General features: G+C 32.1%; 196 protein-coding genes and 1 tRNA gene (2 of these 197 only partly in view). 104 read left to right on the forward strand and 93 right to left on the reverse strand.

Annotated elements, in window-relative coordinates; all coding sequences use genetic code 11:
• A protein-coding gene (rnr, locus tag Q4487_RS09965; RefSeq protein ID WP_303542308.1) for a ribonuclease R crosses the window boundary here: on the reverse strand, nt 1–1078 show its beginning. It extends 1118 nt beyond the left edge of the window; the window shows 1078 of its 2196 coding nt (coding positions 1–1078); the start codon lies at nt 1076–1078; the stop codon falls past the left edge of the window.
• A gap of 619 nt (nt 1079–1697) precedes the next feature.
• On the opposite strand from rnr, the gene rpiB reads away from it, so the two are divergent.
• Nucleotides 1698–2129: a ribose 5-phosphate isomerase B gene (gene rpiB, locus Q4487_RS09970; protein ID WP_303542306.1), complete on the forward strand. Its 432-nt coding sequence runs from the start codon at nt 1698–1700 to the stop codon at nt 2127–2129.
• Between the two features lie 8 nt (nt 2130–2137).
• Nucleotides 2138–2578 carry a GNAT family N-acetyltransferase gene (locus tag Q4487_RS09975; protein WP_303542304.1) on the forward strand — a complete coding sequence of 147 codons (441 nt, stop codon included), beginning with the start codon at nt 2138–2140 and terminating at the stop codon, nt 2576–2578.
• On the opposite strand, the gene Q4487_RS09980 is transcribed toward Q4487_RS09975, so the two are convergent.
• Complete coding sequence (locus Q4487_RS09980; RefSeq protein ID WP_303542302.1) at nt 2575–2949, reverse strand: hypothetical protein; 375 nt, start codon at nt 2947–2949, stop codon at nt 2575–2577. The two genes, Q4487_RS09975 and Q4487_RS09980, sit on opposite strands and share 4 nt — an antisense overlap.
• A 150-nt stretch (nt 2950–3099) precedes the next feature.
• Here Q4487_RS09980 and Q4487_RS09985 point away from each other — a divergent pair, with 150 nt between their 5' ends.
• Nucleotides 3100–4296 carry an SH3 domain-containing C40 family peptidase gene (locus tag Q4487_RS09985; RefSeq protein ID WP_303542300.1) on the forward strand — a complete coding sequence of 399 codons (1197 nt, stop codon included), beginning with the start codon at nt 3100–3102 and terminating at the stop codon, nt 4294–4296.
• Between the two features lie 77 nt (nt 4297–4373).
• Here the strand turns inward: Q4487_RS09985 and Q4487_RS09990 are convergent, their stop codons facing one another.
• The 6 genes from Q4487_RS09990 to Q4487_RS10015 form a co-directional block, all read right to left on the reverse strand.
• Complete coding sequence (locus Q4487_RS09990; RefSeq protein ID WP_303542298.1) at nt 4374–4907, reverse strand: DUF4442 domain-containing protein; 534 nt, start codon at nt 4905–4907, stop codon at nt 4374–4376.
• A 16-nt stretch (nt 4908–4923) separates the two neighbouring features.
• A complete protein-coding gene (locus Q4487_RS09995) occupies nt 4924–6552 on the reverse strand; it encodes a S41 family peptidase (RefSeq protein ID WP_303542296.1) in 1629 nt (542 codons plus the stop codon).
• Nucleotides 6536–6946, reverse strand: coding sequence for a ribonuclease P protein component (gene rnpA / locus Q4487_RS10000; RefSeq protein WP_100894412.1), 411 nt, complete (start codon nt 6944–6946; stop codon nt 6536–6538). Before rnpA ends, Q4487_RS09995 begins: the two co-directional genes overlap by 17 nt.
• 203 nt (nt 6947–7149) lie before the next feature.
• The gene (locus Q4487_RS10005; protein WP_303542293.1) at nt 7150–9009 is read right to left on the reverse strand and encodes a M1 family metallopeptidase; all 1860 of its coding nucleotides are present in this window, start codon (nt 9007–9009) and stop codon (nt 7150–7152) included.
• Nucleotides 9010–9011: 2 nt separating this feature from the next.
• Complete coding sequence (locus Q4487_RS10010; protein WP_100894414.1) at nt 9012–10652, reverse strand: S8 family peptidase; 1641 nt, start codon at nt 10650–10652, stop codon at nt 9012–9014.
• 90 nt (nt 10653–10742) lie between these two features.
• Nucleotides 10743–11603, reverse strand: coding sequence for an MBL fold metallo-hydrolase (locus tag Q4487_RS10015; RefSeq protein ID WP_303542291.1), 861 nt, complete (start codon nt 11601–11603; stop codon nt 10743–10745).
• Between the two features lie 126 nt (nt 11604–11729).
• Between Q4487_RS10015 and Q4487_RS10020 the strand changes: the two genes are divergently transcribed.
• From Q4487_RS10020 to Q4487_RS10030, 3 genes are all read left to right on the forward strand, one after another.
• A complete protein-coding gene (locus Q4487_RS10020) occupies nt 11730–12104 on the forward strand; it encodes a hypothetical protein (protein WP_100894416.1) in 375 nt (124 codons plus the stop codon).
• A gap of 80 nt (nt 12105–12184) precedes the next feature.
• Nucleotides 12185–14527, forward strand: coding sequence for a TonB-dependent receptor (locus Q4487_RS10025; RefSeq protein ID WP_303542288.1), 2343 nt, complete (start codon nt 12185–12187; stop codon nt 14525–14527).
• 10 nt (nt 14528–14537) lie between these two features.
• Nucleotides 14538–15788, forward strand: a complete 1251-nt coding sequence (locus tag Q4487_RS10030) for a PepSY domain-containing protein (RefSeq protein ID WP_303542286.1) — start codon at nt 14538–14540, stop codon at nt 15786–15788.
• A 29-nt stretch (nt 15789–15817) separates the two neighbouring features.
• Here Q4487_RS10030 and Q4487_RS10035 read toward each other — a convergent pair whose 3' ends face one another.
• Together Q4487_RS10035 and Q4487_RS10040 are read right to left on the reverse strand one after the other, a co-directional pair.
• A complete protein-coding gene (locus Q4487_RS10035; RefSeq protein WP_303542284.1) occupies nt 15818–18028 on the reverse strand; it encodes a SulP family inorganic anion transporter in 2211 nt (736 codons plus the stop codon).
• Nucleotides 18012–18887 (reverse strand): universal stress protein, encoded by an 876-nt coding sequence (locus Q4487_RS10040; protein ID WP_303542283.1) that lies wholly within the window; start codon nt 18885–18887, stop codon nt 18012–18014. The genes Q4487_RS10035 and Q4487_RS10040 overlap by 17 nt, the downstream gene beginning before the upstream one ends.
• Nucleotides 18888–18990: 103 nt before the next feature.
• On the opposite strand from Q4487_RS10040, the gene Q4487_RS10045 reads away from it, so the two are divergent.
• From Q4487_RS10045 to Q4487_RS10060, 4 genes are all read left to right on the forward strand, one after another.
• The gene (locus Q4487_RS10045) at nt 18991–20844 is read left to right on the forward strand and encodes a sodium:proton antiporter (RefSeq protein ID WP_303542281.1); all 1854 of its coding nucleotides are present in this window, start codon (nt 18991–18993) and stop codon (nt 20842–20844) included.
• A 180-nt stretch (nt 20845–21024) separates the two neighbouring features.
• Nucleotides 21025–23379, forward strand: coding sequence for an outer membrane beta-barrel protein (locus Q4487_RS10050; RefSeq protein ID WP_303542279.1), 2355 nt, complete (start codon nt 21025–21027; stop codon nt 23377–23379).
• A gap of 15 nt (nt 23380–23394) precedes the next feature.
• Nucleotides 23395–24405, forward strand: coding sequence for a sensor histidine kinase (locus tag Q4487_RS10055; protein WP_303542277.1), 1011 nt, complete (start codon nt 23395–23397; stop codon nt 24403–24405).
• Nucleotides 24406–24410: 5 nt separating this feature from the next.
• On the forward strand, nt 24411–25172 hold the full coding sequence (locus Q4487_RS10060) for a LytTR family DNA-binding domain-containing protein (protein WP_303542276.1): 762 nt from the start codon (nt 24411–24413) through the stop codon (nt 25170–25172).
• A 59-nt stretch (nt 25173–25231) separates the two neighbouring features.
• On the opposite strand, the gene lepA is transcribed toward Q4487_RS10060, so the two are convergent.
• On the reverse strand, nt 25232–27028 hold the full coding sequence (gene lepA, locus Q4487_RS10065; protein WP_100894425.1) for a translation elongation factor 4: 1797 nt from the start codon (nt 27026–27028) through the stop codon (nt 25232–25234).
• Nucleotides 27029–27260: 232 nt separating this feature from the next.
• On the opposite strand from lepA, the gene Q4487_RS10070 reads away from it, so the two are divergent.
• The 3 genes from Q4487_RS10070 to Q4487_RS10080 all read left to right on the forward strand — a co-directional run bounded on the left by Q4487_RS10070 (nt 27261) and on the right by Q4487_RS10080 (nt 31996).
• A complete protein-coding gene (locus tag Q4487_RS10070) occupies nt 27261–30383 on the forward strand; it encodes a class I SAM-dependent DNA methyltransferase (RefSeq protein WP_303542274.1) in 3123 nt (1040 codons plus the stop codon).
• A 2-nt stretch (nt 30384–30385) separates the two neighbouring features.
• Entirely contained in the window at nt 30386–31006 is a 621-nt protein-coding gene (locus Q4487_RS10075) for a hypothetical protein (RefSeq protein WP_303542272.1), read from the forward strand.
• Between the two features lie 159 nt (nt 31007–31165).
• A complete protein-coding gene (locus Q4487_RS10080; RefSeq protein ID WP_303542270.1) occupies nt 31166–31996 on the forward strand; it encodes an OmpA family protein in 831 nt (276 codons plus the stop codon).
• A 69-nt stretch (nt 31997–32065) separates the two neighbouring features.
• Here the strand turns inward: Q4487_RS10080 and Q4487_RS10085 are convergent, their stop codons facing one another.
• From Q4487_RS10085 to Q4487_RS10100, 4 genes are read right to left on the reverse strand one after another with little or no spacing between them, the layout of a single operon-like run.
• On the reverse strand, nt 32066–32287 hold the full coding sequence (locus Q4487_RS10085; RefSeq protein ID WP_303542268.1) for a hypothetical protein: 222 nt from the start codon (nt 32285–32287) through the stop codon (nt 32066–32068).
• Between the two features lie 10 nt (nt 32288–32297).
• Nucleotides 32298–32513: a hypothetical protein gene (locus Q4487_RS10090; RefSeq protein WP_100894428.1), complete on the reverse strand. Its 216-nt coding sequence runs from the start codon at nt 32511–32513 to the stop codon at nt 32298–32300.
• Nucleotides 32510–33904, reverse strand: a complete 1395-nt coding sequence (locus Q4487_RS10095) for a radical SAM protein (protein WP_303542265.1) — start codon at nt 33902–33904, stop codon at nt 32510–32512. Before Q4487_RS10095 ends, Q4487_RS10090 begins: the two co-directional genes overlap by 4 nt.
• Nucleotides 33876–34649, reverse strand: a complete 774-nt coding sequence (locus Q4487_RS10100; RefSeq protein WP_303542263.1) for a prolipoprotein diacylglyceryl transferase family protein — start codon at nt 34647–34649, stop codon at nt 33876–33878. Before Q4487_RS10100 ends, Q4487_RS10095 begins: the two co-directional genes overlap by 29 nt.
• A 59-nt stretch (nt 34650–34708) precedes the next feature.
• On the opposite strand from Q4487_RS10100, the gene dusB reads away from it, so the two are divergent.
• Entirely contained in the window at nt 34709–35701 is a 993-nt protein-coding gene (dusB, locus tag Q4487_RS10105) for a tRNA dihydrouridine synthase DusB (RefSeq protein WP_100894431.1), read from the forward strand.
• A 101-nt stretch (nt 35702–35802) separates the two neighbouring features.
• Here the strand turns inward: dusB and Q4487_RS10110 are convergent, their stop codons facing one another.
• The gene (locus Q4487_RS10110; protein WP_303542261.1) at nt 35803–37011 is read right to left on the reverse strand and encodes an ABC transporter permease; all 1209 of its coding nucleotides are present in this window, start codon (nt 37009–37011) and stop codon (nt 35803–35805) included.
• Between the two features lie 2 nt (nt 37012–37013).
• Nucleotides 37014–37406, reverse strand: a complete 393-nt coding sequence (gene rbfA, locus Q4487_RS10115) for a 30S ribosome-binding factor RbfA (protein ID WP_100894433.1) — start codon at nt 37404–37406, stop codon at nt 37014–37016.
• A 115-nt stretch (nt 37407–37521) separates the two neighbouring features.
• On the opposite strand from rbfA, the gene mce reads away from it, so the two are divergent.
• Complete coding sequence (gene mce / locus Q4487_RS10120) at nt 37522–37935, forward strand: methylmalonyl-CoA epimerase (RefSeq protein ID WP_100894434.1); 414 nt, start codon at nt 37522–37524, stop codon at nt 37933–37935.
• Nucleotides 37936–38008: 73 nt separating this feature from the next.
• Nucleotides 38009–38082: transfer RNA gene (locus tag Q4487_RS10125), tRNA-Ile, on the forward strand.
• Between the two features lie 68 nt (nt 38083–38150).
• Here the strand turns inward: Q4487_RS10125 and Q4487_RS10130 are convergent.
• Nucleotides 38151–39164 carry a YafY family protein gene (locus Q4487_RS10130; protein WP_303542257.1) on the reverse strand — a complete coding sequence of 338 codons (1014 nt, stop codon included), beginning with the start codon at nt 39162–39164 and terminating at the stop codon, nt 38151–38153.
• Nucleotides 39165–39324: 160 nt separating this feature from the next.
• Between Q4487_RS10130 and Q4487_RS10135 the strand changes: the two genes are divergently transcribed.
• Nucleotides 39325–40704, forward strand: coding sequence for an RtcB family protein (locus tag Q4487_RS10135; RefSeq protein ID WP_303542255.1), 1380 nt, complete (start codon nt 39325–39327; stop codon nt 40702–40704).
• Between the two features lie 79 nt (nt 40705–40783).
• Here the strand turns inward: Q4487_RS10135 and Q4487_RS10140 are convergent, their stop codons facing one another.
• Nucleotides 40784–41119, reverse strand: coding sequence for a YegP family protein (locus Q4487_RS10140; RefSeq protein WP_303542253.1), 336 nt, complete (start codon nt 41117–41119; stop codon nt 40784–40786).
• Between the two features lie 333 nt (nt 41120–41452).
• Here Q4487_RS10140 and Q4487_RS10145 point away from each other — a divergent pair, with 333 nt between their 5' ends.
• Complete coding sequence (locus Q4487_RS10145; RefSeq protein WP_303542252.1) at nt 41453–42268, forward strand: endonuclease/exonuclease/phosphatase family protein; 816 nt, start codon at nt 41453–41455, stop codon at nt 42266–42268.
• 16 nt (nt 42269–42284) lie between these two features.
• Here the strand turns inward: Q4487_RS10145 and Q4487_RS10150 are convergent, their stop codons facing one another.
• The 3 genes from Q4487_RS10150 to Q4487_RS10160 all read right to left on the reverse strand — a co-directional run bounded on the left by Q4487_RS10150 (nt 42285) and on the right by Q4487_RS10160 (nt 45154).
• On the reverse strand, nt 42285–42950 hold the full coding sequence (locus tag Q4487_RS10150) for a response regulator transcription factor (RefSeq protein ID WP_100894450.1): 666 nt from the start codon (nt 42948–42950) through the stop codon (nt 42285–42287).
• Between the two features lie 14 nt (nt 42951–42964).
• On the reverse strand, nt 42965–44908 hold the full coding sequence (locus Q4487_RS10155; RefSeq protein WP_303542248.1) for a tetratricopeptide repeat-containing sensor histidine kinase: 1944 nt from the start codon (nt 44906–44908) through the stop codon (nt 42965–42967).
• Between the two features lie 69 nt (nt 44909–44977).
• The gene (locus tag Q4487_RS10160) at nt 44978–45154 is read right to left on the reverse strand and encodes a hypothetical protein (protein ID WP_157811082.1); all 177 of its coding nucleotides are present in this window, start codon (nt 45152–45154) and stop codon (nt 44978–44980) included.
• A 387-nt stretch (nt 45155–45541) separates the two neighbouring features.
• Here Q4487_RS10160 and Q4487_RS10165 point away from each other — a divergent pair, with 387 nt between their 5' ends.
• The 3 genes from Q4487_RS10165 to Q4487_RS10175 all read left to right on the forward strand — a co-directional run bounded on the left by Q4487_RS10165 (nt 45542) and on the right by Q4487_RS10175 (nt 48715).
• Nucleotides 45542–46279, forward strand: coding sequence for a hypothetical protein (locus Q4487_RS10165; RefSeq protein WP_303542246.1), 738 nt, complete (start codon nt 45542–45544; stop codon nt 46277–46279).
• Nucleotides 46280–46356: 77 nt separating this feature from the next.
• Nucleotides 46357–47436: a metallophosphoesterase gene (locus tag Q4487_RS10170; protein ID WP_100894453.1), complete on the forward strand. Its 1080-nt coding sequence runs from the start codon at nt 46357–46359 to the stop codon at nt 47434–47436.
• A 103-nt stretch (nt 47437–47539) separates the two neighbouring features.
• Nucleotides 47540–48715 (forward strand): dicarboxylate/amino acid:cation symporter, encoded by a 1176-nt coding sequence (locus Q4487_RS10175; protein ID WP_303542243.1) that lies wholly within the window; start codon nt 47540–47542, stop codon nt 48713–48715.
• 129 nt (nt 48716–48844) lie between these two features.
• On the opposite strand, the gene Q4487_RS10180 is transcribed toward Q4487_RS10175, so the two are convergent.
• From Q4487_RS10180 to Q4487_RS10225, 10 genes are all read right to left on the reverse strand, one after another.
• Nucleotides 48845–50482, reverse strand: coding sequence for a sulfatase (locus tag Q4487_RS10180; protein WP_303542241.1), 1638 nt, complete (start codon nt 50480–50482; stop codon nt 48845–48847).
• Between the two features lie 2 nt (nt 50483–50484).
• A complete protein-coding gene (locus Q4487_RS10185) occupies nt 50485–51414 on the reverse strand; it encodes a carboxylesterase family protein (protein WP_303542239.1) in 930 nt (309 codons plus the stop codon).
• 9 nt (nt 51415–51423) lie between these two features.
• Nucleotides 51424–53688 (reverse strand): beta-glucosidase BglX, encoded by a 2265-nt coding sequence (bglX, locus tag Q4487_RS10190; RefSeq protein ID WP_303542237.1) that lies wholly within the window; start codon nt 53686–53688, stop codon nt 51424–51426.
• A gap of 58 nt (nt 53689–53746) precedes the next feature.
• Complete coding sequence (locus tag Q4487_RS10195; RefSeq protein WP_303542235.1) at nt 53747–55129, reverse strand: glucoamylase family protein; 1383 nt, start codon at nt 55127–55129, stop codon at nt 53747–53749.
• Complete coding sequence (locus Q4487_RS10200; RefSeq protein WP_303542233.1) at nt 55119–56456, reverse strand: glucoamylase family protein; 1338 nt, start codon at nt 56454–56456, stop codon at nt 55119–55121. Before Q4487_RS10200 ends, Q4487_RS10195 begins: the two co-directional genes overlap by 11 nt.
• A gap of 35 nt (nt 56457–56491) precedes the next feature.
• Entirely contained in the window at nt 56492–58216 is a 1725-nt protein-coding gene (locus Q4487_RS10205) for a LamG domain-containing protein (protein WP_303542231.1), read from the reverse strand.
• A gap of 12 nt (nt 58217–58228) precedes the next feature.
• On the reverse strand, nt 58229–59779 hold the full coding sequence (locus tag Q4487_RS10210; protein ID WP_303542229.1) for a RagB/SusD family nutrient uptake outer membrane protein: 1551 nt from the start codon (nt 59777–59779) through the stop codon (nt 58229–58231).
• A 5-nt stretch (nt 59780–59784) separates the two neighbouring features.
• Nucleotides 59785–62811 carry a TonB-dependent receptor gene (locus tag Q4487_RS10215; protein WP_013620852.1) on the reverse strand — a complete coding sequence of 1009 codons (3027 nt, stop codon included), beginning with the start codon at nt 62809–62811 and terminating at the stop codon, nt 59785–59787.
• 232 nt (nt 62812–63043) lie between these two features.
• Nucleotides 63044–65809: a triple tyrosine motif-containing protein gene (locus Q4487_RS10220; protein ID WP_303542227.1), complete on the reverse strand. Its 2766-nt coding sequence runs from the start codon at nt 65807–65809 to the stop codon at nt 63044–63046.
• Between the two features lie 66 nt (nt 65810–65875).
• Entirely contained in the window at nt 65876–66631 is a 756-nt protein-coding gene (locus Q4487_RS10225) for a sulfite exporter TauE/SafE family protein (RefSeq protein ID WP_013620850.1), read from the reverse strand.
• A gap of 74 nt (nt 66632–66705) precedes the next feature.
• On the opposite strand from Q4487_RS10225, the gene Q4487_RS10230 reads away from it, so the two are divergent.
• Nucleotides 66706–68517: a sodium:solute symporter family protein gene (locus tag Q4487_RS10230; RefSeq protein ID WP_303542225.1), complete on the forward strand. Its 1812-nt coding sequence runs from the start codon at nt 66706–66708 to the stop codon at nt 68515–68517.
• A 68-nt stretch (nt 68518–68585) separates the two neighbouring features.
• Here the strand turns inward: Q4487_RS10230 and Q4487_RS10235 are convergent, their stop codons facing one another.
• Nucleotides 68586–69170 carry a riboflavin synthase gene (locus Q4487_RS10235; RefSeq protein ID WP_303542223.1) on the reverse strand — a complete coding sequence of 195 codons (585 nt, stop codon included), beginning with the start codon at nt 69168–69170 and terminating at the stop codon, nt 68586–68588.
• A gap of 55 nt (nt 69171–69225) precedes the next feature.
• On the opposite strand from Q4487_RS10235, the gene pdxA reads away from it, so the two are divergent.
• The 12 genes from pdxA to Q4487_RS10295 all read left to right on the forward strand — a co-directional run bounded on the left by pdxA (nt 69226) and on the right by Q4487_RS10295 (nt 80961).
• On the forward strand, nt 69226–70278 hold the full coding sequence (gene pdxA, locus Q4487_RS10240; RefSeq protein ID WP_303542221.1) for a 4-hydroxythreonine-4-phosphate dehydrogenase PdxA: 1053 nt from the start codon (nt 69226–69228) through the stop codon (nt 70276–70278).
• Nucleotides 70279–70444: 166 nt separating this feature from the next.
• Nucleotides 70445–70978: a DUF177 domain-containing protein gene (locus Q4487_RS10245; RefSeq protein ID WP_100894470.1), complete on the forward strand. Its 534-nt coding sequence runs from the start codon at nt 70445–70447 to the stop codon at nt 70976–70978.
• A 9-nt stretch (nt 70979–70987) separates the two neighbouring features.
• Nucleotides 70988–71185: a 50S ribosomal protein L32 gene (gene rpmF, locus Q4487_RS10250; RefSeq protein ID WP_100894471.1), complete on the forward strand. Its 198-nt coding sequence runs from the start codon at nt 70988–70990 to the stop codon at nt 71183–71185.
• Nucleotides 71186–71359: 174 nt separating this feature from the next.
• On the forward strand, nt 71360–72355 hold the full coding sequence (locus tag Q4487_RS10255; RefSeq protein ID WP_100894472.1) for a beta-ketoacyl-ACP synthase III: 996 nt from the start codon (nt 71360–71362) through the stop codon (nt 72353–72355).
• Between the two features lie 41 nt (nt 72356–72396).
• Nucleotides 72397–72882 carry an acetyl-CoA carboxylase biotin carboxyl carrier protein gene (accB, locus tag Q4487_RS10260; RefSeq protein ID WP_100894473.1) on the forward strand — a complete coding sequence of 162 codons (486 nt, stop codon included), beginning with the start codon at nt 72397–72399 and terminating at the stop codon, nt 72880–72882.
• 66 nt (nt 72883–72948) lie between these two features.
• Nucleotides 72949–74304, forward strand: a complete 1356-nt coding sequence (gene accC / locus Q4487_RS10265; protein ID WP_100894474.1) for an acetyl-CoA carboxylase biotin carboxylase subunit — start codon at nt 72949–72951, stop codon at nt 74302–74304.
• Nucleotides 74305–74447: 143 nt separating this feature from the next.
• Entirely contained in the window at nt 74448–75212 is a 765-nt protein-coding gene (locus Q4487_RS10270) for a DUF2314 domain-containing protein (RefSeq protein ID WP_303542216.1), read from the forward strand.
• Between the two features lie 97 nt (nt 75213–75309).
• The gene (locus Q4487_RS10275; RefSeq protein WP_303542214.1) at nt 75310–75999 is read left to right on the forward strand and encodes a hypothetical protein; all 690 of its coding nucleotides are present in this window, start codon (nt 75310–75312) and stop codon (nt 75997–75999) included.
• Between the two features lie 4 nt (nt 76000–76003).
• Nucleotides 76004–77944 (forward strand): hypothetical protein, encoded by a 1941-nt coding sequence (locus Q4487_RS10280; protein WP_303542212.1) that lies wholly within the window; start codon nt 76004–76006, stop codon nt 77942–77944.
• Between the two features lie 12 nt (nt 77945–77956).
• Nucleotides 77957–79354 carry a hypothetical protein gene (locus Q4487_RS10285; RefSeq protein WP_303542211.1) on the forward strand — a complete coding sequence of 466 codons (1398 nt, stop codon included), beginning with the start codon at nt 77957–77959 and terminating at the stop codon, nt 79352–79354.
• 45 nt (nt 79355–79399) lie between these two features.
• Nucleotides 79400–80518, forward strand: a complete 1119-nt coding sequence (locus Q4487_RS10290) for an FAD-binding oxidoreductase (RefSeq protein WP_303542209.1) — start codon at nt 79400–79402, stop codon at nt 80516–80518.
• Entirely contained in the window at nt 80512–80961 is a 450-nt protein-coding gene (locus tag Q4487_RS10295) for a 3-oxoacyl-ACP synthase (protein ID WP_303542207.1), read from the forward strand. The genes Q4487_RS10290 and Q4487_RS10295 overlap by 7 nt, the downstream gene beginning before the upstream one ends.
• A gap of 68 nt (nt 80962–81029) precedes the next feature.
• Here Q4487_RS10295 and Q4487_RS10300 read toward each other — a convergent pair whose 3' ends face one another.
• The 9 genes from Q4487_RS10300 to Q4487_RS10340 all read right to left on the reverse strand — a co-directional run bounded on the left by Q4487_RS10300 (nt 81030) and on the right by Q4487_RS10340 (nt 87647).
• A complete protein-coding gene (locus Q4487_RS10300) occupies nt 81030–81416 on the reverse strand; it encodes a plastocyanin/azurin family copper-binding protein (RefSeq protein WP_303542205.1) in 387 nt (128 codons plus the stop codon).
• A gap of 45 nt (nt 81417–81461) precedes the next feature.
• The gene (locus Q4487_RS10305) at nt 81462–81995 is read right to left on the reverse strand and encodes a carboxymuconolactone decarboxylase family protein (protein ID WP_303542203.1); all 534 of its coding nucleotides are present in this window, start codon (nt 81993–81995) and stop codon (nt 81462–81464) included.
• 53 nt (nt 81996–82048) lie between these two features.
• Nucleotides 82049–82210, reverse strand: a complete 162-nt coding sequence (locus Q4487_RS10310; protein WP_157811084.1) for a hypothetical protein — start codon at nt 82208–82210, stop codon at nt 82049–82051.
• 98 nt (nt 82211–82308) lie between these two features.
• Complete coding sequence (locus Q4487_RS10315) at nt 82309–83151, reverse strand: AraC family transcriptional regulator (protein WP_303542201.1); 843 nt, start codon at nt 83149–83151, stop codon at nt 82309–82311.
• 126 nt (nt 83152–83277) lie between these two features.
• Nucleotides 83278–84726, reverse strand: a complete 1449-nt coding sequence (gene pyk, locus Q4487_RS10320) for a pyruvate kinase (RefSeq protein WP_100894482.1) — start codon at nt 84724–84726, stop codon at nt 83278–83280.
• A gap of 2 nt (nt 84727–84728) precedes the next feature.
• A complete protein-coding gene (locus Q4487_RS10325; RefSeq protein WP_303542199.1) occupies nt 84729–85193 on the reverse strand; it encodes an IPExxxVDY family protein in 465 nt (154 codons plus the stop codon).
• 110 nt (nt 85194–85303) lie between these two features.
• The gene (gene rnc / locus Q4487_RS10330) at nt 85304–86044 is read right to left on the reverse strand and encodes a ribonuclease III (protein WP_100894484.1); all 741 of its coding nucleotides are present in this window, start codon (nt 86042–86044) and stop codon (nt 85304–85306) included.
• Between the two features lie 4 nt (nt 86045–86048).
• A complete protein-coding gene (gene fabF, locus Q4487_RS10335; protein WP_303542197.1) occupies nt 86049–87299 on the reverse strand; it encodes a beta-ketoacyl-ACP synthase II in 1251 nt (416 codons plus the stop codon).
• Nucleotides 87300–87413: 114 nt separating this feature from the next.
• Nucleotides 87414–87647: an acyl carrier protein gene (locus Q4487_RS10340; protein WP_008269813.1), complete on the reverse strand. Its 234-nt coding sequence runs from the start codon at nt 87645–87647 to the stop codon at nt 87414–87416.
• 162 nt (nt 87648–87809) lie between these two features.
• Between Q4487_RS10340 and Q4487_RS10345 the strand changes: the two genes are divergently transcribed.
• The 5 genes from Q4487_RS10345 to Q4487_RS10365 all read left to right on the forward strand — a co-directional run bounded on the left by Q4487_RS10345 (nt 87810) and on the right by Q4487_RS10365 (nt 93618).
• Complete coding sequence (locus tag Q4487_RS10345) at nt 87810–88376, forward strand: phosphoribosylglycinamide formyltransferase (RefSeq protein WP_303542195.1); 567 nt, start codon at nt 87810–87812, stop codon at nt 88374–88376.
• Nucleotides 88376–89008, forward strand: coding sequence for a viroplasmin family protein (locus Q4487_RS10350; RefSeq protein WP_034645766.1), 633 nt, complete (start codon nt 88376–88378; stop codon nt 89006–89008). The genes Q4487_RS10345 and Q4487_RS10350 overlap by 1 nt, the downstream gene beginning before the upstream one ends.
• An 86-nt stretch (nt 89009–89094) precedes the next feature.
• A complete protein-coding gene (locus Q4487_RS10355) occupies nt 89095–90021 on the forward strand; it encodes a PfkB family carbohydrate kinase (protein ID WP_013620825.1) in 927 nt (308 codons plus the stop codon).
• Between the two features lie 48 nt (nt 90022–90069).
• Nucleotides 90070–91968 carry an amidophosphoribosyltransferase gene (locus Q4487_RS10360; protein WP_013620824.1) on the forward strand — a complete coding sequence of 633 codons (1899 nt, stop codon included), beginning with the start codon at nt 90070–90072 and terminating at the stop codon, nt 91966–91968.
• A 753-nt stretch (nt 91969–92721) separates the two neighbouring features.
• Nucleotides 92722–93618: a metalloprotease gene (locus Q4487_RS10365; RefSeq protein WP_303542192.1), complete on the forward strand. Its 897-nt coding sequence runs from the start codon at nt 92722–92724 to the stop codon at nt 93616–93618.
• A 407-nt stretch (nt 93619–94025) separates the two neighbouring features.
• Here the strand turns inward: Q4487_RS10365 and Q4487_RS10370 are convergent, their stop codons facing one another.
• Nucleotides 94026–94634 carry a superoxide dismutase gene (locus Q4487_RS10370; RefSeq protein ID WP_100896802.1) on the reverse strand — a complete coding sequence of 203 codons (609 nt, stop codon included), beginning with the start codon at nt 94632–94634 and terminating at the stop codon, nt 94026–94028.
• 122 nt (nt 94635–94756) lie between these two features.
• On the opposite strand from Q4487_RS10370, the gene Q4487_RS10375 reads away from it, so the two are divergent.
• The 11 genes from Q4487_RS10375 to Q4487_RS10425 all read left to right on the forward strand — a co-directional run bounded on the left by Q4487_RS10375 (nt 94757) and on the right by Q4487_RS10425 (nt 109777).
• Nucleotides 94757–97876, forward strand: a complete 3120-nt coding sequence (locus Q4487_RS10375) for an exodeoxyribonuclease V subunit beta (protein WP_100894490.1) — start codon at nt 94757–94759, stop codon at nt 97874–97876.
• 5 nt (nt 97877–97881) lie between these two features.
• A complete protein-coding gene (kbl, locus tag Q4487_RS10380; protein WP_100894491.1) occupies nt 97882–99075 on the forward strand; it encodes a glycine C-acetyltransferase in 1194 nt (397 codons plus the stop codon).
• Nucleotides 99076–99189: 114 nt separating this feature from the next.
• Nucleotides 99190–100548 (forward strand): OmpA family protein, encoded by a 1359-nt coding sequence (locus Q4487_RS10385; protein ID WP_100894492.1) that lies wholly within the window; start codon nt 99190–99192, stop codon nt 100546–100548.
• A gap of 68 nt (nt 100549–100616) precedes the next feature.
• Nucleotides 100617–103355 (forward strand): PD-(D/E)XK nuclease family protein, encoded by a 2739-nt coding sequence (locus tag Q4487_RS10390; protein ID WP_303542188.1) that lies wholly within the window; start codon nt 100617–100619, stop codon nt 103353–103355.
• A 182-nt stretch (nt 103356–103537) separates the two neighbouring features.
• Entirely contained in the window at nt 103538–103939 is a 402-nt protein-coding gene (locus Q4487_RS10395) for a response regulator (protein ID WP_100894494.1), read from the forward strand.
• A gap of 78 nt (nt 103940–104017) precedes the next feature.
• A complete protein-coding gene (locus Q4487_RS10400) occupies nt 104018–104560 on the forward strand; it encodes a heme NO-binding domain-containing protein (protein ID WP_303542186.1) in 543 nt (180 codons plus the stop codon).
• The gene (locus Q4487_RS10405; protein ID WP_303542184.1) at nt 104520–106535 is read left to right on the forward strand and encodes a PAS domain-containing sensor histidine kinase; all 2016 of its coding nucleotides are present in this window, start codon (nt 104520–104522) and stop codon (nt 106533–106535) included. The genes Q4487_RS10400 and Q4487_RS10405 overlap by 41 nt, the downstream gene beginning before the upstream one ends.
• A 5-nt stretch (nt 106536–106540) precedes the next feature.
• The gene (locus Q4487_RS10410) at nt 106541–107674 is read left to right on the forward strand and encodes an FIST signal transduction protein (protein ID WP_303542182.1); all 1134 of its coding nucleotides are present in this window, start codon (nt 106541–106543) and stop codon (nt 107672–107674) included.
• Nucleotides 107674–108750 (forward strand): HAMP domain-containing sensor histidine kinase, encoded by a 1077-nt coding sequence (locus tag Q4487_RS10415; protein ID WP_303542181.1) that lies wholly within the window; start codon nt 107674–107676, stop codon nt 108748–108750. The genes Q4487_RS10410 and Q4487_RS10415 overlap by 1 nt, the downstream gene beginning before the upstream one ends.
• Nucleotides 108737–109054: an Hpt domain-containing protein gene (locus tag Q4487_RS10420; RefSeq protein WP_100894499.1), complete on the forward strand. Its 318-nt coding sequence runs from the start codon at nt 108737–108739 to the stop codon at nt 109052–109054. The genes Q4487_RS10415 and Q4487_RS10420 overlap by 14 nt, the downstream gene beginning before the upstream one ends.
• Nucleotides 109055–109057: 3 nt before the next feature.
• Entirely contained in the window at nt 109058–109777 is a 720-nt protein-coding gene (locus Q4487_RS10425; RefSeq protein ID WP_100894500.1) for a LytTR family DNA-binding domain-containing protein, read from the forward strand.
• Nucleotides 109778–109833: 56 nt separating this feature from the next.
• Here the strand turns inward: Q4487_RS10425 and Q4487_RS10430 are convergent, their stop codons facing one another.
• Nucleotides 109834–111906, reverse strand: a complete 2073-nt coding sequence (locus Q4487_RS10430; protein ID WP_303542177.1) for a lipopolysaccharide assembly protein LapB — start codon at nt 111904–111906, stop codon at nt 109834–109836.
• A 226-nt stretch (nt 111907–112132) separates the two neighbouring features.
• On the opposite strand from Q4487_RS10430, the gene Q4487_RS10435 reads away from it, so the two are divergent.
• The 3 genes from Q4487_RS10435 to Q4487_RS10445 all read left to right on the forward strand — a co-directional run bounded on the left by Q4487_RS10435 (nt 112133) and on the right by Q4487_RS10445 (nt 115236).
• Nucleotides 112133–112435, forward strand: coding sequence for an STAS domain-containing protein (locus Q4487_RS10435; RefSeq protein ID WP_157811085.1), 303 nt, complete (start codon nt 112133–112135; stop codon nt 112433–112435).
• Entirely contained in the window at nt 112422–113657 is a 1236-nt protein-coding gene (locus Q4487_RS10440; RefSeq protein ID WP_303542175.1) for a sugar isomerase, read from the forward strand. The genes Q4487_RS10435 and Q4487_RS10440 overlap by 14 nt, the downstream gene beginning before the upstream one ends.
• Nucleotides 113658–113964: 307 nt before the next feature.
• Nucleotides 113965–115236 (forward strand): glycosyltransferase, encoded by a 1272-nt coding sequence (locus Q4487_RS10445; protein ID WP_100894504.1) that lies wholly within the window; start codon nt 113965–113967, stop codon nt 115234–115236.
• 54 nt (nt 115237–115290) lie between these two features.
• Here Q4487_RS10445 and Q4487_RS10450 read toward each other — a convergent pair whose 3' ends face one another.
• From Q4487_RS10450 to Q4487_RS10460, 3 genes are read right to left on the reverse strand one after another with little or no spacing between them, the layout of a single operon-like run.
• Entirely contained in the window at nt 115291–116814 is a 1524-nt protein-coding gene (locus tag Q4487_RS10450) for a glycoside hydrolase family 2 TIM barrel-domain containing protein (RefSeq protein WP_303542174.1), read from the reverse strand.
• Entirely contained in the window at nt 116811–118040 is a 1230-nt protein-coding gene (locus Q4487_RS10455) for a hypothetical protein (protein WP_303542173.1), read from the reverse strand. The genes Q4487_RS10450 and Q4487_RS10455 overlap by 4 nt, the downstream gene beginning before the upstream one ends.
• 4 nt (nt 118041–118044) lie before the next feature.
• The gene (locus Q4487_RS10460; protein ID WP_303542171.1) at nt 118045–121131 is read right to left on the reverse strand and encodes a hypothetical protein; all 3087 of its coding nucleotides are present in this window, start codon (nt 121129–121131) and stop codon (nt 118045–118047) included.
• A gap of 213 nt (nt 121132–121344) precedes the next feature.
• Here Q4487_RS10460 and Q4487_RS10465 point away from each other — a divergent pair, with 213 nt between their 5' ends.
• The gene (locus Q4487_RS10465) at nt 121345–122496 is read left to right on the forward strand and encodes a response regulator (RefSeq protein WP_100894508.1); all 1152 of its coding nucleotides are present in this window, start codon (nt 121345–121347) and stop codon (nt 122494–122496) included.
• A 77-nt stretch (nt 122497–122573) separates the two neighbouring features.
• Here Q4487_RS10465 and Q4487_RS10470 read toward each other — a convergent pair whose 3' ends face one another.
• From Q4487_RS10470 to Q4487_RS10500, 7 genes are all read right to left on the reverse strand, one after another.
• Entirely contained in the window at nt 122574–124211 is a 1638-nt protein-coding gene (locus Q4487_RS10470; protein WP_303542169.1) for a sodium:solute symporter, read from the reverse strand.
• 3 nt (nt 124212–124214) lie between these two features.
• Nucleotides 124215–125759: a hypothetical protein gene (locus tag Q4487_RS10475; protein WP_100894510.1), complete on the reverse strand. Its 1545-nt coding sequence runs from the start codon at nt 125757–125759 to the stop codon at nt 124215–124217.
• Nucleotides 125752–126798: a glycosidase gene (locus Q4487_RS10480; RefSeq protein WP_100894511.1), complete on the reverse strand. Its 1047-nt coding sequence runs from the start codon at nt 126796–126798 to the stop codon at nt 125752–125754. Before Q4487_RS10480 ends, Q4487_RS10475 begins: the two co-directional genes overlap by 8 nt.
• Before the next feature lie 64 nt (nt 126799–126862).
• Nucleotides 126863–128380, reverse strand: coding sequence for a hypothetical protein (locus Q4487_RS10485; protein WP_100894512.1), 1518 nt, complete (start codon nt 128378–128380; stop codon nt 126863–126865).
• Nucleotides 128381–128438: 58 nt separating this feature from the next.
• A complete protein-coding gene (locus Q4487_RS10490) occupies nt 128439–130136 on the reverse strand; it encodes a hypothetical protein (protein ID WP_100894513.1) in 1698 nt (565 codons plus the stop codon).
• 11 nt (nt 130137–130147) lie between these two features.
• Nucleotides 130148–131683, reverse strand: a complete 1536-nt coding sequence (locus Q4487_RS10495; RefSeq protein ID WP_303542165.1) for a RagB/SusD family nutrient uptake outer membrane protein — start codon at nt 131681–131683, stop codon at nt 130148–130150.
• 12 nt (nt 131684–131695) lie between these two features.
• A complete protein-coding gene (locus Q4487_RS10500; protein WP_303542163.1) occupies nt 131696–134779 on the reverse strand; it encodes a TonB-dependent receptor in 3084 nt (1027 codons plus the stop codon).
• A 259-nt stretch (nt 134780–135038) separates the two neighbouring features.
• Between Q4487_RS10500 and Q4487_RS10505 the strand changes: the two genes are divergently transcribed.
• Complete coding sequence (locus tag Q4487_RS10505) at nt 135039–135911, forward strand: AraC family transcriptional regulator (RefSeq protein WP_303542161.1); 873 nt, start codon at nt 135039–135041, stop codon at nt 135909–135911.
• A 99-nt stretch (nt 135912–136010) separates the two neighbouring features.
• Here the strand turns inward: Q4487_RS10505 and Q4487_RS10510 are convergent, their stop codons facing one another.
• On the reverse strand, nt 136011–136814 hold the full coding sequence (locus Q4487_RS10510) for a universal stress protein (RefSeq protein WP_100894517.1): 804 nt from the start codon (nt 136812–136814) through the stop codon (nt 136011–136013).
• A 128-nt stretch (nt 136815–136942) separates the two neighbouring features.
• Here Q4487_RS10510 and Q4487_RS10515 point away from each other — a divergent pair, with 128 nt between their 5' ends.
• The 10 genes from Q4487_RS10515 to Q4487_RS10560 all read left to right on the forward strand — a co-directional run bounded on the left by Q4487_RS10515 (nt 136943) and on the right by Q4487_RS10560 (nt 145222).
• Nucleotides 136943–137443, forward strand: coding sequence for a GNAT family N-acetyltransferase (locus Q4487_RS10515; RefSeq protein WP_303542156.1), 501 nt, complete (start codon nt 136943–136945; stop codon nt 137441–137443).
• Nucleotides 137444–137454: 11 nt separating this feature from the next.
• Complete coding sequence (locus tag Q4487_RS10520; protein ID WP_303542154.1) at nt 137455–138789, forward strand: MATE family efflux transporter; 1335 nt, start codon at nt 137455–137457, stop codon at nt 138787–138789.
• A gap of 31 nt (nt 138790–138820) precedes the next feature.
• On the forward strand, nt 138821–139588 hold the full coding sequence (locus Q4487_RS10525) for an enoyl-CoA hydratase/isomerase family protein (protein ID WP_303542152.1): 768 nt from the start codon (nt 138821–138823) through the stop codon (nt 139586–139588).
• A 5-nt stretch (nt 139589–139593) separates the two neighbouring features.
• Nucleotides 139594–140076: a DUF4199 domain-containing protein gene (locus tag Q4487_RS10530; protein WP_100894520.1), complete on the forward strand. Its 483-nt coding sequence runs from the start codon at nt 139594–139596 to the stop codon at nt 140074–140076.
• A 266-nt stretch (nt 140077–140342) separates the two neighbouring features.
• Entirely contained in the window at nt 140343–140630 is a 288-nt protein-coding gene (locus Q4487_RS10535) for a hypothetical protein (RefSeq protein ID WP_100894521.1), read from the forward strand.
• 98 nt (nt 140631–140728) lie between these two features.
• Complete coding sequence (locus tag Q4487_RS10540; protein WP_100894522.1) at nt 140729–142330, forward strand: SulP family inorganic anion transporter; 1602 nt, start codon at nt 140729–140731, stop codon at nt 142328–142330.
• 7 nt (nt 142331–142337) lie between these two features.
• A complete protein-coding gene (locus tag Q4487_RS10545) occupies nt 142338–143111 on the forward strand; it encodes a universal stress protein (protein WP_100894523.1) in 774 nt (257 codons plus the stop codon).
• A gap of 45 nt (nt 143112–143156) precedes the next feature.
• Complete coding sequence (locus tag Q4487_RS10550; protein WP_100894524.1) at nt 143157–143786, forward strand: carbonic anhydrase family protein; 630 nt, start codon at nt 143157–143159, stop codon at nt 143784–143786.
• 184 nt (nt 143787–143970) lie between these two features.
• Nucleotides 143971–144420 (forward strand): 6-carboxytetrahydropterin synthase, encoded by a 450-nt coding sequence (locus Q4487_RS10555; RefSeq protein ID WP_303542147.1) that lies wholly within the window; start codon nt 143971–143973, stop codon nt 144418–144420.
• A gap of 34 nt (nt 144421–144454) precedes the next feature.
• A complete protein-coding gene (locus Q4487_RS10560) occupies nt 144455–145222 on the forward strand; it encodes a UDP-2,3-diacylglucosamine diphosphatase (protein ID WP_100894526.1) in 768 nt (255 codons plus the stop codon).
• On the opposite strand, the gene Q4487_RS10565 is transcribed toward Q4487_RS10560, so the two are convergent.
• The 5 genes from Q4487_RS10565 to Q4487_RS10585 all read right to left on the reverse strand — a co-directional run bounded on the left by Q4487_RS10565 (nt 145219) and on the right by Q4487_RS10585 (nt 149581).
• On the reverse strand, nt 145219–146340 hold the full coding sequence (locus tag Q4487_RS10565; RefSeq protein WP_303542145.1) for an OmpA family protein: 1122 nt from the start codon (nt 146338–146340) through the stop codon (nt 145219–145221). The genes Q4487_RS10560 and Q4487_RS10565 overlap by 4 nt on opposite strands.
• 126 nt (nt 146341–146466) lie before the next feature.
• A complete protein-coding gene (locus Q4487_RS10570; protein WP_303542143.1) occupies nt 146467–147726 on the reverse strand; it encodes an MFS transporter in 1260 nt (419 codons plus the stop codon).
• Nucleotides 147727–147781: 55 nt separating this feature from the next.
• Nucleotides 147782–148138, reverse strand: coding sequence for a hypothetical protein (locus Q4487_RS10575; protein ID WP_303542141.1), 357 nt, complete (start codon nt 148136–148138; stop codon nt 147782–147784).
• A gap of 11 nt (nt 148139–148149) precedes the next feature.
• Nucleotides 148150–148674 (reverse strand): FMN-binding protein, encoded by a 525-nt coding sequence (locus tag Q4487_RS10580; protein ID WP_303542139.1) that lies wholly within the window; start codon nt 148672–148674, stop codon nt 148150–148152.
• Nucleotides 148658–149581, reverse strand: a complete 924-nt coding sequence (locus tag Q4487_RS10585; RefSeq protein ID WP_303542138.1) for a DUF6607 family protein — start codon at nt 149579–149581, stop codon at nt 148658–148660. Before Q4487_RS10585 ends, Q4487_RS10580 begins: the two co-directional genes overlap by 17 nt.
• 102 nt (nt 149582–149683) lie before the next feature.
• On the opposite strand from Q4487_RS10585, the gene Q4487_RS10590 reads away from it, so the two are divergent.
• Both Q4487_RS10590 and Q4487_RS10595 read left to right on the forward strand, forming a co-directional pair.
• Nucleotides 149684–151816, forward strand: a complete 2133-nt coding sequence (locus tag Q4487_RS10590; protein WP_303542136.1) for a TonB-dependent siderophore receptor — start codon at nt 149684–149686, stop codon at nt 151814–151816.
• 10 nt (nt 151817–151826) lie between these two features.
• Complete coding sequence (locus Q4487_RS10595) at nt 151827–152912, forward strand: HmuY family protein (RefSeq protein ID WP_303542134.1); 1086 nt, start codon at nt 151827–151829, stop codon at nt 152910–152912.
• 70 nt (nt 152913–152982) lie between these two features.
• Here Q4487_RS10595 and recJ read toward each other — a convergent pair whose 3' ends face one another.
• Both recJ and Q4487_RS10605 read right to left on the reverse strand, forming a co-directional pair.
• Entirely contained in the window at nt 152983–154671 is a 1689-nt protein-coding gene (gene recJ, locus Q4487_RS10600) for a single-stranded-DNA-specific exonuclease RecJ (protein ID WP_303542132.1), read from the reverse strand.
• A 108-nt stretch (nt 154672–154779) separates the two neighbouring features.
• Complete coding sequence (locus Q4487_RS10605; protein WP_072303925.1) at nt 154780–155208, reverse strand: OsmC family protein; 429 nt, start codon at nt 155206–155208, stop codon at nt 154780–154782.
• 54 nt (nt 155209–155262) lie between these two features.
• Between Q4487_RS10605 and Q4487_RS10610 the strand changes: the two genes are divergently transcribed.
• Entirely contained in the window at nt 155263–155865 is a 603-nt protein-coding gene (locus Q4487_RS10610; protein ID WP_303542130.1) for a carboxymuconolactone decarboxylase family protein, read from the forward strand.
• Between the two features lie 69 nt (nt 155866–155934).
• On the opposite strand, the gene Q4487_RS10615 is transcribed toward Q4487_RS10610, so the two are convergent.
• The 5 genes from Q4487_RS10615 to Q4487_RS10635 all read right to left on the reverse strand — a co-directional run bounded on the left by Q4487_RS10615 (nt 155935) and on the right by Q4487_RS10635 (nt 158662).
• Complete coding sequence (locus tag Q4487_RS10615) at nt 155935–156486, reverse strand: hypothetical protein (RefSeq protein WP_303542128.1); 552 nt, start codon at nt 156484–156486, stop codon at nt 155935–155937.
• Between the two features lie 2 nt (nt 156487–156488).
• Nucleotides 156489–156833 carry a HopJ type III effector protein gene (locus Q4487_RS10620; protein ID WP_303542126.1) on the reverse strand — a complete coding sequence of 115 codons (345 nt, stop codon included), beginning with the start codon at nt 156831–156833 and terminating at the stop codon, nt 156489–156491.
• A gap of 94 nt (nt 156834–156927) precedes the next feature.
• A complete protein-coding gene (gene rsmI, locus Q4487_RS10625; RefSeq protein WP_303542124.1) occupies nt 156928–157599 on the reverse strand; it encodes a 16S rRNA (cytidine(1402)-2'-O)-methyltransferase in 672 nt (223 codons plus the stop codon).
• 13 nt (nt 157600–157612) lie between these two features.
• Nucleotides 157613–157969, reverse strand: a complete 357-nt coding sequence (locus tag Q4487_RS10630; RefSeq protein WP_303542122.1) for a DoxX family protein — start codon at nt 157967–157969, stop codon at nt 157613–157615.
• A 9-nt stretch (nt 157970–157978) separates the two neighbouring features.
• Nucleotides 157979–158662, reverse strand: coding sequence for a hypothetical protein (locus Q4487_RS10635; protein ID WP_303542120.1), 684 nt, complete (start codon nt 158660–158662; stop codon nt 157979–157981).
• A gap of 103 nt (nt 158663–158765) precedes the next feature.
• On the opposite strand from Q4487_RS10635, the gene Q4487_RS10640 reads away from it, so the two are divergent.
• The 7 genes from Q4487_RS10640 (at nt 158766) to arfB (ending at nt 165943) form a co-directional block, all read left to right on the forward strand.
• Nucleotides 158766–159410 (forward strand): thymidine kinase, encoded by a 645-nt coding sequence (locus Q4487_RS10640; RefSeq protein WP_013620760.1) that lies wholly within the window; start codon nt 158766–158768, stop codon nt 159408–159410.
• Entirely contained in the window at nt 159403–160509 is a 1107-nt protein-coding gene (gene alr / locus Q4487_RS10645; RefSeq protein ID WP_303542118.1) for an alanine racemase, read from the forward strand. Before Q4487_RS10640 ends, alr begins: the two co-directional genes overlap by 8 nt.
• Before the next feature lie 64 nt (nt 160510–160573).
• Complete coding sequence (gene mscL, locus Q4487_RS10650; protein WP_303542116.1) at nt 160574–160978, forward strand: large conductance mechanosensitive channel protein MscL; 405 nt, start codon at nt 160574–160576, stop codon at nt 160976–160978.
• Nucleotides 160979–161152: 174 nt separating this feature from the next.
• Nucleotides 161153–162142: an aspartate-semialdehyde dehydrogenase gene (locus Q4487_RS10655; RefSeq protein ID WP_303542114.1), complete on the forward strand. Its 990-nt coding sequence runs from the start codon at nt 161153–161155 to the stop codon at nt 162140–162142.
• Between the two features lie 219 nt (nt 162143–162361).
• A complete protein-coding gene (locus tag Q4487_RS10660) occupies nt 162362–164509 on the forward strand; it encodes a prolyl oligopeptidase family protein (protein WP_303542112.1) in 2148 nt (715 codons plus the stop codon).
• Between the two features lie 55 nt (nt 164510–164564).
• Complete coding sequence (locus Q4487_RS10665; protein WP_303542110.1) at nt 164565–165536, forward strand: ABC transporter ATP-binding protein; 972 nt, start codon at nt 164565–164567, stop codon at nt 165534–165536.
• Nucleotides 165537–165538: 2 nt separating this feature from the next.
• The gene (arfB, locus tag Q4487_RS10670; protein ID WP_303542109.1) at nt 165539–165943 is read left to right on the forward strand and encodes an alternative ribosome rescue aminoacyl-tRNA hydrolase ArfB; all 405 of its coding nucleotides are present in this window, start codon (nt 165539–165541) and stop codon (nt 165941–165943) included.
• A gap of 148 nt (nt 165944–166091) precedes the next feature.
• Here the strand turns inward: arfB and Q4487_RS10675 are convergent, their stop codons facing one another.
• The gene (locus Q4487_RS10675) at nt 166092–166436 is read right to left on the reverse strand and encodes a helix-turn-helix domain-containing protein (protein ID WP_303542108.1); all 345 of its coding nucleotides are present in this window, start codon (nt 166434–166436) and stop codon (nt 166092–166094) included.
• 151 nt (nt 166437–166587) lie between these two features.
• Here Q4487_RS10675 and Q4487_RS10680 point away from each other — a divergent pair, with 151 nt between their 5' ends.
• The 6 genes from Q4487_RS10680 to Q4487_RS10705 all read left to right on the forward strand — a co-directional run bounded on the left by Q4487_RS10680 (nt 166588) and on the right by Q4487_RS10705 (nt 173945).
• Nucleotides 166588–166779 (forward strand): hypothetical protein, encoded by a 192-nt coding sequence (locus Q4487_RS10680; protein WP_303542107.1) that lies wholly within the window; start codon nt 166588–166590, stop codon nt 166777–166779.
• 72 nt (nt 166780–166851) lie between these two features.
• Complete coding sequence (locus Q4487_RS10685) at nt 166852–168012, forward strand: hypothetical protein (protein ID WP_303542106.1); 1161 nt, start codon at nt 166852–166854, stop codon at nt 168010–168012.
• Nucleotides 168005–169132, forward strand: coding sequence for a hypothetical protein (locus tag Q4487_RS10690; RefSeq protein ID WP_303542105.1), 1128 nt, complete (start codon nt 168005–168007; stop codon nt 169130–169132). Before Q4487_RS10685 ends, Q4487_RS10690 begins: the two co-directional genes overlap by 8 nt.
• Before the next feature lie 7 nt (nt 169133–169139).
• A complete protein-coding gene (locus Q4487_RS10695) occupies nt 169140–170447 on the forward strand; it encodes an amidohydrolase family protein (protein ID WP_303542104.1) in 1308 nt (435 codons plus the stop codon).
• 8 nt (nt 170448–170455) lie between these two features.
• Nucleotides 170456–172648, forward strand: coding sequence for a peptidase domain-containing ABC transporter (locus Q4487_RS10700; RefSeq protein WP_303542103.1), 2193 nt, complete (start codon nt 170456–170458; stop codon nt 172646–172648).
• Nucleotide 172649: 1 nt separating this feature from the next.
• Nucleotides 172650–173945 (forward strand): HlyD family secretion protein, encoded by a 1296-nt coding sequence (locus tag Q4487_RS10705; protein WP_303542102.1) that lies wholly within the window; start codon nt 172650–172652, stop codon nt 173943–173945.
• Nucleotides 173946–174033: 88 nt separating this feature from the next.
• On the opposite strand, the gene Q4487_RS10710 is transcribed toward Q4487_RS10705, so the two are convergent.
• Together Q4487_RS10710 and Q4487_RS10715 are read right to left on the reverse strand one after the other, a co-directional pair.
• The gene (locus tag Q4487_RS10710) at nt 174034–175383 is read right to left on the reverse strand and encodes a PAS domain-containing sensor histidine kinase (RefSeq protein WP_303542101.1); all 1350 of its coding nucleotides are present in this window, start codon (nt 175381–175383) and stop codon (nt 174034–174036) included.
• The gene (locus tag Q4487_RS10715; RefSeq protein ID WP_303542099.1) at nt 175373–176743 is read right to left on the reverse strand and encodes a sigma-54 dependent transcriptional regulator; all 1371 of its coding nucleotides are present in this window, start codon (nt 176741–176743) and stop codon (nt 175373–175375) included. The genes Q4487_RS10710 and Q4487_RS10715 overlap by 11 nt, the downstream gene beginning before the upstream one ends.
• A 226-nt stretch (nt 176744–176969) precedes the next feature.
• Here Q4487_RS10715 and Q4487_RS10720 point away from each other — a divergent pair, with 226 nt between their 5' ends.
• The 10 genes from Q4487_RS10720 to Q4487_RS10765 all read left to right on the forward strand — a co-directional run bounded on the left by Q4487_RS10720 (nt 176970) and on the right by Q4487_RS10765 (nt 194234).
• On the forward strand, nt 176970–178316 hold the full coding sequence (locus Q4487_RS10720; protein ID WP_303542097.1) for a TolC family protein: 1347 nt from the start codon (nt 176970–176972) through the stop codon (nt 178314–178316).
• A gap of 14 nt (nt 178317–178330) precedes the next feature.
• Nucleotides 178331–179581, forward strand: coding sequence for an efflux RND transporter periplasmic adaptor subunit (locus Q4487_RS10725; RefSeq protein ID WP_303542095.1), 1251 nt, complete (start codon nt 178331–178333; stop codon nt 179579–179581).
• A 152-nt stretch (nt 179582–179733) separates the two neighbouring features.
• Nucleotides 179734–180432, forward strand: coding sequence for an ABC transporter ATP-binding protein (locus Q4487_RS10730; protein ID WP_072303906.1), 699 nt, complete (start codon nt 179734–179736; stop codon nt 180430–180432).
• 51 nt (nt 180433–180483) lie between these two features.
• Complete coding sequence (locus tag Q4487_RS10735; protein WP_303542091.1) at nt 180484–182841, forward strand: ABC transporter permease; 2358 nt, start codon at nt 180484–180486, stop codon at nt 182839–182841.
• 30 nt (nt 182842–182871) lie between these two features.
• Entirely contained in the window at nt 182872–185304 is a 2433-nt protein-coding gene (locus Q4487_RS10740; RefSeq protein ID WP_303542089.1) for an FtsX-like permease family protein, read from the forward strand.
• Nucleotides 185305–185480: 176 nt separating this feature from the next.
• Nucleotides 185481–187910, forward strand: a complete 2430-nt coding sequence (locus tag Q4487_RS10745; RefSeq protein WP_303542087.1) for an ABC transporter permease — start codon at nt 185481–185483, stop codon at nt 187908–187910.
• A gap of 29 nt (nt 187911–187939) precedes the next feature.
• Complete coding sequence (locus Q4487_RS10750) at nt 187940–188692, forward strand: head GIN domain-containing protein (RefSeq protein WP_303542085.1); 753 nt, start codon at nt 187940–187942, stop codon at nt 188690–188692.
• 12 nt (nt 188693–188704) lie between these two features.
• Nucleotides 188705–191092: an ABC transporter permease gene (locus Q4487_RS10755; protein ID WP_303542083.1), complete on the forward strand. Its 2388-nt coding sequence runs from the start codon at nt 188705–188707 to the stop codon at nt 191090–191092.
• A gap of 24 nt (nt 191093–191116) precedes the next feature.
• A complete protein-coding gene (locus tag Q4487_RS10760) occupies nt 191117–193561 on the forward strand; it encodes an FtsX-like permease family protein (RefSeq protein ID WP_303542081.1) in 2445 nt (814 codons plus the stop codon).
• A 10-nt stretch (nt 193562–193571) separates the two neighbouring features.
• Nucleotides 193572–194234 (forward strand): ABC transporter ATP-binding protein, encoded by a 663-nt coding sequence (locus Q4487_RS10765; RefSeq protein WP_303542079.1) that lies wholly within the window; start codon nt 193572–193574, stop codon nt 194232–194234.
• A 112-nt stretch (nt 194235–194346) separates the two neighbouring features.
• Here the strand turns inward: Q4487_RS10765 and Q4487_RS10770 are convergent, their stop codons facing one another.
• The 7 genes from Q4487_RS10770 to dinB form a co-directional block, all read right to left on the reverse strand.
• Complete coding sequence (locus tag Q4487_RS10770; RefSeq protein WP_157811087.1) at nt 194347–194733, reverse strand: hypothetical protein; 387 nt, start codon at nt 194731–194733, stop codon at nt 194347–194349.
• Nucleotides 194730–195149 carry a GreA/GreB family elongation factor gene (locus Q4487_RS10775; RefSeq protein WP_100894558.1) on the reverse strand — a complete coding sequence of 140 codons (420 nt, stop codon included), beginning with the start codon at nt 195147–195149 and terminating at the stop codon, nt 194730–194732. Before Q4487_RS10775 ends, Q4487_RS10770 begins: the two co-directional genes overlap by 4 nt.
• Nucleotides 195150–195164: 15 nt before the next feature.
• Nucleotides 195165–196448 (reverse strand): Glu/Leu/Phe/Val dehydrogenase, encoded by a 1284-nt coding sequence (locus Q4487_RS10780; protein ID WP_100894559.1) that lies wholly within the window; start codon nt 196446–196448, stop codon nt 195165–195167.
• A 467-nt stretch (nt 196449–196915) separates the two neighbouring features.
• Entirely contained in the window at nt 196916–198238 is a 1323-nt protein-coding gene (locus Q4487_RS10785; protein WP_303542075.1) for a sigma-54 dependent transcriptional regulator, read from the reverse strand.
• Between the two features lie 3 nt (nt 198239–198241).
• Nucleotides 198242–199333 carry a sensor histidine kinase gene (locus tag Q4487_RS10790; protein ID WP_303542073.1) on the reverse strand — a complete coding sequence of 364 codons (1092 nt, stop codon included), beginning with the start codon at nt 199331–199333 and terminating at the stop codon, nt 198242–198244.
• A gap of 96 nt (nt 199334–199429) precedes the next feature.
• Nucleotides 199430–200068 carry a peroxiredoxin gene (locus tag Q4487_RS10795; RefSeq protein WP_303542071.1) on the reverse strand — a complete coding sequence of 213 codons (639 nt, stop codon included), beginning with the start codon at nt 200066–200068 and terminating at the stop codon, nt 199430–199432.
• 101 nt (nt 200069–200169) lie between these two features.
• Entirely contained in the window at nt 200170–201267 is a 1098-nt protein-coding gene (gene dinB, locus Q4487_RS10800) for a DNA polymerase IV (RefSeq protein WP_303542069.1), read from the reverse strand.
• A gap of 27 nt (nt 201268–201294) precedes the next feature.
• Between dinB and Q4487_RS10805 the strand changes: the two genes are divergently transcribed.
• Nucleotides 201295–201963 carry an NAD-dependent epimerase/dehydratase family protein gene (locus tag Q4487_RS10805; protein WP_303542067.1) on the forward strand — a complete coding sequence of 223 codons (669 nt, stop codon included), beginning with the start codon at nt 201295–201297 and terminating at the stop codon, nt 201961–201963.
• A complete protein-coding gene (locus tag Q4487_RS10810) occupies nt 201963–202436 on the forward strand; it encodes a CYTH domain-containing protein (RefSeq protein ID WP_303542066.1) in 474 nt (157 codons plus the stop codon). The genes Q4487_RS10805 and Q4487_RS10810 overlap by 1 nt, the downstream gene beginning before the upstream one ends.
• Nucleotides 202437–202484: 48 nt before the next feature.
• Here the strand turns inward: Q4487_RS10810 and rimK are convergent, their stop codons facing one another.
• The 3 genes from rimK to pheS form a co-directional block, all read right to left on the reverse strand.
• Nucleotides 202485–203876, reverse strand: a complete 1392-nt coding sequence (rimK, locus tag Q4487_RS10815) for a 30S ribosomal protein S6--L-glutamate ligase (RefSeq protein WP_303542064.1) — start codon at nt 203874–203876, stop codon at nt 202485–202487.
• A gap of 71 nt (nt 203877–203947) precedes the next feature.
• Complete coding sequence (locus Q4487_RS10820; protein ID WP_013620728.1) at nt 203948–204343, reverse strand: hypothetical protein; 396 nt, start codon at nt 204341–204343, stop codon at nt 203948–203950.
• 23 nt (nt 204344–204366) lie between these two features.
• Nucleotides 204367–205386, reverse strand: coding sequence for a phenylalanine--tRNA ligase subunit alpha (gene pheS / locus Q4487_RS10825; protein ID WP_034646745.1), 1020 nt, complete (start codon nt 205384–205386; stop codon nt 204367–204369).
• A 119-nt stretch (nt 205387–205505) separates the two neighbouring features.
• Here pheS and Q4487_RS10830 point away from each other — a divergent pair, with 119 nt between their 5' ends.
• The 4 genes from Q4487_RS10830 (at nt 205506) to Q4487_RS10845 (ending at nt 209662) form a co-directional block, all read left to right on the forward strand.
• Nucleotides 205506–205970, forward strand: a complete 465-nt coding sequence (locus Q4487_RS10830) for a thioredoxin family protein (protein ID WP_303542062.1) — start codon at nt 205506–205508, stop codon at nt 205968–205970.
• An 88-nt stretch (nt 205971–206058) separates the two neighbouring features.
• Entirely contained in the window at nt 206059–206250 is a 192-nt protein-coding gene (locus Q4487_RS10835) for a hypothetical protein (RefSeq protein ID WP_303542060.1), read from the forward strand.
• Nucleotides 206251–206310: 60 nt separating this feature from the next.
• Nucleotides 206311–207003, forward strand: coding sequence for a GLPGLI family protein (locus Q4487_RS10840; protein WP_303542058.1), 693 nt, complete (start codon nt 206311–206313; stop codon nt 207001–207003).
• A complete protein-coding gene (locus tag Q4487_RS10845; protein ID WP_303542056.1) occupies nt 206996–209662 on the forward strand; it encodes a carboxypeptidase-like regulatory domain-containing protein in 2667 nt (888 codons plus the stop codon). The genes Q4487_RS10840 and Q4487_RS10845 overlap by 8 nt, the downstream gene beginning before the upstream one ends.
• 79 nt (nt 209663–209741) lie before the next feature.
• Here the strand turns inward: Q4487_RS10845 and Q4487_RS10850 are convergent, their stop codons facing one another.
• The 11 genes from Q4487_RS10850 to Q4487_RS10900 all read right to left on the reverse strand — a co-directional run bounded on the left by Q4487_RS10850 (nt 209742) and on the right by Q4487_RS10900 (nt 222057).
• Nucleotides 209742–211607, reverse strand: a complete 1866-nt coding sequence (locus Q4487_RS10850; RefSeq protein ID WP_303542054.1) for a SulP family inorganic anion transporter — start codon at nt 211605–211607, stop codon at nt 209742–209744.
• Between the two features lie 126 nt (nt 211608–211733).
• On the reverse strand, nt 211734–212363 hold the full coding sequence (locus Q4487_RS10855; protein ID WP_303542052.1) for a carbonic anhydrase family protein: 630 nt from the start codon (nt 212361–212363) through the stop codon (nt 211734–211736).
• A 245-nt stretch (nt 212364–212608) separates the two neighbouring features.
• Nucleotides 212609–212884, reverse strand: coding sequence for a hypothetical protein (locus Q4487_RS10860; RefSeq protein ID WP_303542050.1), 276 nt, complete (start codon nt 212882–212884; stop codon nt 212609–212611).
• A gap of 60 nt (nt 212885–212944) precedes the next feature.
• Nucleotides 212945–213697, reverse strand: a complete 753-nt coding sequence (locus Q4487_RS10865) for a tetratricopeptide repeat protein (protein ID WP_303542048.1) — start codon at nt 213695–213697, stop codon at nt 212945–212947.
• Nucleotides 213698–213699: 2 nt separating this feature from the next.
• Entirely contained in the window at nt 213700–215475 is a 1776-nt protein-coding gene (locus Q4487_RS10870; RefSeq protein ID WP_303542046.1) for a BatD family protein, read from the reverse strand.
• Between the two features lie 8 nt (nt 215476–215483).
• Nucleotides 215484–216374 (reverse strand): tetratricopeptide repeat protein, encoded by an 891-nt coding sequence (locus tag Q4487_RS10875; RefSeq protein ID WP_100894574.1) that lies wholly within the window; start codon nt 216372–216374, stop codon nt 215484–215486.
• Entirely contained in the window at nt 216375–217421 is a 1047-nt protein-coding gene (locus tag Q4487_RS10880) for a VWA domain-containing protein (protein WP_303542043.1), read from the reverse strand.
• A 15-nt stretch (nt 217422–217436) separates the two neighbouring features.
• Complete coding sequence (locus tag Q4487_RS10885; RefSeq protein ID WP_303542041.1) at nt 217437–218435, reverse strand: VWA domain-containing protein; 999 nt, start codon at nt 218433–218435, stop codon at nt 217437–217439.
• Nucleotides 218436–220109 carry a hypothetical protein gene (locus tag Q4487_RS10890; RefSeq protein WP_303542039.1) on the reverse strand — a complete coding sequence of 558 codons (1674 nt, stop codon included), beginning with the start codon at nt 220107–220109 and terminating at the stop codon, nt 218436–218438.
• Nucleotides 220109–220975 carry a DUF58 domain-containing protein gene (locus Q4487_RS10895; protein ID WP_303542037.1) on the reverse strand — a complete coding sequence of 289 codons (867 nt, stop codon included), beginning with the start codon at nt 220973–220975 and terminating at the stop codon, nt 220109–220111. The genes Q4487_RS10890 and Q4487_RS10895 overlap by 1 nt, the downstream gene beginning before the upstream one ends.
• 80 nt (nt 220976–221055) lie before the next feature.
• A complete protein-coding gene (locus tag Q4487_RS10900; protein ID WP_303542035.1) occupies nt 221056–222057 on the reverse strand; it encodes a MoxR family ATPase in 1002 nt (333 codons plus the stop codon).
• A gap of 370 nt (nt 222058–222427) precedes the next feature.
• Here Q4487_RS10900 and Q4487_RS10905 point away from each other — a divergent pair, with 370 nt between their 5' ends.
• The 7 genes from Q4487_RS10905 (at nt 222428) to Q4487_RS10935 (ending at nt 229382) form a co-directional block, all read left to right on the forward strand.
• On the forward strand, nt 222428–223303 hold the full coding sequence (locus Q4487_RS10905) for an aldo/keto reductase family oxidoreductase (RefSeq protein ID WP_303542033.1): 876 nt from the start codon (nt 222428–222430) through the stop codon (nt 223301–223303).
• Between the two features lie 12 nt (nt 223304–223315).
• Nucleotides 223316–224074 (forward strand): SDR family NAD(P)-dependent oxidoreductase, encoded by a 759-nt coding sequence (locus Q4487_RS10910; protein WP_303542031.1) that lies wholly within the window; start codon nt 223316–223318, stop codon nt 224072–224074.
• Nucleotides 224075–224104: 30 nt separating this feature from the next.
• Nucleotides 224105–225241, forward strand: a complete 1137-nt coding sequence (locus Q4487_RS10915; RefSeq protein WP_303542029.1) for an ATP-binding protein — start codon at nt 224105–224107, stop codon at nt 225239–225241.
• Nucleotides 225242–225347: 106 nt separating this feature from the next.
• Complete coding sequence (locus Q4487_RS10920; RefSeq protein WP_303542027.1) at nt 225348–226484, forward strand: SPFH domain-containing protein; 1137 nt, start codon at nt 225348–225350, stop codon at nt 226482–226484.
• Nucleotides 226485–226542: 58 nt separating this feature from the next.
• Entirely contained in the window at nt 226543–227625 is a 1083-nt protein-coding gene (locus Q4487_RS10925; RefSeq protein ID WP_100894583.1) for a DNA helicase PriA, read from the forward strand.
• Nucleotides 227622–228347 (forward strand): metallophosphoesterase family protein, encoded by a 726-nt coding sequence (locus Q4487_RS10930; protein ID WP_100894584.1) that lies wholly within the window; start codon nt 227622–227624, stop codon nt 228345–228347. The genes Q4487_RS10925 and Q4487_RS10930 overlap by 4 nt, the downstream gene beginning before the upstream one ends.
• A 39-nt stretch (nt 228348–228386) precedes the next feature.
• On the forward strand, nt 228387–229382 hold the full coding sequence (locus Q4487_RS10935; RefSeq protein ID WP_100894585.1) for an acyl-ACP desaturase: 996 nt from the start codon (nt 228387–228389) through the stop codon (nt 229380–229382).
• Nucleotides 229383–229455: 73 nt separating this feature from the next.
• Here Q4487_RS10935 and Q4487_RS10940 read toward each other — a convergent pair whose 3' ends face one another.
• Together Q4487_RS10940 and Q4487_RS10945 are read right to left on the reverse strand one after the other, a co-directional pair.
• Nucleotides 229456–230055: a hypothetical protein gene (locus Q4487_RS10940; RefSeq protein ID WP_100894586.1), complete on the reverse strand. Its 600-nt coding sequence runs from the start codon at nt 230053–230055 to the stop codon at nt 229456–229458.
• A 20-nt stretch (nt 230056–230075) separates the two neighbouring features.
• Nucleotides 230076–230686, reverse strand: partial view of an OmpA family protein gene (locus Q4487_RS10945; protein WP_303542024.1) — the 3' portion only. The gene runs 307 nt beyond the window's last position; only the last 611 of its 918 coding nucleotides appear in the window; the start codon falls outside the window, past its right edge; the stop codon is at nt 230076–230078.

A 230686-nucleotide genomic window follows, 5' to 3' on the forward strand; every position in this document is an offset into this window, starting at 1 on the left:
CATCGATCTCAAAAACAGCAGAAAACGTATATTTTTCCTCATTTGGTCTTAAAGAACAAGCATTATTAGATAAAACTTCTGGTAACATTGGTACCACACGGTCTACTAAATATACAGATGTTGCCCTGTCATAAGCCTCATCGTCTAAAATAGTATCTGGTTGTAGGTAATGAGATACATCTGCAATATGAATTCCTATTTCATAATTGCCATTTTCTAATTTTACAAAAGATAATGCATCATCAAAATCCTTTGCATCTTTAGGATCTATAGTAAAGGTAAGCGTATCTCGCATATCTCTACGTTTTGCAATTTCTTCTGGTTTAATAGATGTATCTATTTTATTAGCATAATTTTCTACTTCTAAAGGAAACTGATATGGCAAGCCATATTCTGCTAAAATAGAATGTATTTCTGTGTTATGCTCTCCTGGTTTACCAAGAACTTCGGTAATTTCTCCGTAGGGTGAGTCGGCATCATCTGGCCAATCGCTCATTTTTACAATAACCTTATCACCATCTTGTGCATTATTTATTTTATCCTTTGGAATAAAAAAATCTGTATACATCCTAAAATCTGTAGATGTTACAAAAGCGTAATTCTTTTGTAATTGTACAATACCAACAAAGCTAGTTTTGTTTCTTTCTACAATTTTAGTGATTTCGCCTTCTAATTTGCGACCTTTTCTTCTAGGAAATATGTAAACTTCTACAATATCTCTATGAAAAGCTTTTTTTAATTTATTGCTAGATATAAAAACATCATCATCTAGACCTTCTATTACTATATAAGCATTTCCTTTACTAGTAATATCTACTTTACCTGTATGGTAAGTTTTAGTATCTCTAGCTACGGCTTTATACTTGCCTCTACTTTCTTCTATAATTCTTTTCTTTTCTTTTAACTGTACTAATCTTTTAACTAGTATGTTTCTCTTATTTGCATCTGTTATACCTAATTTAGCAGCTATTTGCTTGTAGTTATAACTAGCAGTAGGATCTTTTTCTAATACCGTAAATATACCTTTAGTGATAAAATTACGATCTTGGTTTTTAGGTCCTTTTTTATTCTTTGTCATTCATTTTATTTATTTCTGGTAAATTACAAATTATAATCTACTCTAATCTTAATTAAACAATTTCTTAATTTTATAGTAAAGAAAACGTTGTTATAAACATATATATAATATACTATTTTTCTTTTATTAAATTTTTAAAAAAAGAGGTGATTATAATAGTGTGTTAATATCTACAATAAAATTATGTACTATTTCTTGTATTGAACAGTAATGTAAATTTATTGTAAAGTTATTAAGTCTTTATATTTAACTTTTTATTTAGAAATCAATCTATTACCATAATTATTAACGGTTATTAACAACTTCTATTAACAACGAATTTTTAATAATTAAGAGCTAAAAAATTGTTTACATTATTAACAATGGTCTTAATATCTTTTATCTAAAAAGTAAAAAATAGATTTGGTTGAAGAAATTCTATGCTATAATGCAACAATTTTTACGAAAAACAAAATTTATGTTTTGTATACTTATTAAAGTGTTGTGAACAACTTGTTAGTTGTATGTGATACATGCAAAAATGTATGTAAAAATAGGGGTTTGTATTTATTAACAATTTTAGAACTGTATATAAAAGGTATTTGTACTTTTGTAATGTAAAACAACAAAAAACAATACAATGCATATAGCTATAGGTAATGACCACGCTGGTACAGATTATAAATTTGCGGTAATAGAGCTTTTAAAGTCTAAAGGTATAGAAGTTACTAATTACGGTACAGATAGTAATGATAGTGTAGATTATCCAGATTTTGTACATCCGGTTGCTGCAGATGTAGATGCTAAAAAAGTAGATTTTGGTATTCTTATATGTGGTAGTGGTAATGGTGTGTCTATGACAGCCAATAAATACCAAAATGTTAGGGCTGGTTTATGTTGGACTAAAGAAATTGTTTCTTTAACACGTGAGCATAACAATGCTAACATATTAAGTATACCTGCACGTTTTGTTTCTTTACCACAAGCATTAGAAATGGTGAATACATTTTTAGAAACTGAGTTTGCTGGCGGAAGACACCAAAATAGAGTAGAAAAAATAGCTTGCAAATAATACTATAAATGGTTGTAAGTGTTAAAAGCTTTAATGAGCTAACTACAAAAGATTTATACGCAGTTCTACAACTTAGATCAGAGATTTTTGTTGTAGAACAAAATTGCGTTTACCAAGATATAGATGGTAAAGATTTTGATGCCTTACACGTTTTGGGTTTTAAAAACGATGAGTTAGTGGCGTACACACGTATTTTTAAACCTGGAGATTATTTTGATAATGCTAGTATTGGTAGAGTAGTTGTTAAAAAGTCTGAAAGACAACACAAGTACGGCTATAACATTATGGAAGCATCTATTACAGCCGTTAAAGAACAATTACAACAGACTACCATAAAAATCTCTGCTCAAAAATACCTTTTAAAATTTTATAATAATTTGGGTTTTAAAGAAGAAGGAGAAGAATATTTAGAAGATGGTATACCACATATGGTAATGTATAAACACTAAATTTTAATTGGTGTTTTGTTGGTTAAATTTATATCCTCTAACATTGTATCTGTAAATTTAAAATGACCTTTTGTGGTAATAATTCTAAATCTATTAGAATTCATTCTACTTAAAGTATCTAAAAACAGCCACTTAGATTTTAAAAGTTTAGGTTTATCAGATTTTAAACTTATTTCAAAAAAGTATTTTCTACCATTTTTCATAGCAACAATATCTGGAGTTATTTTATCGCCAGTATTTTTTCTAATATAAGATTTTGGTATTTCGCAATCAGTTACATCAGCCTTAATATTTGTAAATCCTCTAGATTCTAAATAACCAATAGATTTTCTTATAAACTCAGTATTTTCAATTTTATCTGTCTCTATCATAGTTATTAACATAACAAAATAAACTTTAAATTCCTAATTTATATACTGATTAACAGTACTTTAACGTAGTTATTAACATTACAATGTTCATTTTGTCTACATTAAAATAAAATTTTCATATTTTCACTCATCCAATTAAATACGTATAAAATGATGAAGAATATCAATTCTAAAATTCCATTTATAGCACTTGCAACAATAATGGTTTTGGGTAGTTGTAAAAATGATGTAGTAAAGAAGGAAAATCCTATTTTAGAATATATAGATGATGTAAAAACAATACATGCACCAGACAAGCGTGTTGCCCTTTTTAATATTGATTCTAAAGCTGTTAATAATAGTTTTGTTTTAAAAGGAGAATCTAACCTACCAGAAGCCGTTAATGAGCTTAAAACTAAGCTAAATGAGGCTAAAATTGAATATATAGACAGTATACAATTACTACCAACAGCAGAATTTAAAAATAGCAATTGGGCCATTGTAAAAATATCTGTTGCCAATTTAAGAAGTAAAGCAGGACACTCACAAGAACTAGCAACACAAGCAACTTTAGGTACACCAGTAAAAGTATATAAAAATGATGGCGATTGGTACCTTATACAAACACCAGATAATTACTTGGCTTGGGTAGATAAAGGAGGTATAGAAATTCTAAACAATAATGACTTTAAAAACTGGAAAAAGGCAAATAAAATTATATATACTAGTATTACAGGTTTTTCTTACACGTCAACAACAGGTCATGAAATTGTCTCAGATTTAGTAGCTGGTAGTATTTTAGAATTAGTAGCTGAAGAAGGCTTATTTTACCAAGTAAAATATCCAGATGGTAGACTTGCATTCGTTAAAAAAGACGAAGCACAAACGTATAATAATTGGTTAAAAGCATTAAACCCATCGCAAGAATCTTTAGTAGCAACATCTAAACAATTAATGGGTTTACCGTATTTATGGGGAGGCACATCTAGTAAAGGAGTAGATTGTAGCGGTTTTACTAAAACTATATACTTTTTAAATGGTATGGTTTTACCAAGAGATGCGTCACAACAAGTAAATGCAGGTACAATAGTAGATAAAGATTTTAGTAAGCTAGCTGTTGGCGATTTATTGTTTTTTGGCAGGCCAGCAACAGATTCTACCAAACAAAGAGTTGTACACGTTGGTATGTGGATTGGCGATAATCAATTTATACATTCCTCTGGCCGTGTACATATTAGTAGTATAGATAAAGATGCTACTAATTTTGATGAATTTAACTTAAACAGGTATTTACAAAGTAACCGCATGTTACACCAAAATACAGAAGCTATTTTAGAACTTAAAAATGCAGCTCTTTTTATAGAGTAAAGTGTTTAGAATACACAAAAAAAATAGACCTAAAATAACAATATTTTAGGTCTATTTTTTATTTACATAAGCTAATATTACGCCTTTTGTTTCCTTCTATTTTTCATTTTTTGCTTATAAAACTCTTTGTTGGCTACATAAATGGTTTTATGTACCACGCAAAAGGTAGTAGTGCCATCTTCACTTTTTATTTCTGTAGTTTTTTTAACCTCAATTTCGTTTTCTGTAGCAATGCGTTTTTTAATATCCTGTAGTTCCTCTTCAGTATAGGTAAAATCTGCAAAAACATTTTGTTTAGCAGGCTTTTTAAAACGTATATCTGCAGCTTTATCCCAAACCACATAATCATCACCAATTAAATACAACAATTGTATCATTGGTATAGGGTCTACAGCAGAAAATAAACTACCACCAAAAATAGAATTTACATAATTTTTGTTTTTCCAACTAATAGGAATCTTTACCTTTATGTGCAGTAAATCTTTAGTAATTTCAATTATTTTACCTGTACTTCTCCTGTACATAGGCGAATAATTAAATCCGTATTTAAAAAGTATATGTTTAGAAAATAATTTTTGACCAATACTGGCCATTTTTTGGTAAACAGACATAGTATTTTTGCGTATTCTACTTTAAATAATCATTGTATTTACTTGGGTTGTTAAGCAATTCTGTAGCTGTTAAAATAGCATCGTCATGTGATAAGTAATACTCATACAAGCCATCTCTGTAAAAATAACGTTTAATAATTTCGTCTTCAATATTTTTTACAATTGCAGCCTTGTACTTATCTAAAGCTTTAATTTTATTTTTATTGATATCTACCAAAAGACTTTTGTATTTATTCTCAATTTCTTCTCCAAAAATGGCACTATCACTACTATTTATTGCAGCAGTTAGTGCTTTTTCTGTTTCTGTTTCAAAAGAAAAATTAGAAGTATTTACGTGCTCTTTAAAAGCATTAAAATCTGCATCAGTAAAATTAAAATCTGCAATAGTGTTTACTTTGTTGTTGTAGTAATAGTTTGTAGCATAGTCAAAAATAACATTGTTAACAAGCAATGCTTTTGTTAGCGAGTTTGTTTTAGCAGCAGCAATTTGTATTTCTGGTAAAACACCACCACCATCTTGTACTTTACGTCCGTTTTTGGTTTTAAACTCGTTAAACTTAGTGTTTTTTACGGCTTTGCCATTTTTATCCCTATGCCAATAATCTAAAGACTGTATACATCTACCGCTAGGCGTGTAATACCTAGAAATAGTAACCTTTAATTGCGTACCATAGGTAAGTTTTAAAGGTCTTTGTACCAAACCTTTTCCAAAACTACGTGCACCAACAATTACAGCTCTGTCTAAATCTTGTAAGCTGCCCGAAACAATTTCACTGGCAGACGCACTAGAGCCATTTACAAGTACAACTAAAGGAATTTCTGTATCTACAGCAGCGTTTCTTGTAGTGTATGTTTTATTAAACTTTTTAACCTTAGATTTTGTAGTTACAATAAGCTCTCCTCTAGGAACAAACAAATTGGTAACGTTTATAGCTTCAGACAATAAACCACCTGGATTTCCTCTTAAATCAAGTATTATTTTTTCTGCACCTTCATTTTTAAGGTTAACCAAAGCTTCTTTTGTTTGAGAAGATGCTTTTTGGTTAAACTTGGTTAATACAATATAACCTGTTTTGGCATCTACCATTTTATAAAAAGGAACTGCATCTACATCTATATCTTCTCTGTTAATGGTAGTAGTTGCATTTTTACCTTGTCTTTTATAAACTACACTAACACTAGTGTTGCTAGCGCCTTTTAATAGCTCTGTAGCATCATCTTTAAAATCTGCAACGTCTGTATCACCAATCTTTATAATTTCATCGCCAGACTTTAAACCAGCTTTGTCTGCTGGTGATCCTTTATAGGCTTCAATAATTAACATTTTATCTTTGTAGCTACGTACAACAGCACCAATACCAGAATATTTACCAGCATTATTTATACGGTAAGCTTCTACATCTTGTTCATTTAAAAAACGAGTATAAGGGTCTAAACCATTTAGCATATTTTTAATGGCATTATCCATTAATTCTGCCGGATTGGTTTCATCCACATAATTCATATTTAACTCTTTAAAGAGCGTAGTAAAAATTTCTATTTGTTTTGCTATTTCAAAAAAATCGCCTTTAAAACTACTGGTTCCTATTAAAATACAAACCGCAAAAACAGGAATAATTACTTTTTTCTTAAATACGTTCTTCATTGTTTACTTTCTTATAAAATTTGGCAAGAACCTCTACCATAGATTTCTCTATTTCAGCGTAATCTGGCATCTTTTTACCAAGGTATAAAAATAGTAACGCAAATTCTTTATCTATGTTGTTAAAAATTACGTGTTTGTTAAGTCTGTAACCTTCTCGTAATAATCTTTTAATTTTATTACGGTCTACAGCACTTTTAAAATTACGTTTGGGCACTGTTACACCTACTTTTAAAGGGGTGTTTTCTAATGTGCAAGGCAAGTAAATTAGTTTAATAGGAAAGCTAGATACACTTTTACCATTTGTAAACAATTCTCCAATTAACTTTTTACTTTTCAGTTTTTCCTTAGTAGGAAAACAAAAATTTGAAGCATCTGTTTGTTCTTGGGTAGGCATTAAAAATGTATTAGTTAGTTTTTTATTGAAAAAGATATGTATTAAAATAAATCTATATCCTGTTCAAAAGCAAAGGTATTATAAAGTTACTATTTTTAGCTATCTATTAGTTCTTTATCTTTTTTTGATGCTATTTATACTGATAAAAAAATCCGTTTAAAGCAAAGCTCTAAACGGATTTAATATAGTAATAAGGCTATAAATTATTCTGCCTGAAAAACATTATTTTCTTTGTTAACATCTGCCATAAGGTTAGATGGGTCTATAACAATTGCTTTAATACTTGCTTTTGGCTTGTTAATAGTAAAGCTGTAGTTAGAGTTTGCCCAAGGCCAATCTGGTAACACTGTTCTTTTTAAGTTGGTATAAGGGTTTTCTTTTTCGCCACGCATCATACGTAACGGAGCATAAAACGTTTCTTGTGTACCATCTGTATAAACAACTAAAATATCTAAAGGCATTGGCATTAAACCTATTCTTTCTAAAGAAACTGTAGATGCATTGTTAGCTTCTGTAACATCTTTAATACCATAATCTATAGTATTTGTAGTTTGTGTCCAGTCTGTTAAATACCAGTCTAACTCCATACCAGAAACCTTTTCTGCGGTTCTTTTAATATCGTTAGGTATTGGGTGCTTAAATTTAAAATCCTCGTAGTATTTACGTACTGTTTTCATTAAGTTTTCTTGTCCAATAATATATCCTAATTGAGATAAAAATATAGAACCTTTACTGTAAGCAGCAATACTATACGGCGTATTTTCATGGTAACGATCTGCATGTGTAGTTTGCGGTTGTTCTTTACCAGAATTTACTAGGTAATAATAACCACGGTAAGATCCTTCAAAAGGATTGTCTTTTTTCTGATCCATTACCTCGTTCATACATAATGAAGAAATAAAAGTTGTAAAGCCTTCATCCATCCACTCGTGTTTAGCTTCGTTAGTTGCTAATACGTGCTGAAACCAAGAGTGTGCCATTTCATGAGCAGTTGTACCTGCAAGGCTACCAAACTTTTTACCACCAGCAATTAACGTACTCATAGCGTACTCCATACCACCATCTCCACCTTGTATAATAGAGTATTGTTTGTATGGGTATTTACCAACGTTTTTACTAAAAAACTGCATCATTTCTGCAGCTTTAGGCTGTACTTTTTCCCAGTTTGCTTTTATTTCAGCATCATCACCTTGGTATAAAAAGTGTAATAATGGTCCGTTTTCTACTTGTAGTGTGTCATGAATATAATCTGGATCTGCAGCCCACATAAAATCGTGTACCATTGGAGCTTTAAAGTGCCAAGTTAATTTTTTACCACGTTGCTTTTTTACTTTAGTTCCAGGAGTTTCATATCCGTGACCTATTTCATTAGCGTTTTGTAAATAACCAGAACCACCAACAACATAGTCTTTATCTATTGTAAGTTTTACATCAAAATCTCCCCAAACACCATGAAATTCTCTAGCAATGTAAGGGTCTGCGTGCCAACCTTCAAAATCATATTCTGCTAATTTTGGGTACCACTGTGTCATAGACAAAGAAACGCCGTCTTTGCTATTACGACCAGATCTACGTATTTGTACAGGAACCTGACCTTTAAAAACCATATCAAAAGTTGTTTTAGACCCAGCAGCAATTGGTTTAGCCAATTCTACTACTAAAACAGTACCTTCTACACTATACTTTACAGGAACACCATCTTGTTTTAAAGATGAAACCTTAATAAAACCAATTTCGTCTTCTTTTAAAGTCTCTATTCTACTGTTTTTGTCTTTATCTACCATTCTTCCGTCAGGATCTGCAATGCTGTGTAAGCGAGCATCCATTTCACTTCCTGGTTGAAAAGCATTAAAATATAAATGATAATATACACGTGTTAATTCTTCAGGAGAATTGTTGGTGTATACTAACTTCTGTGTACCATCATACTGGTAGTTTTCTACATTCATGTCTATCTCCATAGCATAGTCTACGTGTTGTTGCCAATACGAACCATTTTGTGCAGATAAAGGAGAAAGCAACGTAGTAAACGCTGCAACTCCTGCAATTAATAATTTTTTCATAATTATAATTTTATTTTTCCTTTAGAAACACTTTCAGCTAATAAAAGAGCGTTATATAAGTTTACCATTTTACCAGATGTAGATAAATTAGCTAATGTATTACTGTTAGCAGGGTCACCACCAACAACGACTTTAGTTTTAGTAGGAATACCAGACTGCATAATTATTTTTTTAACCTGTGCAGCAGTTAATTTAGGATACTGAGATCTAATTACTGCAGCAACACCAGCAACACCAGGCGAAGCCATAGAAGTACCGCCCATAAACTCATATTTACTACCTGGCACTGTAGAGTAAATTGCTGCACCTGGAGCAAAAACATCTACATTAATTTTACCGTAGTTAGAGAAATCTGCAAGCATTGTAGATCCGTACTTGTTAGCCAAAGCACCAACAGTAATTACGTTATCTGCAAATTCTGCACCATTTTTAATTTGGTCATTAGGGTAGTTAGGATTGTTTTCATAATCATCTAAATCTGCACCATCATTACCAGCAGCGTGTACAAAAAGAACATCTTTTTCTGCAGCATATTTTAAAGCTTCGTAAACCCATTCTGCTTTTGGAGAAAATGCTTTACCAAAACTAGCGTTAATTACTTTAGCTCCGTTATCTACAGCGTAACGTATACCTAAAGCAATATCTTTATCATACTCATCACCGTTAGGTACTGCTCTAACACTCATAAGCTCAACATTGTTAGCAACACCATTAGCGCCTTTACCATTGTTACGCTCTGCAGCAATAATACCAGCAACGTGCGTACCGTGACTTTCTGTATCTACAGAGTTCATAGGATTACCGTTACCATATTTTGTATCTGTAATATCGTAAGGGTTGTCACCAACAGGCTCTCTACCGTTAAAATCTTTGTTTAAGTTGTAATTTACCTGATCTGTAAAGTATGTAATACCACCAGTTATACTTTTAATAGCTTCTGGAATAGAAGCACTAAAAGAATACATTTGGTTTAAAACAGCAAGGTTACGTTGCATAGCCTCGTCTTTAGCAGTAATACCAGCTAGGTCTTCTTTAGTGTAACTATCTTTACCTAATTCTTTTTTAACAGCTTCATCTGCATTTTTTACAGCTTGTAAAATTTGCTCGTATCTTTGCTTACCTGCTAAAGCTTCAGCATAGTCTGCTTCTACTTGTGCCTTAGCTTTAGCTAAAGTTGCAGCATCGCCAAGGTTTAAACGTACCATTCTAGCACTTTCTAATTGTTCATTGTAAGAATCTCCTAAAAAGTTATAACCGTGTACATCATCAATAAAACCATTGTTATCATCATCTTTATTGTTTCCTGGAATTTCTTTAGAATTTGTCCATAAAACATTTTTAAGATCCTCGTGGTTTAAATCCATTCCAGAATCCATAACAGCTACAATTACTTTTGTACCTTTTTTATTGCCAATAAGCTCTTTGTAAGCTTTATCTACACTCATTCCTGGTATAGTGTCCGTAGCAAGATCTGCGTGACCCCAATTTTGTTTTTGTTGTTCTGTTAATTCTGATACTTTTAAAGGTAAAGCATCTATATTTTCTACAGGAGTAGAAACTAATGTAGGAGCAGAGCCACAGCTAGCCATAATTATGGCAACAGCTGATAAGCTTAAAACAGATTTTGTTATTCTGATATTCATATTATGTTAATTTAATTTGTGTATTTAATTTTTGATGAATTTAGTAATTTCTTTGTAAATGGTTGTTATACCAGTAATTGAAGCACTTTTTTAATTAAAAAGCTCATTAAACGTAAATGTTTCATTTAGTCTAACTCCTTTTTCTGTGTGCTTTACAGTACAGATTTCATTGTGTGCATCATGTTCTAATACCAAATAATAATTATTATCTGCTGCAGAGTTTAAAAACACTTCTTTTTCAGACAATGTTAATAAAGGTCTGGTATCAAAACCCATTACGTATGGTAATGGTAAATGGCCAACTGTTGGTAGTAAATCTGCCATAAAAACCAATGTTTTTCCTTTGTATTCTATATGCGGAATCATTTGTTTTTCTGTGTGTCCGTCTGCATAAAAAATACCAAAACCTAGTTCAGACTTGGCTTCAAACTGATTCTGATTTGGCTTTAAAAACTTTAATTGCCCGCTTTGCTGCATAGGCATTATGTTTTCTGTTAAAAACGATGCTTTTTCACGTGCATTAGGTTTTGTTGCCCAGTTCCAATGGTTTTCATTAGTCCAAAATGTTGCATTTTTAAAAGCTACTTCAAAACCTGTACGGTCTTTATTCCAAACGGCACAACCACCAGAATGGTCAAAATGTAAGTGTGTTAAAAAAACGTCTGTAATATCGTCCTTACTAAAACCTAATTTTTTTAATGAATTATCTAAGGTATGGTCTCCCCACATGTAGTAATACCCAAAAAACTTATCGGACTGTTTATTACCCATACCAGTGTCTATAAGTATAAGTCTGTTACCGTCTTCTATTAATAAGCAACGGCCAGCAATATCTATCATATTGTTAGCATCTGCCGGGTTAGTTCTTGTCCATATAGCTTTAGGAACAACGCCAAACATTGCACCGCCATCTAACTTAAAATTGCCTGTTTCTATTGGGTAAATCTTCATATAGAGTGCAAATTATGAAATTGCTTTAAATATGTTGCACTGCTTATGAATTAATTAAGAAAGTACAATCTATTTTTTTTTATCAAACTAAAACAATCTATTTTTGCTTTTCACAAACACTATAGAGTGAAAATCTATTTTTCCTTCATTTTATTTTTCGTATTTGCATTAAGGCCAGTATATAATATTGGTTGTTTTGCGTATTATGAATTAAATATAGATTACATAATAGAGAAATACTGTGTTAATAAAGAAAAACCACAGTTAGAGTGTAACGGAAAGTGTCATTTAACAAATCAATTAGCTCTTAATAATTCAGATTCAGAAGATTCTTCTCCATTATTTACCTTTTTTGATGCTTTTTATCCAGTGTATTTTCAAAAATATAATCCTAATTTTAACTTAAAATGCGATCGTTTTTTTGTTAAAAATAAATGGAATTATAACAACCAATTTTCTTCTGTATTTTATAAAGAAATAGACAAGCCACCACGGTATTAATTTATCGGTTTAAAAATAGGAGTGTTTAGTTATAAATTTAACTAGACCACACCTACTATTTAATGCATTAAATTTTACACATGAAAAAAATATTTATGCTTGCCATATTATTGGTGAGTTTAGGTGGCTATGCCCAAAAAAAATACAACGGAAAAGTTGTAGATACTTATAATAATCCGCTACAAAACGCAACAATACAGTTACAATCTAATTTAAAAAACACTGTTGTTACAGATAAAGACGGTAAATTTTCTATTACCACTTTACAAGATAAACCAATAGCAATAATACGTTACGTAGGCTACGTAACACGCACCCAAGAGCTATTTACCCAAGAAAATAATATTACTTTGACTTTAAATGAAGAGCGTTTAAAAGAAGTTGTAGTCTCTGGAAGTAGAGAAGTACAACAAAGAAGTGATGTGCCTGCTTCTATTTCTGTAATTACAGCTAAGCAAATAGAGGAAGCAAAAGCTATTGGTATAGACCAATTGGTAAATAATGTTCCTGGGGTTTTAATGTCTACATCTAGGGCAGCAAGTAACGAGCAACATTTTATGTCTGTACGTTCTCCTATATCTACAAAATCTTTGTTTTTATACTTAGAAGATGGTTTGCCTATTAGACCAACAGCAGTATTTAACCACAATACATTGTTAGAAATGAATGACATTTCTTATGATAGAATGGAGGTTATTAAAGGCCCTGCTTCTAGTATTTATGGTAGCGAGTCTATTGGCGGAAGTTTTAACTTTATAACAAAGCAACCAACAAGAGATTTATCTGGTGGTATAACTTACCAAGTAAACGATCTTGGTTTATCTAAATACAGTTTAGAGTTGTCACAGTACGCATCAGAAAAGGTTGGTTTTTACATAGGAGCACAATGTGTACAGCGTAAAGATGGACCTGTAGAGCATAGCAATTATGAAAAATTTGCACTTACGTTTAAAAACGTAAATCACTTATCACAAACATTAAACTGGACAAATGTTTTTGATATTATTGAATATAGGTCAGATATGTCTGGCTCTATAAGCGAAGAAGATTATTCTGCTGGTAATTATGAAAGTGACCAAACATTTACAGAAAGAGAAGCAGTGGCCTTTAGAGTTAGGAGTACTTTAGATAAACGTTGGAACAGCAATAACAAAACAACACTTAATCTTGTTTTTAGAAGAAACGGAATGGATCAAATTCCTTCTTACAGAGTAAGTCAGTTTAGAGAAAATGGTAGGTTAACAGGTGTAGCAAAAGGAGAAATAAATAGCAACTCATACAACAGTTATGTAAGTTTAATTCAGCATAAAATAAACTTTAATTTTGCTAGTTCATCTTTAATTATTGGTGCTTCTGTAGATTATTCTCCGCAGAGTTACAATGCAGAAAATATAAGTGTAATAGTAGATACAAATACAGGTAAAAACTTAAGCTATACTACCAATTCTGGAGATTATATTTTAAATTATAATGCAGATATTTTAAATTATGCCAATTACTTTCAGTTTGAAATAAATCCAACAGAAAATGTAAAGTTAACAGCTTCTGTACGTTATGATGGGTTTGACTATAATTACAATAATTTAATTGATGGTTTAGCAGGTCCAAAAGATTCTAAAAATAACTACAATAACATTTCTCCTAAATTAGGAATAAATTATAACCTAAATAATAATATAGGGTTATACTCTAATTATTCTAATGGGTTTACGCCACCACAAACATCTACTTTATACAGGAATAGTTTTGTAGGCGTTGGCGGCGATGTGTTTAATTTAAAACCAAGTAACTATGATAATTTTGAGCTAGGAACCTATTTTAAAATAGGAAATAAGTTACAGACAGATGCAGCTATTTACCTTTTAGACGGAAAAAACACATTGGTTACATTACGTGATAACGAGGATAACTTTTTTAACGCAAATGCAGGTAAAACAAGGTCCTATGGCGTTGAGTACGGTGTAACATATAATCCAACTAAAGAGATTACCATAACGCACAACGGTAGCTATGCAAAACATAGTTATGTAAACTTTTTTGATGGAGGAGTAGACTATTCAGACACAGACCGCGAAACAGCACCTAAACTTTTAGGAACATCTAAAATTGCTTATAAACCGTCACAAGTAAAAGGGTTAATGTTAAGCCTAACACATGAAATGGTAGGTAAATACAATACTAGTTTTGAAAATCAAGTTAAAAATAGTGACGATACTTTTGGTACAGCTACATATAAAGGTCACAACATATTTAATGCTTTGGTCTCATATAACATTAAAAACTATGAGATTTGGGTAAATGCACTTAATATTTTTGATGATTTATATGCTGCAAGAGCAAGTTATAATAAATATAGAGGGGCAAATAGCTACACAATTGGTAACCCAAGAGCTTTTCATTTAGGAATAAAATATAACTTTTAATTTTTTTAAAATGATAGAGAAAAATAGAAAGTTAAACCAATGGCTATGGAAATGGCACTTTATAGCTGGCTTAGTAGCATTACCCTTTGTTTTTTTATTGGCAATAACTGGCGGTATTTATTTGTTTAAAGAAACATATGATGCTCCAAAACAAGCGCATATAACAACAGTAGAAGACAGAGGTAAACTTGTTAGTTTTCAAGAACAATGGCAAGTAGCAAAAAACGTGTCTAAACGGCCACCAAATACTATGGTAGTTCCTACACAAAAAAATGAAGCTACAGAGTTTATTACAGGAAGATTTAGCCATAAAACAAGTACTTATATAAACCCTTTTAAAAATAAAGTTACAGGTTCTATAAAACCAAAGGACTCTAATATGCATATTGTTAGAAAACTGCACGGAGAACTTTTATTGGGTAAGTTTGGAACCAAAATAGTAGAGCTTGTTGCTAGTTGGCTTTTTGTGTTAATTATAACCGGAGTTTATGTTTTTTGGCCCAATAAAAAACAAGGGATAAAAGGTTTTTTTACCATACGACTTAAAGAAGGCAAACGTACATTATATAGAGATTTACATACCGTTTTTGGTTTTTGGATATCTATTTTGTTACTACTAACCTTGGCAGGAGGTATGCCTTGGACAGATGTTTTTGGTGATAATTTTAGAAGTTTACAAAATGCCACTAATACAGGATTTCCAGCAACGTGGGATGGTAAAAGTTTAGAATCTACTGTAAAAGGTAACCCTATTTCTTTAGACGAAATGGTTGTAAAGGCAAAGGCCTTAAAGTTAAAAGGTAAATTAAATATAGGTTTGCCAGCAAGTGATAAAGGCGTTTATACTGTGTTTAATGAAACCTTTGACTTGGATAAACAAAAACGGTTTCATTTTGATCAATATTCTGGAGTACAGTTGCTAAAACACAATTGGGAAGATGTAGGTGTTTTAATGCGCGGTAGAATGTGGGTTATGGCTTTTCATCAAGGGCAATTTGGACTTTGGAACTGGATTTTAATGCTTGGTGTTGCAATATTACTAGCTTTTGTTAGTGTAGCAGGATTACTATCATACCTAAAAAGAAAGAAAAAAGGAGAATGGGGCGTACCTAAAGTTCCTGCAAAGTTTAAAGTTGGCTACGGTATAATGGCTATAATTGCTTTGCTATCTGTTATTTTTCCTTTGTTTGGTATAAGTGTAGTATTAATAATAGTTGTAGATTTTTTTAAAAGGAAAAAACGAACAATAATGCAGAACTAAATAAAAAGGGAGCATTTTGCTCCCTTTTTTTATTGTAAAATTTGATGCAATTGCTTTCCAAAATATAGCATTGCTTTAACTTCTTGTACACTTAATAAGCGTTCCTTTTTTATAATTAGTAGCGCAGACCCATTACACTCTATGTGGTAATAAGGATTACTTTCTAAAAATAGAATAAGCTCATTTGTAAATAGCTGTTGTATTTGAGCTGGCTTTTCACCACTTAGATAAAATCTACGGTTAAAATCTGGGTGGTTATCTATGCTCAACTCTTTAAAACCAGCTAAGCTGTAAAGGTATTTTATAAGTCCTTCTTTATCTAAAGTAAAAACAGGTACTTCCCTATCTAATTTTATATGTAAAACAGTAGTTTTTATTACTTCTCGGGCAATAAATGCACCTTCAGTAAACTCTACGTCCATAAGAGCAACCTTGCTGTTTTTTGCAATAAGCTGATTGTAAAAATAACGTATTTCTCTACTTTTAAAGAAAACAAAATCGGTGAAAAAACTAGCATTTTTATTTTTCTCTGGTATGTAATTCCATTTAAAATCTGAAGCTGTATTTTTAAGCAGTAACTGCCTTTTGGTAAGGTTACCACCAACTGGAGCTAATTTTGTAGCAAACGGAAGTATTTTACGTATGGCAAATGGGTGTGCAGAGTCGGTACCATGCTTATCTAGCCCAATAAGCTCTATACTACCACCCTTTTTACTAAATGTGTCTATATAACCCTCTAGACCTTCCATAACAGTGTGGTCTACAAAATTACACATAGAAAAATCTAAAACTACATCATTATCTTCTGGTATAGCATCTAGTTTATTTTTTAGTTTGTAAAAATTTAAAAAGCTACAAAAATATTTTACACTAATATAAAAGTTACCACCATCTGGCTCTTTATACATTAAAATATTTGGTTTTAATAAGTTGCTAAAAAATAAAGAAAAGCTTTTGTTTAGTATTACGTGAATTAAAAAAGTAATTAAAATACCTGCACTTATACCAGTAATTAGGTTTGTAAACAATGTTGTTAAAAGCGTAACTAAAAATATAATTATTTGCTCTTTACCAATTTTAGCAACTTTTTGTAATGTTTTTGGTGTAGCTAATTTATAACCTGTATATACCAAAATAGCAGCTAAGGCAGCTAAAGGTATTTTACGTAATTGTTCCTGAAAAAGCAGCACAAAAGCAGCTAAAAAGAATGCATGAAAAAAGTTTGCAGACCTATTAGTAGCACCATTATTAACATTTACAGAACTACGAGCAATAACGGTTACAACGTTTATACCACCTAAAAAACCACTAGCAATAGAGGCTACACCTAAGGCTTTTAAGTCTCTATTTACATTAGAACGCCTGTTTAAAGGGTCTAACTTATCTACAGCTTTTATACTAAGTAAAGATTCTATACTTGCAATAAGCGTGATAGAAAAAACGGCTATTATAAAATTAGGTTGGTATATTTTTGAAAAATCTGGAAAAGCTAAATTAGAAGTAACATCTTCAGGTATTTTTACCAAAAAATCTTGGGTTAACGGATAATTAATATCTAAACCACCCAACAAATAACTAAGTCCAACTACAAGCACAATAATCCACATAGGAGCAGGTATAAGCTGAAAGTATTTGTTTCTAATTTTAGCATAAAAAACCATAATTAGTAAACTAACAATACCAATTGCAGCAGCAATTAAAACACTAATATCTGTGGTTATCCATAAATTTTGTATGCCTTCCGGAAACTGTTTTAGTAATGATACTATAGAGCCACTAGCACCATTATTGCCAAGCATTATATGAAACTGTTTAGAGAGGATTCCTATACCAATTGCGGCAAGCATACCCTCTATAGCAGAGGCTGGGAAAAAATCTGCAAGACGGCCCATTTTTAAAAAACCAAGTATAATCATTACCAAGCCAGATACAATAATGGCAGCAAGTGTAAATAAATATCCTTGGTACAAATCACCATCACCTAAAGTGTAAATTGCACTTAATAAAACAATTACCATACCGTTACCAGGACCAGAAATTGTAACATTAGAGCCTCCTAAAATAGATACAATTAAGCCACCAACAATAGCGGCAATAACACCAGAAATTGGAGGTGCTTCACTAGCTAATGCTAAACCTAATCCTAAGGGTAATGCTATTAATGAAACTACAAAACCAGAAAATATGTTTTTAGGTAGTGCACTTACAAATGTTTTTGTTTTATTAGTTTTCGGAGTCAAATCGGTTACGTATTATAAATAAATCTGTTGGTAAGTCAGATAAAATATATTCTATATCATGAGGAAAAATACGATCTAAAATTCCTGTTTTAGACGGAGCATTCATTACCAATAAATCTGCTCTAACAATTTCAGCATAATGACCAATAGAGTATCCCCTTTTGCCAAAAATACCCTGGTTTTTAATTTTAATTCCCTTTTTACAAGTTTCAGGAATGTCTTTTACAATTTCTCTAACCCTTTGTTCTTCTCGGTGTTTTAATCGTTCTTTAACAATATTTACTTTTTTTAGTGTTTTATCATCCTGTACACTAACCTGAATATCTTTTTGCAAAATTTCTTCTACAATGGTTACTTGGGGAGCACCAAGTGCATCTGCAATATAAAAAGCGGAATTTATAGTAAGTGGTGTGTCTGGTGCATCTAAACCGTTTACAACAATATTTTTACAAGGTACACGCTCTATAGATGGCTTAATAAGCAGTAAAACAGAACAACATACTTTACGCGTAAGCTTACGAGCAATAGAACCTACGTAAAATTTAAACATATTTTCTTTTTGTAGTGCTCCAAGAATTAGCAAATCTATACTACTTGTTTTACAGGCATTTGTAATTACATCTATAGGGTCTCCATTTTCCCATTTAACCTCTATATCTAAATTCTTATATTCTGTTTTGTTTAAAAAAGATGCAATTTTGGTTTCTTTTTCTGAAGTTTTAGAACCAACATGAAGCAGTATTAACTTGGCCTTAAAAAAATGTGCTATCCTTGTAGTCTCCAAAATATTTATTTCTAATTTTGGGGAGAAAGCAAATCCAAAAAGAATCGTTTTAAAAGGACGATTTTTGTAAACCATAAACTAAATTTAGCCCAAGATAGTACAATTATACAAGAAAAGTAATCTGTTCATAAAAATTGCTTTTTAAAATTAAAATGCTATTTTTCAAAAAAAATAAATTATGCTGGAATTAGCCGGAATTATAATATTAGGAATACTAGCACAGTGGTTTGCTTGGAAATTAAAATTACCTGCAATTTTACCCTTAATTTTAATAGGGTTAATAGTGGGGCCAATATCCACTCTTTTTACAGAAGATAACAGTAAAATTATTGAACCAATTTGGAACGGAACAACAGGTCTTTTTCCTGGTGATAGTTTGTACTACTTTGTATCTCTTGCAATTAGTATTATTTTGTTTGAAGGTGGTTTAACTTTAAAAAGATCAGAGATTAAAAATATAGGTCCTGTAATTTCTAAGTTAATAACCATTGGTTCTTTAGTTACGTTTTTTGGCGCAGGTGTTGCTGCCCATTATATTTTAGGTTTAAGTTGGTCAATTTCATTTTTATTTTCAGGATTAATTATAGTAACTGGCCCAACGGTAATAACTCCTATTTTAAGAAACATACCTTTAAAAAAAGATATTTCTGCAGTCCTTAAATGGGAAGGTATTTTAATAGATCCAATTGGTGCTTTAGTTGCCGTTTTGGTATATGAGTTTATTAGTGTTGGTGGTGGTGGAGACTTTACGTTTACTGCTTTAATAGAGTTTGGTAAAATACTTTTATTTGGTACCACTTTTGGTTTTACGTTTGCACACGGTTTAACAGCTGCTGTAAAACGTAATTTTATTCCGCATTATTTACTTAATGTGGTGTCTTTATCTGTAGTATTACTTGTATTTGTAATGTCTGATGTTTTTGCACACGAATCTGGTTTACTAGCCGTAGTAGTGATGGGTATGGTAATGGGTAACACAGACTTACCTAATATTAAAGAGTTACTTTATTTTAAAGAATCTTTAAGTGTACTGTTAATATCTATCTTATTTATATTGTTATCTGCTAATATTAACATAGCAGATTTAGAGCTTATTTTTAATTGGGGTACTTTAATACTTTTTGCAGTTATTGTATTTGTTGTAAGGCCACTTGGTGTGTTTTTAAGCACAAGAGGATCTAACCTTCATTTAAAAGAAAAACTTTTTATTAGCTGGGTTGGTCCAAGAGGTATTGTAGCAGCAGGTATAGCGTCATTATTTGGTTCTAAATTATTTTCTAAGGGTGTTCCTGGTGCAGACTATATTACTCCTTTGGTTTTTGTTATAGTATTAGGTACAGTTTTACTTAATGCAACTACCGCAAGGATGTTTGCAAAATTGGTTGGTGTTTTCTTAAAAAGATCAGAAGGTATTTTAATTATTGGAGGGTCTAAATTATCTAGATTAATAGCAAATTATTTAAAAGACCACAACAGACACGTAGTATTAATAGACAATAACCAAACCAATATAAGCAAAGCAAAAAAGTTAGGTTTAGACGCTATTAACGCCAATATTTATTCAGATTCTTTAACAGATAATATAGAGTTGAGTGATATGGGCTATGTTATGGCGCTTACTGCAAACTCTGATATTAACAATTTTGCAGTTAAAAAGTTTGAAAAGCAATTTGGTGAAAATGGTTCTTTTAGATTGGTAAATTCTGATGAGATGAACGATCCAGAGAATAACCCTAAAGAAGGTTTATTTTCTCATACAGATGATTTTATTAAGTTGATGGAAGCAGCACGTAAATACCCAACAATACACGAAATAAAATTAAAAGACCAAACCCATTATGAAGGTTTAATAGAGATTACAAAGGCCGATGAAAATATTATTCCAATATTTTTAAAATCACCAGATGGTGAGTTACATATTATACCAGCATTTAGTACATCTTTTACAGATATTACAGAAGGTTATGAACTTGTTTACTTAGGTAAAATGTTCGATGTAGATAAGCACGCAGACATATCTGAAGAAGAATAAAAAACAAATATTGTAAATAAAAAAGGCTTCCTGTTACAGGAAGCCTTTTTAGTTTTTAGCAATTACAATTGGTCATTAAAAAAATAGGGTTCAGCCCCTTTTTATCCCAATTTATCAGAAAATGATTTTTATAAGTGCTTAATTCATATACTTTTATAGCATCAATCATTATCAACAGTCATGAAAACGTTAACAAAAACTATTTTTATTTTACTTCTGGGTGTAATATCAACTCAAGCACAAAACAAAATTTTAGGTAAAATAACAGAGAACAATTTGCCATTAGAATACGCCAACGTAATATTATACAATCAATCTACTAAAGAGGTTGTTACTGGTACCATATCAGACAAGCAAGGTGTGTATGCCTTTAACTCTATAAAAAACGGCACATATTATATAGAGGTGTCTATGCTTGGTTTTAAAACCAAAACATCTAAAGAATTCCAATTATCCACAGATAAAGAACTAAATTTTACTTTAAATGAAGAGGCAGAATCTTTAAACGAGGTTGTTGTAAAAAGCAAACGACCCGTAATTAGACAAACTGCAGAAAAACTTATTGTAGACTTAGAAAATTCTGAGATGATAAATTCTAATTTAAAAGATGTAATGAAACGCGTGCCTGGTGTAATTGTAACCAATAACGGTATAAGCTATGCTGGACAAAATAATATTAGAATTTTAATTAACGGTAAAACTACCGACTATATGGATATGAGTACGTTGCTACGCGATATGCCTGCAGATAACATAGCCAGAGTAGAAATGGTAGAACAACCTGGTGCCGAGTTTGATGCAGCGGGTTCTGGACCAGTAATAAACATAATACTAAAAAAAAATGTAAGGCTAGGTACTAACGGTACTGTTGTAGGTTGGGTAGGAGAAGATGAAGGAGTAGAGTATGGTACAAGTGCTTCTATTGGTAGTTATAAAAACAAGTTAAATTGGCAAGCAAGTGCAGGGTATTCTAGTCCTACTTGGAGAGAAGATTTATTTATTAAAAGGACCGTAGATGGTGCAACTTATGACCAAGCTACAATAGAGCCTTACAACCCTAAAACTGCAAGAGTAAGCGGTAGTGTAGATTACTATATTACAGAAGAACATACTATAGGTGTTGGCGTTAGAAATATTAATACAAACTCGGACCGTAACTCTAAAAGCTCTAATATCATAACAAGTAATAACGGAACAGATTATTTACTGTCACAAAATAGTTTTAACAGGGACCAAGTAGTTTTTAATGTAAATCCTTATTATGAATACAAGACAGATAAACAAAAATTAGCAGTAGATTTTAATTTTGTAGATTATACAAATGATAATCTTAATACCATATCTTCTTTAGATGGTAGTACAGTTCCTTATACAAATCAGCGTTATTTGCAAGACGGTGAATATCAAATAAAAACATATAAAATAGACTACTCTAAGCAATTTACAGAAAACTTTAAACTTAGTTTTGGTAGTAAATACGCAGATGTAGACACAGATAGCGATTTAATGTCTTTTAGTGAAGATACAAACGGAGAATTTGTTTTTAATGAAGATGCTAGTAATAGGTTTTTGGTAGAAGAAAATATTTTTGCATTGTATTCTAAATTAAATGTTACTAGCGGAGAATGGTCTTTTTCTGGTGGCTTACGTTTTGAAGATAGCAACACAAAAGGAACTTCTAACAGCACAAACGAGACCAGAGAGCGTAAAATATCTAAATTGTTCCCTAGTGCATCTGTAAGTAAAAAACTAGGGGAAAGCCTAAGTGCTAATGTTGCTTATAGCTATCGTATTAGTAGACCAAGTTACAGTACACTAAACTCTTTTGTAACGTATTATGATCCGCTTTCTTCAGATGTTGGTAATGAAAATTTAAAACCAGCTTTTACCAATAATTATCAGTTTAACTTAACTTTTGATGGTCAGCCGTTTTTTACTATTGGTTATAGTGAAACTAAGGACGCTATGTTTCAATACGTATCACAAAATACAGAAACTGCAGAAATTAGCAGAACAACCATAAACTTAACAGACAGTGAAAACTGGAACTTTAGACTATTTGGACCATTAAGTTTTATAAAAGGCGTAGATGGGTACACTGGGTTTATTGTAAATTACAACAAGCTAGAGTCTGTACCAGATAATCTAAATTTAGATAAATGGAGCTTAATTTGGTTTACACAGGCTAGTTACGAGCTTCCCTGGGAAATTAACGCAGAAATAAGTGGTAATTACGGTACAGGAGCATTAGATGGTGGTTTAGATGTAGACTGGTTTGCGGGCATAGATTTTTCTTTAGGTAAAACCTTTTTAGATGACAGACTAAAAGTAAACCTAGGACTAAGTAAAATACTTAATAGAGGCTATGTTGGTAAAATAAATTATAATAATTTAAATGCAGATATAGAGAGTAACGAGTCTAGAAGAAACGTACAATTAAGAGTATCTTACAGTTTTGGATCTAGATATGGCAAGCAGAAAAACAGAGAAAACTCATCTAAAGAGGAGCAAAATAGAATTGAGGACAACAACTAATACACTAGCTGTTTAATGAACAAAAAATTAAATAAATCTGATCTTCTACTACTAGCGGTTTACTTTGCGGTATCCTTTTTTATACAAGGCAAAGACTATTATGAAAACGATTCTATGTTAAAGGAATATCTTTTCGATTTTCCGGCAGAATTAATAGGTGTTTGTAGTATAATTTTCTTGTTTGTATTTTGGCTAATCCCCAATTTTGTAACAAAGAAAAAATACATTTTGTTCGGTATTTTAGGTTTGCTTATTATAATTGTAATTTCCGGAATACAGTACACAATAGGTTTTTGGACAGGAGAAAACGATTGGAGTAAATTTCCGCGAGGCTTAGATTTTGTTTTAAAAATGATAGATAGGGGAGCCAACGATACTGCATTTCCATTTGCATTATTGCTTACTAAAAAGTTCTACGAAGGGCAAAACCAATTATTAAAGTTTGAAAAACAACAAAAAGAAAACGAGCTTAAGTTACTACGTTCACAAATAGATCCTCATTTTTTATTTAACAACTTAAATACATTAGATTCTTTAATAGATAGTGATACCCAAAGAGCAAAAGAATACATAAATCGTTTATCATTAATATACAGGTATTTAATAAAAACAAAAGATGCAGAGGTTATGGAGTTGGCTGAAGAAATTCAACTTGCAGAAAACTATATGTTTTTAATAAAAACGCGCTTTGGAAACGATTATGATTTTAAAATTGAAACCACAACTACTTTAAACAATAAATTTATACCAACAGGAGCCATACAAGCTTTATTAGAGAACGTTGTAAAGCATAACAAGCCTACAGCAGGTGATAGTATAAAAACAGTAATTTATATAGAGGAAAACGCTTTAAAAGTATGTAATACCAAATCTAGTATAATACCTAAAAATGAATCTTTTGGTATAGGTATAGATAATTTAAAAGCACGGTATAAATTACTATCAGATAAAGAGGTAATTATAATAAATACTGATAAAGAATTTTCGGTTTCTATTCCAGTAATTAAACTAATTGAAGATAATTAAAAGCAATGAAAATTTTAATTTTAGAAGATGAAATACCAGCTTTTCAAAAACTAGTTTCTTTTGTTAAAGATTATTTTAATGATGAGGTTGTGTATGACTGGGCAAGGTCTAACGCAGAAGGTAAGCTATTTTTAAATAGCAATACATATGATTTTATTTTGTCTGATATTCAATTATTAGATGGTGTTTCTTTTGATTTGTATAATGAGGTTAATATAGATGCACCAATTATATTTTGCTCTGCGCATGATGAGTATCTTTTTCAGGCATTTAACACAAATGGCATTGCTTATATTTTAAAGCCATACACACAATTAGATTTTAAAAAGGCGCTAGAAAAATACCAGGCACTATTTACCAAAGGAGATTACAACTCTTTATCACCAAAAACACTTACAAACCTTAAAATTGCTTTACAAGAAGAGCATAACAATTACAAAACAAGGTTTGTAATTAAAAAAGCAAATGGTATACAACTATTAATTGTGTCAGAAATTAGCACTATAGAAGCATCAGGAGATTTTTGTATTGCTACAGATGCAAAAGGAAAAAGACATACAATATCTTTAAATTTAGGCACAATACACCAACAATTACACCCTAATAAATTTTTTAAAATAAACCGAAGCCAAATTATAAGTATAGATTTTATAGACAATATAGAGAGTCATTTTAAAAACCGATTATTATTAAAAATGGTTGGTGTAAAAGAAAAAGTAATGACAAGCTCATCTACCACAGCAGAATTTAGAAAATGGTTAGAGTAATAAAATAAAAAACCTTCATTTGTTAAATGAAGGTTTTTGTATTGTATAAGGTAGTTGTATTAATCGTTAAGTTTTAATACAGCCATAAAAGCTTCTTGTGGTACTTCTACGTTACCAACCTGGCGCATACGTTTTTTACCTTTTTTCTGTTTTTCTAAAAGTTTACGCTTTCTAGATATATCACCACCATAACATTTAGCGGTAACATCTTTACGTAATGCTTTTGTTGTTTCTCTAGAGATAATTTTTGCTCCAATAGCAGCTTGTATAGGAATATCAAACTGTTGTCTTGGGATTAACTCTTTTAACTTCTCGCACATTTTTTTACCAATATGTACTGCATTGTCTGCGTGTATAAGAGCAGATAAAGCATCAACCGGTTGTGCATTTAATAAAATATCTACACGTACTAATTTAGAGGTACGCATACCAATTGGCGTATAATCAAAAGAGGCATATCCTTTAGAAACTGTTTTTAATCTATCATAAAAATCAAAAACAATTTCTGCAAGTGGCATATCAAAAGATAGCTCTACACGCTCTGGCGTTAAATACGTTTGGTTTGTAATTTGTCCTCGTTTTTCTATACATAAAGACATTACATTACCAACAAAGTCCGACTTTGTAATTATTGTAGCCTTAATATATGGTTCCTCTACACGGTCTATACTAGATGGGTCTGGTAAATCTGTAGGGTTATTAACAATAAGAGGAATATCTGGGTCTTTACGTGTAAATGCGTGGTAACTAACGTTAGGTACAGTAGTAATTACAGTCATATTAAACTCGCGCTCCAAACGTTCTTGTATAATCTCCATATGTAACATTCCTAAGAATCCACATCTAAAGCCAAAACCAAGTGCAGCACTACTTTCTGGTGCAAATACCAGTGAAGCATCATTTAGCTGTAATTTTTCCATTGAAGAACGTAATTCTTCAAACTCATCTGTATCTACAGGGTAAATACCAGCAAATACCATTGGTTTTACATCCTCAAAACCTGCAATTGCATTTTTTGTTGGGTTAACAGAGTCTGTAATAGTATCACCAACTTTAACCTCACGAGCATCTTTAATACCTGTAATTAAGTAACCAACATCACCAGCTTTTACACTTTTCTTAATTACCTGCGTTAACTTTAAGGTACCAACCTCATCTGCAAAATAACTTTTATCTGTAGCTACAAATTTTATCTTTTGTCCTTTTTTAATTTCACCATTTATAACTCTAAAATAAGTTTCTACACCTCTAAAAGGATTATAAACAGAGTCAAAAACTAAAGCTTGTAAAGGTTCGTCTATTTCACCAACAGGCGCAGGAATACGTTCTATTACAGCAGCCAAAATATTATCTACACCAAAGCCGGTTTTACCACTTGCGTGTATTACGTCTTCTGGAGCACAACCTAAAAGTTCTACAATATCATCTGTAACTTCTTCTGGGTTTGCACTAGGTAAATCTACTTTATTTAGAACCGGAATTATCTCTAAGTCGTTTTCTAAAGCAAGATATAAGTTAGATATAGTTTGTGCTTGTATACTTTGTGCAGCATCTACAATTAATAAAGCACCTTCACAAGCAGCAATAGATCTAGATACCTCGTAACTAAAATCTACGTGGCCAGGAGTGTCAATTAAATTTAAAACAAATTGTTCTCCTTTGTATTCAAAGTCCATTTGTATGGCGTGCGATTTTATGGTAATTCCACGTTCTCGCTCCAAGTCCATACTATCTAAAAGTTGATCTTGTTTTTCACGATCTGTTACAGAACCAGTATAGTCTAAAAGTCTATCTGCCAAGGTACTTTTCCCGTGATCTATGTGTGCAATAATGCAAAAATTTCGAATATTCTTCATATATAGTACTAAAGTAGCTGCAAATATAGTTTATATTTTACAGGTTATAAGGGTCTAAGTTTAAAGCACATCTAAAATTAATTAAGAACGAGTAGAAAAAGCATAGAAATAACTTTTAAATAAAAAGCATTCATTGTTAAGTTTTTTGCGAGTCAATTTTTTTAAATGATTAGTTTTGCAGAATAATAATGTTGTATTTTTAAAAAAACTACGGGAGGAACTATTAATGAATATGAAAGAAACAATAGATTTAATTGGTTTAAACAAAGCCATTTCTACTACTTCGAAAGAAAAGAATCTATCCGAAAGTAAATCTATTGTCTTGAACCAAGCAAAAGAGTTTGGCATAGATGCAGTTTATTTTAATACCGATGAAAACGACAATAGTTTTCCTGCTATATTCTTAAAAAAAGTAAACTCATTTAATATAGATTCATTAAAAGAAATTGCTAGTACTCACAAAAAAGCTTGGAACTTCAAAAAAGTACTATTTCTGTATGTTTACTCTGAAACAGAAATTCGTATTTATAACTGTTCTGAAAAACCTATCATCATCACTAAAGATGATTTTAATTTTGATAAAGAACTACAGAACATTGAAATAAAGTCTTATCAGTTTTCTGATAAACAACAAATTCAGGAACTTAATCAACTTTTTTCAACTATAGCAATTGACACAGGAATTATTTGGACTTTAGAAGAAGCTCAATTTGTCAGGAGTAAAATAAACTTACAACGTAGAGTAGATAAGTATTTGGTAGATAGTTTAGTTAATACATCTAATCAACTTCAAGATCAAGGTCTTGAAATTAATTTTATTCATAAAATCATTCTTCGTTCTTTATTTCTTTTATATCTGCAAGATAGAGGAGCTACAGACGAAAATTTTTATTCTAAAATTAGAAAAGGAGCAAAATCCTATTTTGACATTCTGAATGATGTAAATTCTACTTATGATTTATTCGATAAATTAGAAGAACATTTTAATGGTAATGTTTTTACTTTAGAAGATGGAGAAAACATATCTGCCAATCAACTTCAATTAATTAAAGAATGCTTTATTAGTGGTAATGATAACACACCGCAAATGAATCTATTTGAGGATTGGAGGCTGTTTGATTTTAGCATTATACAAATAGAATTACTAAGTGAAATTTATGAGAATTTCTTATTTAAAACTGACCCTGAATTAAAGAAAAAAACGGGAACATATTACACACCACCATCTTTAGTTGAATTTATTTTAAATGAGAAACTTCCTGTTAATAATGGAGAAACAAATTATGAAATAAAGATTTTAGACCCATCCTGTGGTTCTGGAATTTTTTTAGTAGAAAGTTTTAAGCGATTAGTAAAGCGATATGAGAATTCTAATAATGAAAAACTAACTGACTTTAATAAATTAAAAAAACTACTTACTGATAATATTTTTGGTATTGAATTGCATCCACAAGCGATTAAAGTTGCTGCTTTTAGTTTATACTTAGCTTTAGTAGATAATTTGAATCCTAAAAATATTTGGCAAAATAAAAATCATAGCTTACCAAATCTTATTAATAACCCAGAAGACAAATCATTAAAAACACAAGGCTCAAATTTATTTTGTAGAGATACTATTTCAGAAAATAAAGAAATAGAAAACATAGAATTTAATCTAGTAGTCGGAAATCCACCGTTTGGAACAACGAATTTACTTGAATCTGTAAAAAACTATTGTCAACAATTTGATTTTGCTAAAGAAATGGTTTTACCTTTTCTGCATAAATCGACAAAGTTTGCACCGAATGGTGAAGTTGCTCTAATATTTAATACCAAAGTTTTAACTAATACAGGAGGAACTTATCAAAACTTCAGGAAATGGTTATTTAATGATTGCTATGTAGAAAAAGTATATAATTTTTCTATACTTCGTAATGCAAAGAAAAACTTTGGCGGTCAATTATTTGGAGATGCAACAGGACCTATAAGTATTGTTTACTATCAAAAAGAGCAACCTATAAATCCTTCCGATAAAATCGCATACTATGCACCTAAAACTTATATCAAGTCAAATATCATTGAAGGTTTAAACATCGATTTCACAGATTTAAAACATCTTCCAAGAGAAGAATGTCAAAAACCTGACACCAAAATATGGAAGGTTGCAATGTGGGGAGGAAATCGAGATATAAAAATAGTAAGTAAGCTTTTAGAATCTGAAATCAATGTTAAATCATTTCTAAATAAAAATAACATCAATTATGGAGTGGGATTACAGCCCATAAATAAATCAACAACAAAGCCAATTATTGACAATGAAATATCTAATCTTCAATTCATCAGACCTGAAAAAATTGAAAGATTCTATACTGATAAAGGCAAGTATTCAAGTATCAATTCATTGCTAAAAAACAAAGAGACAATTGAAACTTATTTGAAATATTATTCTGTAGATAATATTCAGGATTTACCAAAAATAAATGTTTTCAGAAGAATAACAGGAAAGAATATTTATGAAGGCCCTATGCTATTAACAAAAGAGGGCTTAAAAGATAATCAACTTTGTTTTAGTTATTTAGACCATAGTGTAGCATATAACAGTACTGTTTTAGGTTTTAAATCAAAAGATAAGAGTCAACTTAGATTCCTTTCTTGCCTTTTAAATTCTGAATTAGCTACCTATTTTTTATTATTAATATCTAATTCTTGGGGAATTGAAAGAGAAAGAATTAAACCCAATGAAGTCTATGAATTTCCTATTGTAAATAATCAAGTTATTTTTAATAAATTGATTACCATTCACAAAAAAATAGAATCTAAAATAAAGACCACTATTTTAGAAGTAGATTATAGTAAACTAGAGGAAGATATTAATAATATGATTTATCAATTATATAATATTGATTCAATTGAAAAACAATCAATTAAAGATTTTATAAATTTTTCAGCAAATTTATTTCATAAACAGGAAAAATCAAGCACATTACTTCCTGCTCTTCAAAAACAATTAAATGTGTTTAGCTCATTAATTACTAATGAAATAAATAGTTTTCTTGATAAGCAAGGTTTATTCGCAAATGCTACAACCTATAATAATATTAATAGATTTAGTCCTTTAATGATGATTAAAATTTCTTTTGATGAAAAGAAAAGCGAAAATTTTCAATCAAATGAATTTATTGATGAGGAATTAAAAAAACTCGATAAACACTTATGGGAAGAAAAAGCCACTAATATCTATTTTAGAAAAAAACTCAACTATAAATCAGGGAACGATATTTATATTATTAGACCAAATCAACGAAGATTCTGGTCGCAATCAATGGCGTTAGAAGATGCTTCTGACTTAATTCTTGAAATTTTAAACGAGAATTAATTATGGCATTAAATTCCGCTATCGTCCAAAAATTTAGAAGTGCATTTGAGGATAAATGTTTTACCTTAATTGTTGAAGCTTATCAGTTTTCTTTAATAGAAAAAACTATTCTACTAAATTTAGATGAAAATGATATTACACAAGTATTGTTTGAAAGAATAAATACAAATCCTAAAAGAATTGATTTTAGAATATTTGCAACTCGTGAAGAACATTTATCTAAAGATGTAGAAATAAAGAAAGGCTTTGCTGATAAACTACCAAGAGTAGATTTAAAAATGTCTAATATAACCTCTAACCTTGAATTTAATTACTTTTTTGAAGCTAAACGATTAAAAGAGAGCGATTCTAAACTTAAAAGAAGCTACATAGATGAAGGGATGAATAGGTTTACTTCCAAAAAATATCCTACTGGCTGTATGTTAGGCTTCTTACTTCAAGGTAATGTAAACAAAACTGTAGAAGGTATTAACAAACTACTAATTAAAGACAAACGAAATACTCAAACTCTAAATTCTAAAAAGAATAACTTTCATAATGATTATTTTGAATCCAATCATATTGAAATTGGTGTTTTAAAACATTTGATATTTGATTTTACCAGTAACAAATCTCATTGTTAATTCATTCTTTTTAACCAAATATTTAAGTTTTACGGCTGTAAATTATTAATAAATTTACATTTTAACTTACTTGTTTTCAGTGTTTAAGGGTTCGTTTTAAAAATTAAAAAATCTATTTTAGACTTATTTACGTATCTACCTTAGAACAAAACAAAAATTATGAAGAAAATATCATTAGCACTAGCTGCAGTAGTTTTATTGGGATCATGTGTTTCTAAAAAGAAATATGTAGAATTACAACAAGCTCACGGTGAAACTAAAAGTCAATTAACCAAGACTGCAGTAGAAAAGGAAGAGTTAGAAGCTAAATTTGCTAAAATAGAAGCAAGAGTTGCTGATTATAATTCTAAAATAAATGCATTAACAGAAGATAACGATGCAAAATTAATTTCTGCAGACGGCGCTGTTATTTCTAACAACGTTAAAGCTAAAATGCGCGAGACTTTAAAAAATGTTAGTCCAGAACAATTAATGGGTGCTAAAACACTTAAAGATTCTATGAACTTAGCATTGTCTCACAATTTAAAAAAATCTATTGGTACAAATAGCTTAAATGAAGATGATGATATCGCAATTGATATTGATGATACTGTTGTTATGATTTCTATTTCTGATAAATTATTATTTAACACTGCTAGCTACAATGTAAGCAACAAAGCAGATGCTATTTTACAAAAATTAGCAGATGTTATTAACTCTGAACCAAGTATTGAAGTTATGGTAGAGGGTCATACAGATGCAAGATCTATTAGTACTCCTAAAGTAACAGATAACTGGGATTTAAGTGTATTAAGAGCAACATCTATTGTACGTAAGTTACAAACTAAATACAATGTAGCACCAGAAAAATTAATTGCATCTGGTAGAAGTAGTTATGTTCCTTTAGCGTCTAACGATACTAAAGAAGATAGAGCTAAAAACAGAAGAACTCGTATTGTAATCTTACCTAACATAGATAAGTTTTTTGCACTAATGGCTTCTAACGAATAAAACACACTAGCTAACAACTATAAATTGTTAAAGCGGAAATTCAATTAAGAATTTCCGCTTTTTTTATGTTTAAAAACTAGGAACGCTACATAGTCCAATACCAACAACCAAGTATACACCCGCTATTATAAAAAGTGTTTTGGCTGTTTTGGGTTTCTTTTTACGTAAAAATAAGCCTACTATTATACAAATTATTGCAGGTGATAATAACAATAAAATAATAAGTATTATAAGGGTTAGGTAGTCACCACTACCGTTGGGACTTTGATTTAACAATAGTGCATTTATCATCTATATTTATTTAATATCCTGTCATCATTGCACCACAAACACCCAGACTTATAAGCAGGTAAACGCCAGTTAAAATAAAAAATATTTTAGCAGCTTTTTTCTTTTTTTGTCCTAGCATTACAAAAGCAATAATTAAAAATAGCAATGCAGGGCCAAACATAATTAGCACTATTAAAATCACCAAGCCACCAAGGCCACCAACTTCTAAAGGTAATAATTGTATCATGCGTTTTCTTTTTGTAGTTCTTTAAGTCGTTCTATTTTATCATCTCTGTAAAAGAGGTTCATAGTTTCAAAAGGAATAATTTTATAGTCCTTGTTTACAATATGCACACACGATTTTTTAATGGCACGTACATCAAAATTATGCGCATCTATAAATTGCATAATTATTATTCTAAAAAGGTTGTCATATCCTAGTTCTGGCGCATCAATCTCTGGCAAGCAACACATAATAGATTTTAAATTTTCTGAGGCCTTATCTACAGAGTTTCCTGTGCTAAACAGCTCTATCATTTTACCGTGTAAAGCTTCATCTTGCTCATAAATAATGGTGTTTTTACCTTCGTTTAGTAAATCATCTGGGTTTATATAACGTGTTAACGGGCTAACCTCATCACCTAGTTTTAAAGCATAAGCCATAACCAAAGCATCTGGGTTACAAGGAACCGGAATTAAATCATCTGGTTCAAAAATTGGAGACTGCTCTAAAATATTACGGCGTACTTCTGTAAGTGTAATTCTATTTTCATCAACCTCAAAATTCTCTAACCTACCAGCAATTTGTGTTGGCTGAAAAGTAACACCCCTAACACACTTTTGTTTTAAGGCAAAATCTATGGTTTTACCCATTTCGTGGTCGTTTAACCCTTTTTGCAGTGTAACTACCAAAGTTGTAGCTAAATTTAACTTGTTAAGGTTTTCTATGGCTTTTAAGCGTGTATCTGCTAAGTCTGCACCTCTAAGCGTTTGTAATACATTATTGTCTAAAGAATCAAACTGCAAATAAATTTCAAAATCTGGTGCGTATGTTGCTAATTTTTCTGCAAAAGCAACATCTTTAGCAATTTTAATACCGTTAGTATTTACCATTAAATGTCTAATAGGTAAAGACTTGGCATAGTCCATAATTTCAAAAAAATTAGGGTGTATAGTAGGCTCACCACCACTAATTTGTACCACATCTGGCTCACCTTCATTCTTTACAATAACATCTAACATTTTTTTAATTTCCTCCAATGTTCTGTGTCTGCCATATGTTGGCGAAGAACCAGCGTAGCAAGTAGGGCAAGTAAGGTTGCAACGGTCTGTAACCTCTACAACGGTTAAACAAGAGTGTTGTTCATGATCTGGACACAAACCACAGTCGTACGGGCAACCATAATGCGTTTGCGTGTTAAATGTTTTAGGATACTCAGACGCTTTGTTGTAGTTTCTTATATTTTTATAATACTCAATATCATCAGCAATTAAAACCTTAGACCTACCGTGTTCTTTACAGTTTTTAAGCATATACACCTTATCATTCTCAAAAACAATTTTAGCATCTACACGCCTTAAACATTCTGGACAAAGGCTTAATGTAAAATCATAATAGGTGTAATTTTTTTGCGACATATAGGAGTGTTTTGCAGATGAATTTATAATAGTATAAAAAACAAATTACGCATAAATATTGAATACTACTTAGTCCTAATATTAGAAACTCATTTGGTTTTAAAAATTCAATACAAAAACGAAATAAGAAGTACGCAATCATAAAAAACTTAAAATAACTACCGTTCTCTATACTTATTTTTTTATTTTGATGTGTTTTTAGAGCGATAAAAAGTAGTATTAAAAACACAACTTCATACAGCGCAATAGGGTGCCTTAGAACGCCATCACCTAAATCTAAACCAAAGATTGAAGAAGTTTGCACACCATAGGTAAACTCTTTAATACCAGATAAAAAACAACCAATACGGCCTATAATTATACCTACAATTATAGGTAGTGTAAACAAATCGCCAGAAGACGTTTTCTCTCCAATTATTTTTTTAGCAATTTCTACCCCTAATAATCCACCAAATAAACCACCCATTATAGTTTTATTGTTTACAATAGCAATAAAACCTTGTGTAGCGTGCAACGGAGGATTTTCTAAAAAACCTATAAGCCTAGATAAAAATAGCGCACCAAAAACAGCACCTATTAGTATAGATAATCTATTTAAGCTACTAATTGTATCTGTACTATTTTTACGTAGAAAAACGTAATATCTAAAGCCAATAAAAAATGCCAAATACTCTAAAATAAGGTGTACGTTTAAGTGGTAACCAAAAACCACAGGCTCATAAGGCAGTAAAAATTGTAATGGCATAAGGCTAAGATAGAATGTTTTCTGTTTTTTAGGTAGCGGATATGTTGTAAATTTGCCAAATGCCAAAAATAGGAGACATACAGTTACCAGAATTTCCGTTGTTGTTAGCACCAATGGAAGATGTAAGCGACCCACCATTTAGAGCTTTGTGTAAAGAACAAGGAGCAGATGTTGTGTATACAGAGTTTATTTCATCAGAAGGTTTAATACGTGACGCTGCAAAAAGCGTTATGAAATTAGATATTTATGAGAAAGAACGACCTGTGGGAATTCAAATTTTTGGTGCAAACTTAGATTCTATGTTGCGCTCTGTAGAGATTGTAGAAAAATCTAACCCAGATATTATAGACATTAACTTTGGTTGCCCTGTAAAAAAGGTAGTAAGTAAAGGTGCTGGTGCAGGTATTTTAAAAGACATAGATTTAATGGTAAAGCTTACCGATGCAATGGTAAAGCATACCAAATTACCTGTTACGGTAAAAACCCGCTTAGGTTGGGATGCAGACTCTATAAAAATTGTTGAGGTTGCAGAACGTTTACAAGATGTAGGCTGTGCTGCAATAGCAATACACGGCAGAACCAGAGTACAAATGTACAAAGGTAATGCAGACTGGAAACCTATTGCACAAGTTAAAAATAACCAGCGTATGCATATACCTGTTTTTGGTAATGGTGATGTAGACTCTCCAGAAGCTGCTGTAAAAATGAGAGATGAATACGGTTTAGATGGTGCAATGATTGGTAGAGCAAGTATTGGTTATCCGTGGTTTTTTAATGAGGTTAAACACTTTATAAAAACAGGAGAACACAAAGCACCACCAACAATGCAAGAACGCGTAGACGCTGCTCGTAGACACTTACAAATGTCTATAGATTGGAAAGGAGAAAAACTAGGTGTTTTTGAAACCCGTAGGCATTATACCAATTACTTTAAAGGGATACCAGATTTTAAACAGTACCGTATGAAAATGGTAACTAGTGACGACTCTGTAGATGTTTTTGCTACTTTTGATGAGGTTTTAGATAAGTTTGGTGATCATCAGTTTTCTTAATCTAAAGTATTAACTAATAGCACTTTTAATTTTTATTTTAAATACTTAGAAAGTAGTATAAGGTGTGGTGTTTTGTTAGGTACAGACCTAAAATAAGTGTTTTATTGTGTAATTAATTTTTTACTAATTCTACTACTTGCAATTTTAGCAGATATTAATCCTAGTACAATAATAGTAGCTAAAACAATAACAACGTTTAGTAGTTTATACTCTACTGGGTATGCTAAAAAAGCATTTATTTTAAGCCATCCAAAAGCAAGTTGAGACCATATAAGTAATGATCCTATAAAAACACCAACCAGACCACCAATACTGGTAACAAGTGTGCCTTGTACAAAATAAATTTTTCGCAACTCCTTAATGGTAGACCCAAGGTAGTATAAAGTTTTAGAGTTTTCTTTTTTATCTAAAATCATCATAATAATTGCACCTACAACATTAAATAAGGCAATTATAAGCACTAATGTAAAAATTAGGTATGTAGCCAAGTTTTCTGTGTTTAGCATACGGTGTAAGGTGCTATTTTGTTCTTGTCTGTCTTTTAAAATTACATTTTGATTAAAAACAGCAGCAATTTCTTTTTTAATACTGCCAATATCTTTAGAACCATCAATCTTAAAATTTATAGCAGAAATCTGTAAGCTATCTTTTTCTAATAGTTTTTGTACAACTGGTAAACTTGTAAAAAGATACTTTTTATCTAGGTCCTCTGCTACGTTATACATACCACTAACTACAACATTGTGCTGGTTGTAGGGTGTTTTGTTAAATCCGCCTTGGTTAACAGCACCTTTTTTTGGTTTTGGCACCAATATTTGTAGTGGACTTCTGTAATTGTTAACCGTTAGCCCTAGTAAATTTGCAATACCAATACCTACAACACCTCTTTGGCCATCTAGTAACCACTCGCCGAAATACAAGGTGCTATCTACGCTTGTAACTTTATTGTAATTACTATCTACACCTTTAATATAGCCAATATGGCTTTTCTCGTTATGTAAAAAGTATACCTTTTCTTCTAGTTCTTTAGAAAAAGAAAGTACACCGTCTATATTCTGTAATTTGGTTTCTTGTTCTGGTAAAACCGATATAAATTTTCCGGTTAATGGAGAAGCTTTTAAGTCAGGATCAAAACTTTCACTAAAGCTAAGGCTATACGTTTTTAATCCGGCAAAGCCAGATAATACAATAAAAAGCGCTGCAGAACCAATAACAATTACTAAAAATGTAATAAAATTGATAATATTTACAGCGTTTTGACTGCTTTTAGAACGTACATATCGCTTAGCGATGTATAGCGGAAAATTCAATCTTAAGATTTTTTTCTGCGTTCTAGTAAATCTGGATTTTCTATAGGGTTATCCTCTCCCTTTAAAGATTTTTCTATACCGTCTATGTACTCTAAAGAATCGTCTATAAAAAATAGCAATTCTGGTACACGACGTAATTGGTTTTTGGTACGTTGTGCAAGTTCATGTTTTATTAATGGTTGGTTAGATCGTATACCTTCTAAAAGTTCGTCTGCATTTTTATGCGGAAAAATACTAATATATACTTTGGCTATAGATAAATCTGTAGTAACAACCACCTTAGAAACAGATATAAGTGTACCACGCAAACCACCATCAATCACCGCGCGCTGTAAGATATCTGCGATATCTTTTTGTATTACGCCTCCTATTTTTTTCTGTCTTTGAGTTTCCATAGGGCAAAAGTACAATTTATATTATTAGAGTCCTATACCTTAGCCTAGTATCCTAGGGGATTAGCTAAAAGATTAATTGTTGTAATTTTAGCCTTTATATTTTTAAAGATAGATTATGCAAAAAATAGAACATATAGGAATAGCAGTTAAAGATTTAAAAGCGTCTAATTTGCTGTTTGAAAAATTGTTGGGCACACCAAGTTATAAAGAAGAAGAAGTAGCGTCTGAGGGTGTTAAAACCTCTTTTTTTATGCAAGGCCCAAATAAAATTGAACTGTTAGAGGCAACTAAAGAAGATAGTCCTATTGCAAAATTTATAGCTAAAAAAGGCGAAGGTGTACACCATATAGCATTTGCAGTAGATGATATTGTTGCAGAAATTGCACGTTTAAAAGCCGAAGGTTTTGTGGTTTTAAACGAAACTCCTAAAAAAGGAGCAGATAATAAACTAGTTGCTTTTTTACATCCAAAGGGTACAAATGGCACATTAATAGAGCTTTGCCAAGAAGCACCAGCACCATTAAAATAAAAAAGTTAATATAACTACAATCTTCTTTTGGATTGTAACAAAATAAATAGTAATATTGCATCCGCAATTTGCGGGTCCTATAGCTCAGCTGGTTAGAGCACCTGACTCATAATCAGGGGGTCCATGGTTCGAGCCCATGTGGGACCACAAGCAAACAAAAGCCTTTACAGAAATGTAAAGGCTTTTTTGGTTTTAACTAGTTTATAATAAAATTTTTAGTTACGCTTTTTATAGAGCTTATTAGCATTTTGCAACTTTGTATGTATTCTATCTCTTAAGTTTTTTGGCTTAATAACTTCTATAGAGTCACCAAAACCTAAAATTATTCTTTCTAGTTCAAAGTTTATTTTTACAAAAATGTTAAAAATAACACCATCATCTTTTTTTTCAATTATTCGTTGAGATTTATGAAAAGGTTTTGTCTCTACATAGGGAGCATTTTTTTTATCTACCCAAAATTGTATACGTTCTGCTCTTTTGTTTGTAACGGTAACACCAATTACGTCTTTATAATATTTATCACCGTTAAAATTTTCTAATATATACTCTATAGATGTATTATAATCTATATCAATAATTCTATCTAAAGCAAAAGTTACTATTTGTTTATATTTAGAGCTTCTACCCACTAAAAACCACCTATTATTAAATTCTTTTAAAATATAAGGATGAAAGCTAATTACAGAGGGAGTCTCTGCTTTAAAGGATTGATAAGTTAATTTTATTACTATTTTTTTTAATATTGCTTGATATAGAACATCTAAAAACTCAAGTCCTTTTAATTTTTCATTTTTGTCTAAATGAATAATTGAAGACTGTTGAGTTTTTTCAGAATAGACTTTGTCTTCTAACCTTTGTATAATTCCACCAAGTTCACTAAAAAGCGAAAAATCTTTAAATTGTTTTAGCATTTCAACTGTTTCAGATAACACATTCATATCATTTTTATTTAAAGGGATATTAGTTATTGAAAAGTTTTCATCTTCATATTTATAAAATTTTTTGTCATAAACTACTATTGGAGCATTGTAACCAAGTTTATCACTCCTCATCATTTGTATATCTAATTGTACGGTACGCTTGCTTACATTAATTTCTCTCCCTTCGTATTCATAAAGGGCATCAGAACAAGAAGAAATTAAACTTTCTAAAGTCCATTTACGGTATCTATTTTGAAGGCATTTATCAATTGTTTTATACCTAATTAGAGCATTTTTGTTAACAGACATAGTTTATTTTTATAGAAAAGTATCACTTTTTTTTAACTACGCAAAATGATTGCGTACTTGGGTTTAATATTTGTACCGGAATCATAATTAAGACCTTAACTAAGGTTATAAGTAGTACTCCGCCGAACGAGGAGTCGGCGGAGTTAAAAGAAAAATTAATATGGAAAACAAAAACAGAATTACAGGAGAAGATTTAATTAAAATGGGTTATACGCCAGCTAAATGGTTTAAGGAAGCTCTAAATTTTATTAATGAAAACGATTTAAAAGGAAATGAATTAACAACATATTTAGCCAATTTTAAATTTCCAAAGCCTATAGGGTTGAATATCAATAAAGTTCCATTTAATATTAATATAAGAGCAGAGGATGAGATAGAGGAGATAAATGTAAAAAATGTTACAGATACAATGGTAGAGTTAATGAGAACACGAACCATTGTATCAGGAGCTATAATGCCAGATGCTTGCCCAACTGGTCCAACAGGTACTATTCCTGTAGGTGGAGTAGCTGTAGCAAATAATGCAATTCATCCAGGTATGCATAGTGCAGACATTTGTTGTTCCGTAATGTTAACTGACTTTGGAAAAGTTAGTCCAAAAGATGTTTTAGATGTAGCACAAAGTATTACACATTTTGGACCAGGTGGTAGGTCTAGAGATTCTCAGTTTAGGTTACCCTCAGATTTACTGAAAGAAATAGAAGGTAATTATTTTTTAAATAATCAAAAATGTATATCTGTTGCTAGATCGCACTTAGGAACTCAAGGAGATGGTAATCATTTTTTATTTGTTGGTACATCTAAAAAAACAGGAAATACTATGATGGTTACACATCACGGTAGTAGAGGTTTTGGTGCTAATCTGTACTCTAAAGGTATGAAAGTAGCAGAACGTTTTAGAAAAGAGTTATCTCCAGAAACATTAAAACAAAACGCTTGGATTCCTTATAACACAGAAGAAGGACAAGAATATTGGAAAGCTTTACAAATTATAAGAAAATGGACTAAAAAGAATCATGAATGTTTGCATAACACTACTTTAGAAAAGCTTGGTGTAGAAAGGAAAGATAGGTATTGGAACGAGCATAATTTTGTTTTTAAAGATGGTGATTTGTTTTACCATGCAAAAGGAGCAACTCCGTTGGATAAAAAATTTATGCCAGACATTACAGGTCCTAGATTAATACCGTTAAATATGGCGGAACCGGTTTTAATTGTTGAAGGAGAAACCACCTCAACAAATTTAGGATTTGCACCTCACGGAGCAGGCAGAAATATGAGTAGAACACAGCATAGAAAAAGTAAATTAGGTACTTTAGAAGATATTTTTACTGAAGAGACTAAAAATTTAGATGTTCGTTTTTATTCTAATGAAATTGATATAACGGAATTACCAAGTGCATATAAAAATGCAGCTAGTGTACGTAGGCAGATGAACGATTTTAACTTAGGAAAAGTTGTAGATGAAGTTTTACCATATGGTTGTATAATGGCGGGTAACTGGAAAAAGAATGCCCCGTGGAAGAAAAAAAGAAAATAGTTAAGACCTCTCTAATTTAGAAATTATGAGAGGTTTTTTATGCAAAATGTTTGTCATAATAACAATAATCTACTTTTTCTCACTTAAAATGCTTAATAGTAGCTATTGTTGCGTATAACATTACTGTTGCTATGGCCATTTCTTTAGCTTCTATAGTTTTATATTTTTTACTTTTTCCTAGTAGCGTATCTTCATTTAAACACAAATAAAAATAGTACTCGTTATTTTGGGTTACTTTGCTATGGTAGTAATCATAGTCGTAGGCGTGTTGTTTTACAAAAATAATTTGTTGTTTGCACTTGGCTATATTTTTAAAAGTTTCGCCATATAATACTATTTCCCCTTCACTATTTTTTAAGTTAAAACAGTACTCATTAGTATTGGTTTTTTTAATTTCATAAAATGGTTTGGACATAGTGTTTGTGAGTAGAAAAATACAAATTTACATTATTTAACTTACAATAAAATACAGAAACTAATAAAGAAAAGGTCTTACCTACTAACTTGAATAACTTCCCCATTACCGCATTAGCAAGCAGACCAAATACTTTAATAATTAGAACTATTAATAATAACATTGCAAAAATAGACTTACTGCTAAAAATAGTTTTACGGATATCCGTAATGATGTTTGTTATTATTGGTTATTGGCTATAAAGAAAAACAAGTATTGCTACCTTTTTACTACGTGTTTAAGTAATACCAAGCATTCTTTTTTAGTTACTTTTACGTTTAAATATTAATTAATATGCTAAAAAAACTATTATTACTGTGTATACTATCTTTTAATTTTTCTACATATTCTCAGTCTAGAGAAGTAAAAATAATTTCTTGGAATATTAGAGATTTTGGTAAGACAAAAAACAGTGAAGAATTAGATAAAATAGCAGACATTGTTAGAGATACAGATATTTTAGCAATACAAGAAGTTGTATCTGGTTACGGCGGTGCACAGGCAGTTGCCAGACTAGCAGATGCTTTAAACAGAAAAGGTAGTAAGTGGGACTATGTAATTAGCAACCCCACCAACAGCTCTAAATATGTAACAGAGCGTTATGCCTTTATTTGGAAAACTAAATACATAAAAATAAAAAATAGAGGTTTTTTGGTAAAAGAATTAGACGAGAAGGTAGAGAGAGAACCTTTTTTATTAGATTTTTATGTAAACGGAGACAAGTTTACGGTTCTTAATTTTCACTCCAGACCATATAACAAAGACCCCGAAACTGAAATAAAAGAAATATCAAAATATATATTAGATAGGTTTACTTCTCCAATATTGTTTGTAGGAGATTTTAATGTAAATGATAAAAACAAAGCGTTTACCAACCTTAAAGATAAAGGTTACAAAACAGCAGTAGTAAATAAGAAAACAACACTAAAAAAGAAGTGTTATAGAGGGCAGTATGTAAACTATGCTATTGATAATATTTACTACTCTAAAAAAATAAAAAAGGTAGATAGCAAGGTTTTAGATTTTATTAAAAATTGTACCAACTTAGAAACAGGAAGATATTTATCAGATCATCTTCCTGTGTATATGAAATTTTCTATTGTTAAATAGGTTCTATAGCTTAAAACTATATAATTCCGTCTCTAGTTAATTTAGCAATTAGGTGTGTTGTATTCTTAGCCTCAAAATCATCAAATAACTTGCCAATTCTTTTGTCTATTGTACTTTCGCTATTAGGAGTAATATTGTTTTGTTTAAACTTTAATACAATTTCTTTTTTACTTAAGCCTTCTGCTAGTTCTTTTAACATAAGTATATCAAAATCATCTAACTCTATAATAGTAGTGTTAGAAGACATATTTATTTGTGGAGATACGTAGTTGGTACCGTTATAAACATCTTGTATAGCAGTCATAAGTTCGTTTAAGTTTTCTCTGCCTTTGCATACAAAACCATTTATTTTTTGCTCTTCAAAAAGGGCTTTTATTTTTGTTGGGTTATCTTCCATAGAATTTACAATAACCTTAATATTTGGCTGTACTCTTTTTATAGCATTTATAAGCTCTATGCCAGAGGTAAGTTTGCGGTCTGTGTAACCTTCTTTAAATTGTAAATCTGTTACCAAGAGCTGAAAAGGAACGTTGTTTTTATATGCAACTACGGCACGGTTGTAAGCTTTGTCGCAGTACAACTCTTCTTTAATATCTGTAATAAAGAGCTTTTTTGTTATGGCAGCTACAATACCATTGTTGGTGTCCTGAAAATCTTCGGCTATTAACACTTTAGTAAACATAAAACAGCTATTTTTTAATTAGGAATTTCAATTACGGATTTAAAACCCTCGTTTTTCTTGGTTTCAAATATAATTGTTCCGTTTATGGCTTTAATACGCTTTTCCGTATTCAGGAGTCCATTTTTTGTATTTAGTGCTTTTTTTGTTGCTCCAATGCCATTATCAGAACATATAATTTCTAATTTTTTAGAGTTTTGCTTAAAACTAATGTTAATAACAGTAGCTTTACTATGCTTATTTGTATTTATTACAAGTTCTCTAAGTACCTTATAAAGTACAGTTTTGTTTATTTTATTTACAATAGTCCAGTCTATATTTTTACCGCCAGTAATTACTAGTTTTATATTTTGATTATTGTTTTGTTGTAACATACCATATAAATGGTCTTTATAATTTTCACCTGTGTCTACATCATTTATTTCTCTAGAAAAATCTCTGCTTTGCTTGTATAAATCTTCTAAAGAATCTAAAACCTTTGTTGTTTCTGTATTGTTTTGTAACAATACCATTGCGTGATTTATTTTTGCTCCAAAATCGTCATGCAGCTTTCTAGACAGTTGTGCTTCGGTTTCTAAAGTAGCCTGTAATTTGTCTAATTTGTTTTGTTGTTTTAGTCTTTTATTACGCTGTATGTAAAAGTAAAACAGAAAACATAAACTTAATAAAAGAACAGCAATGCCAATACTATATCCTTGTTTTTGTGCACGTTGTTGGGTTAGTTCTAGTTCTTTTTGAGCTTTTTCTTTTTCAAGTTGTAAAATAGATTCTTCTTTTAAGGCATCATCATATTTATACTTAGCAAACTGAGTTTTTACTTTTAAATCATTTTTATAAAGACTATCCTGTATAAATAAATACCGATCTCTATAATTTATATTTTTAGGGTGTATTTTAATTAAAAAATTTAATGCGTCTTTTTCAGCTTTAGGGTTTTTTAACACCTTAGATAAGGTAATAACCGAATCTAAATATGAAGAAGCTTTTTTAGGGTTTATACTCGTATAAAACTCACCCAAATGTGTATAACTAGCAATTTTACCATTTAAATCTTTATGTTTGGTTCTTTGCAGTAAAGCGTTTAGCAAGTCTGTCTCTATATTATGTGTACTGCCGTTTAACCATTTAGTATAGGCTAAATTATCTAGTACCCTTGCTGCTTGTTTTTTATCATTTTGGGTTAAATCATTTTCATATACCTCAGTTAATAAAGTAATTGCTTTAGCATATTTTTTACTGTCTATGTAAGAAGCAGCTAAATTATTTTTATAAATAAGTATACTTTTATAGCTTGTAGTTAAATTAATAGCCTTTTTATAGTACAGTTCTGCATCATCAAAATTTAATAATTTTCTGTGGTCACTAGCCAATGTATTATAGGCATAGGCAGCGGTTATACTGTCTTTATTTGGGTTTAAATAATGCAATGCTTCTATAATGGTTTCTTTACTCCCAAAAAAATCGCTTTTATTTTTTTGAATATTACTAATGCTAATTAAGTTATTAGCTATCCAACTACTATCATTAACAGCTTTATACTGGTTTTTAGATAAATTGTAGTTTACAAAAGCACTATCTATATTATTAGCTATAGTGTGAAAATAGTATGCCTTTAAATAATATATATAGCCTAGATTTGTTTTGTTTTTTTTGTACTTAGAATGATTTATAAACAGTTTACTGTAAAACAACAAACTATCATATTGTTGTAGAAGAAGGTGAGTGTGTGTTTTTTGAGTTAAAACAGTATTGTATAATTCATCATCTGTAAACTTTACCAGCTTATAGGCTTTGTTAACAATCTCTATTTTTTTAGAAGGTTTAAGTTTTGTGTTGGCAACCTCATTAAGGTAAAAAGAAACACTATCTAATTTAGATGCTGTACTTAGTGTAGTAGCGTTTTGTTTAGAAGTACAGGAAAAAAATAGGAGAACTACTATAAGTGCAAAAAACTTACCCAAAATATAATTTTTTGTATAAATGTATTCAAAAAAAGAGAGCCACACCAAAAGGTGTAGCTCAATTTTTTTTTAGTTACCAGTATTAGGTATTGGAGGTGGTTCTGGTAAAGGAATATCTTCTCCTTCATCACCTTCTGTAGCCTGTGTTTCATACAACGCATCGTTAGCATCAGCAGAATCTACAGAGCAAGAAAACATAGACATGTTAAGAACTAGTGCCATTAAGGCTATAAATACTTTTTTCATAATTTTTTTTAAAATTTTTAGACATAGGCGTTGCTGTCCGATCTTCCGATCGAAAGTTTTTTATAGGTTGCAACAACCCTTTAAAATGGTAGGATTACTCCTGTTTTTTGAGAAGTAGAAATTGTAATGCAGCAGTTTTTAACTACTTCTCGTCCGGCTAATCACCAACCGCATTACAGATTTCCGTAAGAAAGATTTTTCTAGAATAGCTATGTTAGCAACACACAGCTGTAAACCAATCTTGGGGCAAAGTAAATTGATTAAGAAAGTTTTGTTATAGACACAAAACAGACTTATGTAAGACAATTAGCAGACACCAATGTTTACAGCGTTTGTAGAGGGTTGTGTCTGTACTTTGTCTAATTGATAATTTGTATTTTTGAAGTAATGGAGCGTTGTTATTTAAGAGAAATTGTTTGTGAATCATTTAAAAAAGCGGAAAGTGAAATTCCATCGCATTCTAGGTATGCATTGGCTATGCATATTGCAGATAAAACAACTTTAAGCTCAAAAACTTTAGAACGGGCTTATGATAAATATGTGAGCAATAAGGAATCTAAATATAAAAAGATAGGAGATGCTAGTGTTAACTTGCTATGCGAGTATTTAGGGTTTAACAATTACCAAGAATATGTAAAATCTAAGAATAAAAATATTCAAAAAAAAGAAGATGTTATAAATGGTTCTAAGCCAATTAATGTTACTAAAAACTTATTAATAAAAATAGCAAGCATAATTTTTATAGTTGTTGCTATAGGTTATTTTTTTAGTCAAATTACAGGTGCAAAAATTGCTAAATGTATGGTTTGGGTAAAAATGGAATATCAACAAGTAGATTGCAACACTAGTCTACAACCAGAGTATGAAGCTGATATAATGCCTTTTGATGCTAATAAATTGAAGAATTTTAAAAAACTAAATGTAACAATCACTACAGATTTTTTTGACAAAGTAACAAATAAACCACTAGTTTGGTATATTAAAAATAATGATGAAATAGAGTATTTTTCTAGCCCAGGACTGCATCCAGTTACCGGTAAAACATTAAGGGCTATTACGCCGTACATTATTAATAAATATGTGCCTGTACATACAAATAATAAAAACTCTTTTATTAGCGAGTAAATTATTTTTTGATTTATTTTGATGACTAAACAAAGAAAACAATTAACCCTTTTAAGGTTAATAATAATTACGTTGGTATGAAAAAGGTTTATCAGTATACACTAGTCGTATTTTTAATAATAGCAGTACAGCAAGCTGTATTAGCTCAAAAAAAGTATGAAGCTCCAAAGTTATCTAATCCTAATTCTTGGACACTAATTTTAGTGCCAGACACACAAAACTATGTAAAGTACCAACGCAACCAAGGAACATTAGATTTAATGACAGCTTGGATTAGTGAAAACATAGATTCACTAAACATAAAAATGGTGCTGTGTACCGGAGATTTAGTAGAACAAAATGATATGATTGTTCCAGACGGTAAAAACGGAAACCAAACAAGCAGACAACAATGGTTGGCTGTGTCTAGAATGTTTGGTAGGTTAGATGGGCAAGTTCCTTATGTTTTAGCTGCGGGTAATCACGATTATGGTTATAAAGGAGTAGAGCACAGAGGTTCTAATTACAATACTTATTTTCCGGCACATAAAAACCAAGCTAATTATAAATTACTTAGTGCAGCTGCTAAAAATGCAGGTGGACATCCAAGTTTAGAAAACTCAGCTTTTGATTTTACAGCACCAAACGGACGTAAATTTTTGTTTATGACCTTAGAGTTTGCACCAAGAGATACTATTGTACAATGGGCAAAAAATGTTGTTGATGAAGAGAAATATAAAAACCATACTGTAGCATTACTTACGCACTCGTATTTAAACTCTAAAAACGAGCGAATAAAAAAAGAAAACTACCCAATAAAAGATGGTAATTACGGGGAAGCTGTGTGGCAAAAATTGGTAGAGCCATCTAAAAATATACAACTTGTTTTTTCTGGCCACATTGGTGGTGCAGATGATTTTAAAGCACATGTAGGTTTTAAAGAAGATAAAAACAAAGGAAGAAAAAAGGTAAATCAAATGGCATTTAACGCCCAAGCTATGGGTGGCGGTTGGCAAGGTAATGGTGGTGATGGTTGGTTACGAATTTTAGAATTTTTACCAGACAATAAAACTGTTAAAGTACATACATTTTCTCCGTTTTTTGCAGCATCACCAGTAACAAAACACTTGGCTTGGAGTACAGAAAGTTACAACGACTTTACTTTTACCTTAGATTAAGAATAGTTTATAAACCTAACTAGTTAATAACTAACTGTCATTAAAAATTAGTCACTAGCGTACTTAGGCTATATTTGTGTTTTTATAAACATAAAATTAAACTATGCTTAAAAAAATTACATCAAACCTGCTATTTAAAGTGTTTATCGCAATCATTTTAGGTATACTTATAGGTTTGTATTTACCAGAATCTATAAATAGGTTATTTAATACTTTTAAAGCTGTTTTTAGTCAGTTTTTAGGTTTTGCTATTCCTTTAATAATTTTAGGTTTAATAATGCCTGCTATTGCAGATTTAGGCAAAGGAGCTGGTAAACTATTACTTATTACAGCTGCTATAGCTTATGGTTCTACTTTGTTCTCTGGATTTTCAACTTACTTTGTAGCATCTGGTTTTTTCCCTTCGTTTATAGAAGCACAAACCGTAGAAAATGTTGGTGAAGGCGTAGAAAAATTAAGTCCGTTTTTCTCTATAACAATTCCACCTGTGTTAGATGTAATGTCTGCCTTAGTATTGGCATTTGTTATAGGTTTAGGTTTAGCATCACAAGGAGAAAGTAGTTTAAAAAAAGTAGCTAACGATTTTCAGAAAATAATAATGATGGTTATAGAGAAGGTAATAATTCCTCTACTTCCTTTATATATCTTAGGTATTTTTTCTGCCATTGCTTATAATGGTCAAGTAGAGTCTGTATTAAGTGTGTTCCTAAAAATTATAGGAATTATTTTTGTAATGCACTTTTTACTAATGTTAGTACAGTTTATCATTGCTGGAGCAATAACCAAACAAAATCCAATAAAAGCATTGCTTAATATGGCACCTGCATACTTAACAGCTTTGGGTACACAGTCTTCTGCAGCTACCATACCAGTTACATTACAACAAGTACAAAAAAATGGTGTTTCTCCTAAGGTTGCTAATTTTGTGGTTCCGCTTTGTGCAACCATACATTTGGCTGGTAGTACAATGAAAATTGTTGCCTGTGCAGTAGCGCTTATGCTTATGCAAGGTTTAGATTTTAACTTTACAATGTTTGCAGGTTTTGTAATGATGTTGGGTATAGCAATGGTTGCTGCTCCAGGAGTTCCTGGTGGTGCAATTATGGCAGCTGTTGGTATTTTACAAACAATGTTAGGTTTTAATGCAGAAGCACAAGCATTAATGATAGCACTTTACATTGCAATGGATAGTTTTGGTACTGCTGCTAATATAACAGGCGATGGTGCAATTGCACTTATTGTAAATAAGATAGTAAATAAAGATGAGGTTGTAGCGTAAAACGTTAATACAACTTTGATATTAAATTAACATTTAACAATCCAAAAACCTTAACATTTGCGTTAGATTAATTGTTCTTTTATTAATCTAATTTAAGTCAGTTAAAGTCGGTGTGTAAGCACCGACTTTTTAATTTATTGGTGTTCCTCTTAATTTTTTAAATTGCTTGTATGCTTTGTTTATAGAAGCCTTACTGGCTTTTGTAAACTCTTTATTAGTTATACTGTATTCTTTTTGAAGTTCTTTCAATTTAGTATGCATTAGTTCAATTTCTTCTGCATACGTAGTATTATTAATTTGGTTAATCTGCTCTTTAGGGTCTGTTTTTAAGTCGTAAAATTCCCAAGCATCAATATCATCATAAAAATGAATAAGCTTATAGCGCTTTGTTCTAATACCGTAATGTTTTTTTACCATATGAAAAGCAGGATAGTCATAATAGTGGTAATAAATAGCATCTCTAAAGTCACTCTCATTAACAGAACCATCTAACAAACCCTTAAAAGATAATCCCTGCATATTTTTTGATTTATTGGGCACACCAGCAAAGTCTAAAATTGTAGGTGCGTAATCTAAATTTTGTACCATAGCGTTTACTTGTGTGCCTGGTTTTATTGTTTCTGGATACTTTATGAGTAGTGGTGTTCTAAAAGAGTCTTCATACATAAAACGCTTGTCAAACCAACCATTTTCACCCATATAAAAGCCTTGATCAGAAGTATAAATTACAATAGTGTTTTCTTCTAAATTATTCGCTTTTAAATATTCTAATATTTCACCTACTCCTTCATCTACAGATGCAATAGTAGCCATATAATCTTGTAAATAGCGTTGAGCTTTCCAAATGGCAATTTCTTCATTACTAAAATTGGCATTGTAAAAAGCATTGTTTTTTGGTAAATATGCCTTGTCCCAAGTAGCTCTTTGCTTGGTAGACATGCGTTCAAAATCTGTTTTCCAAGGATTATGAGCCAGTGTAGTTTTGTTTAAGCCGCTAGATAATTTTAGGTCGTGACCCTCGTACATATCTTTGTAAATGGTTTGTAATTGAGCTGTGCTTGCTTGCTGATTTTTAAAATCTGGAAAGTAACTGGTTGGCAAAGGAAAACTAACCGAATCATATTTGTTTAAATGACGTAAAGCCGGCATCCAATTTCTATGAGGAGCTTTATGTTGTACCATTAAAAAGAAGGGCACACTGTCTTTCCTTTTATTTTTAAGCCAGTCTATAGCATCTGCTGTTATTAAGTCTGTAGCATAGCCTTTAACACGTGTAGTGTCTCCGCTTTCTATAAAATCTGGATTGTAATAATTTCCTTGGTCTACTAGAATTTTCCAATCGTCAAAACCTTGTGGGTAATCATGTAAATGCCATTTACCCATTAAGGCAGTTTGGTAACCTTCATTTTTTAAAATTTTAGGTAGCGTTTCTTGGCTTCCATCAAAATGATCTCCGTTTTGCCTAAATCCATTTATATGGCTGTGTTTACCAGTTAATATTACGGCTCTGCTTGGCCCACAAATAGAGTTGGTAACGTAGCTACCATTAAAAATTGCACCTTCTGTAGCTATTTTATCTATGTTTGGCGTTGGTGCCAATTTACTAATAGGGTGGTTGTATGCGCTTATGGCTTGTACTGCATGATCGTCAGACATAATATAAATAATATTAGGCCTTTTGTGTACTTGCTTTTTAGGGGATTCTTTTTGCTTACAACTAATAAACGTTAGTACTAAAACTACAATATAGAACTCCTTTTTAAACATAATTAATTTTTGTGTTTTACCTTAATTGTGCTTTGTATATTTTGTTTTTCTAAAACGCTTTCTGTAATAAATTTAGCAATAAGGTTGGTGTAACTGTAAGGTATGTTAGCCCAATTATGGCTCCCATCTTTATCGCTTATAAGTGTGTGTGCAACATCCAATCTTTCTAATTTTTTTGCAATAGTATAAGAGCCATCTAGCATCATAAAACCAGGTTTATTTTCTTCACATAAATGGTGAGGTGCTGTTGCGTATGGTACCAAATTATCTTTAGCTCCGTGAAAAAGCATTGTTGGTATAGCTGTATTTTTAGTAATGTAATTTGCATTAACTATTGCACCAGCAAAAGAGATAGCTCCCGCGTATTTAACAGTAGCGTAAGGTAATTTTTTAAAGGCGTATTCATTCTTCATAAATACTGTGTTTAAAACAGCTTCTGCCCCAGCGCTACTACCAACAAGTATTATACTTTCTGTATTAAATTTTAATTTATCTTTCTTATCAATTAAAAACTGTGTTGCTTTAATAATATCTCTAGATACAGATACAAATGTTTCTATTTTTTGATCTGCCGGACAATTACAACCAAAACCAAGCGGGTTGCCTTTACGCACCAATCTATAGCTCATAGAGGCCACTGCGTAGCCTCTTTTTGCCATATCTTCACAAAACTTCACCTCTAACGGATTATCGCGTTTTCCCCCACTGAAACCGCCTCCGTGAACTAAAATTAGCAAAGGTTTGTTTGTAACTGTATCTTTTTTAATGCTATAAAAATCTAACTTTAGAGTATCTGCATAGCTATAAGTTTTTACCTTAATGTCTGAAAATACTTTTTGCGTATACCTTGTTTGCGCATAACCAAAAGTAGTTGTAAGTACAATTAATATTAAAAAAGTAGCACGTTGTAAAAAAGTTAAATAAATAGGCATTTGTATTTTCTATTTTAAGGTTAAAGTCGCCTTTAATTGGGCGGTAGAATTTGTGCCTACAAATATCTCAAAACTCCCAGCTTCTGCAACAAAATCTAAAGTACTGTTGTAAAACTTTAAATCGTCTGCAGTAAGTATCAATTTTACAGTTTTAGATTCTCCTTTTTTTAAGAATACTTTTTTAAATCCTTTTAGCTGTCTCATTGGCGGCGTAATGCTACGTACAACATCTCTTAAATACAATTGCACAACTTCTTCACCATCAAAATTACCAGAGTTTTTTACTGTTACAGATACTGTTACGTCTTCTCCTTGTACAATTTCTTTTTTAGATAGATTGATGTTAGAATACTCAAAGTTGGTATAACTAAGCCCGTAGCCAAACGGTAGTAAAGGTGCATTTTTAACATCTAAATAATTACTTTTAAACTTTTCAAAAGCAGGAGAAGGAGCTGGTCTACCTGTATTTTTTGTACTATGATAGATAGGAATTTGCCCTACGTTTCTTGGCCAAGTAGCTGTTAGTTTACCAGACGGATTATAATCACCAAAAATAACATCAGCAACAGCATTACCTGCTTCTATACCAGGATGCCAAACTTGAAGAATGCTAACAGGAAGATTAAACTCTTCTTCAATAGTTAACGGTCTGCCGCTCATTAAAACCAATACTACTGGCTTACCCGTTTTAACGAGTTCTTGTATTAGTCTTTTTTGACTATTAGGAATAGAAATATCTGTTCTACTAGCTGCTTCACCACTCATTTCTGATGCTTCACCAACTACAGCAACCACAACGTCTGATGTTTTAGCAACATCTAAAGCTTCTTGTAAAAGTTCGTCAGAAGAACGTTTATCTATGTCTACACGTGTACCAAAAACATTGACTTTTTTAGCTAGTTCGGTATCATTTGTAATATTTGCTCCCTTGGCATATGTTATTTTTGCCTTTGGCGCAACACTTTTAAATCCTTCTAAAACAGGAATAGATAATTGCGGATCTCCTGTAGGAGCCCAAGTACCCAACATATTATTTTTATTGTTAGCTAAAGGTCCAACTAATGCAATTTTAGTTGTTTTTTTAAGCGGTAATATATTGTTATGGTTTTTAAATAAAACAAAAGAACGCTTGGCTGCCTCTCTAGCCACAGCTCTACTATCTTTAGTTAGGATTTCTTTTTTAGGTCTCTTGGCATCAATATATTTATACGGATCATCAAAAAGGCCAAGTTTGTATTTTGCTTCTAAAATTCTGCGACAAGCGTTTGTAATTTCTTCTTCAGTAACACGACTTTCATCTAAAGATTTTTTAAGTGTAGTTAAAAAACCTTCGCCAACCATATCCATATCTAAACCAGCTTTTAAAGATAAAGCAGATACATCTTGTAAATCTCCAAGACCGTGTGCAATCATTTCATTTACAGACGTATAATCTGACACTACAAAGCCTTTAAAACCCCATTTTTTACGTAATAAGTCTGTAAGTAACCATTTGTTACCACTTGCAGGTATACCATCTACATCATTAAAAGAAGTCATAATACTTGCAGCACCGGCATCTATACCTGATTTGTAAGGAGGTAAATATTGATTAAACATTTTTGTTCTGCTCATATCTACAGAATTGTAGTCTCTACCAGCTTCTGCAGCACCGTAAAGTGCAAAGTGCTTAATTGTAGCTATCATAGTATTTTTAGCCGTTAAATCTGTTCCTTGGTAGCCGTGTACCATAGCTTTTGCAATGGCAGAGCCTAGGTAAGGATCTTCACCAGCTCCTTCTGCAATTCTTCCCCATCGTGGATCACGAGCCACATCTACCATAGGAGAAAAGTTCCAGTTTATACCATCTGCAGTAGCTTCTTGTGCTGCAATTTGAGCCATTTTTTTAATCAAATCCATATCCCAACTAGATGCAGTACCAAGTGGAATAGGAAATGTGGTTTTGTAACCATGTATTACATCAGAACCAAAGAATAAAGGAATTTTTAATCTGGTTTCTTTTACAGCAAAGTCTTGCGCTATTTTTAATTTTTCTGGCCCAGAAATACCAAACATACCACCAACCTCAGCAGCTTTAATTTTTTCTTCTACATTGCTACTTACAACAGATCCTGTAGCAATACCACCACCTGGTGTTACTAAGTTTAATTGTCCAATTTTTTCCTCTATTGTCATTTTAGCAAGCAAGTCTTCTATAAAAGGAACTTTAGTTTGTCCTATAGCTAAAAAGCTGCTACAAAAAGTGACTACTAATAGTAGGTTTATTTTTTTCATATGCTGTAATTTTATTTTCCCGATACGGGTATTTTTTTATCTTTTAGATTGATGTTTTTTATTCTGTATAGCTAAATTCTAACTTGTCTAAACCGTTTTTAACATCAGTATTTTGCATAAACAGTTTCCATAGTAAACCAGTTCTGTGGTTTTCTATCATAACTATAATTGATCCTTGGTCTATAGCTAAATATTGTTCTGCAACCCAATAATTATATTCAGGACTAAAGGCATCGTAGAAGCCAGCTGGACCCATTAACTTGTCTTTGTTTTTGTAGAAATAATGTAATGCTTGCATAGATTCTATTGGTGTATATGGCAACGAGCTAATTGCTGCTGTTGGTGATATTACACCTGTATCATTTGCAGGACTGTGAGCGTTGTATCCAATAGTGCCGTCAGTGTTTCTAGTGTAACTAGCTGTTAACCCCCAACAATCTGTACCGTAACCCTCAAAGTTTTTTGGGTTATCTACACAATAGCTGTAGTTTATTTTAGCGTGATTTATGTTTACGTCCCAATAGTTTAGGTAAGCATCAGACAAGCCTTTTGGATTTAACCCTAAGTACGAGTAATGTGACCAAAATAATGGTCCGCCATAAGTTTGATTACCTGCATGTTTTGCCAATAAAGGAAAACCATAGGAAGTGTTTGATGATGCAATACCACCATTAGACGCCCAACCGTTTGCATACACATCTTTAGAAATGCTATGCTCTGGCGAAGCAGCTGCTAACACATAAGATGTAAGCACCTCATTATATCCTTTTAACTCTAAATTAATAGCAAAACCGTTGTTAGGAGACCAGTGCCAGTACAATGTGTTTTCGTTTTTTGTATACCAATCCCACTCAACACCTTTCCATAACTCATCAGCTTTTGCTGCTATAGCTTTTTCTGTATCAGAGCCATTGTTTAAATACTCCTTTAAACAAATTAAACCTTGAGTTAAAAAAGCAGTTTCTACCAAGTCTCCGCCGTTGTCTAAGTCGCTAAAAGGTATAACTCTAGCAGTTTCTCCATTAATCCAATGTGGCCAAGCACCGTGAAAACGATCAGCTTTTTCTAAAAAATCTAGAATTTTGGAAAAACGATCTATACCTTCTTCCTTGGTAATAAAACCCCTTTCTATACCTACAATAAGTGCCATAATACCAAAACCTGTACCACCTGTTGTAACTGTATATTCACTATTACTTGGGTCGTTAGGATGGTAGCGTTCTCTTGCTGCGCCAGAATTTACCTCAGCAAAATCCCAAAAATAGTTAAAGGTTTCAGCCTGTGTAATATTTAGCAGCTCCTCGTCTGTTATTGTAGGCGTAGAAACAGGATCGTCATCCGTAGGAAATTCAATTGGAGTATACTCGTAATCATCCCCACTTTTGCAAGAGATAATTACAAGTATAAGTAGTGTTGTAAAAAGACTATTTTTAATTGTCATTTTTGTGTTTTGTAGAGAAACCAAGTTTTTCTAATCCTTTATGCAAGTCTTTGTTTTTCATAAATAAATCCCATAGTAAACCTGTTCTGTAGTTTTCTATCATTACAGGAATAGGACCTTGGTCTATAGCTAAATAGCGAGGTAAAGACCAATCACTTTCTAAACTAAAAGCATCATAAGGACCATATTTACCAATAAGAGAATCTTGTTCTGTGTACATATAGCGCAAAAATTGTAAACTCTCTTCTGGTGTATAGGCTATAGAAGATAATGCTGCAGTAGGTGATATTATACCTAGATCGTTATCTGGTCTGTGGCCAGCGTAGCCTTTTACAGAATAACTAGATGTTAACCCCCATAAATTTTTGCCATAACCTTTATATTTATTTGGATTTTCTACTGCGTGTCTGTAGTGTATTTTAGCGTGATTTACATTTAATTTCCAATAGTCTGCGTAGGCATCTGTTAACCCTTTAGGGTTTAAACCTAAGTAAGAGTAATGTGCCCAAAATAAAGGACCAACAGGTGATGCATCATGCTCATAATGATTTAACTCAGTTTCTAAACCATAATAAACAGTGTCTTTAGCTATTTCACCTTTTAACGCCCAACCTTCGTCATAAACTTCTTTAGATACTGGGTGAGTTGGTGATGCAGCTGCAAGTATGTACATTATTAATGCTTCATTGTAACCACCCACAGGGAAATTCATTTTCCACGCTACATTAGGAGACCAGTGCCAGTACAAGGTATTTTCTCCTTTTGTGTACCAATCCCATTCTACTTCTTCCCAAAGTTTTTGAATTTTAGCAACTAGTTTTTGCTCACGTTCTCCGCCATTTGCATAGTATTCTTTTACGGTTAATAAACCCTGAATTAAAAAGGCAGTTTCTACTAAATCTCCACCATCATCATACGCACTAAAAGGAGCAACTTTACCACTTGGTAGTAACCAGTGTGGCCAAGCACCATGAAAACGATCTGCTTTTTCTAAGAAATCTACAGATTTTTCAAATCTAGATAAAGCTTCTTCTTTGGTAATATAACCACGCTCTGCACCAACAACTATTGCCATTAGTCCAAATCCAGAACCACCAATAGTTATAATGTCTTTATCGTGTGTTGGGTAAATGCTATCTAAATGTATACGTTCTCTAGCCAAACCAGAAACAGGCTCTGCACCATCCCAGAAATAGCTAAATGTTTGTTTTTGTACAGTGTCCATTAAGGCTTCATCTGTCCAAACTTGTTTTTGTACTTTTTTTGGCTTGTTGTTGCATCCTGTTAATAAGGATGCAACGGCCAATACTACTAAAATTAATCTCATAAATATGAATAACTAAAAACTAAAAAATGTATTTATTATAAATCTGCGTCTCTAATAGACTGTATTTCTTCTTGTGAAAGTGCTTTGTTGTATAGGCGCAGTTCATCAATAGAACTATTATCTGATTTATGATCCCAGTAACTAAATGTTTCACCACCAGAACCAACAGTAATTAAGTCGCAGCCTGTCCAATCTATAGGAGCAGCCAAATCTGTAGAGTTAACGGCAACACCATCAAAATAAATGGTGCTTTTTGTGGAAGAAATAACTAGTGATACAAATACCCATTCATTATCTGCTACGTTTATAACATCACCATCATTCCAACTTTCATCAGTACCAATACCAATATTTGCTTTTATTCTCTGTTCTGTGTCACTACCTTCTCTAAATAGTCTTAACCCTTGAAAACGATCATCTGCATCATCACCAATAACTAAAATACCTGCCCTATCTGGATTAGCATCTACTTTGTACCAAAATGTTGCGCTAAACTCTGTACTGTTTAATAAATCATTTGTAGGATAGGTTATATAAGAGTCTGTTGTACTAGCAAAAGAATTACTACCAGCAACACTTTCATCTGCAAAGCCAGGCAATCCAATTACAGTTGCTTCTTGCGTTGTAAATTTGTTTTTAGTGTCATTATCAAAAGGAGCATAAAACATTTCACCATCATAAACGCCAGTGTATGGATTTGTAACGTTTATCATATTTTCTATGTCACTAGCGGTTAGTGCTCTATTAAAAAAGCGTAATTCATCTATAGCACTGTTGTCTGACTTATGATCCCAGTAACTAAATGTTTCTCCGCCAGCACCAATGGTAACTGTATTACAATTTGTCCAGTCTACAGGAGCTGATAGGTCTGCAGTATTTACTGGTATGCCATTAAAAAATATGGTACTTTTTGTAGCAGAAACAGCAAGTGTAATATAAACCCATTCATTATCTGCTACATTAATAACAGCCCCATCATTCCAACTTTCTCCTGCTCCAGTACCAACATTAGCTTTAATTCTTTGTTCAGCACCATTACCCTCTCTAAATAATCTAATACCTTGAAAACGGTCATCTACATCATCACCAATAACTAAAATACCAGCTCTGTCTGGACTGGCATCTACCTTGTACCAGAATGATGCACTAAACTCTGCACCGTCAATTAAACCGTCTGTAGGGTATTCTAAATAAGCATCTGTTGCACCAGAATACGCATTAGTGCCAACAACGCTTTCACCAGCAAAACCGGGTACGCCAACTTTTTCTGCTGATTGTAAACCAATAAGGTCTACGTAATCACCATCAAAAGGCATATAAAGAGTTTCCCCAGCAAATAGTGACGTGTAAGCAGGCTCTTTTTCAAAGTTTACTGATGCTTCAGTGGTCTTGCCTTCTAAATCTGTAGCGGTAATAGTTAGTTGGTGTGTACCATCAACTAAATTATCAAAAACTAAATCATCTATTAAAACACGTCTGTAGTCTTTAAAGCTTGTAAAAGATTGAATATTGTTATTATCTATAGCTACGTTAATAGAGGCAACTTCTATATCATCAGTAACTTCAAAATCTATAATAATAGAAGTAACAATGTCTAGCACCTTAATTTTTGTGCCTTCTGTAGGGTAATTTATTTTAACTGTTGGTGCCGTAGCATCTTTTCCCGGTGCTACTTGTGTAATATCATCTATACCTTGATCACAAGAATAGAAAAACAATGCAGAAACCAAACAGGTTATTGTATATTTTAAATTTTTCATTGCTTTTTGTTTTTAGTTTGATGGGTTTCCTAATATTGGAAATTGATCTACCTGTGGTTGTGGGTAAGGAAGGTATATTTTATCTTCAGAAAATGTTCTTCCGTCATAGCTTAATTCGTTATACCTACCAAGTCTAACCATATCATAATAGCGTTTGCCCCACTCCATACCTAGTTCTGCAAATTTTTCATCTATTACATCGTCTAATGTTACACCAGTAAGAGATGGCATACCAGCTCTTTCTCTTACCAAGTTTACAGCATTATCTGCAGTTATAGATGTTGCTGTTGCTCCTTGTGTAATGGCTTCTGCATACATTAATAAAATTTCTGCATAACGTATAACATTGTAGTTTTTGTTACTACCATATTCTGTTCTGCCTTCTATTAATTGGTTTGATGGCAAATAGTGTTTACCACTAGAAAATAGGGCTCTAGAATAGTCGTTTATAACATCACCATCTCTGGTTGTGTTTTTTACAAAACTTGGTAGAGTAGCGTAATTTGGATCTGTTTGAAGCTCTGCAATACCGCGATCTGTAAATAGTACGCTAGTTTCTAAACGCACAGCTTCTCCACGGTCTAACATAAATTTTATAAATTTTAAGCTAGGCTCATAAAAACCCCAGCCAGAACCAGCACCAGTAACTGCAGGTGTCCAGTTTTGTGGACCATAAGGTTGAAATAAATGACCTTCACGATCTCCTTCTCCCTGTCCAAAATCTGAGTACTGTAAATCCAATATGCTCTCATCACTTAACTTACCAGGAGTTTTAAAAAGTTCATAATAATCTGAGAATAAACTAAACTTACCAGAATTAATAATTTGCCCTGTAGCAGAAGCAACTTCTTGGTAATTTTTAAGCTCTTGGTTTGCTAAAGCTTTAATTGTTAAAGCAGTGTATTTAGTAACACCACCTGGGATGTCTGTACGCTCATTAGGTCTTGCGTCTGGTAAGAATGTAATTGCCTCATCCATCTGGTCAGATATATGTTGCATAACCTCATCCTTAGTAGGTAACTCTGTAACGTTTAAAAGGGCGCCAGTGTCTGAAGATTCTGGAATAAAAATATCTCCCCAAACCTGAGAAATTTGAAATAACATCATTCCTCTTAAAACTTTAGCTTCTGCAATGTATTGGTTTCCTTTATCAATACCGTCTGCATCTGCAAACTCTTGGTAACGTGCTATTTGTTCCATAGCTGTATGCGCTGTAATAACATCTACATATACGTTTTCCCAAAGAGAATTGTACATCCAATAATCTTTGTTATAATTAAAAAGGTCAGTTTCAGCAAAATCTTGTTGGTCACCTAAACCACCAGCATTAACATCGTCTCCACGAACAGAAATTAATAAAGGTTGTTCCCATCCACGAGATTGAAAAGCATCGTAAACACCAATGATAGACAATATCATATCCTCGGTTTTTGTAAAATCTGTACCACCAGCAAAGTTGTTGTTTTCCTGTGGCTCATCTAACTTGTCTGAACACCCAACAAATACTGATGCAATAAATGCTAGTATAAGTAGAGGTGATATATGTTTTTTATACAGTTTCATAAGTCTTATATTTTAATGTTAACTCCCATTGTATAAACTGCAGGGATAGGATATGTTTGGTTATCTATACCATTAGCAACCTCAGGGTTAAACCCGTTATAACCAAATATGGTTAATGGTTTTTCTGCTGTTAGGTAAATACGGGTTTTAGGAATACCTTTTAATTCTCCATTTTTATTAATTGTGTACCCAAGTGTTATGTTCTGAATTCTAAAGTAGTCACCATCTTCTACGTAGTAATCGTTTAATTTTTGGTTCCATCCTTTACGTACTGCGGCTGCAGACGGGTATGAGTTTGTAGTACCCTCACCGTGCCAACGGTTAACAGCAAAATCTCTGTCCCAGTTAGTATCACTAGTAAAAATTACTTCTAGTCTTTTACGGTTAAGTATTTTGTTGCCACCTTGACCAGAAGCAGTAGCCGTAAAGTCAAAATTTTTGTAGTTAAACCCAAAGTTAAATCCGTATGAGTATGTTGGTAAGTAAGATCCTAAAACTACGCGGTCATCATCATCAATAGTAGTAGGATCTCCACCGTTTTCTTTGTATTTAAAATCGCCAGGGACTAAGTTATTAGCTACAGCAACAGGATCTGCAAGTATTTCTGCTTCATTTTGGTAAATGCCAACAACCTCGCGACCATAAAAAGCGTAAAGAGGTTCACCAACTATAGAACGTTGACGAAATTCTGCTGAGCCTGCATCTATATATTGTTGGCCATCTAAACTTAATACTTCATTTTTAAGTGTAGAAAAATTACCGCCAATGTTATAACTAAAATCATCTGATACTTTTTTACTCCAGTTTAATGACATTTCAAAACCAGAGTTTCTAATTTCTCCTACGTTTTGTCTGGTAGAACCAGGTATTAATGGTCTTTGTACAGGGATAACGGCGTCTTTTGTATCTCTAACATAATAATCTGCCTCTAAAGATAAATTGTTGGCTAAAAAACTAGCATTTATACCAATGTTAGTTTCCTCTGTAACCTCCCATTTTAAAGAAGTAAAATCACTACCTGTGTTTAAACCGCTAAACATAGTGTCTCCTAACGCAGTTGTAACTACAGAAGAAGTAATAGAACCGTTACTGCCAGCAACATTATCATTACCTAATTTACCCCAACTACCGCGTAGTTTAAGAAAATCAAAAACACCATTGTTTTGCATAAAAGGTTCTTCAGATACAACCCAACCAGCACCAACTGTAGGGAAATAACCCCATTTTTCTTGGTATTTGTTAGTTCCGTCTGCTCTAAATGTTCCGTAAAGTAGGTATTTACCATCATAATTATAAGATACTCTACCAAAGTAAGAGAATCCATATTCTCTTGCACCACCATCACCAACACTATTTTCTACAATAGTCTGTGCTTGGTCTAAATAATAAGCTTCTTCACCAGACAACGGAAAGTTTAATCCTGTTGCACTTAAAAACTGATAAGATTCATCTCTGAACGAAGTACCAGCTAAGACAGTTACATCATGATTACCAAAAGATTCTTTATAAGTTAAAGTATTATCCCATATCTGATTTGATATTGTTGTGTTACTCTTTGTTAATGAAGCATCTGGTCTTTGAAAACTATCGCCAATGTAGTAAGGTAAATTAACACTTCTGTACTCTAGAGTTTGGTAGTTGTGGTTGTATGCAGTTTTAAACTTAAGTTTAGTAGGTATTAAGTCTATTTCTGCATAAAAATTAGCAAGTATATTTCTAATTTTTGTTCTGTTTTCATTAAAATCTAAAAGGGGAAAAGGGTTTTGACCACCTCTATAGCCTAAATCTTGTGCATTAGCATAGTTTGTAGGGAAAACATCTGGGTCGTTAGCTAAAGCCTCATCATACACAGGTAAAATAGGTACAGCAAAATAAGCAGCACGCCAAGCAGAGTTATCACCATCATATCTAGTAGCGTTACTAATTACCGTGTTAGCACCAACTTTTAACCAGTCGTTTGCATTAAACTCTATTTTACTTCTTAAGTTAAAACGCTCATATTCATTTTTAGTGTCTAATATACCTTGTTGTCCAAAGTAATTAGCCCCTACAGAATAACTAACATCTTCACTACCACCAGTTACACCAATACTATGGTTTTGTATTAAAGCTGGTCTTATAATTTCATCATACCAATCTGTATTAACATTAGGTACATTTGGGTTAACTCTACTACGACCATAACGCTGCATAGCATTTAGAATATAGTCTGCATCTGGTGCAGAACCAGATTCTAACGCTAAGGTTGTAAATTGTTCTGCGTTAGCAACTTTTAAAACGTTTTGTGCTACCTGAAAACCAGAGTAGCCATCATATGTAATTTCTGCTTTTTTATTAAATGCTCCAGATTTTGTTTCTATTAGAACAACACCATTTGCAGCTCTAACACCATAAATTGCAGATGCAGAAGCATCTTTTAAGACAGAAATGGATGTTATGTCTGCTGTATTTAAAAAATCTATATTGTCAAAAAACATACCGTCTACAACATACAAAGGGGCAGAGGCACCTGTGTTGTAAGACCCTATACCCCTTACTCTAATAGTTGGTCCTTGCCCAGGAGAACCGCTACTTACTACTTGCATACCCGCAACCTTACCTTGCATAGCCTGCATTGCAGAGCCTGTTGGTACAGCTGCTAATTCCTCGGCTTTAACAGTGGTTATAGATGAGGTTAAATCCTTAGACTTCATTTCACCGTAACCAATTACAACAACTTCATCTAAAGACTCTGCATCTTCTTCTAAGGTTACATTAATTGTATTGGAATTATTTACAGCAATTTCTGATGTGATAAAACCAATGTAACTTATAACTAAAGTTCCGTTGTTTGGAACGCTGTTTAATTGGTAGTTACCATCAAAATCTGTTTGTGTTCCTGTTGTAGTACCCTTAATAATAATACTAGCACCTAATAAAGGTGTGCCATTATTGTCTACTACTTGTCCTTTAACCGTTATATTCTCTTGGGCGTAGGCAGACATCCCGAACAGAATAAAGCAGATTAATAATATTTGATTGAGTATTTTCATAATACATTAAAAATTGAGTTAGATTTTTACTAAATTAATAAAAGAGGCTGTTTGCTAAGGTTTTAGCAACTACATAAAAACTACATCAACACAAAAATTACGCTACACACCGCCAATAGTATGGTTTGCAGTAGTATTGTAACCTAGTTTTTTATACACTTTTAACACTTTGATGTAGTAATGATGTACTGCGTGTTATGTAATTGTTAAGCTGTTTATGACAGAAAAACCTTTATTTAAAGGTGATTAAGAAGTTAGATATGTTCTCTGAGCTATCTATATTTAATTTTTTTCGTAAACGGTAACGATGTATTTCTACACCCCTAACTGTAATAGCCATAAGGGGTGCAATTTCCTTAGTAGATAGGTTCATTTTAAGGTAAGCACATAGTTTTAAATCTTTAGGAGTAAGCTTTGGGTATTCTTTTAAAAGATTCTCAAAAAAGTCGCTATGCAATTCTTTAAAATTCATTTCAAATCGTTTCCAGTCTTCTTTGTTGTTAACAGAATTGTTTAACCTTTTCATAAAGGATTTATAACGTTGCTGATTAGGAAATTTATCTTTGTTTTGAGTTAATAGGTTTTTTAGGTCTAAAATAATTTCATTCTTTTTAGCAATATTTAATGTAGTATTAGCTAATTCTTTTTGTTTAAGCTTTACTTCTTTTGCTAATTTTTCTTTCTCTAAAAGCGCAATTTTTTCATCTTGCTCTTTTTGCATACGTTCTTTAAGCTTATTGTGTTTTAGGTTTAGTTTGTGTTTGTTATATTTTCTAATAAGAAGTATTGCAGCTATTATAAGTAAAAGGTAAATTAACAGTGCCGGGCCAGATAAATACCAAGGTGCTTTTATTGTAAAATTAATAACATTTGGTTCAGATTTTTTATTGTCAATACCTACACCATAAACCTCTAAAGTGTAACTACCGTAACTTAAATTTTGAAATGATATAAAACCATTATCTAATTTAGCAAATTGAGCATCTTTGCCATCTAAACTATAGTAATATTTTGAGTGCATAACGCCAGATGAAGCAATTTTAATACTAATATTACCAGCATCTTTAAAAGGCAATGTTATGTTTTTTGTATGTATTGGGTAACTGTTTTGTTTACCAGTAAAACTCACTAATTTAGGAGTTGGTAGCCTATTATTATCTTTTAACTGATTGTTTAACTTGTTAAAGTTTATTTGACTGTAACCATCTACAAGGGTAAAATAAAATGTAGAGTCGTTTACCTTAATAATATTTTCTGCCTCAGGTATTATACGTTTTTTTAAGCTTTGGTTTTCAATAATAATATTGTCTTCCTTAAAATTGGTATAAGTAATTTTTTTACTGTTTTCATTGTCAATAAACCAAAAATGATCATCATTATAATACAACAACTCATTATTTTTAAATGAGCTAAACTCCTCTAACGTTACAATTTTGTCTAAAATAGGATCGTATTTAAACCACTCTCCCTGACTGTAAAAAACAATTTGGTTTTTAATATTGTAGAGTTTTACATTGTATTTATTAGGGGCATTTTTTCCGTTATATTCTTTGGAGCTAATTACAGAGTCATAGGTGCTATTTAATTTTAGTTTGTAAAAACCTTTATATGGGTGAGCAACCCAAAGTGTGTTAGAGTCTTCAAAACACAATTTTTTTACTGGTAAATTAAAGCCTTTTAATCGTTCTACAGTCCATTGGTTAATATCAACTTTACTGTATTTTGCTATTCCGGTATAAGTACCCTGTAAAAAGGATGATTTGTCCTCAGGTATTTTCTCTATTTGATAGCCTCCAGAAATATTAGATACCTTAACCAAGCCATCTTTATTTAACTTAAATGTTCCTGTATTATGTCCACAAAAGAGCTCATTGTTTACAACTGCAATATCCCAAACGTGCCCCTGAGTGCCTTTTACAAAATGTAGCACATCATTATCTACATAATACAAACCAGTATTAGAGCCTAAGTATACTTTGTTGTTGTACAAAGCAATGTCATAAACAGTACCTAAAACACCAGTAAAATCTGTGTAATACGTAATTGGGTGGTCTAGTTGAATGTGGTCTATACCATTGTCTAACCCTAACCAAAGCTGATTTTTAAAAGCAACCATAGCTAAAATGGTGTTGTTTTGTAGTCCAACTTCGCGATTAATACTTTTATAGGTTTTTGTGTTATTGTTGTATAAAAAGAGTCCGTTTTTTATAGTGCCAAAAGCAATGCTGTGCTGATTTAACACCATAATTTTATTAAGCTGATGCTGTTTTAATGTGTCGTTAATAGTGCTACCCCAAACATTAATTTCATTATTTTTAATTAAGTAACAACCGTTTAATTTGGTGCCAATTAACAAACCTTCTTTAATAGAAACCATATCTACTACAGTTTTATTTACAAAAGAAATATTGTTTTTTAAGACAAGAGGTTCTAAGGTGTCACCTTCTAAATAAAACAAACCATCATCACCACCTGCAACAATAATTTGGTTGTTGTGTTTTGCAATATTGTTAACAATAATATCTGCTTTAACTACCGTTATTTTATTGTTTTTGTAAACATATACTTTAGAAAATGACCTAAAAACAATTGCATTGTTATGAGGTATAATTTGCCAAAACTCTTCACTAGTAAATACGTGGTTTTTTATAAGATGTGTTAATGATGTGTATTTTAAAACACCTAGGCTATCTTTTTTCCAAAATCCAAATTCTTCATATGAACCGGTGTAAATTTTATCATCTATAGCAGCAACAGATCGTATGGTGGTTTTACTAGGTAAGGCGTTAAGTTTCCATTCTTCTCCATTAAAATGTAAAAGACCAGCATTATTGGCAGAAAATAATTCGCCATCTTTATTAGTGGCTAATCCCCAATTTTTACTAGCAGCATTGTAATCAAATATTTTATAGTTGTGTATAGGTGGAAAAAGATTTTGTCCAACAATAACGTAGCAACTAATAAAGAAAAGTAAAATAAGCGAGGTTAAATTTTTCATAGGGGATATAGAAAACTTAATGATTTTATGTATGAATATAAGATTATTACAAGGAAAACCAATTAATTATCTAAGCAAGATTAGCAAAGCACCTATAGCTGTAAGAATTAGTATCATTTTTCTGAAAAATTTATCCTTAATGTACTTTACTAGAATGGTGCCAACAATAAAGCCTACAAAAATAGCAGGTAAAAGTTTTAGGTTTAAAAGAACAGATTCTTTTGTAATGGTATGCCACACAAAAATGTGAAAAGGGAGCTTAAAAATATTGGTAATTAAAAAAAGCCAAGCAGCTGTGCCTATAAACTGATTTTTAGGCAGGCGCATTGCTAAAAAGTAGATGTTAGAAAAAGAGCCAGCCAAATTACCAATCATTGTAGTAATACCAGCAAGTAAACCCATAGAGCCGGCAAATGCCCAATGTGTTGGTACATTTTTAGATTTTTTTTGATCCCACCAAAGCATCATCAAAACGGTAATTAATATAATACCACCCATACAGTATTTAAAAGAAGCTTCTGGTAAATCTTTACCAACAAATACACCTATTAAAATACCGCTAATCATCCAGGGTAAAAACTTTAAAATGTATTTCCACTGGGTATATTTCCTATAATAAATTACAGCAAAAATGTCGCCTACAACAAGCAATGGTACAAGTAAACCTGTAGATGCTTTAGAACCAAAAGCCAAAGCCATAAGTGTAACTACAATTATAGAAATGCCTTTTAAACCAGATTTAGAAACACCCATTACAAATACGGCTGTAAAAGCCAAAACCCATGCAGTTGTAGAAATGTTTGCTGTTATTAATAGACCCATAATTGGCGTTTAGCTAAAAAAGACAAAAGTATTGTAAAAAATAATATCTTTACTAATTAACCAACTACTAAAAAATGGAATTAAGTGCACTAGATTATACGCTAATCATTGTTTTTTTTACAATTGTTTTAGGTATTGGAGTTGTGGTTTCTAAAAAATCAGGAAAAAGCTCATCAGAATATTTTTTATCTGGAAGAACAATGCCTTGGTGGTTGCTAGGTCTTTCTATGGTTGCAACAACATTTTCTACAGACACACCTAATTTAGTTACAGATATTGTTAGAACAGATGGTGTTTCTGGTAACTGGGTTTGGTGGGCATTTTTAATTACAGGTATGCTAACTGTTTTTGTATACGCAAAGCTTTGGCGTAAATCTAATGTAAATACAGATTTAGAGTTTTATGAATTACGTTATGGTGGAAAACCAGCCAGTTTTTTAAGAAAATTTAGGTCTATATATTTAGGTGTTATTTTTAATGTAATTACAATGTCTGCTGTAACATTAGCAGCAATAAAAATTGGAGGTATAATGTTAGGTTTAGAGCCTTGGCAAACCGTAGTAAGTGCAGGTTTAATAACCGTTACGTTTAGTGCCCTAGGCGGGTTTAAAGGTGTGGTTTATACAGATTTTTTATTATTTTTTGTAGCAATGGGTGGCGCAATAGGCGCTGCTTACTATTTGGTTAATTTACCAGAAGTAGGCGGAGTAACAAGCTTACTAACACATGAAGATGTGAAAGGGAAATTATCTATTTTACCAGATTTTAGCAATACAAATGCTGTAATTACCTTATTAGTTATTCCTTTAGCTGTACAATGGTGGAGTTCTTGGTATCCAGGAGCAGAACCTGGTGGCGGTGGTTACATTGCACAACGTATGTTGGCTGCAAAAGATGAAAACCATGCTATTGGTGCAACTTTCTTTTTTAATATTATGCATTACGCATTACGCCCTTGGCCTTGGATTTTAGTTGCTTTAGCATCTATAGTTGTTTACCCAGATGTTGCTAGTATAGCAGAAGCTTTTCCTAATATAGCAGCAGATAAATTAGGACATGATTTGGCTTACCCTGCTATGCTAACAAAATTACCAAGCGGATTATTAGGCTTGGTGTTAGCGTCATTAATAGCTGCTTATATGAGTACAATTTCTACTCAGCTTAACTGGGGATCATCTTATATAGTATATGATTTTTACAAGCAACAAGTAAATCCTAATGCATCAGAAAAACAATTGGTAGCTGTTGGTAGACTTTCTACTGTTGTGTTAATGGTATTAAGTGCTTGTTTGGCCTTGTTAATGCAAAATGCTATGGAGGTTTTTGATATGTTATTGTTGTTTGGAGCCGGTACCGGACTAATTTTTATTTTACGTTGGTTTTGGTGGCGAATTAATGCCTGGACAGAGATTGCAGCAATGTTTGCATCAGGAGTCTTATCTATCTTACTAAAAGTTACTCCGCTAGGAAACTATCTTTTTGCAGTAAATACAGGAGTTTTTCCAGATTGGTTTCAAATACCATTTGTAGTATTAATAACAACCATAATTTGGGTAGCAGCTACGTTTATGACTAAGCCAGAGTCTAAAGAAGTCTTAAATAGTTTTTATAAAAAAATACAACCAGGAGGTCCAGGCTGGGAAAAGGTTGTAATAGATGCTAAAGCAGACAATATAGAAATTGTAAATCCAAATGAAAAATGGAGTGTACCATCTGGTATAGGAGCTATGGTGCTAGGTTGTGTCCTTATATATACCTGTATGTTTGCAACAGGGTATTGGATTTATGGCGAAACAACAAAAGGAATAATATTTACGGGTATTGCATTAGTGGCAGGTTTTTTATTAGTAAAAGCTTGGAATAAAATGAAAACAAATATTCTTTAATAAAAAAATAAGCCGTGTATATTTCTAAAAGAGATACACACGGCTTTAATATTAAAAAATATAAATTTTTATTTTGCAATTAGTTTAGCAACATACTTACCAATAACATCAAACTCAAGGTTTACAACTATACCTACTTTATAGGTATTAAAAACAGTGTTTTCAAAAGTATAAGGTATAATAGCTACGCTAAACGTGTTTTTTCCAGAATTAAATACAGTTAAACTTGTGCCGTCTATTGTAATAGAACCTTTTTCAATAGTTACATTGTTGTATTTATCATCATATTCAAAATTAAAAATCCAGCTACCATCTTGCTCTTCAATAGCAGTACAAACAGCAGTTTGGTCTACGTGCCCCTGCACAATGTGTCCGTCTAATCTTGTGCCCAATATCATAGCACGCTCTAAGTTTACAGTAGAATTTAATTCTAAAGCCCCAATACTTGTTTTTTGCAATGTTTCATCAATAGCAGTAACTGTGTAAGTATCATTTTCTATAGCAACAACAGTAAGGCAAACACCATTGTGAGCAACACTTTGATCTATTTTAAGCTCTGGTGTTAAAGTAGATTTTATAGTAATGTGTAGGTTGGTGTCTTCTTTACGTAATGCGGTTACTTTCCCTAAAGTTTCTATAATCCCAGTAAACATATCGTTTTAATTAAGTAGTTTTGCGGTGTAAATTTAGACATTATACAGTTGAATTATGCAAGAAGGCAAAAAAATTAAGGTAGGAATTTCTATAGGCGATTTAAACGGAATTGGCTGTGAAGTTGTTTTAAAGACTTTTGAAGACAACCGTATGTTAGATTTTTGCACTCCAGTTATTTTTGCATCAAACAAAACCATTTCTTTTCAGAAGAAAGAGTTAGGTTTAAATATAAACTACAATGGTATACCAGATGCAGACAAAACTATAGCAGGCAAAATTAATGTGGTTAATGTATGGAAAGAAGTTCCAAAAACTCAGTTTGGTGAAGCAACTAAAGAGAGTGGAGATTACGCACTAAAATCTTTGCAAGCAGCAACCAAAGCATTAAAAGAAGATAAGATTGATGTATTGGTTACTGCACCTATAAATAAAAATAATATTCAGTCTGAAGAATTTAATTTTCCAGGCCATACAGATTATCTAGCAAAAGAATTAGGTGGCAATAGCTTAATGTTTATGGTAACAAGCTCTTTAAAAGTAGGACTGTTAACAGACCATATAGCTGTTAAATATGTTGCAAGCGCAATAACAGCAAAGCTTATAAAAGAAAAAGTAGCTACAATAGAGCGTTCTTTAAAAGAAGATTTTGCAATACAAAAACCCAAAATAGCACTATTAGGTATAAATCCGCATAGCGGAGATAATGGTGTTATAGGAAAAGAGGATGATACTGTTTTAAAACCAACAATTACAGAATTAAAAAATCAGGGAAAAATGGTTTTTGGTCCCTATTCTGCAGATAGTTTTTTTGGGTCTGATGCTTACAGTAATTTTGATGCTATATTAGCAGCCTATCACGACCAAGGATTAATACCTTTTAAAACATTATCCTTTGGCAAAGGAGTAAATTATACAGCAGGTTTATCTAAAGTACGTACATCGCCAGATCACGGTACCGCATATGAAATTGCAGGTAAGGGAAAAGCAGACCATAGTTCTTTTAAAGAAGCAGTTTTTACGGCATTAAAAATCTTTAAAAACAGGGAGGAGTATAAAGAATTAACTCAGAATCCTCTAAAAAAACAACGTTTAAAGAGGAAAGAGTAAAATATTTTTTATAAATTTAAGTGAAATTAGCCCCTAAAATAGGGCAAAACAATAGCTAAACTATTAAGTAGTAATATATTTACGCATAATAGTTGGGTTTAATTAAAAAAATAATATCTTTGCACCCGCCTTTAAGGAGGCTGGTACTTATAAATATAGTGTTGTTATGATGAAGCTAAAGGAGTTTTCCATTCCTTTTTCTGGATTAAAGCAGGGAAAGCACAGTTTTGAGTATAAAATAGACAATAAGTTCTTTGAATCTTTTGAGTACAATGAGTTTAATGATGCCAATATAGATATAGAGGTAAAGTTAAATAAAATGAGTACAATGTTGGAGTTAGAGATGATTGCAGAAGGAACAGTAAATGTTTTCTGTGATATTTCTAGTGAACCTTATGACCAAGCTATAAGTTCTACGTTAGAATTGGTAGTAAAGTTTGGCGAAGAGTATAATGATGAGAATGAAGAAATACTGATAATTCCTCACGGAGAACATCAGGTTAATATTTCGCAATATTTATACGAAATGCTGGTATTGGCTATTCCGTCTAAAAGAATTCATCCGGGAGTACTGGATGGCACTTTAAGATCTAAAGCCGTAGATAAGTTAGAAGAGCTACAACCAAGAGAAGAAAAGGAAAATAAAGAAGATATTGATCCCAGATGGGACGCATTAAAAAAATTAATAACGGATAAATAAAGTTTCATAATGGCACATCCAAAGAGAAAAATTTCAAAAACCAGAAGAGACAAGAGAAGAACGCACTATAAAGCGGTAGCTCCAACACTTGCAAAAGATGCAACAACAGGAGAAATTCACTTGTTCCACAGAGCACACTGGCACGAAGGTAAATTATACTACCGTGGACAAATATTAATTGACAAAACAGAAGAAGCAGTAGCTTAATTCTATCTTTGTACAATATTCAAAACTCTCACCGTAAAAGTGAGGGTTTTTTTATTTTTCATCAATTTTTATCAAAAAATAAACAGTTTTGGTAAAAAGTCGTAAAAATTGACTAATTTTCCATGATTTTTAGACTTTTTTGAAACTTTTTGATTAAAAAAATCAAACTTATATATGGGTAAAGTATCAGCGGCAATAACTGCAGTAGGTAAGTATGTTCCTGACTATGTTTTAACTAACAAAGAACTGGAAACGATGGTAGATACAAATGATGAGTGGATTACCACTAGGACAGGTATCAAAGAAAGGCGAATTTTAAAAGGAGATGACAAGGGAACTTCTTTTATGGCAATTAAAGCAGCTGAAGATTTATTGCAAAAAAGAGGCATAGATCCAACAGAGATAGATTTAATTATTGTTGGTACTGCAACTCCAGATTTACAAGTAGCAGCTACGGCAGCTTTTGTAGCCTCAGAGATTGGCGCAACTAATGCTTTTGCTTTTGATTTAGAAGCGGCTTGTTCTAGTTTTTTATACGGTATGTCTACAGCTAGTAGTTATGTAGAATCTGGTAGGTATAAAAAAGTATTATTAATAGGGGCAGATAAAATGTCTTCTATTTTAGATTATACAGACAGAACTACCTGTATAATTTTTGGTGATGGCGCAGGTGCCGCACTTTTTGAGCCTAATGAAGAGGGCCTAGGTTTTCAAGATGAATACTTAAGGTCTGATGGTATTGGGCGTAATTTCTTAAAAATTGATGCAGGTGGATCTTTATTACCAGCATCTGAGGAAACTGTAAAAAATAAACAACATTACGTTTTTCAAGACGGTAAATCTGTTTTTAAATATGCTGTATCTAATATGGCAGACGTTTCAGCAAAAATTATGGAGCGTAATAGTTTAGAAGAAAAAGATGTAGATTGGTTGGTACCACACCAAGCAAACAAACGCATTATAGATGCTACAGCTAACAGAATGGGTGTAGATTCTTCTAAAGTAATGATGAACATTCAGAAATACGGAAACACAACTTCTGCTACATTGCCATTATTATTAGCAGACTACGAAGATCAACTAAAAAAAGGAGACAACTTAGTATTTGCTGCATTTGGTGGTGGCTTTACTTGGGGTTCTATTTTCTTAAAATGGGCCTATAACTCTTAATCAAAAAATAAAAACTTACAACTAAACAAAATCTAATTTTTATGGATATTAAAGAAATTCAGAGTTTAATTAAGTTCGTTGCTAAATCTGGCGCTAGCGAAGTTAAATTAGAAATGGAAGACATTAAAATTACCATTAGAACAGGAGCATTAAACTCTGGTGGAGAGACAACTATTTTGCAACAAATACCAATGGGGCAACCTCAAATGGCTCCTGCCGCTGCTGCACCAGCACCAGCTGCTGCGCCTGAAGCTGCACCTGCAAAAGAAGAAAGTAATGACGATAAATACATTACTATAAAGTCGCCAATTATTGGTACTTTTTACAGAAAACCATCTCCAGACAAACCTGTGTTTGTAGAAGTTGGTGATACTATAGGTCAAGGAGATGTTCTTTGTGTTATTGAAGCAATGAAACTTTTTAATGATATAGAATCTGAAGTTTCTGGTAAAATTGTAAAAGTATTGGTAGATGATTCTTCTCCAGTAGAATTTGACCAACCTTTATTTTTAGTAGATCCATCATAAGAAATTTTAGACGCTAAATACTTTTAGTTTTTTAGAATTTAGAATTAAAATTTAAAATTTCATAAGATGTTTAAAAAAATACTTATTGCAAATAGGGGAGAGATAGCCTTACGTATTATTAGGACCTGTAAAGAAATGGGAATTAAAACGGTAGCGGTATACTCTAAGGCAGACGAAGAGAGTTTGCATGTTAGGTTTGCAGACGAGGCTGTATGTATTGGCCCTGCTCCTAGTAATGAATCTTATTTAAAAATACCAAATATTATTGCAGCAGCAGAAATTACAAATGCAGATGCAATACATCCAGGTTATGGTTTTTTATCAGAAAACTCTAAGTTTTCTAAAATATGTGCAGAGCATGATATTAAATTTATAGGCGCATCTGGCGAGCATATAGACCGTATGGGAGATAAGGCTAGTGCTAGAGAGACTATGAAAAAAGCTGGAGTACCAACTATTCCTGGTTCTGACGGTTTACTTAAAGATGTTGCTGAAGCTAAAAAAGTTGCTAAAAAAATGGGATATCCTGTTATGATTAAAGCAACTGCTGGTGGTGGTGGTAAAGGTATGCGTGCTGTTTGGTCTGAAGATAAAATGGAAGCTCTTTATGAAAGTGCTGTACAAGAAGCAACTGCCGCTTTTGGTAATGGTGCTATGTACATGGAAAAACTTATTGAAGAACCAAGACATATAGAGATACAAGTTGTTGGTGACCAATATGGTAAAGCCTGTCACTTATCAGAAAGAGATTGTTCTATACAAAGACGTCACCAAAAATTAACAGAAGAAACTCCTTCTCCGTTCATGACAGATAAGCTGCGTGATGATATGGGAGCTGCAGCAGTTAAGGCGGCAGAATATATTAAGTATGAAGGAGCCGGTACTATTGAATTTTTAGTAGATAAGCACCGTAACTTTTACTTTATGGAGATGAATACCAGAATACAGGTAGAGCATCCTATAACAGAACAAGTAGTAGATTACGATTTAATACGTGAGCAAATTTTAGTTGCTGGTGGTGTGCCAATTTCTGGTAAAAATTACTACCCTAAATTACACTCTATAGAATGTAGAATTAATGCAGAGGATCCTAGAAATGATTTTAGACCTTCTCCAGGAAAAATTACTACATTACATACGCCAGGCGGACATGGAGTACGTTTAGATACTAACGTATATAGCGGTTACACAATTCCTCCTTATTATGATTCTATGGTTGCTAAGTTAATTACAACTGCGCAAACTAGAGAAGAGGCAATTAATAAAATGAAACGTGCTTTAGATGAATTTGTAATTGAAGGTGTAAAAACTACAATTCCTTTTCATAGGCAATTAATGGATCATCCAGATTATTTGGCAGGTAATTATACCACGGCCTTTATGGAGAGTTTTGTTATGGAACCTAGTAAAGATGATGAATAAATTAAAAACTCCGATATAGTATCGGAGTTTTTTTTTGGCAATAACTAGCCTTCAGGTTTTCACGGTTTACAGGGTGTTAGCTACTTGTTTATGACTATACCTTTGTAGTGTTAAAAAAATGAACTCAACAGAAATTAAAATATATGAGCAATTCAGAAAATAAGCAAGAAGTGTTTTTTGCAAAAGAGGATGATAAAATGTCATTAGCATTTAAAAGAGCGCAAGAGACTTTTAAATATTTTTGGAGAGAGTTGTATTGGGAGCACAGGCGTGTTATTCCTGGTCATGATTTAGCTATTGTGAAGTTTCCTTTTGAGCAAATGTTTGATGGGGAAGAAGAGCCAACTGTAGAGCATATGTGGGTTCGTGATATAAATTTTGATGGTGAAATAGTTACAGGTGTTTTGGCTAATAACCCAATGCAATTAACAAATGTTACAGAAGGTGAAACTGTTAGTTGTAATGTAAATAAAATAAGCGATTGGATGCTTGCTATGTCTAGTGAAACCTACGGAGGCTTTACAATACACGTATTAAGATCTGGTATGAGCCAAGAAGCTAGGCAACAACATGATAATGCTTGGGGTTTAAATTTTGGAGATTTTAATGCTATTTTATTAGTTCACGGTCAAAAAGAAAACCCAGAAAACCTTATAGAGCACCCAATGTGTGTAAACACAGCAGACCAGTTTTTAGAATTCTTTAAAGAAAATCCAGAAGAACTTACTATTAAAGATGAAGCTGGCTATACGGTTTTACACAGGCAAGTAATTGCAGGTAATAAAACTACTGTAAATATATTATTAGAGTTGGGGGCAGATAAAAACGTAACAACAAATAATGGTTTAACAGCACTTGATTATGCTAAAAAATTAAACTGGGAATATATTATTCCAATACTGGCGTAACAATATTAGGTACTAGTAGTCTAACTAATAAAATCAGTTTCAATTACAATTTTAACATTAAAACATAGTTTACTATTATAATTTAATGCCAATTCATATGCTTAAAAAACTATTTACGTACGTTCCTTTATTTATTTGCTTACTATTATGCACAAGTTGCTTTGAAATTTTAGAAGAAATTAGTTTTAATAAAGACGGTAGCGGACGTATAACCGTTACAGCTAACCTAAGCAAGAGTAAGTCTAAGTTGGCTTCTGTTATGCTTTTAGACAGCGTTAACGGTTATAAGGTGCCATCTAAAAAGGATATTGACTTAGCTATGAAAAATGCTGTGGATCATCTTAAAAAAACACAAGGCATATCTAATATAGAAAAAACAGCAGATTATGATAATTATATATTTTCTATAGCTTGTGACTTTACATCTGTAGAGAGCGTTAATTCAATTTTTAAAGAAATGATTAACAATCAAAATAGAAGAGAAAAAACAAGTTTTAGTACCACTAATTTTTCATATAATGATGAAAATCATCAATTTAAAAGACATTTTAAATATGATGGTAGTATAAAAAAGAAATTTAATTCGCTTAAATCCGAAGATAAAAAAGTTTTTAATGATGCTAGTTACACAACAATATATAGGTTTAATTCATCTGTAAAAAGTGTTTCTAATTCAGGAGCTAAAATTGCTCCAAATAAAAAGGCAGTATTTATGCGTGTGCCTGCATTGCCTTTAATAACAGGCCAACAAACTTTAGAAAATACCATACAATTAATCAACAATTAAAAGAATGAAAAAATTATTATTAAGCCTAACTATTTGTTGTGCTGCATATACAACGCAAGCACAAGATTTAATACAAAATATACCTGCCAACTCTAGTGCAGTTGTTACTATAAAAGGAAGTAATGTTACAGATTTGTTTTCTATTAAGGAGTTTGAGAACTCTAAAATAGGTCAAGAAATGGTAAAAGAACTAGCCAGAGAATCAGACGGTGACTTAACAAGTCTTAATGATTTAGGTATAGATTTTAATGCAAGCGCATACTATTTTTTACAAGCAGAAAAAGGTGTTTTTTCTAATTACTTTGCTATTCCGTTACGTTCTAAAAGTGGGTTTGATAACTTAATTAAAAAGAACAATAGTAGTACCGAAAAGATAAAAACTGACGGTGATATTACTTATATGCAAGATAATTATGATGGCATTACTGTAGCTTGGAATGATAGAATGCTTGTTGTTGTTATTTCTGAAGATGCAAACGAAGATAACGACTACTATAATTATAGTGATGCAGTAGAAGTTGAAGAAGCAGTAGAATCTGCTGTAGACGTTGCAGAAGATGCTGTTGAGGAGGTTGAAATTGAAGTTTCAGAAGTAGAAGAAACTGAAGAAATCATTGAGGTTGTTGAAGTAGAAATTGAAGATGTTGAAGAAACAGTAATTGAATCTACCGAAGATGCAACATACTCTAATGATGATTACTATAAAAAAAGACAAGAACGTTACAAAAGAGAACGACAAGAAAGAGAAGCAAGAAGAATAGCTAAAACTCAAAAAGCAAAAGTGCGTAATTTACAAAAAGCAAAAGCTTTTATAAATGGCGACCACTCATCCAATAATATTTTGCGTAACAAGAGTTATGTTGCTAGTTTAGGAAAGCAAAACTTTGAGGCACACGCTTGGGCAGGCGATTTCATAAATCTTTACCAAGAGTTAGTATTAACACAGGGTTTTAGTAATGCTTTTGGTATGTATAATGTAGAGGAGTTGTATAGAAACTCTTCTATGTCTTCTACCTTAGATTTTACTAACACTAGTGCTGTTTTAAACATAGATTATACTATGAGTGATGCTATGGCAAAACACGCCAAAGCTATGTACAATGGTAAAATGAATAAAGATTTTTACAAGTATTTTAACCAAGATAAGATGCTGGGCTATATGTCTGTTAATGCAAGTACAGAAGGTATACTTACAGAGTATCCAAAGCTTATGAAATCTATGTTTGCTAATTCTTATGATAAAGAAGTTGCAACCTTGGCGCCATTAGGAGCAGACTTATTATCTATTTTTTTAGATGAAGAAGCTGTTGGTGAATTGGTTAGAGGAGATATGTTATTTGTAGTTAATGATATTGCTAAAAAGCAAGTAACATATACAACATATGATTATGATGAAAACTACAATAGAATTCCAATAGAGAAAACTAAAGAAGAAACGGTACCAGATTTTATTTTTATGGCCACTTCTAACGGAGAAAGTATTTTTAACAAGCTTATGAATATTGCTGTTAAAGAAAACGAAATGACGGTAGATAACGGTATTTATAAGTTTAACACACCAAGAAGTGTACCTGTAAATGTATACGCAATGCACGCTAAAGGAGTGTTGTTTTTTGCAACGTCTAAAGACCATTTGTTAGCTATTAGAAATGGCAGTTTTAAAGGTAGTGTAAGTGGTGAGCACAAGAAAAATATTAGTAAAAATACTTCTGCGGCATATGTTAACGGTAAAAATATAATTTCTCAAATACCAGTTAATGAGTTGCCAAGAGAGTTTAAAAGAAAAATAAACTTTTTAACTAGTAATACAGAAGATCTTTTAATTACAACAGGTAAATTAAAGGGGAATAAATCTAGTACTAAAGTTGTTTTAAATACTCCAGAAGAAGGACATAAAAATGGCTTAGCATACTTTATTAATTTTATAGATGCATTTATAGATTAAGTTTTAAGCAATATGCGTTTAAAAAGAATAATAAAAATAGTAGTCCCAATAATTATACTTGCAGGTATAGTTTATTGGGGCTATAAGTTTGTAAACAACACATCATCTTTATTAGGTGTTGTGCATAAAAATGCAGATGCTGTTGTTAAAATAGATTTGCACGGTATAAAAGAAACTATAGTTTTAGACGCGCTATCTTCACCTAAGTTTTATTATGATAACATATCATTTTCAAGTAGTAAAAAAGAGAAAGATTCTACCTTAGAAAAAGGCATTAATCTAAAACCATATACTGTAGTTTTATATACACTTAAAAATGTAGAAAACACTGTTTTTTCTACATTTCCAATAGATAATTTTACAGGTTTTACTGCATATATAAAAGAGTATGTAAAAAATAAAAAAGGAAAAATACTTGAAGCAGAAGGTTATAAATACGCAGTTTTAGAAAAATCTAAAGTTTGTATAGCTTGGAACTCTAAAAACCTTGCTGTTGCGGCTGCACCAGATAAAATAGATCTTACAAAGGTTTCTGTTGTTTTTACAGATGTTTTGGTAGGAGAAAAGTTGATTGTAGATAAAAATAATAGTCTAATTCAGAAATTAAAAAGTACTAAAGATCACATTGTATACGTAAAAGGAACAAGTGTAATTGGTTTAAATTTTGAAGACGGAAAATTAGCTGTAGCCGGACAATTAGAAGTTGATGAGTCCTCAGTTTTTTCAAAAGAAATTACAATAAATAGTGTGCGCAATGCATCTTTGCAAATGTATTTAGATTATAATTTTGCTAATGAGAATCACAAGAGAGACTTTATATCAGCCTTTAAAAATAGCTCTTTTTTACAAAAAAGTAATTTACAAATAGATAGTATTGTAAAATACAGTAATGGGTTTTTTAGTTTGGCTGTAAGTGGTAAAACTAAACAGCAAGACACTATTATTACTTATGATTATGATGATAATTTTAATAAGGTAGAAAAGAAAACTGTACAAGAAAAAGAGGCGCCAAAAATGTATGTAAATTTAGGTGTAAATAAAAACGGCTTGTCAACTTATTTAAAAACACAAGGAGCTATAGAGCAAGGCGTATTTACTGCGTTGCCAATATATAACTTTTATGTGTCATCAACAGACAAAGTAAGTTTGTTTGCAACGGCTAAAAACAATCCCAAAACAGAGGTTTTTAAAAGCGCTAACTTTTTAGATATCACTGCAGATTTCTCTAAGTTAAATAACGATATAAGCTTTCCTAAGTCTAACTTATTATTTGGACTTTTAAATAAGCTAGATGTTAAAGCTAATGTGGTTAAGAACGGAGTTGTTGGTGTAGAGGGTACATTATCAGCAAAAAAAGAAGATATAAATATTATAACCCAAATCTTTTTTGGGTTAGAAAATGCCAAATAACACTTTTGCATTCACTTACTTAGTTTTAGTTCTTATTTTAGTAAAATGAATTTTAGCTACTGGGAACATAAAACGTGGTTGTCTGCAATAGATTTTACTATTGTAGGCAGTGGTATTGTGGGATTAAATTGTGCATTGTACTTAAAAGAGCGTTTTCCTAAAGCCAAAATTTTAATTTTAGAAAAGGGAATGTTGCCGCAGGGAGCTAGTACTAAAAATGCTGGTTTTGCTTGTTTTGGTAGCATATCAGAAATAGTATCAGATTTAGACTCGCATACAGAAGAAGAAGTTGTGGAGCTTGTACAAAAAAGATTAGATGGTATAAACTTATTACGATCAAATTTAGGAGACAAAGCTATTGGGTATAAAAATTATGGAGGTCATGAGCTATTTTTAGAGTCTAACTCTACATTGTATCAACATTGTTTAAGTAAATTAAGTGGTGTAAACACGTTATTAAATTCTGTTTTTAAAGGTGATGCATTTGTGTCTACGCAAAATAAATTCAACTTTAATAAAATACAAAAAAACTACATTACACATATTTTTGAAGCCCAAATAGACACTGGTAAAATGATGCAGAGTTTGTTGGCAAAAGTCATTCAAAAAGGTATTTTAATTTTAAATAACACAAGTGTAAAAGCATTTACTACAACGGCTAATGGTGTAGCGGTAGAAACAAATAATTTTACTTTACAGACTAAAAAGTTAGTGGTTGCAACCAATGGTTTTGCTGCAGAATTACTACAGGAAAAGGTTAAGCCGGCTAGGGCGCAAGTTTTGGTAACATCACCTATACCTAATTTACATATTAAAGGTACTTTTCATTTAGACAAAGGATATTATTATTTTAGAAATATTGATGATAGAATTTTATTTGGAGGAGGACGAAATTTAGACTTTAAAGCAGAAGAAACATCGGTCTTTGGTGAAACAAAAATAGTGCAACAAAAGCTTGAAGAGATATTAAGAGAAACAATTTTACCTAACACACCTTTTAAAATAGATAAAAAATGGAGTGGTATAATGGGTGTTGGGAGCCAAAAAAATCCAATAATAAAAGAAGTTGAACCTAACGTGTATTGCGGTGTGCGTTTAGGCGGGATGGGAATTGCTATTGGCAGCTTAGTGGGTAAAGAATTAGCAGATAAAGTAGTATGGTAAATAAAGAAGAGCTTTTAAAGTTTTGCGCAAGTTTTATAAACAATAGAGTTTCTAGAATACAAAAAAATATTGCAGGTGTGCAGGAGTCGTTAACATCAGAAACAAAAAGTAGTGCAGGTGATAAACACGAAACTGGAAGAGCAATGTTACAATTAGAGCGCGAAAAACTTGGTGCGCAATTATTAGAGGCAGAAAAAATGCAACAGTTATTATCTAAGGTAACAGCAACTAAAAATGCAACAGTAATTGGCTTAGGGAGTTTGGTGTATACAGAAAAAAACAATTATTTTTTATCAATTTCTGCAGGTGAATATGCTCATAGTAGCAAAAAGGTGTATTGCATATCTGCAAATACACCAATAGGTAAATTGCTGTTAGGTAAAAGTGCAGGTGATAGTTTTGTTTTTAACGGATCTACAATACAAATAACAGAGGTTATTTAAAACAAAAAATCCTTGAGTAGCTTACAATAGCTAGTCAAGGATTTTATCACACAAAAAAAGATTAAACTTTATTTTACTGTAATTGTGTTGTCTGTTGCTGTTGGGTTTAACGGGCAAAAATATACGTATTCCCCTTTTTCTAAAACAGTAGCGTTAGACTTTTCTGTTTTACCGTTTGCAACTGCTTTTGTAACGTATGCAGTTTTAATGTGGTTTTCTGGTTTGCTAACATCTTGTCCTTTTTTTACAAGTACAAAACCTACATCATGACCAACGTTATTGTTTGCAATCTCAAAAACATAAGTGCCAGGCGCTACAGTTAAATTTTTCTGTGTAAACTCTCCTTTAGTTTGTTCTAAAGAAATTATTTTACTCATTTTATCTTGAGCGTTACTTGTAAATACAATACCTACTAATAAGGCTACTAATGCAATTGCGTTTTTAAAATTTTTCATCTTGTTTTTGTTTTTATTATTTGTAATTGTGTTTAAGTTTATTTGTTATAAAGCTTTTGCTACAGGAAAATCTACAGGAACATTTGTTGTGCTGTGTATGTAGTTAGATATGGTTTTATCGCCAACTAATACAATAGTATCTATTAGGTTTTCTTTAGTGTAACCTGCGTTTAAAAAGTTGTCTACAATTGTAGCATCTGTAGCGCCTCTTTTTTCGGTAACGTTTTTAGCTAAAGCAGCCAATGCGCTTAATTTTGAGTCAAAAGAAGCTTTTCCTGCTCTTAATTCTAGTATTTCTTCATCAGAAAAACCATTCATTTTACCTATTGCAGTGTGTGCAGATAAACAGTAAATACAATTATTAACTTCGCTTACTGCTAAGTTTACTGCTTCTTTTTCTTTGGCAGATAAAGATGTTTTTGCTCCACTTAAATTAAGGTAGTTTTCTAATGCGTTGTTAGAGTATGCGTATGTTGCATATAAGTTAGGTACAAAACCTACTTTTTTCTCTAATGAATCAAAAATTACTTGATTTTTTTCGCTTACTTCTGCTCTTGTGGGTACGTTAAATTTGCTCATAATTATTTTGTTTAATGTCATTTATTTTAAAATACAGTTAGTATTAATGTTTGTTATTGAAAATGTTGGATAAAAGGTTTTTCTGCATCACAGTAGAAATCGTGATGGTACTTTTTTTCACAATGATCTGTAGCTAATACAGTCTGTTGTTTACTTTTTTTATCTGACCTAAATATTTCAATTAGGTTAAAAATAGATGTATGTATTAAGTTCATAATTGCGTTGTTTTATAATTACAATGCAAAGATGCAATCTATTAAGAGCTATTTGTTAATAGCAATTTCCCGACGGCTTGTAGAAATTTCCCGACAGCCTATTTTTTGTGTATTTCTCGGTATTGGGTAGGAGAGTAGTTGGTCATTTTTTTGAAAAATGAACTGAAATGTGCAGGATCGTTAAAACCTAAGTCATAAGCAATTTCTTGGTTTTGTTTGTCTGTAAAATTCATAAGTCGTTTTGCTTCTAAAGCAATTCTGCTTAATATTATTTGTTGTGGTGAATTTTGATTGTAAAGTGCAAAAATATTAGAAAGGGTTTTTGGACTTTTAAAAAGCAGGTCTGCATAGTCACTTACTTTACGTTTGGTTTTAAAATGCTCATCAACCAAAACATTAAACCTACGTACAAGATCTATTTGCTCATTGTTTAACTTTTTTAGAGTAAGTTGTTCTTTGGCTAAACGCGTACATATAATTATAAGCCTTTTTAAGAGCATTTGTAGCATATCTCCTTGTATTTTGTCAGATGTGCTAAACTCATCTATAAAAATCTCATAGAGCGTGCTAAATTTACGTTCTTGGTCTTGTGGTATGGTTACTATTGGTAACTCTTGTGTTCCAAAAAATAAAATACCATTGCATGATACCTCACTGTCATGATCTCTAATACAGTAAAAAGGCCTGTTAAACATAAAAGCGGTTAAAGGTTTTTCTGTTTTTTGATAAGATACATAGTGTAAATAGGTGGTTGTAATTAGTTGATTGGGTTGTAGCTCTATAATTGTGTTATCTATTTCTAAAGTAACAGGGGTGCTATTTTGGTTCCATAAAATGCTTATGGTGTCTTTATTGGTGTTAAAGTAAGTTAGATTTTTTTTGATATCATCTGTCATTCCAAAAACAGAATCTACTTTTGTATCGGTGTATTTAAATTTCATAAAGACAGGTATTAATAAGGTAAATTAATAGTCTTTTAAATTAATACTAACTTACATTTGGGGTGGTTATAAACAAAAAAATCCTGAGCGATAACTCAGGATTTATATATAAACTTAAATGGTTGTTTATTTTTTAATGTTACAAGATTCTATTTCTGTAACACGAAGTGTATTTACCATACCTTTGTTTGCAATTGGCATTGCAGCAAGGCTAATAAGCATATCACCAACTTCTAAAAATCCTTTTTGGCAAGCAATAGCATTTACATCATCTATAGTTTCGTCAGTAGTAACATACTTGTCATAATAAAAAGCCTTAACACCCCATAAAAGGTTTAATTGTGTTAAGATTCTTTTATTAGATGTAAAAACTAAAATATGCGCACTTGGTCTCCAAGCAGAAATTTGAAAAGCAGTATAGCCACTATTTGTTAATGTAGATATTGCTTTTGCCTTAATTTCGTTAGCCATAATAGCTGCGTGGTAACATACAGATTTAGTAATGTATCTACTAGTTTTAACATGAGGTGGGTTATGTGGTACCGATATAAGATCAGATCCTTCTACGCTCATTAAAATGCTAGACATTTTTTCTATTACTTGTACAGGGTAATTACCAACAGAAGTTTCACCTGAAAGCATTACAGCATCTGCACCATCCATTACAGAATTGGCAACATCATTAACCTCTGCACGTGTTGGTGTAAGGCTAGTAATCATTGTTTCCATCATCTGTGTAGCAATAATTACTGGAATACGAGCTTTTTTAGCTGTAAGTACCAATTGTTTTTGAATTAATGGTACTTCATGTGCAGGAACTTCTACTCCTAAATCTCCACGGGCAACCATTAAGCCGTCACAGTAAGCAACAATTTTATCTATATTTTCTACAGCTTCAGGTTTTTCAATCTTAGCTATAATAGGAATTTTATGATCTGTGTGTTTCTTAATTAAAGCTTGTAAGTCAATTAAATCTTGACTAAAACGTACAAAAGAAAGTGCTATCCAATCTACATCTTGAGAAATTGCAAAAATTGCATCTTTAATATCTTTTTCTGTAAGTGCGGGTAATGAGATATTGGTATTAGGTAAGTTTACTCCTTTTTTAGATTTTAAAGGTCCACCTTGTACAACCTCTGCTTTAACTTCATCTTTCTTGTTTGTAGAAAGTACTTTAAACATAAGTTTACCGTCATCTAAAAGTACTAATTCTCCTGGTTTAACATCTTTAGGAAAAGATGCGTAATTCATATATACTTTTTCTGCAGTACCTTCAAAAGGCTTACCTGTTATAAAAGATATTTTATCGCCAGGAGCAACAACAACTTCGCCAGCCATAACCCCAACTCTAAGTTTAGGACCTTGTAAATCTGCTAAAATAGAAGTGTTAGAGCCTAGCTCATCACTTAATTCACGTATCATTTTAACACGCTCTGTAACATCTGAATAATCTGCGTGAGAAAAGTTAATTCTGAAGACATTTACTCCAGCATTAATCATATCTCTTAAAACTTCTTTTTTGCTTGTAGCAGGCCCAAGGGTTGCTACTATTTTTGTTTTTTTGTTAGTTGGCATTGTTAAAAAATTAAGTTGTTTTTAGATTTTAGGTTATCAACATCTATATTATAAGCAGTCACAATTTTTGGTATACTTACAATTTGTTTTAAAATTGAAGTAACAATTTCTTTGTCTTCTTGCTCTATTTTTAAAAAGTAATCTACGTCCTTATATTCTGGGACTAGATAGTGTGTTGTGTATGATAGTTCGCTACCAAACAGACCTCCTTGTTCCTCTTGTTCTTCTATTGTACTATGGTTGCTAATTAAAGTCCAGTAATTATCATTATCTGTGTCTTCCCATTCAAAAAAAGGAAAAGAAATACGCTTATTTACATCTAAATCTATTTTGGCTCTTCTAAAATTAGATTTTAAAAATAAATTAAGATTATAGCCAATTGCGTAATCTTCTAGACTGCTGTGTAGGGCAATTAATGAAAAAGAATCTTCAAAAAAATCTTCAGAAATTTTATGTATAGCTCCCATATTCTTTATGTCTGAAAGAGTAAATATAGGATTAAAACTTATACTAGCCTAGTATGTTTTAAGGTTTAAGCAAGGTATTTAAAACGAAAACGTTTTAGTTAACAATTATTTTACTTAGACTTCTTAATTTTGTCTTGTAAAGCAAAAAAAGCACGTTTAGAAGCAGCTTCTTCTGCCTTCTTTTTTGATGTTGCTCTGGCTTTTGCAATTATATTATGATCTATAGATAGTTTTACGGCAAAGTGTTTTAGCGTGTCATTACCGGTGTCTTCATATACGTTATAATTAAATTGCTTTTTTTGTTTTTGGCACCACTCTATCACCAAGCTTTTGTAACTAATTACTCGGCCTTCTAATTGCTCTATATCTACGTACGGGCCAATTACTCTTTCGCTTATAAATTTTTCGCAATAATCATACCCTCTATCTAAGTAAATAGCACCAACAAGTGCTTCAAAAACATTGCCGTGTATGTTATCTCCAAAATGAGATTTTGAAATTCTGCTCTCTACATACTTTATAAGTTCTAAATCTTTACCTAATTCGTTTAAGTGCTCTCTACTAACAATTTTAGAGCGCATTTTAGTAAGGTAGCCCTCGTCTCCTAACGGAACTTCGTTGTATAAATATTTAGAAATAATTGTACCTAGCATAGAATCTCCAAGAAATTCTAGGCGTTCGTAATTTAAAGGATTACCGTCTTTATCTTTTTTATTTGCAGACCTGTGCAAAAAGGCTTTGCGGTAAATCTCTATTTTTTTAGGCTTAAAGCCTAAAATGTGTGTTATTCCTAAAAAAAAATCCCCATCTTTTTCTGGATGGGAATTAAATATTTTGGAGATAAAACTCATTATCTTAGTTTAATTTTTTAAAAATTACACATGCATTGTGCCCTCCAAATCCAAACGTGTTGCTTAATGCAACATTTACGTCTCTTTTTTGAGCTTTATTAAGTGTAAGGTTTAATTTAGGATCTATATTTTCATCTACATTTTCATGGTTAATTGTAGGTGGTACAACACCATGCTCCATGGCAAGGATAGATGCAATTGCTTCTATTGCTCCTGCGGCACCAAGTAAATGCCCTGTCATAGATTTTGTAGAGTTTATATTTAAATTATGTGCGTGCTCACCAAAAACTTTACTAATAGCTTTTAGTTCTGCAACATCTCCTAACGGTGTAGATGTACCGTGTGTATTAATAGCGTCTACATCTTCTGGCTTTAAACCAGCATCTTTAAGACAGTTTTCCATAACACGTACAACGCCTATACCTTCTGGGTGAGGTGCTGTCATATGGTATGCATCACTAGATAAACCACCACCAGCTACTTCTGCATATATTTTTGCTCCTCTGGCAACAGCGTGCTCATATTCTTCTAACACTAAAGCGCCAGCTCCTTCACCTAAAACAAAACCATCTCTGGTAGCGTCAAAAGGTCTAGATGCTGTTTGCGGACTATCATTTCTGGTAGATAACGCGTGCATAGCGCCAAAACCACCCATACCTGCAATAGTAACAGCAGCCTCACTACCACCTGTAACAACAACGTCACAATGGCCAAGGCGTATAGTGTTTAACGCATCTATAATTGCATTTGCAGAAGATGCACATGCAGATACAGTAGTATAGTTAGGCCCCATAAAACCGTGTTTAATAGATATGTTACCTGGTGCTATATCAGCAATCATTTTTGGTATAAAGAAAGGGTTAAACCTTGGTGTACCATCTCCTTCAGCAAAGTTTAATACTTCGTTCTGGAAAGTTTCTAAGCCACCAATACCTGCTCCCCAAATTACGCCAACTCTAAATTTGTCTAGAGCGTCTAAATCTAATTTAGAATCTGCTATTGCTTCATCTGCAGAAACCATAGCGTATTGAGCAAACTTATCTAGTTTACGTGCTTCTTTTCTATCGAAAAAATCTGCAGGATTATAGTTTTTTAATTCGCAGGCAAATTTTGTTTTAAATTTTTCTGCATCATAATGGGTAATAGGGGCAGATCCGCTTTTTCCGTTTACTAACCCATCCCAGTATTCTTCTATGTTATTGCCTATAGGCGTTAAAGCTCCTAGACCTGTAACTACAACTCGCTTTAATTGCATGAACTCAAATTTTGTTAAATCTATTAATTAGATATGTGTAAATTAAAAAAAAAAATCCATGCAGCAAGACTACCACATGGATATTTTTTTAAATCTTGTTCAAGATATAATAAATTACTTTGCTTCTTCTATATAACTTATTGCTTGACCAACTGTTGCAATGTTTTCTGCTTGATCATCTGGAATCTGAATATCGAATTCTTTTTCGAACTCCATAATTAACTCAACAGTATCTAAAGAATCTGCTCCTAAGTCGTTAGTAAAGCTCGCTTCTGTAACAACTTCGTTCTCATCAACTCCTAATTTGTCAACGATTATAGCTTTTACTCTTGATGCAATGTCTGACATAATAATTTTGTTTTAATAATTTTAATTGAAGGCAAAAATAAAAAACTTTGGTTTAAATACACCATTTGTCGTTAAAATGTGTCAATTTTTAATTTAATTTAATATTGAAGTGTTAATTTTACACCTCATTTTTTATTCAATAATTACCTTATTTGGCGCTCTATGAAACGTATTGTTCTACTTGCTTCTGGTTCTGGTTCTAATGTAGAGAACATAGCAAATTATTTTAAAGACAACCCTTTGGTTACTATTATCTGTGTACTTACTAACAAAAGAGATGCCAAAGTCATAGATAGATGTAACAGGTTGAATATAAGTTCTTTATACTTCAATAGAGAGGCTTTTTCTAAGTCAGACTGCTTATTAGACATAATTAAGGGTATGCAACCAGATTTAATTATTTTGGCGGGTTTTTTACTAAAAATACCCCAAAAGTTTGTTGATGCTTTCCCTAATAAGATTGTAAATATACACCCTGCATTACTGCCAAATTATGGAGGAAAAGGAATGTACGGCATGCATGTGCACAATGCAGTAAAAAATAATAATGAGTCAAAAACTGGCATAACAATTCATTATGTAAATGAAAATTATGATGAAGGAGCTATAATTTATCAGGCAGAAACAGCAGTTAATAGTAACGATTCTGTAGATGACATTGCAAAAAAGGTACACATGTTAGAGTATGAGCACTTTCCAAAGGTAATAGATCAACTTTTATCAAAATAATGGGTAAAAAAGGAAAATTTTATACAGTTTGGAAAGGTAAAAAACCCGGAATTTACGATTCTTGGGCTGCTTGCAAGGCTGCCATTAATAAAGAAAAAGGCGCCCAGTATAAGTCTTTTCCAACTTTTGAAGCTGCAAAAAAAGCTTTTAATGGTAGTTATGATGATTATAGAGGTAAAAAAATTACTACAAGCTTGTCTAAAGCAGAGCTAGATAAAATAGGGCAACCAAATTACAACTCTATTGCTGTAGATGCAGCATCTAGTGGCAACCCAGGTATTATGGAATACCGTGGTGTAGACACCCAAACCGCCAAAGAGCTTTTTAAACAAGGGCCTTTTAAACAAGGTACTAATAATATAGGAGAGTTTTTAGCTTTGGTACATGGCTTGGCATATCTTAAAAAAAATAATAGTAACCGTATAATTTATACAGACTCTAGAACAGCTATGAGTTGGGTACGCAAAAAAAAGTGCAATAGTAAATTAAAGGAGTCTAAAAAAAATGAAGATGTTTTTGAGTTAATACGTAGAGCAGAAGATTGGTTAAAAACAAATACATACACTACAACAATTGTAAAATGGGAAACTAAAGCTTGGGGAGAAATTCCTGCAGACTTTGGGCGTAAATAGTACTTTTTCTTGTTTTTATAAATTGATGTTCTAATGAATCGGAATTGCTATTTCAAAAATGTATCTTTGCACCAAAATTAACTTATATGAGCAAATTGTTAATTGTGGGTACAGTAGCTTTTGATGCTATAGAAACCCCTTTTGGTAAAACAGATGTTATTCTTGGTGGTGCAGCAACGTACATAGCTTTAGCTGCGTCACAATTTAAAGTAAACTCTGCAATAGTATCTGTTGTTGGTGAAGATTTCCCTCAAGAACACCTAGACTTATTAAAGAGTAAAAATGTAGATTTATCTGCCTTAGAAATTGTAAAAGGAGGTAAAACATTTTATTGGAAAGGTAAATATCATAACGATTTAAACTCTAGAGATACTTTAGCTACAGAGTTAAACGTATTGGCAGATTTTAAACCAGTAGTTCCAGAAAGTTATAAAGAAGCAGATGTTGTTATGTTAGGAAATCTACACCCTAGCGTACAAATGAGTGTTATTGAACAAATGACAAAAAAACCAAAGCTTATTGTTTTAGATACAATGAACTTTTGGATGGATAATGCATTAGATGAATTGTTAAACGTAATTAAGCATATAGATGTTATTACAATTAATGATGAAGAGGCAAGACAATTAACAGGAGAATATTCTTTAGTTAAGGCAGCTGCCAAAATACAAACAATGGGACCAAAATTTGTTGTTATTAAAAAAGGAGAACACGGAGCATTATTGTTTAAAGATGATAATGTGTTTTTTGCACCAGCATTACCGTTAGAAGAGGTTTTTGACCCTACAGGTGCAGGAGACACTTTTGCAGGTGGCTTCTCTGGTTATTTAGCAGCTTCAGGTAACGTTTCTTTTGACAATTTAAAAAGCGCAATAATTCACGGTTCTAATTTGGCCTCTTTTTGTGTAGAACGCTTTGGAACAGAGCGTATGGAGAAATTAGAAAAAACAGAAGTAGACAAGAGGCTGCGTCAGTTTGCAGAATTAACCCAGTTTAACATAGAATTACAATAATAATTACAAGCCCATTTATGGGCTTTTTTTAATATCAATTTATAAGAAATGAGTGACGCCATTAAACACGAATGTGGAATTTCTATGATTAGGCTGTTAAAGCCCTTAGAGTATTACAAAGAAAAGTACGGTACAGCTTTTTACGGAGTAAATAAAATGTACTTAATGATGGAAAAGCAACACAACCGTGGACAAGACGGTGCAGGTTTTGCCAGCATTAAATTAGATATGAAGCAAGGAGAGCGTTATATGAGTAGAGTGCGTTCTGCTCAAAGTCAGCCAATACAAGATATTTTTGCTCAAATAAATGACCGCATAAACACTGCTTTACAAGAAAACCCAGAGTATGTAGACAATGTAGCTTTACAAAAAAAACACATTCCTTATATAGGAGAGGTGTTGCTAGGGCACGTACGCTACGGTACTTTTGGTAAAAATAGTATAGAGAGTGTGCACCCTTTTTTAAGACAAAACAATTGGATGCATAGAAACCTAATTGTGGCAGGTAATTTTAACATGACCAATGTTAATGAACTTTTTGACAATTTGGTGCAAATTGGTCAGCACCCAAAAGAAATGGCAGATACAGTAACTGTTATGGAAAAAATAGGTCATTTTTTAGATGACGCTGTAGCAAAACTGTACAAGCAAATAAAAAAGGAAGGGTTTACTAAATTAGAAGCTTCACCAATTATAGCAGAGCGTTTAAACGTAGCTAAAATTCTTAAAAAAGCAGCCAAAAACTGGGATGGTGGTTATGCTATGTCTGGTTTATTAGGTCATGGAGATAGTTTTGTGCTTAGAGATCCTGCAGGTATTAGACCCGTTTACTATTATAAAGATGATGAGGTTGTTGTTGTAGCATCGGAAAGACCAGCAATACAAACAGTATTTAACGTGCCTTTTGATGAAATAAAAGAACTAGAACCTGGACACGCTCTTATAGTAAAGAAAAGTGGTAAAGCTAATATTAAACAAATTCTAGAGCCAGTAGAGCGTAAAGCATGTTCTTTTGAGCGTATTTATTTTTCTAGAGGTAGTGATAAAGAAATTTATAAAGAGCGTAAAGAACTTGGTAAGTTACTTTTTCCGCAAATATTAGAGTCTATAGATGGTGATATTAAAAACACTGTTTTTTCATACATACCAAATACAGCAGAAACTTCTTTTTATGGTATGGTTAAAGAGGCGCAAAACCACTTAAACCGTAAAAAGGAACAGCAAATTTTATCTATAGGAAGAAAAATTACATCAGAGGAGTTACACGAAATACTAGAGGTTAGACCTCGTATAGAAAAAGTAGCCATTAAAGATGCTAAACTTAGAACATTTATTACACAAGACAGTAGTAGAGATGATCTAGTAGCGCATGTATATGATATATCTTACGGTTCTGTAAAAAAGGGAGACAACCTTGTTATTATAGATGATAGTATAGTACGTGGTACAACGCTTAAAAAGAGTATTTTAAAAATACTAGATAGGTTATTACCAAAGAAAATAGTAGTAGTTTCATCTGCTCCACAAATTAGATATCCAGATTGTTATGGTATTGATATGGCTAAACTAGAAGACTTTATTGCTTTTAGGGCTGCCTTAGCACTACATAAAGAAAATGACTCTATGGATATTGTAAAAGGTATTTATGAGAAATGTTTAACACAAGTAAACAGACCAGACAAAGAGGTTGTTAACTATGTGAAAGAGTTTTACAAGCCTTTTACTGCAAAGCAAATTTCTAAAAAAATAGGAGAATTACTTAGCTCATCAGAAATTAAAGCAGAGGTAGAAATTATATATCAAACTGTAGAAAGTTTACATGAGGCTTGTCCTAAAAATTTAGGAGATTGGTACTTTACCGGAGATTACCCTACTCCAGGAGGTAACAGAGTGGTTAACAGAGCATTTATTAACTTTTATGAAGGTAAAAGTGAACGAGCGTATTAAAATGCATCGATGAAATGCATTAAATAGTGTATTTTGTCGGTAATATATGCGTTTTAGCTTTTTTATGCAGCTAAAGGGTAGTTACATAGCTAATTTTGTGATTACCATAGCATAAGTAGGTTAAGTTCATGGTAAAATTTGGGGAAAAGGTGGAGGAAACTCCGCCTTTTTATTTTTTATACTATACCATTCATCGGATAATATGTAGTTGGACTGATGAAATGGGCGTTAATCCGATACTTTAGGAACAAAATATAAACTTAAGTTATCTTTGCTGTACCATAGCATAAGTAGGTTAAGTTCATGGTAAGATTTGGGGAAAAAGGTGGAGGAAACTCTACCTTTTTATTTTTAACTACTTTCCTGAAATTCAATTCTTTTTAATAAATATATAAAAAACACTTAGTCTAGTAAACTCTTTAGTTTAACTAATATTGTTTATGGCATTATATAATTAATATACATTTGTTATCACCATAGCATAAGTAGGTTAAGTTCATGGTAAGATTTGGGGAAAAAGGCGAAGGGAACTTCGCCTTTTTATTTTATACCATATTTGCAAATTCTTTTCTTTTAGTTATTTCCAACTTACTCATTATTAATACTTTTTAATTATAATCATTTTTTTTTACAACTAATACTCTAGTAATCCGATGGTTATATGTGTATTGTTAATTTTTATTTAATATTTCATAATTAGTAAGAAAATATTTACTAATATTGTGTTAACTAATAATCAATAAAATATTAATTATGAAAAACTTAAATTTTAAAAGAACCTACCTATTAGGGTTAACTTTTGTAGCAGTTTTACAGTCTTGTTCTAAGGATACAGAGACCTTTGAGGCAGAAACAGAAGTTGCAGAAGTAAAAGAATTAGCTATTGCTGAAGCTTTTGAAGATGAGTTGCATGAATGTGGTTATGTAGATCGTAACTGGAGTAGTACTGCTTATTTAAGCAGTTCAATAGGTACATCTTCTGAGACAAACTTTATGCAAACTCAAAATTCTAGAATTGCAGCAGTATGGGGAAGACCAGCTGTGCCACTTAGTTTTGTAAAAGACAACTCTAACCCTAACTCTACTTACAATGCTATATCTTATGGTAGTGGTAAAATTTATTATGGAGAAGCAATTTATAATGCTGCAAAAGCTCAAGGTCAAATAGCTAACGTTATGATATTAGCTCATGAATTTGCTCACCAATTACAGTTTACTTACGGTTACCCGTCTAAAAACGAATCTACTGCAAGAGCAGCTGAGTTAGAGGCAGATGGTATGGCAGGTTACTACTTAAGAAGACCAAATGGGTATAATAAAACAAGCTTTTCTCAGATAGCAACTGCGTATGAGTTTGCTGCATCTATTGGAGACAATAATACAAGTAGCCCAGGGCATCACGGTCGTAATTACCAAAGAAGATCTGCTGTAAGGTTAGGTTTTTTACTTGGAGCTTATGATTTAAATGCGGGTAGTTTTGATTATAATTTCTTCTATTACTATAATGGAGTTTTAGACGGATCTTACAAGCAAGAAAAATCTGAGTATTTTAATGCAGACTTAGATGCATACATTCGTTCTTATGCTAAAGAATTACAAAAAATTAGAAATGGTGAAATGTCTGATGAGGAATATTTTAACCTAGATTAAAAAATTAAGAACACTTACTTTAGTATAATTTTTTAATTGTTATTAAAATTTTAACAAAACTATGGGATTTTTGAGTTGAATTTCTAGTTGGTTTTTGAAGAAAAGGCGAAGGAAACTTCGCCTTTTTATTTGCTTGTAATCAAGCCATTAGCGTGCATTTCATCGATAATATTTGCATATTTATGAATTATTGTGTTAATTTTTTTGTCGTTTTTTTTTTTTATTAGACACAATACCAGTAATTTAGCAAAGCCATAGCATAAGTAGGTTAAGTTTATGGTAAGATTTGGGACGAAAAGGGTAGAGATCTTCTCTGCCCTTTTCTATTTTATAGAATTAAGTAAATACAAAGCATAAAAAAAGCCACTCTAAAACAAGAGTGGCTTTTATATTTTAAATGTATTTCTTTACTTGTTGCTAGCGTAAAGTTCAGATACTTTATCCCAGTTAATTACATTAAAAAATCCTCCAATGTAATCAGGTCTTCTATTTTGGTAGTTTAAGTAGTAAGCATGTTCCCAAACATCTAACCCTAAAATAGGAAAACCGCCACAACCAACTCCTGGCATTAACGGGTTGTCTTGGTTAGGAGAAGAACAAACTTCTACTTTACCTCCTTTTTGTACACACAACCAAGCCCAACCAGAACCAAATCTAGTTGCTGCTGCAGTAGAGAAAGCCTCTTTAAAAGCATCAAAAGAACCGTAAGCTTCATTAATAGCTGTTGCTAACTCGCCAGTTGGCTCGCCACCACCGTTAGGAGACATTACTTCCCAGAAAAGAGAGTGATTGTAAAATCCACCACCGTTGTTACGTACAGCGCCATTGTTCATATCTAGGTTAGTTAAGATATCTTCAATAGATTTCCCAGCTAAATCTGTTCCTTCAATAGCACCATTAAGTTTAGTTGTATATCCGTTGTGATGTTTTGTATGGTGAATCTCCATAGTTCTAGCATCAATATGTGGTTCTAACGCATCATATGCGTAAGGTAATTTTGGTAATTCAAAAGCCATAATTATATCTATTTTTATGTTAAAAAAATGTCTTAGTTCAAATTTACAATATTCTAAGGCATTTTCCATAACGTTTCTGTTAAGAACATTGTAATATTATGTAATTTGCAGCTAAAAACTAGTTGGAAACTTCGCCTTACAAAATATACAGCGCATCTGCAGGCTCGGGTAAAACATATACCTTGGCAAAGGAATATCTTAAAATAATTTTATCTTCTGCTACAGCAAAAAGTTACAGACAAATACTAGCTATTACTTTTACAAATAAGGCTGTTAATGAGATGAAACAGCGTATTTTAGATAATTTATATGCTTTTAGTAAGGTTGATGAAAGTACAACTCCCTCAGATTTATTTTTAGATGTAGCAAAAGAACTTAATGTATCTACTGAAGAGTTGCAAAAAAGAGCAAAACAGGTACACAAGAGTATTCTGCATAACTATGCTTTTTTTGATATTAGTACAATAGATAAGTTTACACACAGACTTATTAGGACTTTTGCAAAGGATTTAAAAATACCACAGAATTTTGAAGTGGTTTTAGACACCCAATTATTATTAGCAGAAGCTGTAGAGAGGTTGCTTGCAAAAGCAGGTACAGATAAACTTTTAACCAATACATTACTAGAGTTTACTTTTGAAAAAATAGATGATGACAAAAGTTGGGATATTTCTTTTGATTTAAATAAGGTGGGCAAAATGTTGTTTAATGAAAACAATATAGAGCATTTAAAGAGTTTTAAAACTAAAAGCATTACAGATTTTTTAGCGTTAAAAAAGACACTTATTACCACGCTAAAAAATTTAGAAGAGGCTGCTATATTAAAGGCAAAAACTGTAGATGCTATTATAGAGACAGAAGGAATAGATGTTACAGATTTCCCTAGGCAAACCTTACCAAATCATTTTAAAAAAATAATAGAAGGAGAGTTTAACCCCGCTAAATTATATAACAATAAGCTTGGTGAAAATTTGCAAAATGGTAAAATATTTAAAGCCTCTGTTAAAAATGCACCGGACCACATAGCTCCAATGCTTTTAGAAATTTATACAAGTGTAAAAGATACAATGTACCAAAGAGCGTTGTATAAAAATGTATATAGTAATATTGTACCGTTAACGGTATTAAATGAAATACAGAAAGAAATTAATACTATTTGTAAAGAAAGAGATCAGCTAACTCTGGCATCTTTTAACGCTATAATTTCTAAGGAAATTAAAAATCAGCCAGCACCTTTTATATATGAAAGGCTTGGAGAAAAATACAGGCACTATTTTGTAGATGAGTTTCAAGACACATCTGAGCTTCAATGGAAAAACTTAATACCTTTAATAGGTAATGCGTTAGAAAGTTTAGATGACTATGGTAAAAAAGGGTCGCTATTATTGGTGGGGGACGCTAAGCAAGCTATTTACAGGTGGCGTGGTGGCAAGGCAGAACAATTTATACAGTTAGCTAATAAAAAAGAGTTGCCATATGTGTTAGAGCCGCAGACAGCAGAATTACCTAGAAATTACAGAAGCTTTTCAGAAATTATTAATTTTAATAATAGCTTTTTTACAGTAACTAGCAATTTGCTAAACAATACCACGTATGCAGATTTGTATATTTCTGGTAATAAGCAAGGTGTGAATGCAAAAAAAGGTGGTTTGGTAGAGTTGTCTTTTATTCCTGATGATAAGGAAGAAAACGATAACGATTTGTATTGTGCTTCGGTTTTAGAAACAATTACATCATTAACATCAGAAAAAAAATACAACTATAAAGATATTTGTATTCTAGTGCGTTCCAATAGTCATAGTTATGTATTAGCAGATTTTTTAACGGCTCAAAAAATTCCAGTAATATCATCAGAATCTCTATTACTAAAGAGTAGTGACAAGGTAAGTTTTTTACTAAATTTATTAACTTATAGTACGCAGCCAAAAGATAAAGATACCTCTTATGAGATTTTATATTTTTTAGCAGATAAGGAAGAGGATACACACAACTTTATACAAGCTAACTTAAATACCTTAGAGGAATTTTTGTTAAGCAAATACGGTTTTGCAATAAATAAGCTTAAACAACTGTCTGTTTTTGATGCTTTTGAAAAAGCAATTCATCAATTTAAATTGGCAGAAACATCAGACGCATATCTTATTAGTTTAATGGATGAAGTTTTAGATGTTGAACAAAAAGATGGTGTTAGTGCACAGACTTTTTTAGCCTTTTGGGATAAGAAAAAAGATAAATTATCTTTAAAAGCTCCAGATAATATTAATGCCGTGCAAATAATGACGGTGCATAAATCCAAAGGGTTGGAGTTTCCTATTGTAATTTTTCCGTTTGCAAATTCTTTTATATATGGTAAGGATGAAAAAATATGGTTGCCAGTAGATTCTCAACAGTTTAATGGTTTTACAGAAATGTTAGTAACCAAAAAACAAGAAATGGAAGAGTATGGCGAGTTGGCAGCTAAACTATTTACAGAAGAGCATAGCAAACAAGAGTTAGATGCCTTTAATGTATTATACGTTGCATTAACTAGAGCCGTAAAAGCACTGTATGTAATTAGTAAAAAAGAACTAAATGCAAAAGGAGAACCAAATATGAATAGGTATTCTGGTTTGTTTATAAAGTATTTACAGCAACAAGGTGTCTGGACCGATACTCAGCTTGTTTATAGTTTTGGAAATTTACAAGTAGCAGAAGAGGTTGCTTTAAAAACAGATAAGCTTAATCATATAGCGTACCAATATTCTACTAAAGACAGACCAAGCTTTAAAATACTTACTAGGTCTGGTATGTTATGGGAAACAGGTAGAGACGTAGCTTTAGAAAAAGGAAACCTTATACACTTGCTACTTAGTTATGTCCAAACTAAAAAGGATATTGATAAAGCAATAGCTATATTAATAAGAGTCGGGCATTTAACGCCTACAGATAAAGAGGCAACCAAACAAAAAGTACTTACAGTTATAGAGCACCCAGATTTAGCCTTATATTATAAGGAAGGAAATATTGTTAAGAACGAAAAGGATATAATTACAGCAGAAGGATTACTTTTGCGTCCAGACAGAGTTGTAATTAACACAAATAACGAAGCAACTGTTATAGATTACAAAACAGGTATGCCAAATAATAGCTACCACCAACAAGTAAATAGTTATGCTTATGCATTAGAAGCTATGAATTATAAAATAGCAGCTAAAGTAATAGTATATATTAATGATAACATTACTCCAGAATTTATAAGTTAAAAATTATGTACGGTAAAATTAAAGAACACTTACAGCAAGAAATAGACTCAATAAAAGAAGCAGGTCTATACAAAACAGAACGTATAATAACATCTCCACAAGATGCAGTTATTAAAATTTCTACAGGAGAAGAGGTAATTAACTTTTGTGCAAACAATTACTTAGGCTTATCATCTCATCCAGAAGTTGTGCAAGCAGCAAAAGATGCAATGGATACTCATGGTTTTGGTATGTCGTCTGTACGTTTTATATGTGGTACTCAAGACATACATAAAGAGCTAGAGCAAAAAGTAGCTAATTTTTACGGTACAGAAGATACCATATTATATGCAGCAGCTTTTGATGCCAACGGAGGTGTTTTTGAGCCATTGTTATCAGCAGAAGATGCTATCATATCAGACTCATTAAACCACGCATCTATTATAGATGGTGTACGTTTATGTAAAGCAAAGCGATATAGATATGCTAATAACGATATGGCAGATTTAGAAGAGCAGCTTAAAAAAGCAAATGCAGATGGTTCTAGATTTAAGATAATAGTTACAGATGGTGTATTCTCTATGGACGGTTTACTTGCTCCATTAGATAAAATATGTGATCTAGCAGATAAGTATGATGCATTAGTAATGATTGATGAATGCCACTCTGCAGGTTTTATAGGAGAAACTGGCCGTGGAACTCTAGAAGAAAAAGGAGTTTTAGACCGTATAGACATTATAACAGGTACCTTAGGTAAAGCTTTAGGTGGTGCAATGGGAGGTTATACCACAGGTAAAAAAGAAATTATAGAAATTTTAAGACAACGCTCTAGACCATATTTATTCTCTAACTCTTTAGCTCCAGCAATTGTTGGTGCATCTATAAAAGTGTTTGATATGTTAGACAAGGACACAACCTTAAGAGATAAATTGGCAGAAAATACAGCATACTTTAAAAAAGGTATGAAAGCAGCTGGTTTAGATATTATAGATGGAGATTCTGCTATAGTGCCTGTAATGCTCTATGATGCAAAGCTTTCGCAAAAAATGGCAGATATGCTATTAGAAAGAGGTATTTACGTAATAGGGTTTTTCTTTCCTGTAGTGCCAAAAGACAAGGCAAGAATAAGAGTTCAGCTGTCTGCAGCACACGAAAAAGAGCATTTAGACCAAGCAATTGAGGCTTTCACCGAAGTTGGAAAAGAACTTGGTATCATTTAATTAAGTTAATTTTTTTATTAATTGTGTTAAAAAAAAGAGCTGTTTGATTTTGTTAATAAATAGTAACAACTTACATTTGCAGCTTACAAACACTTAAAACTTAAATTTTAAAGCATGAAAAATCTTAGCAAATTAATGGTTGTTGCCTTACTACTAGTAGGTGTAAACAACATGCAAGCGCAAGACGAAAATAATCCTTGGCAGATTAATTTTGGTGTAAACGCAGTTGATATGTGGCCAACTAATGATGATGATGCCCTTTACCAAACTGGAGAATTGTTTGATGAGTACTTCAATGCTACTGATCACTGGAACATTCTTCCTTCTATCTCTTATATTGGAGTTTCTAGATCTGTAGGTAATGGTTTCTCTGTAGGAGTTAGAGGTTCTTTAAATAGAATTGAAAACTTAGGAGACTGGTCAGCTGATGATCTTTCTTACTACGGTTTAGATGGTGCAATTAAATATGCATTCTTAAAAAATACAACAATTGATCCTTTCGTAGAAATCGGTGGTGGTTACACGTGGGTTGATGAAATTGGTGCTGGTACTGTAAATGGTGGTGTTGGTGTTAACATTTGGTTCTCTGAGAACATTGGTTTAACATTACAAACTGGTTACAAGCACGGATTTGAAGATTACAGCGTTAAACATTTCCAACACTTAGCTGGTCTTGCTATCAAATTTGGTGGTGCTGATACAGATGGTGACGGTGTTTATGACAAAGATGATGCTTGTCCAGAAGTTGCTGGTTTAGAAGCTTTCAACGGTTGTCCTGATGCTGATGGTGATGGTATAGAAGACAGCAAAGATGCTTGTCCTAACGAAGCTGGATCTAAAGAAATGAACGGTTGTCCTGATGCTGACGGTGATGGTATCGCTGATAAAGATGACGCTTGTCCTAATGAAGCAGGTACTGCTGCATTAAACGGTTGTCCTGATGCTGATGGTGACGGTGTTGCTGATAAAGATGATAAATGTCCTTCTGAGGCAGGTCCTGCTGAAAACAACGGATGTCCTTGGGCTGATAAAGATAAAGATGGTGTATTAGACAAGGATGATAAATGTCCTGAGGTTGCTGGTACTGTTGCTAACAACGGTTGTCCTGAAGTAACTGAAGAAGTTCAAAAGAAATTGAACGATTACGCTAGAACTATCTTATTTGATACAGGTAAATCTTCTATTAAAGCTGAGTCTACTGCTGTTATGGTAGATATCATTACTATCTTAAAAGAGTACCCTAACGCTAAGTTTACTGTTGAAGGTCACACTGATAGTGTTGGTTCTGCTTCTTTAAACCAGAAATTATCTGAGTCTAGAGCTCTTTCAGTAAAAGAATTTTTAGTAGAAAAAGGAATTGGAGAATTTAGATTATCTGCTGTAGGTTACGGTGAAGATAAGCCAATGGCTACTAACAAAACTAGAGCTGGTAGAAAGCAAAACAGAAGAGTTGAAATCAACTTAGTAAAATAATAAGAGTTTAAAACTCTAATTTTATAGAAAAGGCTCCGCAATTGCGGAGCTTTTTTTATTTTTAACCCATGCAAAGCTTTTTAGAAGATACACTACTTAAAATTATAGATAAAGAAGGTTCATTAGAGAACCTTATTTTTGTTTTACCAAGCAAGCGTGCAGGTACATTTCTTAAAAATGCAATCTCTAAACACGTAAATTCTACAATATTTGCACCTGAAATACAAAGTATAGAAGACTTTGTAGAAAAAATTTCGGGTTTAGCATATGCTTCTAATACGCAGCAGTTATTTGAACTGTATAGAGCATATACAACCACAGTTAAAGGAGAGCAAGATGGTTTCTATGCTTTTTCTAAATGGGGAACTACCCTATTACAAGACTTTAACGAAATTGATAGGTATTTTGTAGATACAAAAAAGATATTTTCTCATTTAAATGCTGTACAAGAAATTAACCACTGGACTGTAGAGAAAGACAAAAGCAGTATAATTACTAATTATATGGCATTTTGGGATTCGTTAGAAGCGCTTTACACAGCTTTTAATGCATCGTTGAAGCAAGAAGGTCTTGGTCACCAAGGTTTGGTCTATAGAGAGGCCTGTGTTAATTTAGATAGTTATATACAAGACACCAAACAATATAAACACTTATTTATTGGGTTTAATGCTTTAAACACAGCAGAGGAATTAATTATTGAAACCATTTTAGAGAAAACTAGTGCAGAAATTTTTTGGGATTTAGATGAGTATTTCTTTAAAGATCCAGTACATGATGCTGGTTTTTTTATTCGTCAGTTTAGTAAAGAGTGGCGTTATTTTAAAGACAAAAGCCTAGAGGTTAATAGCGGTACATATTTAACACCTAAAAATATTACAATTACAGGTGTGCCTAAAAACGTTTCTCAGGCAAAATACGTGGGTAGTATTTTAGGAAATTTGCACCAAGAGAAAAAAAGTATGTTAACCAATACTGCGGTTGTATTAGGAGATGAAACACTTTTAAATCCCTTAATTAATGCAATTCCAGAGGAAATAAATGGTATAAACATTACAATGGGTTTTCCATTGCATAAATCGCCTTTAGAGAGTTTATTTACACAGTTGTTTGAGCTTTATATACGTAGAGACGATAAAGGATGGTATTACCAACACGTAACAACCGTATTAAATCATCCTTACATACAATTACTTTTTTCTACAGATGATGATACAATTAATGCTGCAGATACTATTTGTACTCAAATTAAGTCTAGAAATTGGATTTATGTAGATGTACATAAGTTGCAATTAGTAAATACTACTAAATCTACCTATTTAGATCTTTTGTTTTTTAGCGCTACAGCAACGGTTCCTCTTTTTTTACAAAAATGCTTGGCTTTAATTTCAGGAATTAAGGAACGTATAAATACTGAAGGTAACGGATTAGAATTGGAGTATTTATACAGGTTTCATCAGTTGTTTAACCAGTTAAATGATTTGGCATCTAAATACCCATTTTTAGACGATTTACAGTCGCTCTTTGGATTGTACAAGGAGTTATTGTCTAGTGAAACATTAGATTTTAAAGGAGAACCCTTAAAAGGTTTGCAGATAATGGGAATGTTAGAGAGTAGAAACTTAGATTTTGAAACCGTACTTCTAACTTCTGTTAATGAAGGAATTTTGCCATCTGGTAAATCTAATAATTCATTTATTCCTTTTGATATAAAAAAAATGTATGGTTTGCCTACGTACAAAGAAAAAGATGCCGTATATACGTATCACTTTTACAGACTTCTTCAGCGAGCAAAAAACATATACTTGGTATACAATACAGAACCAGATGTGTTAGAGGGTGGTGAAGTTAGTAGACTAATTAGACAGTTGTTGGCAGACGATAACATATCAAAGTACATTACAGAAACTATTGCTTTTCCTGAAATTAAATCTCCAGAAAAGAAAGAAGTATCAATACAAAAAGATGCAAATTTAATGGAGCTAATTAGGGGTATTGCAGCTTATGGTTTTTCGCCAACATCTTTATCAAACTATATTAGAAATCCGTTAGATTTTTACAAAAAGAATATTTTAAAAATTAACGAACTAGAGGAGGTAGAAGAAACTGTGGCAGCCAATACATTTGGTACTATTGTACATGAAACGTTAGATGAGCTTTATCAGCCATTTATAAATACCTTTTTAGACCCAGATAAACTAAAAGAATTGCTGCCTAGAGTTAATGCTACTGTGCGTAAACATTTTGGTATACATTATAAAAATGTAAGCTTAGAAGAGGGTAAAAATCTAATAGCTTTTAATGTAGTTTTAAAGTACGTAGAAAACTTTATTAAGATAGAAATAGAAAGTGCAAAAAGGCATAGAATAAAAATTATTGGACTAGAAATGTCCTTAAAAACAGCAATAAACGTTCCTGGAATAAATTTTCCTGTGCATATAAAAGGTAAGTTAGATAGGATAGATGAGATAGATGGTGTTTTGCGTGTTATAGATTATAAAACAGGTAAAGTAGAGCAAAAAAATCTTAATTTAAGTAATTGGGAAGATATCATAGAGGAGTATGATAAGAGTAAGGCTTTTCAGTTATTGTGCTATGCTTATATGTATAATGATGTTGTTCCTGTGGATAAAGTAGAGGCAGGAATTTTCTCTTTTAAAAATATAAAAGCAGGGATTTTAAAGTTTACGGAAAACAGAAATACAATAATTACAGAAGATACTATAGCTAAGTTTACAGATGAACTGCACAAATTAATCGGTGAAATATGTAGTCCAGAACATCCCTTTGTAGAAAAAGAGATAAAATAGACCTGTAATGCATTTCATCGATACTTTTTGTTTTTTCATCGGAGTTAAATTTTTTTACAAAAAATGCAACTTTATTCAACTACAATAAACTACCATTCATCTACACTAAATTACTTTTCAACTTTACAAGAAAATTTAAGTAAAATAGAGAAAGTATATTTGCTCATATAAAATCTAGAATTATGAATATTTTATTTATTGAAGACGACATGATTGAGACAATGAAGCTGAAAAGAACAGTGTCAAAGCTTCAATTAAAGCATAATATTACAGAGGCAAAAAATGGTGAAGAAGCTCTAGATATTTTACAGTCTGGTAATACGTTGCCAGATATAATTTTGTTAGACTTAAATATGCCAAGGATGAGTGGTATAGAGTTTTTATCTATTTTAAAAGCAGATGACAAGCTTAGGTTTTTACCTACTATTATATTAACTACATCAGAAAATAGAGCCGATTTACAAGAATGTTACAGAATTGGTATTGCTGGTTATGTAATAAAACCTCTTAAATATGAGGATTACGAAACCAAATTACAGAGTGTTTTAAACTACTGGGACAACAATGAACTAGTAAAAGGATAGTACTTTTAACACCTTTCACAACAAAAGTTACTGGTTGGGTATCATTTTTCTTACTTTTATGCATCTAAATGTCTAAGTATGAAAGGAGTTGTGTTTACAGAATTTTTAGAAATGGTAGAATCTAAGTTTGGTTTAGAAACTGTAGATACTATAATAGAAAATTCTAATTTACCGTCAGAAGGAATCTATACTTCTGTTGGGACTTATAGTTTTAATGAAATGGTTAGCTTAATAACTAGTTTAAGCACCGAAGTTAAAACACCAGTAGGTGATTTAATCTACGCATTTGGGTTGTTTTTATTTGATGGTTTAGCTAGCGCACATCCAGATGTAATAAAAAGCTATAATTCTCCATTAAGCCTAATATATTCTATAGAAGATCATATACACGTACACGTTAAAAAACTGTATCCAGATGCAGAATTACCTACGTTTAAGATTTTAGAAAAAACAGATACTTCAATATCTATGGTATATTCTTCGTCTAGAGGTTTATATCAATTAGCACACGGACTTATTGAAAAATCTTTTGAGCATTTTAACAGTAGTGCCACCGTATCATACAAACTGCTAAATGATAATGGTACAGAAGTTAAATTTGACATTACCCAGAATGGATAGCAACAAAGAAATTTTATTGCTAAAAAGGGCGCTAGAAAGACAAAAAAAAGCCAGGTTACAAGCCGAGAAAATTTTAGAAGTTAAGTCTAAAGAGCTTTTTGATACTGCGTTACACCTTAAGCAAGCAAATAATAAATTAGAAAATTTATTAACTGAGACTACATCAGAATTAGATGGTGGTTTTGTTAATATTATAGACCCGTATGTAGTTATGGATCTTAATTTTAATGTTATTAATATGAACAATTCTGCCCGTGAATTTTTAGGGTATGATAATACCAAGGAGACCATTAACTTACCTAGTTTAGTGCACAAGGACTATATGCAATATACTATAGAGTCTTTTAAAACTCTAATGCAAATAGGAACGCTTAAAAACTATAGAGCTAAAATTATAGTTAAAGATGGTACACATAAATGGGTACAAATAAATACAAGTGTAATATATGATAAACAGCTTAAACCTATAGGCGCACAAGGTATTATTAGAGACATTAGCAAAGAAACAGAAATAAAAGAAATGCTTGGTGAGCAAAAAAAACAATTAGATATAATTGTAGAGAACTCACCATTAGGAATAGTTTTAACCGTAGACGATGAAATAGTAAAGTGCAATGCTGCATTTAACTATCTTTTGGGGTATCCAGAAACTGTTACAAATAAATTAAAATTATCAGACATATCTGAGTCAGAGGATGAAGTTACTACAAAAAAATTAGAGTCGGACTTAGCTTCTGGTATCATAGACAACTTTTCTACAGTAAAACGTTTTTTTAAAAATAATGGAGCGCAAATTTTAGCAAAAACAAGTATAAGTGCTGTAAAAAATAACCAAGGAAAAGTAGAATATCAAGTTTGTGTAATTGAAGATATTACCAAAGAAAGGCAAGCCGAAGAAAAGATTAAAGCAGAAAAAGAGAAGTACAGAGGCATTATTGCTAATATGAACCTTGGAATGGTAGAGGTTACTATAGACAATGAAATACAACTTGTAAATCAGAGTTTTTGTGCTATGAGTGGCTACAGTAAAGATGAGTTAATAGGAGAAGATGCTGTTGCTATTTTACAAATTAAAAATAGTGCTAAAATTGAAACTAAATCTGAAAATAGATTAAAAGGAATATCAGATTCTTACGAGATAAAAATAAAGAATAAAAAAGGGGAAACTAGACACTGGCTGGTAAGTGGTGCACCTAATTATAATGAAGAAGGTAAGGTTGTAGGGTCTATTGGGATACACTTAGATATTACAGAACAAAAAGAGCTAGAACTACAAAAAGAGCAACTGCTAAAAGAATTAAAAATTAGTAATGACGGCTTACAAGAGTATGCTCATATAGTTTCTCATGACCTTAAATCCCCGCTACGGAGTATAAGTGCTTTGGCAACTTGGACGTATGAGGACTATAAAGATGTGTTAGATGAAGCAGGTGTGCAAAACTTAACCTTAATGCAAGAGAAGGTTGCGTTTATGGATAAGCTAATTCACGGAATTTTAGAGTATTCTACAGCAGGTAGTGCTCAAATGTCTAATGCTAAAGTAGATTTAAATACTGTTATTACAGACATTACAGAAAGTATTTACATACCCGATCATGTACAGGTAATTGTACCCAAAAAGTTACCGCTATTACAAGCAGATAGTACTAAAATGCATCAATTGTTTCAGAATATTATAGGTAATGCAGTAGTGCATATTGAAGCAGAAAAAGGTTTAGTGCAAGTGCTTTTTGAGGAAGAGCCAGATCATTGGCTGTTTTGTATAGAGGATAATGGTGTTGGTATACCTGAAAAATTTCATAAAAAAATCTTTGAGATTTTCCAATCTATAGGAGATAATGAACGTTCTACAGGTATTGGTTTATCAATAGTTAAAAAAATTGTAGACCGTTACGAGGGTAAAGTATGGGTAGAAAGCGAATTAGGAAAAGGAACTAAATTCTTTTTTACACTTAAAAAAAATCTTAATAATTAATAGTTATGAAAATAGTACAAGCTAAAAAAGATAAAGGAGCTGATTTTGTTTTTATAACAGATAAAATTAATTTGGTAGCACCATTAGTCTTGGTTTTTGGGAACAGACTTTTGTTAGAAGATCAAAATCTGTATGCAGAAATTAAAGAAATGTTTCCTGCAGGAAATATTGTTTTTGGCAGTACTTCAGGTGAAATTTTAGAAGATAAAGTATCAGACAATACAATTGTTTTAACTGCTATAGAGTTTGAGAAATCTTCTTACCTAGTAAAAAGCAAAAACGTAAAAGAATTTGATAATAACGAGACAGCTTTAGGTTCGCAATTAATATCAGAATTTCCTAAAAAAGGTTTAAAACACGTTTATGTTATTTCTGAAGGTAGTACTGTTAATGGCAGTGCTTTAATTGAAGGTATAGAAAAAGAAAAACACATATCTATAGGTTTGTCTGGTGGTTTGTGCGGTGATGATGATAGGTTTGAGAAAACATTGGCATCTTACAATAGCAACCCTAAAGAAGGAGAAATTGTAGCAGTTGGTTTTTATGGAGAAACCTTAGAAGTTACAAGTGCAAATTATGGTGGTTGGACAGGTTTTGGTCCAGAGCGTATTATAACAAAATCTAAAGGGAATATTTTATATGAGTTAGATGGTAAACCTGCGTTAGATTTGTATAAAAAATATTTAGGAGATAAGGCAAATGAGCTACCTAAATCTGCGCTACTATACCCATTAAGTGTAAAGACTAGCGAAAATGCACAACCAATTGTACGTACAATTTTAAATATTGATGAAGACCAAAACACAATGATTTTGGCTGGTGATGTTCCAGAAGGATCTATAGTACAATTAATGATGTCTACAGTAGATGATATTGCAGAAGGCGCAAGTATAGCTGCAAAATATGCAACTAAAAACAGAGAAAAAAGACCAGAATTAGCATTGCTTGTAAGTTGTATTGGACGTAAATTGGTAATGGACCAAAGAACAGAAGAAGAAGTAGAAGAAGTTTTGGATGTTATTGGTAACCAATCTAAAATTATTGGTTATTATTCTTACGGAGAAATGGCTCCTTTTGAAGGTGATAATGCCTGTAAACTTCACAACCAAACAATGACATTAACCTTAATAAGCGAATAATGCATTCACTCTTAAAAAGACAAATACGCAAAAATTTGCCTGATGGGTTAAAGGATAATCCAGATTTAGAAAAGTTCTTTGGAGCTATAGAAAAATCATACGCAGATTATGATGATAAAATAGCAATGATACAGCGTGCAACCACTATAAGTGCACAAGAATTAAAGGCTGCAAATATAGAGTTAGCGCAAGAAGCACAAGAGCAAAAAAAGACGCTGCAAGCATTAGAACAGGCGGTAAATAGTCTAAATTTAAATTTAGATAATTCAGAAAATATAGTAACCAGTAATAAAAATATGGTTAGTGCTCAAAAACTGGCAAAACATATTAGCAAGCAAGCAGAGTATATTGCCCTGGTAACTCAAGAAAAAGATAACTTGGTTAAAGATTTAGAAGAGCAAAATAAATCATTAAACAATTATGCTCATGTAGTATCCCATGATTTAAAATCTCCTATGCGTAATATTAATACGCTTATAAGTTGGATTGTTGAAGAAGAAAAACACAAGTTTACAGAAGATAGTTTAAATAACTGCGATTTAATTTCTCAGAACTTAGTTAAAATGGACAACCTAGTTAGTGGCATTTTAAAGCACGCAACAATTGGGTCTAATGAAGAAACTAAGAGCAATGTAAATATTTTAGAGCTTTTAAAAAATATAAAAAGTACTATTTATATACCTAAAAATGTTAATGTTATAGTTTCAGAAAATATGCCTATACTTTTTTTAGATAAGTATAGATTAGAGCAATTATTTATGAACCTACTAACAAATGCGGTTAAAGCAACAGAGCATAAAGATAAAGGTGTTGTTAGTGTTGCTTTTGAGGAAGAACCTAACTATTGGAAGTTTATAGTAAAGGATAATGGTAAAGGAATACCAGCAAAATACCAAAACAAAATTTTTGAAATGTTTAAAAAGTTAGATAATGATATAGAATCTAACGGAATTGGATTAGCATTAGTAGAAAAAATTGTAACTTTCTATGGAGGTAAAATTTGGTTAGAATCAAAAGAAGGAGAAGGAACAATATTTTATTTTACGATTAAAAAAGACCACAATGGAGCAGCCTAACCTAAATTATGTGCACAAATTAGCAGATGGTAATACAAGTTTTTTAAATGAATTTGTAAAAATTATAAAAGACGAGTTCCCTGATGAAAAACAAACATATACAACAGCGGTAGAGGCAAAAGACAATAAAGCATCTGCAGAAATAGTACATAAATTAAAACATAAATTTAATATACTAGGATTAGAAAAAGCATATGCACTGGCTGTAACTTATGAGGAGCAGCTATTAAAAGGAACGTATGATTTACATATAGAATTTAAGCTAATATTAGACAAGATAACTAGCTATTTAAAAACCATTTAAACTATGAGATGTATTATAGTAGACGACGAGGCAACAGCTAGGTTAATTGTTGCACAACTTTGCTCTAACGTAAAAGAGTTAGAGGTTGTAGACGCTTTTGGAGGAGCTATGGAGGCCATAAAATTTTTAAACCAGAATACAGTAGATGTTATTTTTTTAGATATACATATGCCTGGATTTAGTGGGTTTGATTTTGTGCAAACATTAAAAAATCCGCCAAAAATAGTATTAACTACTTCAGATACAAATTTTGCTATAGAGGCATATGAATATGAAGCTATTGTAGATTATTTGGTTAAACCAGTTACTCAAGATCGTTTTAATAAATCTATATTAAAAGTTAAAGCTGCGCTTGCACAAAAACCAAAAGAAGAGGTATCTACGCCAGAGACTTCAGCAGGCTCAGATCTTGGTGAAGAATTATATATAAATATAGACAGGCGTTTAATTAAAATTAAATTTAACGATATACAGCTTATTGAAGCTAAAGGAGACTATATAGAAGTAAAAACAATAAAAGAGACTTATAGGGTGCGTAATACCTTAAAAAAGGTAAAGGATAAACTGCCTGAAAAATTGTTTTTGCAAATACACAGATCTTACATTATAAATTTCACTAAAATTATAGATATTGAAGATAATAGTGTACTTATAGAAAAAAATGTAGTGCCAATTAGCAGATCTAACAGACCAGAATTAATGAGAAGGCTAAATTTATTGTAAGCCACTATTTTCTATTAAAAAACAAGTTTATGCCTTAACAGTAGTTAAGGCATTTTTTATTTTATCTGATATTTTTTCTTCAATTTATTTAAAAATAATGGTTGTTTAGTTAGGTAGTATTTTAGTTTAATACCAACTTCAGTAAACTCAAAACCAGCAGCAGTAGCAGATGCTATGTTACTATATTTGCCATATACATCACCAATAAATCGGTCTGAAAACTGATGAGTTAAACCAGCTTCAGCTCTAAAAAGTGAACTAGCATCTTGCTCTTCTACATATTGTAAGCCTGTAGCGGCACTAGCAAAATAATTTGTTTTTTCATTTATTTTACCTCTAACATCACCAAAAAGTTCAACAGCTTTGTACTTTTCTGGACTAAAGTATATTAATGGCAATTGGTCTTTAAAAGTTATATACTGGTAATTAAGTCCAAACTTTAAAGCAGGTTTACGTAAAACATTATAATATAAAGATGTAAAAAGTAGGTTTCTTTCATTATCATCTGTTTGCTTAGTGTGTATAAGTTGGCTATACCAACCTAAATTAAAATTAGTGCTAAGGTTATAAATTAAGCTGTAATGGTTCATTACAATTTCTCTTTCTATAAGTTCAGCATTAAAGTTTTGTACTTCTCTTTGGTAGCCTAAATCTAAGTTTAAAAAAGACAAAGGTTTCATTTGTAATTTAGCCTGTAAAATAGGCTGAGTGTATGATGTATTAGAGAATCTAGAGTTGTTAAGCCCTATAGAGGTTAATAAATTAGTTTGAGGCATTAACTTATACTCAATATCTGCTTGTGCAACATGAGCATTTGCTTTGTTATTAGTAGTTGTGTTTTCTGTTGTTCTATATTGATAGGATACAGTTGTTTTGAATTTAGTAGATAAAGGAACCATAACTGCAGTTCTAAAAGAAACAGCTGTATTGTCTCCATTATCAAACGTGTAGCTAACTTGTTGTTCTGCAAAAGGCGTGTAATTTTTATTTAATTTTTTTATTAAGCCTGATGCGTCTTTCTGTTTAGGAAAAATATCTAAAGTTTTATATGTAGTAACATATGCAGGCACAATTTTATCAGAAGCAAAAAGTGCATTTGCTTTACCCAAATTACCATCAAAAGACAAGCTGTCATTTACTAATATTTTATTATAATTAGTAATACTAGTTTTAAATTTAGCAGTGTACATACCTAATGTAGCTTTTAGTGCCATAACCCAATTACGGTTTGGGTATTTTTCTTCTAAAGCGTTAATTTCTTGTTTTGCAGATACAAATTTTCTATTCCATATTAATGCCTGTACGTAGCGTTCTGTGCTTTTTTCTATAAGCTCTTTATCTTTTAGATCTACTGCCTTCTCTTTAGCTTTTATTGCTGTTCGTAATGCTATTTTATCTTTTTCACCAATATGTTCTGCCAAAGCAACACCATTTAATGCAGTAACAGAGTCTTTTGGTGTTTTTGCGTATTGGTAATATGTTTTTTTAGCTTTATCAACATTTTTAGTAATTAAATAAATGTTAGCTAAGTTTAGCAAAGCATCTTTATCATCTGTAAAATCGGTAAGTATTTCTTTTAAAAGACTTTCTCCTTTTTTATAATTTTGATTATTAACGTAATAATTAGCGTAACCTAGCTTTATATATTTTCTAGATACCTTAGCACCATTATTCTTTGGATCTACTTCTATTGCTTTATTAACCCACTTTAAAGCATCTTTATACTCTTTTAAATTACTTAGTGTGTTTGCATACCCTAAAATTGCGGCAAAATTACTAGGGTTATTAGCAACCAAATCTGCATATAGTGGTTTTGCTTCTTTAAATTGGTTTGCCCATAAAAAAGATTCGTTGTAATTTATTTGTACTTCAAAATCATTTGGATGTTTTTTTAAAAGATTAGCAAAAATAGTATTAGCCTTTTCAGGGTTTCCGCTTAGGCCTACAGCTCTACCATAACACAATTGTACAGTTTTGTTGTTAGGGTAGGTTTTACTTAGTGGTTCAAAAAAATCTTTAGCATCTTTAAATTCTCCATTTTCTAGCATTTTAAAACCAGGTGAAAAATCTTCTTGGGCTACAGCTGTAACAGTCAAAAAAAGCAAAAAAAGCAGTGTAAATTTTTTCATTATTAGAGTGGTAGGGTTAGTACTACAGAAAGATAACGAATACATTCTTTATTTATTAGCTATTTATAATTTATTTAAGAGATAGATGCAATTTTACTTTAAAGATTAAAACTTACCATTCGTCTACAGAAAACAGTTAACCGTCTACAGTCGCTAATTTTTTCTTTTTTGTTCATAGATATTTGCTACAACAAATAATATAAACTTAACCTAAAAGACAAATATTATGGCATTACTTATAAATCAGAACAACAATTTTATTGAAGTAAAAGGGAATCTTAATTCTCAGAATATGAAATCATTAAAGAGCCATATAGATTATTATTTAAAAAATAATGAAAAAGTAACTTTGTCTTTAGACCGCTTAAATAACATAATGTATTCTAGCGCTAAACAATTAGAGCAACTTTATATTAAGGTTGCAAAAAACAACAAGGTTTTAACAATTGTAGGTCAAGAAAACAAGGATATTGCATCTATTATGGCTATGTCTAACACATCTTATATTTTTAGCAATGACCGCGTTTAGTTTTGTAAATAAAAAAATTACTCCAGAACAAATATTTATGACAAGTGTGCTTGTTGTAAATGGGGGTAACTACCTGTATAACCTAATTTTAGGACGTATGTTGGGTCCTGCAGCATTTGCAGATGCAGCATTACTAATAACATTATTATTAGTACTTTCTTTTGTAGGAATGACTTTTCAATTGGTGACAACTAAATTCAATATTATATTTTCAGGAAACCAATGGTCTGCCTTTGAAAATTATATGAAGAAGTATGCCGTTATTTTTGGAGTTACAATTGGAGCTTTATTATTCTTATTTGCAGAAAACTTGCAGCAGTTATTTAATACAGAATCTTCAACAATGTTTAGGGTTTTTGCAATTGGTATTCCGCTTTACTTTATAATGTCTATTAAAAGAGGAAAGTTTCAGGGAAAACAAGATTATACAAACCTATCTGTAACATACCAGTCAGAAATGTGGAGCAGATTATTAATAACATTGGTGTTATTGTTATTGGTTCCTATGAATCCGGCTTTTTTAGTAGCTGTGGGTATTGTTATTTCGTTTGTTTTTGGGCTTATGCCTGTAAAGTTTAAAAAAATATCATTTGCAGCATCAAAGGTTTTAACACCTGCAAATAAAAAGAAAGTAACCACATTTATTTTATTAACGGCTGGTTATGAGCTTACGCAAATTATTATAAACAATAGCGATGTACTTTTAGTAAAACATTATTTTAACTCCTTAGACGCTGGTCTTTATGCTTCTTTAGCATTAATAGGTAGAGTGGTTTATTTTGTAGCTTGGATGTTTGTAATGTTATTATTGCCTGCAGTAATAGAAAAAAGAAAAGAAGGTAAACGTACAGCACCAATTTTATTTAAATATGTTGGTTATATAAGCTTACTATCTTTAGTTATAGTTGGAGGTTGTTACTTTTTTCCAGAAACAATAATTTCTTTAATGTTTGGAGATGCTTATGTAGCAATGTCATCATTACTATGGCAGTATGCTTTAGCAACATCACTTTTTGCAATCTCTAACATTTTTGCATACTATTTTTTATCTCTAGACTATTATGTTCCTGTTATACTATCTGGTGTATTGGGATTGTCACAAATAGTATTAATAATATTTTTTCATAGCAGTTTAGCTATGGTAGTACAATTACAAATTATAGTAATGTTAGCGTTGCTTTTTGCACAACTACTTTACTTTTCATCAAAAAGAAATATATAAGACCTACTTATAATTTGGTTAGCTTCCCCCGATAAAATGCTTGGAACTTTTTTTATAAAGTTTCAGGCTTTTTTGTTTTATAGACAGACTACAATAAAATACAGAAAAAGCTTCTTTTTTACTTATTTCCTTTTTTAACAATTACCATTCGTCTCAGGTAATTTTTCCTTTATTTTCTTTAACCTCAGGACACTTCCCATTCATCTACAGTAATTGTCACCTCATCTCTAATCACCTATTAAATAAGGGTTTAAGATGGATATTTGTATAAGAAATTTAACCCAAGCAAATAGTAAAACTTAACCTTATGAAATTAGCAATTGTAACAGCATACCCGCCAAGTAAAGTAACTTTAACAGAATACGGATACCACTTGGTAAAACATTTTAGACTACAAAAAGAAGTAACTGAAATAGTTTTAATTACAGACAAAACCAAAGAAGCCAAAGACCTTTCTTTTACTGAAGATGGTTGTAAAATTACAGTTAAAGAATGCTGGAATTTTAATAGCTACAAAAATGTTTTTGGTATTATGGGTGCAATTGCAGACACTAAGCCAGACGCAGTTTTATTTAATCTTCAGTTTTTAAAATTTGGAGATAAAAAAGTCCCAGCTGCGTTAGGTTTAATGTTACCATTAATATGTAAGTTAAAAGGAATACCAACAATATCTTTATTACACAATATATTAGAACAGGTAGATTTAGAAAATGCAGGTATCACTAAAAATAGTTTTTTAAAGAGAGCTTATAATTTTATAGGAGCATCATTAACAAAAGTGGTTTTATCATCTGATATTTTAGCCGTAACAATAAGCAAGTACAAAACAATTTTAGAAGGTAAGTATAACTCTAGAAATGTAGCTTTAATTCCTCATGGAGCTTTTGAAACTCCACCAGAGCCAACATACAAATTGCCAAAAGGAGCAAAGCAAGTAATGGCTTTTGGGAAATTTGGAACCTATAAAAAAGTAGAAATTTTAATTGATGCTGTAGAGATTATTCGTCAGCGAACAAAGCAAGATATAGAAATAGTAATAGCAGGTACAGATAGCCCAAACACACCAGGTTATTTAAATGAAGTGAGCGAAAAATATAAGCACGTAGACCAATTAAGGTTTACTGGTTATGTTGCAGAAGAAGATGTACCTGTTATTTTTAATGATAGTGCAGTGGTTGTTTTTCCTTACACCTCTACAACGGGTAGTTCTGGAGTATTACACCAAGCAGGTAGTTACGGTAAAGCAGTTGCGTTACCAGATTTAGGAGATCTTAGTATTTTGGTAAAAGAAGAAGGATATAAAGGTGAGTTTTTTAACCCAGAATCTGCAGAGTCTTTAGCAGATGCTATAGAAAATATTATTACGTATGATGAGTATAGAGAAGAGTTAAGTAGAACAAATTACAAAGCAGCATGTTCTTTACCAATGTCTGATATTACACAGATGTATGTAGATTACTTTACAGCAATACAAATGGCTAAAACTGGAGACATAAGTATTGATACTATTATAGCAGAAAGAGAAAAAGAAAGAGAGATGGAGAAAGAAAGAGAAGCAGTAGAGCTTTTAGTAAAATAAATTATGGTGAGGTTAAGCCAAAAAAGGGGAACAGTATGGTTAGCTGTTTCCCTTTTACTTTTTAGGTTTAATATAGTCTAATGCTTTTTTTGGTTTGCCTTCTGCACTAAATAAACCAAAATGCTTTTGTTGGCTTTTACGCCAAGGCAACCTACCTACTACGGCAGTTGGTATAGTTTCAAAATCATATAAAGTCCATAATACAAACGGAATATTTTCTTGTGCCACATACCCTTGCATTTCTTTATAATAGTCTGCTTGGGCATCGGTAGATCCTGAGTAAAAATTCCAAATACCACTATATGATGAGTAGCCATATTCTTGTAAAACCAATTCTTTACCTTCACTTTTATTTTTTAATACTTTAAATGAATTTAAAAAATCTTCGGGTTTTTTATAGTAGTGAAAAGATACAAAGTCTACTTCTTTAACTAAGTTTTCTGCAGCTTCTGTACTAGACCAACCTACAGTTATATTTGTTTTAGAGTCCCATTTTTTAATGTTCTTAATCATTTCTTTTAGCCAAGCCATAACTTTTGGTTTTCCCCTGGATTCAAAATCTAAATCGGGCTCGTTTTTTATATCCCAAGCAACCAATGCAGGGTGGTTTTTTAATGTATTTACAATTTGTTCTGCATGTCTATGAGTTAGTGTCCAATCTTGCACGTCATAATTGCCATAAAAATCAAACAAAGTAACTATTACTTTTAATTTGTGTTGTTGTGCAATATCTAAAGTTTGCTCTAATTGCATTAGTTTTTTAGTATCTACCGTAGCTTTTCCAAAAGCCTCATAGGGTACAAAAATTCTAATAGTGTTTAACTTTAAGCTTTGTATTAGAGCAAAATCTTTTTTTAGAGTTACAGTGTCAAATTTTTTACCAAACATATCCCAGGGTGTATTTTTGGGATAGTAATTTATGCCAGACATTTTTTTTGCAACCTTCTGTTTTAGTTTAGAAACACTTTCTAGGCTATCGTTTTTTTGCTCTAATTCTTCCAAGTGTCTTATGCGCCAAAATCCGTCTTCTAAAAGCATCATTACTTTGTAACTTGGAGCACTGTTAAAACTACTTATTAAGTTTTTATTACTGTAAACTTCATTGTATTGTTCTGCTTTATTGTCTGTAAACACTACAAGTTTTCCGTCAGCACTGTAAAAATCTATAGTTGGGTTATGTTGTATAGATGTAGTAATTAGCGTAGTGTTATTTTTGGTGTTTAATGAAATAATACTATCTATTTTTGCTCTAGCACTTGTGGTGTAAAAATCATCTACACCATACATGTTATTTGTTGCCAAGGCAATATTGCGAACATTCCACGCATTTTTATAATCATTTTCTATAGCATCTAAAGTTTGGTCTTCAATTGGTCTGCCTTCGTTGGTAGTGTTGTTCCATATAATTTTAGGAGAATATGTTTCTTCAAAATTCTGTTCTATATGTAAAATAGTAGTTCTGTCTGCTCCTGTGTTTAAGTAAGACAACATGGCGCTAATACCAACTAGTATTAACCCATTTAATACAATAAATGAAATTAATAAAAGTGCTCGATATATAATTTTGTTTATCTTCATTTTAAGGTAACAACTTTGTTTTTAACTATGCCTGCAGCTTCAATTTTAATGGTATAAATACCAGGTTTAAAAAAAGCTTTATCAAAATTAAATGTGGCAACACCTTTTAAAGATGTTGTTTTTTTAGTGTTTAATAAAGTTTTATCTGCACTATAAATAGTTGCTGTAACAGCTAGCCCATCTGGCACAAATTGCTGCATAAAACTTTCTATAGGTCCAATGGTAATTGTTCTGTTATTTGCAGATAATTGTATGTTATAATCTTTAACAGCAGAGTTAAACTCTACAGTAATAGGTTTGCTTTTTGCAGCTCCGGTTACGTAAGCTGTAATTGTCCAAGATTCTTCTTTAGATGGGTGTAGTAGTTTTGCAATAGCTACACCATTTATAGTTGTGCCATTTGTTTGTAGCAATCTGCCTTCGCTATTTTTGGCAGTAAAAAGAACTAAAGTACCATCACTTACAATATTGCCGTGATTATCTTTTATTGTAGATGTTGTAAATGTTATAATTTGGTTGCCATCTGCGTACTCGTGGTTTCTACTATAATCTACAGAAAAATCGGCAGCATTATCTGGTAAAATTACAGAGGTTAATTCTTTAGATTTTGTGCTGTCTACTAAGGATGTTATTAAAATACGACCTGTTTTTTTAGGCGAAAAAATATTGGTCCAAGCCACTAAATTTTTAACCTTTAAAGTATCTACGGTTACATTTTTTTTAAACTGATGTTTTATAGCCACCTTGGTGCCAGTAACCAAAGGGTTATCATACTTATCTGTAGGAGCATTTACAAGCATTGAAAAATCGTTACCACCAGCAATAATACTTCTAGGGCCTAAGTATGTTTCTAACTTCGGTTTTTTTTCAGCACTAGGTAAAATACGTATAGTTCCGCTTAATTTTGTGTGCGTGTCTAAAACCAGTCGCCAATGTAAATTACTAGCAATTTTTGTAAAACTTTCAGGGATCTTAAAAATTATATTTTCTTTCTCTTTTTTGGGAAAAACAACAGTTAATCCATAAGCGTTTTTTATCACCAAAACAGCATTATTATCCTTGCTAGCAGAAAATTTTAAAACAATGCTATCTGTAACTGAGTATCTTTTTTTACTAGTTAACTCTGTAAACAAAATGTTGCTATTATCTTGTTTTTTAGGCGCCTTTTTTTTACCGCAACTACAGCAGAAAATTACTAGTATTAATATGTGTATATAATGCTTCAAAATTTTATTTAGGATTTCCAATATAGCTGTTAACCTCTAGTCTTATAAAATTAAAACCATCTCCTTTTTGTTCCTGTAGCTGATCTATTATATGGTCTAGTTTTCTATCAGGAAACATTTTTTTTGCTATTTCTATATTAGGAGAACCGTTTACAAAACAATTGGTCATATCATCACTAATAACTTTAAGCTCACTAAGGTTTAGCAAGTTGTAGTTAAAAGATTGTTTTCTTTGTATACGTACACCTTCAGATAAGAAGTTATGATCTATCCAAATTAGTTTTTTGTCTTTGTTATAGTAGGCAATTAAGAGCTGAGGTATTGTTACTTCTTGCACACCAGAATTGAATAACGTACCCGTCATTTTTCCATTGTTAAATTGTAACTCCTGCAAGGATAGTTTTTTGTATAAATCTGTGTTTGCAACATTACCAGCGCATTGTAAGTTAAACTTAGTGGGTATTTCTTCTAAATTAATAGGTGTAAACTCATCTGGGTTAAATGTTGGCGGCAAAGTATCTTGTGTAGAAGACCAAGCTATACCTTCAAAATTAATTTTAAAAGCCGTAATTTCTTTAGGCATTAATTTATGTTTAATGTTGTCTTTGGCGTTGTAATTTGCTAGTTCTTTATTTTTATCGTTATATAAAGTTCCTTTTATTACAACATCAGATGGTACATTGTCTACATTTTGTATTTGACCAATAATACTGTACCTGCCATTGTATTGTATCAATTTAGCAGTTAATATTTCTAAAACAGGTTGTTTTAGCACATCTTCGTGGTGTGTTTGTTCTGTAGTTATTTTACGCCTACCATGATTAAAAAACGTAGTAGCATTGTCTGTAAACAATTGGTCTGGCGGTAAATCATTATCTAACTTAGAAACGCTTAAATACCATTTATTTTTTTTCTTTTTTACCGTGTGATAAAATGTTTTTTCTACTGCATCTAAAGGGGTAATCCACCTAGTGTCTACTTTTACTTTAGCACTATTTTTTGTTTTGTTTACAAATGATATACCAATAGAATCTAACTTAGCATAAGAACTTAAAATACCATCTGTAACAGAAATCTCTAACATGTATTGAGAAAGGCTAACATCATCATCTGGATTAATGTATGAAAAAGCCCTTTCAAACTCTTTAAAATCTACTGCATCATAATAAGCCGTAACAACGTTTTTAGCAGAAAGTTGAGTACTGTTTTCTGCGTAAAATAAATATCCGCCGTAGGCCAAACATATAATAACAATACCAGCCCATATATGGTTAATAGTTACTAAGCCTCTAGAGAATTTAGTATATTCTATTTTATACTTTAAGTAAGATGGTAAAGCTAATTTTTTAGATTTTAGTGTCCTGTACCATACCATTTGAATATTAATGATAAAGGCAAGTAAAATTGTTAAAAGAGGTATGGTGCTCCACATTATTTTTAAAAAAGTTGGCACATCTTCCTTAGGTATAATTGCAGGTATTGGTGGTACATTTAGTTTTTCCCAAACCATTATTCCGTTTTCTAATTGTTGTAATCGTTGCCAACCAGAAAAGTATAAAATGGGATCGTAGAACTTATCGTTAGAGAAAATATATTTTAAATTATATTTTTCGGGTACGGTTAAAAACTGTTGTAATGAGCCAATACCTTCTACGCCTCTAAATTTTGAATTCTCTAAGCGCTCTATAGCTCTTGTTGTTAGCTCTGGGAGTCGCCGTGCAGAGTGGTAATTACCATCTACAGTCATTGCTTTTGTTTGTGCAGATAACCAAGCCATTTGGTCTCCAAAGCCAAGTGTTAAGTAACGCCAATGATCATGCTGATCTTGATTTAAAAAGTTTACAATAGGCAGCATTTTAATTTTTGCAGGTTGTGACGGTCTAAAATAACCCAAACTCATTGTAAAAATGACCATAAATAATATGCCTACCATAAAAAAGCCCCCAACAATTCTGTGGTAAACAGCACCAAAGCGCTTTTGTATGTTGGTTTTTAGGTCGCCCTCTATCATCCTATATGCAAACTCGCCAAATATGGGTAAAGCCATAATTGTAGCCCAAAGTGTAAACCGGTCTAAGGTTAAAATATTAAAAGCAGTTTCTCCTAACAACTTTAATGGTATTGGTGTTGTACCGCCAGTTCCTAAAATGGTAAGCATTGTAAAAGATAAACCAAAGAAAAGATATCTTTTACTGTAAAACCTATAAAATATATAAGGCAGTATAAAGAGTAAAATACCCCAAGGAATCATAAAAAACACCAGTCCAGAAGATAATACTTCTAAAAAATTATCTCTAGAGCCATGTGGAATAGGAACCTGAGTTATTGGATTTTTTTTAGAGTTTACCCAATATGGTAAAATACAAAATATGATAAGTAATAATGATGAAAATCCAAATATTACAATACGCCAGAAGAGCTTTTTAAAGGCCCAAATAAATGTTTTTAAATGTACCGCTTTAGTGTCTTTTACTTTGTCTTTGGCAGTGTCCATTATCACCATACCAATTAAAGGGAATATAAAAAAGACCATTCCAAAAATAGGAGTAACATGGTGTGATGTTACAGTAACTGCAATTAAAGATAAACTTGTAACCAGGTACCTTATTTTACCTTCTTTAATCCATAAATATATCTCAGGTATACTGTGTAGTAATATAGATAGCCCCATAATACTGGGCAGTTGTCCAAAAATATGTAGGGTTTCAATAAAAGTAGAAGAAAATACGGCTAGTAATGCAGTGTAACCAGCAACTCTTCTATTGGCAGTAATAAGTAAGCCAAACCTATAGGCTCCTGTAATAAACAGAATAATTGCTAACATTGCAACAGTAAACATCCCAAATTTTAAGCCACCTATGTAAGATAATAGACCTATTAATTGGTGTACTAAAGGTGGGTATGCTTGCACTGTAAAACCAGTATACCATCTAAAATCCCAAGGCTCAAACCAACTATTAGCGTAGTGGTCTGCAAAAAATAGGTGAATTAACGCGTCATAGGTATTCTCTAACGTAAAGAAAATACTAGACCCATGAAATGCAACACCAACAATAAGAGCTAATATTAATAAAATATTGGTTCTCTTCATAAATTTTAACCTGTAAGAATATAAAACAAGATAAAGATAAACATAATGTTGTATTATAAATAATGTATGTTATCTCACTTTTAAAACCATTCGTCTACAGCAATAGGTTATTGACCTCTTCTTCAGTTTTTTAGTTGTATGTGTAATGTACCTTTGTACCAGGAAGTTATAATAATAACTATGACTTTTTACCCAAACATAAAACCTTAACCTATGAAAATTTTAGCTATTGATGATCAACAATTAATTTTACTTTCTGTAGAGAAGAAATTAACTGATTTAGGATATCAAGTAGAAACTGCAAGTTCTGGAGCTGATGGTATAAAAGTATTTAATTCTTTTAATCCAGATTTAGTAATTGTAGATATTAATATGCCAGATATGAGTGGTTTAGATGTGGTAAAACACATTAAAAATAATTCTAAAACTGCCATAATGATAATGTCTGGTAATACAGACGAAGATATTATTTTAGATGGATTTAATCTTGGTATAGATGACTATATGAAGAAGCCAGTAAGTTTAGAAGAAGTTGCTGCACGTGTTAAACGTATTGTTGGCGCTCCTACACAAGCTGAGTCAGTAGCAAAAGTAGAAGGCGGACAAATGCTTCAGAAAAACTGCGTAGGTGTTGTTATACCTTGTTACAATGAAGCAGATAGGTTGTCTAGTAAAGAATTTAAAGACTTTGCACAGAAAAACTTAGGATACCATTTGTGTTTTGTAAACGATGGTAGTACAGATAATACTTTAGAAGTTTTAGAAGAATTAAGAAAAGATAGTGAAAACACCATAAGCGTATATAATTGCGAAAAAAATGGAGGTAAGGCGGAAGCTGTTCGTCAAGGAGTTTTGCATTTAGCTAAAGACCCTCAGTTTGATTATATAGGGTATTTAGATGCAGATTTATCTACAGATTTTACAGATTTTGATGATTTAGTAAAAACAATTGAAAGCTCTGATTATAAAATTGTAAGCGGATCTAGAATTAGCAGAATGGGAGCAGATATAACAAAAGAATCTGCACGTAAAATAATAAGTAAAACAATAAACCTTATTATTCAAAATATATTAAAAATGCCATTTAAAGACACACAGTGTGGTGCTAAAATAATGGATAGAGAAATAGCAACTACAATGTTTAATAAAAAGTTTATTACACGTTGGTTGTTTGATGTAGAGATCTTTATGCGTATGAAAAAGAAATACGGAAAAGATAATGTGCAACAGTTAATTTGCGAACAACCATTAAAAAGATGGATACACGCAGACGGTTCTAAATTATCTATGAAAGACTCTATTAAAATTGTTGGTCAGTTAGCGCAGATTAGAATGCACTACGGAAATAAAAGTTATGAAGTTTAGGTTAAGGTTCTCTTCTAACTAAAAAAATCCCACATTGTAATGATGTGGGATTTTTAATTAACTAAACTTAGACTTTCTTAATAAAATAAGCCATACATAACAAAGCAAGCTATAACTAACAAAATAGCTTGTACTCTAAAGTTTTTATACCAAACTATACCTTTTAACTCCTTGGTTTCATCTATCCAAATTTGTTTAGTCCATGTGTTTGCTTTAACCTTATCTGCAGGTGGTGGTGCAGTAGCCAAACTAACAACTACAGATACAACTAAACTAATAAGTAGTAATACTGGCGCTAATAGTAAAAAGTGTATATCTATTTTAACGTCTAAAATGTACTTTAGTGTCATAATTGTTGCAGCAACAACTAAGCCAGCCATTAAACCGCTAAAAGCACCTTTTGCATTAGCTCTTTTCCAGAACAAGCCTATAAAAAATGTACCAACAATTGGTGGTGCTAAATAAGAAACTATTTCTTGGTAATAAGCAATAAGTGAATCAAAACTTTGAATATAAGGTGCCCAAATAACCGCAATTATTAATGTGATTACGGCTGTAATTTTACCAACTTTTACCTTTTTGGCGCTACTTGCATTTTTATCAATTTTACTGTAAAAATCCATTGTAAAAAGAGTCGATACAGAACTTAAGGTAGCACTTAAGGTAGAGGTTAGGGCAGATATCATTGCAGATAAAATAATACCAATTAAACCAACGGGTAATAATTTTACAATTAGTCTAGGATATACTTGGTCTGTATTAATGCCATATTTTTCTTTTAAATCTATACCACTAATTAACTCATGCGGTAAATTTTCTACTCCAAATAGGTTTATGCCACGCGCAATTAATCCAGGTACAATAAATATAAATAACGTAAATAGGTATAAAAACCCTACTAGTAAAACACCTTTTCTACCGTGGTCTATAGATTTTGCAGATAAAACACGTTGTACCATAACTTGGTTGTTGGCCCAAAAGTAAAATCCAAGTATAGGTATCCCAACCCACATTCCTAACCAAGGTACGGTTGGGTCGTCTAAAGGTCTGGTTAATTTTAGCCAAACACCATCATTAAATTTATCTATAAAAGATTCCCAACCACCAATATTGCTAATAGCGTAAAACGATAAAATTGAAGAACCAATAATTAACACAGCAGCCTGTATCATATCTGCGTTTATTGCAGAAGATAAACCACCAATGATTGTATAACTACCGGCTACGGCAGCCATACCTATAATAATCCAGATGATTTCTACTTCCGGAAAAATCATTTTAATAATTAAGGCCCCTGTATATAGTGTTGCAGCGGCATCTAAAAAAACGTTACCAATAATTGTAATAAAAGAAAAGTAGGTTCTTGATTTACCATCAAACCTGCGCTCTAAAAATTCTGGCATTGTAAAAATTCCAGATTTTATGTAGAAAGGTAAAAAGAACATGGCAAAAAACACCATTATTAATACAGATATCCAGTTGTAGTTAAACACTGCAATACCACTAATAAAGCCTTCACCAGAATGCCCCATTAGAGTAGAACTAGATACGCTTGCGGCAAACAAAGACAACCCAACCATTGGCCAAGTTAAGTTTCTGCCAGCCAAAAAATAAGCGTCAGAATCGTTACTCTTACCGTTTTTTAAAGCCCACCATATTATAAAAACAATATAAAGAACAAGAACCGTAAGGTCTATATAACTTAAATTACTCATAAATTAATAGTTGTATGTTGTGTAAAGTAATACGCTTTTTGCAGGTATTGTTATTTGCTCTGCATTTGTAGTAAAACTTAAATTAGTTTGTACGGCTTTAGGAAAGTTATTATTGTCTACAGGTCTGTTGTTTTCACTATAGATATACTTTTTAAAGCTTTTGTTTTTAAGATTTTTAGTATCTAAAGAAAATGTAGCTTCTTTGTTACTATTATTTACAATTGAAAATGTAATATGATTAGTAGTAGACCAGCCGGCAACCATGCGTACTTTATCTAATTTTAACCCAGTAGTTTTTACAATTTTCATATCGTTTGAAAAATACCGTGTTAATAAAGCCCAGGTGTAAAACCAAGGTCTAATGGCTTCTTCTTTAGCATCACCAGTTAGTTCTTTGCCAAGAATGTTCCACATTCCCCATTTTTTAAGCTGATTTTTTTCACCTGTATCACCATTTGTATGCATTGCATCATCTAAACCCCATGCAATAACAGCATCAAAACCGCTGTTCATAGACTGTACTAAAACATCTGCCATATCTACACCGTAATCATAATCGTAAACAGATAATTGACTATCTGGACTAGCAAACTCATCAGCCTCGTATCTTTTTATATTTTCGTCTACATATTTTTCAAAACCTATTTCACCTAAAATAAAAGGTTTTTTTGCAACGCTATCGGCAAAAGAAATCATTTTAGTGTAGTGTTTTTCAAAATCACCAGAGCGTACAAATTCTTTTGTTGGGTAATCATGAACATCATAAGCAGCTAAAACATCATTTAATTGTAATACCGCTTCTTTAGCCCACTCTTCACCCGTGTATTTAGATTTCTCATTATTAAAAGGAGTAGCGTCTGGACCAATAACTTTTACTGGCGTTTTTAGTTTTTTTGATAAAAAAGCACTGTCTAGTTTTTTAACACCAAGTTTCCATTCGCCCCAATTGCCATCTACAGAAGACCAATAACCGTTTGGTTCATTCACCAAATTGTAATAGTTAATACAAGTATACCCTTTTGTATTAACAAGGTAGTTTAGGTGTTCTGCAATACTATTTAGCCACTTAGGGTCTGTGGCTCCGGTAAATGCATCTTGCATTTTTAAATGGGTGTCATGTACTTTATACGGTTGTCCCCATTCACCTAGAATAACTTTAATGTCGTTTTTTTCACAATAGTCTAGCAGCTTGTATAAAGCTTGCATTTCTTGATTTTCAAAATTAAGAATTGGGTTGCCATCTTTGTCTATACCCTCTAGGTATCTCCAATTTGCTTGGTCTAATACCCTAACAATTTTTGGCTTCATATAATCTAACCTTTTAAAAACAGTTTCCCATTTTTTATTAGTCATTAATAAGCCCCATTCTGCATCATCTGCATCTGCGTGTGGATACGCAGACCACTCTACACCATTGCCAATAAACTCATTAGAAATAACTTTATCGGCTTCAATTTTAACCAACTCATCTTTTTTTACCGTTTGGCAAGATGCTAACGGCAAAAAAAGGAGAAGTAAAATGTAATTAAATAGTTGCTTTTTAAGCATTTTTTAATTCGTTTAATAATTCATCAATATTACAAGTTGCAAGACCAACGTACTTGTCTGCAGCACCATAATATACATATAAAGTATCATCAATAATCATATTTCCTGTTGGAAAAACACAGCCTTTGTAAAAGCCTTCAATTTCATAATCATGCTCTGGCTCCATAATCCAATTTGTTAGCCTAGACTTTACAATTGTAGGATCTTCTAGGTCTAAAAGAGCTGCGCCAACACGGTAATATCCTAGTCCGCCATTTTCTACACCATGGTATATAATTAGCCAACCATCTTTAGTTTTTAAAGGAGGTGTGCTACCGCCAATTTTTTCTTCCCAAGTGCCATTTATTCCTGCTAACAATAATGTGCTTGGTTCTTCCCAAACCATTAAATCGTCAGAAAAGCGAAGCCAAATAGATGGTTTGTCACAACCGTATTCTTCACCGATCCATTCTTTTGGTCTATGCAACATTGCAAATTTTCCGTTTATTTTTTCTGGAAAAATAATAACATCCCTGTCATCTAAATTACTTTGTGTAATTCTTCCTAAACGTCTGTAGTTTTTAAAATCTTTGGTTAAAAGTAAGCCAGAGTTTGCAATGTTATTTTTTAAAACCAACGGAGCATCGGCATCACATTGTGGCAATAAAATTTCATCATGGTCAAAGTTCCAGTATTGTCCAGGAGGGTGAGGTCTGTAGGCATAGGTTACATAAAATTCATCTCCAAATTTTACAATTCTAGGATCTTCTACTGCACCCATATCTGGACCGTCTGTGCTAGGGCTAAAAACAGGCTGGTTAGAGGTGCGTGTAAAGTTTACGCCATCTGTACTGGTAGCTAAACCAAAACGTATTTGGTGTTCTACGTCATTACCAGCGGCTCTGTATAGCATATAAAATGTACCATCTTCATACCAAACACCAGGGTTACACACTACTAAGCTTTCCCAATCGTTTTCTGGGTTTGGACTTAATACTGGGTTGTTTTGATGTTTTTTAAGACGTAATAATCCTGTTTTTTTTTGTTCTACAGTATTCATACTAATTTTTATTTCCTTATTTGTAAATTATTTTTGATTGATTTTTTAAACTTTAGTTTTTGGCTTACTCCATATTTGTAAATAGTATAAAAGACTCTCCTTCTAAGGTCATATTTACACCACTTGTAAAGTTTAATTCTGTGTTGTTTTCTATTGGAGTAGCAAAACCATTTTCATCTACTTTGCCAACAAAAGAGCCATCTGCATTAGATTTATAGCTGTATTTATTAGCTGTTAAAGTACCTAGAAAGTCCGATTTTAATTTTAGCTCATATGTAGAATAGTGCGAGTTTACAATCGCAATTGTTTGTTTGCCATTGTATGTGCCTACTACGGCGCGTAATCCTTTTTTATTAGGTAGTTCTACGTTATAAATGTCACTGCCAGCAGGAAAAAAGCGTGTAAGTAATGAAACTGGGTAAAAGTAAGGTCTAATGTTTTCATCACTAGCATTACCAGTGTGCTCTTCGCCTAAAATGTTCCAAAATCCCCAACGTTTTAATTTATCAGACTGGTAATCTCCGTTGTCTGGGCTGTTGTACATAGCATCGTCCATATTCCATACTAAAGAACCAGAGTAGCCTTCTCTCATTGCTTGTATTAAAGCATCTGCCATATCTATGCCATAAAAAGCTTTATAAATCATCATATTAGAATCTTCACCAGCATATGGGTCGTTAGCAATAGCTTCTTCGTTTTGTAATTTTAGTTCTGCGTCTACCTCTGTGTATTTAAATCCAATTTCACCCAACACAATACGCTTGTCTGCCGGAGTTATTTTTTTGTAAGCGTTAAGCATTTGTGCAAATTCACCATTGCGAATTAGTTGTTGTTGTGGGTATACGTGAATGTCATACAAGCCAACATTGTCACCCAAATCTGCTTCTGTTTTTGTTAACCAATCTGTTTGGCTAGCAGTATTAAAAACAGCAATATCTGGCCCCATAACTTTTATGTCTGTTAAGCTGTAGTTTTTCATTTCTTCTAAATAAGCTAGCTGTACATTTTTCCAAATGTTGTAATCTCCTTTAGTGCTAGACCAGTCGCCATTAGGCTCATTAATAATGTTTATTGTTTTAATATTGGTATACCCTTTTTCGTTTACTAAATGATTTAAGAATTTCACAGATTTTTCAATCCAATCCATATCTATAGTGCTAATGTCGCCTACGGAACTGTGTCCCCATTCGCCATACGTAATTTCTATATTACGATCTTTAGCATAGTCTAGCATTTTAAAGAGTGATAGTGTCTTTGTGGTCTCGTCATACACACCATCATTATCATAAGACCAGCCAGAGTTGGTTACAATTCTTAAAAACGGAGGGCGCATAAAATCTATACGACTAAATAAAGTGTTCCAATCTGCATCACTAAGTGTTTCTGTACCTAACCAAGTTGGTACCATATCATAACCACCCCATTGTGCACCGTTACCAACAAAGTTTGTAGAAACCAATTCTTCAGTAATTACAACTTCTCTATTTTTTTCTACGGAAGTAAATGCAGGTTCATCATCATCACAACTTGCAGCAACAAGTAGCATAGGTAGCACAGCGGCGAATATATTTTTAAGTCTCATATTTTTATTTTTAGTATTGTTGTATCTCCTTAATTTTTATAATCAAATTGATGATCTATTATTTACTTAAGTTGTACCACATTTTTTTAGACATATGTGCTGTTTCTTCGTAATTATAGTTTGTGTCTGTCCAATTATACAACTCAGATAAATACTCTACTTCTGAGCTTATAGCAATTTCGGTTTCAGAATTAATTTCTAGTGTTAAAACAAATACAGCTCCTTCGCTATCTGTAATAGTTACTGTGTCACCAACAAGTTCCCAAGTTCCTGTACCAGTAGGGACTTTTCTAAACCTAGAATTAAATTCTGTTTCTGGCCAAGTAGTATCATCAGAAACAAAATCTCCGTACTCGCCATCAGTACCAGCGTTGTTTTCAAACGTTCCGTAAGGGTTGTCTCCATTTTTGCCTTCTACAATAAATGATATGGTGTTGTCTAGCTCTTTACCTGCACTAGGTAGGTAATTATTTAAAAGTTCCGTTTTCTCCCAACCCCAGCTTTCCCAGGTAAACATATCACAGTAAACTCCAATTTCAGCAATATTCCAAGTACCTGCAATAGATACGCTTCCGGGATCAAAATCTATTTTTAATTTAATGGTCCACATAGCACTTTCCCCTGTTTCTGAAGTAACATTTATTGTAGTAGAATTACCTGTAGAGAAATTTAAAGTGCTACCAATATTAGTGTCTGATGTAGCTGCATAAGATACGTTTAAGCTAGTAAGTTCTATAGCAGAAATATCTGTGCCATTATCTGCAATGGTAACCGTAACTTCTTTAGTATCTGTATTTATTTCTGTATCGCCTATTTGGTTTGCAACAGTTAAGCCCGTAATGCTATTGCCCGTTTGTATTACACGTTCTTTTGTTAGTGTATACCAAGTTAATTTAGACATATGAGCTAGTTCTTCAAAACTCCAGTCAGTATCTGTCCAGCTAAAATTTTCGGCTAAATAAGGAACTTCAGTTTTTAAATTAACCTCGTTAGTTGCAGTTAGTAGCTCTAAATCTAGTTCATGCTCTACTTTGTTTGCATCGGTAATAATTACTTTGTTACGTTCAAAATCTCTTAACCAAGTACCATTACCAGTTGGTATTTTTCTGAATCTAGAATTAAAGTTCCATCCTTTACCGGCATCTGAGTAACTACCAAAAGAACCGTCATTACCAGCGTTATGCTCATAATTACCAAAAGGATTTCCTTTAGCATCTGCACCTTCTACAGTAAAAGTAATTTTGTTGTCTAGCTCTGGGTTTAATTCTGTTAAGTAACCAAACATACTTTCATTCTTTTCCCAGCCCCAGCTTTCCCAAGTAAACATATCGCAATACATACGCACATCACCAATGTACCAAGTACCTTCTAAGTCGGACTTAAAAGGAAGCATTGTAACCTCCCAATCTAAACTATTGCCAGCTCCAGATGCAACAGAGATGGTAGTTGTGCCACTACTTAAATCTAATGTTGTACCCTTTTCATTTGCAGAACTTGCACCGTAAGAAAGCTCAATATTTTTAATCTCTACCTTAGATAAATCTGCAATGTTTTCGGTTTTAGCGTAAATTTTAATTTTTGCATCATCAAAATTACGTTCTATAATAGCTGTTCCTATTTGACCTTCTAGTAAAATAGAAACCACATTGCGTTCTTTTTGCCAATCTGTACCTTCTACATCTTCTAGAGGATTATCTGTACAGGCTACAAAAAATAGTGCCAACACTACAAAGTATATGTTATTTAATTTTTTCATTGCGCTTTAGTTTAGTTGATGTTAGGGTTTAAGTCTATTTCACGTTGTGGAATAGGATAAAAAGCAACTGCTTCTGGAGATAAACCAGCGGCATTGGTTACATTGCTTTGTACTGTGTTTGTACGTCTAAGGTCCCACAGACGGTCACCTTCGTAAGCAAGTTCTCTTTGGCGTTCTTCTACAACTAATTTTCTAAAATCTGCTTTAGATAAGCCACCAATACTAGCTAGTTCTGTAGCGTTTGCTCTGTTTCTAATTTGATTGTATTGTACTAAACCATCTGCATTAGCAGTAGCTTCTGCATAAACCAATTGTATGTCTGAGTAACGGATTAAGTATGGTCTTGTACTTGTTTTATCACCCTCAAATAAAGGATCTATGTATTTTCTTGTAAACGGATAAATTACAGTGCCATCTGCAACAGAGCCTATAGGGACACCATCTTGATTATAAATTTCTGAAACAAATAAATCTGTTTTACGTTTGTCTTCAGCTTCATAAGAAGAGAATAGTTTATCTGTAGTCTGAAAAACACTCCACCCGTCATGTGTTGGAGAAAAAGTATCGTCTGTGTTTTTTAAATAAACTGTAGCTCCATCTATATAAGGAATAAAGTATTTAGATAGTTTAGAGTAATCTCCTTCTTCTGTGCCAGACCTGTCTAATGATAATATAAAAATATGTTCTGGTCCGTTAGGAGAGTCAACATTATAAATATTTTGAAGATCAGTGTCGTGACTATATTCTCCTTGGTTGTTTAAAACCATAGCTGCGTATTCTGCAGATTTTGCGTATAAATTGTCTACACTTTCTGTAATAGTATTGTATTTAGGAACTCCATTTTCTTTAGCAGAAGCAGCAAATAAGTATACTTTAGAAAGTAGTGCTTGTGCGGCAACCTTATCTGCACGCCCAGTAACTCTGTTTACTTCTAAATTGTCTATAGCTCTAGTTAAATCGTCTATTAAAAACGCATATACCTCTTGCATATCTGCAGGCAATGTAGCTGTGGTTTCATCTAATTTATCTATCAAAGATTTTTGTAATGGAGCTAAACCAAAAGCTTTTATAGCATTAAAGTGGTTGTATGCTCTTAAAAATAAAGCTTCGCCAAGTATGCGTTTTTCATCTTCTGGATTAAAACCTTTGCCTTCTATATTTTCTATTACTGCATTTGCACGGTTTACTGCTATATATATAGATCTGTAGTACTGTGTTAGTAATTGGTTTTGTGCAGTAACTTCCCAGTTTACAAATGCTTGTGCATCTGCACCTTCGTCTGCCTTAACAACACAATTGTCTGATGCTAATTCTGTAAAATAATACGTAACAGGTGCATAACTAACAAGTGTAAGTGCATCGTAAGCATATAAAATAGATGCCTCTGCATCTTCAATAGTTTTATAGAAATTTTCATCAGAATAAAAACCAGTAGGCTCTACATCTAAGCTCTCACAAGAAGTAACACCAGCAACAAGTGCCAACCCTACTATTAATTTTTTAAAGTGCTTCATTTTCAATTCGTTTATTATTGTAAATGTTTTCATTTTTAACTGAATTTAAAAGGTTAGTTCTACGCCTAAAGTCCAGTTTCTTAACTTAGGGTAGCCACCCCAATAAATGCCATCTCCACCTAGTTCAGGATCATAACCATTAAAATCTGTTATGGTGAATAGGTTTGTTCCGTTCATAAAAATTCTACCTTTTTTAAACCAAGCCGTATTTAAGTTTGTTATGTTGTAGCCAATAGAAAGGTTTTGTAAGCGTACAAAGCTTCCTTTTTCTATAAAATAATCTGACATATAAAGTGTACGACCATCTCTTAAGCTAGGGTAATTGTTTGTAGTGTTATCTTGTGTCCAGCGTAACGGTGTATTTCCGGGTTCACTAAAAGCTTTAGTGTTAAAAATATCTTGACCAAAACTACCATTAAAGAAAAGAGAAAAATCAAAGTTTTTATAGCGACCATTAAGGTTTAAACTTGCTATAAAGTCTGGATTAGGATTACCAATTATGGTACGGTCATTTTCATCTATAACTCCGTCTTCATTTAAATCTACATACTTAAATTCTCCTGGTTCTGCTAGATCTCCTGTTAAGCCAGCTGCTAAACCTTGGGCTCTAGACTGTACAATGCCATCTACTTTGTAGCCATAGAAAACATTTATAGGTTGCCCAACGGCTAAAATATTTGGTATAGCACGGAAAGCTTCAACTTGGTTTCCAGAGAACTCATATTTAATGCCAGTTAAAGCATCAGTATTTAAACCAGAAGACACAGCATCTCCTAAGCTTACAACCTTGTTTTTGTTTCTAGAAAAAATAAACATTCCGTTTAGTCCCCAATCTTCTTTGTTAACCATAGTGCCATCTATAGTAACTTCTACACCTTGGTTTTCTATTTCACCATCGTTAACCCACATTTTATCATAAGAAGAAGAAGGAGAAAGCAAACGCTCACGTAATAAATCTGAGGTGTGTTTTTTGTAGTAATCTGCAGTAACTTTTAATCTGTTGTTAAAAAAAGCAACATCTGCGCCAATATTAAATTGTTCTGTAGTTTCCCATTTTAAATCTGGATTAGGAATACCGCCCCAGGTTTTTTTACCACTTTGACTATCTTGTCCAACTACATAACCAGGGCCAATTGTTGTTTGCCAACGGCCATTAACGTAGTATTGGTCTTGTCCGTATCTACTATTAATTAAGTAAGGAGAAATACCTTGGTTACCAGAGATACCGTAACTAGCACGTAGTTTAAACTCATCAAAAACATTTAGATTACGAATAAAATCTTCTTTGTGTATTTTCCATCCTAATGCTCCAGAAGGGAATAATGCCCATTGGTTGTTTTCTCCAAATTTTGAAGAACCATCTGTACGTACTGTAAATGTAGCAAGGTATTTATCATCATAACCATAGTTTAAACGACCAATACCAGAGTACATAACAGTTTCAGATAAGCCATTCGCTACAGACTGTTTTTCTGGATTACCAGCAGCAAGGTTGCCATTGCCTAAAGATTCATTTAAAAAATCATACGCTTTCAGGTCAGACGTTCTGGCCTCATACCCTTGGTAAGAGAAACCACCCATTGCTGTAAAGTTGTGCTTATTACCATATGTGTTGTTATACGTTAAAAAAGTCTCTGCAACAGTTTCTGTATTTTCCCAATTATTAACACCGCCAGAACCATTGTTAAAAGTACCGTCTTGAGTATAAATTTTAGGATTGTAATAATCTGTAATAGAGCGCCCGTATTTATGGTTAACCTGAGTTTTTAATTTTAACGTTTTTGTAAAATCAATCTCTATAAATGCAGAACCTATAAAATCTAAAAATTCGTTTTTATTAGTTCTATTTTCTACTAAGGCAATAGGATGTGAGTAATCTTGTGAGCCTGCTAAAAAGTAGTCGTTAATAGGATTACCATCTTCATAAATAGGGAAAATAGGATTACGCCAGTATGCTAAATCATTATTGTTATTTTGGTTTCCTTTAGAGTAAATAACATTACCTCCAATAGTTACCTTGTCATTATATATTTTATGAATTACGTTTAAATTAATGTTTAGTTTTTCATAATCATTATTAATATAAACACCTTCATTAGTGTAATACGTAGTACTTAAGCTAAACTGTGTGCGATCTGTTTGGCTACGTACAGCAATATTTGTGTTATTAGATACCGGATCACGAAAAACAACATCATCCCAACGTGTATTGTAGGCCCAACTTCCATTTTTAAGCTCGCTCACAGATGGATAATACACACCATTTGCATCTTTTGCACCAATATAAATAGGAGTAAAACCACCGTTAGTTCTGCTTTCGTTACTTAGCTCTGCCATTAAAACAGGATCTCTCCAAAGGTTAAGGTCTGATGTAAAACTAGAATATGTGTTTTGCTGAGAAACGGTAACCTCTGTAGTATGTTTAGCGCCTTTTTTGGTAGTAATCATAATAACACCATTGGCACCTCTAGAACCATAAATTGCAGAAGCAGAAGCATCTTTAAGCACCTCCATAGAGGCAATATCTTGTGGAGAAATTTGTTTTAAATCACCTGCATAACCAATAGGAAAGCCATCTACAACAACAAGCGGATCGTTACCGCCGCGCAAAGAGCTGCCGCCTCTAATTCTAATAACAGCGCCAGCACCAGGATTGTCTGATGGTGTAGTTACTTGCACACCTGCAACCTGACCTTGTAATAAACCATCAATAGAATTGGCTGGTTTAGAAGGTATATTGTCCATTTCTACCGAAGTAACAGAACCAGTAACATCACTCTTTTTAACAGAGCCGTAACCTACAACAACAACCTCTGATAGTTGCTCTAAATCCTCTTCTAATATAACAGATACATTTTTATTTTCTGGTATCGAAATCGTTTTAGTAACAAAGCCAATATAAGAAATTACAAGTACGTCTTTTGCACTGTCAACTTCAAGAGCAAAGTTTCCGTCAAAATCTGTAGTGGTTCCGTTTGTGCTAGAACCCTGCTCCATTATGGTAACACCAAGTAAAGGAACTCCGTCGTTAGATTTTACTGTTCCGGTTACCTTAATTTGTGCAACTCCATAGAAGCTAAAAATTAAGAAAACAATAAAAATCATACTTTTTTGAAACTCATATTTCATTAGTTCATGAATTTTTTAGTTAGTAATTAAGTTGTTTACAAAATAATAACATAACATTAACTTAAATTTTGTAAATGATGTTAAATAGTGATACTAATATGAATTTAAGGTTGTTATTGTAGTTATACAATGAATTATTATTGACTTTTATGATTGAAAATTGGGTTATTTTTATTTAATTTGATAAAAAATGTAGTCATTTATTTACATTTTACTATTATTGAAGCTTTATTTTGTGGAAATATAATATGATACTATTATGAATAAAGAAGCGCGTATTTTAAGGGAGTTAGTGCCTATATGTGAAGATGATTTCTTCATTGTATTAAACCATCATTCTGCTAAGTTTGATTTTCCTATACATTTTCATCCAGAATTAGAACTTAATTTAGTTTTAAATTCATCAGGAAAAAGAATCATTGGAGATTCTATACAGGAGTATGTAGATAATGATTTGGTCTTGGTAGGGCCTAACACACCACATGCATGGACAGGTGTAGACGAGAATACAAAAGCACATGTGGTAACAGTACAATTTCATGAAAAGTTTTTGTCAGAGTTGGCATTAAACAGAAAGTTAATGTTGCCTATTAGAGATCTATTAGAAAAATCTAAAAGAGGTATTTTATTTTCTAAAGAAACTATTGCGGCTTTAAAGCCCAAAATATTGCGTTTGTCTGAGTCTCAGGATTTTGATTCGCTTCTTAATTTTTTATCTATTTTGTATGATTTGTCTATTGCACGCAGTACAAAAATGTTAGCTTCACACTCCTATGTAGACCACTACACTATGCATAAGAGCCGTAGAATAGAAAAAGTAAACAATTATATTAAAGAAAATTTGCACCAAAAAATACCATTAAAAGATGTGGCCAGTTTGGTAAATATGTCTGAGTCTGCATTTAGTCATTTTTTTAAAAAAAGTACAAATTCATCATTCTCTGACTATGTTAGTGATTTGCGCTTGGGCCATGCAGCAAGGTTGCTTATAGAAACAGAACGCTCTATAAACGAAATTTGTTTTGATAGTGGTTTTAACAACATATCTAACTTTAATAGAACCTTTAAACGCAAAATGGGCTACACGCCAAGTTATTTTAGAGACCAGCAGAAGTTAATAACTAAGCATTAGCGGGTTGTTACTTTAGGTAAAGCAATTCAATTTTATATAAAACAACAAACCCCTTTACATTTAGTAAAGGGGTTTTGTATATAATTATTTAAAAAAACCTTAGTCTTTTTTAACGCTTAAAACCAATACAGGTACAGGGGCAAAAAACTCTGATTTAGAAATGGTATTCTTTTCCCATAACTTCTTAAAAAAACCTCTTTTTCTTCTAAACACGCACAACATATCTGGTTGTTTAGTTAAAAAATGCTCTAATACGCCGTGGTAAGTAGTTACATTTTCTGTAAGTGTCATTTTAGAACTAATATCTAATAATGCGGTATCTACTTTTAAATCATCATCTGTATAGCCAGGCGTTTTAACCAATAATAAGTTAACGGCACTATTAAACTGTTTTTTAATAGTAATTAATGGGTTAAGTATTCTTTTGCGCTTTAAAATACCAGATTTAAAAGCCGTAAGTATAGATGTTACAGGTTTAAAAACATAGCCTACGGGTACTATTAATGTAGGTATATCTGTTTTTTTAATAATTTTACCAGAAGTGTTGCCAAGGTAATTGCCCTCGTTAACATCATTACTTCTAGGAGCCATAATTATTAAATCTATTCCTAAAAACTGCTTGTCAATTTTTTTAAGACCAGCAATAATATCCCCTTGGTAAGTTGCAATTTTAATTTCAGTTCCTTTTTTATCAACCTTATTAACAACATCTAACAATTGTTCTCTGTTGTTTTTTTCAATCTTATCTGTAGCATTGGCCAAACTACCAGCGCCAGCAGAAATAACATTAAAAACTTCCATTACATAAATGGTTGCATCAAAATTTTTAGCAAAATCTACGGCGTATTGTAATGTTTCATGACTTTCTGTAGATGTCCCTATAGGAACCAATATATTCTTCATTTTTTATATTGAGTTTAATTAGGTTATTATATGTGCATTTAGTCTTGGTTAAAGACGTATTAAAAATACCAGCACATTTTATCAGTTGTATTTTATACTCTAAATTTACAATTTAATTTATACCTCCAATGATTCGTCTCGCAAAAAAATCAGAAATAGACAAAATTCTTACTGTTACAAAGGCTTGTGCTGCTTTTATGATTAAAAATGGCATTTACCAGTGGAACGAGCACTACCCAAGTAAACAAGCTTTTTTAAATGATATTGCCCAAGAAGAATTATATGTTTTAGAGGTTGATGAAAAAATTGCGGGAACCATTGTACTGTCTACCTATATGGATAGTGAATATGTTCCTATTAAGTGGCTCACTAAAAATGATGCTAATTTATACATACATAGGTTGTCTGTGCATCCAGAACTACAGGGTAAAGGGTATGCGCAAAAAATGATGAATTTTGCAGAGGAATATGCTAAAAATAATGACTTTGTATCTGTACGGTTAGATACTTTTAGTGTAAATAAACGCAATGTAAATTTTTACCAAACCAGAGGTTACAAACAATTAGGAGATATATTTTTTCCTAAACAAAGTGAACACCCTTTTCATTGTTTTGAACTTGTTTTATAAAGCTATTTTTTTTGAATAAAATTGTAAATCTTAAAAATATAAACAAACTGGCAATACCTGCTACAATTGCAGGTATATCTGAGCCATTGCTTTCTATTACAGACGCTGCTATAGTGGGTAATATCCCTAACTACGGACTAGAATCTCTTGCGGCAGCAGGTATTGTGGGGTCTTTTTTGTCTATGCTTATTTGGGTTTTAGGACAAACCAGAAGTGCTATATCTGCCATAATTTCTCAGTATTTAGGAGCTGGTAAATTGGCAGAGGTTAAAACATTACCAGTGCAGGCTATTTTTTTTAATATTTTGTTAAGTGTTGTAATTCTACTTTCTACTGTTTTTGTAATAGAAGAAATATTTGTGTTTTTTAAGGCAAAGGGTAAAATTTTAGAGTTTTGCGTGTCTTACTACGGTATTAGGGTTTGGGGTTTTCCGTTAACACTATTTACGTTTGCTGTGATGGGTATTTTTAGAGGTTTGCAAAACACAAGCTGGCCAATGGTAATAGTTTTAATAGGTGCTTTTTTAAATATTTTTTTAGATTATATTTTTGTTTACGGTGTAGAAGGTATTTTGGACCCTATGTATTTAGATGGTGCGGCTTGGGCAAGTTTACTATCACAAGCAGTAATGGCAATAATAGCATTCTTTTTACTTATTTTAAAAACAGATATTAGTTTAAAGTTACGCTTTCCGTTGCACCCAGAATTAGGGCGTTTGGTGGTTATGAGTTTAAATTTATTTGTGCGTGCATTGTCTTTAAACATAGCGTTAATATTAGCCGTGCGCGAGGCCACAGATCTAGGAGATAGGTTTATTGGTGCCCACACAATAGCTATAAATGTATGGTTGTTTTCTGCTTTTTTTATAGACGGTTATGGCGCTGCAGGTAATATTTTAGGAGGTAAATTGTTAGGGGCGAAAGATTATAATAGCCTTTGGCTGTTGGCTAAAAAAATTCTTCAGTACGGAGTAACAGTTAGTTTAGTTTTGGTGGTTTTGGGCTTTGTTTTTTATCACCCTATAGGACAAATTTTTTCTAATGAGCAAGTGGCTTTAGATACATTTTATTCAGTTTTTTATATCATAATACTAAGCTTACCTATTAATGCAATAGCTTTTGTTTTTGATGGACTTTTTAAAGGCTTAGGGGAAATGAAATACCTAAGAGATACGCTTTTAGATGCTACATTTTTAGGTTTTGTACCTATGTTATACCTAAGTAAAGAGCTAGGTTGGGGCTTTACGGGAATTTGGCTGTCTTTTGTGGTTTGGATGTTAATAAGAGGCGGTGCATTGGTGGTTAAATTTAACACAAAGTTTCGTCCACTCTTACAAAAAACGTAATTTTGAACTTTACACAACATAAAACACTTTTATGGGTACAACAAGAGCAAACGGTAGTTTATATACCAATATAGATAATAAAGTGGCAACAATAGAATTTGGTCATCCGGCTAGTAATTCTTTTGTAGCAGAATTGTTAGATAGATTAACAAAAGAGATTCAGAAATTATCTGATGATACGGCTGTATCCGTAATCATTTTAAAGTCTGAAGGTGAAAAAGCTTTTTGTGCAGGTGCTTCTTTTGACGAGTTAATGGAAGTAACTAATTTAGAAGAAGGACAACAATTTTTTAGTGGTTTTGCAAATGTTATTAATGCAATGCGCAAGTGTAAAAAACTAATTGTGGGTCGTATACAAGGCAAAACAGTTGGCGGAGGCGTTGGTTTGGCAGCTGCTTGTGACTATGCTTTTGCTACAGAAGCGGCATCTATAAAACTCTCTGAGTTATCTATAGGTATTGGTCCTTTTGTAATTGCACCAGCTGTAGAACGTAAAGTTGGTAAAAGCGGTTTAGCAGAACTTTCTTTGGCGGCTACAGATTGGCAAAGTGCTTATTGGGCAAAAGATAAAGGTTTGTTTGCTAAAGTTTTTGGATCTATTAAAGAGATGGATAAAGAGATTGAAATTTTTGCAGAAAAATTAGCATCATACAATCCAGAGGCTTTACAAGAAATGAAATCAATTTTATGGGAAGGAACAGAGAATTGGAATAGTTTGTTACAAGAACGTGCTACTGTTTCTGGTAAATTGGTTTTGTCTGATTTCACAAAAAATGCATTATCAAAATATAGAAAATAGTTTTTATGAATAAGTTTAAAACAGAGATAAAATGGGGTTTTATCTTTTCTGCTTGTGCGCTTTTGTGGGCTTATTTTGAAAAGCAAATGGGGTGGCATACAGACCAAGTTAGTAAACACTTAATACTTACTAATTTATTTGGTGTAGTGGCTATTATACTATATGTTTTGGCGTTGCGAGACAAAAAGCAAACCGATTTTAACGGAGAAATTACGTGGAAAGAAGGTTTTATAAGCGGTATAGTTTTAAGTGCTGTAATAGCTATATTAAGTCCGGCTACGCAATACATTACTTACGTTTACATATCACCAGAGTATTTTGCTAACATAACAAAATACATTGTAAAAATGGGAACTATGACGCAAGATAAGGCTGTAGAATATTTTAATATAGATAATTATATACGACAAGGCATATTTACTGCGTTATCTATGGGAGTGGTAACGGCTGCAATAGTGTCTTTTATCATTAAAAATAAGAAGAATTAAAAAAATAAGAAGATTATGGGAGGAGATTTAGTATTTCCATTACTAGCATTATTTGTAGTAGCAGTTTATGTTTTTAATAGAGTTAAAAACAGTAAAAAATATAAAAGAAAATAAATTTATAACCAGTTTTTGCAATTATAAACTAATTAAATTATGAAAAGAGTTAACTATTTAAAAATGTTGTCATAAGCATTTTTTTTTAGGATTAGCTATTTTTATATTTTACGTTTTGGTCTATATTTGTAAACTTCTGACTTAAAAAAAGAATGTATAAAAAAATAATATCTATATTTTTTACTGTATTATTCTTGGCGTTTTTATCTGCGCCAACTATAATTACTATGGTAAATGATTCTGTAGATATTTCTGCTTTTTATTCGATGTCAGAAGAAGAAGAAGGTCACAATGCTAAAAAGTTTTTAAACTCCGATAACTTTTCAGAAATAGATATTTCTTACGTTGAAGAAAAAAGCAAACAAGCATATACTTCTAAAAAGTATCCAAGGCCTTTAATAAACCTTGTCTCTCCACCTCCCGATTTTTACATATTATAATTAGACTTTTTAGACTGCACATTTTGGCGTGTGGTCACATTAATTTATTTAATTCCTCTTGAAAAAATAAAATCAAGAGGCAAAATATTCTATTTAATATGTTTAAAAATTTAAAAAGCGATTTACCAGCTAGTGTAGTTGTGTTTTTCGTAGCGTTACCTTTATGTTTAGGTATTGCATTAGCAAGTGGTGCGCCTCTTTTCTCTGGTTTAATTGCAGGTATAATTGGTGGTGTAGTAGTAGGAGCTTTAAGTGGCTCTAAAATAGGTGTTAGTGGACCTGCTGCAGGTTTAGCAGCTATAGTTTTTACTGCAATACAAGATTTAGGTTATGAAAGTTTTTTAGTTGCCGTTGTTTTAGGTGGTGTTATTCAATTAATTTTTGGAGCCTTAAAGGCAGGAGTTATTGGTTATTACTTTCCATCTTCAGTAATTAAAGGAATGCTTACAGGTATAGGTATTATTATTATTTTAAAGCAAATTCCGCACTTTTTTGGAATGGATAAAGATCCACAGGGAGATTTTGCTTTTTTACAAATTGATGGGGAAAATACATTTACAGAACTTTTAAAAGCTATAAATGCATTAATTAGTGGTAACGTAAGTGTAGGTGCAACAGTAGTAGCATTAATTTCAATGTTTATATTATTATTGTGGTCTAATGTTCTGTCTAAAAAAGGAAAGATTTTTCAAATTGTTCAAGGTCCACTAGTGGCTGTTGCAGTTGGAATTGTTTTTTATATTTTAACAAAAGGTTCAAGCTTAAATATTTCTGTAGATCATCTTGTTGCTGTGCCAGTACCAGATGGCTTTGACAGTTTTATAGGTCAGTTTAATTTTCCTGATTTTTCAGCTATAACAAATCCAGAGGTATGGATTATAGCATTTACTATTGCTTTAGTAGCTAGTTTAGAGACTTTGTTATGTGTAGAAGCAACAGATAAGTTAGATCCAGACAAAAATGTAACTCCAACAAACAGAGAGTTATTTGCGCAAGGAACAGGTAATATTGTCTCTGGTTTAATTGGTGGTTTGCCTATTACGCAAGTAATTGTAAGGAGTTCAGCAAACATTCAATCTGGAGGGAAAACAAAATTATCGGCAATTATTCACGGTTTTTTATTGTTAATTTCTGTTATTTTAATTCCTACACTTTTAAATAAAATACCTTTATCTGTCTTGGCAGCTATATTATTTATTGTAGGTTATAAATTAGCCAAACCAGCATTGTTTAAAAAAATGTATAAACTAGGCTGGAAACAGTTTATCCCTTTTACAGTTACTGTTTTAGGAATTGTATTTATAAACTTATTGTACGGTATTGGTTTAGGTTTGTTAGTAGGTATTATTGTTATTTTATTAAAAAGCTACCAAAACTCTCACTTTTTACATATTGAGGATAATAGCAATGGTAAGCACAAAATTAAAATGGAACTTGCAGAAGAAGTTACTTTCTTTAACAAAGGAGCTATTTTAAAAGAGTTAGACAGTTTACCTAAAGACACCTATTTAGAGTTTGATGTTACTAAAACTAGATATTTAGATTATGACATCATTGAAATTTTAGAAGACTTTGCTTTTAAAGCAAAAGAACGTAATATAGATATTAAGTTAATATCAGAAAGAGGTGTAGTAGAGAATCCAGATAGTTTTATAGAATTTTTTAAGTTGAGACCAAAATCTAACGTTAGTTTAAATTAGAGGTCCTATGCTAAAAAAGAAATATAAAATTTTAGTTTTATCAGATTTAAAAGAGACTACAGTTGCTACATTGCAGAGTACTGTAAACTTGGCTAAAACGATAAATGGAGATGTGTCTTTCTTTTATGCAAAAAAGGCATCAGATGTAGTTGTTAGAGACAACCAACTGTCTGCTATGCGTTCTATTAATGAACAATACAATAGCACAGACCATATTATAAGTAATATTATTAAGCCAATTTCTAAGGCATCCAATACAAAAATTAAACATAGTTTTTCTTTTGGCAATGTAAAGAATGAAATAGCAAAACAAATTGAAGAACAACAGCCAGATGTGATTGTTTTAGGGAAAAGAAAATCTAAAATGATTAACATTATTGGTGATCATATTACAGATTTTGTTTTGAAAAATTACAAAGGCTTAGTTTTAATAACTACTAAAAATGGAGAGGTTACACCTGTTAATAGCTTAACTTTAGGTGTTTTAAATGAAAAAAAAGAGTTTTTTAATTTAAAGTTTATTGAAGATTTAATAAAAAATAGTCAAAAAACAATAACACCTTTAACAGTTGCAGAAAAAGGAAATAAAGAGCAAGCAATTTTAGATTCTAAAGAAGCTATAGACTTTGTTCCTGAGCAAGGAGGTAATGAAATAAGTTACATATCTAAGTACCTATTAAAAAGTAATATTAATTTACTTTGTGTAAACAGAGCAACAAAAGGTGTACGCAATGTAATAAACAAAGCAGATGTATCATTACTATTATACACCAATAAGTAGTTGGTAAGTACATTAAAATTATAATAATTTAAAAAATAAAAATATATGAAAGCACATACTAAAGAGACTCAGTCTACAATGACTCCAGAAAAATCTTTACAGTTTTTAAAAGAAGGAAACCAAAGGTTTCAAAGTAACTTAAAAGCAAACAGAAACTTATTAGAACAAGTTAATGATACTAGTGAAGGTCAGTTTCCTTTTGCAACTATTTTAAGCTGTATAGACTCTAGAGTATCTGCCGAGTTGGTTTTTGACCAAGGTTTAGGAGATATTTTTAGCGTACGTATTGCCGGTAACTTTGTAAACGAAGATATTTTAGGTAGTATGGAGTTTGGTTGCAAATTAGCAGGTACTAAACTAATTGTAGTTTTAGGACACACTAGTTGTGGTGCAATTAAAGGAGCTTGTGACAATGCAGAATTAGGAAACTTAACAGCAATGTTGGCTAAAATTAAGCCTGCTGTAAATGCTGTTGCAGAGCCAAAAGATGATAGTTTGCGTAACTCTAAAAACTTAGAGTTTGTAGATAACGTATCTGCTAAAAACGTACAACTTACTATAGACAAAATTCTAGAAGAGAGTAGTGTTCTTGCAGAAATGCAAAAGAATGGCGAAATTAAAATTGTTGGTGCTATGTATGATATTAACTCTGGTGCAGTTAACTTTTACGAATAAATTATAGCGCAATAGTTACTAAATTTTACTGGTGTAAACTGGTAAAAAGTAAAGTCATAAATCTCTATCATCAGTTAAAAGACCATAGTTTTAGTCTTATTAGCTGTTTGGTAGAGATTTTATTTGTTAATAGATAAAAACATCTGCCTTAAAATAATACCTTTGCAGCGCAAAATATGTAAGTATGAGTAATATTAGAATAACCAAGCAGTTTAGTTTTGAAACCGGTCACGCATTATATGGCTATGATGGTAAATGTAGAAATGTACATGGGCATAGTTATAAATTATCTGTTACCGTAATTGGTTCTCCTATTACAGATACTAACAATGTTAAATGGGGTATGGTTATAGACTTTGGTGATCTTAAAAAAATAGTCAAAGAAGAAATTGTAGATGTGTATGACCACGCTACGGTATTTAATAAAAACACACCACATATAGAGTTGGCAGAGGAGTTAACAAAAAGAGGGCACAGTGTAATATTAGCAGACTACCAACCAACTAGTGAAAATATGGTAATAGATTTTGCTGAAAAAATTAAAGCAAGACTACCACAAAATATTAACTTACACTCTTTAAAACTACAAGAAACAGACTCTTCTTTTGCAGAGTGGTACGCATCAGACAACTAATTAAAAATTTCTGTTTACGTATCTTTACTAGCAAATGAAAAAAATTACAGTTCCAAAAGGTAAAAAAGTATACTTTGCAAGCGATAATCACTTGGGTGCGCCAACTATGGCAGAGAGTAAACCAAGAGAAAAAAAGTTTGTTGCTTGGTTAGACGAAATTAAAGAAGATGCTGCTGCAATTTTTTTGTTAGGAGATTTATTCGATTTTTGGTTTGAGTATAAAACTGTAGTTCCTAAAGGTTTTACAAGAACCTTAGGTAAGCTAGCAGAACTAACAGATGCGGGTATACCTGTGTATTATTTTGTAGGTAATCATGATCTTTGGATGGATGGTTATTTTGAAGAAGAATTAAACATACCAGTGTACCACACACCACAACAATTTTTATTTAACAATACTTCATTTTTTATAGGTCATGGCGACGGTTTAGGACCACACGATAAAGGTTATAAAAGAATGAAAAAGGTGTTTACAAACCCTGTTTCTAAATGGTTTTACAGGTGGTTACACCCAGACATAGGTGTATCTTTAGCTCAATATTTTTCAGTAAAAAACAAAGCAATTTCAGGTGATGATGATGTTAAGTTTTTAGGCGAAGACAAAGAGTGGTTGGTACAATATGCAAAACGTAAATTAGAAACCAAGCATTATGATTATTTTGTTTTTGGACATCGTCATTTACCAATGACAATAGACCTAAACGGAAAATCTACCTACATTAACCTTGGTGACTGGATTGGTTACTATACTTACGCAGTTTTTAATGATGAAAAATTAAGTTTAGAAAAACTAGAAAATTAATTTTCTAACATTTTAAACTCTACCCTTCTGTTTTGTGTACGCCCCTCTTCTGTAGTGTTATCTGCTACAGGTTTGCTACTGCCGTATCCTATCCATTTTACACGGTTTTCATCAATTCCGCTATCAATTAAATAGCTAGCCACAGCTTTAGCACGTTGGTTACTAAGTTCTAAGTTTCGTTCTTTGGAGCCAACGGCATCAGTATGCCCATAAATTTCTATAGTAAGCTTGTTGTTGTTGCGTAAAATTGTAGCTAATACATTTATTTCTTCTTCAGAAACAGTTAGTAAATCGGCTTTGTTAAATTCAAATAAAACGTTTTTAAATGTATATACTTTATTGCGTTCTATTTTTGGTGTGGCATCTGCTTTTTGTGGTACAGTTTCAGCATACAAAGGAGGCAATTCTCGGTCTTTTGCTTCAACACTAACATCATCTATGTAGTAGTATGAAAAATCTTTATCATTTACCTCAGAGACTTTCATTTTTTGGGTTCTACTATTACTAGCAAAATTTCCAATGGTAAAATTTGTTTCATATCCTTTTGCAGTAAAAGGAATATAAACCTGCATCCAAATTTGTTTACTTTTATAAAAAATAGGATCTAACTGCATATAATGGTCGTACACTAAACCATTAATTTTAGATAGTGTTTTATGTGTAACTAAGGTTTTTTTACTGTTTGTTATTGTAGAACCAGCAATAGGTTTGTTGGTAAATAAAATACTAAAATCTTCAATAGCTAGAGTAGCATAATCTGCTAAACTCACATAAAATGTAACAATATATTTTTTGTCTTTTTCTAGCTTTTCACTTAAAGTACCTTGTACATACTCTCTATAATCTTTGTTAGAGTATGTAAAAATGCCAGCGTAAGCAAAACCGCTGCGGGCTATTTGTTTTCCGTTATGATTTAAAAAACCTACGGTTCTGCTGCAAGAGTTTAAATAATCTGTAGTGCCTTGTAAAATAGACCAGTCATTAACATTGTTTGTAAATTTACCTATGTCACTTGGGCAATTTTTATAATCTTCAAAGCTAGAGTTTTTAACCAAATTTTGTGCAGAGCCAATTGCACTAATAAGTACTACAAAACATACCGTAAATAATATTCTCATTTTTTATATAGGTTGATAACTGCCTCTTTATGAGCTGTAGTGCAAATTTAGCCAGTTTTTTATCCTGTATTAAACGTAAAAATATAGGGATTTATTTTGTTTAAAGGCTAGAATATTTAAAGTTGATTACTCTTCTTTTTCGTGCTCTTGTACATCTTTACTTAGGTCTAATTTTCTAAAGCTAGGAGAAAAAATAGCAGTGGCACCAACTGTAATAAGCGTCATTGTGCCACCAAAAACCACAGCTGTTACAGCTCCCATTAGTTTGGCTGTAAGTCCGCTTTCAAAAGCACCAAGCTCATTAGAAGAACCTACAAACATAGAATTTACAGAGGCTACTCTACCACGCATATGGTCTGGTGTTTTTAATTGTAAAATAGTTTGCCTTATAATCATAGACACACCATCTACGGCTCCACTAAAAAATAAGGCAGCAACAGACACCCAGAAATAGGTAGACAGCCCAAAAACAATAATACAAATACCAAAGGCAAATACAGCAAGCAATAGTTTTTTACCTGCAAATTTATGTAACGGAAAACGAGTAGAGGTTAACATCATTAAGGCAGCACCAACAGCAGGCGCAGCTCTTAAAATGCCAAAGCCTTGTGAGCCTACTTGTAAAATATCTTGCGCAAAAATGGGTAGTAAAGCAACGGCACCACCAAATAGTACAGCAATCATATCTAAAGTTAATGCGCCTAATACTGCCTTGGTTTTAAATACAAAGTTTAAACCTTCTTTTAAGCTTTTAAAAACAGGCTCGCCAATTTTAGGATTAAGAATTGGTTTTTTAGGAATTTGTAATAACGTAATTAAGGCAAATAATGAAAACCCAAAAATTACACACATAGACCAGTGTACACCAATCCAGCTTATAAAAAAGCCAGCTAAAGCAGGCCCTAAAACAGATGCCATTTGCCAAGTAGTGCTACTCCAAGTAGCAGCATTTGGGTATATCTTTTTAGGAACAATTAGGGCAATTAAGGAAAAAATAGTAGGACCCAAAAACGCACGTACCAAGCCGCCTAAGAAAACTAAAAAATAGGTAATGTATAAAATAGTCTTAGTTGTAGTTTGCGCTATAACACTTGGCATACTAATAACAAACAAGCCAAAGCTAATTACAGAAAACCCTAAAATACATTTAATTAAAAGATTTCTTTTTTCTTTTTGGTCTACAATATGCCCTGCAAATAGTGCCATAGACACGGCAGGAATAACCTCCATAAGTCCAATTATACCTAAAGAAAGTGGATCTTTAGTTAAGGAGTACACTTGCCATTCTATAACAATAAACTGCATAGACCAAGCAAATACCATAGCAAACCTAACCAGTAAAAAAACATTAAATTCTTTGTAACGTAGTGCTGCATACGGATCCATTTGAGAACAGTTTAGTTAGTGTAAATGTATTACAATTAGTAAAGAGTTACTAAACTTAATTGTTACAGATATCACTTAAAAAATCATCTATATTTAACTGAAAAATAGTGCCCTCTATTAAGTCGTTTATCGCTGTTAACTCATTAACGCTAACAGCCAAACTAACTTGTGGTACAGGTGTCTCTAACAGTAATGCTCTGCAAGACTTTTTTTTAGGGCAACAATTACACACAGCATTAGAATTCATAGTGCTTTGTATATGCTCTGCAAAACGTAGTAATTCTTTTTGTGTAAGTAAAAAACCAGTGTCTCTAAATACTACTTGTATTTTACTACGGTAATTTTTAGGTTCTTTTTTCCAATGAAAGGCAATTCCAAAATCATTATAATAAATAGCGTCTATGTCTCTCATAATTGTATAGGTTAAAGAAGTTTTTTATTGTTTAATTTCTGTATAGTTTCAAGTACATCTTTAACTGCAATTGTCATACTTTTTGCAGAAATAGTTGCACCAGAAATAGCATCTACATTTTTACCATACACAGGTTTTTTATTTACAGATAAACCAATAAATTGTTTTAGCCAACGCTGTGCGCCTATTTGCCTGCCGTGGTCTTCTCTGTAAATTAAAACCTTTGTTTTTTTAATACTAAGGTCTTTGTTTATAAACACTACATAGTCAAATACGTTTTTCATGCTATTTGCTTGCCCAACATAAGCATAGCCAGTTACTGTGTCATCAGTTTTAATTTTAAAAACATAATCTTTAGGCGGAATCACATCACTTGTGATTCCGCTTAATTTAAAAGATTCTGTACCATAAGCATAGCTTATTGCTGCGTTTACTTTTTTTTGTAATTTTTCTGGCAATTGGGGGGAATTAAAAGCCAGTAACAAAAATGTAAATGCTGTTATAAATAGTAGGGTTCTTTTATTTTTCAGGTGCATTTTCTGTTATTTTAGTTGATGCAAATTTTTGTATTAAAGCAAGTATTTCTTTTTCATTAGCATTTTTACTTTCTAACTCATAAAAATGCATAAATAATGGTTTTTTGTTTAGAGCTTTGGCAAGCTCTATTTCACTGTTTTTAGAGTAAACTTTATTCCAAGCAGACCTAACTTTTGCCCAAAATTTCTTATTGTTTTTCCACCAGTCTTTTGCAGCTAAACATTGTTCATCTGGTACTCTTACATAGGTGTTGTATCCTTTTTCTTGAGCAAGTAAAACGTCTTTGCTACCTGTTTCTCTAATAATTTTATCATTGTCTTGCTCGTGTAACCAACCGTAATCTGTAATTTCTTGGCGGTTACCTCTTGCCATAACATTGTAATCACTTCTTTTAGAGTATTCTCTTCTTGGTAGTGGAGAATCTGATTTGTTTTCCCAATAATTTTTGCCATCTGCATGTATCCAAGTTGCAGATCCAGAGTATCTAGGGCTGTCATCTACTTGGTAAACTAACTGTGTCCATTGTCCTTTTACTTCATCTTTAGGTAATTCTGTAAATACCCATTTGTTGTCTTTATCGTAATGAAAAACACGATTGTTCTCATATAACCAATCTTGTCTCCAATGCTTAATTACCATAGTATCTTTTATAACCAATAGGTGCTGTATAGACAGTTTGTTGTTTTCATCTTCAATTAACTCTGCCCATTCTAAAGCTCCAGAGGTATAATCTAAATGCTTTTCATAATCAATTTCTGGTGCAAAAGTCTCTGTGTACTTAAAATTTACTTTAAAACAACCACACATATCTTTAATAGATTCTTTGTCTAATTGTTTTTTGTCTTGTGCAACTGCTTGCAAACTAAAGCCAACTATTGCTATGGCTAAAAAAAGTACTTTTTTCATAATTGTGTATTTGTATGTAATGTCTGTTTTGTTCTGACAAAAATATTAAATTTATTTAGATTGATTAAAAATAACACATATATTTGTCGAAAATTATTAGGAATGATTCTAAATAGTAAATATTTGTCTATTTATTTTATGCTTTTTTTCTCTGTTTTTGTGTTCTCACAAGAGTTAAAAAAGGACTCAATTAACTTAAATAAGTTAGAAGAGGTAGTTGTAACAGGACAGTATAGTCCTCAATCAATAAAAAAATCGGTTCATAATGTTATTGTTATAAACAGAGAGCAAATAGAAAACCAGGCAGCCAATAATTTGGCAGATGTATTGAATTTTAATTTAAACCTAACCGTAGTTCCAAATGGGCAGACAGGAAAATCTACAATTTCTTTTTTTGGTTTAGATGCTCAATACTTCAATATTTTGGTTGATAATATTCCTCTTGTTAGTGACAGCGGACTAGGGAATAATATAGATTTAACACAAATAAACCTTGATGATGTAGAGCGTATTGAAATTGTTGAAGGAGCAATGGGTGTTGAGTATGGAGCTAATGCTGTTTCTGGAGTTATTAATATAATCACTAAAAAGTCTAGTGATAGTGATTGGAAAGTACAAGCAATTTTACAAGAGGAAACAATTAGTGATGAGTATGCTTGGTTTAATAAGGGGAAACACATACAAGGACTAAATATTGGTCATAATATAAACAACAATTGGTATACTAGATTAGGAGTAAATAGAAATCAATTTGCGGGTTTTTATAATGGTAGGCAAGGAGAAGACTATTATAAAAATGATGGATTAAGAGGATATGATTGGTTGCCTAAAACACAAATAAACACTAATGCATTAGTAAATTATACTAAAAATAACTTTAAGCTTTTTTATAAGTTTGAATACCTAAATGAAGTGGTTAACTACTATGATGCAGCTGTTAGAGCTAATATAGATACACAATCGCAAACTAGTAACCCATCTGCAACTGACAGGATTTTTACAACCAATAGATTTGTTAATAATTTAAGCATAAACGGAAGATTAAATTCTGGAGCAAATTATAAGGCTTCTGCATCTTATCAAAAGCAAAAGCGGAATCTAAATGAGTTTAATAATTATATAATTACAAACCAGAGAAGTAATGAAACTGATGAAGTGTACCAATCTAGTAGTGTGTTTTTCTCTAAAGGAAGTATTAATAATCTAGTTAAAAGCGATTTTTATAATTTTCAATTAGGTTATGAAACTCGTTTTATTAAAGGTTTTGATACACAGGCTTCGGGCGATGTTACAGCACAAGATAAAGAACAGTCTCAAAGTAATTATGCCATATTTGGATCATCAGAAGTTACTATTTCTGATAAAATTCTTTTGCGACCAGGTGTGCGTTACGAATATAACTCAACTTTTAATTCTAAACTTTTAGGTTCTTTAAGTGCACGTTATCTTATAAAAAATGGGTTTGAGTTAAGAACAAACCTTGGGAACTCCTACCGCACACCAAATTTTGAAGAATTGTACTATTATCTTGTAGATAGCAATCATGATGTTAGAGGTAATGAAAATTTGAAACCAGAAAACGGTTTTACGTCTTTTTTAAATTTAAAAAAACGTAGTTGGATCAAAGATGTATCTCTTTTAAATGCTGTAAAACTTACCTACATAGACGTAAAAGATAAAATAGATTTAGCCATTGTAAACCAAACACCTTTACAGTACCAATATATAAATGTTAATGAGTATAAATTATGGGGTGTAACATCAGAAAATAGTTTTAAAAAAAACAACTGGACTTTTAATATTGGAGCTACATTACAAGGCATATCACAAGTTGCTAATGATGAGGTAAACTCAGATGATAAATTTCTGTATTCATTTCAATTAAATACAAGTAGTACCTATCAAATAAAAAAATGGAATACAGCAGTAACTGTACTTTTAAAACACACGGGAGAACAACAAAACTATAGCGCAACAGGAACTGACGCCAACGGAAACCCAACGTTTTCCAAAACAACTACCAATGCTTATAATTGGTTAGATACCTCTTTAAAAAAATCTTTTTTAGATGAATCCTTTCAGGTTACTCTAGGAGCCAGAAACTTATTAGATGTTACAACTGTAGATGTTAATGGCCCTGTAGGAGAAGGAACTCATTCTTCTGCCAGTAATGGTATTTTGCTAGGCTACGGACGATCTTATTACTTAAAATTATTATATAACCTTAAATTTTAAAATTACAATTATGTTAAACAAATTATTAACTATTACACTATGCGCTACAGTTATGGCTTTTACTAGCTGTAGTAAGGATGACGAGCCTGGCGAAGCTATTAAAATTGTTATAGAAGGAGCGTCAATAGCTCCAAATGTAGGAGGACCAAACGAGCCAAACCAAGTGTATATAGATTTAAGTGCCAATACATCTTCAGTAGTACAAAGAGATACGTGGGATTTAGGATTTTTCTCAGGTGAAAACTTTAGAGTAGCGCTAAATGGATCAATATATATGGCAACGGCTAAACTTTCTGTTACAGATATTGATGCTATAAACTCAACTTCACAAGAAATTCAAGATTTACAACCACAGGTAGCTATTGGCACTTTTGATCCTGCAAATTCTGAATTTGTTGATGCCCCAGATGGTAATATTTTAGAAACTGCTTTAGATGAAATTTCTAGTACAGATGCCAATAACACAGTATACCTAGTAAACTTAGGTTTTAAAGTTGGTACAGAAGTTCCGAGTACAGGAAGTGTTGCTGTTAGTGGAGATTCTAGAGGCTGGAAAAAAATTAGAATTCTAAGAAATGGTGATGATTATGTGTTACAATATGCAGATTTAGATGATACAACACATAAAGAAGTAGCCATTTCTAAAAATGGCGACTATAATTTTGCATTTTTTAGTTTTGATACAGAAAAAGAAATTAAGGTTGAGCCTATAAGAGAAAATTGGGACTTAAATTTTACTGTTTTTACTAATGAAATAGAAGGGGCTGGTTCTTACGGGTACACTGATTTTGTGGTTAATAACGCAAAAACCAATGCTCAAGTATATATGATAGATACAGAAGTTGAAACCGATTTAAATTATGACAACTTTACGTTAGCAAATGTTGATGCTTCTAAATTTACCAATGACCAAAGAAGTGTAGGAAGTAGTTGGAGAAATGGTGGTGGACCAGGTGCTCTACCTTCTTTAAAAGATAATGTTTTTTATGTGATGTCTGATACCGCCGGAAACCTATACAAAATTAAGTTTTTAGCACTTACAAATGCAGACGGAGAACGTGGACACCCTGAGTTTGTGTATTCCTTATTACAATAAAAATAAAAGTTAAGTTTTGAGTTAGTTTTTTTCTAAAAAGCCCAAGCATTTAATTTGTGTTTGGGCTTTTTTATCTAATATCTCTAAGCTTTAATTGTAGACTTACATTGCCTTTCCATTCATTTTCATCTAAAGAAAAAACAGCGCTAAAAGGCTTTTTGTTTTGTACTAAAGACAATTTATCACCTAAATTAAAACCAATAGCTCCAATTTGGTTAGAACCATTTTGTACAGCAGCTAATTTTAAATGCGCTTCTTCTTGCCCTACGCCTTTTGCATAACCTGTGTCTTGTAGGTTATCTGCCATAAATACGGGCGACATATTACCAGGGCCAAAAGGTTCCATTTGTTTAATAATTCGCATTAATTTTGGACTTATCTCGTTAAAGTTAAGTTCTGCATCTATAGTAATTTCTGGAGTTAAAAGGTTAGGGTCTATAGTTTCTGCAACTACTTTTTCAAACGCTGTTTTAAAACCATCATACTGTGCTTCAGATAAGGTTAAACCAGCAGCATATTTATGGCCTCCAAACTGTTCTATGTGTTCTGCGCAAGCTTCAAGGGCGTTGTAGACATCAAACCCTTTTACAGAGCGTGCAGATGCTGCTAATTTTTCTCCACTTTTAGTAAAAACCAAAGTAGGTCTGTAATAGGTTTCAGTAAGTCTAGATGCTACAATCCCAATAACACCTTTGTGCCACGTTTCTCTATACACAACAGATGTAAAGCGTTTTTCCTCTTTGTTATCTGTAATTTGTACTAAAGCTTCTTTGGTAATTTCTTGGTCTAGTTCTCGCCTATCTGCATTGTATTGTTCTATGGCAGCAGCAAATTCTTCTGCCTGTTCCAAATTCGTTTCGGTAAGTAAATTAACAGCGTGCAAGCCGTGTACCATTCGCCCTGCAGCATTTATACGAGGTGCAATTACAAAAACAACATCTGTAATGGTAAGTACATCTTTTTTAATCTGATTAATTATAGCTTTAAAACCCGCTCTTGGGTAACTGTTAATAACCTGTAACCCAAAATAGGCAAGCACTCGGTTTTCACCCGTAATGGGTACAATATCTGCGCCAATTGCTGTAGCAACTAAATCTAAATAAGGCACTAAGTCTTCTATGGTTTGTCCTCTTTTACTACCTAAAGCTTGTATCAACTTAAAACCAACACCACAACCACAAAGCTCGTCATACGGATAATTACAGTCGCTCCTTTTAGCATCTAAAACAGCAACAGCATTTGGTAGTGTAGCACCAGGTCTATGGTGGTCACAAATAATAAAATCTACACCTTTTTCTTTTGCATATGCTACTTTATCTACTGCTTTTACACCACAATCTAATGCAATAATTAAGCTAATATCGTTATCATCTGCATAGTCAATACCTGCATAAGACACACCATAACCTTCTTTATATCTATCTGGAATATAAGTAGTAACATTTGGGTAGTAACTTTGCAAGTAAGATGATACTAAGGCTACAGAAGTTGTGCCATCTACATCATAATCGCCAAAAACCATAATGTTTTCTTCGTTGGCAATAGCTTGTTCTATGCGAGCAATAGCCAAATCCATATCTTTTAATAAATATGGGTCGTGTAAATCTGATAGTTGTGGTCTAAAGTATTTTTTAGCCTCTTCAAAAGTAGTAATACCGCGCTGTAATAAAAGTTTAGCCACAATTTCATCAACCTGTAATGCATTTTGTAATTCAGCTACTTTAGCAGCATCAGGTTTAGGTTTTATGGTCCAGCGCATGTGTTGTTTTTTTATATTTAGGAATCAAGAAAAGTTCAAGCTCAAAGAATCAAGATAAAAAATTAAGCAAGAACTTATTTCTAGAACCTTTAGTTCTCAACAGTTAATTTAAGCGTGATGAAAAATAGTTTTAATGTCTAATGTTGCAAAACGTCTAAACATTTCCATAACACCACAATATTTTTCAACTGATAAATCTACCGCACGTTGCAATTTTTTTTCATCTAAATTACTACCGTGAAAATGGTACTCTATAGTAACAGCATCATAATACTTAGGGTGTTCGTCTGTAAGGTTTGCTATAGTTTCAATAGTAAACTCGTCTACCTCTAGCTTCATTTTTTTCATTAAAGAAGCTACATCTAAACCAGAGCAACCAGCTAGGCCAGAAAGCATAAGCGCTTTAGGTCTGTAACCTTGTCCGTCACCACCATCTTCCTTGGCAATATCTATAGTTAAGTTGTTTCCAGATGGGTTATTACTTTCAAAAGCCATGTTGCCCAACCATTTGGTTGTAATATGATTTGTTGTACTCATAATTTTTTTTCGTTTCTTGTAGATTCAAAAATACAACTAAATATAAAAATAACTATGGCTTTAGTAAACCCTTTAGACCCTAATCATGATTCTGAAACAAAAGAATTGGCAGAATTTTTTAATGAGACCTTGGGCTTTTGTCCTAATTCGGTTTTAACAATGCAGCACAGACCAGCAATATCAAAAGCTTTTATAAACTTAAATAAAGCAGTAATGGCTAATGAAGGTAATGTAACTTCTGCGCTAAAACGTATGATTGCCTGGGTTAGTAGTAATGCTACTGGTTGTAGGTACTGCCAAGCACACGCCATAAGAGCTGCAGAACGTTACGGAGCAGAACAAGAACAATTAGATAATATTTGGGAATACAGAACACATGCTGCTTTTTCTGATGCAGAACGTGCTGCACTAGATTTTTCTTTAGCGGCATCACAAGTGCCAAATTCTGTAAATGCAGAAATTAAAGAGAATTTATACAAGTATTGGAATGAAGGTGAAATTGTAGAAATGCTTGGAGTTATTTCTTTATTTGGATACTTAAATAGATGGAACGACTCTATGGGAACTTCTATAGAAGAAGGCGCTGTAGAAAGTGGAAATCAGTATTTGGGTAAACACGGTTGGGAAGAAGGTAAACACAACGGAAGCGCTTACTAAAAAGCAACCCGTGTACTATTTATAAGCCCTGCCATTTTGGTGGGGTTTTGTTGTTTTTAGATTGATGTGTTATTTGTTTGCTACAGTAAGTTCACCATCATTAGGAATGGCATATTCTTCACAAGAATTTTTAATTTCGTTGTAGCGTTCAGGAGTAATATCTAACCAAAAATCATCACCAAAAAGATTAAAAAAGTACCTGTTATCAACGTGCTTTTGATACATGCTTTCTATTTTATAATTGTTTTCTGTAGCGGTGGTGTTTGCTACAGAGTCTGTAACAGTTATAGGGTAATTATTTTTATTTACGTAGTGTATATAAGTAGTGTCTTTACAAAACAAAAAGTTTTTAGGTTCTCCGCTACTAAAACTCCAGTTAACATCTGGTTCATGTAGTAAAACATTGTATTTGTAGGTGTGCGTAGTGCCGTAATTTGTACCTGTTAATATGCCTATAGATGTTTGGTCTTTATTGGTTTTTAAAACAGTTAATCGCATACCATTTGGTAAAACCGAGCTTTTTTCGGTAGTACTTTCTTGTGTATTGCTTTTACAACTTAATATAGTTACACTAAAAGCAAGTATAATAGTATGGGTAATTGCTTTAAAATTGATTTTCATCTTTATTTTTTTACTAAAGCTTCAGTATTAAAAGCTAAGCCACTAAAACCAGTTTTCATAAAATTTCTAATGTTTAAGTGTCCGTCTCCGTTAGGATTCTGTAACACATCTTCCCAGTAGTAATCTCCAAAACAAGCTAAAGTTTCTTCTTTGGATAATTCTTGTTTTAAAGCAAAAGCAAATAATTTACAAGAGCCAGAGTTTTCACCCTCTTTATTCTCTAAGCTACCATTTTTAAAAGCAGTTGGTGTAAAGCTGTAATTATCTTCTATAACCTGCATTGTATCTGTAAAAGCAATAGCAGTTGGGGTGTTTTTTAGTTTTTCTTTAAATTGATCTAAAGTCATTTGGTAAAAGTATAGTAGTTGTTTTTGTTATGCATCCCTGTATTTAGGGGAATTAGTAATTGTTAAGTAAAATTAGAAATTAAGGAGAAGTGTTTTATTTTTTACCACCAACTATAATAACAATTTCACCTTTAGGAGGTTTTGCCGTGTAGTGCTCTAATACCTCTTGTGCTGTGCCACGTATTGTTTCTTCAAACATTTTGGTAAGTTCTCTAGAAACCGAAACGGGTCTGTCTGCACCAAAATATTCTACAAAATGGCCTAATGTTTTAATTAACTTGTGTGGCGACTCATAAAAAATAATAGTTCTGGTCTCCTCAGCCAATAATTTTAAACGTGTTTGTCTTCCTTTTTTAACCGGTAAAAAACCTTCAAAAACAAACTTGTCATTAGGTAGACCGCTATTTACCAAAGCAGGCACAAAAGCTGTGGCGCCAGGTAGGCAGTCTACTTCTAAGTTATTTTCTACACAAGCGCGAGTTAATAAAAAGCCAGGGTCTGAAATAGCTGGAGTTCCGGCATCAGAAATAAGAGCAATATTTTCACCTGCTTGTATACGTTTTACAATACTATCTACCGTTTTATGCTCGTTGTGCATATGGTGACTGTGCATTTGCGTGTCTATTTCAAAATGATGTAATAATTTTCCGCTAGTACGTGTATCTTCAGCTAAAATTAAATCCACTTCTTTTAAAACTCTTATAGCTCTAAAAGTAATGTCTTCTAAGTTTCCTATTGGTGTTGGAACCAAATATAGTTTTCCCATTATAAAAAAATAATTAAGGTCTTTGGTTTTTACCAAAGTAATAAGATAATGCTGCACCTATAAAAGCAATAGCAGCAAAAAGGTAACCGCCATTATCAGTTATATAATGTGCGGCAAAAGCCATTGTTGTGTTTAAGAAAAAGCCAAAGTAAGCCCATTCTTTAAGTGTTTTAGAAAAATTAGTCCAGATGGTAATAAGGCCTAATATTTTTGCAATTGCTAAAGGGTAAACCAAATATATAGGATAGCCTAAATGTGTAAAGTACCCAGAAATTGCATCGTAATTAAAGAAATAGTTGTAAACAGAAAAGCACATAATTGCAGTAAGCAATAATGTGCCAATATAATAAAGTATGTTGTTTATGTTCATAAAAGAGTTTTATGCAAATTTACGTTCAATAATTGCCATAAAACGCTCTTCGTACTCTTCTTTTCCTACCCAGTTGTTATAATCTGGCTTTACCATATTTACAATAAAAGAAACAGATCTTTCTTCTGTATCAATAGTACTTAGTTGAGATAGTACTCTTTGATAATCCTCATTACTATTGTTAAACAAGTGCTTTACAAATGCAAGTCTGTCATTTAAACCAATTTTTATATCACCAGTAACACTATTAGTAACAACTTTTTCTGTAGTAGCTGCAGCTTTAACTTCTGTTTCGGGTACAAAAAGTTCCTGGTCGTTTTTACTATACTCGGGTTTTTTTGCAAACTCGTTAAGCATATCGTCAGTAGCTTTTGGCTCTTCCATTTCTGGCATCATATCCATAATAGTGGTTATGCCAGGAGTTATAATATCTTCTTGGTGAGGGTTACTTTCTGGTACAGATGTATTTTCATAAATTACTGCGTTCGCTAATTTTTCAAACTTTTCTGCAATAATATTTTTAGTAACATCTACTTCTACATCGTGTAATTTCTCTTCAATAAATTTTAACACTGCTAATTTCTCGTATAAATTTTTTGCAGTTTCATATAAATCAGAAACATTATCTAATTCATTGGAAGTTAGTATGTCCGTAGACATTTTCATTAATTCTTGTTTTAATTTTTCCTTCATCTCCCTAATATTTTAAAACCTTGTGTGGCGAAAATTTTCAATAATTTTAATCGATCTACCAAATAAGAACGAAAAACGCTTTATTTTCGTCTAAAAATACAAAATGTTTCTTGAAAATACGGTGAACCCCAAAGAACAATTTGGCTGGATAGAGGTTATTTGCGGATCTATGTTCTCTGGTAAGACAGAAGAATTAATTAGAAGACTTAAACGTGCGCAGTTTGCCAAGCAAAAAGTTGAAATTTTTAAGCCTATTGTAGATACGCGCTATCATGAAGAAATGGTAGTGTCTCATGATGCTAACGAAATAAGGTCTACTCCTGTACCTGCTGCTGCAAATATTAGATTGTTAGCAGACGGTTGTGATGTTGTAGGTATAGATGAAGCTCAGTTTTTTGATGATGAAATTGTTACGGTTTGTAATGATTTGGCTAACAAAGGAATTCGTGTTTTAGTAGCTGGTTTAGATATGGATTTTAAAGGAAACCCATTTGGACCAATGCCAGCATTAATGGCTACAGCTGAGTATGTAACTAAAGTACATGCAATTTGTACACGCACTGGTAACTTAGCCAATTATAGTTTTAGAAAATCTAATAATGATAATTTGGTAATGCTAGGTGAAACGGAAGAGTATGAACCATTAAGTAGAGCTGCTTATTACAAAGCTATGCTTAAAGAAAAGGTAAAAACTATAGACGTAGATGCAGAGCAGATAAAAGATCCTAAAAAAGATAGTAATGCCTAAGGCAACAGAAACTGTTCTAGAAATTAACTTAAAATACCTAGAGCAAAATTACAAATACCTAAAGTCAAAATTACAGCCTAAGACTATGTTTTTAGCTGTAGTTAAAGCATTTGCCTATGGTAGTGACCAGGTACACATTGCTAAAAAAATAACAGAATTAGGAGCAGATTATTTGGCCGTTGCATATACTAGTGAGGGTGTTGCAATACGCAAAGCAGGCATACAAACACCTATATTAGTACTGCATCCGCAAGAAGTAAATTTTGAAGAAATTGTAGCTTATAATTTAGAACCAAGTATCTATTCAGACCGAGTTTTAAATCAGTTTATAAACTATGCTTCATCAATAAATAAAAAAAATTACCCAATACACTTAAAATTTAATACAGGTTTAAATAGGTTAGGTTTTTTAGAGGACGATATAGATCTAATTATAAAAAAAATAAAAGAGGCAACTAGTATAAAGGTAGCTTCGGCTTTTTCTCATTTAGCAGCATCAGAAGATATAAATGAAAAGGAATTTACAGAACAGCAAATAAAAAAATTTAAAAGTATAAGTTCTAAGTTAGATAATTTGCTGGGCTATTCATCCATAAAACATATGTGTAATACATCTGGGATATTAAATTATCCAGACGCACACTTTAATATGGTACGTAGTGGTATTGGGTTGTATGGTTTTGGTAATGATCCTAGGTATGATACACACTTAAAGCCAATAGCAAGTTTAAAAACAGTAATTTCTCAGTTGCACAATTTAGAGCCAAACCAAAGTGTTGGCTACAATATGGCATACAAAGCCACCCGTAAAATGGTAACTGCAACCTTACCTTTGGGACACGCAGATGGCATTTATAGAATTTATGGCAACCAAAAAGGGTTTGTGTTTATTAATGGTAAAAAAGCACCAATAGTTGGCAATACCTGTATGGATATGATTATGGTAGACGTAACCAATATAGACTGTAAAGAAGGTGATGAGGTTATAGTTTTTAATGAAACTTACACTGCAGACGCACTAGCTACAGCAGCAGGTACAATCTCTTATGAATTGGTTACGGGTATATCTCAGCGCGTTAACAGAGTTTTTATTTTTTAAGAAAATTTTAAGAAACTGTATTTTTTAGTATCTTGCAGCTATTAACTAAATAAATACACTAAACATGTTAAAAGAATTTAAGAATTTTATTATGACCGGTAATGTAATTGATTTTGCAGTTGCGGTTATTATGGCTACGGCTTTAGGCGGAGTTATTAATGGTTTTGTAAACAACATTGCAATGCCATTTGTAGGTTATTTTGCAGGAGGTATGAACTTTGAAGACCTTCACGTAGCAATGGACGGTAAAGACTATGCAACTTTAGCAGCAGCTAAAGAAGCAGGTGGTGCTGTAATTGCTTACGGTGCTTGGATTAACACAATTATAAACTTATTAATAGTAGGTTTTGTAATGTTCATAATCGTAAAAGCTTACAACAAAACAAAAACTCCTCCAGCTCCAGCTGCACCAGCAGGACCAACACAAGAAGAGTTATTAGCACAAATTAGAGATTTACTAAAAAAGTAATTTCCTATTAACTATATACAGCCGCCAAGCTCACCATTAAGCTTGGCGGTTTTTTTATGCTTTATTTCATAATGTTATAAATAAAACAATTTGTTATATTTATTTTAATCTTCTTACTGTTGCTTGGCGGTTAAACTACATTAAACTACATTTGTTATTCTAAATATTATAAAAATGAAAGTAGCGGTAGTTGGTGCCACAGGAATGGTAGGAGAAGTAATGCTTAACGTATTACAAGAACGTAATTTTCCATTAACAGAGTTATTATTAGTAGCCTCAGAACTTTCTGTAGGTAAAAAAATGACCTATAACGGCAAAGAACATACCGTTATTGGCTTGGCAGATGCAGTAGCAGCTAAACCAGATTTAGCTATTTTTTCTGCAGGCGGAGATACATCTTTAGAATGGGCTCCAAAATTTGCAGAAGTAGGTACAACCGTAGTAGACAATTCTTCTGCTTGGCGTATGGATCCTACCAAAAAATTAATAGTTCCAGAAATTAATGCTAGTGAACTAACCAAAGAAGACAAAATTATTGCAAACCCAAACTGCTCTACCATACAATTAGTAATGGTTTTAGCACCTTTACATGCAAAATATAAAATGAAACGCGTAGTGGTTTCTACCTACCAATCTGTTTCTGGTACAGGCGTTAAAGCTGTAAAACAATTAGAGAATGAGACGGCTGGTATAAAAGGAGAAATGGCATATCCTTACCCAATTAGCAGAAATGCGTTACCACATTGTGACGTTTTTATGGATAACGGTTACACAAAAGAAGAGATGAAACTATCTCGTGAGCCACAAAAAATATTTAACGATCGCACTTTTTCATTAACAGCAACAGCAGTGCGTATACCAACAGCAGGTGGCCACTCAGAATCTGTAAACGTAGAGTTTTATAATGATGCAGATGTTAGCGAGGTAAGACAAGTATTAAGCAAAACAGCAGGTGTAGTTGTACAAGATAATCCAGATACAAACACCTACCCAATGCCAGTGTATGCACACAATAAAGACGATGTTTTTGTAGGCCGTATACGTAGAGATGAGTCGCAAGCAAACACATTAAATATGTGGATAGTTGCAGACAACCTACGTAAAGGAGCAGCAACAAATGCCGTGCAAATTGCAGAATACCTTAACAATAATAAGCTACTGTAACAGGCAGTTGTAGTTTTAGGTGTTCCTAACGGGCGGGCTTTACATTGCAATCTTTTTTAAGAAAAATAAAAAAGGATTTTCATTGCAATCCCTAACACAAAAAAATAGAAACCTTTAAGAAGAATGCTTCTTAAAGGTTTTTTTGTATTATTTTTAAAAGCATAAAGCTCTAAATTCAATACAGTTAAGTTTTATCAACCTAAAAATAAACAAATTCTTATGAAACAAATAAGCATATTTATTTTTACTGCTATTACCTTTGTAGCCTGTAAATCACCTTCAAAAAAAGAAGCAATTATGACCTCATATCCATCAACCAATAAGGTAGATACTGTAACAAATTATTTTGGTACAAATGTAGCAGACCCTTACCGCTGGTTAGAAGATGACCGTAGTACAGAAACCGAATCTTGGGTAAAAGAACAAAACAAAACAACATTTGGGTATTTAGATCAGATTCCGTTTCGTAAAGACATAAAGCAAAGACTAGAAAAATTATGGAATTATGAAAAACTAGGATCACCATCTAAAGAGGGAGATTATATCTATTTTTCAAAAAATAATGGATTACAAAATCAATCTGTGATCTACAGAAAAAAAGACGATAAAGAAGAAGTTTTTCTGGACCCCAACAAGTTTTCAGAAGACGGTACAACATCATTAGCTGGGTTAAGTTTTTCTAAAGATGGTTCTTTGGCAGCATACTTAATTTCTGAAGGTGGTAGTGACTGGAGAAAAATTATAATTCTAGACGCAAAAACAAAAACCGTTGTAGAAGATACTTTGGTAGATGTAAAATTTAGTGGTTTATCTTGGAAAGGTAACGAGGGGTTCTTTTACTCTAGTTATGACAAGCCAAAGGGGAGCGAGTTATCTGCAAAAACAGACCAGCACAAATTATACTACCACAAACTAAAAACACCACAAAATCAAGACGAATTAGTTTTTGGTGGTACAGCAGAAGAAAAACACAGGTATGTTGGTGGCACTGTTACAGAAGACGGTAAATATTTATTAATATCTGCATCTGTCTCTACATCAGGTAATAAATTGTTTTTAAAAGATTTAGAAACAAATAAAGTTACAACCATTTTAGACCATACTAAATCAGATACTTATGTAATAGAAAATGTAGGTTCTAAATTATATTTAGCAACAAATTTAGATGCTCCTAATCAAAAAGTGGTTACAGTAGATGCTGCTAACCCAACACCAGAGAATTGGGTAGACTTTATTCCAGAAACCGAGAATGTACTTACTGCAGGTACTGGTGGCGGTTACTTTTTTGCCAATTATATGGTAGATGCTATTTCTAAAGTATTGCAATATAATTATGATGGAGATTTAGTGCGTACCATAGAGTTGCCAGGTGTTGGTACAGCTTCAGGTTTTGGAGGTAAAAAAGAAGAAAAAGAGTTTTACTTCTCATTTACAAATTATAATACTCCAGGATCATCTTACAGTTATAACGTAGAAACAGGAAAATATAAACAATATTGGAGTCCAAACATAGATTTTAACTCAGAAGATTACGAGTCTAAACAAGTATTCTATGCTTCTAAAGACGGTACAAAAATACCAATGATAATTACCTATAAAAAAGGAATAGAACTAAATGGTAAAAATCCAACGATACTTTATGGTTACGGTGGGTTTAATGTAAGTTTAACTCCAAGTTTTAGTATTGCCAATGCTGTTTGGATGGAGCAAGGTGGCGTATATGCTGTACCTAATTTAAGAGGTGGTGGTGAGTACGGTAAAAAATGGCATGATGCAGGTACAAAATTACAAAAGCAAAACGTTTTTGACGATTTTATAGCGGCTGCAGAATATTTAATAGAAAACAAATACACAACACCAGAGTATTTAGCGCTTAGAGGTGGTTCTAATGGTGGTTTATTGGTTGGTGCAACAATGACGCAGCGTCCAGATTTAGCTAAAGTAGCATTGCCTGCAGTAGGTGTTTTAGATATGTTACGTTACCACACATTTACAGCAGGTGCAGGTTGGGCGTATGACTATGGTACAGCAGAAGACGATAAAGAAATGTTTAACTATTTATTAGGGTACTCACCAGTACACAATGTTAAAAAGGGAGTAGCATACCCTGCAACTTTAATAACTACGGGAGATCATGACGACCGTGTAGTGCCTGCGCACAGTTTTAAATTTGCAGCAGAATTACAAGAAAAACAAACAGGCGCTAACCCTACATTAATTAGAATAGATATTAATGCAGGTCACGGAGCGGGTAAATCTACTGAGGCTACCATTAATGAACAAGTAGATATACAAGCATTTACGCTATTTAATATGGGATATAAAGAATTGCCAAATAAGGCAATTTTAAAAGATTTTAAAGAATAAGAACTAAAAATTATAAAAAAATCCGTTTCTTAAGAGAGACGGATTTTTTCAATTTATGCTACACGTAAACAATATAACATTTTCATACAATACAACGCCAGTTCTAAAAGACATTGATTTTACTGTTAATGATGGTGAATACCTTGCCATTTTAGGAGAAAGCGGCAGTGGAAAAAGTACACTTTTAAAAATTATCTACGGTATTTTACAGTTAGATAAGGGAACTATTTTTTGGGATGACAATCAGGTTTTAGGACCAGATTATAATTTAATTCCAGGAGAAAAGTATATGAAATACTTGTCTCAAGATTTTGACTTAATGCCTTTTATTACGGTAGAAGAAAATGTGAGTCAGTACTTATCTGTGTTTTATCCAGAAGAACTAAAAGCAAGAACAGATGAGCTTTTAGAAATGGTAGAGATGACTAGTTTTGCAAAGACCAAAGTAAAGTTATTAAGCGGAGGACAACAACAAAGAGTGGCTTTAGCTAGAGTATTGGCACAAGAACCAGAGATTTTGCTGTTAGATGAACCTTTTAGTCACATAGATAATTTTAGAAAAAATAGTCTGCGTAGACGACTTTTTGGATACTTAAAGCGTAAAAAAATTACGTGCATTGTTGCAACTCATGACGAGAAAGAAGTATTGCCATTTGCAGATCGTATATTGGTTGTAAAAGATCAGGAAATATTAGCAAACGAAAAAACCGAAACATTATATAACAATCCAAAGTCGTTATATGTAGCAAGTTTGTTTGCAGAGGCAAACCTACTTCCTATTTCTACTATTAAAGAATATACAGAAGCTAAAAAAGATATTGTGGTATATGCACACGAGTTTAAGGTGTCTGAAACTTCTGGAATAGAAGTACGTGTAATTAATAGTTATGCAATGGGATCTTATTATTTAATGGAAGGGATAACAGAAGATCAGAGTTTGTTTTTTACGGATAGTAAAAGTATTGAGGTTGGTAAAAATGTATTCTTAAATGTTTCTTTAGAAGTACTAAATAAAAGACTAGCTTAATTTTGAATACAACACAAATAATACAAGAATTACAATTTAAAGCAGTGCGTAGTAGTGGCGCTGGTGGTCAGCACGTAAATAAAGTTTCTACTAAAATAGAGCTTACGTATGATTTGCAAAACTCTACAGCAGTTACAGATAAAGAAAAAGAACGACTGTTACTAAAACTAAGTAACAGACTTACAAAAGAAAATGTATTGTTGTTACAGTGCGATGATTCTAGAAGTCAGCATAAAAATAAAGATTTGGCTATAAAACGTTTTTTAGAGCTTATAAAATCGGCCTTAATTGTGCCTAAAAAGCGCAAAAAAACCAAACAATCTAGGTCTGCTATAGAAAAACGATTGAACACTAAAAAGAAATCGGCCTTAAAAAAAGCAAATCGTAAAAAACCAAGTTTAGAATAATAAATTCATTTGCCAGTTTAAAATTTGAAACAATAATTATTACCGCAAACTTAATTTTTTCAGGTTTGCTTACAATTTCTTCTAAAGTTTGACAACCTTTTTTGTAAGCTAAAAAAGTTAGTAATATCTGATTATGTAGAATTTTTTCTTAAATTTTTTGATTATTTTTCTTTAGAAGTAATATAATTTCATCTTTTTCTTTTAGTATACTTTCGTATTGTTCAATTAATTTTTTAGATACATTAATGTAGTGACGAACATTATCAATATTTATAGTGTTGTCGGTAAAATCATTTGTTTCTTCGTTGTAAATAAACGATACTGAGACGTCTAGAATTTTAGCCAATTTTCCTATCTCCTCAGCAACAAATTTAACTGTACCATTTTCTCTACGACTATACTGACTTTGACTAAGTCCTAATTGATGTGACACAAATTCTTGAGATATTTTTTTATCTTCACGAAGTAGTTTTATTTTTATTGGTATGTTCATAGTGTTTTTAAATAGACGCGATATTTATGTTTAAATCACATAATATATGTTTTTTCGCCATTGTTGATTGTTAAATATAATGTAATTTTTGTAAGTGAAAACTTATGCCGAAAAAATATTTTTAGTAGGTAGTTTATAACAAAAATGAATTATGAATAAATTATCATTTGATGATCTAAAAGAAAGAGCAGGAACTATTGTTTCACACGATTTGTTGAACAGTATTTCTGGCGGTACAGAGAACGCATGTCATGATGGGGGAGGTAGAACATATCCACCACGTCCTGAAGTAGAAGTTGACAATACAGCAACAAAAAAACCAATAATAAGAAAAATAAATTAATATTTTTCTTATCACTTGATCTAAATAGGTAACCTTTTATGGGTTGCCTATTTATTTTTAAATTTAATTTTTATGAAGTATTTATCTGTAATTTATTTGTTCTTATCACTGTCATGTTCATCACAAATTAATAATGAGAAAGCCAAAGACGTTAGAAGGGTAATTAATGTTGATTATGGTGTTATGGCATTTTCAGATGTTCAAAAGGAAAATAATATAATTATTAAGAAATTAGAAGATTGTATAAACTCAAAGGAGTTTATCGATTATTCTAAATTTTGGGATAAAAATGACACATTAATGTTTAATTACCCATATCATGATCTTTATACTACTGTAAATAATAATTATCCTGCATATAAGCCTACGGTAGTTGGTTTGCAAAAAATAGCATTAGATAAATATCAAATAAAAATAGCGGTCATAGGCAACCCAGAAGGTTTTTTTTCTTTAGATTATGTATATAATGTTTATGCGATTAAAAATGATAAGGGTGATTTCGTTTTTAAAAATGTAATATCAGATAATTTAAGTAAGTGGAAAAAAATACAAATTGACAACATAACTTATTATTATTCAGGAGAACGAATTCTTAATTATGAAAACATAGATAAACAGAAAAAATTTGAAACTGATTTATCTATATTTTTAGAGCAAGAAAAAATTAATTATAAATATATAATTTGTAAAAATACTAATGAGATATATAGCCTTTTAGGCTATGATTATCTTGATATGATGTTTTATACAAAACAAATTGGAGGTCTTGCTTATTCCTATCAAAATATTTTTTTCTCAGGAAACGACACCGAATTTTATGCACATGAGGTAACACATATTTATTTAAATAAGAAATTTCCAAAAATTCATTCAGTTATTGACGAAGGCTTTGCTACATATAAAGGTGGCTCTAAGGGGTTAAATTATGAAAAGCATATAGAGTTATTACAAGAGTATATATCTACAAAAGAAATAAGTATAGGAGAATATTTATTTGATGAAGATAAAAGGCATACAATTATTGGTTCAAAGTCATCAATAATGTATTCAGCAGGTGCTTTTTTATGTCATTTAGCTTATAGTAAATATGGTAAAGAAGGGCTATTTAAACTATTAAATAGTGGTGAATCGGATGAAAGTTTAAAGTATACAATAGAAAATTTATTTCAAATACATTTTAAAGAATTTGATGATTTCTTTACTAATGAACTAGAAAAAAATAATTATGATTGATAATCTGAAAGAGGTTAAAACAGAAATTATTAATACTATAAAATTACTTATTTACAAAGAGGATAAAAGTATTTTAGATAAAATTAACTTTAATAACGATGATATATTTATTGAGCCTTTATTGTTTTCGTATTTTAATTTAAAGACAAATAAGAATGTTGCTATTTTAGCTGAAATAATTCAAGGTTATCATACTAAAGAAGAAAAATATAAGTTACGTCATTCATATAATAGAAATGAAGTAGCTTATATACCTAAAGTTGGTTATTTTAAATACTTCAAGGATACACTATATGAACCAATACTAAAAAAAGGTGACTTTGAAATTGTAAAAGAAATACATTTAGTTCAAGAATCTTATTTTGTGGAGTTTTACAAGGGAAGTATCCTAAACTCAACCCCTATTCATAACTCTGTATGGAAAGAACATTATAAAGAAGTTTTTTATGCAATTGATATTATAAGAAAGTACCTGCCTAAATATTATAAGAAATTAGTATTTGCCAATAAAAAAATATACTTACACGATAATCCTAAAATATTAAATTTTACTTCTATAGAAACTTTAGGTATGTTGTATTTTTATGTCATAGGGAAAAATAATATTATTTATTTTATAGAAGAGCTAATACACCAAGGTTCACATAACTACTTATATTATGTTGTGCACAATAGAAAAGATTATTTTAAAATAGATGTAGAGAATATATTAATGTCTGATTACACTAAAAAAGAATGGGATTACAGAACAATTTATGGTGCTTTTCACGGACTGTTTACTGTTACAGAGCGTGTTGAGTGTTTTGATATATTATTATCAAGAAATATATTTTCTGGCAAGGAAAAGCACGAATTGCTAGGTAGGCTAGCAGATCAATTTTTACGCTTTAGAACAGGGTTAGAACTATTAAAACTTAATGAAGTTTTCACAGAAAAAGGAGTTAATTTTTATAATAGTTTGGATGAAAAATGTGCTTTTATTTTACATAAATATTCAAAACTTAAAAGTGAGTTTGATTTGAGTAACCGAGATTTGGATTTTAGATATGATGATTTTTGTATTTTGAATCCTTACAAAGAATTTTTAAAAAAAGATCAAAACAACTATTATCAATTTTAATAAAAAAATGAAAAAATATTTTTTAGTACTTATTGTTATTATAATATCTGTCAGAGTAAATGGTCAGAATAGCAAAAAAAAAATAAATAGCATTGAGAATTATCAAGTTTTAAACTTAGTAGTTAAAAATGTTTCTGTTGTTACAATGAAAAATGACAGCGAAATTAAAAATCAAGATGTCGTAATTAAGAATGGCTTAATAGAATCTATTTCTAATACAAAAAAAAAGAAGTATAAAAATTTTATGACGATAGACGGTAGTAATAAGTTTATAATGCCTTCACTAGCAGATGCCCATGTACATTTACCAAAAGACGAGAATGATTTAAAAAAAACATTGATTCTTAATTTAATAAATGGAGTCACTAAATTGCGTTCTATGCGTGGAAACTGGAATCATTTAGAATGGCGAGAAAAATACAATATGGGCAATTCAGCATATCCAAAATTGTATCTATCCTCACCTCCTATATCTAGGAATTATACTTTTACCAGTCAAGAGTTAAATGATTATATTCAAGAAGCAAAGAACTTTGATTTTATAAAAATTTTGAGTATTAAGGATGAAAGTCTGTTCAAGGAGCTAGATTCCTTGTGTAAAATTAATAATATCAATATTGCAGGACACTTTCCTAGTAATATTACAGACATTGAAATTTTTAAGTCTAATTACACTTCTTTTGAGCATTTAGGAGGGTTAACGGAGGAGTCAATGTTAACAAGTGTAAGATTACAAGCTGTTAAGGATAACAATATTAGTATTTGCCCAACTTTAAGTTGGTATAGTGTTGGTTCAGGAAGATATACTCTCGATGAATTGCGTAATTTACGAGGAATGGAATATATCTCTGATGTAGTGGTTGAAGAGTGGATAGAAAAGACTAAAGAGTATAGAGAAAGGTTAGGAGTAAAAGCTTATCAAGATGAAGTAGAATTAGAGTTGTTAAAATTGGACAAAAAGTATAAAGTAATTGCTATGTTGAACAAGTTAGGTGTTCAAATACTTTTAAGTCCTGACAGTTCATCAAAATATATGGTTCCTGGTTTTGGTATGGTTGGTGAGATGGAATTATTAAAAAATACAGGTTTGGATAATTTTGATATTTTACAAATGGCTACAGTGAATTTTGCAGCTTTTTTTGAAGAAGATTATGGTTTTATAGAAGAAGGTAAAAAGGCCGATTTTGTTTTATTAAAAAATAACCCATTAAAAGATATAAAAGCATTAGAAACAATAGAAGGTGTTTATTTTAATAATAATTTCCTAAATAAAGAAACATTAGGGAACCTATCCCAGTCTATATTGCCAAACTAGTGTTATTTATGAGAAAAAATAAGTTTCCTTTTTTTAGACAATTAGATTATCGTGATTGCGGCCCTACTTGTTTGAGGATGATTGCGAAGTTTTATGGGAAAAATTTTTCTAGGGAATTTTTAAGAGATAAGGCGAGCATAACAAGACAAGGTGTAACAATGGCAGGTATTGCTGATGCTGCTGAAATTATTGAAATGCGGACTTTAGGTATGCGAGTTTCTTTAGAAAGTTTGATAGATGAAGTGCCTACACCTTTTATAGTACCGTGGAGACAAAAGCATTTTGTTGTAGTTTACAAAACTAGTAAGACTAAAATATATGTTGCTGACCCAGCTAAAGGGTTTTTAGAATACAATCATAAATCTTTTTTAAAGGCTTGGACAAATACTAATGATGGTACTGGTTTTGTTTTAATTTTAGAACCTAATACAAACTTTCATACTCTTGATGAAGAAAAAACAAAAAAGAAAGGTTTTTCTTTTTTGTTACCATATCTTAAACCGTATAAAAAGTTAGCTTATCAACTATTAATTGGATTAATTGTTGGCACCACAATTCAGTTTATAACACCTTTTTTAATGCAATCTATTGTGGATACTGGTGTAAATACGCAGAATGTTCCCTTTATTTATATAATATTAATAGCACAGCTAGTGCTTTTTGTCTCGCAAACTTTAGTTCGTGTTTTTAGAGAATGGTTATTAATTCATATTTCCAATAGGTTTCATATAAAAATGATTTCAGATTTTTTATATAAAATGCTAAAATTGCCCATTAATTTTTTTGAAACAAGAAATACAGGAGAACATTTACAAAGAATACAAGACCATAATAGAATTAATAACTTTGTGTCATCGTCTACGTTTGGTATGGTATATTCTATTATATTATTTGTTGTATTTAGTTTCGTATTAGCCTTTTATAATTTAATGATATTTTTAGTTTTTTTAATTGGAGCTATTTTTTATGTTTCTTGGACATTCTTTTTTTTAAAAAAACGAGCAGAATTAGACTATAAACATTTTGATGAAAGTTCACAAAGCCAAACCTCTTTGATACAAATAATAAATGGAGTAAAAGAAATTAAAATAAATAATTCGCAGAGGAAGAATAGATGGAAATGGGAGCAGGTTCAAATTAGTTTATTTAAAACTTCTATAAGCTCTCTAGCTCTGGAACAATATCAATTTATCGGCTCAGGTTTCATTAATGAGCTGAAGAATATTTTTATCACATTCTTGTCTGCTACAGCAGTTGTAAATGGTGATATAACCTTAGGTATGATGCTTTCTATACAGTATATCGTTGGACAGTTAAATACACCTTTAAGTAGTTTTATTGGTTTTATTCAAGTTTGGCAAGATGCAAAAATAAGTTTAGAACGCTTAATGCAAGTACACACAAAAAAAGATGAAGATGAACTAAAAGATAATAAGGCAAAAGAACTTCCAACTAATAAGGATATTATTATAAAGGATTTATCTTTTCGTTACGGAGGTAAATCCACACCTTATGTATTAAAGAACTTAAATTGTATATTTCCAGAAGGTAAAACTACTGCTATTGTTGGGGCTAGTGGAAGCGGTAAAACTACACTCGTAAAATTACTTCTCAAATTTCATAAGCCAACAAAAGGATCAATATTAGTGGGTTACAATGATTTGAATAATATTCATAATGATTTTTGGCGGATGAATTGTGGTGCAGTTATGCAAGATACTTTTATATTTAATGATACAGTAGCAGGTAATATTTCAGAATCTGAACAAAATGAGATAATTGATAGAAAGCAACTAAAAACGGCAGCTTCTATTTCAAATATTCAGGAGTTTATAGAGCGATTACCTAACAAATATAACACTGAATTAGGAACATCTGGAATACGATTAAGTGGTGGTCAAGAACAACGACTTATGATTGCTAGAGCTGTTTATAAAAATCCTTCTTTTATCTTCTTTGATGAGGCTACAAGCGCATTAGATGCAAACAATGAAAAAGTTATAATGGAAAATCTTAATGATTTTATTAAAAATAGAACCTCCATTATTATTGCACATCGTTTGAGCACAGTTAAAAACGCCGATAATATAATTGTTTTAGAAAACGGAGAAATAGTAGAACAAGGAAACCATAAAACATTATCTATGAAAAAAGGTAAGTATTATGAGTTGGTAAAAAACCAATTAGAGCTAGGGAGTTAATATGGATACCTTAAAAAACGACGAATTAAACATATATAGTGAGGAAGTAAAAGATGTACTAACTACACCGCCAAGAAGGTTATTTAGATGGGGTAATACTATACTTTTTACTTTTATAATAATTATTTTATTTCTAGCATGGTTAATAAAATACCCAGATATTATTACGGCAGAAGCAATATTGACTACTGAAATTCCACCACAAAAGGAATTCGCGAATGTGTCAGGTAAAATTGATTCTTTATTTGTAAATAATTATCAAGAGGTAACAGAAAATATGCCCTTAGCTTTAATTGAGAATACGGCAAACTATAAAGATATATTATATTTAAAATCTATTTTAGATACTTTAAAAATAAATCAATATTCGTTTTACTTACCTTTAAATGAGTTGCCTATGCTTTTTTTAGGAGATATTGAAAGAGAATTCTCTTTGTTTGAAAATAATTATATCCAATATGCTTTAAATAAAGAATCGCGATCATTTTTGAATAATGATTTGACTAGCAGTTATACATTATCGCAGTTAAGATATAGGCTAGAAACACTAAAAAATCAAAAAGATTTAAATGAGGAAGAATTACTATTTAGACTAAAGGACTTAGATCGAACAGAAACTTTATTTAATAAAGGTGTTATTTCTGCACAAGAATTTGAAAATAAAAAATTAGAATATTTACAGTCGAAAAGAAACTATAAAAACATAAATGTTTCTATTTCTCAGATTAAAGAAAATATTAGTAGCACTAATAATTTAAAAAAACAGACATCAATTGAAAACACTAGAAACGAGATTAATCTACTTAAAAAAGTAATCCAATCTTTAGATCAATTAAAAACAGCGCTTAAAGATTGGGAATTGAAATACTTATTTAAATCGAACATTGAAGGAGAAGTATCATTTATGAAAATTTGGAGTCAAAATCAAACTATTAATAGAGGCGATTTTGTTTTTACAATAATACCCAAAGACCATTCATCTTATATTTGTAAAGTTCGTGCTTCTGCATTGAATTCAGGAAAAGTAAAAGTAGGGCAAGATGTGAATATTAGATTAAGTAGTTATCCAGATAATGAGTACGGTATACTTAAGGGGAACGTCAAAAATATTTCACTTATTCCAAACACTGAAGGTTTGTACCTTTTAGATGTATCATTGCCTAACAAATTGGTGACAACACATAATATAGAGATTGAATTTAAGCAAGAAATGCAAGGAACGGCAGAAATTATCACCGAGGATTTGAGATTGCTTGAAAGGGTGTTTTATCAATTTAAAGATTTATTTAAACAATAAGCTATTGTTGCTTACTTTTGGTTTTAAATATTGGCAACCACGTAACTTTACTTAAGATGCATACTTAGAATACTTTAATAGATTAAGTTTAAAACAACAATGTAAAAACTGTTTCTTGGTTTGGAGTACTTCTTAATTTTAAGCTTCCGCCGTGTAATCTTAAGATCTGTTTAGACAAACTAAGTCCAATTCCAGTTCCGGTATTTTTGGTTGTAAAAAACGGAATAAAAATCTCATCTATTAATTCTGGAGGAATACCAGGGCCATTATCAGTAACTGTAATAAATTTTTCTTTTTGATTTGTGATGCCAGCGGTAACAGTAATATTTCCGTTCTCTTGTTCGCCTATAGATTGTACTGCATTTTTACATAAGTTTAAAAGTACTTGAGTAATTTGTTTTTCATCTATAAAAAACTCTAAGTTTTCTGTTGTTAAATTAGATGAAAAATTAATATTGATATTCTGGTTTTCCTGATCTATTAGCACAAACACTTTGTGTATTAATTGTTCTGCTTTTACAAGACTTTTGTCTGGTGCCGGAATACTTAAAAAACTACGATAACTTTGTACAAAGTCCATTAAGTTATTTCCTTGTTCTTTTACAACAGCTAAGCCTTTAGAGGTGTTTTGTATGTGTTTTTCAGTTAATTCCTCAAGTGGTATTAATCCGTCTTCTTTTTTGTAATAATTTAAAATAGATTCAGATATTGATGTTATTGGCGCTATAGTATTCATAATTTCGTGGGTTAAAACTCGTATAAGTTTTTCCCATGAATCGGCCTCTTTTTCTTCTAACTCTCTTTGTATATCTTGTACAACTACCAATAATAAATTTTGGTTGTCTAGTGTAACAGTAGTAGATTTTAAGGTAAGTTGTATTTTCTCTCTTTCGTTAGTTAACTCTATTAATTTACGTTGAAAAGGCTCTAGCTTGGCAAACAAATCGTATAATTTTTTATCTACTTGCTCTAGCTGTTTAATATGGTTTAGCGGTTTGTAATTTAGTAAATGTTCTACTCTAGGGTTAGCAAATAAAATGTGTCCTTTGCTATTAATGGTTAAAATACCAATATCTGCGTGTTTAAGTATTTCCTGATAGTATTTTTCTTGTACTTGGTTTTTAACATGTACTTTATGTATCATAGCATTAAGCATGTTAAGACTGCGATTAAGTTCTTTTAAAGATTTTACATTTTCATACTCAGGAAAACGCAACGTAAAATCTTCATTTTTTATAGACTCAAAAAAGTATGCAATTTTACGATTGGTATGGTTTACATATTTTATTAAATATGCGGTTAGTAAAACCAAAACAATTAAAAATACAGCAGCAATAATGTACTCTTTTTGCACACCAAAATAGGCTAGTCCAATGGCAGAAAGTGTAATAAAGATAACCCTAAGAACTAACTGAAAATAGAAACTTTTACTCGCCATTTTCAGATTTTTTAATTTTGTTATACAATGTTTGTCTAGAAATTCCTAGTTGGTTTGCTGCAGCACTATAATTACCGTCGTGCTTTTTTAGAGCATCGTTAATAAGTAGTAATTCCATTTCTGATAAGGTAACATTTGCAGTATCTAATGTAGGTGTTCCTTTTTCATTTAAAATAAAGTCGGTTGGTTTTAGCACGCTTCCATCGCATAAAATAACAGCTCTTTCCATAGTATGTTGTAATTCTCTAACATTACCAGGCCAACTATATGCTAGTAATTTTTCTTGTGCAAGGTTATTAATACGCAAACCAAGTTTGCCATATTTAGTCATAAATTTAGTGAGGTAAAAATCGGCCAAAATTAAAATGTCGCCATCTCTTTCTCTAAGTGCAGGTACTTGAACGTGTATGGTATTTATACGGTATACTAAATCTTCTCGAAAAAGACCATCAGCAACCATTTTTTCTAGATTGCAATTGGTGGCACAAATTAAGCGTATATCTACAGGTATAGGTTTGTTAGAGCCTACACGCACCACAACTCTGTTTTGTATAGCAGATAGTAGTTTAGCCTGAGTTTGTAAGCTTAGGTTTCCTATTTCATCTAAAAATAAGGTTCCGCCATTTGCAGCTTCAAACTTACCAGCTCTATCTTCTTTGGCATCTGTAAAAGCCCCTTTGGTGTGCCCAAAAAGTTCACTTTCAAACAAGGTTTCAGATATAGAACCCATATCAACCCCTATAAAAACCTCATTTTTACGGTTAGATAAGTTATGTAGTTCTCTTGCTATTAATTCTTTACCTGTTCCGTTTTCTCCGGTTACCAATACATTTACGTCTGTTTTAGCTACTTTTTGTACTAGGTTTAGAACAGAGGTTAATGCTTTAGAATTACCAATGATGTAGTTTTTATTCTGGTTAATAACCTGCTTTAAAGAACTCTCTTTCTCTTTTAATATAGAAACTTCTTTTTGAGATTTACGTAACTGGTAAGCAGATTTTAATGTAGCAAGCAACTTGTCATTATTCCAAGGTTTTAAAATAAAATCTGTTGCACCTTCCTTTAATGCTTGTACAGCAAGGTCTATTGCACCATAAGCAGTCATCATAATTACAGAAATATGGGGTGCACGTTTTTTAATTTCTCTGTTCCAATACAAACCTTCATTACCGGTATTTACACCTGCAGAAAAATTCATATCTAGTAAAACAATATCATAATCTTCTAAATTTTTAAAAGAAGATAAAAGGTTAGGGTTACCAAGTGTATCGACCTTTTCATATTCAAATTGCAATAAAATCTCTAATGCACTTAGCACACTTTTATTGTCGTCTACGATTAATACTTTACCTTTTTGCATTATAAAATTGTTTTGGTTGGTAGCAGCTATGTAATAACTTGTATAGTTTAAAATTACAAATGATATGTCTTAGTATTTTAAAAGTGTAAAAAAAATTGACATTATTTGTATATATATTTTACACTTACATATTTGTACATTTAGTTTTTAGGAGTTAAAGCATTGTTTTTTAGCAATTTGTGTTTTTGGCACAACAATAGCTTTAGTTTTGGCACACAATAAAATTATGAACTTAAAAATAACACATATTCTATTTTTGCTATTACTGGTTAGTTTGCCAATTAAAGCACAACAAAGTTGGTCTTTAGACGAGTGTATTAACTATGCAGTTTCTCATAACTTAGAATTAAATAACCAAGCTTATACTGTTGCATCTAGTAAAGAAACACACAAACAAGCTATACGTAATTTGTTGCCTAGCATTAATGGTTCTGCAGATTATGTTATTAGATATGGTAGATCTACAGATCCTAATAATAACAATATAATAGATACAGATTTCTTTTCTAATAATTACGGGTTAAATTCTTCTATAGATATTTTTAGAGGTTTCCAAAGAGTAAATACAATTAAAGCAACAAAGTATATTTATAAAGCTGTACAAGAAGATGCGCAACAACAGAAGTATTTATTGGCATTTAGAGTAATGTCTGCTTTTTACGATATAAGATTTTACCAAGGTTTGTTAGAAATTACAGAAGAACAAGTAAGTATATCAGACACCAACTATGCGTTTGTAAAAAAACAATTAGAATTAGGGTTAATAGCGCAGGCAGATATGTACGAGGCAGAATCTGTTTTATTAACAGATAAGTTAGCAGTTACACAAGCCGAAAACCAATTAGCAGCAGCAAAACTAAATTTAATACAAGAAATGAATTTAGAAGGCGTGTCTACAATAGATTTAAAAACAGATGTGTTAGATATACAAGAGAATCTAGTTGAAACAACAAAAACAGATTCTGTTTATACAAAAGCACAAGCATTTTTGCCAAGCATAAAATCTGGACAATTGCGTGTAAAGGCAGCAGAGAAAGAAGTAGCCATTGCTAGAGGGGGTTTGTACCCTTCAATATCACTTTTTGCAGGTTACGGCACAGGATATTACGAGACAAATATAGACGATATTAGCAGAGAAATAATATCATTTAAAAACCAAATAAGAGATAATGCATCTAGATCTATTGGTGTATCTGTGAACATACCAATTAGTAATAAATGGTCTGGAAGATCGCAAGTAAAGCAACAAAAAATAGCATTGCAACAAGCAGAGAATAATTTAAAAATTCAAGAGCAAGAGTTGTACAAACTAATACAACAATTGGTACAAGAAAAAAGTGCTTTAGAGATCGAGAATTTACAAAGCATACAAAAACTAAAAGCACAAGAGCTTAGCTTTTCTATAGCACAGAAAAAATACGAGAAAGAGATGATTTCTGCTGTAGAGTTGTACCAAGCAAAAGTATTGTACACTACCGCAAAAAACGAGAATTTACAAGTGCAAATAAGATTAAAAGTAAACCAAAGTACATTGGCTTTTTATCAAGGATTACCAGTATTTACCATAAACTAACAATTACAATATAGATGGATATTCAATTAGAAAAAAGAAAAGGATTACGTCCAAAACACTATGCATACATTGCTATTGGACTAGTAGTTGCTTTTGCAGCATACAAAATAATTTGGAGTAATTCTGTAGCTACTTTTAGAACAGAGAAAGACAAATTATCTATAGCAGAAGTAACTCAAGGTAAGTTCGACGATTACATTACAATTAATGGTAGTGCAGCACCAATAGCAACCATTTATATGGACGCTTATGAAGGCGGTAGAGTTACCGAAAAATTGATAGAAGAAGGCGCAATGGTAAAAAAAGGCGACATTATTCTAAGGCTAGAAAATAGTAATCTATACGAGCAAATTTTAGCAAGTGAGAGTAACCTTGCGCTAAAACAAAACGATTTAAGATCTACCAAACTAACCTTTGATTCTAGACAAGTAGAAGGTCGTAAATCTTTAGCAACCACATCTTATGAGTTAACCCGTTTAAAGCGTAATTACGAGCAAAACCAAGAGCTTTACAATGACGGGTTAATCTCTAAAGAAGCATTTTTAACCGCAAAAGAGAACTACGAGCTATCTTTAAAACAACATGATATTGTAAAAATACAGACAGAGCAAGACGATAAAATGCGTAATACATCACTTGCTGGTTTAGACACAGATTTAAACAGAATGCAAAAAACATTATCTATGGTTTACGAGCGTCTAGATCACCTAAATGTGCGTGCGCCAGCAGATGGTCAATTAGGATTTTTAGATGCAGAAATTGGTCAAAGTATAAACCAAGGTCAGCGTATAGGGCAAATAAATGTACTAACAGATTATAAAATAGAAGCCGAGATAGATGAGCATTACATAGACCGTGTAAAAAGAGATTTAAATGCCTCTTTTGAGCGCAATGGAAAAACGTATAATCTGCGTTTACGCAAAGTATACCCAGAAGTTCGCGGTGGTAAATTTAAAGTAGATCTAGTATTTACATCAGAAAAACCAGAAAACATAAGAGCAGGACAAAGCTTTAATGTAAAACTACAATTAGGAGCCTCTTCAGATGCGCTTTTGGTATCTAAAGGTAGCTTTTTTCAAAGTACAGGCGGACAGTGGATTTTTGTAGTAAATCCAGATGGTGGCGAAGCTTTAAAACGCAACATAAGAATAGGCAAGCAAAACTCTAAATATTACGAAGTTTTAGAAGGCTTGCAGGCAGGTGAAAATGTAATAACCTCTAATTACGATAGTTTTGGAGAAGCAGAAAAAATAGTTTTAAAATAGGGTGTTCCCTTCGGGCGGGCTTTACGTTGCAATCTTTTTTAAGAAGAAAAAAAAGGATTTACACTACAATCCCTAACACATAAAATAAATAATTAATTCGCAACTAACTCCCTCCTTTAGAGGGTATAGGGAGGATAAAAAATCAATCAAAAATGATACAAATAAAAGACCTTAAAAAAAGCTTTAGAACCGAAGAAGTAGAAACTTTGGCACTAAACAGTGTAAACTTAAATGTAGGCCAAGGCGAGTTTGTAGCCATAATGGGGCCATCTGGTTGTGGTAAATCTACCTTACTAAATATAATAGGTATGTTAGACAATCCATCAGACGGTAGTTACCAATTTGCAGGTCATGAAGTAGGTGGTTTAAAAGAAAACCAACGTACAGGTTTGCGTAAAGGTAATTTAGGGTTCGTATTTCAGAGTTTTAATTTAATAGACGAGCTTACTGTTTTTGAAAACGTAGAATTGCCATTAATCTATTTAAAAATGGATAAGGCAGAGCGCAAACAAAAAGTAAGAGCAGTTCTAGAACGTATGAAAATAGCACATAGAGAAAAGCATTTTCCACAGCAATTATCTGGTGGGCAGCAACAACGTGTAGCCATTGCAAGAGCTGTAGTTACAAATCCAAAATTAATACTAGCAGATGAGCCAACAGGTAACTTAGATTCTAAAAACGGAATAGAAGTAATGAATTTGCTAACAGAACTAAACCAAGAAGGTACAACTATAGTAATGGTAACACACTCAGATAGAGACTCGCATTACGCACACAGAGTTGTAAATCTTTTTGACGGCCAAATAGTAACCGAAAGTCATAATAAACCTTTTGAGGCAGTAGTAAAATAAGCAGAGTTCATCATCAATCAATCAATCAATCAATCAAAATAGTCAATCACCATGTTCAAAAATTATTTTAAAATTGCGTTTAGGAGCTTGTTAAAAAATAAAGGCTATAGTTTTCTCAATATTTTTGGGTTAGCAATGGGGATTACCTGTGCCAGTCTTATTTTTTTATGGGTAGAAGATGAGGTAAACTACGACGCAGTTTTTCCTAATAAAGAGCAGGTGTATTATTTGCCAACCAACCAACAATATAATGGTGAGTGGCGTACATTTACTTCTACTCCCGGACCTTTAGCAGAAGCTTTAAAAAAGGAAGTTCCTGGGATTATAAATGCTACTAGGTATAGAGATGAAGAACGACTTTTTAAACAAGGAGACAAGTCTTTATATAAAAAAGGGAGTTATGTAGATTCAGATTTTTTAGACATTTTTAGTTTAGAATTTATACAAGGAGATGCAAACACAGCATTGGAAGATACAGACGCCATAATACTTACCAATGAAACAGCATCACAATTATTTGGAGCTGGCAACAATGCGGTTGGTAGAACCATAGAACTAGACAATAAATACAGTTATACCGTTACAGGTGTTGTTGTAGATTTTCCTAAAAATGTTACTGTAAATTTTGATTGGCTAGCGTCTTTTGATGCATACGCTAAAGACAAAGATTATTTAAATGCTTGGGGAAATAACTCTGTAGACACGTATATACAATTAGACCAAAAAGTAGATGCAGCAGTTGTAAATACAGCTGTAAAAAAGTTTTTACAAACAAAAGTAGAAGATAGTGATACTTATGCCTTTATGCATAGTATGCTAGACTGGCGTTTACGTGATAATTTTGAAGGCGGAGTGCAAGTAGGAGGTAGAATAGTGTATGTGAATTTATTCTCTGTAATTGCTTGGATTATCTTAATAATTGCCTGTATTAATTTTATGAATCTTTCTACGGCACGTAGTGCTAAAAGAGCTAATGAGGTTGGTGTGCGTAAAGTTTTAGGAGCTGGTCGTAAACGTTTAATTTTTCAGTTTGTAACAGAATCTTTAGTTATTTCTGCAATAGCTACATTGGTAAGCGTATTACTAATATTTTTAGTATTGCCACAATTTAATATCATTATAGAAAAGCAATTGGTAATGGGGTTAGCCAATCCTTTACATTGGTTAGTTTTACTTGGTATAACTATTTTTTGTGGTGTTTTTGCAGGCTGCTATCCAGCATTTTATTTGTCTTCATTTTTACCTGTAACAGTTTTAAAAGGTATTAGTAGCAACCAAAAAGGATCTGTTTTTATTAGAAAAGGCCTTGTGGTAACCCAATTTGCAGCATCAATAATATTAATAATATGCACTATAGTGGTGTATAAGCAAGTACAACATGTAAAAAACAGACAGTTAGGGTATAATAAAGCAAACCTTGTTACAATGAGTGTAAGGGGTGATATGGTTAAAAATTATACTGCTATAAAGCAACAGATGCTTGCCTCAGGCTTAATAAGTAATGTAGGTTTAAACAGTTACAACACATTATCTATAGGTAATAATGGGTCTGGAGCAACTTGGTCTGGTATGGCAGATGAAAACAATGAAATGCTTATATCATTTAGGTATATAAATTCAGATTTTCTTTCTACTGCAGGTATGGAGGTTATTGATGGAAGAAACTTTAAGCAAAAACCAGAACTAGACAGTGTAAATTTTATAATAACAGAGTCGTTTGCTAAACTAATAGACCCAGTATCTGCTGTAGGTAAAAGCATCTATTTTGGAGAAGACAAATACAATGTTGTTGGTGTAGTTAAAGACTTTTTATATGGTGATATGTACGGGAAGAGCGATCCTGTAATTTTTCTTAACGCACCTACAGAGGCACAATATATGTATGTGCGTATTGCCAAATCTGCAGATACTAAAAAAGCTATAGCAGCAATGGCAGGTGTTATGCAAAAAAACAACACAGCTTTTCCGTTTGAGTATGAGTTTGTAGACGATGCATTTAACCAAAAGTTTAAAAGCGAAATGTTGGTAGGCACATTATCTAAACTATTTGCAATATTGGCCATACTTATCTCTTGTTTAGGTTTGTTTGGCTTAGCCGCATACACATCAGAACAAAGAAGTAAAGAAATTGGTGTACGTAAAGTTCTAGGAGCTAGCGTAGCTAATATAGTAAACCTACTTTCTAAAGATTTTATTAGGCTAGTACTCTTGTCTATTGCTATAGCCATACCGTTGGCTTGGTGGGCAATGTCTAGCTGGTTACAAAGTTATGCTTACCGCATAAACATACAATGGTGGATGTTTGCTTTGGCAGGCTTAGGGGCCATTACAATTGCTATGTTAACTGTAAGTTTTCAGGCAATAAAAGCAGCTGTAAATAACCCTGTAAAAAGCTTGCGTACAGAGTAACACATCATCAATCAAAAAAAATAAAAAGTTATGTTTAAAAATCAATTAAAAATAGCGTGGCGTAGTCTTAAAAAAAATCCGTTACAAACAGGTATAAATATTCTTAGTCTTACTGTAGGTACAATATGCTGTTTAATTATAATATCATATGTTAATGCACAATTTGGATATGATACGCAACATAAAGATGCAGCTTCTATATACAGAATACGTACTAAAATAAAAACAAAAGGCAATAACAGTATAAATGCAGACGTAGCTACAAGTAGTCCGCCAATAGCTTTTGCTTTAAAAGAAGATTTTCCTGAGGTGGTAGATGCTTGTAGAGTTGTTTATTTTGGGTCTGGAGAAGAAGCACTTATTCGTAACCCTAAAAATAACCAAAGTTATTATGAGAGTAAGGGGTATGTAGCCGATTCTACTTTTTTTAAATTTTTTAATTATACAGCTACAGAAGGTAATTTAGCCACAGCCTTAGAAAAGCCAAATAGTATTGTTTTATCTAAAAAATTAGCTTCAAAATTATTTCAAGATGAAAATCAAATTATAAATAAAACATTGGTTATTGGTGCAGGAGAAGATCAATTTAACGCAACCATTACTGGAGTTTTTAATGAACCAGCTAACCCAACCCACTTAAATCCTAATTACATACTGTGCATGAACTCGCCTGGTATTGGCGAATATGCTAATAACATAACTAATTTTGCAACACAAAACTTTGCATATACTTATATTAAACTTGGTGCCAATGTTAGTAAGGCTAGTTTAGAAAAAAAGTTGCCGAAGTTTATGTTAGATCGTGGAGGAAACGATTTAGCTGATATGGGGTTTGATAAAAAATTGTTACTACAATCTGTTACAGATATTCATTTACACTCTAAAGGAATAGACAAGCAAATTGAAGAAGTTTCTAACATTGAGTATTTGTATGCGTTGCTATTTTTAGCCTTTATAGTACAACTAGTTGCTTGTGTAAATTTTATTAATTTAAGTACTGCAAGGGCAAGTAAAAGAGCAAAAGAAATAGGGGTAAGAAAAGCCATTGGAGCACAAAAAAGTTCTTTGGTAAAGCAATTTTTAAGTGAGTCTATTTTAATTGCATTTTTAGCAGTATTTATTAGCATACCTATAGTTTTATTATTGCTTCCGGTAGCTAATGTATTAACAGGTGGCAACATAGAGCCAGAACACATACTAAACCTTAAAATTTTATTATTGTTGGGATCTATGGGTTTGTTAACAGGTTTAATAGCAGGTATTTACCCCGCATTGGTATTGTCTTCTTTTAAGCCGTCTAAAGTGCTAAAAGGGGCAACAGAATTACAGTCTAATAATGGTTTGTTAAGGCGTGGTTTGGTTGTTTTTCAGTTTGTAGTGTCAATAGTTTTAACGGTTAGTGTTATTATAGTGTCACAACAATTAAAGTTTGCTAAACAAAAAGATTTAGGCTTTAACAAAGACAATTTGTTAGCTATACGTTTAGGAACCCAAGAATTACAACAAAACTATAGTGCTATACAATCACAGTTACAAGGAGTACCTGGTGTTAGTTCTGTTACAGGGAGTAACAATTATCCATCTAGATCTATTATGGGCGATTTGGCAATGCGTTTACCTAGTCAGGATGATGATAACCTAACTTCTGTATATTACAATGGTATTACTCCTAATTATTTAGAAACAATTGGCACTAAAATTATTAAAGGTCGTAAGCTTAGAGCAACAGACTCCACAGGTATATTAGTAAATATGGCAACGCTAGAGGCTTTTAATATTGATATAGAAAATGCCTTAGCAGCAAAAATTATAAGTAGTTATGGTAGTGAAACAGAAGAATATGAAGTAGTAGGTGTAACAGAGAATTTTCATTTTGAAGATTTTAAACAGGTAATTTCTCCTATGCTTATATATAGTGAAACAGAGCCAGACTGGATCGTTGCAAGGTTAGAAACCAGCAACATAAAAAGTGTTTTGAGCGGTTTAGAGGCCAACTGGAAAAAAGTGAATCCGTATGCACCGTTTGAGTATGTTTTTGTAGATAAAGAAACAGAAAGGTTATACGCAGAAGAGCAAAAATTATCTAAAATATCTATAGCCTTTAGTATTTTGGCCATCTTAATTAGTTGTTTAGGATTGTTTGGTTTAGTGTCTTACGTTGCAGAGCAAAAGAAGAAAGAAATTGGGATACGTAAAGTTTTAGGTGCCAGTGTAAAATCTGTTGTACAATTATTAACCAAAGATTTTTTAAAGCTGGTATTGGTTGCATTTGTAATTGCATCTCCAATAGCATATTACTTTATGCAAAATTGGCTACAAGATTTTACTTATAAAATTGAAATTAAATGGTGGGTATTTTTATTGGCAGGTGGTTTTGCAATGCTAATAACAATTGTAACTGTTGGTTTTCAGTCTATAAAGTCTGCAATAGCAAACCCGGTTAAAAGTTTACGAACAGAATAACTCTTTTTTTAACGTACAAATTATGGACACTTAGTGTAAAAAATTTAGACACTTTCAAATTTTTTGAATCCTAAATTAAGTGTAAGATATTAATAATCAGTACCTTGTGTTTTTGGCACAGAATTAGAATATTAGTAAGCATCAAATCAAAAAACGAACAGTAAAGAATAAAAATTATGTTTAAAAATCAATTAAAAATAGCATGGCGTAATTTAAAAAATAACCTGTTTTTTACATTTTTAAATGTATTTGGCTTAGCTATAGGTGTTGCAGGAGCGCTACTAATTTCATTATATATTTATGATGAGCTTAGTTATGATAAAATGTTTGCAGATGAAGCACTAATTCATAGAATAAATGCAGATATAAAGTTTGGAACATCTTCTAATAATTTAGCTGTTGTAACGCCACCAATGGCATCAGTTTTAGAAAAAGAATACTCAGAAGTACAGCTAGCAACAAGGTTAAGAGGTTGGGGCGGAATGTTGGTGCGCCAAGCAAACTCTACTAAAAATATAAAAGTTAATGTCAATGCTTTTGCAGATCCTTCTTTTTTTAAAATGTTTGGACTAGGCTTATTACAAGGTAATACAGAAACAGCATTACAAGAGCCAAATACTATTGTAATTAGTAAATCTACAGCAAAAACACTTTTTACAGAAGAGCAAGTAATAGGTAAACAAATAGTTTTAGATAATGATGAGGTATATACGGTAACAGGAGTTATAGAAGATTTTCCTAAAAATTCGTTTTTAAGAGATTATAGTATGCTTATGTCTATGGCTAGTAACCCAAATGCAAAAGAAGTTACTTGGGGCAGCAACAACTTTAGCACTTTTGTAAAGTTAAACCCTAATACTAACATAGCTAGTTTTAATAAAAGGTTGCAAAATGTATTTACAAGTTATGTTGTACCCTATGCTCAAAAAACATTTGCGCCTACAATGACGGTAGAACGCTTTAAAAGCGAGGGTAATTCTTATGTTTTTAGCACTATACCGCTACGTAAAATACACTTACACTCAGACCGTGTAGCAGAATTAAACCCCAACAATAGCATACAAAATATTTATATTTTATCATTTATAGGCTTGTTTTTAGTGGTTTTAGCAAGTGTAAATTTTATGAATCTTTCTACAGCTCAATCTCTTAAAAGAGCCAAAGAAGTTGGTGTTCGTAAAACATTAGGTTCTTCTAAATACCATTTAATAAAGCAATTTTTAATAGAGTCTGGTTTGGTGGCTTTTATAGCATTAATTTTTGCTGTCTTGCTTACTTTTTTAGCATTACCATATTTTAATGACTTAGCAAATAAAAGCATAGAAATTCCGTTTTTAAAGCCGTTTTTTTGGATTTCACTTTTGGTTTTCACACTGTTTTTAGGATTACTTTCTGGCAGTTATCCGGCATTTTTTATGTCAAAATTTAAACCAGTAACCGTATTAAAAGGAGGAGGCAAAACAACAGGTACTGGCGAAAAAATAAGAAACGGATTGGTTGTTTTTCAATTTGCAATCTCTGTGTTTTTAATGGGCAGCACATTGGTGGTTTTTCAACAATTACAATATATAAAAGGCAAAGATATTGGTTACACCAAAGAACAGGTTCTGGTTTTAGATGATGTATATGCTGCTGGTGACCAAGTAATATCTTTTAAACAAGAAATAGAGAAATTAGCAAGTGTAAAAAGTGTGTCGTTAACAAGTTTTTTACCAACGCCATCTAACAGAACAGACCAATCTTTTACGGCAAAAGGAAGAGCTGTTGAAGACGCAGTAGTGCAAATGCAAAAATGGGATGTAGATGAAGATTATATTCCTACCTTAAGTATAAATCTTGTTGCAGGAAGAAATTTTGACCCTAAGTATAAAACAGATTCTACAGCTATTATAGTAAATGAAACAACATTAAACAGATTGGGAATTAACCCAACGGATGCTATTGGAATGGTATTTGTAGATGATTCTGATACTACAGAATATAAAGTTATTGGCGTGGTTAAAGATTTTCATATCTCTACATTACGTAATACAATAGACCCTGTAAGCTTTAGGCTAAGCCGCAGAGTAAGTAGCAAATTAGTAGTAAAACTAAGTCAAGGAGATTTTGCTAAATCTATAGCAAGTATAGAGGGTTTATGGGCAAATGTAGCTTCAGAACAACCATTTAATTATTATTTTTTAGACGATTCTTTTAACGATGTTTATAAAGCAGAAGAGCGTTTAGGTAAAATATTTATTGCTTTTACCATTTTATCTATACTAATAGCTTGTTTGGGGTTATTTGGTTTAGCAACATTTAATGCAGAAAAGCGAATAAAAGAAATAGGAGTACGCAAAGTGCTAGGAGCAAGTATAAGTAACATTGTGTACAAATTAACATTAGACTTTTTAAAACTAGTAGCAATAGCTATAGTAATTGCTATACCATTGGCTTGGTTTGTAATGACAAAGTGGTTAGAAGATTTTTCATACCGAATAGAAATTAACGGATGGTCTTTTATTTTAATTGCGATGTTGGTGCTTACAATTTCAATTGTAACAGTAAGCTATCAAAGTATAAAAGCAGCAATATCTAACCCAGTAAAAAGCTTACGAACAGAATAAAACCATCAATCAAAAAATAAATAGAACCTATGAAAATCAATCAAATTAAAATAATAACAGCACTTTTTTTAGTAGTAATGACTATGAGTGTTAGGGCACAAGTAAGTGAAAAAAAAGTAGCAGCATTTAATAAAGTAATTATTAGTCCGCACATACAAGTAACTTTTGTAGAAGGAGAAACAGAAAGTGTAGCAATTGAAAGTAGCACTGTAGCAGAACATAAGATAAATGTTGAGGTTTCTGGAAAAACTTTACGTGTATATTTAGAAGGGGCAAAAGAGTTTACTAAAAGCGAAAAAACAAATAAAAATGGCTACAAACAGCGCACGTCTATCTACAAAGGTACCGTTGTAAAAGCTGTTATTACCTATAAAAATATAGAAGAATTATCTTTAAGAGGAGAAGAAACCATAGTGTGTAAAAGTCAGTTTACCCAAAATAAATTACGATTAAAAATATATGGCGAATCACAAGTGTTTATAAATGATACAAACCTTAAAGAATTGCACGCTACTATATACGGAGAAAGCTTTTTAGAACTAAAAAAAGGTAGTGTAGAAAACCTGAAAATTACAGCTTACGGAGAAACTAAAATTAACACTTTAGGCATAAAAAATGACAACACAAAAATTACAGCTTACGGTGAGGGTAGTTACCGCGTACAGGTTTCTAAAAAATTAAAAGTTACGGCTTACGGTGAGGCAACCGTTGCTTACCAAGGAAATCCGGAGTTAAATAAAGGTCTAATTATTGGCGAAGCAACTATTCAAAAAATACAGTAAAGACTAAAAATTATGTTTAAAAACCATATTAAAATAGCATGGAGAGGTCTTAAAATGGACAAGATGTTTTCTGCATTAAATATTTTAGGACTATCAATAGGCTTAACAATAGCAATACTACTTTTCTCTTTTATTTCTTTTGAAAAAAGCTTTGACAAACAATATAAAAGCTACTCAGATATATACAGAGTGTTGGTTAATACCACAGGAGATGCTTTTGATAAAGAAATTATGGCAACAGCTCCGGCAGCAGTTGCACCAGCTTTAAAAGAAGAATTGCCTACAATAAAATATGCAGCCAGAATGTTGCAACACAGCTTTGGCGAAACAGCCTTTATAAAAGCAAACAATAATAATTTTTTAGAGAAAGGACTGTTTTGGTGTGACCAGGAACTTTTTTCAATTTTTGATACTAAATTTATAAAAGGAGATCCTGCTTCTGCAATTACTAGGCCTAATACGGTTGTATTGTCTAAAAGTGCAGCAGAAAAATACTTTGGAACTATAGACCCTATGGGGAAAACTATAAAAGTAGATGATAAAACAGAATTAGAAGTAACGGGTGTTTTTGAAGACTTTGCTAAAAACAGTACGGTAGATTGTAATTTAATAGCATCATTTAGTACCACATACTTTTTTAAAGAACCAAGCTGGAGCAACTCTAGTTTTGAGACTTATGTGCAATTAAAAGACAATGCATCTAAAATGGCTTCAGAAAATCAAATGCAGCAAATTTTAGATAAAAACGTGGACAAGCAAGGACAATGGTATACACTTTCTTTACAGCCATTATCAGAGGTGCACTTATATTCTAAAGGTTACACAAGTACATACACATCTAGAATTGGTAGTATTTCTGAAATTAAAAACTTATCGTTTTTAGCATTGCTTATTTTACTTATTGCTTGCGTTAATTATATGAATTTAATGACAGCACGCTCTCAAAAAAGAGCAAAAGATGTGGGTATAAATAAAACGCTTGGAGCATCATCTAAAAGTTTAGTTGCTAGGTTTTATGCAGAAACAGGTTTGCTAACTTTAATTGCATTATGTATTGGTATTGCACTATCTATTGCAATTATTCCTGTTTTTAATAGTATAACAGGTGCTAGTTTAGATTATAAATTTTTAATAACTCCAACTTTTATTATTGGTGTATGTGTTGTTTGGTTGGTAACTACATTGGTGGCGGGTTCTTACCCTGCTTTTTATCTATCAGGATTTTCACCTAGTTCTATATTAAAACCAGCAAACAGAACCGTAAGTAATGCAGTTATTAGAAAAGCATTGGTTGTATTTCAGTTTACAGCTTCTGTAGTTTTAATTGTGGGTGTATTAGTTGTGTACCAACAGTTAGAGTTTATGAAAAATAAAGACTTGGGTTATAAGCCACAAAACGTTGTAGCTGTTTCTACAGCTGCAATTAAAACTTACAATAACAAACAGGCTTTAGCAAGTGAGGTTAAAAAACTAAGTTCGGTTATAGAAGTTGGTTCTGCCCAGGGTTTTCCTGGTATGGATGTAAGTGGAAGATCTTTACATAAAAACGACCAAGATGAAAACGGAAAAAGTATACAAACCAATGTAGCAGATGCTAGCGTTTTAGATGTATTGCAATTAAAGCTTTTAGCAGGTAAAACATTACCAAACGTGAAGCAAAAGGGCGATACGCTTGTAGACGTGGTTTTAAATAAAAAAGCAATTGCATACTTAGGTTTAACACCAGAAGAAGCTATTGGTAAAAAAGTAGATATGCAGTTGGGAGATGATGCTACAATAATTGGTGTTGTAGACGATTTTAATTTTGAGTCTTTACACAAACCAATTGGTGCTTATGCTTTTCATAACAGTAGGTTTGAGGGCAAGCCTTACTTGCTTGTTCGTTTTAATAGTACATCTATAACAAGTACTATGAAACAATTAGAAGCTGTATATGCTAAGGTTGCTCCAGACTCTAGTTTTGATTATACGTTCTTGGATAAAAATATGGAACAGCTATATGCGCAAGATCGTAAAATGGCACAGGTTGGATTGTTATTTTGTTTGCTAGCCATTTTTGTAGCGTGTTTAGGCTTGTTTGGTTTGGCAGCATTTACAGCAGAGCAACGTAAAAAAGAAATAGGTGTGCGCAAGGTGTTGGGCGCAAGTGTAGTAGGCATAACGCAAATGTTATCTAAAGATTTTTTAAAGTTAATAGCTGTGTCTTTAATAGTGGCTTTTCCTGTTGCGTATTTTGTAATGCAACAATGGTTAGAGGAGTTTGCTTTTAGAGTAAATATTAGCTGGTTTGTGTTTTTTATAGCAGGTATGTGTGCTATTTTAATAGCGCTATTAACGGTAAGTTTTCAGGCAATAAAAGCAGCAACAGCTAATCCAATAAAAAGTTTAAGAACGGAGTAAATTTTACTCTATAAAATAATAATTATGATTAAGAATTATTTTAAAATAGCGTTTAGAAACTTATTTAATAATAAACTCTTTTCTTTAATTAAGATTAGTAGTTTGGCTATTGGCCTAAGCGTGTCTTTTGTTATTGGTTTAATGGTGTATTATGATTTTACTTTTGATAAATTTCATCCAGACAAAGATCATATATACAGGGTAACAACAGAGTTTGTAACTCCAGAGGGTAGTTTTTATAATCCGGGAGTTTCAGTTCCTTTAGCTGATGCCTTAAAACAAAATTCGGCTAGTTTGGCTGCTGTTGCCCCTTTTTTAACTACGTATCCGTTACATATAAAAAACACAGTAACAGATAAAACATTTAAAAGACCAGATTATGTAATTTATGCAGATAAAGGTTTTTTTAATGTATTTAAATATAAATGGTTGGCTGGCTCTAAAGAAAGTGCGCTAGAGAGTCCAAATCAGTTAGTGTTATCAGAAAAAAGAGCTAAAAAATATTTCCCCAATACCGCTTATACAGATATAATAGGCGCAAATATGGTGTATAACGATACCATAAATATGCAAGTAACTGGTGTGGTAGCTAATTTTACAGAGCGTACAGATATTGTTTTTGAAGAGTTTATATCATTAAAAACAGCTCATCAGTCAGATATGACAAGTGCTGTATTAAGTAGCAATTGGAACGGAACCAACTCGGCTTCACAATTGTTTATAAAAATAGCTAAAAATTCTAGTGCTAAAAATGTACAGCTTACACTAAATAAGTTAGCAAAAGAACATAAAGACCCTAATGAAGAAGAGTTTGGTAATGAGCGTAAGTTTTATATGCAGCCACTACAAGAAATGCATTTTGATACTAACTATTACACTTTTGATTTTGACTCGGAGCCAGCAAGTAAATCGGTACTAATAAGTTTAGGCTGTATTGCTCTTTTTTTACTGCTGTTAGGTAGTATTAACTTTATAAATTTAAATACAGCACAGGCAACGCAAAGAGCTAAAGAAATTGGTGTTAGAAAAACACTAGGAGGCTCTAAAAAACAACTAATTTATCAGTTTTTAGGAGAAACCTTTTTACTAACCATTTGTGCTGCAATTGTGTCCATAGCACTTTCTTTTTGGCTGTTAAATATATTTGCAAACTATATACCAGCAGGTCTAAGTTCAGAGCTGTTTGCAGAGCCAACAGTTATTGTATTTATTATTGTATTACTATTAGTTGTTACATTATTATCTGGTTTCTATCCGGCAGTAGTACTCTCTCATTTTAAGCCAATAGCAGTACTAAAAAATCAAATTGTAGCTTCTAATGATAAAACATCATTACGTAAATACTTAACTGTTTTTCAGTTTATAATAGCACAGGTTTTTATAATAGCAACGCTTTTAGTGGGTAAGCAAATAGCATTTTTATTGCAAAAAGATATGGGTTTTAGAACCGAAGCCATAGCATCTGTTAGAGCTCCTTGGTATACTATGACACCAGAAAAACAACAACGATTATTAACTAAAATTGAAGCCATACCAGAGGTAAACAAAGTTAGTTTAGCAGAATATCCGCCAGCATCTTTTAGTACTAGCGCAACAAATACTAGTTATTTTGATGAAACTAATGCACCAGTACATACAGAACTACAATTATTATATGGCGATAAAAACTATTTAGATATCTACGGAATTGAATTACTTGCCGGGAGAAAGCAAAACAATGATAGCATTAAAGAATTTGTAATTAACCAAACGTACTTGCGTTTATTAGGTTTTAAAAATCCCAACGATGCTATAGGGAAAATGATTAAAAGTGAAGGTGAAGAACACCAAATAGTAGGTGTTATGAAAGATTTTAATCAGCGTTCTTTAAAAACAGGAATTAAACCATTGGCTTTTGTAGGTACAGGCGGAGCAAACAGAAAATTTAAAACATTTCATATTTCTTTTGCTAATGTAAACGGAGAAAACTTATCTAATGCAACTAAAAAGTTAGAAAATGCTTGGAACAGTGTTTACACAAATGAGCCTTTTGAACTTATTTTTATGGATGAGACTATAAAAAACTTTTATAGCCAGGAACGTAAAACTGCTGTATTGTTAAATTGGGCAACAGGTTTAGCTATTGCAATTAGCTGTTTAGGTTTACTAGGTCTTGTGGTTTATACTACAGAACGCAGAACCAAAGAAATAGGCATACGTAAAGTATTAGGAGCATCTTTATTAGAACTAAATCTGTTGCTAAGTAAAGAGTTTTTAAGCTTGGTTGCTATTGCATTTATAATTGCTGCGCCAATAGCCTATTTTGGTATAGATTATTGGTTGCAAGACTTTGCAAATAAAACTAGTTTAAGTTGGTGGGTTTTTGCAATTAGCGGTGTTGTTATGCTAATAGTTACAATGTTAATTATGGGTGTGCGCACTTACATGTCATCTACTAAAAATCCAATAAAAAGTTTACGAACAGAATAAAATACAAATTATGTTATTAGAATTAAACAATATATACAAGTGGGTACAGTCTGGCGGACAAAAAATATTTTTACTAAAAGACATTAATTTAAAAGTAGAAGAAGGCGAGTTTATTTCTATTATGGGGCCGTCTGGTTCAGGAAAATCTACCTTACTTAATATTATAGGTATGCTAGATATATTTAATGAGGGTGAATATAATTTTTTAGAAGACTCTGTACATAATTTAAAAGAAAAACACCGCTCTAACTTGTATAAACAGTACATTGGTTTTGTTTTTCAGGCCTATCATTTATTAGATGAGCTTACCGTTTATGAAAACTTAGAAATGCCATTGTTGTACAAAAAGTATGGCTCGTCTGAGCGTAAAGCATTGGTGGCAGATATGCTAGATAAATTTAATATTGTAGGCAAACAAAACCTGTTTCCTAGTCAGCTTAGTGGTGGTCAACAGCAGTTGGTAGGTATTGCAAGAGCCTTAATTTCTAGTCCAAAACTTATTTTGGCAGATGAGCCAACAGGTAATTTAAACTCTAAGCAGGGAGAAGAAATTATGGAGATTTTTAAAGAGTTAAATAAAGAAGGCGTAACAATTATACAGGTTACACACTCAGAAAAAAATGCGGCTTATGGGTCTAGAACCTTAAATTTATTAGACGGAAGACAAGTATAAAAGTATATAAAAAAGAACACAACAGCCCCCACCGTTGTGTTCTATCTAGGCCTAAATGCAAAAACCTAGTTTTAATAAGAAGGATTAACTTACAAAAACCCTCTTATCTCGTTTATGCGGTTTTAAGTAAAATCAGAGAAAAAGTTTTGGTTTTAGTTTTTCTGTATTTGTGTACATAAGCCAAATATTCATTTCTTTTTCTTTCGTGATTTTCAAGATAAAAAGCATCACATTCTACAGTGTCACATTCTAAATTACCAAGTGCAGTATTGTTATACCTACGCATTTCTACTACCATCTCTGCATTTTCTTTTTGTAAATTTTGCAGCTCTTGATTTATAGTTTTTTGATTAGCAATGCGCTTTTCTATCTCTATTAAATACCCTAATTCTTCAGCAATAAACTCTAAGTTGCTTATCCAATTGCGCAGCTCTTCCTTGTCTTTTTTCATCATTATGCTGCCGTCTTCCTCGTGGTTATAAAACAATTTTGAACTCATACTACAGTATTTATATCTATATAATTATTTTTTTGTTCTACGTTGGTTACCGTAAGGGTTTTTTCTCCTGCTGGGAACTCCCATAAAAGTGTGTCGCCTTTTGCGTAACCAATTACGGCAGTGCCCATAGGAGTTAAAATAGATAATTTTTTGTTTTTTAAATCACTATCAGATGGCTTAACTAATTGAAAACTATTTTGCCATCCTTCTTCTGCGGTAATAGTTACAATAGAGTTAAACCTAATAACATCTGTAGGCATATCTTTTTCGTCTTTTACAGTAGCAGTTTTTAGCTCGTTATTAAGCTTAGCAATAGATTTTTTATATGTTACGTCTTTATGATAACCAGATAGGTTCATCAATTTTTTTAACAACACATATTCTTTTTTTTCAATAATTAAGCCTCCGTATTTCATCTTCTTATCTGTTATTTATGGAAAAATTCCTCTTTGTACATAAGCCTGTTCTAAACGTTCTATGGCAATATTAAAAGCAGCAGTACGCATATCTATATCTTTTTCTAAAGCAGTTTTCATTACTTTATTAAAAGATTCTTTTAGCTTTTTATGCATTTTTTCTAATACTTCATCTAGCTGCCAAATTTCTCCGTTTCTATTCTGCAACCATTCATAATAACTACCAATTACACCACCAGAGTTGCATAAAATATCTGGAATAATAGCAACACCTTTTTCTAGTAATATTTTTTCAGCTTCTACGTCTGTTGGTCCGTTGGCACCTTCAGCAATTAAAAAAGCTTTAATACTATCTGCGTTATTTGCCGTAATTTGGTTACCCAAAGCGGCTGGTACACAGATATCGCAATTAATGCCAAAGAAGTTTTCGTTTAATATTGGTGTAGCATCATTAAAGCCTGCAACAGCACCATTGTGTTCCATAGTATGCTTGTATAAATCTTCAACAGATATTCCGTTTTCATTTATAATAGAGCCAGATGCATCTTGTACGCCAACTAAAATGGCACCTTCATTTTCTAAGAAATGAGAAGTCCAGTAACCAACATTACCAAAACCTTGTACAATGTATTTTTTATCTTTTAGGCTTACTTTTTTATTTTCTGCCCAAAATTTTATACTTAAAAATACACCATAACCTGTAGCTCTGTCTCTACCTTCAGAGCCTCCGGCACCTACAGGTTTTCCTGTTACAACGTGCATATTTTTAGAGCGTTCTGATGGTGCTTTTGTAGACATGTATGTATCTAAAATCCACGCCATTGTTTGCGGATTTGTGTTAACATCTGGTGCCGGAATATCTAATTCTGGACCAATATTATCTCCTAAAGCGTAAGTAAATCTTCTAGTAATGCGCTCTAGTTCTGCTTGTGAATATTTACTAGGATCTAGTTGTATGCCACCTTTGGCACCACCGTAAGGCAAACCTGCTAAAGAGGTTTTCCAGGTCATCCACATAGCTAAAGCTCTGGCAGCATCTATATCTACAGTTGGGTGATAACGTAAACCACCTTTATATGGGCCAAGCGCATTGTTATGTTGTACTCTATAACCTGTAAATACCTCTACATCTCCATTATCCATTTTTACAGGAAAATGCACAACAAGCTCGTTGTTAGTGATGCTTAATATTTTTCTAATATTAGGATTTAAGTTTATGTTATCTGCGCTATAATTAAATTGTCGCATAACATTATCTAGCATCCCTTGCTTCAACTTTTTTTGTTGTTTTGCTATCATTATATTTAATTTAAAACTAATTCTTTTCTGGTTTCTTTTTTAGGACTAAAGTCCTGGCCTATTGTCTGTTGATACTCACTGCAGTTGTATACAGAACTTTTATTTTTTGTTAGTACACAATGTATCTGGTGCTTACAAGTGCAACAGAGGCTCTTCTCTATTATTTTTACCATTGTTTTATTATTAACCATTAAAATGCTACTTGACTTTCACAAAAAAACCACACCACTTGAGTTAAACATTTAGAAAGCCAAGTAGACAAATCAATCAATCAACTATAAAAATCTAAAATCATTTTTATAATAACTTACTCGTGTGTGTATTGGCAAGCTGTGTGCCTAAAAAGATTAAATAATAAATATTTATAGCAACTACCTGTAATTCAGTAGTTTGTTTGATTGCAATTAATTTTGAAGAAAAGATGGGGTGAGGAGAATTGCCCCAGCTGGGGAAAAATACCCCAGTGTTTATTTTAATTTTTGACGTAAAGTTTTACGGTCTATTTGAAGAATTTCTGCTGCCTTTGTTTTATTATTGTTTGTGGCAGCCAATACTTTTAAAATGTAGTCTTTTTCCATTTGCTGTAAGCTTGAAAAAGAAGCATCTGGAAATTCTATTTTGTATTTTAAATAATCTGGAAAATCTTTTATGTCAATTTTTCCATCGCTCATAATAACAGCGCGTTGTATTACATTTTCTAGCTCTCTAATATTGCCTTGCCAATGATACCTTTGTAACATTTTTAAAGCATCATCTGTAATTTGTAATAAACGGTCTTTGTATTCTACACCATATTTTCTTAAAAACTGTTCTACCAGTAGCGGAATATCAGATTTTCTTTCTCGTAATGGCGGCACGTTTATTTGCACTACAGTTAGCCTGTAATACAAATCTTCTCTAAATCTTTTATTAGCAATATCTTCTTGTAAATTGTTGTTAGTTGCAGCAATAATACGCAAGTCTACTTTTTCTACTTTTTGCGAGCCTACTTTTGTAATTTCTTTTTCTTGTAATGCTCTTAGTAATTTGGCTTGTACAGCAGTAGAAGCGTTGCCAATTTCATCTAAAAACAACGTACCATTATTTGCTGCCTGAAAAAAACCATTTTTATTTTCGTTAGCTCCTGTAAAAGCACCTTTTGTATACCCAAAAAGTTCTGACTCTAATAGGTTTTCTGGTATGGCGCCACAGTTAACAGCAATAAAAGGCTGTTTGGCAAACTTACCAGAAAAATGAATAGCTCTTGCCACAAGTTCTTTACCTGTGCCACTTTCACCCTCTATTAAAACAGTTGCCTTGTTATTTTTTACGCGCTCTATAATTTGAGTTACTTTTTCAAAAGCAGTAGACTGCCCAATCATTTGTCCGTAACCAGAAACAGCTGTTTGTTTTTTTTTCTTTGGTTTTTTAGTTTTTTTAGAACTTTCTAAAGACCTATTTACTGCCTGTTTTAATTCTTCTTTTGTAAAAGGTTTGGTAAGGTAATCTGTAGCGCCAGATTTTATAACACTCATAGCATCATCTACAGAGGGGTAGCCAGTAATAACTAATTTAGGAATTTCTGGATAATGTTCTGCCGTGTATTTTAGTAACTGCAGACCATCAATCTCTGGCATTTGTATGTCTGTAATTAACAAATCTATAGTAGAGTCATGCAATACGTATAAAGCCTGTTTAACAGACACAGCCTTGTATACGTGGTAATTTAAAGCTTGTAAATGACGCTGTAAAAGCTCTAGTATATGAATATCGTCATCTACAATTAAAATATTTTCTTTTTCTAACCCCATTTTTTACAGTTTAGGAATTGTAACAGTAAATATAGTTCCCTTAGGTGTATTAGCACTATAGCTTAAGTTTCCTTTATGACTTTTAACAATGCCGTGCACTACGCTTAATCCTAAGCCAGACCCATCACCAACTGGTTTGGTAGTAAAAAAGGGTTCAAAAATTTTGTTACCTAATTTAGGATCTATGCCACTACCTTGGTCTTTAATATGTATTTCTACGGTAGTAGATTTGTCTTTTATTTCTAGGTTGATGATTCCTTTTTCCTCAGAAAAATAAATAGCATTTATAACCAAGTTAAATAGCACTTGGGTAAGTTGTATACGGTCTATTTTTAAAGCAATTTCAGGATTACTAGAGGTAAAGTTAAAAGCAATACTTTTTGTTTTTAGTATTGGTTTTAAAAGCTCAATAGCTTCTTTACAAATAGGAATAATATTAACCAAACTTTTTTGTTGTGGCATTTCGCAAGCAAAAAACATTAATTTTTTTACCACTTCTCTAGAGTAAATAGCACTATTTATTATTTTGTCTACGTCTTTAGTTGCTTGCATATCTTCTTTGGTGCGGTCTTTTAAAAGCTCTGCAAAGCCTAAAATGTTAGCAAGTGGTGTATTTAACTCGTGCGCTATACCAGCTGTAATTTCACCAAGTATACGCAACCTATCAGACTGTTCTACTTGCCTTTTTATTAAAATTTCGTTCTCCTTAATTTCTTTACGTTCTAGTAAATTACCAACCTCTAAGCACACATTGTTTAGTAGTAGTTGTTCCTCTTCAAGAAAATCTAAAACACTGTATTTTTTAGACGGATAACCAACTTTTATAGTTCCAATTTCTTTGTTAAAAAGGGTAATTGCTGAGCTTAAAAAAACATAGTCTGTGTGTTCTTTTTTAGATATGATATGGTAGTCATTAGTTTTAAGAACAACGTACGTATCATCTATATACTGCCACGCATTTTTAAGACAAGATACAATGGCTTGTAAACCAACTTCAATCTCATTATAATCGCAATTAACTATAATAGAAGTAACGTCATACAAACAGGTGAGTTCTTTAATTCGTTCTTTTAATTTTTCCTCTGCAGATACCATAGTTACAAAATTAAGGGAACATAAATGTACTACAAAAAAATAGCTCTAGTAAACAAAAATGTCTACTAGAGCCTGGTTTTTATTACAAACAACTTGTTAGGCAGTAGGGTCTGGTGTCATCCTTAAATAAGGTTTAATTTCTTCTACACCTTTAGAGAATATTTTTTCTGCATCACTAGTAGCAATAGCAGGACTAACAACTACTTTTTCTCCATTTTTCCAGTTGGCAGGTGTAGCTACTTTATGGTTTGCTGTAAGTTGTAAAGAGTCTATTACACGCAACAACTCATAAAAATTACGGCCTGTAGATGCAGGGTATGTTAATGTCAATTTTACTTTTTTATCTGGGCCAATAATAAATACAGAACGTACTGTTAAGTGGTTGTCTGCGTTTGGGTGAATCATATCATACAACGTAGATACTTTTTTGTCCTCATCTGCAATTATAGGAAAAGTAACTGTAGTATTTTGTACTTCGTTAATATCTTTAATCCACTCGTTATGAGAAGCTGCACCATCTACGCTCAATGCAATCATTTTTACATTGCGCTTGTTAAACTCATCTTTAAATTGTGCAGCAGTACCTAATTCTGTAGTACAAACTGGTGTAAAATCTGCCGGATGAGAAAAAAGAATTCCCCAGCTATCACCTAAATAATCGTATAAATTTATTGTTCCTACAGAACTGTCTGCAGTAAAATCTGGTGCTTCATCACCCAATCTTAAACTAGCCATATTATTGTATTTTTAATTAAAAATCTGTTTACCCTACAAAATTAGTAGATTATTTGTTTGTAAAGCGTTAAAATAGGTTAAACTTTTTGTAAATTAGAGAGTTAAAACAGAAACTTTAACTGTACGCTAATACTTTCTTGTTCTGGTTTTTTCTTGTCTGGAGTATTTAGGTTTGCTAATGAAATGCCTAATAAGCGAACTGAATTTTCAAGCTTTTCTTGGTATAGTAATTCTTTTGCTATTTCTAAAATCAAATCTTTATCTGCAATAAAATAGGGTATAGTTTTACTTCTTGTCTGCAAAGTAAAATCGCTATATTTAATTTTTAAAGTAATTGTTTTACCCGCAATTTTGGTTTTCTTAAGTCGGCGTTCTAATTCGCTAGCAATATTTTCTAATCGTTCTAGCATAAAAATTTCACTACTTAAATTTTCATTAAAAGTACGTTCTGCACCAACAGATTTTGGTATTCGGTTTGGTTTTACAGGGCTATTGTGTATGCCTCTAACAACGTGGTAGTAGTAGGCTCCACTTTTACCAAAATTATTTTCTAAAAACTCTAAGGTTTTATTTTTAAGATCTAAGCCGGTAAATATGCCTACTTTGTACATTTTTTCTGCGGTAACCTTACCTACACCATAAAATTTTCTAATTTCTAACTCTTCTAAAAAAGATAAAACTTCTTCTGGGTTAACCGTTTTTTGTCCGTTTGGTTTGTTGTAATCACTTGCAACTTTGGCAATAAATTTATTTATAGATATGCCTGCAGAAGCGGTAAGTCCTAGTTCATTAAAAATACGTTCTCTTATTTCTTTTGCAAGTAATGACGCAGACGGATTCCCTTTTTTGTTTACCGTAACATCTAAATAAGCCTCGTCTAAAGAAAGCGGTTCTACCAGATCTGTATAGTCGTAAAAAATGGCTCTAATTTTTTGTGATATCTCTTTATACCTAGCAAACCTGGGTGGCACAAAAATTAAATCTGGACAATTACGTTTTGCCATATAGCCACTCATAGCAGAGCGTACGCCAAATTTACGAGCCTCATAACTAGCCGCAGAAACAACACCTCTTTTTTCGCCGCCGCCAACAGCCAATGGCTTACCAATAAGCTCAGGATTATCTAACTGCTCTACAGATGCGTAAAAGGCATCCATATCTACATGAATAATTTTTCGTAAAGGTAAATCCTTGGTCATACACAAATTTACGGTATATTTAGGTTGATGAAAACAAAAGAAAAAACAGCTATTGTCTTAGGTGCAACCGGTGTAACTGGTAGTGCTTTGGTATCTTTATTAACTCACCATAATGCGTATGCAAAAATAAAGCTATTTTCTAGATCTATAAGTGGTTTTACTCACCCAAAAATTGACGAATACATAGTAGACCTTCAAGATTTAGAAAAACATAAAAGTAGTTTTACTGCAGATGAGGTGTATTGTTGTATTGGAACTACTAAGGCCAAGACACCCAATAAAGAAACATATAAAAATATAGATTACGGCATACCACTACAAGCCGCAAAATTATGCAAAGAAAATGGTATTGGTACATATATGGTTATATCTGCCTTAGGTGCAAATGCATCTAGTTCTGTTTTTTATAATAAGATAAAAGGCCAAATGGAAAATGATGTAATTGCGTTACAAATACCAAAAACACATATACTACAACCGTCTTTAATTGCAGGAAAAAGAGAAGAGAAAAGAATGGGCGAGTGGTTGGCAAAACAGTTTTTTAAGGTGTTTCAGTTTTTACTAATTGGTTCTTTAAAAAAATACAGACCCATACATCCGGAAACAATTGCAAAAGCTATGGTTTGGTTAGGAAATAATGAAGAAAGTACTATAAAAATACAGTCTGATAAGATTAAAGAATTAGGAGAGGAATAATGGTAGAAATAGAACGTAAGTTTTTAGTAAAGAGTGATGCTTTTAAAGCTGAAGCAATTTCTAAAAAAAGAATAGTACAAGGTTTTTTAAATACAGATCCAGAGCGTACTGTTAGGGTTAGAATAAAGGGCGATGATGGATTTTTAACCATAAAAGGAAAATCTAACAGCACGGGAACATCTAGGTTTGAGTGGGAAAAGCAAATACCAGTTAAAGAAGCAGAAGCATTGCTTAAGTTATGTGAAGAAGGTGTAATTGATAAAATACGTTACAATGTTACTGTAGCAAACCACTTGTATGAAGTTGATGAATTTTTTAGTGACAACCAAGGTTTAATTATAGCCGAAGTAGAATTAAAAGATGAGGATGAGGAATTTGTAAAACCCAACTGGTTAGGAGAAGAGGTTACTGGTGATATTAAATATTATAATTCTCAGTTAAGTAAAAATCCCTTTAAAAATTGGAGTTTATAAATAAAAAAGTCTAGTAAATTTTACTAGACTTTTTTATTTTTCTTTTATTTAGTTAGATGTGTAGTTGAGTTTTTTCTCAATAGCTCTAATCATCACATTAGCAATATCTAAACCAGTTGCATACTCTATGCCTTCTAAACCAGGAGAAGAGTTTACCTCTAGCAATAAAGGGCCCTTATTAGAGCGTATAATATCTACCCCAGCAACAGCTAAGTTTAATATTTTTGCTGCTTTAACTGCTAGTTTGCGCTCCTCAGACGTTATTTTAATTAATGATGCAACACCACCTTGGTGAATATTAGCTCTAAATTCTCCTTTTTGAGCTTGGCGCTGCATAGATGCTACAACTTTTCCGTTTACCACAAAACAACGTATGTCTTGGCCGTTGGCTTCTTTAATAAACTCTTGTACCAAAATGTTTGTTTGTACACTTTTAAATGCATTAATAACACTCTCTGCTGCTTTATTTGTTTCTGCTAAAACAACACCTTTACCTTGTGTGCTTTCTAATAATTTTATTATTAACGGAGCCCCATTAACCATACGTATAAGGTCTTTGGTGTCCATTGGAGATTTTGCAAAACCAGTAATAGGAATGTCAATATCGTTTTTAGAAAATAACTGAGAGGCAAATAATTTGTCTCTAGACTGTGTAATTGCTTCTGCTGTGTTTAAACAATACACACCAAGATTATCAAACTGTCTAATTAATGCGCAACCATAAAATGTAACCGATGGCTTAATTCTTGGAATAACAGCATCAAACTTATTTAAAACATTACCACCTCTGTAACGTATTTGTGGCGATTTTGTATCTAGTTTCATATAAGCGTTTTCTACATTTAAAAAAACAACTTCATGACCTCTAGCTTCACCAGCTTCTATAATTCTCTTATTACTATATAAATTAGGATTACTGGCTAATAATGCAATTGTTAACCCCGATTTTTCGGCCATATGAGATGCGTACTTTTTCTGAATTTCTTCTTCAGAAAAATTTTGCATACAATAGCTTTCTGCAGGGTTTACAATGTAGCGTTGGTTTATTGCCTCACGACCTAATAACATACGGTATTCCATAGTGTCTCTGTTGGCAAGCGTAAGCTCTACACTATGTATATTGTTGCCTAATTTAATAGAGGTTTTTACCACTAAGCGTTCCTCAGAAATACCAACAGAACTTTTTACTGTTCTACGGTCTACTAAAGGAGCCTCACAAGTAATGGTTACACTTCTGTTTTCTTGTATAGGGTTTACCTCAAATTTTACCCATTCTTCTACCCCCTTGTTGTAAACTTTTACATTATTAGCTTGTATAGAAGATGTTTTTGCGCCAGAGTCTACACGCGCTTTTATAGCAGGTATTCCTAGTTCTTCAAAAACACACCACTCTTCTCCTCCAATAACTTGTAATTCATCAAACTTAGTAGTATTGCCCATAGGTAAAATTTTTATTTTAAAAAGTGCGAATGTAACTTAAAAACTGACAAATGTATGTTTCCTTAAGGCTATTATTTTGCTAAAACTCCATCCTTATCAATAAGTGGAATTGTAGTTAAATTAGCTTCGTTAACCGTATTTTTTTCAAAAACAAAACGCTTTTCAAAAAGCTTATTATCAGCAAAAAAAGTTACAAAAAACTCGTTGTTTAATTGTAAAACATCTTCTTGTACCATTTCTACTTTAGCATAAGATTTACCATCTAGCTTAGCAATAGAATGTCTCATTGTAGAGGTTATTCTATCATTATCATACCCTTTAGAAACAACCAAAACCATTTCTATGGTTTCTGTTTTGTTGTTAATTACATAAACATTCCACTCTTTATCTAAAAACTCCTTGTTAAACTCGTGTATAATAGCAACGTGTACATCTTTAATCACTGGTATTATGATGTCTTTTTTCATCTATTTATAGCTTTAAGTTGTTTTTACAAAGCACTTTTAAATTGCTCTAAAAAGCGAACATCGTTTTCACTTAATAAACGAATATCTGTAATTTGGTGTAATAACATAGCAATACGGTCTATACCAACGCCAAAGGCAAAACCAGAGTATTCTTCTGGGTCTATACCACAGTTTTTAAGTACGTTAGGATCTACCATACCACAACCACCAATTTCTAACCAACCGGTTCCTTTGGTAATTTTATAGTCAGACTCTGTTTCTAGTCCCCAATACACATCTACTTCTGCACTAGGCTCTGTAAATGGAAAATATGATGGACGCAAACGAATTTTAGATTTTCCAAAAAGCTCTGTCGTAAAAAATTGTAATGTTTGCTTTAAATCTGCAAACGAAACATCTTTATCTATATACAAACCTTCTATTTGGTGAAAAAAGCAGTGAGAACGAGCAGAAATAGCTTCGTTTCTGTATACTCTACCCGGAGAAATTGTACGTATAGGTGGCTTGTTGTCTTCCATATACCTTACCTGTACAGATGAGGTGTGCGTGCGCAACAAAACATCTGGATTGGTTTGTATAAAAAAGGTGTCTTGCATATCTCTTGCTGGGTGATATTCTGGCAAGTTAAGTGCAGTAAAATTGTGCCAGTCATCTTCAATCTCTGGGCCTTCAGAAACATTAAATCCTATTCTAGAGAAAATCTCTATAATTTGATTTTTTACTATAGATATAGGATGCCTTGCACCAATAGACATTGGTTGTCCTGGGCGTGTTAAATCTCCGTAAACACTATCGCTAACCGTTGTGCTAGCTAAAGCATCTTTTAAAGAATTTACTTTTTCTGTAGCAGCGTTTTTTAACTGATTTATAGTTTGGCCAAACTCCTTTTTTTGTTCGTTTGGCACATTTTTAAACTCAGCAAAAAAGTCATTTAACAATCCTTTTTTACCTAAATATTTTATTCTAAAACTTTCTATTGCGTCTAGCTCTGTTGAGGTAAACTCATTAACCAATGCAATATGTTTTTTTATTTCATCTATCATAACACAAAAAAATCCAATACGCGGCAAATTTAGCAATTATTCCTTTATCGAGTTTTATTTAAAAGATTATATGTTATTTTTTATAATTTTTAGTAAATTGTAGCTAAAATCTTAAAGTAATGAAAGTAATTATCTGTATATGTGCATTATTAATGATTAACTTTGTTAATGCCCAGAGCAAAATAATTGATGATTATGGTCCTGTCACAGTCAAGGAGCTCAAGGATAAAGAAGAGTGGTTTAGTCCAATTTATAATTATTATAAAGTAGATTCACTAGAACTTGCAAATATAAAAGAGATTGATAAAATGACTTTTAAAATATTCTTAGGAACTTGGTGTAGTGATAGCAAGGTGCTGGTGCCTAAATTTATTAAAGTATTAGATTATCTAAAGGTCCCAAAGAAAAATATTAAGCTTATAAATGTAAATCATAGTAAAAGTGAACCTAAAAAAATGATAGAGAAATATAATGTTAAATACCTTCCTACAATAATATTTTATAAAGGTGATAAGGAGTTTAACAGAATAATAGAGTTTACTGAAAAATCAATTGAAAAATACTTTATTAAAAGTAAGTTTTAAGATTAAAAAATGTAAGTTTTTTTTGCTTTATTAATACTTAATACTTAATACTTAATATTGAGGATATTAATCTTTAAATTAATTTATTATGAAAATTTTTTTAGTAGCCTCGTTATTTATACTAGGTGTTGGCAGTGCCAACGCAGGAGTAAATGTATTACCGCCAGATTGTCACGAGCTTGCTTGCCAACAAGTTGAACAGTTCGAAACTTTTGGAGAAGCTTCTGCAGATGAAGTTGACTGGGTTTATGAGCAGGCTTATAATGACTGTGCAAATTAATTATTTTATTAGCTGTTGACTGAGTGTCAGTTAACAGCTAATTTTAAAATTTTATAAAATATGAAAAAAATAATATTATTGTTATTTGTTATTTGCTTTTTAGGTTTAAGAGCACAGAAAGGAGAAATAATTTATAAAACAACAATGTTAACTTCAGGGGCTAAAGATCCAACAACTGATTATGCTAAAAAAATTGAAAAAGAGGTTAATATTATGACGTATTCATTAAAATACGATAACAAATATTCTTTTTTTAAAACGATTAAATATGTTCCCTATGATAATTTTATGTCTAAAATAGCGCAGATATATACGCACTCAATTATGGGATGGTACCAAGATGCCACTGAAAAAAAAAGTTTTTATAATAAAAAAATTTTAAAGACCAATTATATGGTAAATCATAATAAAATGGATAATTGGGTAATGAGTGGGGACACTAAAAAAATAGAAGGCTATATTTGCTATAAAGCATCTAGAACTACATTAAATGAAAAAACAGGTAACCCAGAGCTTACAGAAGCTTGGTATACGTTGGATATACCATTGCCTTATGGGCCAGCTGGTTGTGGAGGATTACCAGGTTTGATTTTAGAGTTAAGAAATAAGAGAGTTGTATATTCAGTCTCTAAGTTGAAGTTAAACTCAGAAAAAAATAAGTATAAATATCCAGCACCTTCATTAGAAAACCCTATAAGTATAAAAGAAAAAATAATATTATCTAGAAAAGCAAGAAAGGTAACAGATGATTAAATGTTTAAATTCATTTATAAAATTTGTATTTATTTTTTCTATATTTTCTTTAACCACTTTTATTTATGCGCAACAAGTTAACTTTACTGGTTCTATAAAAAATAAGAGCAATAATCCGTTACAAGGAGCTAATGTTTTGTTATTGCCTAAGAGTAAAAATATATCTCCATCATTTGGTTCTACAAATAAGGATGGGCTTTTTAGTATAAAGGTATTTAGTGATGAGGTTTACGAATTAGCAATAACATTTATTGGTTATGTTACAATAAAGAAAAACATTAAATTCTCTGAAGAAAATTTTGTTAATAATTATGTTTTGGAAGAATCTGTGAATGAATTAGAAGAGGTTGTTCTTAATTATAAACCATCAATACAAATAAAAAAGGATACTACTGTTTATAATGTAGATGGTTTTATTAACGGAAAAGAGAGAAAGTTAAAAAATGTTTTAAAAAAACTACCAGGTTTGGAGGTGGATAGAGATGGTAATGTTTTTTTTAAAGAGAAAAAAGTAAATAAAGTTTTAGTAGAAGATAAGGTTTTTTTTAACGGAAAAACAAAATTAGCTGTAGAAAATATACCTGCAGATGTGGTTGATGAAATACAAATGATAGAAGACCATCATGAAATTAGTTTTTTAAAAGGTTTAAAGGATTCTGGTGACTTGGTGATGAATATAAAATTAAGGGAAAATAAAAAGAAATTTATATTTGGAGATATTGAATTAGGTTTAGGAATAAAGGACAGGTATAGGTTGCACCCTAGTGTTTTTAAATATAGCCCAAAAGTGTTAGTTAATGCCATTGGTGATTACAATAATACCTATAATAGGTCTTTTACTATAAGTGATTATTTTGGTTTTGAAGGTGATGTGTCTAAAGAAAAAATTAATGATATTTTCAATTCTTCGGTAGTTAAGTTTCTTCAAAAAAAGGATTACTATAAAAATAATCATTTATTTGGAGGTTTTAATATACAGGTAAACCCTAATAGTAAAAATGAATTTCGTTTTTTTACATTACAGTTAAAAGATGAGTCTAATTCTAAGACAAATGATCTTAATATTTACCGGACTAATCAATCTATAGAACAAAGAGAACAAGAGTTATATAACGATAATAGTATAAAGCTTGTAAAATTACATTATAAGTATACTCCAGATAAAAATACGGTTTTAAAACTGCAATCTTTTTTAGAGTACTCAAACTTAAAAGGTAACAATACAAATTATTCAAAATCGGCAAATGGTATTTTTGATTATGATAATGGTAATACTTCAACTAATGAAATATTTAATTTTAATGGGTCTTTTAATAAGTGGTTTTCAGAGAAACACACGAGTACAGTAGATTTTAATTATTCTAATAAAAAATTGAATAGTAATGAGTACTGGCAAAGTGATGATAATTTGTTTTTCCAAGAGATTCCCATCGTTGAGGATAACTTTTATAATGTTTTTGGAACGGAAGTTAATAAATTAATTAATTTAGAGTTAGAGTTAAAACATTATTTTAGATTAACAAGAGCGGATCTAGTAACATTTGGATTGTCTAACATAGTAAAGAGTAGGAGTATAATAACTAGTAACGGACAAAAGGAGACAGGTGGTATTAAAACTATTTTTGATGATTATATAAATGATTTTAGGACCAATTTTTTAGAAACAAAATTTAGTTTAGGTTATAAAAGATATTTTGGAAATGTAAGCTTAAATACAAACTTAAATTATAGTAATGTACTTTGGAAAGATGTGATAACTACTGATAATCATAATTTTTTAACAACTAAATTGTTACCTTCTATTTTTATAGAGTGGGAATTAAGTGAAAATAAAAAAATAAAATTGGGTTATTCCAAGAGCATTTCTCCATCAATACCTGTTGATAGGTTACCAAATAGTAGAATATTAGATTTTAATCAGGTTTATGTTGGCAATAAAAATTTAGACTTAAGTAGTCAAGACAGACTTTTGTTTACTTACTCATCATTTAAAAGTTATGGGCTTAGTTCGTATTTTAATGCGGGTTATAGAAAAATAGAAAGAGCATTTACAAAAGAAAATATATTTGATGGTATTTATGGTATAACATCTCCTCTTCAATTAGAAAAAGAGAGTAAAGGTTATGAGGCTTCTTTAAGATTTAAATATAATAGAAGATACTGGTATTTGGCTCTAACAAATAGTTATTATTTAAGAGACACGCCAGTTGTTTTTAATAGTACAGAGGCGAATAGTACAACTAAGAGTATAAACAGTAATTTAAGTTTTAAAACTAATTTAGAAGAATTTCCGAACTTTGAAGTTGAAATTAAAAATGGCTATTTTTTTTCCAAAACTCCTTTTTTTAAAAATAATTCCTATAGCTTAGATTTAGATATGGCTACCGAATATGATTATAATGATTGGAAATTCAAGGCGTATTATATATTTAACTTTTTTAAAAATAAATCTCGTTCTAATTCTACAAATTTTAATCAAATAAATGGGTCTGTGTTTTACAGAAAAGAAGATTCTCCTTGGGAGTATGGGATTGAGTTAAGAAATATAACTAATGATAAAGTAAAAACATCTAACACTAATACAATCAATAGATATTATGAAAGAAGTGTATATGTTTTCCCTATAACAGTTATGTTTAATGTCTACTATAAATTATAACACAAAAAAATCCAATACGCGGCAAATTTAGCAATTATTCCCGTATTGGATTGTATTAATTAATGTTTTGTAGTCACATTTAATAGGTGTCTTTCACATTTTCTTTAACCCAGGCTACAGCATCATCAAAATTAGAGAACAAATGCTCTACAGGAATTAGGTCTGGTATAATGTCTATACGCTCCATCATGTACTTGGGTTGTTGTAATAGATTTACAAAAAGTACGTTTACGTTATTTTTTTTAAGATCTACCAAAACATCTTCCATTGCATACAGTCCGGACTGGTCCATATACTGCATTCTTCCGGTTCTAATAATTACAGTACTTGCCGTACTAGGTATTTGTGAAGCCAACTGTTGAAATTCACTAGTAGAGCCAAAAAACAAAGGACCTTTTATATGTTTAATAAAAACCTCTTCTTTTAAGTTTTTAGGAAAGTTATCTTCATCTTTCCAAGCTTTTTCTTCCAAAAGCGATTTAACATCTGAACGTTTGGCGGTTAAATCGCCTATTTTTTTCATAAACATTAATGATGCAATAACTAGTCCAATACCTACAGCATATACTAAGTTCCATACCGATGATAGTACTAGAACTACAAGCATTATTATTACTTCTGAGCTTACTTTAAGTGGTCCAATTTTTAAATCGCGAGGTAAACTAGGAATAGCTTTTAGTCCTTTATAGTCCATAACTCCAATACCAACGGTAATTAAAATACCTCCTAATACCGCTGCTGGTATTTGAGAGGCAATAGGTCCTAATGCTAATAATACAACTAAAAGAACTATACCTGCAACCATACCAGATAATTTTGTTTTACCACCAGAATTAATATTTACAACCGTACGTATGGTAGCGCCTGCTCCTGGTATACCATTAAAAATTGCTGCAATGGTATTACCAATACCTTGACCAATTAATTCTTTATTAGGCTTGTGTTTAGTCTTAGTCATATTATCTGCAACAACAGATGTTAGTAAAGAATCTATGGCACCCAATAGCGCTAAGGTAAGCGCTGTAAAAATGTAAGGCGTTAAAGATGTTATGCTAAATTGAGTAAATATTGCCATATTAGGCATAGGCATACCTGTAGGTATTTCTTCAATTCGTCTGTATGGCAGTTTAAATATAAATGCTACTCCAGAAACAGCTATAAGTGCCACTAAGGTACTTGGTACGGCAGTTGTAATACGTTTAAAGCCATAAATAATAACAATGGTAGCAATTGCTAATGCAAGCTCTAGCCAATTAATAAATTGTATTGCTCTTGGCAGTACTTTTAAAGAACCTATTACGCCAGATGCTTCTTTTGCAGCTAACGTTTTTGCTTCTTTAAGTGTATCTGCATCTGTAACAGTATTGGCTCTTTTTATGGTTTCTTCAAAGTGATCTAAAACCAAAATACCTTCGCCAGCTTCTTCTTTTAGTATATTTTGCAATATAATTTCTTCTGCTTGCGGTTTAAATTGGTTTACTAAATCTTGATCTTCCTTTGGATAATAGCCAATTGCTGGCAGTATTTGAGTTATTAAAATGATAATTCCAATAGCGGTCATAAAACCAGATACAACCGGGTAGGGTATGTATTTTATATATTTACCCATACCTAATAAACCAAGACTAATTTGCATTAATCCAGCTAAAATAAATACGGTTAATATATAGGGTAAAGCTGTTTCTACATCGCCATCATGAATGGCAATTATACTTGCTATAACAACCATACTTACAGCTGTCATAGGTGCAGTTGGGCCAGAAATTTGTGTGCTTGTGCCTCCAAATAGTGCGGCAAAAAAACTAATAAAAATAGCTCCGTATAAACCAGCTGCAGGGCCAAGACCAGAACTAACACCAAATGCCAATGCTAATGGTAGGGCAACAATGCCTGCTGTTATGCCACCAAAAATATCTCCTTTTATATTAGAGAAAAGATTTTTCATATTATTAAAATGATTTTTAGAACGATTTAATTTTTGTAATTTAAAAAGAACTAACGATTTATAAAATATACAATAAAAATGCTATAACTACGTAAACGTAGTCATTATCATCTTGTAATTTTTGTGCTAATCTAAAAATTTTACTTCTCCAGAATTAATATCGTACATAGCGCCAACAATTTTTACTTCGCCATTCTTTTGCATTTCAGCAAGAACATCACTTTCGGCAACAATTCTATCTATAGTTAATAAAACATTTTTTTCTGCAACATGGTCTACAAAATCTAGATTTTTAGAGTTGCGCAAGCTTTTATCTTTTGGCACAGTAACAGCATTTACTGCTGGCTTAATTTTAGCTAGCATTGCTGTTAGGTTTCCTAATTCTGCATTGTCACAAGCACCTTTTATTGCTCCGCAACTGGTGTGTCCTAAAACTACAATTAGTTTTGTGCCTGCTAGTTTGCAACCAAATTCCATACTGCCTAAAATATCTTGATTTACAAAGTTACCTGCAATACGTACACTAAAAATATCTCCTAATCCTTGATCAAAAATTAACTCTGCAGATACTCTAGAGTCTATACAGCTTAAAATAGTAGCAAATGGAAACTGCCCCTCACTTGTGTCATTTACCTGTTCTAACAGGTTACGGTGGGCTTTTAAATTGTTTTGAAACCTTTGGTTTCCTTCTTTTAAAAATTGCAATGACTTTTCTGGTGTCATTGTAGCTTGTGTTTCTTTTGTATGCGCCTTCATAAAAATAATTAGGTTTTATATAAGTTTAATTTTTAGTTGATTTTATTGAACTAAAAAAGAATTTAAATTTTGATAGTAAATAGCCTATAAATGATCTTAAAAAGCAAACTTATAGCTAGTGAAATTTAAAGCTCTGAAACTAGATTTAGAACTAAAAATATATATAATAATTTTAATTAAAAGTAATGTTTTACTTTTTGGGTGTAGTATGTTTTAGTATTTAATACTAAAAATATAACTAAGGATTAACTTAGCTCTGGAGGTGGTAATAGTAGGTTAAAATGTGGTTTAGAGTAGTTTTTACTACAATAAACAGGTGCAATAGTAGATTTAAATGGATGTAAAAATGTCCAATTGGTGGTAGAAGATATAATCTCTAAAGAATTGCATTCTTCATCTTCACCAGAATTAATTGTTACAGATATTTCTATATTATCATCTAAATGCAAAAGTACAGTTGGGGTAATAATAATACCAACTATTAAAATTGCTAAAAATATGGATGAAAACTTTTTGAACATTATAATTTATAGGAGCGGCAAATGTATAAAATTTAAAATTAGGCGGTAGTAAACTTAAAATTATTTAATTTCTTTTATTTCTTCAGATGAAATCCAGCCGGTTTTACCATCAACTAATTTTATTTTGTAATACTGTTTTAATTCGTCAAGTACAAAAACTTTAGTGCCTTCATGCAGCCTAAATATTTCTTTGCTTCTGGTGTTTGGCTCTTCTAATACCAGAGACTCTTCATTAAAGACAATTGCAGGTCTATTTTGTTTAAAATCAGAAAAGTTTAAGTAAGCGGCTGCAATTGCTATTAACGATAAAACTAAAAAAGTAATACTAAGTATAAATGAAATTCTTTTTTTAGTAGAATAATTAAAAAATTTGAAAGCAATATAAAAAATAACAAACAAAATTATTAGTACAACGCTTAGGTATGCCCATTGGTCAAAATTAAAATAACCAACCACTTTATTGTACATAGTTTTTAGGGTAGTAACCGGTAAAGGGTTAATTACGTCTAAAGTCATATTTTTTGCGTAACCCAAATTATTTTTTATTTCATTATCGTTTGGCTTAAGTAGTAGTGCTTTTTCGTAATAATATATGCTAGGAGCAACCTTGTTTAGCTTGTAATATGAATTGCCTAGATTATAGTATAATTCTGGAGAGTGCTTGCCATTTTCTATTATTTGCAAATAGTCTTTAATGGCAGCATCATACTTGCCATTATTATAAGCTTCAGTAGCTTTTTTAAACAGGTCGTTATTTTGAGAATATCCCAAAAACGAAACGCATAAAACAAGTATAAATAGTATTTTTTTCATAGTTATAACTGTTTATCCATTTGCGAAATTACTTCACTTGCCTTGTTATAATCTTGCTGCATTTGAACATTAGAAAACGGACTATAACGAGCCATTTCACAGTTTTTTAAGAGCGATAAAAATCCGTCTATTGTGTTTTGGTCAATATTTTTTTCGTTTAACAAGTCTGTTATTTTATCCTTACTAAAATCAGATGTTTCAATTTTAAGTTTTGCTTTTAAGTAGTTGTGTAGTGCTTTTTCTAGCGCTACATAAAAAGCATCTTTTTTCCCTAAAGTCTTTTTAGCTGCAGATAAATATTTGCGAGCCAACCTGTTAGCCTTTCTAACTTTGTTGCCAACTACGTCAGAGGCCATAGCTTCTCTTTTGCGGCCTAATAATATTGCTATAGGAATTAGCAATATTGGTAGTAGCAGCCACAAGTAATATGCAGTAGACTTAAAAAAGTAATTGTTGCCAATTGTTGTTAGGTTTGTTTGTGTTTTTATAAAGTTAAATTGTTTTCCTTTTGTTTCTACAACTTGTTTGTTAGGTACATTGTCACTTTTAGCTGTTGTGTCCTCTGTATTTGTAGGTCCTTCTACTACATTTATAACAAGCTCATCTGAGTTAAGAGTGTGGTATTTTTTAGTTTTTGGATTAAAATAGCTAAAAGCAATACTTGGTACTGGGTACTTTCCTCTGTACTCTGGAACAATAGTATAGCTGTCACTAATTTTGCCTTCCATACCAGAGTAAGTTGTGGTTACTTTCTCATCATGTTCTGGATCGTAAACTTCTAGTGAACCAGGTAAATTTAACGTAGGAATGTCAAATAACTTTAAATTTCCTTTACCACTAATTTCAACCTTAGCTTGTAAAGATTCTGCTGCGTTTAAATGAGTTTTGCTTGTTGTTACAAAGAAATTAAAATCTCCCACAGCACCTGTAAAACTTGCTGGTTTGCCTTCTTCTGGTAATGGCTTTACATTAATAGATCTATTACCAGCAGACACTCTTAGGTTTGCTTGCGCATATATTGGGCTTCCAAAAAAGTCTCTTCTTTGGGTTGGTACTTGTACACCAACATCTAATGAAAGTGGCTCTAATGTTAGTTTACCAGTTTTCTGCGGATATAAAACAACGCGTTTTAATATCACAGACCTGTATTCCTCTCCTTTAAATTTATCGTCTTTGGTAGTATATCTCTTTACGGGAATATCTTGACTCCAAAAATTATTGTATTTAGGGTTGTCTACTGCCTGAAAACCAGAAACTTCTATAGAAGGGCTAACATACATTTTATATACAACAGTTATAGCCTCGTTTAAATAAGGGTTGGGTTTGCTAATTTCAGCAACTAGGTGTAGGTTTTCTTGAGCAATATCACTAGCAGATGGCGGTGCGTTAGGGTTTACAACAGCATCTGTAACAGTTATTGTTTTAGCATCTGACTTGTACTCTTGATCATCAATAGTAATTTTTGCAGGATCTATAGTAATTTTACCTTTTGTACTTGGCTGTAAAATATAAGAATATGATAATGAAAATTTACGCTTACCGTTGTTCCAAGATCTGCTAATAGAAGTTGCAGGGCCCATTAGTACAGTAAACCCTTTAAAATTAGGAGCAACAAAGTTATCGCCTTGTTTATTAGTTGTAAATTCTACTTTTAAACGTTCGTTAAGACCTAGTTTTTCTTTACTAAGCTTTACAGAAAATGTAACCTCTTCTTGAGCACTAAGTCCTAGCGTAGTAAAAAGGGTTAATAAATATAATATGTACAGCTTTGCTTTCATGATATGTATTACCAATCTTTTTCGTTCTTTACTTTAGCGCCTTTTACTTTTTTGGCGTCCATCTTTTCTTGAACTTTTTTCTCCTCGTTCTCCATAGCCTTCAACAGATTTTTTACCTGTTGTTTAGACAATTGGTTAGGCCTAGGTTGTTGCTGCTGTTCTTGTGGTTTTTTATCTCCTTTATCATTAGGTTTTTTCTGGTCTTTTTTCTCATCATCACCTTTGCCATCCTTGTCGTCTTTGTTCTTTTTATCTCCTTCGTCGCCTTTGTCTTCCTTGTCTTCGCCGTCCTTTTTATCCTTATCTTTTCCTTGGTCGTCCTTTTTATCGTCTCCGTCCCCTTCGTTCTTTTCTTTATCCTCGTTTTTATCCTTTTGGTCTTCCTTATCGTCTTTTTTGTCGTCTTTATTTTGGTCGTTTTTCTTTTGCTCGTCTTGTTGTTTTTTCAACAATTCTTTTGCTAAAGCAAAATTATACCTTGTTTCTTCATCAGAAGGGTTATTCCTTAGTGCTTGTTTGTAAGCTTCAACCGCTTTTTCATATTCTTTATTTTTCATAAAAACGTTACCCATATTATGGTACGCCTTATGTTTGTCTGCCTTACTTGTTGCTAACTCACCAGCTTGTTTAAACCTCCCAAAAGCTTCACTATAGGTTTCTTTGTTGTAGTAAGCGCTGCCTAAATTATATGGTGCAGCAGCATTTTCATTGCTTTTAGATATTGCTTTACGGTAGTTAGCTTCTGCTTGTGTAAATTTATTCTCAGATAGCTCTTTATTGGCTTCCCAAGTTAAGTTTTTAGATGTGTTTAGTGCTTTTTCTTTTTCTTTAACGTCTGCATCTTCTTGCGCATAAGTAAAGCATCCTATTAAAAAAACAATGTATACTAGCTTTTTCATTTATTCTACTTCTTTTTCGTTAAACAAATTAAGTTTTTGAAGCCATTTTGTTTTTCTATCTAAAAGAAAAATGTCTAAAAACAAGAAGAACAATCCTGCTCCAATAAACCACTGAAATTGGTCTTTATACTCAGAGAATTGTTTGGCTTCAAACTCAGTTTTATCCATTTTATTTAATTCATCTTTTATAATACTTACTGCATCACTGGTGTTTGCACCGTCTATATATTGTCCGTTGCCATCATCGGCTATATCTTCTAAAACGTCTTTATTAAGTTTAGTAATTACCACTTCACCTTGTAAATCTTTCTTAAGACTTTCTAAAACACCGTTTCTTTTTATAGGAATTGGAGCTCCTTTTTCTGTACCTACTCCAATAGTATATATTTTTATTCCTTGGTCTATTGCTTTTTCTACCGCACTAGATGTAGCCCCCTCAGAGTGGTCTTCTCCGTCAGAAATTATAAATAATACTCTGTTTGTTTGCTTGTCATCATCATAATAAGTAGATGCTAAGTCTAAAGCCTGATTAATAGCTGTTCCTTGTGAAGACAACATATTTGTGTTTAGACCTTGTAAAAACATTTTTGCAGCACCATAATCTGTTGTTATTGGCAATTGCGGGTAAGCTTGTCCTGCATATGCAATAATACCAATACGGTCGCTACCTAGTTGAGATATAATTTCTGATACAATACGTTTAGCTTTATCTAATCTGCTAGGCGCAATATCTTCTGCTAACATACTTTTAGATACATCTACGGCAAATACAATATCTACACCTTCTCTTTTTACAGTTTCAAGTTTTGTGCCAATTTTAGGGTTTGCTAATCCTACAATTAAAAGCGCTAGACCTAAAACAAAAACAATAAATTTTAAAATTGATTTAAAAGATGATTTTGTTGGTGTTAAGCGTTTAAATAAGTGTAAATCTGCAAATTTTTTCTGTGCTCTTTTTTTCCAGATTAAAAGCAACACAAAGATGACCACCATTACAGGAATGATGAACAGTAAATAGAAATATATTTTTTCGTCTATTTGTATCATTTGTCTTTCTTAATCTTAGATAAAACTTCTAAATAAAGTGTTACGCATTACCCATTCTAATAAAAGTAAAATACCAGCTAACAGAATTAATGGTCTAAACTTTTCTTCAAAATTGGTGTATTTAATTTCTTCTATGTCTGTTTTTTCTAGCTTATTTATTTCGTCATAAATAGCAGCTAGTTTTTCATTGTCTGTTGCTCTAAAATATTGTCCGCCGGTAACGGTAGCAATTTCTTCAAGTAATTTTTCATCAATTTCTACCTGTCTCATACCATACCTATATGTACGGTCTGGATTAAAAGCAATTGGTGTTAATGCGTTACCATTTGTACCTAAACCAATAGTATATGTCTTAATTTTATATTCTACCGCTAAATCAGCTGCAGTTTTTGGTTCTATAAAACCAGAGTTGTTAACACCATCTGTAAGCAAAATAATTACTTTACTTTTAGATTTACTGTCTTTTAAACGGTTAACAGCCGTTGCTAAACCCATACCAATGGCAGTACCATCTTCTAGCTGACCATGTGTAATTTGGCGTAAAGATGATAGTACAATAGACTTGTCACTAGTAATAGGTGTTTTTGTATAACTTTCACCAGCATATGCAACCAAACCAATACGGTCATTAGGTCTTTTTTTAATAAAATCTGCAGCCACTTTTTTTAGAGCTGTTAGTCTGTCTGGTTTTAAATCCTTTGCCAACATACTAGAAGATACATCTATAGCCATAACAATGTCTATACCTTTTGTGGTTTTTGTTCTGGTAGATACATCTTTGGTTTGTGGCCTAGCTAAAGCAGTAATTATAGCAGCTAAAGCCAATAAGCGTAAAATAAAAAGCATTGGTTTTAACTTCGCTAAAATGCTGGTGTCTGTAAAACCTTGTGTACTAGATATTTTTAGTGCTGCAGTTTCTTCTTTATGTTTAAAAAAATACCATAGCACAGCCAATGGTAGCAATAATAGCAACCAAAAAAGCTGAGGGTTTGCAAAAGTGATATTCTCTAACATTTATTCTTTTTTATCTTCTTTAACTTCAATTGAATTAAAAATACGATCTACAATTTTTTGTGCATACTCATCATCTGCTAAGTAAGACACTAGTATTTGTTGCTGAAAACCTTTGCCTCCAAAACAAATTAATGCATACTCGCCATTAACTAGCTCTTTAGAGTTTGGCATTTTAAATTTACCAGAGCCATATATTTTTAAGCCTTTGGTGTCTTTAGAAAACGTATTAAACTCTTCTTGTTTTGTTGTAATATTTTTTGTTCCTGCTGCTTCAAATTGTTCTAAAGCTTTTTCTGCAACCTGATTAAAATTTGGTTCAGTTTCTGGATTTGCAAAGGTTGATGATGAAACACTAACCGAAAACAATGTGTTATTACTACTATATGTAAATAACTGTAGGTCTTTAATACTTGCTTGTGCTTCTGGTGGTAATGTAATCTCTTGTCGTACTAAAACCTCTGGTGTTTCTATTTGTACAGGAGGATAACCATAAGAGCTCTGCACCCAGTCACTCTCTAGTAACTCTTTAACAGGATGCCCAAAAGTTGTGTCTTTAACAGTTTTAAAGCCGTATAGTTTTACTAAAACGCCTAGAGCAATTAATAAAGCGCCAACAAAAGTAGCAATGGCAATAATCCATTTTTTCTTTTCTTTTTTGCGTGCTAATTCTTCTAAATACTCTTCATTTTTAAGTAGTTCTTCCTCTGTAGGCTCTGGTAAAGCTTCATGTGTTTTTTCTACAATTTGTGAAATAGCTACACGGTCTTGTTCTGCAACAGAAGTTTCTGGCTTCTTTTTAGCAAACTTTACTAAATCTGCAGTTTGTAAAACACGCTTAAATTGTGATATTGTGTCATTATCTAACTTTAATTGCCCAGCATCTTTTAAAAGTTCTAGTTTGGTAATAAGTTGGTCTGTTGTACTTTCTAAGGCAGATATTTTTACATCTTCCTCTAAATATGAGCGTACAATTGTTGTTAGCTCAGAGTAGTATTCTTTATACTCATCCTGAATGATATATTTTGAGTTTTCTAACTTTTTTAGCTCTATAATAGCACGGTCATAAGGAGGTAAAAGAGCAATTTTTTCTTCTTCGGATAATGGTTTCTTACGTAAAATAAACCAATATATTAAACCAATAACTAATAATAATGATGCTATAATTATGCTAACAAGTAACCACGGAAACGTAGAAGATTTTTCTACAACCATAAGCGGTTTAATGTCATACATTTTCTGTGCCAACGTATCTACTTTTACGGTGCCAACATTTACCCTTAAAGAATCTGTAAAAAATGCTTTTCCGTTTACTTCTATACGCTGTGTTGGTATGGTGTAAGCACCAGAATCAAACTGAGTAAGTGCGTAAGCACGTTGTAGCGTAATGCGGTCTTTATATTTTGTAGTGTCTATTTCTAAAGCCTCAACCATTTCTAAAGGAGAAAAGGTTTGGTCTTCAGGAAAAATAACCTGTGCAGTAGAATCTGCATCTACTAAAATGGTATATTTTATTTGTTCACCAATTCTAATAGAAGTGGTGTCTATGTCTGCGGTTACTTTAGGTTGGTTTTGTGCGTAGCTTGTAAACGAACCTAAAAAAAGACACACTAAAGCGCACATTGTTTTTAGTAATGTGTTACTAGTATTTGTTATTTTTTCTTTAATAATTGTCATTATCCTCTTCGCTTAAAATAGCCTAATAATTTTTTTACATAGCTCTCGTCTACTCTACAGCTTAATGTGCCGCAGCCTGCTTTTGTAAATGTTTCTTTAAAGTAAGTTACCTTATCTTGGTAATGTTTGCCATAAGCTAGTCTTACTTTTTTAGATTGTGTATTTATAAGTTTTACAGCGCCTGTTTCTGCATCTTGCATTTGTACCATTCCTATATTTGGTATGGTTTCTTCGCGTTCATCAAAAACACGTATGCCTGTAACATCATGTCTTTTTCCGGCAATGCGCAGAGTTTGTAAATAATCTTCAGTAATAAAATCTGATAGCACAAAAACAATGGCTCTCTTTTTTATTACGCTACTTAAATATTTTAAAGCTTCAGATAAATTTGTCTTGGTACTTTTTGGTTTAAACTCTAATAACTCTCTAATGATACGTAATGCGTGACTTTTTCCTTTTTTAGGTGGAATAAAAAGCTCTACTTCATCAGAAAATAAAAGTAAACCAACCTTATCGTTATTTTGCAATGCAGAAAAGGCAAGTGTGGCAGATATTTCTGTTATAATATCTTTTTTAAATTGATTAGTTGTTCCAAAATTTTCTGAGCCACTTATATCTACCATAAGCATCATTGTAAGTTCTCTTTCTTCTTCAAAAACTTTAATGTATGGCTCGTTGTAACGTGCAGTAACGTTCCAGTCTATGGCACGCACATCATCTCCAAATTGGTATTGGCGTACCTCACTAAACGTCATACCACGCCCCTTAAACGTAGAGTGGTATTCCCCACCAAAAATATGGTTGGAAAGACGTCTAGTCTTTATCTCAATTTTACGAACTTTTTTAAGTAATTCTTTAGTATCCATTCTTCAGTTTGCAGTGTACATTAACTAGTAAGTGGCTTGTGTTTAAAACGGCTAACCACGACATATAACTGACGACTGATTTAAGGCACTTCTACTTCGTTAACAATCTTATTAATGATTTCTTCAGAAGTAACGTTTTCTGCTTCAGCCTCATAAGTAATTCCAATTCTATGTCTAAGAACATCGTGTACAACGGCTCTAACATCTTCTGGTATTACATAACCTCTACGTTTAATAAAAGCATAACATTTTGCAGCAGTAGCTAAATTAATACTACCACGCGGAGATGCTCCAAAACTAATAAGCGGCTTTAGGCTTTCTAAGTTGTATTTTTCTGGGTAACGTGTCGCAAATATGATGTCTAAGATGTATTTTTCAATCTTTTCATCCATATAAACCTCTCTAACTGCTTTTTGTGCACTTAGTATTTGCTGTACGGTTACAACAGGCTTAACCTCGTCATAAGAACCTTTTAAATTCTGACGCATAATTAGCTGCTCCTCGTTTAATTTAGGATAGTTAATTACTGTTTTTAGCATAAAACGGTCTACCTGCGCTTCTGGCAGTGGATAGGTACCTTCTTGCTCAACAGGGTTTTGTGTAGCCATTACTAAAAAAGGCTTTTCTAAAACAAAAGTTTCATCACCAATAGTAACTTGTTTCTCTTGCATAGCTTCTAACAAAGCGGATTGCACTTTTGCAGGAGCCCTATTAATTTCATCTGCTAATACAAAGTTGGCAAATATTGGTCCTTTTTTGATAGAGAAATCATTCTCTTTCATATTAAAAATCATAGTACCTACAACATCTGCAGGTAACAAATCTGGTGTAAACTGTATTCTGCTAAAGTTACCGCGAACCGCTTTAGATAAGGTGTTAATTGCTAATGTTTTAGCTAGCCCAGGGACACCTTCTAATAAAATATGTCCTTGTCCTAATAATCCAATTAGTAGGCGTTCTACCATACGTTTTTGACCAACAATTACTTTGTTCATCTCTAGCATTAGTAGATCAATAAAAGCACTTTCTTGAGCAATTTTCTCGTTAACCGCACTAATATCTACTGTAGTATTTTCTTCCATAAGCCATTAAAATTGTTCTGCAAAATATAAAAGTATTTAATAAGATGCAAAATCTTAATTTATTTGCTGTTCTGCTGTTAATAATAGGTTAAAAGTTGTATTGTGCTTATATAATTATGAACTATTTAAGGAAAATATTTTTAATTTTCACATACTGTTATGAAAACCAGACAAGAAGGCTTAAAAAAAGGTATTGGTGATTTTACTTTAGCAAGTTACAAAGTAGACCATAAAATGATGATTTAAAGGTTTGGTTTTATTTTTTTAATAAAAGAGGAAAAACTTTTTTTGTAATTAGGTGAAATGAAGCGATAAAATAAAATTGAAACATCTTAAGAGTGAACATAATTTTTTAATTTCACGTACTATTATGAAGACAACGCAAAACTACTCCAGAATTATAGCTGGTACAATGACCTGGGGAAACTGGGGAAAAAACTTATCTGAGTCAGAAATTATAAAATTAATGCAGCATTCTTTGGATGCAGGCATTACAACTTTTGATCATGCAGATATTTATGGCGGTTATACTAATGAGGCTATGTTTGGTAGTGCCTTTGTAAATAGTAGTATTACTAGAGATAGTATACAGCTTATAAGTAAATGTGGTATACAACATGTTTGTAATGCAAGAGAAAATACTATAGGCCATTACCAATATAACAAAGAATACATTATAGAATCTGTGCATCAGTCTTTAAAAAATTTAAAAACAGATTATTTAGATTTTTTATTGCTACATAGGCCAAGCCCATTAATGCATCCTCTAGAGATTTCTGAAGCTATTTATCAATTAAAAAAAGAAGGTAAAATAATAGATTTTGGAGTGTCTAATTTTACACCTTCTCAAATACAGATGATAGAGACTGCGGTTCCTGTTGTTGGTAATCAAGTAGAGTTTTCATTAACACAACATAGTGTTATGTATGATGGTACTTTAGACGATTGTATTACTAATAAAAGAATGGCAATGGCTTGGAGTTCTTTGGGATCTTACTTTAAAGAAAAAAATGATAAAACATCTCGCATAAAAGAAGCTTTAGGTTTATTAACTAAAAAATATAATGCAACTGAAGATCAGCTACTTTTGGCTTGGGTTTTAAAACACCCTGCTAAAGTATATCCTGTAATTGGCACTGCAACACCAGAACGTGTAATTGCAGCGGTTAATGCTTTAGATATTAATTTAGAATTAGAAGATTGGTTTGTATTATTAAAAGCCAGTCAAGGGCATCCTGTACCTTAAAAAAAGATAAAAATGAGTAAAAATAAAATTGCATTAATAACTGGTGCTACAAGTGGTATTGGTATGGCAACAGCTAAAATATTTGCTAAAAATAATATAGACGTTGTGCTTTGTGGTCGTAGGCAAGAGCGTTTAGATGCTCTTAAAATGGAGTTAGAGAAAGAGGTCGCTGTGCATACATTAAATTTTGATGTACGTAATAAAACTAGTGTTTTAGAACAAATAGAGAGCTTACCAAACAGTTTTAAAGATATTGATATTCTTATTAATAATGCTGGTAATGCGCATGGATTAGAGCCATTGCAAGATGGTAATTTAGAAGATTGGGATGCAATGTTAGATATTAATGTAAAAGGCTTATTGTATGTTTCTAAGGCTGTAATTCCTAAAATGACGGCAAAAAAATCCGGACATATTATAAATATTGGCTCTACAGCAGGTAAAGAGGTGTATCCAAATGGTAACGTGTATTGTGCAAGCAAACATGCAGTAGATGCTATAAACCAAGGTATGCGAATAGATTTAAATCCGTTTAATATAAGAGTTGGTGCTGTAAATCCAGGAATGGTAGAGACCGAGTTTAGTGAGGTTAGATTTAAAGGAAATACAGAAAAGGCAGATAAGGTTTATAAAGGTTTTACTCCTTTGCAACCAGAAGATATTGCAGATATTATACACTTTGTGGTTACAAGGCCATACCATGTAAATATTGCAGATTTAGTAGTTATGAGTACAGCACAGGCAAGTAGTACAATTGTAAATAAAAACTGATTTTCTATTTTGTAACCAACATTTTTTAAAATGATTAATAAGCGACTTTTAGTTAAAAACCTTTTGGCTCATAATGACGAGAATAGTTTTTATGACAAAAAGCGCTTTATAGATATTGGACAAAAAGAAGGGAAAGCAAAATTTTTAAAACACGTTTGCGCTCTTGCAAACAGTAATCCCAATAATAATTCTTTTATTGTTATTGGTGTAGAAGATGAAGATAATAAAATAGTTGGTGTAGATTTTTTTGATGACAGTAAAATTCAAAATCTTGTAAATGCGTACCTAGATAATCCTCCTTTAATATCTTATGAAAACATACCGTTTCCGCAACTTCCAGAAGGTAAAGTTGTTGGTCTAGTTACTATAAAGTCTAACGGAAAGGTATGTGCATTGCGAAAAAATATTTGGAAATACTACGGCGGCTCTGTCTTTTTTAGAGAAGGCAGTATTAGCTTACCCAAAGCCTATGGTGTAGAGTTAAAAGACCTTAATTCTGATGCTGTTGCAACCATAGAAAAGCATGCTAAAAACAATATAGAATTAACCTTAGATGGTGTTATAGATTTTATAAATAATAGACACAAAAACTTAACAAGCAACTATAAAGTTTTTAAAGAGCAATTTGTAGTTTGTTGGGCGGGAAATCAAAAAAAAATAAAAGATAAAATATACTATTCTAGGGTAGATATAGAGTTAATTAACGAGCAGGTAAAGCTATTTTATTCTAACTTAGATGAAATAACAATAGCCTACAATGACGATTCTTTTACTACCACAGAATATGTGCAATTAGGTTTAGGTAAGGAACAAAAATATTATCCGTTTGAAAAAGTAATTCTAAATTTTAATGACAACGGAAAATATTTTATTCAAAGTAATTTAATTTTTGAACCACCACAGTACAATAAAAAAGCACTACATCATATATTTAACGCAACCAATGCTATTGTAGATAAGTTACATAAAAAGCAAAAACTAACTAGTTCAGAAGAGGAAGATTTAAAACATTTGCCAGATGTTTATTTAATCTGTTTTTTAAATAATTTTCCTGAGGCTTTTACTCAAATGGAAAAAGTAAAACCTCTACTTAAAAAGTATAATAAAGAAGTGTATCAATCCTTAAAAGAGGCATTTAGAATACTAAGAAAAGTAAAGTATAATTAAATAATAGATAGTTGTAGCTAAAATTTAATAGCTTTTTAAAGTTTTTTAGTTTGATGATAGTCTTAAAAACACTATCTTTTTTCAGTAAAAATAAAACACTACCATAATGGGAATATTTGATGAAATTAAAAAGAAATTAAGTCACGAATTTATAGATATAATAGAATGGTTAGATAATACTGACGATACTATTGTGCATCGTTTTGAGCGTTACCAAAACGAGATAAAAAACAACGCAAAATTAATTGTTAGAGAAGGGCAAGTTGCTGTTTTTGTAAACGAAGGTCAGTTGGCAGACGTTTTTAAACCGGGAACATATACTTTAAACACACAAAATTTACCAATATTAACCACATTAAAAGGTTGGAAGTACGGTTTTAATAGTCCGTTTAAAGCAGAAGTTTATTTTGTAAACACTAGCTTATTTACAGATGAAAAATGGGGAACTAAAAACCCAATTATGCTTAGCGATGCTCGTTTTGGATTAACAGAAATTAGAGCTTTTGGCACATATAGTTTTAGAATACAAGATGCTGGTAAATTTGTAGTAGATGTTGTTGGTACAGATGGCAACTTTACAAACTATGAAGTTAACGAGCATTTAAAAAGTTTAATAGTTACACGTTTTACAGATACTGTTGGTGAAGCTAATTTACCTATAGAATTGTATGCAGCAAATACATCAGAACTTTCTGAAACGTGCCAAGAGGTAATGCAACCAGAGTTTGGGCGCATTGGTATATTGTTAGAAAAATTCTACATAGAAAATGTGTCTATGCCAGAAGAACTTAAAAAGGAAATTTTTGAGTACAGTAGGCTAGATAAATTAGATTTAAACAAATTAACACAGTTTAAAACTGCAAAAGCAATAGAAGCTGCTGCCAAAAATGATGGTGGTACAGCTGGTGCAGGTATGGGAATGGGAATGGGCTTTGTTATGGCGCAGCAAATGGGCGGAATGATGAATCCGCAAATGATGCAACAACAACCAGCAGTACAACCGCAAGGAGCTGCAGTTCCTCCTCCAATGCCAACACAGGTGCAGTATTTTTATGCTGCTAACGGTCAGCAAATGGGCCCTGTTACTTTTGATAAATTAAAAGAGCTTTTTGCCAACAGAACCATTAATAAAGATTCTCTATTATGGAAACAAGGAATGGCAAATTGGACAGCTTTACAAGAGATAGAGGAGCTAAAGGTTTTCTTGGGCGGTAATACACCTCCACCATTACCAACAATGTAATGCTCTAACTTTCATCAACCTAAAAAAAGTTTTACCCTTTACTTAAGGGGTAATTTTTATGGAAGAATTAAAACAATCTGAACAAAAAAAATCTTGTGCCAATTGTGGTGCAGAGTTAAAATACAAACCTGGCTCACAGCAATTAAGCTGTGGGTACTGCGGTTATGAGGAGTTTATTGAACAAGCAAAAAGTAGTTTTGAAGAGTTAGAACTAGATCATTATTTAAAGGCTGTTGGCGATAATGCTTATACAGAAACTATAGAGTTGTTACACTGTAAAAATTGTGGTGCCAACCAGCATATAGAAGAAAACTACAAATCTTTGCATTGTGTGTATTGTAGTGAGCCTTTAATTATAGAAGATATTGAAAAAGAAGGATGGATTTTGCCAAGTGCAGTTGTACCTTTTCAGATAGATACAAATAAGGCTAGAGGTATTTTTAAAAATTGGGTTAATGGTATTTGGTTTGCACCAGATAAACTAAAAAAAGCAGCTTTAGATCCAGAGGGTATTCGTGGTTTATATATACCCCATTGGACTTTTGATGCAGATATGACAGCAGATTATGTGGGTAGGCGTGGCGAGTATTATTATGTTACAAAAACCTATAAAACAAAAAACGGAACAAGTACAAGACAAGAGCGTAGAACAAGATGGTACCCAGCATCTGGTAGAGTAAATGGTTTTGTAGATGATATTTTAATTAATGCATCAGAAAAAAAACAAAGAGAAATACCTGCTAAAGTTGCTTTTTGGAATCTTAAAGAGTTAAAACCATATAATTCTGGGTTTTTAGCTGGTTTTGTTACAGAAAAATATACCATTTCATTAAAAGATGGTCACCATCAGTCCTTTACAAAAGCAAAAGAAATTGCTCATAATTGGATACGAAAAGATATTGGAGGAGATACACAACAAATTTCATCTGCAGATATTAAGTTAAAAGACGAAACGTTTAAACATATTTTATTACCTATTTACATTAGTGCATACAATTACGATGGTAAAGAGTATCGATTTTATGTAAACGGGCAAACAGGAAAAATTAGCGGAACAAGACCGTATTCTTTCTGGAAAATTTTCTTTTTAGTACTTTTAATAGTATTAATTATTGGACTATTTATTTTATTTACTCAATGAGAACATTAGTTATAGGAGATATACATTCAGGATTAAAAGCATTACAACAGTTGTTGCAAAAAGCAGCTGTAACCAAAGAGGATCATCTTATTTTTTTAGGAGATTACGTAGATGGTTGGAGTGAGGCTGTAGAAACAATTAATTTTTTAATTGAACTTAAAAATACACATAACTGTACGTTTATTAGAGGTAACCATGACGAGCTTTGTTTAAATTGGTTAAAAACAGATGAGCATAATGATACTTGGGTATTACACGGTGGTGAGGCTACTCAGAATTCTTATGCAGGTTTAAATAATGAAACTAAAAACAAGCATATTACGTTTTTAGAAGATCTAGAAAATTACTATTTAGATAGTGAAAATAGGCTTTTTTTACATGCGGGTTTTACAAACTTAAAAGGAGTAGATTTCGAGTATTTTTCAAAAACTTTTTATTGGGATAGAACTTTGTGGGAACTTGCTTTAGCAGTTGACCGTAGTTTAGAAAAAGATGACACCAAATACCCACCACGTTTATTAAAGTATAATGAAATTTACATAGGACATACACCGGTTACTCGTATTGGAAAAACAGTGCCTCAAAATGCGGCTAACGTATACAATATAGACACTGGAGCAGCTTTTAAGGGGCCTTTGTCTATGCTAAATGTAGATACAAAAGAGGTTTGGCAGAGTGATGCTGTAGCAACTTTTTATCCTACAGAAAAAGGAAGGAATTAAAAATTATTGTCGACCTTTGTTGAAAACAACTTGTATTATATGTCTGCACACAACATAAGATTAGAAGTAATGAAAGCCATAGAGAGCAAAGTAGAGGGGTTTATAGACTCTTACTTAGTTCCTATTGAAAAAATATGGCAGCCAACAGATTTTTTACCAGATTCTCAGAGTGATAACTTTTTTAACGAAGTAGAGCAAATTAGAGAAGAGGCCAAAGAATTGGGATACGATTTTTGGGTTACTCTAGTTGCAGATACTATTACAGAAGAGGCATTACCAACTTATGAGTCTTGGTTAATGGATGTTGAAGGAGTAGACCAACATGATGGTCCTGAAAACGGATGGTCTAAGTGGGTTAGAAACTGGACAGCCGAAGAAAATAGACACGGAGATGTACTTAATAAATATTTGTATTTATCTGGAAGGGTAAATATGAGAGAAGTAGAAATTACTACACAGCATTTAATTGCAGATGGTTTTGATATTGGTACAGATAGAGATCCGTATAAGAACTTTGTATATACTTCTTTTCAAGAATTAGCAACAAACATATCTCACAAAAGAGTGGGGCAAATGGCTAAGAAAAAAGGAAATGTTTTACTTGGTAAAATGTGTAATATTATTGCTGGTGATGAAATGCGCCACCACTTGGCATACAGAGAGTTTGTAAAAGTTATAATGGATCAGGATCCTAACGGAATGATTTTAGCCTTTGCTGATATGATGAAACGTAAAATTGTTATGCCAGCACATTTTCTACGTGAGTCTGGTGGTAGCATAGGAACCGCTTTTGAAACTTTTAGTAACTGTGCACAAAGATTAGGAGTGTACACTGCTCAGGATTATATAGAAATTCTTAGTAAGCTTAACGGTTATTGGGATATTGAAAATTTAAGAGGTTTAAATGATTCTGCTGAAAAAGCTAGAGATTACTTAACTAAACTACCTTCTAGATTACAGCGTATATCAGACCGTATGAAAATTGATGATGATCAGTACCATTTTAAATGGGTACAGGCAAATGGTATGCTTTAATACTGTTATTTAATAAAACAAAACCCCGATTCTTTATAAAGAATCGGGGTTTTTTGCTTGGTTGTAATTGTTGTTATAGTTTACCGTGCTTGTGCTCACTTTGCCATTTTTGCAAATCGGCCCATTTGCCTTCATAACACATTTTAGCTTGCATTGGCCATGAAGATGGGTCGTGTATTCTATAACGTTCTCCACCGGAGTTTAAAACTTCTTGGCATTTTGCTACTGATGCCTCAGACAATGCTTTCCAAGTTTTAATGTCAAATGTATGAAAAAGACCTTCTATTTTTGGTCCAATTCCTTCTACTAATTTTAAATCGTCTTGTTTTACTTTTTTACCATAAATTGCCTTGGCTGCAGCAGCATCAAAAGCAATACCTGTATTTTCTGCTGGTGTTGGTGCCATTGCAGTTACTGGTGGCACAACAACTGGTTTTGCAGCTGTTTTGGCCTTAGCTCTACAAGCATCTAAATCTGCTTGTAATTGTGAGTTGTTTGCGGCTAATTTATCTTTATCTGTTGTTAATTTACTGTTTTTGTCTTTCCAAATCTGTATGTCTTCAGAGTTGTCTATTACCTCTTTGTTACCCCTTCCTAATAAGTAACCAAGAATTGCACAAATTAGGCCTACTAAAGCAGGTATAATCCAGCACCAGATGTTTGTGTTTTCCATATTTAATTTAGTTTATGTGTTTATTTTAAAGTTACTACTGTTCTTCTATTTTGAGCTTTACCTTCTTCTGTATCGTTGGTTGCAATAGGTTCATCTGGACCTTTTGAAGAAGTGTTTATTTTGGCTGAAGAAATACCATTACCAATTAAATATTGTTTTGCAAACTCAGCTCTGTTTAATCCTAAGTTAATATTATTTGCTCTAACACCCGTATTGTCTGTATGGCCAACAACAGTACACATAGCGTCCTCTACTTTGTCTAAGTATGTAGATATATCTGCTATTTTTTGTCTTTGTTCTGTTGTTAAATTAATAGCAGCTTCTCCTGTTTTAAAATGAAGAACTAGAGGGTTTGCCTTAATTTTTAAATAAAGGGCATCCATTTCTGCTGTGTTATCTTCTGCAACAATTGGCTCATAAGCAACCGGGCCGTAATAAATACTGTCTTTAGGTACCATAGAATCCATTAATTGTCCGGCAATATTTAATTTAGATGAAGATACGCCGCTTGCAACTACATAGTTTTTAACAGCATTTGCTCTTGCAATACCTAAGTTAGGATATGCAGAGTTGTTTTCTTCAGCATCTGTATAAAAACCTGTAATGGTTACAGCATTAGTAGCATCTTTAT

The organism is Cellulophaga sp. 3_MG-2023, from assembly GCF_030546975.1.
Lineage (GTDB): Bacteria > Bacteroidota > Bacteroidia > Flavobacteriales > Flavobacteriaceae > Cellulophaga.

Coding starts and splice junctions, on each gene's coding strand:
- Q4487_RS10860 (WP_303542050.1), bottom strand. CDS start 212,884: ATGTTCAAAAAGTTTTCATCCATATTTTTAGCAATTTTAATAGTTGGT.
- Q4487_RS10045 (WP_303542281.1), top strand. CDS start 18,991: ATGCTGGAATTAGCCGGAATTATAATATTAGGAATACTAGCACAGTGG.
- Q4487_RS10890 (WP_303542039.1), bottom strand. CDS start 220,109: ATGACAATTATTAAAGAAAAAATAACAAATACTAGTAACACATTACTA.
- Q4487_RS10495 (WP_303542165.1), bottom strand. CDS start 131,683: ATGAAAACATTTACAATAATAAACGAATTGAAAATGAAGCACTTTAAA.
- Q4487_RS10040 (WP_303542283.1), bottom strand. CDS start 18,887: ATGGTTTACAAAAATCGTCCTTTTAAAACGATTCTTTTTGGATTTGCT.
- Q4487_RS10245 (WP_100894470.1), top strand. CDS start 70,445: ATGATGAAGCTAAAGGAGTTTTCCATTCCTTTTTCTGGATTAAAGCAG.
- Q4487_RS09985 (WP_303542300.1), top strand. CDS start 3,100: ATGATGAAGAATATCAATTCTAAAATTCCATTTATAGCACTTGCAACA.
- Q4487_RS10680 (WP_303542107.1), top strand. CDS start 166,588: ATGAATAAATTATCATTTGATGATCTAAAAGAAAGAGCAGGAACTATT.
- Q4487_RS10095 (WP_303542265.1), bottom strand. CDS start 33,904: ATGTCGCAAAAAAATTACACCTATTATGATTTTACATTAAGCCTTTGT.
- bglX (WP_303542237.1), bottom strand. CDS start 53,688: ATGAAAAAAATAAACCTACTATTAGTAGTCACTTTTTGTAGCAGCTTT.
- Q4487_RS10275 (WP_303542214.1), top strand. CDS start 75,310: ATGCTTAAAAAACTATTTACGTACGTTCCTTTATTTATTTGCTTACTA.
- Q4487_RS09995 (WP_303542296.1), bottom strand. CDS start 6,552: ATGAAGAACGTATTTAAGAAAAAAGTAATTATTCCTGTTTTTGCGGTT.
- Q4487_RS10450 (WP_303542174.1), bottom strand. CDS start 116,814: ATGAAGATAAACAAAATTATATATCGAGCACTTTTATTAATTTCATTT.
- Q4487_RS10235 (WP_303542223.1), bottom strand. CDS start 69,170: ATGTTTACTGGGATTATAGAAACTTTAGGGAAAGTAACCGCATTACGT.
- Q4487_RS10100 (WP_303542263.1), bottom strand. CDS start 34,649: ATGCCATTACAATTTTTACTGCCTTATGAGCCTGTGGTTTTTGGTTAC.
- Q4487_RS10765 (WP_303542079.1), top strand. CDS start 193,572: ATGTTATTAGAATTAAACAATATATACAAGTGGGTACAGTCTGGCGGA.
- Q4487_RS10010 (WP_100894414.1), bottom strand. CDS start 10,652: ATGAATATCAGAATAACAAAATCTGTTTTAAGCTTATCAGCTGTTGCC.
- Q4487_RS10755 (WP_303542083.1), top strand. CDS start 188,705: ATGTTTAAAAACCATATTAAAATAGCATGGAGAGGTCTTAAAATGGAC.
- fabF (WP_303542197.1), bottom strand. CDS start 87,299: ATGCAATTAAAGCGAGTTGTAGTTACAGGTCTAGGAGCTTTAACGCCT.
- Q4487_RS10140 (WP_303542253.1), bottom strand. CDS start 41,119: ATGTCCAAACCATTTTATGAAATTAAAAAAACCAATACTAATGAGTAC.
- rbfA (WP_100894433.1), bottom strand. CDS start 37,406: ATGGAAACTCAAAGACAGAAAAAAATAGGAGGCGTAATACAAAAAGAT.
- Q4487_RS10880 (WP_303542043.1), bottom strand. CDS start 217,421: ATGATACAAATAGACGAAAAAATATATTTCTATTTACTGTTCATCATT.
- Q4487_RS10865 (WP_303542048.1), bottom strand. CDS start 213,697: ATGAAAAAAATACTATTTATACTTGTTTTATGCGTTTCGTTTTTGGGA.
- Q4487_RS10080 (WP_303542270.1), top strand. CDS start 31,166: ATGAAGAAAATATCATTAGCACTAGCTGCAGTAGTTTTATTGGGATCA.
- Q4487_RS10465 (WP_100894508.1), top strand. CDS start 121,345: ATGAAAATTTTAGCTATTGATGATCAACAATTAATTTTACTTTCTGTA.
- Q4487_RS10300 (WP_303542205.1), bottom strand. CDS start 81,416: ATGAAAAATTTTAAAAACGCAATTGCATTAGTAGCCTTATTAGTAGGT.
- Q4487_RS10215 (WP_013620852.1), bottom strand. CDS start 62,811: ATGAAAATACTCAATCAAATATTATTAATCTGCTTTATTCTGTTCGGG.
- Q4487_RS10085 (WP_303542268.1), bottom strand. CDS start 32,287: ATGATAAATGCACTATTGTTAAATCAAAGTCCCAACGGTAGTGGTGAC.
- Q4487_RS10200 (WP_303542233.1), bottom strand. CDS start 56,456: ATGAGATTAATTTTAGTAGTATTGGCCGTTGCATCCTTATTAACAGGA.
- Q4487_RS10750 (WP_303542085.1), top strand. CDS start 187,940: ATGAAAATCAATCAAATTAAAATAATAACAGCACTTTTTTTAGTAGTA.
- pdxA (WP_303542221.1), top strand. CDS start 69,226: ATGCAAGAAGGCAAAAAAATTAAGGTAGGAATTTCTATAGGCGATTTA.
- Q4487_RS10940 (WP_100894586.1), bottom strand. CDS start 230,055: ATGGAAAACACAAACATCTGGTGCTGGATTATACCTGCTTTAGTAGGC.
- Q4487_RS10515 (WP_303542156.1), top strand. CDS start 136,943: ATGATTCGTCTCGCAAAAAAATCAGAAATAGACAAAATTCTTACTGTT.
- Q4487_RS10415 (WP_303542181.1), top strand. CDS start 107,674: ATGCATTCACTCTTAAAAAGACAAATACGCAAAAATTTGCCTGATGGG.
- Q4487_RS10090 (WP_100894428.1), bottom strand. CDS start 32,513: ATGATACAATTATTACCTTTAGAAGTTGGTGGCCTTGGTGGCTTGGTG.
- Q4487_RS09975 (WP_303542304.1), top strand. CDS start 2,138: ATGGTTGTAAGTGTTAAAAGCTTTAATGAGCTAACTACAAAAGATTTA.
- Q4487_RS10635 (WP_303542120.1), bottom strand. CDS start 158,662: ATGAAGGAAAAATTAAAACAAGAATTAATGAAAATGTCTACGGACATA.
- Q4487_RS10195 (WP_303542235.1), bottom strand. CDS start 55,129: ATGACAATTAAAAATAGTCTTTTTACAACACTACTTATACTTGTAATT.
- Q4487_RS10180 (WP_303542241.1), bottom strand. CDS start 50,482: ATGTTTAAAAAGGAGTTCTATATTGTAGTTTTAGTACTAACGTTTATT.
- Q4487_RS10355 (WP_013620825.1), top strand. CDS start 89,095: ATGAGCAAATTGTTAATTGTGGGTACAGTAGCTTTTGATGCTATAGAA.
- Q4487_RS10325 (WP_303542199.1), bottom strand. CDS start 85,193: ATGGGAGCTATACATAAAATTTCTGAAGATTTTTTTGAAGATTCTTTT.
- Q4487_RS10440 (WP_303542175.1), top strand. CDS start 112,422: ATGACCGCGTTTAGTTTTGTAAATAAAAAAATTACTCCAGAACAAATA.
- Q4487_RS10500 (WP_303542163.1), bottom strand. CDS start 134,779: ATGAAATATGAGTTTCAAAAAAGTATGATTTTTATTGTTTTCTTAATT.
- rsmI (WP_303542124.1), bottom strand. CDS start 157,599: ATGGGAAAACTATATTTGGTTCCAACACCAATAGGAAACTTAGAAGAC.
- dusB (WP_100894431.1), top strand. CDS start 34,709: ATGCCAAAAATAGGAGACATACAGTTACCAGAATTTCCGTTGTTGTTA.
- Q4487_RS10715 (WP_303542099.1), bottom strand. CDS start 176,743: ATGCAAAAAGGTAAAGTATTAATCGTAGACGACAATAAAAGTGTGCTA.
- Q4487_RS10345 (WP_303542195.1), top strand. CDS start 87,810: ATGAAACGTATTGTTCTACTTGCTTCTGGTTCTGGTTCTAATGTAGAG.
- Q4487_RS10745 (WP_303542087.1), top strand. CDS start 185,481: ATGTTTAAAAATCAATTAAAAATAGCATGGCGTAATTTAAAAAATAAC.
- Q4487_RS10720 (WP_303542097.1), top strand. CDS start 176,970: ATGAACTTAAAAATAACACATATTCTATTTTTGCTATTACTGGTTAGT.
- Q4487_RS10590 (WP_303542136.1), top strand. CDS start 149,684: ATGATTCTAAATAGTAAATATTTGTCTATTTATTTTATGCTTTTTTTC.
- Q4487_RS10050 (WP_303542279.1), top strand. CDS start 21,025: ATGAAAACGTTAACAAAAACTATTTTTATTTTACTTCTGGGTGTAATA.
- Q4487_RS10920 (WP_303542027.1), top strand. CDS start 225,348: ATGGGAATATTTGATGAAATTAAAAAGAAATTAAGTCACGAATTTATA.
- Q4487_RS10385 (WP_100894492.1), top strand. CDS start 99,190: ATGAAAAATCTTAGCAAATTAATGGTTGTTGCCTTACTACTAGTAGGT.
- Q4487_RS10145 (WP_303542252.1), top strand. CDS start 41,453: ATGCTAAAAAAACTATTATTACTGTGTATACTATCTTTTAATTTTTCT.
- Q4487_RS10425 (WP_100894500.1), top strand. CDS start 109,058: ATGAGATGTATTATAGTAGACGACGAGGCAACAGCTAGGTTAATTGTT.
- Q4487_RS10605 (WP_072303925.1), bottom strand. CDS start 155,208: ATGAGTACAACAAATCATATTACAACCAAATGGTTGGGCAACATGGCT.
- Q4487_RS10740 (WP_303542089.1), top strand. CDS start 182,872: ATGTTTAAAAATCAATTAAAAATAGCGTGGCGTAGTCTTAAAAAAAAT.
- mscL (WP_303542116.1), top strand. CDS start 160,574: ATGTTAAAAGAATTTAAGAATTTTATTATGACCGGTAATGTAATTGAT.
- Q4487_RS10130 (WP_303542257.1), bottom strand. CDS start 39,164: ATGTCTGTTAACAAAAATGCTCTAATTAGGTATAAAACAATTGATAAA.
- Q4487_RS10555 (WP_303542147.1), top strand. CDS start 143,971: ATGAGTAATATTAGAATAACCAAGCAGTTTAGTTTTGAAACCGGTCAC.
- Q4487_RS10470 (WP_303542169.1), bottom strand. CDS start 124,211: ATGAGTAATTTAAGTTATATAGACCTTACGGTTCTTGTTCTTTATATT.
- Q4487_RS10780 (WP_100894559.1), bottom strand. CDS start 196,448: ATGATAGCAAAACAACAAAAAAAGTTGAAGCAAGGGATGCTAGATAAT.
- Q4487_RS09990 (WP_303542298.1), bottom strand. CDS start 4,907: ATGTCTGTTTACCAAAAAATGGCCAGTATTGGTCAAAAATTATTTTCT.
- accC (WP_100894474.1), top strand. CDS start 72,949: ATGTTTAAAAAAATACTTATTGCAAATAGGGGAGAGATAGCCTTACGT.
- Q4487_RS10270 (WP_303542216.1), top strand. CDS start 74,448: ATGAGCAATTCAGAAAATAAGCAAGAAGTGTTTTTTGCAAAAGAGGAT.
- dinB (WP_303542069.1), bottom strand. CDS start 201,267: ATGACCAAGGATTTACCTTTACGAAAAATTATTCATGTAGATATGGAT.
- Q4487_RS10835 (WP_303542060.1), top strand. CDS start 206,059: ATGAAAATTTTTTTAGTAGCCTCGTTATTTATACTAGGTGTTGGCAGT.
- Q4487_RS10290 (WP_303542209.1), top strand. CDS start 79,400: ATGAATTTTAGCTACTGGGAACATAAAACGTGGTTGTCTGCAATAGAT.
- Q4487_RS10185 (WP_303542239.1), bottom strand. CDS start 51,414: ATGCCTATTTATTTAACTTTTTTACAACGTGCTACTTTTTTAATATTA.
- Q4487_RS10485 (WP_100894512.1), bottom strand. CDS start 128,380: ATGAGACTTAAAAATATATTCGCCGCTGTGCTACCTATGCTACTTGTT.
- Q4487_RS10505 (WP_303542161.1), top strand. CDS start 135,039: ATGAATAAAGAAGCGCGTATTTTAAGGGAGTTAGTGCCTATATGTGAA.
- Q4487_RS10410 (WP_303542182.1), top strand. CDS start 106,541: ATGAAAATAGTACAAGCTAAAAAAGATAAAGGAGCTGATTTTGTTTTT.
- Q4487_RS10210 (WP_303542229.1), bottom strand. CDS start 59,779: ATGAAACTGTATAAAAAACATATATCACCTCTACTTATACTAGCATTT.
- recJ (WP_303542132.1), bottom strand. CDS start 154,671: ATGCGCTGGACCATAAAACCTAAACCTGATGCTGCTAAAGTAGCTGAA.
- Q4487_RS10615 (WP_303542128.1), bottom strand. CDS start 156,486: ATGAAAATCAATTTTAAAGCAATTACCCATACTATTATACTTGCTTTT.
- Q4487_RS10525 (WP_303542152.1), top strand. CDS start 138,821: ATGGGTACAACAAGAGCAAACGGTAGTTTATATACCAATATAGATAAT.
- Q4487_RS10660 (WP_303542112.1), top strand. CDS start 162,362: ATGAAACAAATAAGCATATTTATTTTTACTGCTATTACCTTTGTAGCC.
- Q4487_RS10475 (WP_100894510.1), bottom strand. CDS start 125,759: ATGCTTAAAAAGCAACTATTTAATTACATTTTACTTCTCCTTTTTTTG.
- accB (WP_100894473.1), top strand. CDS start 72,397: ATGGATATTAAAGAAATTCAGAGTTTAATTAAGTTCGTTGCTAAATCT.
- Q4487_RS10015 (WP_303542291.1), bottom strand. CDS start 11,603: ATGAAGATTTACCCAATAGAAACAGGCAATTTTAAGTTAGATGGCGGT.
- Q4487_RS10535 (WP_100894521.1), top strand. CDS start 140,343: ATGTATAAAAAAATAATATCTATATTTTTTACTGTATTATTCTTGGCG.
- Q4487_RS10705 (WP_303542102.1), top strand. CDS start 172,650: ATGGATACCTTAAAAAACGACGAATTAAACATATATAGTGAGGAAGTA.
- Q4487_RS10350 (WP_034645766.1), top strand. CDS start 88,376: ATGGGTAAAAAAGGAAAATTTTATACAGTTTGGAAAGGTAAAAAACCC.
- Q4487_RS10340 (WP_008269813.1), bottom strand. CDS start 87,647: ATGTCAGACATTGCATCAAGAGTAAAAGCTATAATCGTTGACAAATTA.
- rimK (WP_303542064.1), bottom strand. CDS start 203,876: ATGGGCAATACTACTAAGTTTGATGAATTACAAGTTATTGGAGGAGAA.
- Q4487_RS10175 (WP_303542243.1), top strand. CDS start 47,540: ATGCTTAAAAAAATTACATCAAACCTGCTATTTAAAGTGTTTATCGCA.
- Q4487_RS10430 (WP_303542177.1), bottom strand. CDS start 111,906: ATGAAAAAATTTACACTGCTTTTTTTGCTTTTTTTGACTGTTACAGCT.
- Q4487_RS10540 (WP_100894522.1), top strand. CDS start 140,729: ATGTTTAAAAATTTAAAAAGCGATTTACCAGCTAGTGTAGTTGTGTTT.
- Q4487_RS10575 (WP_303542141.1), bottom strand. CDS start 148,138: ATGAGAGACATAGACGCTATTTATTATAATGATTTTGGAATTGCCTTT.
- Q4487_RS10570 (WP_303542143.1), bottom strand. CDS start 147,726: ATGGATCCGTATGCAGCACTACGTTACAAAGAATTTAATGTTTTTTTA.
- rnpA (WP_100894412.1), bottom strand. CDS start 6,946: ATGCCTACCCAAGAACAAACAGATGCTTCAAATTTTTGTTTTCCTACT.
- Q4487_RS10305 (WP_303542203.1), bottom strand. CDS start 81,995: ATGAGCAAATTTAACGTACCCACAAGAGCAGAAGTAAGCGAAAAAAAT.
- mce (WP_100894434.1), top strand. CDS start 37,522: ATGCAAAAAATAGAACATATAGGAATAGCAGTTAAAGATTTAAAAGCG.
- Q4487_RS10225 (WP_013620850.1), bottom strand. CDS start 66,631: ATGGGTCTATTAATAACAGCAAACATTTCTACAACTGCATGGGTTTTG.
- Q4487_RS10490 (WP_100894513.1), bottom strand. CDS start 130,136: ATGAAAAAATTAAATAACATATACTTTGTAGTGTTGGCACTATTTTTT.
- Q4487_RS10390 (WP_303542188.1), top strand. CDS start 100,617: ATGCAAAGCTTTTTAGAAGATACACTACTTAAAATTATAGATAAAGAA.
- Q4487_RS10630 (WP_303542122.1), bottom strand. CDS start 157,969: ATGAACATAAACAACATACTTTATTATATTGGCACATTATTGCTTACT.
- Q4487_RS10930 (WP_100894584.1), top strand. CDS start 227,622: ATGAGAACATTAGTTATAGGAGATATACATTCAGGATTAAAAGCATTA.
- Q4487_RS10365 (WP_303542192.1), top strand. CDS start 92,722: ATGAAAAACTTAAATTTTAAAAGAACCTACCTATTAGGGTTAACTTTT.
- Q4487_RS10770 (WP_157811087.1), bottom strand. CDS start 194,733: ATGAGTTCAAAATTGTTTTATAACCACGAGGAAGACGGCAGCATAATG.
- Q4487_RS10695 (WP_303542104.1), top strand. CDS start 169,140: ATGAAAAAATATTTTTTAGTACTTATTGTTATTATAATATCTGTCAGA.
- Q4487_RS10610 (WP_303542130.1), top strand. CDS start 155,263: ATGGCTTTAGTAAACCCTTTAGACCCTAATCATGATTCTGAAACAAAA.
- Q4487_RS10875 (WP_100894574.1), bottom strand. CDS start 216,374: ATGAAAAAGCTAGTATACATTGTTTTTTTAATAGGATGCTTTACTTAT.
- Q4487_RS10845 (WP_303542056.1), top strand. CDS start 206,996: ATGATTAAATGTTTAAATTCATTTATAAAATTTGTATTTATTTTTTCT.
- Q4487_RS10655 (WP_303542114.1), top strand. CDS start 161,153: ATGAAAGTAGCGGTAGTTGGTGCCACAGGAATGGTAGGAGAAGTAATG.
- Q4487_RS10405 (WP_303542184.1), top strand. CDS start 104,520: ATGGTACAGAAGTTAAATTTGACATTACCCAGAATGGATAGCAACAAA.
- Q4487_RS10870 (WP_303542046.1), bottom strand. CDS start 215,475: ATGAAAGCAAAGCTGTACATATTATATTTATTAACCCTTTTTACTACG.
- rnc (WP_100894484.1), bottom strand. CDS start 86,044: ATGAGTTTTATCTCCAAAATATTTAATTCCCATCCAGAAAAAGATGGG.
- Q4487_RS10360 (WP_013620824.1), top strand. CDS start 90,070: ATGAGTGACGCCATTAAACACGAATGTGGAATTTCTATGATTAGGCTG.
- Q4487_RS10885 (WP_303542041.1), bottom strand. CDS start 218,435: ATGTTAGAGAATATCACTTTTGCAAACCCTCAGCTTTTTTGGTTGCTA.
- Q4487_RS10675 (WP_303542108.1), bottom strand. CDS start 166,436: ATGAACATACCAATAAAAATAAAACTACTTCGTGAAGATAAAAAAATA.
- Q4487_RS10135 (WP_303542255.1), top strand. CDS start 39,325: ATGGAAAACAAAAACAGAATTACAGGAGAAGATTTAATTAAAATGGGT.
- Q4487_RS10790 (WP_303542073.1), bottom strand. CDS start 199,333: ATGGTATCTGCAGAGGAAAAATTAAAAGAACGAATTAAAGAACTCACC.
- Q4487_RS10710 (WP_303542101.1), bottom strand. CDS start 175,383: ATGGCGAGTAAAAGTTTCTATTTTCAGTTAGTTCTTAGGGTTATCTTT.
- Q4487_RS10445 (WP_100894504.1), top strand. CDS start 113,965: ATGAAATTAGCAATTGTAACAGCATACCCGCCAAGTAAAGTAACTTTA.
- Q4487_RS10295 (WP_303542207.1), top strand. CDS start 80,512: ATGGTAAATAAAGAAGAGCTTTTAAAGTTTTGCGCAAGTTTTATAAAC.
- Q4487_RS10255 (WP_100894472.1), top strand. CDS start 71,360: ATGGGTAAAGTATCAGCGGCAATAACTGCAGTAGGTAAGTATGTTCCT.
- Q4487_RS10170 (WP_100894453.1), top strand. CDS start 46,357: ATGAAAAAGGTTTATCAGTATACACTAGTCGTATTTTTAATAATAGCA.
- Q4487_RS10165 (WP_303542246.1), top strand. CDS start 45,542: ATGGAGCGTTGTTATTTAAGAGAAATTGTTTGTGAATCATTTAAAAAA.
- Q4487_RS10005 (WP_303542293.1), bottom strand. CDS start 9,009: ATGAAAAAATTATTAATTGCAGGAGTTGCAGCGTTTACTACGTTGCTT.
- Q4487_RS10310 (WP_157811084.1), bottom strand. CDS start 82,210: ATGAACTTAATACATACATCTATTTTTAACCTAATTGAAATATTTAGG.
- pheS (WP_034646745.1), bottom strand. CDS start 205,386: ATGATAGATGAAATAAAAAAACATATTGCATTGGTTAATGAGTTTACC.
- Q4487_RS10665 (WP_303542110.1), top strand. CDS start 164,565: ATGCTACACGTAAACAATATAACATTTTCATACAATACAACGCCAGTT.
- Q4487_RS10055 (WP_303542277.1), top strand. CDS start 23,395: ATGAACAAAAAATTAAATAAATCTGATCTTCTACTACTAGCGGTTTAC.
- lepA (WP_100894425.1), bottom strand. CDS start 27,028: ATGAAGAATATTCGAAATTTTTGCATTATTGCACACATAGATCACGGG.
- Q4487_RS10795 (WP_303542071.1), bottom strand. CDS start 200,068: ATGGCTAGTTTAAGATTGGGTGATGAAGCACCAGATTTTACTGCAGAC.
- Q4487_RS10640 (WP_013620760.1), top strand. CDS start 158,766: ATGTTTCTTGAAAATACGGTGAACCCCAAAGAACAATTTGGCTGGATA.
- Q4487_RS10925 (WP_100894583.1), top strand. CDS start 226,543: ATGGAAGAATTAAAACAATCTGAACAAAAAAAATCTTGTGCCAATTGT.
- Q4487_RS10725 (WP_303542095.1), top strand. CDS start 178,331: ATGGATATTCAATTAGAAAAAAGAAAAGGATTACGTCCAAAACACTAT.
- Q4487_RS10850 (WP_303542054.1), bottom strand. CDS start 211,607: ATGAAAAATCTTTTCTCTAATATAAAAGGAGATATTTTTGGTGGCATA.
- Q4487_RS10530 (WP_100894520.1), top strand. CDS start 139,594: ATGAATAAGTTTAAAACAGAGATAAAATGGGGTTTTATCTTTTCTGCT.
- Q4487_RS10895 (WP_303542037.1), bottom strand. CDS start 220,975: ATGGATACTAAAGAATTACTTAAAAAAGTTCGTAAAATTGAGATAAAG.
- Q4487_RS10910 (WP_303542031.1), top strand. CDS start 223,316: ATGAGTAAAAATAAAATTGCATTAATAACTGGTGCTACAAGTGGTATT.
- Q4487_RS10545 (WP_100894523.1), top strand. CDS start 142,338: ATGCTAAAAAAGAAATATAAAATTTTAGTTTTATCAGATTTAAAAGAG.
- Q4487_RS10160 (WP_157811082.1), bottom strand. CDS start 45,154: ATGAAAAAAGTATTTATAGCCTTAATGGCACTAGTTCTTAACATGTCT.
- Q4487_RS10150 (WP_100894450.1), bottom strand. CDS start 42,950: ATGTTTACTAAAGTGTTAATAGCCGAAGATTTTCAGGACACCAACAAT.
- rpmF (WP_100894471.1), top strand. CDS start 70,988: ATGGCACATCCAAAGAGAAAAATTTCAAAAACCAGAAGAGACAAGAGA.
- Q4487_RS10315 (WP_303542201.1), bottom strand. CDS start 83,151: ATGAAATTTAAATACACCGATACAAAAGTAGATTCTGTTTTTGGAATG.
- Q4487_RS10855 (WP_303542052.1), bottom strand. CDS start 212,363: ATGAAGGCGCATACAAAAGAAACACAAGCTACAATGACACCAGAAAAG.
- Q4487_RS10510 (WP_100894517.1), bottom strand. CDS start 136,814: ATGAAGAATATATTGGTTCCTATAGGGACATCTACAGAAAGTCATGAA.
- Q4487_RS10775 (WP_100894558.1), bottom strand. CDS start 195,149: ATGAAATACGGAGGCTTAATTATTGAAAAAAAAGAATATGTGTTGTTA.
- Q4487_RS09980 (WP_303542302.1), bottom strand. CDS start 2,949: ATGATAGAGACAGATAAAATTGAAAATACTGAGTTTATAAGAAAATCT.
- Q4487_RS10700 (WP_303542103.1), top strand. CDS start 170,456: ATGAGAAAAAATAAGTTTCCTTTTTTTAGACAATTAGATTATCGTGAT.
- Q4487_RS10565 (WP_303542145.1), bottom strand. CDS start 146,340: ATGAGAATATTATTTACGGTATGTTTTGTAGTACTTATTAGTGCAATT.
- Q4487_RS10785 (WP_303542075.1), bottom strand. CDS start 198,238: ATGGGGTTAGAAAAAGAAAATATTTTAATTGTAGATGACGATATTCAT.
- Q4487_RS10830 (WP_303542062.1), top strand. CDS start 205,506: ATGAAAGTAATTATCTGTATATGTGCATTATTAATGATTAACTTTGTT.
- Q4487_RS10560 (WP_100894526.1), top strand. CDS start 144,455: ATGAAAAAAATTACAGTTCCAAAAGGTAAAAAAGTATACTTTGCAAGC.
- Q4487_RS10620 (WP_303542126.1), bottom strand. CDS start 156,833: ATGACTTTAGATCAATTTAAAGAAAAACTAAAAAACACCCCAACTGCT.
- Q4487_RS10820 (WP_013620728.1), bottom strand. CDS start 204,343: ATGAAAAAAGACATCATAATACCAGTGATTAAAGATGTACACGTTGCT.
- pyk (WP_100894482.1), bottom strand. CDS start 84,726: ATGCCAACTAACAAAAAAACAAAAATAGTAGCAACCCTTGGGCCTGCT.
- Q4487_RS10685 (WP_303542106.1), top strand. CDS start 166,852: ATGAAGTATTTATCTGTAATTTATTTGTTCTTATCACTGTCATGTTCA.
- Q4487_RS10905 (WP_303542033.1), top strand. CDS start 222,428: ATGAAGACAACGCAAAACTACTCCAGAATTATAGCTGGTACAATGACC.
- Q4487_RS10075 (WP_303542272.1), top strand. CDS start 30,386: ATGGCATTAAATTCCGCTATCGTCCAAAAATTTAGAAGTGCATTTGAG.
- Q4487_RS10460 (WP_303542171.1), bottom strand. CDS start 121,131: ATGAAGAGAACCAATATTTTATTAATATTAGCTCTTATTGTTGGTGTT.
- Q4487_RS10810 (WP_303542066.1), top strand. CDS start 201,963: ATGGTAGAAATAGAACGTAAGTTTTTAGTAAAGAGTGATGCTTTTAAA.
- alr (WP_303542118.1), top strand. CDS start 159,403: ATGCCTAAGGCAACAGAAACTGTTCTAGAAATTAACTTAAAATACCTA.
- Q4487_RS10025 (WP_303542288.1), top strand. CDS start 12,185: ATGAAAAAAATATTTATGCTTGCCATATTATTGGTGAGTTTAGGTGGC.
- Q4487_RS10585 (WP_303542138.1), bottom strand. CDS start 149,581: ATGAAAAAAGTACTTTTTTTAGCCATAGCAATAGTTGGCTTTAGTTTG.
- Q4487_RS10435 (WP_157811085.1), top strand. CDS start 112,133: ATGGCATTACTTATAAATCAGAACAACAATTTTATTGAAGTAAAAGGG.
- Q4487_RS10550 (WP_100894524.1), top strand. CDS start 143,157: ATGAAAGCACATACTAAAGAGACTCAGTCTACAATGACTCCAGAAAAA.
- Q4487_RS10730 (WP_072303906.1), top strand. CDS start 179,734: ATGATACAAATAAAAGACCTTAAAAAAAGCTTTAGAACCGAAGAAGTA.
- Q4487_RS10760 (WP_303542081.1), top strand. CDS start 191,117: ATGATTAAGAATTATTTTAAAATAGCGTTTAGAAACTTATTTAATAAT.
- Q4487_RS10595 (WP_303542134.1), top strand. CDS start 151,827: ATGTTAAACAAATTATTAACTATTACACTATGCGCTACAGTTATGGCT.
- kbl (WP_100894491.1), top strand. CDS start 97,882: ATGTACGGTAAAATTAAAGAACACTTACAGCAAGAAATAGACTCAATA.
- Q4487_RS10805 (WP_303542067.1), top strand. CDS start 201,295: ATGAAAACAAAAGAAAAAACAGCTATTGTCTTAGGTGCAACCGGTGTA.
- Q4487_RS10480 (WP_100894511.1), bottom strand. CDS start 126,798: ATGAATACTGTAGAACAAAAAAAAACAGGATTATTACGTCTTAAAAAA.
- Q4487_RS10935 (WP_100894585.1), top strand. CDS start 228,387: ATGTCTGCACACAACATAAGATTAGAAGTAATGAAAGCCATAGAGAGC.
- Q4487_RS10280 (WP_303542212.1), top strand. CDS start 76,004: ATGAAAAAATTATTATTAAGCCTAACTATTTGTTGTGCTGCATATACA.
- Q4487_RS10900 (WP_303542035.1), bottom strand. CDS start 222,057: ATGGAAGAAAATACTACAGTAGATATTAGTGCGGTTAACGAGAAAATT.
- Q4487_RS10580 (WP_303542139.1), bottom strand. CDS start 148,674: ATGCACCTGAAAAATAAAAGAACCCTACTATTTATAACAGCATTTACA.
- Q4487_RS10840 (WP_303542058.1), top strand. CDS start 206,311: ATGAAAAAAATAATATTATTGTTATTTGTTATTTGCTTTTTAGGTTTA.
- Q4487_RS10400 (WP_303542186.1), top strand. CDS start 104,018: ATGAAAGGAGTTGTGTTTACAGAATTTTTAGAAATGGTAGAATCTAAG.
- Q4487_RS10395 (WP_100894494.1), top strand. CDS start 103,538: ATGAATATTTTATTTATTGAAGACGACATGATTGAGACAATGAAGCTG.
- Q4487_RS10030 (WP_303542286.1), top strand. CDS start 14,538: ATGATAGAGAAAAATAGAAAGTTAAACCAATGGCTATGGAAATGGCAC.
- Q4487_RS10690 (WP_303542105.1), top strand. CDS start 168,005: ATGATTGATAATCTGAAAGAGGTTAAAACAGAAATTATTAATACTATA.
- Q4487_RS10060 (WP_303542276.1), top strand. CDS start 24,411: ATGAAAATTTTAATTTTAGAAGATGAAATACCAGCTTTTCAAAAACTA.
- Q4487_RS10230 (WP_303542225.1), top strand. CDS start 66,706: ATGGAATTAAGTGCACTAGATTATACGCTAATCATTGTTTTTTTTACA.
- Q4487_RS10370 (WP_100896802.1), bottom strand. CDS start 94,634: ATGGCTTTTGAATTACCAAAATTACCTTACGCATATGATGCGTTAGAA.
- Q4487_RS10915 (WP_303542029.1), top strand. CDS start 224,105: ATGATTAATAAGCGACTTTTAGTTAAAAACCTTTTGGCTCATAATGAC.
- rpiB (WP_303542306.1), top strand. CDS start 1,698: ATGCATATAGCTATAGGTAATGACCACGCTGGTACAGATTATAAATTT.
- Q4487_RS10205 (WP_303542231.1), bottom strand. CDS start 58,216: ATGAAAAATTTAAAATATACAATAACCTGTTTGGTTTCTGCATTGTTT.
- Q4487_RS10070 (WP_303542274.1), top strand. CDS start 27,261: ATGAAAGAAACAATAGATTTAATTGGTTTAAACAAAGCCATTTCTACT.
- Q4487_RS10735 (WP_303542091.1), top strand. CDS start 180,484: ATGTTCAAAAATTATTTTAAAATTGCGTTTAGGAGCTTGTTAAAAAAT.
- Q4487_RS10220 (WP_303542227.1), bottom strand. CDS start 65,809: ATGAAAAATTTAACCTCGCTTATTTTACTTTTCTTTATTAGTTGCTAC.
- Q4487_RS10420 (WP_100894499.1), top strand. CDS start 108,737: ATGGAGCAGCCTAACCTAAATTATGTGCACAAATTAGCAGATGGTAAT.
- Q4487_RS10285 (WP_303542211.1), top strand. CDS start 77,957: ATGCGTTTAAAAAGAATAATAAAAATAGTAGTCCCAATAATTATACTT.